The organism is Pseudomonas sp. URMO17WK12:I7 (assembly GCF_003269045.1).
GTDB classification, from domain to species: Bacteria; Pseudomonadota; Gammaproteobacteria; order Pseudomonadales; family Pseudomonadaceae; genus Aquipseudomonas; species Aquipseudomonas putida_J.
In genome coordinates this window covers 115,344-276,851 of sequence record NZ_QLTL01000008.1, presented here as the reverse complement: position 1 = coordinate 276,851, position 161,508 = coordinate 115,344, and the positions used below count along the sequence as shown (strand labels likewise).

142 protein-coding genes, 2 tRNA genes and 4 pseudogenes are annotated in these 161,508 nt (G+C 63.4%); 76 read left to right on the top strand and 72 right to left on the bottom strand.

Annotated features, from left to right (window positions below):
• Positions 1–530: 530 nt before the first annotated feature.
• Entirely contained in the window at positions 531–2,024 is a 1,494-nt protein-coding gene (locus H040_RS13515) for a CoA-acylating methylmalonate-semialdehyde dehydrogenase (RefSeq protein WP_027920851.1), read from the bottom strand.
• Positions 2,025–2,097: 73 nt separating this feature from the next.
• Positions 2,098–3,444: an aspartate aminotransferase family protein gene (locus H040_RS13510; RefSeq protein WP_027920850.1), complete on the bottom strand. Its 1,347-nt coding sequence runs from the start codon at positions 3,442–3,444 to the stop codon at positions 2,098–2,100.
• Between the two features lie 118 nt (positions 3,445–3,562).
• Between H040_RS13510 and H040_RS13505 the strand changes: the two genes are divergently transcribed.
• The 5 genes from H040_RS13505 to H040_RS13485 all read left to right on the top strand — a co-directional run bounded on the left by H040_RS13505 (position 3,563) and on the right by H040_RS13485 (position 7,912).
• Positions 3,563–4,480, top strand: a complete 918-nt coding sequence (locus H040_RS13505) for a LysR family transcriptional regulator (RefSeq protein ID WP_027920849.1) — start codon at positions 3,563–3,565, stop codon at positions 4,478–4,480.
• Positions 4,481–4,570: 90 nt separating this feature from the next.
• Positions 4,571–5,233 carry a TetR/AcrR family transcriptional regulator gene (locus H040_RS13500; protein WP_027920848.1) on the top strand — a complete coding sequence of 221 codons (663 nt, stop codon included), beginning with the start codon at positions 4,571–4,573 and terminating at the stop codon, positions 5,231–5,233.
• A 9-nt stretch (positions 5,234–5,242) separates the two neighbouring features.
• Entirely contained in the window at positions 5,243–5,827 is a 585-nt protein-coding gene (locus H040_RS13495; RefSeq protein ID WP_027920847.1) for an IMPACT family protein, read from the top strand.
• 366 nt (positions 5,828–6,193) lie between these two features.
• Entirely contained in the window at positions 6,194–6,880 is a 687-nt protein-coding gene (locus H040_RS13490) for an SDR family oxidoreductase (RefSeq protein WP_027920846.1), read from the top strand.
• 84 nt (positions 6,881–6,964) lie between these two features.
• Positions 6,965–7,912 carry an adenosine deaminase gene (locus tag H040_RS13485; protein WP_027920845.1) on the top strand — a complete coding sequence of 316 codons (948 nt, stop codon included), beginning with the start codon at positions 6,965–6,967 and terminating at the stop codon, positions 7,910–7,912.
• A 5-nt stretch (positions 7,913–7,917) separates the two neighbouring features.
• On the opposite strand, the gene H040_RS13480 is transcribed toward H040_RS13485, so the two are convergent.
• Positions 7,918–8,625: an ArsR/SmtB family transcription factor gene (locus H040_RS13480; RefSeq protein WP_027920844.1), complete on the bottom strand. Its 708-nt coding sequence runs from the start codon at positions 8,623–8,625 to the stop codon at positions 7,918–7,920.
• Between the two features lie 465 nt (positions 8,626–9,090).
• On the opposite strand from H040_RS13480, the gene H040_RS27755 reads away from it, so the two are divergent.
• Entirely contained in the window at positions 9,091–9,288 is a 198-nt protein-coding gene (locus H040_RS27755) for a hypothetical protein (protein WP_081784348.1), read from the top strand.
• Here H040_RS27755 and H040_RS13470 read toward each other — a convergent pair.
• Positions 9,239–10,420: a multidrug effflux MFS transporter gene (locus H040_RS13470; RefSeq protein WP_027920843.1), complete on the bottom strand. Its 1,182-nt coding sequence runs from the start codon at positions 10,418–10,420 to the stop codon at positions 9,239–9,241. The genes H040_RS27755 and H040_RS13470 overlap by 50 nt on opposite strands.
• A gap of 158 nt (positions 10,421–10,578) precedes the next feature.
• Positions 10,579–10,776, bottom strand: a complete 198-nt coding sequence (locus H040_RS13465; RefSeq protein ID WP_027920842.1) for a heavy-metal-associated domain-containing protein — start codon at positions 10,774–10,776, stop codon at positions 10,579–10,581.
• A 146-nt stretch (positions 10,777–10,922) separates the two neighbouring features.
• Here H040_RS13465 and H040_RS13460 point away from each other — a divergent pair, with 146 nt between their 5' ends.
• From H040_RS13460 to H040_RS28120, 5 genes and pseudogenes are all read left to right on the top strand, one after another.
• Complete coding sequence (locus tag H040_RS13460; RefSeq protein WP_027920841.1) at positions 10,923–11,309, top strand: hypothetical protein; 387 nt, start codon at positions 10,923–10,925, stop codon at positions 11,307–11,309.
• A gap of 57 nt (positions 11,310–11,366) precedes the next feature.
• Positions 11,367–13,766, top strand: coding sequence for a heavy metal translocating P-type ATPase (locus H040_RS13455; protein ID WP_027920840.1), 2,400 nt, complete (start codon positions 11,367–11,369; stop codon positions 13,764–13,766).
• On the top strand, positions 13,763–14,167 hold the full coding sequence (cueR, locus tag H040_RS13450; protein ID WP_027920839.1) for a Cu(I)-responsive transcriptional regulator: 405 nt from the start codon (positions 13,763–13,765) through the stop codon (positions 14,165–14,167). Before H040_RS13455 ends, cueR begins: the two co-directional genes overlap by 4 nt.
• Positions 14,168–14,355: 188 nt before the next feature.
• A pseudogene (locus tag H040_RS28125) lies at positions 14,356–15,441 on the top strand (HAMP domain-containing protein); the annotation flags it as partial.
• A gap of 90 nt (positions 15,442–15,531) precedes the next feature.
• Positions 15,532–16,299, top strand: a complete 768-nt coding sequence (locus H040_RS28120; RefSeq protein ID WP_371260277.1) for a methyl-accepting chemotaxis protein — start codon at positions 15,532–15,534, stop codon at positions 16,297–16,299.
• 121 nt (positions 16,300–16,420) lie between these two features.
• Here H040_RS28120 and H040_RS13440 read toward each other — a convergent pair whose 3' ends face one another.
• Positions 16,421–17,200, bottom strand: a complete 780-nt coding sequence (locus H040_RS13440) for an AraC family transcriptional regulator (protein ID WP_027920837.1) — start codon at positions 17,198–17,200, stop codon at positions 16,421–16,423.
• Positions 17,201–17,305: 105 nt separating this feature from the next.
• Positions 17,306–18,583 (bottom strand): acetyl-CoA C-acetyltransferase, encoded by a 1,278-nt coding sequence (locus tag H040_RS13435; protein WP_027920836.1) that lies wholly within the window; start codon positions 18,581–18,583, stop codon positions 17,306–17,308.
• Between the two features lie 118 nt (positions 18,584–18,701).
• Here H040_RS13435 and H040_RS13430 point away from each other — a divergent pair, with 118 nt between their 5' ends.
• The 8 genes from H040_RS13430 (at position 18,702) to H040_RS13395 (ending at position 24,804) form a co-directional block, all read left to right on the top strand.
• Entirely contained in the window at positions 18,702–20,054 is a 1,353-nt protein-coding gene (locus H040_RS13430; RefSeq protein WP_027920835.1) for a 3-oxoacyl-ACP reductase, read from the top strand.
• A 2-nt stretch (positions 20,055–20,056) separates the two neighbouring features.
• The gene (locus H040_RS13425; protein ID WP_027920834.1) at positions 20,057–20,908 is read left to right on the top strand and encodes a MaoC family dehydratase; all 852 of its coding nucleotides are present in this window, start codon (positions 20,057–20,059) and stop codon (positions 20,906–20,908) included.
• Positions 20,909–20,973: 65 nt separating this feature from the next.
• Complete coding sequence (locus H040_RS13420) at positions 20,974–21,279, top strand: MazG-like family protein (RefSeq protein ID WP_027920833.1); 306 nt, start codon at positions 20,974–20,976, stop codon at positions 21,277–21,279.
• Entirely contained in the window at positions 21,276–22,025 is a 750-nt protein-coding gene (locus H040_RS13415) for a methyltransferase domain-containing protein (RefSeq protein WP_027920832.1), read from the top strand. Before H040_RS13420 ends, H040_RS13415 begins: the two co-directional genes overlap by 4 nt.
• A gap of 23 nt (positions 22,026–22,048) precedes the next feature.
• Positions 22,049–22,684 carry a DUF4136 domain-containing protein gene (locus tag H040_RS13410; protein WP_027920831.1) on the top strand — a complete coding sequence of 212 codons (636 nt, stop codon included), beginning with the start codon at positions 22,049–22,051 and terminating at the stop codon, positions 22,682–22,684.
• Between the two features lie 19 nt (positions 22,685–22,703).
• Positions 22,704–23,273, top strand: a complete 570-nt coding sequence (locus tag H040_RS13405; protein ID WP_027920830.1) for a DUF4136 domain-containing protein — start codon at positions 22,704–22,706, stop codon at positions 23,271–23,273.
• A 161-nt stretch (positions 23,274–23,434) separates the two neighbouring features.
• Positions 23,435–23,905 carry an A24 family peptidase gene (locus H040_RS13400; protein WP_027920829.1) on the top strand — a complete coding sequence of 157 codons (471 nt, stop codon included), beginning with the start codon at positions 23,435–23,437 and terminating at the stop codon, positions 23,903–23,905.
• Positions 23,906–24,024: 119 nt separating this feature from the next.
• Positions 24,025–24,804 carry a response regulator transcription factor gene (locus H040_RS13395; protein ID WP_027920828.1) on the top strand — a complete coding sequence of 260 codons (780 nt, stop codon included), beginning with the start codon at positions 24,025–24,027 and terminating at the stop codon, positions 24,802–24,804.
• A 117-nt stretch (positions 24,805–24,921) separates the two neighbouring features.
• Here H040_RS13395 and H040_RS13390 read toward each other — a convergent pair whose 3' ends face one another.
• Together H040_RS13390 and pbpC are read right to left on the bottom strand one after the other, a co-directional pair.
• Positions 24,922–26,583 carry a ShlB/FhaC/HecB family hemolysin secretion/activation protein gene (locus H040_RS13390; RefSeq protein ID WP_027920827.1) on the bottom strand — a complete coding sequence of 554 codons (1,662 nt, stop codon included), beginning with the start codon at positions 26,581–26,583 and terminating at the stop codon, positions 24,922–24,924.
• Positions 26,584–26,675: 92 nt separating this feature from the next.
• Positions 26,676–29,030: a peptidoglycan glycosyltransferase PbpC gene (gene pbpC, locus H040_RS13385; protein ID WP_027920826.1), complete on the bottom strand. Its 2,355-nt coding sequence runs from the start codon at positions 29,028–29,030 to the stop codon at positions 26,676–26,678.
• A gap of 77 nt (positions 29,031–29,107) precedes the next feature.
• Between pbpC and H040_RS13380 the strand changes: the two genes are divergently transcribed.
• A complete protein-coding gene (locus H040_RS13380) occupies positions 29,108–29,401 on the top strand; it encodes a hypothetical protein (RefSeq protein ID WP_009685776.1) in 294 nt (97 codons plus the stop codon).
• Between the two features lie 144 nt (positions 29,402–29,545).
• Here the strand turns inward: H040_RS13380 and H040_RS13375 are convergent, their stop codons facing one another.
• Positions 29,546–34,447, bottom strand: coding sequence for an alpha-2-macroglobulin family protein (locus H040_RS13375; protein WP_027920825.1), 4,902 nt, complete (start codon positions 34,445–34,447; stop codon positions 29,546–29,548).
• Between the two features lie 182 nt (positions 34,448–34,629).
• On the opposite strand from H040_RS13375, the gene H040_RS13370 reads away from it, so the two are divergent.
• Positions 34,630–35,967, top strand: a complete 1,338-nt coding sequence (locus H040_RS13370; protein ID WP_027920824.1) for an MATE family efflux transporter — start codon at positions 34,630–34,632, stop codon at positions 35,965–35,967.
• A 116-nt stretch (positions 35,968–36,083) separates the two neighbouring features.
• On the opposite strand, the gene H040_RS13365 is transcribed toward H040_RS13370, so the two are convergent.
• The 5 genes from H040_RS13365 to H040_RS13345 form a co-directional block, all read right to left on the bottom strand.
• Positions 36,084–36,539 (bottom strand): REP-associated tyrosine transposase, encoded by a 456-nt coding sequence (locus H040_RS13365; protein ID WP_081784347.1) that lies wholly within the window; start codon positions 36,537–36,539, stop codon positions 36,084–36,086.
• A 156-nt stretch (positions 36,540–36,695) separates the two neighbouring features.
• Positions 36,696–38,609: an arginine decarboxylase gene (gene speA, locus H040_RS13360; RefSeq protein ID WP_027920823.1), complete on the bottom strand. Its 1,914-nt coding sequence runs from the start codon at positions 38,607–38,609 to the stop codon at positions 36,696–36,698.
• 152 nt (positions 38,610–38,761) lie between these two features.
• Positions 38,762–39,133: a translation initiation factor Sui1 gene (locus H040_RS13355; RefSeq protein WP_027920822.1), complete on the bottom strand. Its 372-nt coding sequence runs from the start codon at positions 39,131–39,133 to the stop codon at positions 38,762–38,764.
• A gap of 304 nt (positions 39,134–39,437) precedes the next feature.
• Positions 39,438–39,974, bottom strand: coding sequence for an NUDIX hydrolase (locus H040_RS13350; protein WP_027920821.1), 537 nt, complete (start codon positions 39,972–39,974; stop codon positions 39,438–39,440).
• A gap of 2 nt (positions 39,975–39,976) precedes the next feature.
• Positions 39,977–41,044, bottom strand: coding sequence for a DUF2333 family protein (locus tag H040_RS13345; RefSeq protein WP_027920820.1), 1,068 nt, complete (start codon positions 41,042–41,044; stop codon positions 39,977–39,979).
• A 246-nt stretch (positions 41,045–41,290) separates the two neighbouring features.
• Between H040_RS13345 and H040_RS13340 the strand changes: the two genes are divergently transcribed.
• From H040_RS13340 to accC, 6 genes are all read left to right on the top strand, one after another.
• Positions 41,291–42,670 carry a diguanylate cyclase gene (locus H040_RS13340; protein ID WP_027920819.1) on the top strand — a complete coding sequence of 460 codons (1,380 nt, stop codon included), beginning with the start codon at positions 41,291–41,293 and terminating at the stop codon, positions 42,668–42,670.
• Between the two features lie 241 nt (positions 42,671–42,911).
• A complete protein-coding gene (locus H040_RS13330) occupies positions 42,912–44,873 on the top strand; it encodes a methyl-accepting chemotaxis protein (protein WP_027920818.1) in 1,962 nt (653 codons plus the stop codon).
• Between the two features lie 219 nt (positions 44,874–45,092).
• Positions 45,093–46,874, top strand: coding sequence for a protein-disulfide reductase DsbD (locus H040_RS13325; RefSeq protein WP_027920817.1), 1,782 nt, complete (start codon positions 45,093–45,095; stop codon positions 46,872–46,874).
• A gap of 179 nt (positions 46,875–47,053) precedes the next feature.
• Entirely contained in the window at positions 47,054–47,506 is a 453-nt protein-coding gene (gene aroQ / locus H040_RS13320) for a type II 3-dehydroquinate dehydratase (protein ID WP_027920816.1), read from the top strand.
• A gap of 100 nt (positions 47,507–47,606) precedes the next feature.
• Complete coding sequence (gene accB, locus H040_RS13315; protein WP_027920815.1) at positions 47,607–48,068, top strand: acetyl-CoA carboxylase biotin carboxyl carrier protein; 462 nt, start codon at positions 47,607–47,609, stop codon at positions 48,066–48,068.
• A 17-nt stretch (positions 48,069–48,085) separates the two neighbouring features.
• Entirely contained in the window at positions 48,086–49,441 is a 1,356-nt protein-coding gene (gene accC / locus H040_RS13310; protein ID WP_009685761.1) for an acetyl-CoA carboxylase biotin carboxylase subunit, read from the top strand.
• An 84-nt stretch (positions 49,442–49,525) separates the two neighbouring features.
• On the opposite strand, the gene H040_RS13305 is transcribed toward accC, so the two are convergent.
• The gene (locus tag H040_RS13305) at positions 49,526–50,023 is read right to left on the bottom strand and encodes a hypothetical protein (RefSeq protein WP_027920814.1); all 498 of its coding nucleotides are present in this window, start codon (positions 50,021–50,023) and stop codon (positions 49,526–49,528) included.
• A gap of 209 nt (positions 50,024–50,232) precedes the next feature.
• Here H040_RS13305 and prmA point away from each other — a divergent pair, with 209 nt between their 5' ends.
• The 8 genes from prmA to H040_RS13260 all read left to right on the top strand — a co-directional run bounded on the left by prmA (position 50,233) and on the right by H040_RS13260 (position 60,853).
• A complete protein-coding gene (gene prmA, locus H040_RS13300) occupies positions 50,233–51,111 on the top strand; it encodes a 50S ribosomal protein L11 methyltransferase (RefSeq protein ID WP_027920813.1) in 879 nt (292 codons plus the stop codon).
• Between the two features lie 42 nt (positions 51,112–51,153).
• A complete protein-coding gene (locus H040_RS13295; protein ID WP_027920812.1) occupies positions 51,154–52,473 on the top strand; it encodes a DUF3426 domain-containing protein in 1,320 nt (439 codons plus the stop codon).
• A 208-nt stretch (positions 52,474–52,681) separates the two neighbouring features.
• A complete protein-coding gene (gene dusB, locus H040_RS13290) occupies positions 52,682–53,695 on the top strand; it encodes a tRNA dihydrouridine synthase DusB (protein WP_027920811.1) in 1,014 nt (337 codons plus the stop codon).
• Positions 53,692–54,012, top strand: coding sequence for a DNA-binding transcriptional regulator Fis (gene fis / locus H040_RS13285; protein WP_008093076.1), 321 nt, complete (start codon positions 53,692–53,694; stop codon positions 54,010–54,012). Before dusB ends, fis begins: the two co-directional genes overlap by 4 nt.
• 80 nt (positions 54,013–54,092) lie before the next feature.
• Complete coding sequence (gene purH / locus H040_RS13280; protein ID WP_027920810.1) at positions 54,093–55,700, top strand: bifunctional phosphoribosylaminoimidazolecarboxamide formyltransferase/IMP cyclohydrolase; 1,608 nt, start codon at positions 54,093–54,095, stop codon at positions 55,698–55,700.
• 181 nt (positions 55,701–55,881) lie between these two features.
• Positions 55,882–57,177, top strand: a complete 1,296-nt coding sequence (purD, locus tag H040_RS13275) for a phosphoribosylamine--glycine ligase (protein ID WP_027920809.1) — start codon at positions 55,882–55,884, stop codon at positions 57,175–57,177.
• A 144-nt stretch (positions 57,178–57,321) separates the two neighbouring features.
• Positions 57,322–60,090 (top strand): hybrid sensor histidine kinase/response regulator, encoded by a 2,769-nt coding sequence (locus H040_RS13270; RefSeq protein WP_027920808.1) that lies wholly within the window; start codon positions 57,322–57,324, stop codon positions 60,088–60,090.
• 166 nt (positions 60,091–60,256) lie between these two features.
• Positions 60,257–60,853, top strand: a complete 597-nt coding sequence (locus H040_RS13260) for a MarC family protein (RefSeq protein ID WP_027920807.1) — start codon at positions 60,257–60,259, stop codon at positions 60,851–60,853.
• On the opposite strand, the gene H040_RS13255 is transcribed toward H040_RS13260, so the two are convergent.
• The 6 genes from H040_RS13255 to cobG form a co-directional block, all read right to left on the bottom strand.
• Entirely contained in the window at positions 60,850–61,506 is a 657-nt protein-coding gene (locus tag H040_RS13255; RefSeq protein WP_143512519.1) for a hypothetical protein, read from the bottom strand. The two genes, H040_RS13260 and H040_RS13255, sit on opposite strands and share 4 nt — an antisense overlap.
• Positions 61,507–61,577: 71 nt before the next feature.
• On the bottom strand, positions 61,578–62,030 hold the full coding sequence (locus tag H040_RS13250) for a hypothetical protein (RefSeq protein WP_155954359.1): 453 nt from the start codon (positions 62,028–62,030) through the stop codon (positions 61,578–61,580).
• A gap of 329 nt (positions 62,031–62,359) precedes the next feature.
• The gene (gene cobJ, locus H040_RS13245) at positions 62,360–64,066 is read right to left on the bottom strand and encodes a precorrin-3B C(17)-methyltransferase (protein ID WP_027920805.1); all 1,707 of its coding nucleotides are present in this window, start codon (positions 64,064–64,066) and stop codon (positions 62,360–62,362) included.
• Positions 64,054–64,788, bottom strand: coding sequence for a precorrin-2 C(20)-methyltransferase (locus tag H040_RS13240; protein WP_027920804.1), 735 nt, complete (start codon positions 64,786–64,788; stop codon positions 64,054–64,056). Before H040_RS13240 ends, cobJ begins: the two co-directional genes overlap by 13 nt.
• Positions 64,785–65,411: a precorrin-8X methylmutase gene (locus H040_RS13235; RefSeq protein WP_027920803.1), complete on the bottom strand. Its 627-nt coding sequence runs from the start codon at positions 65,409–65,411 to the stop codon at positions 64,785–64,787. Before H040_RS13235 ends, H040_RS13240 begins: the two co-directional genes overlap by 4 nt.
• Complete coding sequence (gene cobG, locus H040_RS13230) at positions 65,404–66,735, bottom strand: precorrin-3B synthase (RefSeq protein WP_027920802.1); 1,332 nt, start codon at positions 66,733–66,735, stop codon at positions 65,404–65,406. Before cobG ends, H040_RS13235 begins: the two co-directional genes overlap by 8 nt.
• Positions 66,736–66,961: 226 nt before the next feature.
• Between cobG and H040_RS13225 the strand changes: the two genes are divergently transcribed.
• The 17 genes from H040_RS13225 to H040_RS13140 all read left to right on the top strand — a co-directional run bounded on the left by H040_RS13225 (position 66,962) and on the right by H040_RS13140 (position 84,747).
• A complete protein-coding gene (locus H040_RS13225; RefSeq protein ID WP_027920801.1) occupies positions 66,962–68,173 on the top strand; it encodes a bifunctional cobalt-precorrin-7 (C(5))-methyltransferase/cobalt-precorrin-6B (C(15))-methyltransferase in 1,212 nt (403 codons plus the stop codon).
• The gene (locus H040_RS13220; protein WP_027920800.1) at positions 68,166–69,260 is read left to right on the top strand and encodes a cobalt-precorrin-5B (C(1))-methyltransferase; all 1,095 of its coding nucleotides are present in this window, start codon (positions 68,166–68,168) and stop codon (positions 69,258–69,260) included. The genes H040_RS13225 and H040_RS13220 overlap by 8 nt, the downstream gene beginning before the upstream one ends.
• Positions 69,257–69,991, top strand: coding sequence for a cobalt-precorrin-6A reductase (locus H040_RS13215; RefSeq protein ID WP_027920799.1), 735 nt, complete (start codon positions 69,257–69,259; stop codon positions 69,989–69,991). Before H040_RS13220 ends, H040_RS13215 begins: the two co-directional genes overlap by 4 nt.
• Positions 69,992–70,054: 63 nt before the next feature.
• Complete coding sequence (locus tag H040_RS13210) at positions 70,055–70,492, top strand: NfeD family protein (protein WP_027920798.1); 438 nt, start codon at positions 70,055–70,057, stop codon at positions 70,490–70,492.
• Positions 70,493–70,519: 27 nt separating this feature from the next.
• The gene (locus H040_RS13205; RefSeq protein ID WP_027920797.1) at positions 70,520–71,374 is read left to right on the top strand and encodes an SPFH domain-containing protein; all 855 of its coding nucleotides are present in this window, start codon (positions 70,520–70,522) and stop codon (positions 71,372–71,374) included.
• Between the two features lie 112 nt (positions 71,375–71,486).
• Complete coding sequence (locus H040_RS13200) at positions 71,487–71,876, top strand: DUF2946 domain-containing protein (RefSeq protein ID WP_027920796.1); 390 nt, start codon at positions 71,487–71,489, stop codon at positions 71,874–71,876.
• 46 nt (positions 71,877–71,922) lie between these two features.
• Positions 71,923–72,408, top strand: coding sequence for a copper chaperone PCu(A)C (locus H040_RS13195; RefSeq protein ID WP_027920795.1), 486 nt, complete (start codon positions 71,923–71,925; stop codon positions 72,406–72,408).
• A 25-nt stretch (positions 72,409–72,433) separates the two neighbouring features.
• The gene (locus H040_RS13190; protein ID WP_027920794.1) at positions 72,434–72,871 is read left to right on the top strand and encodes a DUF2946 domain-containing protein; all 438 of its coding nucleotides are present in this window, start codon (positions 72,434–72,436) and stop codon (positions 72,869–72,871) included.
• 66 nt (positions 72,872–72,937) lie between these two features.
• Positions 72,938–74,995 carry a TonB-dependent copper receptor gene (locus tag H040_RS13185; protein WP_027920793.1) on the top strand — a complete coding sequence of 686 codons (2,058 nt, stop codon included), beginning with the start codon at positions 72,938–72,940 and terminating at the stop codon, positions 74,993–74,995.
• A gap of 58 nt (positions 74,996–75,053) precedes the next feature.
• Positions 75,054–76,421 carry a PepSY-associated TM helix domain-containing protein gene (locus H040_RS13180; protein ID WP_027920792.1) on the top strand — a complete coding sequence of 456 codons (1,368 nt, stop codon included), beginning with the start codon at positions 75,054–75,056 and terminating at the stop codon, positions 76,419–76,421.
• 533 nt (positions 76,422–76,954) lie between these two features.
• Positions 76,955–78,361 (top strand): D-serine/D-alanine/glycine transporter, encoded by a 1,407-nt coding sequence (gene cycA / locus H040_RS13170; protein WP_027920791.1) that lies wholly within the window; start codon positions 76,955–76,957, stop codon positions 78,359–78,361.
• 188 nt (positions 78,362–78,549) lie between these two features.
• Positions 78,550–79,815 carry an urea ABC transporter substrate-binding protein gene (gene urtA, locus H040_RS13165; RefSeq protein WP_027920790.1) on the top strand — a complete coding sequence of 422 codons (1,266 nt, stop codon included), beginning with the start codon at positions 78,550–78,552 and terminating at the stop codon, positions 79,813–79,815.
• An 88-nt stretch (positions 79,816–79,903) separates the two neighbouring features.
• Positions 79,904–81,424: an urea ABC transporter permease subunit UrtB gene (gene urtB, locus H040_RS13160; protein ID WP_371260274.1), complete on the top strand. Its 1,521-nt coding sequence runs from the start codon at positions 79,904–79,906 to the stop codon at positions 81,422–81,424.
• On the top strand, positions 81,424–82,503 hold the full coding sequence (urtC, locus tag H040_RS13155; protein ID WP_027920788.1) for an urea ABC transporter permease subunit UrtC: 1,080 nt from the start codon (positions 81,424–81,426) through the stop codon (positions 82,501–82,503). Before urtB ends, urtC begins: the two co-directional genes overlap by 1 nt.
• Complete coding sequence (gene urtD / locus H040_RS13150; protein WP_027920787.1) at positions 82,500–83,357, top strand: urea ABC transporter ATP-binding protein UrtD; 858 nt, start codon at positions 82,500–82,502, stop codon at positions 83,355–83,357. The genes urtC and urtD overlap by 4 nt, the downstream gene beginning before the upstream one ends.
• Before the next feature lie 144 nt (positions 83,358–83,501).
• Positions 83,502–84,200 carry an urea ABC transporter ATP-binding subunit UrtE gene (gene urtE / locus H040_RS13145; RefSeq protein ID WP_027920786.1) on the top strand — a complete coding sequence of 233 codons (699 nt, stop codon included), beginning with the start codon at positions 83,502–83,504 and terminating at the stop codon, positions 84,198–84,200.
• A 31-nt stretch (positions 84,201–84,231) separates the two neighbouring features.
• Positions 84,232–84,747, top strand: a complete 516-nt coding sequence (locus H040_RS13140) for a GNAT family N-acetyltransferase (protein ID WP_027920785.1) — start codon at positions 84,232–84,234, stop codon at positions 84,745–84,747.
• Between the two features lie 70 nt (positions 84,748–84,817).
• On the opposite strand, the gene H040_RS13135 is transcribed toward H040_RS13140, so the two are convergent.
• Positions 84,818–85,123, bottom strand: coding sequence for a chaperone modulator CbpM (locus H040_RS13135; protein ID WP_027920784.1), 306 nt, complete (start codon positions 85,121–85,123; stop codon positions 84,818–84,820).
• A 2-nt stretch (positions 85,124–85,125) separates the two neighbouring features.
• A complete protein-coding gene (gene cbpA / locus H040_RS13130; protein ID WP_027920783.1) occupies positions 85,126–86,094 on the bottom strand; it encodes a curved DNA-binding protein in 969 nt (322 codons plus the stop codon).
• Between the two features lie 163 nt (positions 86,095–86,257).
• On the opposite strand from cbpA, the gene H040_RS13125 reads away from it, so the two are divergent.
• Positions 86,258–87,529: an Hsp70 family protein gene (locus H040_RS13125; protein ID WP_027920782.1), complete on the top strand. Its 1,272-nt coding sequence runs from the start codon at positions 86,258–86,260 to the stop codon at positions 87,527–87,529.
• A gap of 121 nt (positions 87,530–87,650) precedes the next feature.
• On the opposite strand, the gene H040_RS13120 is transcribed toward H040_RS13125, so the two are convergent.
• The 3 genes from H040_RS13120 to H040_RS13110 all read right to left on the bottom strand — a co-directional run bounded on the left by H040_RS13120 (position 87,651) and on the right by H040_RS13110 (position 89,866).
• Complete coding sequence (locus H040_RS13120; RefSeq protein ID WP_027920781.1) at positions 87,651–88,658, bottom strand: AI-2E family transporter; 1,008 nt, start codon at positions 88,656–88,658, stop codon at positions 87,651–87,653.
• Positions 88,659–88,728: 70 nt separating this feature from the next.
• Positions 88,729–89,016, bottom strand: a complete 288-nt coding sequence (locus H040_RS13115; RefSeq protein ID WP_027920780.1) for a PsiF family protein — start codon at positions 89,014–89,016, stop codon at positions 88,729–88,731.
• A 61-nt stretch (positions 89,017–89,077) separates the two neighbouring features.
• On the bottom strand, positions 89,078–89,866 hold the full coding sequence (locus H040_RS13110) for an AraC family transcriptional regulator (protein ID WP_027920779.1): 789 nt from the start codon (positions 89,864–89,866) through the stop codon (positions 89,078–89,080).
• Positions 89,867–89,997: 131 nt separating this feature from the next.
• On the opposite strand from H040_RS13110, the gene H040_RS13105 reads away from it, so the two are divergent.
• The gene (locus H040_RS13105; RefSeq protein WP_027920778.1) at positions 89,998–90,870 is read left to right on the top strand and encodes a DMT family transporter; all 873 of its coding nucleotides are present in this window, start codon (positions 89,998–90,000) and stop codon (positions 90,868–90,870) included.
• Here H040_RS13105 and H040_RS13100 read toward each other — a convergent pair.
• Entirely contained in the window at positions 90,867–91,757 is an 891-nt protein-coding gene (locus H040_RS13100) for an esterase/lipase family protein (RefSeq protein WP_027920777.1), read from the bottom strand. The genes H040_RS13105 and H040_RS13100 overlap by 4 nt on opposite strands.
• Positions 91,758–91,881: 124 nt before the next feature.
• Here H040_RS13100 and osmE point away from each other — a divergent pair, with 124 nt between their 5' ends.
• Together osmE and H040_RS13090 are read left to right on the top strand one after the other, a co-directional pair.
• Complete coding sequence (gene osmE / locus H040_RS13095) at positions 91,882–92,223, top strand: osmotically-inducible lipoprotein OsmE (RefSeq protein ID WP_027920776.1); 342 nt, start codon at positions 91,882–91,884, stop codon at positions 92,221–92,223.
• Between the two features lie 48 nt (positions 92,224–92,271).
• Complete coding sequence (locus tag H040_RS13090; RefSeq protein ID WP_027920775.1) at positions 92,272–92,802, top strand: ferritin-like domain-containing protein; 531 nt, start codon at positions 92,272–92,274, stop codon at positions 92,800–92,802.
• A 125-nt stretch (positions 92,803–92,927) separates the two neighbouring features.
• Here H040_RS13090 and H040_RS13085 read toward each other — a convergent pair whose 3' ends face one another.
• Complete coding sequence (locus H040_RS13085) at positions 92,928–94,994, bottom strand: AsmA family protein (protein ID WP_027920774.1); 2,067 nt, start codon at positions 94,992–94,994, stop codon at positions 92,928–92,930.
• A gap of 340 nt (positions 94,995–95,334) precedes the next feature.
• Here H040_RS13085 and H040_RS13080 point away from each other — a divergent pair, with 340 nt between their 5' ends.
• The 4 genes and pseudogenes from H040_RS13080 to H040_RS13055 all read left to right on the top strand — a co-directional run bounded on the left by H040_RS13080 (position 95,335) and on the right by H040_RS13055 (position 98,062).
• Complete coding sequence (locus H040_RS13080; RefSeq protein ID WP_027920773.1) at positions 95,335–95,832, top strand: hypothetical protein; 498 nt, start codon at positions 95,335–95,337, stop codon at positions 95,830–95,832.
• Positions 95,833–95,954: 122 nt separating this feature from the next.
• Positions 95,955–96,587 carry a TetR family transcriptional regulator gene (locus H040_RS13075; protein WP_027920772.1) on the top strand — a complete coding sequence of 211 codons (633 nt, stop codon included), beginning with the start codon at positions 95,955–95,957 and terminating at the stop codon, positions 96,585–96,587.
• 86 nt (positions 96,588–96,673) lie between these two features.
• Positions 96,674–96,787: pseudogene (locus H040_RS13065) on the top strand (TetR family transcriptional regulator); the annotation flags it as partial.
• A gap of 177 nt (positions 96,788–96,964) precedes the next feature.
• On the top strand, positions 96,965–98,062 hold the full coding sequence (locus tag H040_RS13055; protein WP_027920771.1) for an AGE family epimerase/isomerase: 1,098 nt from the start codon (positions 96,965–96,967) through the stop codon (positions 98,060–98,062).
• A 58-nt stretch (positions 98,063–98,120) separates the two neighbouring features.
• Here the strand turns inward: H040_RS13055 and H040_RS13050 are convergent, their stop codons facing one another.
• From H040_RS13050 to H040_RS13025, 6 genes are all read right to left on the bottom strand, one after another.
• A complete protein-coding gene (locus H040_RS13050) occupies positions 98,121–98,888 on the bottom strand; it encodes an SDR family oxidoreductase (RefSeq protein ID WP_027920770.1) in 768 nt (255 codons plus the stop codon).
• A 596-nt stretch (positions 98,889–99,484) separates the two neighbouring features.
• On the bottom strand, positions 99,485–100,201 hold the full coding sequence (locus H040_RS13045) for an ABC transporter ATP-binding protein (RefSeq protein WP_027920769.1): 717 nt from the start codon (positions 100,199–100,201) through the stop codon (positions 99,485–99,487).
• Positions 100,198–101,073: an ATP-binding cassette domain-containing protein gene (locus H040_RS13040; protein WP_027920768.1), complete on the bottom strand. Its 876-nt coding sequence runs from the start codon at positions 101,071–101,073 to the stop codon at positions 100,198–100,200. Before H040_RS13040 ends, H040_RS13045 begins: the two co-directional genes overlap by 4 nt.
• A complete protein-coding gene (livM, locus tag H040_RS13035; protein ID WP_027920767.1) occupies positions 101,070–102,371 on the bottom strand; it encodes a high-affinity branched-chain amino acid ABC transporter permease LivM in 1,302 nt (433 codons plus the stop codon). The genes H040_RS13040 and livM overlap by 4 nt, the downstream gene beginning before the upstream one ends.
• A 2-nt stretch (positions 102,372–102,373) precedes the next feature.
• On the bottom strand, positions 102,374–103,288 hold the full coding sequence (locus H040_RS13030) for an ABC transporter permease subunit (protein WP_027920766.1): 915 nt from the start codon (positions 103,286–103,288) through the stop codon (positions 102,374–102,376).
• 154 nt (positions 103,289–103,442) lie between these two features.
• The gene (locus tag H040_RS13025; protein ID WP_027920765.1) at positions 103,443–104,579 is read right to left on the bottom strand and encodes a branched-chain amino acid ABC transporter substrate-binding protein; all 1,137 of its coding nucleotides are present in this window, start codon (positions 104,577–104,579) and stop codon (positions 103,443–103,445) included.
• Positions 104,580–105,047: 468 nt separating this feature from the next.
• Between H040_RS13025 and pncB the strand changes: the two genes are divergently transcribed.
• Together pncB and nadE are read left to right on the top strand one after the other, a co-directional pair.
• Complete coding sequence (gene pncB, locus H040_RS13015) at positions 105,048–106,253, top strand: nicotinate phosphoribosyltransferase (protein WP_027920764.1); 1,206 nt, start codon at positions 105,048–105,050, stop codon at positions 106,251–106,253.
• Between the two features lie 3 nt (positions 106,254–106,256).
• A complete protein-coding gene (nadE, locus tag H040_RS13010; protein WP_027920763.1) occupies positions 106,257–107,084 on the top strand; it encodes an ammonia-dependent NAD(+) synthetase in 828 nt (275 codons plus the stop codon).
• Between the two features lie 114 nt (positions 107,085–107,198).
• Here nadE and azu read toward each other — a convergent pair whose 3' ends face one another.
• Positions 107,199–107,648 (bottom strand): azurin, encoded by a 450-nt coding sequence (azu, locus tag H040_RS13005; protein WP_027920762.1) that lies wholly within the window; start codon positions 107,646–107,648, stop codon positions 107,199–107,201.
• A gap of 348 nt (positions 107,649–107,996) precedes the next feature.
• Between azu and H040_RS13000 the strand changes: the two genes are divergently transcribed.
• A complete protein-coding gene (locus H040_RS13000) occupies positions 107,997–108,584 on the top strand; it encodes a TIGR00730 family Rossman fold protein (protein WP_027920761.1) in 588 nt (195 codons plus the stop codon).
• Between the two features lie 44 nt (positions 108,585–108,628).
• On the opposite strand, the gene H040_RS12995 is transcribed toward H040_RS13000, so the two are convergent.
• Positions 108,629–110,932, bottom strand: coding sequence for a YgiQ family radical SAM protein (locus H040_RS12995; protein ID WP_027920760.1), 2,304 nt, complete (start codon positions 110,930–110,932; stop codon positions 108,629–108,631).
• Between the two features lie 219 nt (positions 110,933–111,151).
• Between H040_RS12995 and H040_RS12990 the strand changes: the two genes are divergently transcribed.
• A complete protein-coding gene (locus tag H040_RS12990) occupies positions 111,152–112,027 on the top strand; it encodes an RHS repeat-associated core domain-containing protein (RefSeq protein ID WP_050437262.1) in 876 nt (291 codons plus the stop codon).
• A gap of 60 nt (positions 112,028–112,087) precedes the next feature.
• Here H040_RS12990 and dnaB read toward each other — a convergent pair whose 3' ends face one another.
• The 7 genes from dnaB to rnr form a co-directional block, all read right to left on the bottom strand.
• Entirely contained in the window at positions 112,088–113,485 is a 1,398-nt protein-coding gene (gene dnaB / locus H040_RS12985; RefSeq protein ID WP_027920759.1) for a replicative DNA helicase, read from the bottom strand.
• A gap of 111 nt (positions 113,486–113,596) precedes the next feature.
• Positions 113,597–114,043 carry a 50S ribosomal protein L9 gene (gene rplI / locus H040_RS12980; RefSeq protein ID WP_008101037.1) on the bottom strand — a complete coding sequence of 149 codons (447 nt, stop codon included), beginning with the start codon at positions 114,041–114,043 and terminating at the stop codon, positions 113,597–113,599.
• A 20-nt stretch (positions 114,044–114,063) separates the two neighbouring features.
• A complete protein-coding gene (locus tag H040_RS12975; protein WP_027920758.1) occupies positions 114,064–114,927 on the bottom strand; it encodes a hypothetical protein in 864 nt (287 codons plus the stop codon).
• A gap of 33 nt (positions 114,928–114,960) precedes the next feature.
• Complete coding sequence (rpsR, locus tag H040_RS12970) at positions 114,961–115,191, bottom strand: 30S ribosomal protein S18 (RefSeq protein ID WP_003249563.1); 231 nt, start codon at positions 115,189–115,191, stop codon at positions 114,961–114,963.
• A 28-nt stretch (positions 115,192–115,219) separates the two neighbouring features.
• Positions 115,220–115,645: a 30S ribosomal protein S6 gene (rpsF, locus tag H040_RS12965; protein WP_013974420.1), complete on the bottom strand. Its 426-nt coding sequence runs from the start codon at positions 115,643–115,645 to the stop codon at positions 115,220–115,222.
• 306 nt (positions 115,646–115,951) lie between these two features.
• The gene (gene rlmB / locus H040_RS12955; RefSeq protein WP_027920757.1) at positions 115,952–116,698 is read right to left on the bottom strand and encodes a 23S rRNA (guanosine(2251)-2'-O)-methyltransferase RlmB; all 747 of its coding nucleotides are present in this window, start codon (positions 116,696–116,698) and stop codon (positions 115,952–115,954) included.
• On the bottom strand, positions 116,695–119,280 hold the full coding sequence (rnr, locus tag H040_RS12950; RefSeq protein WP_027920756.1) for a ribonuclease R: 2,586 nt from the start codon (positions 119,278–119,280) through the stop codon (positions 116,695–116,697). The genes rlmB and rnr overlap by 4 nt, the downstream gene beginning before the upstream one ends.
• A gap of 272 nt (positions 119,281–119,552) precedes the next feature.
• On the opposite strand from rnr, the gene H040_RS12945 reads away from it, so the two are divergent.
• The 4 genes from H040_RS12945 to H040_RS12930 all read left to right on the top strand — a co-directional run bounded on the left by H040_RS12945 (position 119,553) and on the right by H040_RS12930 (position 122,672).
• A tRNA-Leu gene (locus tag H040_RS12945) sits at positions 119,553–119,639 on the top strand.
• An 88-nt stretch (positions 119,640–119,727) separates the two neighbouring features.
• Positions 119,728–119,814: transfer RNA gene (locus H040_RS12940), tRNA-Leu, on the top strand.
• 279 nt (positions 119,815–120,093) lie between these two features.
• Positions 120,094–121,107, top strand: a complete 1,014-nt coding sequence (locus H040_RS12935; RefSeq protein ID WP_027920755.1) for an extracellular solute-binding protein — start codon at positions 120,094–120,096, stop codon at positions 121,105–121,107.
• Positions 121,107–122,672: an ABC transporter permease gene (locus H040_RS12930; RefSeq protein WP_027920754.1), complete on the top strand. Its 1,566-nt coding sequence runs from the start codon at positions 121,107–121,109 to the stop codon at positions 122,670–122,672. The genes H040_RS12935 and H040_RS12930 overlap by 1 nt, the downstream gene beginning before the upstream one ends.
• A gap of 147 nt (positions 122,673–122,819) precedes the next feature.
• Here H040_RS12930 and H040_RS28115 read toward each other — a convergent pair.
• The 13 genes and pseudogenes from H040_RS28115 to H040_RS12870 form a co-directional block, all read right to left on the bottom strand.
• A pseudogene (locus H040_RS28115) lies at positions 122,820–123,335 on the bottom strand (methyl-accepting chemotaxis protein); the annotation flags it as partial.
• 390 nt (positions 123,336–123,725) lie between these two features.
• A pseudogene (locus H040_RS28110) lies at positions 123,726–123,938 on the bottom strand (methyl-accepting chemotaxis protein); the annotation flags it as partial.
• A gap of 1,003 nt (positions 123,939–124,941) precedes the next feature.
• Positions 124,942–126,234, bottom strand: a complete 1,293-nt coding sequence (locus H040_RS12920) for an adenylosuccinate synthase (protein ID WP_003249542.1) — start codon at positions 126,232–126,234, stop codon at positions 124,942–124,944.
• A gap of 56 nt (positions 126,235–126,290) precedes the next feature.
• Positions 126,291–127,478, bottom strand: coding sequence for an ATP phosphoribosyltransferase regulatory subunit (locus tag H040_RS12915; RefSeq protein WP_027920752.1), 1,188 nt, complete (start codon positions 127,476–127,478; stop codon positions 126,291–126,293).
• 301 nt (positions 127,479–127,779) lie between these two features.
• Entirely contained in the window at positions 127,780–128,649 is an 870-nt protein-coding gene (hflC, locus tag H040_RS12910; RefSeq protein ID WP_027920751.1) for a protease modulator HflC, read from the bottom strand.
• Positions 128,649–129,827, bottom strand: a complete 1,179-nt coding sequence (gene hflK / locus H040_RS12905; RefSeq protein WP_027920750.1) for an FtsH protease activity modulator HflK — start codon at positions 129,825–129,827, stop codon at positions 128,649–128,651. The genes hflC and hflK overlap by 1 nt, the downstream gene beginning before the upstream one ends.
• 96 nt (positions 129,828–129,923) lie before the next feature.
• Complete coding sequence (hflX, locus tag H040_RS12900) at positions 129,924–131,225, bottom strand: ribosome rescue GTPase HflX (protein WP_027920749.1); 1,302 nt, start codon at positions 131,223–131,225, stop codon at positions 129,924–129,926.
• Between the two features lie 12 nt (positions 131,226–131,237).
• Positions 131,238–131,498 carry an RNA chaperone Hfq gene (gene hfq / locus H040_RS12895; RefSeq protein ID WP_027920748.1) on the bottom strand — a complete coding sequence of 87 codons (261 nt, stop codon included), beginning with the start codon at positions 131,496–131,498 and terminating at the stop codon, positions 131,238–131,240.
• A gap of 94 nt (positions 131,499–131,592) precedes the next feature.
• A complete protein-coding gene (gene miaA, locus H040_RS12890; protein WP_027920747.1) occupies positions 131,593–132,564 on the bottom strand; it encodes a tRNA (adenosine(37)-N6)-dimethylallyltransferase MiaA in 972 nt (323 codons plus the stop codon).
• Between the two features lies 1 nt (position 132,565).
• The gene (mutL, locus tag H040_RS12885) at positions 132,566–134,464 is read right to left on the bottom strand and encodes a DNA mismatch repair endonuclease MutL (RefSeq protein WP_027920746.1); all 1,899 of its coding nucleotides are present in this window, start codon (positions 134,462–134,464) and stop codon (positions 132,566–132,568) included.
• The gene (locus H040_RS12880) at positions 134,461–135,891 is read right to left on the bottom strand and encodes an N-acetylmuramoyl-L-alanine amidase (protein ID WP_027920745.1); all 1,431 of its coding nucleotides are present in this window, start codon (positions 135,889–135,891) and stop codon (positions 134,461–134,463) included. The genes mutL and H040_RS12880 overlap by 4 nt, the downstream gene beginning before the upstream one ends.
• An 11-nt stretch (positions 135,892–135,902) precedes the next feature.
• Positions 135,903–136,361 (bottom strand): tRNA (adenosine(37)-N6)-threonylcarbamoyltransferase complex ATPase subunit type 1 TsaE, encoded by a 459-nt coding sequence (gene tsaE / locus H040_RS12875; RefSeq protein WP_371260275.1) that lies wholly within the window; start codon positions 136,359–136,361, stop codon positions 135,903–135,905.
• 2 nt (positions 136,362–136,363) lie between these two features.
• Entirely contained in the window at positions 136,364–137,224 is an 861-nt protein-coding gene (locus H040_RS12870; RefSeq protein WP_027920743.1) for an NAD(P)H-hydrate dehydratase, read from the bottom strand.
• Between the two features lie 64 nt (positions 137,225–137,288).
• On the opposite strand from H040_RS12870, the gene queG reads away from it, so the two are divergent.
• On the top strand, positions 137,289–138,353 hold the full coding sequence (gene queG, locus H040_RS12865; RefSeq protein ID WP_027920742.1) for a tRNA epoxyqueuosine(34) reductase QueG: 1,065 nt from the start codon (positions 137,289–137,291) through the stop codon (positions 138,351–138,353).
• Positions 138,354–138,490: 137 nt separating this feature from the next.
• Here the strand turns inward: queG and H040_RS12860 are convergent, their stop codons facing one another.
• Positions 138,491–139,102, bottom strand: coding sequence for a trimeric intracellular cation channel family protein (locus H040_RS12860; RefSeq protein ID WP_027920741.1), 612 nt, complete (start codon positions 139,100–139,102; stop codon positions 138,491–138,493).
• 90 nt (positions 139,103–139,192) lie between these two features.
• Positions 139,193–139,735, bottom strand: a complete 543-nt coding sequence (orn, locus tag H040_RS12855; protein WP_027920740.1) for an oligoribonuclease — start codon at positions 139,733–139,735, stop codon at positions 139,193–139,195.
• 141 nt (positions 139,736–139,876) lie between these two features.
• On the opposite strand from orn, the gene rsgA reads away from it, so the two are divergent.
• Together rsgA and H040_RS12845 are read left to right on the top strand one after the other, a co-directional pair.
• On the top strand, positions 139,877–140,908 hold the full coding sequence (gene rsgA / locus H040_RS12850; protein WP_027920739.1) for a small ribosomal subunit biogenesis GTPase RsgA: 1,032 nt from the start codon (positions 139,877–139,879) through the stop codon (positions 140,906–140,908).
• Between the two features lie 113 nt (positions 140,909–141,021).
• A complete protein-coding gene (locus H040_RS12845; protein ID WP_027920738.1) occupies positions 141,022–141,501 on the top strand; it encodes a molecular chaperone Tir in 480 nt (159 codons plus the stop codon).
• A 110-nt stretch (positions 141,502–141,611) separates the two neighbouring features.
• On the opposite strand, the gene motB is transcribed toward H040_RS12845, so the two are convergent.
• Positions 141,612–142,646, bottom strand: a complete 1,035-nt coding sequence (gene motB / locus H040_RS12840) for a flagellar motor protein MotB (RefSeq protein WP_027920737.1) — start codon at positions 142,644–142,646, stop codon at positions 141,612–141,614.
• A gap of 3 nt (positions 142,647–142,649) precedes the next feature.
• Positions 142,650–143,501 carry a flagellar motor stator protein MotA gene (gene motA, locus H040_RS12835; RefSeq protein ID WP_027920736.1) on the bottom strand — a complete coding sequence of 284 codons (852 nt, stop codon included), beginning with the start codon at positions 143,499–143,501 and terminating at the stop codon, positions 142,650–142,652.
• 130 nt (positions 143,502–143,631) lie between these two features.
• On the opposite strand from motA, the gene H040_RS12830 reads away from it, so the two are divergent.
• The 3 genes from H040_RS12830 to asd are packed head-to-tail and all read left to right on the top strand — an operon-like array spanning position 143,632 to position 146,899.
• Positions 143,632–145,167, top strand: coding sequence for an HDOD domain-containing protein (locus tag H040_RS12830; RefSeq protein ID WP_027920735.1), 1,536 nt, complete (start codon positions 143,632–143,634; stop codon positions 145,165–145,167).
• 44 nt (positions 145,168–145,211) lie between these two features.
• Positions 145,212–146,039, top strand: a complete 828-nt coding sequence (locus H040_RS12825; RefSeq protein WP_027920734.1) for a rhodanese-like domain-containing protein — start codon at positions 145,212–145,214, stop codon at positions 146,037–146,039.
• Positions 146,036–146,899 (top strand): archaetidylserine decarboxylase, encoded by an 864-nt coding sequence (gene asd / locus H040_RS12820; RefSeq protein WP_027920733.1) that lies wholly within the window; start codon positions 146,036–146,038, stop codon positions 146,897–146,899. The genes H040_RS12825 and asd overlap by 4 nt, the downstream gene beginning before the upstream one ends.
• Before the next feature lie 54 nt (positions 146,900–146,953).
• Here the strand turns inward: asd and serB are convergent, their stop codons facing one another.
• Positions 146,954–148,168, bottom strand: a complete 1,215-nt coding sequence (serB, locus tag H040_RS12815) for a phosphoserine phosphatase SerB (protein ID WP_027920732.1) — start codon at positions 148,166–148,168, stop codon at positions 146,954–146,956.
• Positions 148,169–148,303: 135 nt separating this feature from the next.
• Here serB and H040_RS12810 point away from each other — a divergent pair, with 135 nt between their 5' ends.
• Complete coding sequence (locus H040_RS12810) at positions 148,304–149,767, top strand: AhpA/YtjB family protein (protein WP_027920731.1); 1,464 nt, start codon at positions 148,304–148,306, stop codon at positions 149,765–149,767.
• 96 nt (positions 149,768–149,863) lie between these two features.
• Here the strand turns inward: H040_RS12810 and H040_RS12805 are convergent, their stop codons facing one another.
• The 9 genes from H040_RS12805 to H040_RS12765 all read right to left on the bottom strand — a co-directional run bounded on the left by H040_RS12805 (position 149,864) and on the right by H040_RS12765 (position 159,163).
• On the bottom strand, positions 149,864–150,574 hold the full coding sequence (locus H040_RS12805; protein WP_027920730.1) for a PqiC family protein: 711 nt from the start codon (positions 150,572–150,574) through the stop codon (positions 149,864–149,866).
• 175 nt (positions 150,575–150,749) lie between these two features.
• A complete protein-coding gene (gene parC, locus H040_RS12800) occupies positions 150,750–153,008 on the bottom strand; it encodes a DNA topoisomerase IV subunit A (protein ID WP_027920729.1) in 2,259 nt (752 codons plus the stop codon).
• Positions 153,009–153,018: 10 nt separating this feature from the next.
• On the bottom strand, positions 153,019–153,537 hold the full coding sequence (locus H040_RS12795; protein ID WP_027920728.1) for a retropepsin-like aspartic protease family protein: 519 nt from the start codon (positions 153,535–153,537) through the stop codon (positions 153,019–153,021).
• Positions 153,534–154,520, bottom strand: a complete 987-nt coding sequence (locus H040_RS12790; protein WP_027920727.1) for an esterase-like activity of phytase family protein — start codon at positions 154,518–154,520, stop codon at positions 153,534–153,536. The genes H040_RS12795 and H040_RS12790 overlap by 4 nt, the downstream gene beginning before the upstream one ends.
• The gene (parE, locus tag H040_RS12785; RefSeq protein ID WP_027920726.1) at positions 154,517–156,421 is read right to left on the bottom strand and encodes a DNA topoisomerase IV subunit B; all 1,905 of its coding nucleotides are present in this window, start codon (positions 156,419–156,421) and stop codon (positions 154,517–154,519) included. The genes H040_RS12790 and parE overlap by 4 nt, the downstream gene beginning before the upstream one ends.
• 35 nt (positions 156,422–156,456) lie before the next feature.
• Positions 156,457–157,065, bottom strand: a complete 609-nt coding sequence (locus H040_RS12780; RefSeq protein ID WP_027920725.1) for a YqiA/YcfP family alpha/beta fold hydrolase — start codon at positions 157,063–157,065, stop codon at positions 156,457–156,459.
• Positions 157,066–157,210: 145 nt separating this feature from the next.
• Positions 157,211–158,014 carry a 3',5'-cyclic-AMP phosphodiesterase gene (gene cpdA / locus H040_RS12775; protein ID WP_027920724.1) on the bottom strand — a complete coding sequence of 268 codons (804 nt, stop codon included), beginning with the start codon at positions 158,012–158,014 and terminating at the stop codon, positions 157,211–157,213.
• A gap of 85 nt (positions 158,015–158,099) precedes the next feature.
• Positions 158,100–158,552 (bottom strand): DUF1249 domain-containing protein, encoded by a 453-nt coding sequence (locus H040_RS12770; protein WP_027920723.1) that lies wholly within the window; start codon positions 158,550–158,552, stop codon positions 158,100–158,102.
• The gene (locus H040_RS12765) at positions 158,543–159,163 is read right to left on the bottom strand and encodes an NUDIX domain-containing protein (RefSeq protein WP_027920722.1); all 621 of its coding nucleotides are present in this window, start codon (positions 159,161–159,163) and stop codon (positions 158,543–158,545) included. Before H040_RS12765 ends, H040_RS12770 begins: the two co-directional genes overlap by 10 nt.
• 186 nt (positions 159,164–159,349) lie before the next feature.
• On the opposite strand from H040_RS12765, the gene H040_RS12760 reads away from it, so the two are divergent.
• The gene (locus H040_RS12760; RefSeq protein WP_027920721.1) at positions 159,350–160,096 is read left to right on the top strand and encodes an RsiV family protein; all 747 of its coding nucleotides are present in this window, start codon (positions 159,350–159,352) and stop codon (positions 160,094–160,096) included.
• On the opposite strand, the gene cytX is transcribed toward H040_RS12760, so the two are convergent.
• Complete coding sequence (cytX, locus tag H040_RS12755) at positions 160,065–161,348, bottom strand: putative hydroxymethylpyrimidine transporter CytX (RefSeq protein ID WP_027920720.1); 1,284 nt, start codon at positions 161,346–161,348, stop codon at positions 160,065–160,067. The genes H040_RS12760 and cytX overlap by 32 nt on opposite strands.
• Positions 161,349–161,508 lie beyond the last annotated feature (160 nt).

Here is a 161,508-nt window from a genome sequence, read left to right as displayed (position 1 = left end):
AACTTGGCTCAGCAATCTCAAATGACTATGTGATTTCTCGCATGGCCACTTGTGATGCTGATAATCTTTGTGACTATCAGTCCGTACTCACAAGCACCCACACGAATTGCTTGATTCGATTTGTTAAAGAGCGTTTGGTTAAGAGCCTTTCGTCTCAACCGAGGCGCGCATTCTACGCTTTCCTCAGAGCCTGTCAAGCGTTTATTTTGAAGTTTTTTGCGAGAAACTCGTTTAGCTTCAAACACTTGGCTCGCTGCGATCACTCGTAGCGGGAGGCGAATAATACAGCATTTAAAACCGCTGTCAACCTTCATCTCAACCGCTATCGATCATTCGATCGAAGCCCCTCCAGCATCACCTTAACCACCTAACTCATTGAATCTCAAGGAGTTTGTCGTTCCGATGTCGCTGGAAGTGGGGCGCATTATAAGGGGATTCGAGACCCCGTCAACCCTTAATTTCAAGAAACTTCAATATCGCTGAAAAACAAAGCGGGGAGGCCTGTCGGCCTCCCCGCTTCATCTCATGCCTTACAAGCTAGGGAATGCAAACTGCGATGCCTCATGGCTGGCACGCTGCGGCCAGCGCTGGGTGATCGCCTTGCGACGGGTATAGAAACGCACACCATCCGGGCCGTAGGCATGCAGGTCACCGAACAGTGAACGCTTCCAGCCACCGAAGCTGTGGTAGGCAACCGGCACCGGCAGTGGCACGTTCACGCCGACCATGCCCACTTCAATCTCATCGCAGAACAGGCGCGCCGCTTCACCGTCACGGGTGAAGATGCAAGTACCGTTGCCGTACTCGTGGTCGTTGATCAGCTGCATGGCCTGCTCCAGGCTGTTCACACGCACAACGCACAGCACTGGGCCGAAGATCTCTTCTTTATAGATGCGCATCTCAGGGGTCACGTTGTCGAACAGCGTGCCACCGACGAAGTAACCATCTTCATTACCTGCCACACGCAAGCCACGGCCATCCACCACCAGCTTGGCGCCAGCTGCAACACCATCGTCAATGTAACCGACAACCTTGTCACGGGCTGCAGCAGTTACCAGCGGGCCCATGTCCAGGCCACACGACGTGCCAGCGCCAATCTTCAGCGCCTTGATCTGCGGTTCCAGCTTGGCAATCAGTGCATCGGCAACCTGATCACCTACGCACACCGCCACCGAGATAGCCATGCAACGCTCGCCGCACGAACCGTAGGCCGCGCCCATCAAAGCGCTTACCGCATTGTCCAGGTCGGCATCAGGCATCAGCACCGCGTGGTTCTTCGCACCACCCAGGGCCTGCACGCGCTTGCCGCGCTTGGTGCCTTCGGCATAGATGTATTCGGCAATCGGGGTCGAACCGACGAAGCTCAGTGCTTTCACTTCCGGTGCTTCGATCAGTGCGTCGACCGCTTCCTTATCACCGTGTACCACGTTGAGGATACCCTTCGGCAGGCCAGCCTCCAGCAGCAGTTGGGCGATGAACAGGGTGGAGCTCGGGTCGCGCTCGGAGGGTTTGAGGATAAAAGCGTTACCGCAGGCAATGGCCAGCGGGTACATCCACAGTGGCACCATGGCTGGGAAGTTGAACGGGGTGATACCAGCAACCACGCCCAGCGGCTGGAAGTCGGACCAGGCATCGATGTTCGGGCCGACGTTGCGGCTGTATTCACCTTTCAACACCTCTGGAGCGGCACAGGCGAACTCGACGTTCTCAATGCCACGCTTCAATTCACCGGCAGCGTCCTCCAAGGTCTTGCCGTGCTCTTCGCTGATCATCTGCGAGATACGGGCTTCGTTCTGCTCCAGCAGTTGCTTGAAACGGAACATCACCTGGGCGCGCTTGGCCGGCGGGGTGTTGCGCCAGGCCGGGAAGGCGGCCTTGGCAGAGTCAATGGCTTCCTGCACGGTCGCGCGGCTGGCCAGTTCGACCTTGCGTACCGCCTGGCCGGTGGAGGGATTGAAGACATCGGCGGTACGCCCGCCCTTGGTAACCAGTTCGCCGTGAATCAGGTGCTGAACAATGCTCATGCAAAACTCCAGATAAAGAAGGTTGAGGCAGGCGCGTAATTGGCTCACGCGCCCTACGTCAAAATCGGCAAGATCAGTCGATCTTGCTCAGGGCTTCACCGACCGCGTCGAACAGGCGGTCCAGCTCCTGCGGCTGGGTATTGAAGGTCGGGCCAAACTGCAGGGTGTCGCCACCGAAGCGTACATAGAAGCCGGCTTGCCACAGTTTCATGGCCGCTTCGTACGGACGCACGATGGCATCACCGTCGCGGGCAGCGATCTGGATCGCGCCGGCCAGGCCGTAGTTACGGATGTCGACGATGTTCTTGGTGCCCTTGACGCCATGCAGCAGCTTCTCGAAGTGCGGCGCCAGTTCGGCAGCTGACTGCACCAGGCTTTCCTTCTGCAGCAGGTCGAGCGCGGCGAGACCGGCGGCGCAGGCTACAGGGTGAGCCGAGTAGGTATAACCGTGGGGGAATTCCACAGCATATTCCGGGGTCGGCTGGTTCATGAAGGTCTGGTAGATCTCGCTGGTGGCGATCACCGCGCCCATCGGAATGGCACCGTTGGTGACCTGCTTGGCGATGCACATCAGGTCAGGTGTGACACCAAAGGCCTCGGAGCCGGTCATGGCGCCCATGCGACCGAAGCCGGTGATGACTTCGTCGAAAATCAACAGGATGTTGTGCTGGGTACAGATTTCACGCAGACGCTTCAGGTAACCCTTCGGCGGTGGCAGCACCCCGGCAGAACCGGCCAGCGGCTCGACGATCACCGCCGCGATGTTCGAGGCATCGTGCAGTTCGATCAGCTTGAGCATTTCATCTGCCAGGGCGATACCGCCCTCTTCCGGCATGCCTTTGGAGAAGGCGTTCACCGGCAGCACGGTGTGAGGCAGGTGGTCGACATCCAGCAGTTGGCCGAACATCTTGCGGTTGCCGTTGACGCCACCCAGGCTGGTACCGGCAATGTTCACCCCGTGATAACCACGGGCACGGCCAATGATCTTGGTCTTGGTGGCCTGGCCTTTCAGGCGCCAGTAGGCACGTACCATCTTCAGCGCGGTGTCGCAGCACTCGGAGCCAGAGTTGGTATAGAAGACGTGATTCAGGTCACCGGGCGTCAGCTCGGCGATCTTCTCGGCCAGCTGGAACGACAGCGGGTGGCCGAACTGGAACGCAGGGGAATAATCGAGGGTACCGACCTGGCGTGCGACCGCTTCGGTGATTTCCTTACGGGTATGCCCGGCGCCACAGGTCCATAGACCAGAGAGGGCGTCGAAAATCTTGCGCCCCTTGTCATCGACCAGGTAGTTGCCTTGGGCCGCCACGATCAGGCGCGGGTCGCGCTGGAAGTTACGGTTGGCGGTGTAGGGCATCCAGTGGGCATCCAGCTTCAGCTGGCTGGCGATACCGGTGGGAGCGGTTTCCGGCATGTTCATCGGCGGTTCCTCGGAAGACGATTAGGCAACGATGGATGTTGTTGCAGCTAAATTCGCACGCGGATAAAGTCTGAAAAAGACTACATTTCTAATCTTCAGGTAGCGCAATACTAAACTTATGAGCCGACGTCCCGCCCCCCTCGCACAAGTCAGCGATTTCGACATCCGCCTGCTGAAAATCTACCGGAGCGTCGTTGAGTGCGGCGGCTTCTCGGCTGCTGAAAACGTGCTGGGGATCGGCCGTTCGGCCATCAGCCAGCAGATGAACGACCTTGAGCAACGCCTGGGTTTGCGCCTGTGCCAGCGCGGCCGTGCCGGCTTCTCGTTGACCGAAGAAGGCCGCGAGGTCTACCACTCTGCCCTGCAGTTGCTCAGTGCGCTGGAAACCTTTCGCACCGAAGTCAACGGCCTGCACCAACATTTGCGCGGCGAACTCAACATCGGCCTGACCGACAACCTGGTCACCCTGCCGCACATGCGCATCACCCATGCCCTCGCCGAACTCAAGGACCGCGGCCCGGATGTGCGCATCCAGATCCGCATGATTGCCCCCAGCCAAGTCGAGCAAGGGGTATTGGATGGCAGCCTGCACGTCGGCGTGGTACCGCAGACCAGCCCACTGTCCGGCCTGGAATACCAATCGCTGTACAGCGAACGCTCACAACTTTACTGCGCGGTTGGCCATCCCTTGTTTTACGCCGACAACCAGCAGATCGACGATGACCGCCTGAACAGCCAGGAGGCGATAGCGCCGACCTTTCGGCTGCCCGCGGAAATCCAGGCGCACTACCAGGCACTCAACTGCACCGCCAGCGCCTCGGACCGCGAAGGCATGGCGTTCCTGATCCTCACCGGGCGCTACATCGGCTACCTGCCCGACCACTACGCGACCTTCTGGGTCCAGCAAGGTCGCCTGCGCGCACTCAAGCCGGCGCAACGCTTCTACGACCTCAGCCTGAGCTGGGTTACCCGCAAAGGGCGGCGGCCGAACCTGGTGCTGGAAAGCTTCCTGGAAAGCCTGGCTGCGACACGCTGATGCCAGCTTCTGACGCTAAGGCTTGTCACGCCAGCACAGGCAGGTAATCTTGTCCGACATTCGTTGCCACAGACCCGTCCGGAATCGTCCATGACCCTAGAAGTCCCTGCGCATCGCCTCGCCGCCTCGGGCAAGCCCGCCGGCCGCATCCGCCAGAAGAACGAACAGGCCATCATCCAGGCCGCCGAAGACGAATTCGCCCGCCATGGGTTCAAAGGCACCAGCATGAACACCATCGCGCTGAAAGCCGGCTTGCCCAAGGCCAACCTGCATTACTACTTCACCAACAAGCTCGGCCTCTACATCGCCGTGCTGAGCAACATCATCGAGCTGTGGGACAGCACCTTCAACGCCCTGAGCGTCGAGGACGACCCGGGCGAAGCGCTGAGCCACTACATCCGCACCAAGATGGAGTTCTCCCGACGCAACCCGCAGGCCTCGCGTATCTTCGCGATGGAAGTGATCAGCGGTGGCACCTGCCTGACCGAGTACTTCAGCGCCGACTACCGCGAATGGTTCCGCGGCCGGGCCGCCGTGTTCCAGGCCTGGATGGATGCCGGCAAAATGGACACGGTCGACCCTGTGCACCTGATTTTCCTGCTCTGGGGCAGCACCCAGCACTATGCCGACTTCGCCACCCAGATCTGCCAGGTCACCGGCCGCAGCCGCTTGACCAAGCAAGACATGGAAGATGCCAGCAACAACCTTATCCACATCATTCTCAAGGGCTGCGGCATCAAGCCGAGTGCCTGACGTTCACCTATGCCTTCTACCCTGCTCGACCTCTGCGAATTTCGCGAGGAAATCCGCAAGAGCCGCTTCATCACCCTCGCCGGCCCGATCAACAGTGCCGCCGAGGCGATGAGCTTCATCGAACGCCACAGCGACCTGGCCGCCACGCACAACTGCTGGGCCTGGAAGATCGGCGGGCAATACCGCAGCAATGACGATGGCGAGCCCGGCGGTACCGCCGGAAGGCCGATCCTTGCGGCAATCGAAGCTCAGGACTGCGACCAGGTGGTGGTGCTGGTGATCCGCTGGTACGGCGGCATTCAGCTGGGCACCGGCGGGCTGGCTCGCGCCTATGGCGGTGGCGCCAACAAGTGCCTGCAACAAGCGCCGAAACGCCTGTTGATTCAACGCAGCGAATACCACTGCAGCTGCTCGTTCAGCGAACTGGCACTTGTGAAACTGCGCCTGGCCGATGTGGATGGCCTGGTGCTGGACGAGCAGTTCACCGCCAATGGCGTGGACCTTCAGGTTGCCGTGGGTGCCGAGCATCAACCTGCCCTGCAACAGCAGCTGGCCGATCTGAGCCGCGGCCGGATCATCCTCGAAGCGCGCTGAAACTTGCCCACATCTACTGTGGGCCGGCCTGTGGATAAGCTTGGGGCATTCCTTTACAGCCTATGTCCGGCAAGGCCTGCAGAGCATTGAGCATATTTTGATCACTATTTGATGACAGCCGTAAGCGACTGACCTTTGGCGAGTTATCCCAAATACGTCAGGCCCGCTACAGCGCGGCCTCCACTGTGCTTGCGCACATTTACTGTGGATCAGCCTGTGGATAACCCGTTAGCCAACACGCCGGGCGCCCGCCAGCTAACGGCCAAGTGGAACTGTACGTTTTTTAACCAATGGTTAAACGGGCGCCTTCGGTAACTCTGCAGTATGCTCAATTCCTTTTCCCTACACCGATAAAGGAATGTTCCGATGGCAATTTCAAGAACTGCCCTCATCATCGGCGCCTCCCGCGGCCTCGGCCTCGGCTTGGTAAACCGCCTGCACGAAGACGGCTGGAACATCACCGCTACAGTACGCAACCCGCAGCAACCTGGCGGCCTTGCCAATGTGCCCGGCGTACGTGTCGAGCAACTGGAAATGAACGACACCGCGCAACTCGACAGCCTCAAGCAGCGCCTGCAAGGCCAGGTGTTCGACCTGGTGTTCGTCAACGCCGGGGTCATGGGCCCCTTGCCGCAAGACCTGGAAAGCGTACAGGCCCAGGCCATCGGCGACCTGTTCATGACCAACGCCGTGGCGCCGATCCGCCTAGCCCGTCGCCTGGCCGGCCAAGTGCGCGAAGGCAGCGGCGTGCTGGCGTTCATGAGCTCGATCCTGGGCAGCGTGACCATCCCCGACGGCGGTGAGATCTGCCTTTACAAGGCCAGCAAGGCTGCGCTCAATTCGATGATCAACAGTTTCGTGGTCGAATTGCAGCGCCCCGACCTCTGCGTGCTGGCCATGCACCCAGGCTGGGTGAAGACCGACATGGGCGGCGAAAACGCCGAAATCGACGTACTCACCAGCACCCGTGGAATGCTCGAACAGATCAAGGCACACAGCGGCAACGGTGGCCTGCGCTTCATCAACTACAAAGGCGAGCCGCTCACCTGGTGAGGTGAATACCGACCGGCCGGGCGCAATGCCCGGCCAGGCCCTGTAGAATGGCGGCAACCGTACCTGATTTGAGACATCCCCCTTATGTATGACTGGCTGAATGCCCTGCCCAAGGCAGAACTGCACCTGCACCTTGAAGGTTCGCTGGAACCTGAACTGCTGTTCGCCCTGGCCGAGCGTAACAAGATTGCCCTGCCATGGAACGACGTGGAAACGCTTCGCAGCGCCTACGCCTTCAATAACCTGCAGGAATTCCTCGACCTGTATTACCAGGGCGCGGACGTGCTGCGCACCGAGCAGGACTTCTACGACCTGACCTGGGCCTACCTGCAGCGCTGCAAGGCGCAGAATGTTATCCACACCGAACCGTTCTTCGACCCGCAGACCCACACCGACCGCGGTATCCCGTTCGAAGTCGTGCTCAATGGCATCAACCAGGCGCTGAAAGATGGTCGCGAGCAACTGGGCATCAGCAGCGGCCTGATCCTCAGTTTCCTGCGCCACCTCAGTGAAGACGAAGCGCAAAAAACCCTCGACCAGGCCCTGCCCTTCCGTGACGCCTTCATCGCCGTCGGCCTGGACAGCTCGGAAATGGGCCACCCGCCGAGCAAGTTCCAGCGCGTGTTCGACCGTGCCCGCAGCGAGGGCTTCGTGGCCGTTGCCCATGCCGGTGAGGAAGGCCCACCCGAGTACATCTGGGAAGCCCTCGACCTGCTGAAGATCAAGCGCATCGACCACGGCGTACGCGCCATAGAAGATGAACGCCTGATGCAACGCATCATCGATGAGCAGATCCCGCTCACCGTCTGCCCGTTGTCGAACACCAAGCTTTGCGTGTTCGACCATATGAGCCAGCACAACATCCTCGACATGCTCGAGCGCGGCGTAAAGGTGACGGTGAACTCGGACGACCCGGCCTACTTCGGCGGTTACGTCACAGAGAACTTCCACGCCCTGCACACCCACCTGGGCATGACCGAAGACCAGGCCCGCCGCCTGGCGCAAAACAGCCTGGATGCTCGCCTGGTCTGAAGCCGCTAACCGACCTGCAAGGTCGTCACGCGGGCTATGTGGTTGATCTGCTGCACACCCTCGGCGGAAATCTGCAATACCCGCGTGCCTTCGGGCTCGCGTATCCAGCCAGACTGCAGAAACAGTGTGAGCAAAGCCCGGCCAAGGCTGCCGCCCAAGTGCGGCCCTTGGTCGCTCCACTCATTGCAATGGCAGATCACACAGCTGTGCTGCTGCCGCGATGCCAGCGCGTCGATGTAGACGCCTATGGCAGCCAGTTGCGTTCGCCCGTTGTCGCTGACCATCAGCTCCCGCTCGTTACCCTCCAGCCAGCCCGCCACCACCAGCCGGTGATACAGTTCACCCGCCAGTTCGCCGCCCAGATGATCGCCGCAGCGGCGTGCCCTGCGCATAGACATTGGCAATTGCAGCACCTCTGTACGCGGCCCTTTTCCCGACGCCAACTGGACACTTGCCAACGCCTCGACAGCTACCCCCACCTGCGGGGTAGCGAGACGGAAGTAGCGTTTGCGGCCGCGCGCCTCAAGCCTGAGCAGGCCCGCCGAAGACAGTAACGAAAGGTGAGCGCAGGCCGAAGACGAGGTAAGCCCGGTCATCATCGCCAGCTCATCGGTCGGCCGCGGTGTGCCATCGATGAGCGCCCATAACATCGCACTGCGCTTGGGGTCGGCCATCAGGCCGGCAATCTGACTGATACTGCTGACTGCATTCATGTCCCTATATCTCCCCGCATGATCACGTCTGGTTTCCAGAGGTCAGTCATCACTACGCTGATCGCCCCCAGTCCAACTGCTCGGGGGGCAGTATAAGCCGCACCCGTGCCCCTTCCGGCAACCCAGCTCATACCACGACAGGCTCAAGCGGCGTTGGGTAGGGCAACCCTCAAGCAAGTCAAAACTGCGCTTGAAGCTGCTGCAACGTGACGCAGGGAGGAAAATACAGGACATGAGGAAGAATGGCCCAGGGCGGGCCGCGATTCTGCCGACAGCGTGCTTCATCAAATAGCGCAGATCAAAGCGAAGCTTCCACAGCAATCCAGGCGTAGCCCCCAGAAAGGTCAGACAAGCCCGTGAGATTGTGCCCCGACCGCCAGTCAGGACACCGATTCAGGCCATGGCGCCAAGTGACCGCAGCGCTACACTTGATCCGCTCTCCCCCTCATTTGGAGGTATGCCACGATGAAGATTGTCGTCAGCGCATCGAACCGCAACCCCAACTGCCCCTGGCAGGTGAGGCTCGACCAGCATGTGGTGAGTTTCCGCAGCGAAGCCGAAGCACGCGCCTTCGTCGCCACCCTGGAAACCCGCCTGCAGGCACCTCACCCACTCATGCCGGACGCGTGGCCTGTAGGCGCCGGGTCAACAGCGCGACACTGACCACCAGCGCCCCGCACAAGCTGATCACCAAGGTCATGGGCACTGCGCTGCCGTCATGCAGCACGCCGACCAGCGACGCCGCGCCGGCCGCAACACTGAACTGCACGCAGCCCATCAGTGCAGAGGCACTGCCTGCCCGCGCGCCTTGGCCGCTCATGGCGCAGGCCGAAGCGTTGGGGATGATGCAACCCAGGCTGGCAATGCAGACGAACAGTGGCACCAGCAATGGCCACAACTGTGCCGGTCGCAAGGCTGCCACGCCCAGCAGTACCAGCCCCGCCGCGAGGTACAGCCAGACTGCACGCACCAACAGGAACGCCGGGCCTCGCTTGGCCAGCAGGCGCGCATTGACCTGGGCTACCAGAATGAAGCCTGCGGCGTTGGTGCCGAACAGCCAGCCATAGTGCTCCGCTGGTACGCCATAGAGCTTGATGAATACGAAAGGCGAACCGGCGATGTAGGCAAACATGCCAGCAATGGCGATACCGCCGGTCAAGGCGTGCCCCATGAACACACGATCGGCCAACAACCGCAGGTACTGGCGCAATGCACCTGACAGCGGCTGGCGCGGCATGTGCGCAGGCAGGCTCTCCGGCAGGCCCAGGCTTACCGCAAACAGGCTGGCAGCGCTGAACAGGCTCAGCGCCAGGAAGATCGACTGCCAACCAGACACGTTCACCAAGACCCCGCCCAGCATCGGCGCAAGGATCGGTGCCAGGCCCATCACCAACATCAACTGGGAGAACACCTTGGCCGAAGCTACCGGGTCGCACTTGTCACTGACAATCGCCCGCGACAGCACCATGCCGGCGCAACCGCCCAGTGCCTGTACAAAGCGCGCCACGATCAAGGTGTCAAGGTTGGGTGCGTAGGCACAGGCCAGCGAAGCCAAGGTGAACAGCGCCACGCCGAACAGCAGCGGCTTGCGGCGGCCAAAGCGGTCGGCTACCGGCCCGTAGGCCAGCTGACCGATCGACAAGCCGAGGAAGTAGGCCGCCAAGGTGGCCTGTATGTGTTTTTCATCGGTGGCGAACGCCTGCGCCATGGCCGGGAAGGCGGGCAGGTAAAAGTCGATCGCCAAGGGCCCGAACGCACTCAGTGCGCCCAGAATCAGCACCATTCGCAGGTTCATCAGGAATCCATAGCAGGCTAAGCAAGCCGCCAAGTCTACCTGCTGTGACTACCCTCGGCATGAAAACATTTGCAATAAAATAGCGTCGCCTTGCACGCCACCCGTCAGTTGCCACAGGCCATCCCGTGGCAACTGACTTCCCCCGCGATGAGGCCAGCTCAGGCTACTTCGGCCTGATAGCCTTCTTCCCGGATCGCTGCCAGCACCTGCTCCGGCGCCAGCGCACTCAACACTCGCACCTGCTGGCCAGCCAGATCGACTTCTACCTTGGCCTGCGCATCCTGCTCCTGTACCGCGCGAGTCACTGCTTTCACACAATGACCACAGGTCATGCCTTGAACATTGAACACTTGCATGGGTACTGCCTCCTTCAGGGTTTGAGCCAGCTTCAAGCTTGCCATCGGGGCAAGGTCAAGTTCTACGTGAAACGGCCGGGCTGGAAATCCGCGCGGACCTCAGCCAAGCTGCGCCTTTGTCGATTTGTGCAAGCAGGAGATTCTTCATGTTCAGGACAGCAGTGGGCGTCGTCGGGCTGTTGGCCGCGCTGGCCGCAGTGCCACCGGCCGGCGCCGAGGGCAACTCGGACTACAGCGTGCTGATCATTTCCCGGGAGCGCCTGGAAGTGGCCACCAGCTGCGAGATCGGCGTGTACCTCAATGATCAGCTCTCCGGCCGCGTGTTCCAGGAACAGTCCACGTCCTTCAACCTGCCGCCCGGCCCAGTCGACGTGCGCCTGCGCCTGCTGCCTGGGCAAATGCCTGGCTGCGCCCCCGGCATCGAGGACCAACGCAGCACGCGACTCAACCTGCAAGCGGGCCAGATCAGCAAATACCGTATTGCCATGGGCCACAATGGCCTTGAGTTGAAGCGCGCCGGCCTGGGCTATTGACCTTCCCTGCATGGCAAGGTTGATGCTGATGCTGAAGCCCTGCCAAGGAGGAGAGCCATGCCTGCATCTACCACGTTCGACCTGCCGATCTCCGGCATGACCTGCGCCAGCTGCGCTGGCCGTGTCGAGCGCGCCCTGCGTAAAGTCAGCGGCGCTGATCAAGTCAGCGTCAACCTCGCCACCGAACAAGCCAGGGTCCAAGCCCCGGCCGATAGCCTGCCAGCCCTGGTCGAAGCCGTGCGCGGCGCCGGCTATGGCGTGCCGACCCGAACCGTGGAGCTGCAGATCAGCGGCATGACCTGTGCCAGTTGCGTCGGCCGAGTGGAGCGCGCGCTTGCCAAGCTGCCGGGAGTCGAACACGTGAGCGTCAACCTGGCCAGTGAACGTGCCCATGTTGAAGTGCTGCAGGCGCTCGATGACTCGCTGCTGATTACCACCGTCGAAAAAGCTGGCTACAGCGCCAGCCTGCCGCAAGCGGCCAAGGGTGATCAGCAGGATGCCCAACGCCGCCTGCGCAACGAGCGCCTGGCTGTCGTTGCCGCACTGTTACTGGCCCTGCCACTGGTGCTGCCGATGCTGGTGCAACCATTCGGCCTGCACTGGATGCTCCCCGCCTGGGCGCAGTTCGTGCTGGCCACTCCGGTGCAATTCATTCTCGGTGCACGCTTCTACAAAGCCGCCTACAAAGCAGTGCGCGCCGGTACCGGTAACATGGACCTGCTGGTCGCCCTTGGCACCAGCGCGGGTTATGGCCTGAGCCTGTACCAGTGGGTCAAGGCCCCGGCCGGCATGGCACCCCACCTTTATTTCGAGGCTTCGGCAGTGGTCATCGCCCTGGTATTGCTGGGCAAATACCTCGAAAGCCGCGCCAAGCGCCAGACCGCCAGCGCCATCCGCGCCCTCGAAGCGCTGCGCCCGGAACGTGCCGTGCGCGTCATCGACGGCCGCGAAGAAGACGTGGCAATCGCCCAGTTGCGCTTGGGCGACCTGGTACTGGTCAAACCCGGCGAACGCTTCCCGGTCGACGGCACAGTGGAAGAAGGCAGCAGCCACGCGGACGAAGCACTGATCAGCGGCGAGAGCCTACCGGTCCCCAAGCAAGCCGGCGACAGTGTCACCGGCGGTGCCATCAACGGTGAAGGCCGGCTACTGGTGCGTACCCAGGCCCTGGGCACGGAGACCGTGCTGGCCCGGATCATCCGTCTGGTCGAAGACGCACAAGCCGCCAAGGCGCCGATCCAGAAACTGGTCGACCGGGTCAGCCAAGTGTTCGTGCCCGCAGTGCTGGTGCTGGCACTGCTCACCTTGATTGGCTGGTGGCTGGCCGGTGCGCCGCTGGAAACCGCCCTGATCAATGCGGTCGCCGTGCTGGTGATCGCCTGCCCCTGCGCCTTGGGCCTGGCTACGCCAGCAGCGATCATGGCCGGCACCGGCGTTGCCGCCCGCCACGGCATTTTGATCAAGGATGCCGAAGCACTGGAGCGTGCCCATGCGGTCAATCGCGTGGTATTCGACAAGACCGGCACCCTCACCTCCGGCAGCCCGCGCGTGGTCCACAGCCAGGCACTGGCCGTTGATAGCGCCGACCTGCACCGTCTCGCCGGTGCCCTGCAGCGCGGCAGCGAGCACCCGTTGGCCAAAGCGGTGCTGGACGCCTGTACCGAGCAAGGCCTTGAGGTACCCGCCGTCACTGCCAGCCAGTCGCTTACCGGTCGCGGCATTGCCGGGTGCGTGGAAGGCCGCGAACTGGCGCTGGGCAACCGGCGCCTGCTCGACGAAAGCAACCTGCAACCCGGCGAGCTGGCCGCCAAGGCTCAAGCCTGGGAAGCCGAAGGCCGAACGCTGTCGTGGCTCATCGAACGCGGCGCGGCTGCGCGCGTGCTGGGTCTGTTCGCTTTCGGAGACAGCCTCAAGCCTGGTGCCGAGCAGGCCATCGCCGCCCTGCACGCCCGCCACATCAGCAGCCACCTGCTGACCGGTGACAACCGCGGCAGCGCCCAAGTGGTGGCCGATGCGCTCGGTATCGACGATGTGCATGCCGAAGTGCTGCCGGCCGACAAGGCCGCCACCGTGGCCGCCCTGAAAAAGGACGGCGTGGTGGCGATGGTCGGCGATGGCATCAACGATGCCCCGGCCCTGGCCGCCGCCGACATCGGCATCGCCATGGGCGGTGGCACCGATGTGGCCATGCAGGCGGCCGGCATCACCCTGATGCGTGGCGACCCACGCCTGGTGCCCGCTGCTCTGGAAATCAGCCGCAAGACCTATGCGAAAATCCGCCAGAACCTGTTCTGGGCCTTCATCTATAACCTGATCGGCATTCCCCTGGCCGCACTGGGCTATCTCAACCCAGTACTCGCCGGCGCCGCCATGGCGCTGTCCAGCGTCAGCGTGGTCAGCAATGCCCTGTGGCTGAAGACCTGGAAACCCACCAGCACCTCCCAGGAGGCCCGATGAACATTGGCCAGGCCGCCCGCCGCAGCGGGCTCAGCACCAAGATGATCCGCTACTACGAATCCATCGGCCTGCTCAAGCCGGCCACGCGCAGTGACAGTGGCTACCGCTTGTATCAGGCCGAGGACTTGCACAGCCTGGCCTTCATCAAGCGTTCCCGTGACCTCGGGTTTTCTCTGGATGAAGTGGGCAAGCTGCTGACCCTGTGGCAGGACCGCGGACGGGCCAGCGCCGACGTCAAGGCCTTGGCCATGCAGCACATCGATGAGCTGAATCGGCGCATCGACGAACTGGTCAGTTTGCGAGACACCCTGGGTGATCTGGTCGCCCACTGCCAGGGGGACGACCGGCCGGATTGCCCGATCCTGAAAGACCTGGCCAATGGCGCAAGCTGCTGCCAATGAAGGCGTATGGCGTGCTGATATCAGTCCGCCATACTGTTTTGGTATGCCATATTAGCCTAAAGCCGACCGAATAGTCGCCAAATGCGACTTCGCCCAATAAATACGGGCACTTTCCCTAAGAATTCCCCGGATGCTGCCGATGTAGTTGTACCTGCCTCGCGTGCAAAAAATAAATTCCGGGAGCGTCGATGAACATCAAACAGAAACTGACTTGGGCATTCGCGGTCATCGCCGGCTTGCCCATCGTCCTCGTGGCCACCTTGGTGGTGATCAACCTGCGCGGTGAAGCCCGCGACGGCTTCCTCGACAGCAGCAGCCGAGAAATCCGCCAGGTCAGCAACGCGATGAACATCTTCTTCCAGGGCATCGACCAGAACGTCGCCTACCTGGCTTCGCAACCGATGGTGGCGACCACCGGCGGCAACCTGAACAAATTCATGAGCGCCAACCCGTCCTACGAGCTGGGCGATCAGGACAAGCAACTGCTGGAATTCTTCACCCGTCTGGCAGAGTCTCACCCAGGCTATGCCTATGTTTCCTACGGCGTAAGCGATGGCGGCTACGTCGGCTGGCCGGCCGGGCAGAAGTTCGTCAATTACGACCCGCGCCCGCGCCCGTGGTACCAGTTGGCCATGGCCAACCCCGGCAAGACCGTGCGCACCGGTGCCTATTACTGGGCCGCCGACGACGCCGTACTGATCAGCACCGTACGCGCCGTGGCCAACCAGCTCGGCAACCCGGGCGGCGTGGTCAACATCGACGTTTCGCTCAAGGGCCTGACCGAGATCGTCAAGCAGATCAAACTGGGCGAAAGCGGCTACCTGATGCTGGTGGAAAACAACGGCAACGTGATGGTCGACCCACGCGATGCCAGCCACAACTTCAAGCAACTGGCCAGCTTCGGTGATGGCTATGCCGAACTGGCCAAGGCCGGCAAGGGCCTGGTCGAGGTCGAAATCAATGGCCAACGCTACATGGCCAACGTCTACCCTGACGAAAAGCTGGGCTGGACCTTCATCGGCCTGATCCAACAAGGCGAAGTGATGCAGACCACCACCCGCCTGACCTGGCTGATCGGCATCATCGCAGTGGTGCTGGCAGCTGTGTTCGCCGCGGTCGGCGCCGCCTTCGCCAAACTCATCGTGCGCCCGATCAACAGCGTCACCAGCGGCCTGGAAGACATTGCCCAAGGCGAAGGCGACCTGACCCGCAACCTCGACGTGCGTGGCCGTGATGAAACCGCGCAACTGGCCAACTGGTTCAACCAGTTCCTGGGCGCCATCCGCAGCCTGATCCAGCATATCGGCTCGGCCGCCAGCAAGATCCTCAGCACCTCCAGCAGCTCTACCCGGGTTTCCAGCGACATGGCCGAGGCTGCCGGGCGCCAGCGTGAAGCCGTGGACATGGTCTCCACTGCATTCCACGAAATGGTCGCCACCGCCAACGAAGTTGCCCGCTCCTGCAGCCAGGCCGCGCAATCGGCTGACAGCGGCCAGCAACAGGCCCGCGAAGGCCAGCAACAGATCGACGCGGCGGTCAACAGCGTCGACCGCCTGAGCCAGGAGATCGAGCAGTCGGCCCAGTCGATCCAGCAACTGGAGCGCGATAGCAACGCTATCCAGTCGATCCTCGGCACCATCCGCTCGATTGCCGAGCAGACCAACCTGCTGGCACTCAACGCGGCCATCGAAGCGGCCCGGGCCGGTGAACAGGGCCGTGGCTTTGCCGTGGTGGCCGATGAAGTGCGGGCCCTGGCCAAGCGCACCGCCGACTCTACCGCCGAAATCGATGGCTTGCTGGGCAACCTGGCCAGCCGCACTGCGCAGGTGGCCGAGCAGATGCATGCCAGCCTTGAAGTGTCGCAGCAGTCGGTCAGCCGCATTGGCTTGGCCCGCGACAGCTTCGGGCAAATTCGGGAGTCGGTGGACATCATCCGCGACATGAACACGCAGATCGCCACGGCGGCCGAGGAACAGCACCAGGTGGCCGAGGACATCAACCGCCATATCAGCCAGATTCACGGGGATGCTCAGTTGGTGGCCGAGCTGGCACAGGCGGCGCGTCAAGACTCCGAGAGCCTGGCGGGGCTGTCCAATGAACTGGATTCGCTGGTGCGCCGCTTCCGTACCTGAGTCCTGCTGTACCGGCCTCTTCGCGGGCAAGCCCGCTCCCACAGGAATTGTCACTGCCGTTGGGCTATGTGATATCCCTGTGGGAGCGGGCTTGCCCGCGAAGAGGCCGGTATTGGCAACATCAAAACTTCAGTTCCCCAGGCGTCGCCCCGAACAATTGCTTGAAGGCTGCGATGTAAGCCGAAGTCGAATCATACCCACAGCCCAGCGCCGCCTCGGTCACACTGTCCCCCGCCTCCAGCAACGCCAGCGAAGACAGCAGCCGCATCCGCTGCCGCCAATTGCGGAAACTCAACCCGGTCTCGCGCTGGAACAAACGCATCAACGTCTTTTCCGAACAGCCCAGTTGCACCGCCCATTGCTGCAGGGTCTGCACCTGGTCGGGCTCGGCGATCAGGCCATTGCACAGCGCCAGCAACCCTGGGTGACGTGGCAGCGGAAGCGAGAAACCCACCTCGGGCAACGTGCGCAACTGATCGAGCAACACCGCCACCAGGCGCCCTTCGACGCTGTCGCCTTCCGTGTATTGAGCCGGCAACAGGCAGAACTGCTTGATCAGCTCCCGCGCCAAGGGCGTCACCTCCAGCACCCGACAGTGCGCCGGCGCCCAAAGGCACGCATCACGGCGGATATACAAGCTGCGCATTTCAGCTTGCCCGGACGTCACGACCTCATGTTCGGCATCGGCCGGTATCCATACGCCCCACTGCGGTGGGGCGAAGTAGCTGCCATCGTCGGTATACACGCCCAATACGCCACTGATAGCGTAGGAAAATTGCACCCAGTCATGGCTGTGGCGAGTGGTCCAGGACCCGGCGCCAAGGCTTTCGGCGCGGGCATAGACGGGCCGAGGTAACCGGTCCAGGGCAGGAATGGCACGGGGATGTCCGATCGTCTGCATAGCGAATTCTTGTAGTTCTGAGCAGACAAGCCTAACAGTTGATTCGTGTTCAGGTCAGGCTCGGTCCATGTGGGAGCGGCCTTGCCGCGCCCACATTGTCCGGCTTCAGCGCTCAACGATCACCGTCACCCCTTGCCCACCCGCTGCACAAATGGATATCAAGCCACGCCCTTTTCCGGCCGTGGCCAGCAACTTCGCCAGGTTGGCCAATATCCGCCCGCCGGTGGCCGCGAACGGGTGACCCGCCGCCAGCGAACTGCCCTTGACGTTGAGTTTGCTGCGATCGATGGCCCCAAGCGCTGCATCCAGCCCCAGGCGCTCACGACAAAAGTCCGTATCCTCCCAGGCCTTGAGGGTGCACAAGACTTGCGCAGCAAAGGCTTCGTGGATTTCGTAATAATCGAAGTCCTGCAAGGTCAGCCCATTGCGCGCCAACAGACGTGGCACGGCGTATACCGGCGCCATCAGCAACCCCTCGCGCCCGGTGACGAAATCCACGGCGGCGGTTTCGCCATCGACCAGGTAGGCCAGCACTGGCAGGCCTTGCTGCTGTGCCCATTGTTCGCTGCCAAGCAGCACCATCGAGGCGCCATCGGTCAACGGCGTGGAGTTGCCCGGCGTCAACGTGCCCTGGCCGCTGCGGTCGAATGAGGGTTTGAGCCTGGCCAGTTGCTCCGAGGTCAGGTCAGTACGCAGATTGTTGTCACGGGTCAGGTTCATGAAGGGCGTCAGCAGGTCATTTTGCCAACCCTCACCATACGAGGCCGCCAGTTGCTGATGGCTGTGCAGCGCCAGCGCGTCCTGCTCGGCGCGGCCAATGGCCCAGGTTTGCGCCATGCGCTCGCAATGCTCGCCCATCGACAGTCCGGTGCGGGGCTCGCCATTGCGCGGTAGTTCGGGTATCAGGTGGCTTGGGCGCAATTGCAGGAACGGCTTGAGTCGCTCGCCCAGTGTCTTGCCGCGGTTGGCCTGCAAGAGGATACGCCGCAGCCCTTCGTTGACGCCGATAGGGGCGTCGGAGGTTGTGTCCACGCCACCGGCGATGCCACAGTCGATTTGCCCGAGGGCAATCTTGTTGGCAACCAGCAGCGCCGCTTCAAGGCCCGTGCCGCAGGCCTGCTGGATGTCGTAGGCCGGCGTCTGCGGCGACAGACGCGAGCCGAGCACGCATTCGCGGGTCAGGCTCATGTCCCGCGAGTGCTTGAGCACGGCCCCTGCCACCACTTCACCCAGGCGCAGCCCATGCAGGCGATAACGCTCGATCAAGCCTTCCAAGGCTGCGGTCAGCATCGCCTGATTGCTGGCAGTGGCATAGGCGCCATTGGAGCGGGCGAAGGGGATACGGTTGCCGCCCAGGATCGCGACCCGGCGAGTTGAACGCATGCGCTTGTTCCTCCGGAAACAATTTGATCCGTACAGCCTAGGTGTTTTTACCGCATTCGAACGACCTTGCCATAAAGTTGGTCCACACTTGCAAGCTTGCCTTCTGGGAGACCCGCACATGAGCGATCGCTATCTCGGCTTTGCCAACTCCAACCTCGGTCGCCGCCTGGTCGATGCCCTTGGCCTGCCGCGCCCGGCGCCGCTGGAGCGCTGGCAGGCGGGCCGCCTGCGTCCGGTAGAGGGCGCGTTGGTGCTCGGTGGCGGACCGCTGGCGAACCAGGTCGAGGCCATCGCCCCGCGCCTGACCGATGCGGTGTACAGCTTCAATGGCGACGGCCTGCAGGCTCCCGCCTGGGTCGCCGGCCTGGGGCCGAAACTCAAGGCCGTGGTGTTCGACGCGAGCCATCTGTCCGACAGCGACCAGCTGAAACAGTTGCGCGAGTTCTTCCAGCCCGTGCTGCGCAGCCTCGCACCCTGTGCCCACGTGGTAATCCTTGGGCGTGCGCCAGAATCCCTCGACGACCCGCTGGCCAGTGTTGCGCAGCGCGCCCTGGAAGGCTTCAGCCGCTCGCTGGCCAAAGAGCTTCGCAATGGCGCAACCGCGCAGTTACTGTACGTGGCAACGGGCGCGGACGCTCAGCTCGAAGGCGCCTTGCGCTTCTTCCTGTCACCCAAGAGTGCCTTTGTTTCCGGGCAGGTCCTGCGCCTGCAGGCCGGTGCCGCCCAGGTCGAAGACTGGACCCGCCCGCTCGGTGGCCGTCGCGCCCTGGTCACCGGCGCCGCACGCGGTATCGGCGCCGCCATTGCCGAAACCTTGGCGCGCGATGGCGCCGAGGTGATGCTGCTCGACGTGCCCCAGGCCCAGCAAGACCTCGATGCTCTTGCCGCGCGCCTCGGTGGCAAGGCCCTGGGCCTCGACATCTGCGCCAGCGATGCCTCGGCCAGGCTGCTCGAAGCACTGCCAGGCGGCATCGACATCGTCGTGCACAACGCCGGCATCACCCGTGACAAGACCCTGGCCAACATGACGCCGGAGTACTGGGATGCGGTGCTGGCAGTCAACCTCAAGGCTCCGCAACTGTTGACCCAGGCCCTGCATGACGGTGGCGCGCTGGGCGATAACGCGCGTATTACCCTGCTGGCATCGGTCAGCGGCATTGCCGGCAACCGCGGGCAAGCCAACTATGCCGCGAGCAAGGCCGGCCTGATCGGCTTTGCCCAAGCCTGGGCGGCGAAGCTCGCCGAGCGCGGCGGCAGTATCAATGCCGTGGCGCCCGGCTTCATCGAAACGCACATGACCGCCGCCATGCCCATCGGCCTGCGCGAGGCCGGGCGGCGCCTGAGCTCGCTGGGCCAGGGTGGGCACCCGCAGGATGTCGCCGAAGCCATCGCCTGGCTCAGCCAGCCGGGTAGCGGGTCGGTCAACGGCCAGGTGCTGCGCGTCTGCGGCCAGGCCTTGATGGGGGCCTGACCATGAACCGCCAATGGCAAGACCTGCACAGCCCTGATTCACGTGCCAGCCTTTACCTGCGTGCCGCCAGCAAGCGCAAGATCAGCGGCGATACCTTGCCCACCGGCGGCCTGCGCAGCTTCATCCGCGTGCAGCCCGGCAACCTCGCGGCTTACCGCCGCCTCTGCCACTTCACCGACGACGGCCGCTTGCCCGGCACATACCCACATGTGATGGCCTTCCCCCTGCAACTGCACCTGCTGACCGGCCACGACTTCCCCTTCCCGTTGCTCGGGCTGGTTCACCTGCACAACCGCATCGACGTGCTCCGCCCGCTGGGCGGCATCGACGGGCTGCGCTTTGCGGTGTATGCCGACAATCTGCAGCCACATGCCAAGGGCGGCACCTTTGACCTGGTCACCGAAGCCGAGGACGGCCTTGGCCTGCTCTGGCGTGAAACCAGCCGCATGCTGGTGCGTGGCCTGAAGCACCATGGCCAGCAGAGCGACAGCGAAGAGAACGAGCCTGGGACCCTGGCGGAGGTGACCCGCTGGTACGCCGACGGTGATATCGGCCGGCGCTACGCCAAGGTCTGTGGCGATTACAACCCGATTCACCTCAGCGCCGTCAGCGCACGCTTGTTCGGATTTCCCAAGGCCATCGCCCACGGCATGTGGAGCAATGCCATGGCGTTGGCGGCTTTGCGTACACACATGCCAAACAGTGGTTACCGCTTCGAGGTTGGCTTTCGCAAGCCAGTGCGTTTGCCATCGGAGGTTGTTCTAAGTGCCAGCGAAGCGGGGCCAGCGGGTGAGCTGCGGCTGGATGGGCACGGCGGGTTGCTGCACATGGCAGGGCGCTGGGCAGTGCTCTAACGCCCTGATTGCACTTGCTTTGCATCGGGCCTGCGCAGAAGCTATGCAGCCTTAGGAGACTCCCGATGAACCTGCAAGAACTCACCGAACGCCTGCATCAGATCCGCGACAACAACGACTGGCGCGGCTTCCACAGCCCGAAGAACCTGGCCATGGCCGCCAGCGTCGAAATGGCCGAGCTGGTGGAAATCTTCCAGTGGCTGAGCGAGGACCAATCGCGTCAGTTGCCCGCCGATCAGCTGGCCCACGCCGGCCAGGAAGTCGGCGATGTGGTCCTGTACCTGTTGCTGCTGTGCAGCGAGCTGGGCCTGGACATGGAGCAGGTGGTACGGGCCAAGCTGGCCGACAGCGAGAGGCGTTTCGCGCGATGAACGACCGTCACTTCGACGAACTGGCCACGCGCTTTGCCGAGAAGATCTACGGCGGCGCCAAGGGCGCGATCCGCCTGGCCGTGCTCCAGGCCGACCTGGCCGAGGCCCTGCCCGATCGACCGTTGCGGGTGCTCGACATTGGCGCCGGCCTGGGCCACATGGCCTTGTGGCTGGCTCAGCGTGGGCACGCTGTAACGCTGGCCGAACCCGCCGCACCGATGCTCGAAGGTGCCCAGGCGCGCTTCGCAGAAGCGGGGCAAACGGCAACATTCATCCAGGCACCGTGGCAAGCGCTGCTGGGCCAGCTCACCGAGCCTTATGACCTGGTGCTATGCCACGCCGTCCTGGAATGGCTGGCCGAACCGCAAAGCATCCTGCCGGTGCTGCATCAACTGACGGCCCCGGGTGGGTGGCTGTCGCTGGCGTTCTACAACCGCGACGCCCTGGTCTACCGCAACTTGCTCAAGGGCCATTTCCGCAAGCTGCGCAGCAACCGCCTGGAAGGTGAAAAGCAGAGCCTGACCCCGCAAAAACCGCTTGATCCGCGGGAGCTCAAGGCGCAACTTGAAACCCTGTGGCAAGTCGAAAGCGAGAGTGGCGTGCGCGTCTTCCACGACTACATGCCCAAGGAATTCCAGGACAAGGCCGAGCTGCTCGACCTGCTGGAAATGGAACTGGCCCACCGCCGTCACCCAAGCTTCGCCGGGCTCGGCCGCTACCTGCACTGGATGTGCCGCCCCTGCTGATTACGCCCCTTCGGGAGGGATACATGCCGTACCGTCTGTTGTGCCTGGCCCTGCTGCCGCTCACCCTGGCCGCCTGCCAGGCCAGCAACCCTTACGTGGCCAGCAGCCGCCCATTGCCGCCTGCGCCTGCGCAAGCGGCCAACACGTTCGACGCCAGCGCCTACCCGGCGGCGCCGCGCGATTACGGGCACTATCGCAGCTGGAGCTGGCGCGGCGGCCAGTTGCCAAGCGGCAATGCCGAGGCCGACCCGGCGCAAATTGCCGATGCCGTCAGCGGCGCCCTGGACCAACATGGCCTGCGCCCGGCCCGGGGCACCACTGGCGACCTGCTGGTGAGCGCCGACATGCGCCTGGAGCGGCGCCTGCGCCAGGTGCGTGACTATGACACCTACGACCCCTACTACGGCCCGTACCCCTATGGTGGTGTCGGCTTCGGCGGCTACCGCAACGGTTACGGCGCCTACGGCAGCGTGCCGATCGTGCGCACCTACGAAGTGGAGGTGATGGTGGTGCGCATCGACCTGTTCGATGCCCGCAACGGTCAGCCGGTGTGGAGCGCCAGCGCTGAAAGCGGCAGCGACAAAAGCTCGCCGCGCGATCGCGAGACCGCCTTGCGTGAATCGGTTCACAAGGCGCTCAGCGGCTATCCTCCCAGTTAACGCCTAACGGAGAACCATCATGTTGCGCCGCCTCGTTCTACTGTCATTTGCGTTGTTGCTCGCCGCCTGCTCAAGCAACAACGTTCAGCAGGATTTCGACGCCAGCCGCGATTTCGCCGCCTATCGCAGCTGGGCATGGCAGGAGCCGGGCCTGCAGTACCGCCCGGACGATCCGCGCATCAAGAGCGACCTGACCGAACAGCGCATCCGCGCAGCAGTCGCCGACCAGCTCGACCAGCGCGGCCTGCGCCCCGCCCAAGGCAACGCCAGGCCTGACGTCACGGTCCGCGCCTACCTGATCGTCGAACAACGCCAGCAACAGATCACCACCAACTATGGCGGCGCCTGGGGCGGGTACTGGAACGGTTATTGGGGCGGCCCGATGTACAACGAAACACGCAGCGTCGACTACAAGGTGGCAACCATTCAGATCGACATGTTCGATGGCCATGACGGCAAGCTGGTCTGGCGCGGCAGCGCCGAACAGATCATGAACAATTACCCGCCTAGCCCCGACGAGCGCAACAGCGCAATCCAGAAGACCGTTGCCCAGGTGCTCGGCAATTATCCACCGGGCCGGGCGAAATAAGCCCTGCCACCGCGCAAACGGCCTGATCACGACTCCGAGCCGTTTGCGCACCGACCTTTTTGCCACCCTGCCATGCCCGTTCGTCAGATCGCGTCTACCCTGATTATGAAACCTGACTGACCGGGTAGAAGTATTCAACGAACGGGAAAGGCGACTTGCCGATGCAAAGCATTGTTCTTCTGATGTGGCTTGCCTTGTGCACTGAACAAGATATCCGCGAGCGCCAGATTGCCAACCTGCTGACCCTGGGTGCCGCCGCCGGCGCCCTGGTCTGGCTGTTCGCCACTGGCCACAGCTGGATCGGCGCCGATGCCAGCGACGCTGGCTGGGCCTTGGCCATCGTCATGCTGTTGACGTTGCCAGGCTACATGCTGGGCCGCTTTGGCGCCGACGACGTCAAGCTGATGGGCGCACTGGCCTTGGCGACCAGCCCGCAATACGTGCTCGGCACCTTCATCGGCGCTGGCGTCAGCGTGGTGCTGTGGCTGCTGACCCGCAGGCGGCTGTGGACGCTGCTCAACCCCAAAGTAAAGAAGCGCCTGGCCAGCCTGACCGAGCAAATGGGCGACAAGCAAGCCTTTGTCCCCTACGTTCTGGCGGGCTTTCTGCTCACGGCTGTATGGATCCAATAACTATTCCTGTTGTCCGATCTCTTGTACAAACCTTGTACAGGATCGCGAGCAGCGTCTATTTTTAAGCTGCCAGAGCGTCTGGCCCGGGAGCAGGGCCGCTTACGAACAGGGAGTTGATCGTGAACAAGCCATACAGTGAGGTGAAGGTCCTGGTTGTAGATGACCAGCCACTCATAGTCGAACAATTATGTGAATTCCTCGAAACCCAGGGCTACCACTGCGTTGCGGCCCACTCCACCGACGAAGCCATCGAACGCTTCGTTGCCGATGCAGCCATCGGCCTGGTGTTGTGCGACCTGCAGATGCCCGGGCGCGATGGCATCGAAATGGTTCGTGCCCTGAAGGACATTGCCGGGCGCAAGCGCATGTTCGAAGCGATCATGCTGACCGGTCGCGCCGAAAAGCAGGACGTGATCCGCGCCCTGCGCGAAGGCTTTGCCGATTATTACCAGAAGCCCATGGACCTCGACGAACTGCTCGAAGGCCTGCGCCGCCAGGAGCAAATCATGCTGGAGCGCAAGGCCAACGTCCAGAACCTGGGCAACCTCAACCAGCGCCTGCAAGACCTGGCCGGCTCCATCGATGAGCTCTACCAGGACCTGGAAAAAGCCCGGGGCCAGGGCGTTCACCGCCGAGCCACGGATGTCGCAGAAGAGGTAGAGGGCGAGCTACCGGCGGCCTTCGAGAAACTTTCACCACGGCAACTGGAAGTTGCCAGGCTGGTGAGCAAGGGCAAAACCAATTACCAGATTGCCTGTGAACTGGGGATCACCGAGAACACCGTGAAGCTGTATGTGTCACAGGTGCTGCGTTTGACCCACATGCACAACCGCACCCAGTTGGCGCTGGCGTTGACGCCAAGTTCATCGCCTGTGCATCAGCGGTTTACCACCCATTGAGTTCGAGCTTTGCATGACTGCCACTGGCCTCGTCGCCGGCAAGCCCGCGCCCGAAGGGATAGCGCTGGCTGGTGGGAATTCCATAGCTGCTGATCAGTCGGCTGGCGGAGCCTGCATTCACTCCAACAAATAGCTGAAGCTCACCCTCCAGCGCGGCTTTCGGCTCATGCTATCCAACGCCACGTCCGCCAGAGGCTTGGCCACCTCCATTGCCACATTGCCGTATCGCCCATCCCCAAGCCGCACACCCAAGGCTGCCGAACGCAGCCTGCTATCTTCGAATGGCCCGCCGTTGTACCAGGCCTGGGCAGCATCCAGCAGCGCATAAGGCTGCACCAGCCTGACCCCACCAGCGCCGGGCCGGATGCTGTAGTTCAGCTCGTACGCCACGCCCCAACCTTTGTCCCCAGCGGCCTGGTCCTGCGGGTAGCCATGGCCGAAGTACTGCCCGCCAAAAACCGCACGTTCACTGTCGGGCAGCCGGTCGTCGGTCCAGTACAAGGCGCCTGACAGCACGCCCTGCCAGCGCGGCAACAGCGAGTCGCTCTGCAAACCGGCGACCCGAAAACGCAGAAAATCCATGTCGTAATCGGCATCGCTGCGTGCGCCCAGATAATCCAGCCCTTGGTACACCCCAGCGCTGACCCTGCGTAGCCGCCCAGGCTCGATCTTGCGCCAATCGCCTTCGAAAGACAGCGCACGTACGTAGGTATCGTTGCGCCCCAGCCCACCAGAGCGATCTTCGTCATGCTCACTGACCGAGTAGAGATGCCCAGTCACCGCCAGCCATTGATCGGGGGCGACGATCACCGGCTGGCCAAGCCCAATCGCATAACGCTCGCTTTCAATCTGTTGGAAGAACTGCGACCCGTGCTCCAGACGCACGGGTGTGCGCGGCTCGCTGCGGTAGCGCGCGGCCGATAACAGCACCTGGCTGCCCTGCGCATCCAGGTGCTGGCTGTACTCGAGGCGCTGGTATTCGGCGTGATCATCACCCGGTGGCAGCAGCGCGCTGGCCGTCAACTGTTCGGCAAAGCGGGTCTGGGCATTGCTGGCAACCGTGATGAGCCCCTGCAGGCTGTCGCGGCTGCCATCGCCAAGGGTCAGCGCCGCATCGAAGGGCCTGCGCCAGGCATTGACGGTAAGCCGCGTGGCGCCCTCGCCGCGTTCGGCCGGGGTCAAATCAGCCTGCAGCGTGACGCCGGGTATTCGCTGGGCCAAGCCGATGAACCGATCGAACGTCGCTCGGGTCAGCGGGCGCTCTGCCTGCAGGCGCTGCAGCAACTGGTCGAGGTAAGCGCCAGCGGGCCCGATATCCCCGTCACGCCGAAACTCGTGGACATACCCCTCGACCAACACGACGTGCACGCGACCATCGGCAAAATCCTGATCAGGCAAGTATGCCTGCGACAGCAAGTAGCCATCATGCTGGTAACGCAGGGTCAGGCGTTCAGTGAGCTGCTGCAACTCGCCGACACTCACTTCGTGGCCAATCAATGGTTGGTAATGCTCGCGCAGCTCGCTCAACGGATAGACCGTACCGCCCTCGAAGCGCACCTTGTGCAACACGAAGCGGGTCTTCAGCGGCAACGTGCCGGTCGCAGCCCTGGGCGATGCCAGGTGCAGGCTTGGGGCAAATGGGCGGTAGGCCTCGATCGGCAGGTTCGCGCCGGGCAGACGGCGCTCATATTCATGGCCATCGAGAAACACCGGCAATGGCTCGGCGATCACCAGACTGGCCCAGGACGAAAGCAAAACAGGCATCAGCAGAAGACGCATAGGACGCTCCACAATCCCTTGGGTAGCGGGGGCGTCGGCCGGCCTTACCCGTCATTGCAAGCGTAGGTGTTGCACCGTTAAACGTCGAACGCCTACTCGTTGACCTGAAACGCTACTCGCGCCGTTTCTCCGCTTTCATCCAAGGCACTGAGCTCGAACTGCCCGGCCTGTTCGAAGCGAACCAGCACACTGTCTTGCCCCTCGCTTTCGCCGAGCGGCTGGCCATTGAGGAACCACCAGCGGCGCCCGCCACCGCCGAGGGCAGAGACGTGCAACTGTAAAGGTTCGCTGCTGGTGGCCGGGCGCCGCAGGTTGTCGCCGGGGCGCACACCGACGATGGACAGCGGCGGCGCATTGGCCGGTACCTGTGGCGGGCAGCCGGGGTCCACCGCCGGTAGGCGCATCGCCCGCCGCTCGACGCGGGGCAACCAAGGCTCCAACGGTGCCGGCCACAAGGCAACGTCGAGTACCTTGGCGCCTGGGCAACTGCCATCCACGCGCAGGCCCTGGGCATTGACCCAGATACGCTCGCGCAACCCCAGGCCGAGCGGCTGATCGGCTGCCTGCAGGGTCGGCGGTGTGGTGCCATCGAGGGTCCAGGCAAAACGCTGGCGCCGACAGTTCGGGTCCTGTCGGTTCATGGGCTGGCCCAGCGGCCAGCAAATGGCAGCCACACCCACGCGTGCGGGCACGGGCTCCACCGGCATCCGGATACCCCGCTGGCTGTCGCGGTTGCTCAGCAGGTCATGCACCTGCAACATCAGCGGGGCCGCCGAGGCCAGGCCGAACTGCCCGGGCACCGGTGTACCATCGGGGCGGCCAATCCACACCCCGATCAGGTAGCGCGGCCCTACGCCGATCGACCAGGCATCGCGAAAGCCATAGCTGGTACCGGTCTTCCAGGCCAATTGCGGGCGCTGCACCAGTTCGGCATGCGGGTCGCGGTCGGGCCGCGCCTGGCCACTGAGGATGCGCCGGATGATCCAGGCCGCTCCCGGCGACATCAGCCGCCGCTCCAGCAACGGATCCTGCGGTTGCAGGCGCACCTGTGCGCTGTTGCCACCTCGGGCCAGTGCCGCATAGCCGCCGACCAGGTCCTCCAGGCGGCTACCAGCACCGCCCAGAATCAATGCCAGGTTGGGCTCGGCCAGCGGCGGCAGCGCCAGCGGTATACCCGCCATGCGCAACTGCGCGGCGAAGCGCTTGGGCCCATAAGCTTCGAGCAACTGCACTGCCGGCAGGTTGAGCGACAGCGCCAGCGCCGAACTGGCGGACACCGGGCCGCTGAAGCCCATCGAGAAATTACCGGGGCGATAGTCGCCGTAGCGCCGCGGCACATCCTGCAACAGCGATTCGGAGTGGATCAGGCCATCATCCAGGGCCAAGCCGTAAAGAAACGGCTTGAGCGTCGAGCCTGGCGAGCGCAACGAGCGGACCATGTCGACATGGCCAAAACGGCGCGCATCGCTCAAGTCGATCGAGCCGAGGTAAGCGCGTACCGCCATGGTCTGCGCCTCGACCACCAGAATCGCCGCCGAGGTGCGCTCCGGCAGGCGCGCGCGCCAGCCCAGCAGCAGGTCTTCCAGGCGCCGTTGCAGCGAGGCGTCGAGCGTGGTGCGAATCAAGGTCGGGCTGCCGGGGGTGTTCAGCCGGCGTGCCAGCAAGGGCGCCAGCGCGGGTTCCTGACGCGGGGCCAGCAGCAGCGGCTCTTCGGCTGCCTCCTTGATCTGCTGCGCTGGCCACACCTGATACTCGTCCAGGCGCTGCAGCACCTTGTCGCGGGCACGCTGGGCACGCGCGGGATGGCGGTCCGGGCGCAAGCGGCTCGGTGCCTGCGGCAACACCGCCAGCAACGCTGCCTCGGCCGGCGTGAGCTGTTGCGGCGACTTGCCCAGATAAGCCCAACTGGCTGCGGCAACGCCCTGCAAGGTGCCGCCGAACGGGGCACGGTTCAGGTAGATTTGCAGGATCTCGCGCTTGGACAGGTGCCATTCCAGCTGCGCTGTGCGCCACAGCTGCCGCAGCTTGCCGGCCAAGGTGCGGTCGTGTGGGTCGAGCAGGCGCGCCACCTGCATCGACAAGGTACTGCCGCCAGACACCACTCGCCCGCCGCGCAGGTTGAGCCAGGCCGCGCGCACCAAGGCCAGCGGGTTGACCCCCGGATGCCGGTAGAACCAGCGGTCCTCGTAGGTCAGCAGGGCCTGCAGGTACAACGGCGAAACGTCTTCCGGGGTGATCGGGTAGCGCCATACGCCATCGGCATCGGCAAAGCGCCACAGCGGTGTGCCGTCCTCGGCCAGCACCACCCGTGCCAGGTCGTTGCCTGGCATCGGCAGCGGCCAGATGCGGTCGGCAAGCCACAGCAGACCGAGCAGCAACAGCAGGCTGATCGCCACTGCGCGCACAACCCTTCCCGCTCGGGTGCGTGGCCGCGCTAAGCTTGGCATCGGGAACCGACCTGGCCAGGTGATGGCCAAAGGCTTGGGAACGGCAAACTCGCCGATTCGTTCATCAGGAAGCAACTATGCATGTAGAAGGTTTTTTCGAGTGGCTTGGCCAGGCACTGGGGTCGTTGATCCGCTTCATCGTCGATGCCCTGAGCGGCCTGTTCAACCTGCTGGCCAATGCCGGGGGCAATTTCATCGATGGCCTGGCGCGCACGTTGGGCATGGATACCTCACTGGTCAGCATCCTCGCCTTGATCATCGGCCTGATGCTGCTGTACTCGGCAATCCGTGCCTTCATGCGCGCCTCGATCATTCTCGGGATCATCTGGCTGGTGCTTGGGCTGTGGGTGATGAGCTGGGTCATACATTGAACGGCAGGGCTTTTGTTGGAGCGGCCTCGTGTCGCGAAAAGGCCGCAAAGCGGCCCCGGCAATATCGGCGACGCCGCTGAGTCCGTGGGGCTGCTGCGCAGCCCGTTCGCGACACAAGGCCGCTCCTACAGACGCGCAACTGCTCTATCTGGCTTTGACGGTCATCTCAGCTTGCCCATCCCCCACCGCCTGCAGGTTCGGCCGGTACATCGATTCCACCTGCGGCGGCGGCACCCGGTAGGTACCCGGGGTTACCGCCCGCGCCAGGTACAACAGGTGCGTGGTGCCATAGCCGTCGAGCTTGAGGGCTGCGACGTAGCGGTCATCACGGTACTCCTGATGCACCACGCTGGCGTTCTGCATCGATTCACGCCACTGCTTCACCGCGCTGCTGGCGTTATCCAGGCTGGCAGCGCTCTGCGCCAGGTTCTGGTTCTCAAGCTCCAGGCCCGCAGGCAGCAGGTCGACTACCAGGGCGTCCGGCACGCGATCGGTGGCCTTGAGTGCCAGGTGCACCAGTACCAGGTCGCCGCTGCGCAGGTTATGCAGGTCCAGCGCCTGGCCGTTCATGCCCAGGTACTCACGGCGGATCTCCATGCCATTGCCACCCGCGACAGGCGCCTGACGTGGGTAACCCGACAGGGTCAATTGCTGATAGAGCGTTTCACTGCCTTCGTTCTGCACGCTCAGCGGTGAAGCCAGCAACGGCCCTTCGAGCTTCATGCCTGCTTCGACGTTGTTGAACTCACGCACTTCACCGGCACTGTCCAGGCGTGCCCTCCACGGCGCTTCCGGCTTGCCCAGCAGGCCACGGCCTGCCAGATACAAGGCATTGCGCTCTTGGGTCGACAACCAGCGGTTGGCCGCCAGTTCGTCCGACAAGGCAAACAGCCGCTGATCGACCTGGTTGCCGGCCAGCTTGCTCTCTTGCAGCAGTGCCAGGATCAGCGCCTGGTCGCGCAGGCTGCTGCCGTAGTCAGCCATCCAGCCTTTGCTGCGGCGAATACCCAGGCCAGCTTGCAGCGCCTGCTCGGCACGGGGTTTGTCGCCCATCGCATCCAGCGCCACCGCCAGGTGTACCAGCGGCAAGCCGGAGCGTGCATCGGCACGGCGCTCGAACAGGCTGCGCAGGGCGCCCAGTGGTGCCTGCTGACTGCGCGACAACACCAGCGCGGCATAGGCTTGCACGGCAAAGCGGGTGTGCTCGGCATTCTCGCTGTAGTCGACTTCGATCAGGTTGCGTTCCTGCAGGTAGCGCAGCAGGCGTTCGTTGGCTTTCTTCAAGGCCTCGGCCGGCACGCCATAGCCCTGGTCGCGAGCACGCTGAAGGAAGTCGGTGACATAGGCGGTCAGCCAGTATTCCTCTTCACCATCCGAGCTCCACAGGCCGAAACTGCCGTTATAGCGCTGCATGCCCAACAAGTGTTCGATGCCCATCTCGATCTTGCGCTTGCGCACCTCGGCCGGTTCACCCTTGATGCCCAGGCGCTTGAGGCTGGCGGCATCGGCGTACAGTGATGGGTAGAGGCCGCTGGTGGTCTGCTCCAGGCAACCGTAAGGGTAGGCTTCGAGGGCGCGGATCTGCTCGGCCAGGTTCAGTGGTGGGCGGCTCGACAGCGCCAGGCTCGCCTCCAGGCCTGCTGGCTCGAAGGCGGCCAGGTCGTTTTCCGGCAAGGTCCATGGCTGGTCCTTGAGGGCCACGCGGTAATGCTTGAGCACCGCCGGGTAAGCCGGGCGCACACCCAGGGTCCATTGGCGTTCGAAGGTGGTCGCCGGCTCGCCCGGCAGTTGCAGGCCATTGACCCGCACCTGCACCTTGCCCTGCCCCAGGCCACCCAGGGCCTGCACCGGGATCAGCAGCGTGCTGCGCTGGCCTTCGGCCAGGGCGACAGCCTGCTGGCCGCTGGCCGTCAGGCTCAGCTGGCCCTCGGTGCTGACCTCGACATTCAACTGCTGGGCACGCCCCGACAGGTTGGCCAGGTCCAGCGCCAGGCTGGTGCGGTCACCGCCAGCCAGAAAGCGCGGCGCCGACAGTTCGGCGATCAGCGGCGCTGCCACCACCGTCTTGCCCTCGGCCATGCCGAAGTGTTCGTCGGTCCAGGCCTGGGCCATCAGCCGCAGCTCGCCATTGAAGTCGGGAATATCGACCGTCGCCTCGCCTTCACCCTGGTCGTTCAAGGTCACCGGCAGGCTTTGTTGGGCAACGATGGTCACCGTGGTATTGGGGCGCTTGCCACCTTTGGCCATCGCCGCGTCACCGCCGAAGGCCAGGCTGGCCAGGCGGCCCTGGCCGGCTTCGATCAGCTGGCCGTAGATGTCCAGCTGGTCGGCGCCATAGGCCTTGCGGCCGAACAGGCTGGCAAACGGGTCGGGGGTCTTGAAGTCGGTGATGTTGAGGATGCCCACGTCGACCGCAGACAGCAGCACATGCACCTGCTTCGGCACGCTGCCGTCGGCATTGGCGGCCTTGATCTTCACCGTCAGTGGCTGCTTGGGGCGCATCTTTTCCGGCGCCTGCAGGCTGACCGTGAGCTTGCGCTCGGCCCGCGCCAACGGCAGGTGCAGCACGCCGACGGCGCGCTTGGGCGTGGCATTGGCCTTGCGCTCACCCGGGCGGATCACCAGCGCGCTGATGTACAGGTCGTGGCGTGCCCACTGCTTGTCCAGCTGCACATCGAAGGTCTTGCCCTCGGCGGGCACCTCGATTTCCTGCCACCACAACGGGCCATCGCTGGACTCGACCATCAGGTAGCCGCTACCGGCTGCTGGCGGGGTCACGGTGACCTTGGCGGTGGCGCCATCGGCATAGGCGGGTTTGTCCAGCGCCAGCTTTACCTGGTCCGGGCGCACCGCGCCGCCTTCGGCGTTGTCCTGGGCACGGTAACCGGCCCAGAAGCGCTCGCTGGAAACCAGCCCGGTCTCAGGGTCTTCCACCTCGACGCGATACGGGCCCCACTCCACCTGGAAGCTCAACTTGGCCGTCGAGCCTGCTTTAACGCTGATGGTCTCCTCGCTCTGGGTAAGGAACTTCTCGTTGTAGTTGTAGCTCCAGCCATCGCTCTGCGAGTAGTTCCAGTAGTAATCGCGGCGCTCGCGAATCAGGCGCACTTTCAGGTCGTTGGCGGCAAGCTTGTTGCCAGCGCGGTCGGCCACGAGGAATTCGAATTCCACCGGGCCGTCGCTGTCGGTTTCCTCACCGTCGAACAGGCCGCGCAGGCCGGGCAGACGCTCGGCTGGCCAGATCGGTTGTTCGAGGCGGCGGGTGATCGGCCGGCCACCGGACTCCTGCAGGCTGGCCTGCACGGTCAGTTGCAGCGGGGAACGTGCTTCGGCCCAGTGGCTTTCGATATCGACCACGGCCTTGCCAGCCTGGTCGAGGGTGACTTCGTCGAGCTCCAGGTCCTGGTTCAGTTCGGTTTCGGTGACCGAGCCGAACTGGTAACCCGGCAGAGCTGGCACCGCTTCACGCAGTGGGCGTACATAGGCTTGGCCGCTCAGGCGATTGCCGGCTGCTGGCGCACCGTAAAGGTAGCGGCCATTGACCTGGATACGCGCATCTTCCTCGGGCGACAGCGGTGTATCGCTGCCCTTGAGCTCAAGTGCCAGGCGCTCGGGCAGGAAGTCTTCAACCAGGAATTCGTACACCTGCTTGCGACCGCCACCCAGGTCGAGCAGCAATTGCCAGCGACCGGTCGGGGCCTCCGTGGCCAGTTGCAACTGATACTGGTACAGGCCGTTGGCGTCGGCCTCCCAGACAAACTTGCGACTGACCTGCTCATCTGGGCGACGCACTTCCACGCTCACCGGTTGAGCCTTGACCGGCTTGCCATCCTGGTCGCGCAACAGACCGTTGAGCAGCACCGTTTCACCCGGGCGATAGAGGTCGCGCGGGCCGAAGATGAAGAACTGCAGCGGGTTGGCCTGGGGGCCGGTGATATCGAACTCGGCCAGGTCCAGGGCCGCGGTGTTCAGGCGCAGCAGGGTGGTGTGCACGCCCTGGGTGGCGATCAGGGTGTCGGCCTTGGCCGTGATCGGCAGCTGGGCATGGCCGGCGCCATCGGTCTTGGCCTGGGCCAGCAGCTTGCCCTTGTCATCATGCAGTTCGAGGTTGACGTCCTTGAGTGCCTTGCCGCCTTCCAGGGCCTGGGCAAACACATCCAGGCGGTCACGGTAGCGGTGGGCGGACACGCCGATGTCGCTGAGGGTGAACAACGTGGCCGGCTGCGAATAGTCGTAAGTGCCCGAGGCACGCATCACCGCCAGGTAAACACCCGGCGCCTGCAACGGCTTGATCCCGGCGATCGGCAGCAGCACGGTCTCGCGGGTGTTGCGCGCCGGATTGAGGTCGAAACGGCCGCTGTAGACCAGCTCGGCCATGTCCAGGGTTTCCTTGGACTGGTAGTAGTACAGGCTGCTGTTGCGCCCCCAGCTGGCCAGGAAGTTCGAGAGCATCTCAGGCTTGACCCGGAAGAACTCGACATCGACCTTGGCAACGTTCAGCGCGATCACCGGCAGGCCTTCGGCCAGGCGCGTGGGCAGCAAAGAACCGCGGCTGGCGAAGCCGACGGTGGGTTGCATGTCGCGGGTTTCAAGGCGGCTTACCGAGTCGCTGTCGAGCTTGTTGCCGTTTACCGCCAGCAGGCCCTTGTCGACGGTCAGCACCAGCTTGCGCTGCGGTTCCAGGTGGCGCAGGCGCAGTTCCATCTGGTTGTCTGCGAGTTCCCAGGCACCGTCGACCTTGCCTTTGACGGTGTCGACCAGGTGCACCTTGGCGGCGAAGTCCTGCTTGGCGTCCAGCGGGGCCGAGAAGCTGATCGACAGGGTGCTGGCACCGTCGAGCTGCACTTCCGAGACGTCCAGCACGCTGAGCTCGCGCCCCTCGTAACGCTTGGCAAGGACAGCAGGGTCCTCGCGCTTGGGCGCCGGGGCCTCGACCGCAGCGCTGGCTGCCGGTTTTTCGGCGGGCGCGGGTTTGCCCGGCGTCGAGGAATCACAGGCACTGAGCAAGGCCAGCGCGCAGGCCAGCAACAATCCTTTGTTGAACATGGAGTGGGAACTCTTCGGCAGCGTGTACGTGAGGGCAGCAACTATAGCGCAACGGCGCATTCGGCACTTTCATCGATGCGGCAAGTGAGACCGTGTTCGCGTGGATAGGTTGCCTTGCCGTTACAATGCGCCCAGCCGAATACTGGGGGCGCGAAGCGGCCCCCGCAGCCTCAGGAATTGCAATGTCGCAACTGACCACCGACTGGCAGCACCGCCCCACCCACCGCAAGGTCTGGGCCTTGGCCGCGCCGATGATCCTCTCGAATATTTCGGTACCGCTGGTGGCTCTGGTCGACAGCACCGTGATCGGCCACCTGCCCCACGCCCACCAGCTCGGTGCAGTGGCCGTGGGCGCCACGCTGTTCACCTTCATGGTCGGCCTGATGGGCTTCCTGCGCATGGGCGCCACTGGCTTCGCCGCCCAGGCTGCCGGGCGTGCCGACGGCGCGGCGCTGCGCCAGGTGCTGGTGCAGGGCCTGCTGCTCGCCGTAGCCTTCGCCCTGCTGACAGGCCTGCTTGCCCTGCCCTTCAGCCAACTGGCGCTGCACGCCATGCAACCGAGCGAGGCGTTGCAGCAGTCCACCGAAGACTTCTTCCACACGCGCCTGCTTGGCTTGCCGGCGGCGCTGGCCAGCTATGCGCTGGTCGGCTGGTTCCTCGGCACCCAGAACGCTCGGGCGCCGTTGGCGATTTTGCTGACCACCAACCTGCTGAACATCGCCCTCAACCTGTGGTTCGTGCTGGGCCTGAACTGGGGCGTGCTGGGTTCGGCGCGTGCCTCGGTAATCGCAGAATGGAGCGCCGCCCTGCTTGGCCTGGCCCTGACCCGTCCAGCTTTGCGCCACTACCCCGGGCAGATCGCCTGGGCTGCGCTCAGGCGCTGGCAGGCCTGGCGGCCATTGCTGGCGGTGAACCGTGACATTTTCCTGCGCAGCCTGGCGCTGCAGCTGGTGTTCCTGCTGATTACCGTGCAGGGCGCGCGCCTGGGCGAGGCGACGGTGGCAGCCAATGCCCTGCTGCTCAATGGGCTGCTGCTCACTGCCTACGCCCTCGATGGCCTGGCGCATGCCGTAGAGGCCTTGTGCGGGCATGCCATTGGTGCGCGGGATCGAGATACCTTGCGCCGGTCGCTGGTGGTGGCCTGCGGTTGGTCACTGATCACCAGCGTGGGGTTTGCCGGCGTCTTCCTGCTGGGCGGGCACCTGTTCATCGACGTGCAGACCACTATCGATAGCGTGCGCGAAGCGGCCTATCCGTACCTGCCGTACCTGGCGCTGCTACCGTTGATCGCGGTGTGGAGCTACTTGCTCGACGGGCTGTTCATCGGCGCCACCCGGGCCCGGGAAATGCGCAATGCGATGGTGCTGTCGGTGCTGATTGCATTGCCTTTGGGCGGGGTCATGAGCGGGTTTGGCAACCATGGGTTGTGGTGGGCATTCCTCGGGTTCATGGCGTTGCGGGCGGTGACATTGGGGTGGGTGGGGTGGCGGCTGCAAGAAAAAGGGCGCTGGATTGAGTAAAGCCGGGGCCGCTTTGCGGCCCTTTCGCGACGCAAGGCCGCTCCTACAAGTGCTCGCTTTCCCCTGTAGGAGCGGCCTTGTGTCGCGAAATGAGGGCGCAGCCCTCACCTGCGGACTCAAAGCCACACGCAATCCCAATGTGGATAGTCACCAGCACGTTGCACCAACCCGGCCCGAATCGGATTGGCAATGATGTATCGCGCTGCTGCCTTCACATCTTCATCCCGGCGCAATGCTCGGTCGTAGAATCCAGGCTGCCAGATGTGTTTTCGCTCAGCCCCAGTACGATACAGAGCACAACTGCTTCGTGACTTGAAGGCACACATCAGATTTCCCAGACTGGTAGAACCAAGCTCGATCAACCAGTGCAAATGATCTGGCATCAACACCCAGGCGAGTGATCGACAACTGCCCTCTTGATCGCTGACCCGCAACTGTTGGATGACTGCTCTGGCAAAAGGTAGGCTCACGAATTGCGGAATGCGATCGCGAGTGACTGTAGTGAGAAGGTAGAGCCTTCCTGGTTCTGAATAGCGCCCTTCGCGCAGGCGATGAATACCTTGACCGTCCATGTCGCTCTCCTTTGAACATTGCATCCAAAGGTAGACCCGAAGTCATCGAAGCCCGCGGCCAGGATCATTTCCGCGTGTGAACTCGGTGAGGGCTTCGCCCTCATTTCGCGACGCAAGGCCGCTCCTACAATAAACGCGTAAGAGCGGCCTAGGCGATCAGGACGAGAGGTAGGACGAGCGGGTCAGGCCCAGGCGCAATGCGTCAAGGAACTGAGTGCGCTCACGCGCGCTGATCTTGGCGCTGGCCACCTTGTCACGGTAGTGGGTCATCAACTCCTCCGGCGACAGGTGCACGTAGCGCAGCATGTCTTCGATGGTGTCGTGGGTTTCGATACCGGCGTGGTACACGCTGCCATCGGCGTTCTGGTAGATGTTCACCGAGTCGGTATCACCGAACAGGTTGTGCATGTCACCGAGGATTTCCTGGTAGGCACCCACCAGGAACACACCCAGCAAGTAGTCCTCACCTTCGTTGACCGCGTGCACTGGCATGCTGGTCTCGATGCTCTGCTCGTCGACGTACTGGTTGATCTTGCCGTCAGAGTCGCAGGTCAGGTCCTGCAGCACCGCACGACGCATCGGCTCTTCGTCCAGGCGGTGCAGCGGGATGATCGGCAGTACCTGGCCGATGGCCCAGGTGTCCGGCAGGCTCTGGAACACCGAGAAGTTGCAGATGTACTTGTCGGCCAACTTGTCGTTGAGCTCGTCCAGCACCTGACGGTGCGAGCGCTGGCGGGCCTTCAGCGAGTTGTGCAGGCGGCGGCACACGGCGAAGTAGCACTGCTCGGCCAAGGCCTTTTCCGCCAGGCTGAGCTTGCCATCAGCGTACTGCGCTGCCACGTCGCCCATGTAGTGGGTGGCACGCCAGTAGGTTTCGGTGACCATCTCGATGTCGGTCGGGCCCAGCAGGTCGACCAGCCATTGCACGGTTTCCGGCAGGGCTTCCTTGTTCTCGATGGTCGGCACGTCGTCGTTGTGCCGCTCGACGTCAGTGACCTGGATCACCAGCATGGCGTGGTGCGCGGTCAGCGAGCGGCCGCTCTCGGAGAAGATGTGCGGGTGCGGCAGGCCCTGCGCGTCGCAGAACTCCTTGAGCATGCCCACCACCACGCCGGCGTAGTCGTCCATGTCGTAGTTGATCGAGCTGGCGTTACGCGAGTGGGTACCGTCGTAGTCCACGCCCAGGCCACCGCCGACGTCGATGTGATCGACCGGCAGGCCCAGCGCACGCAATTCGCCGTAGTAGCGGATCGCTTCCTTGAAGCCGTGCTGGTAATCGGCCAGGTTGGCGATCTGCGACCCCATGTGGAAGTGCAGCAAGCGGATGCCCTGGTCCAGGCCTGCATCGCGGAAGCGCTGCACCACCGAGATCAGCTGGGCGGCGGACAAACCGAACTTGGACTTCTCACCACCGGTGTCGGCCCACTTGCTCGAAGCCAGCGACGACAGGCGAACGCGCAAGCCGACCTGTGGCTTGACCTTGAGCTCGGCGGCCTCATCGATCACCAGGGCCACTTCCGACTCTTTCTCGATGACGATGAATACGTTGTGGCCGAGCTTCTGGCCCATCAGCGCCAGGCGGATGAACTCGCGGTCCTTGTAGCCGTTGCAGACGATGGTGCCGCCCTTGGGCGCCAGCGCCAGCACTGCCAGCAGCTCGGGCTTGGAACCGGCTTCCAGGCCGATCGAGACGTTCTGCGTGGCGATGATGTTTTCTACCACTGCTTCTTGCTGGTTGACCTTGATCGGGTACAGCGCGGTGTACTGGCTCTGATACTCCAGGCGCGCGATGTTGGCATCGAATGCGCCGGTCAGCTGGCGCACGCGGTCCTGCAGGATGTCGGGGAAGCGCACCAGCAGTGGCAGCGACAGGCCGCTCTGACGCAGCTCGTCGACCTGTTCGAACAGGTCGATCGGCGCGCTGCCGGGGCCGTTGGGGCGCACTTCGACGCGCCCGGCTTCATTGATGGCGAAATAACCAGCGCCCCAATGGCGGATGCCATAAACACTGCGGCTGTCGGCCACGGTCCATTGGCTACCATCGTCTTTGCGTGTGCGTCGTACGGACATTCAAGTCCCCTATAGATAAGTCCAAGACACTGCCCCGCAAGGAGGCGGGCGCAGTGTAAAAGCCGAAAATGACGATTCGTCCATGCCCTGGGGTAGACCCGGGTCATGGCAACGAGTTTAGAAAGCGTTGGGCAAAAAATCGCGTGGGCGTATCAGCCGCCGGACTTTTTCGCCTTGAAGCCCTGTTTGATGAGCTCGGCGATCAGCAGCTCGACGTGATCGCCCTGGATCTCGATGACCCCATCCTTCAGCGCACCGCCGGTACCGCAGCGGCGCTTGAGGGTAGTGGCCAGCTCCTTGAGCTGGTCGAGTGGCAGCGGCACACCGGTGACGGTAGTCACGGTCTTGCCGCCACGGCCTTTGCTTTCACGGCGCACACGGGCGATGCCGTCACCTTCGGGGATGACTTGCTGCTTGCAGGTGCAGGCGTCCACCGGCTGGCCACAGTCGGGGCAATGCCGACCGGCATCGGTGGAGTAAACGAGACCGCCAAGGGCGGCGAAGGAAGAAGCTTTCTTGGCCACTTTTGTTCCTCTGTGCTGAGGACAAAAACTGGTCGTGCCTTGGGGTAGAGGCCGACCGCGAAGCCCCACTCTGGCAGGGGCGGCGCTACTGCCGCAAGATCCTGCGACAGCCCGAAAAGGGCGCGCAGTGTAACGATAAATCAGGCCGTTGCTAAGTACTGGAATGCGCCATTTTGCGAATGTTTTGCGACCTTGGGGTTGCTGCGCAGCCCTTTCGCGACGCAAGGCCGCTTCTGCAAGGCTTACGCGCTCCCCTGCAGGAGTGGCCTTGTGTCGCGAAAGGACCGCAAAGCGTTCCCCGGCGTCATCTCAAGCTGGCCTTGTAACGCTGCAGTGCCGCCAGCGAATCCGGGCAATACGGCATGCTCCGGCTTGCCTGCTCGGCCTGCTCTACGCTCATGAATTTCGCCTCGATCACCTCTTCCGGCTGCAACCGCAACGGCGCATCCGACACCGCCGAATACACCGCGCACCACAGGTGGTTGTCCGGCTGGTCGAAATAGAAGCGCTCATGAAAGCGCAATTCGACCCCATCGATGCCCAGCTCTTCGGCCAGCTCGCGGGCCGCCGAATCGGCATACGCCTCCCCAGCTGTCACCATGCCTCCAGCCGCTACATCCCAATACCCTGGGTACAGCGCCTTGCTCAAGGCCCGACGGTGCACGCACAGTTCACCGGCACTGTTGAACAACAGAATGAACGTGCAGCGACCGATCAGGCCGCGCTCGCGCAGCTCGGCCCTGGGCAGCGTACCGAGCACCTGGTCGGCGGCATCTACCCAGGCGACCAGTTCTCGGTCGGAAGCCGCCCGGTGGGCGGCCTCGCTGGCGCTGATGGCCATGCTCAACCCTGCGACAGCAGCTGACGCAGGTCGATGACCGCGGCGTTGGCCCGGGAAATGTAGTTGGCCATGACCAGCGAGTGGTTGGCCCACATGCCGAAGCCGCTGCCGTTGAGCACCATCGGGCTCCACAGCGGTTCCTGCGAGGCTTCCAGTTCACGAATGATCTGTCGCACGCTGACCGTGGCGTTCTTCTTCGCCAGCACGTCGGCGAAATCGACCTCGATGGCGCGCAGCAGGTGCGACAGCGCCCAGGCCTGGCCACGGGCTTCGTAGAACACGTTGTCGATCTGCAGCCACGGAGTTTCCACCAGCTCTTCATCCACCTGCGGCGCCTGGCCGGCGACCACCGACTCGGTCTTCAGGGTGGTGTTGAGCTTGACCCGGCCCACACTGGCCGACAGGCGCTGCGACAGCGAGCCCAAGCGGGTAGCCACGTCACCCAGCCAGTTGTTCAGGTTGTCGGCACGGGTGTAGAAGATCGCGCCCTTGTCACCAGCGGCCAGGCGGGACTGATAACGGGACAGCGACTTGATGCCCTCTTCGAATTCCGATTCGCTCGACGGCAGGATCCAGCTCTTGTTGTCGAAGTTGAACCGCGGTTCGGCCTTGGCCAGGTCGGCATCTTCGGTGGACTGCGACTGCGAACGGGCGAAGTCCTTGCGCAGGGCCCGAGACAGGTCGCGCACCTGCACCAGCACGCCGTACTCCCAGCTGGGCATGTTGTCCATCCACAGGCCTGGCGGGAAGCGGTCGTTGGAAATGTAACCGCCCGGCTTGTTCAGCAGGGTGCCGGCCACGGTCTTGAGGGTTTCGATGGTGGTATAGCCGATCACCATCTGCTGGCCGTTGCGTTCGGCTGCGGCCTGGGCATTCTGCTGCACCGGGAACAGTGCCGGCTCCTCGCTCCAGTACCAGCCCAGGCCGATGCACACCAGCAGGTACAACCCGATCAGGGTCCCCAGGGCACGGCTCCAGAGCCCGCCAAAATAGCTACGGGCAGCGGCGCGGCGGCCATCGACACGCTCGCGGGGCTCGGCTTTGGCCTCGCGGTTTTTCCAGTCCAGCATGGCTTTGTCCTTAATCAGTCACGACGGTTCAGGGCTTTGACCACAGGCCAGCGCCAGGGTGCCACGGCAAGCCCGCGTCGCAGCACTATAAAGCAGACACTGCCGTACGCATAAGCGACCAATGAGTCAGTAACTGAATATTCGTTCGCAAGCCTTTATTGATGCGGCGCACGTGCGAGAAGAAAAAGCAGTGCTAGCATACAGCCATCATCGAACCTGCATAGCCCACTAATAAGTAGCCAGGACATGACCCAAGCCGCAGAGCCGAGCCAGAAGCGCCTCTCGCAGGAGCTCGAACAGCTGTTGCAACGCCTGTCGCGCACGCGCCTGCGCCATGGCGACCAGCCCGATCAGCTGGAATTGCCACCTGTGCGCAAACCGGTCTACCTGCTGCTGCACGACCATGAGCGCGCCGAGCGCCTCGCCCAGCAGCTGGAATTCTTCGGCCTGAGCGCGCAGCCGCAGCCCTGCGCCAGTGCCTTTCTGGCTTCACTGGCCGAGCACCCTCCGGCAGCCATCGTCATGGATGTCGATTTCGCCGGCGCCGGTGCAGGTTTGCCGCTGGCGGCAATGGCGCAGCAAGGCCGGGAGCAGCCCATACCGTTGCTGTTCTTCAGCCTGCACGAAGCCGATACGCCGACCCGCCTGGCTGCGGTGCGCGCTGGCGGCCAGGCGTTTCTGACCGGCACGCTGGAAGCCTCCAGCCTGCTGGAAAAACTCGAAGTCATGACCAGCCACGCACAGCAAGACCCCTTGCGCGTGCTGATCATCGACGACTCACGCACCCAGGCCTTGCATACCGAACGGGTATTGGCCAGTGCCGGGATGCTGACCCGCAGCCTGAACGACCCGATCGGCGCCATGGCCGAGCTTGCCGACTTCCAGCCCGACCTGATCATCCTCGACCTGTACATGCCAACGTGCTCGGGCCCAGAGCTGGCCAAGGTGATCCGGCACAATGACCGTTACGTCAGCGTACCGATCATCTACCTGTCCGCCGAGGACGACCTGAACAAGCAGCTCGATGCCATGAGCGAAGGCGGAGACGACTTCCTGACCAAGCCGATCCGCTCGCGGCACCTGATAACCACTGTGCGCAACCGCGCCGCGCGTGCCCGCCACCTCAAGGCCCGCATGGTCCGCGACAGCCTGACCGGGCTGTACAACCACACCCACATCCTGCAATTGCTCGAAGACTGCAGCTACCGTGCCCGCCGCGAACGGCAGCCGCTGAGCTTCGCCATGCTCGACATCGACCATTTCAAGAAGATCAACGACCGCCACGGCCACCCGATGGGCGACCGGGTGATCAAGAGCCTGGCGCTGTTCCTCAAGCAACGCCTGCGCAAGACCGACTTCATTGGCCGCTATGGTGGCGAGGAGTTCGCCATCGTCATGCCCAACACCTCGCTGGAAGCTGCGCACAAGGTGCTTGACGATATTCGCCGGCGCTTTGCCGAAATGCTCTACCCGGCGCAGCCCGAGGATCTGCAGTGCACGTTCAGTGCCGGGGTGGTTCAGCTGGACGAAGCGCTGGATGCGCTGAGCATGGCCAGTACCGCAGATGAAGCGTTGTACCGGGCCAAGCATGCCGGGCGTAACTGCGTGGTCCGCGTCGAGCCTTAGATTGTTGCCACCTGTGCGGGCCTCTTCGCGGGTAAACCCGCTCCCACAGCGTGATCGCTGCCCCATACTCTGTAATATCCCTGTGGGAGCGGGTTTACCCGCGAAAGGGCCAGCACCGGAGAAAGGGATAGCGGCACAGTGCCACTTTTTTGGGCGCCAGCCCCATGTCGTCATCACCTGGTCATGAAACCGCAATAACTTCAGCCACCTACCTCCACTCCCCCGCAGGAAGTTCGCGGCTATGCGCCTGAAGTGGCTGACCAATTTCAACACCCTCTTACTGGTGACTGTGTGTATCGCCCTGGCTGCGACCTTGTGGTGGTCGCAACGCGCCCTGGAGCGGCCCTATCAACTGATGGAGCGCTACCTGAGCCTGTCGCAGCAGTTCCAGAACCAGACAGCGCGCAACATCCAGGCCTACCTGGGCAGTGGCGACGCCCTGCGCCACGCTGCAGCCGCCGAGGCCAACAAGCAGCTCGAAGCCTCACTGACCGACTGGCCACCAGCGCTCGCCGGCAAACTGCGCCCGAGCCTGGACACCCTGCAGGCCTTCACCGCCAACGAACTGCTCGCCGCCGGCAAGCTGGCCGGCGACCCACAGGCCCTGCTGCTGCAGGCCGAACGCGAGCTGGGCGCCAACTTCGAACAGCTGGCCGCCTATGCCCGCGACAGCGGCAGTAGCGAAGCCAGCCGCTACCTGCTGCCACTGCTCGACGCCAGCGTGCACCTGGGGCGCCTGTCGCTGGCCCGGGACAAACTGGTCAGCAGCGGCCGCGCCGAACTGGCCGACGAAGTCGAGCGCGAGCTGCAACGGATCCGCACCCAGGCCCAGGTCATCGATGGCCTGCCGCTGCTGGGCGTGACCCGTGCCACCGAATCCAACGCCGACGACTTCGCCGCCATGATGGGCCTGGAATCCGAGGCCAGCGAGCAACAGGAAGACGTGGCAGTCGGCCTCAAGCGTGAGCTGCAAAGCCTGCTCAACCGCTACCCCGCCGAACTGCAGCGCACCCGCGAGCAAATTGAACGGCGCACGGCCCTGGCCGCCAGCACCCACCAGCGGCTGGAAGCCGTGCAACAGGCCATCGCCGGCCTGGAGCCGGAAGTACGCGGCCAGCACGCGAAGATTGCCGGCGAAGTACGCATCATGCAGGGGTTGATGATCGGCCTGATCCTGCTGATCGCCCTGCTCATCGACACCTTGCAGCGGCGCCTGGCCCGAACACTGACCAGCCTGGTCCCAGCCCTGTCGCGCTGGGCCGAAGGCGACTTCGCCGCCCCCATAGCGCTGGGCAAGACCAATCGTGAGCTGCACGACATTCAGGAATCGCTCAACCGCTTGCGCCAGTACCTGGTGGAACTGGTCGGCACCATCCGCCATAACGCCGAGCAGGTTGCCGGCAGCAGCCACGCACTGGCCGGGATGAGCGCCGCCCTGCATGACGGCGCCGAGCGCCAGGCCGGTGATACCGGGCAGATTCGCGATGCACTCGGCGAGCTGGAGGCAACCATCCAGCAAGTGGCCGGCGACGCCAGCGCTGCCGCCGATGCCAGCCGCGATGCCGGGCGTGCGGTGGAACAGGGCCAGACGGTGATCGGCCAGAGCCTGTCGGGGCTGCGTGCGCTGGTCGACGAGGTGCAGGGCAATGCGCGAATGATCGAACAGTTGGCCGAGGAGTCAGCCACCATCGGCGGCGTGCTGACGGTGATCCGCTCGATCGCCGAACAGACCAACCTGCTGGCACTGAATGCTGCCATCGAAGCTGCCCGTGCAGGTGAGATGGGCCGTGGCTTTGCGGTGGTGGCCGATGAGGTGCGTTCACTGGCACAGCGCACCACCGGGGCAACCGGTGAGATCCAGGCCCTGATCGACCGCCTGCAGCAGGCGGCGCGGGAGTCGGTGGCCGGGATGCGTACCCAGCTCGAACATGCCGAAGCCACTGCCGACCAGGCCCAGGCCGCCGATGGCGCGCTGGATGAGATCGTCAGCGCAATCCGCACGATTGCCGATACGGCGGTACGCATTGCCGATGTCACGGCGCAGCAGAGTGGTGCGGTGAGCGAGATACGAGATCACAGTGAGCGGATTCACGAGTTGGGCGAAGACAACCTGCAACGCATTGGTGAAGGGCGTGAGCAGGGTGAGCAACTGCTGAGCCTTGGCGGGGAGCTGAGCAAGGCGGTGCGGGCTTTCAGGGTCTGAGTCCACCAATACCGGCCTCTTCGCGGCTAAAGCCGCTCCCACAGGGACCACACAAAGTTCGAATCCAGTGACGACACTGTGGGAGCGGCTTTAGCCGCGAAAGGGCCGGCACGGGCAATGCAAAACCCAGCGGCCATGTGTCGCCCTCCAGCCTCCCCACCCTTTCAACCACCGCCAACTCCGTTATCATGCGGCCACGTTCCACCTCGCGAGTCCGCCATGCGCCGCCTGTTTTTCCTGCTGTTCCTGCTGCTGGCCAGCCCTGCCTTCGCCTCGGGCCTGCTCGACAACCGCCCCAGCGCCACCCTCGGCGCCGCTTCGCTGTCCAACAACGCCGACTTCCTGCCGGTGCACGAAGCCTTCAAGCTCAGCCTGGTGCAGGCCGACGCGCAAACGCTCAAGCTGCGCTTCGTTGCCACAGACGGTTACTACCTGTACCGCCACCGCTTCCACTTCCGTACGGAACCGGCAGAAATCGCCCTGGGCACGCCGAATATTCCCAAGGGTGAAGCCAAGCACGATGAGTTCTTCGGTGACGTCGAGGTGTACCACGGTGTGCTCGACATCGAGATCCCGCGCAAAGACGCCCGCGCCTTCACCCTGCTGGTGGGCTACCAGGGCTGCGCCGACAAGGGGCTTTGCTACCCGCCCGAAACCGAGCGACTGAGTATCGATGGCGAAGGTGCCGCCGCAGACACTGCCTTGCCAGCAGGCAGTGAACCGGGCTGGAACTGGAAGTCGCTGCTGCTGTTCTTCCTCGCCGGGGTCGGCCTGACCTTCACCCCCTGCGTACTGCCGATGCTGCCAATCCTCTCCGGCGTGGTCCTGCGTGGCCAGGTTGGCGGCCTGCGCGGCCTGGCCCTGTCGCTGGCCTATGTGCTGCCGATGGCCGCCAGCTTCGCCGTGCTCGGCGCGCTGATGGGCCTGTTCGGCGCAGGCCTGAACCTGCAGGCACGCCTGCAGTCGGCCTGGGTGCTGGTGCCGTTCGCGCTGTTCTTCGTGGTGTTCGCCCTGGCCATGTTCGGCCTGTTCGAACTGAAGCTGCCACAAGCCCTGAGCAACCGCCTGAACAACGTCGCCAACCATACCAGGGGCGGCTCGCTGCTCGGTGCGGCGGTGCTCGGCGTGCTCTCCAGCCTGCTGGTCTCGCCCTGCGTGTCAGCGCCGCTGGCCGGTGCCTTGCTGTACATCAGCGCCAGCGGCGATGCCGTGGGCGGCGCGCTCAAGCTGTTCGCCCTGGGCCTTGGCATGGGTGCACCCTTGCTGTTGATTGCCACGGGGGGCGCAACCTGGTTGCCGAAGAGCGGCCCTTGGCTGAACACCGTGAAAAACGCGATTGGCGTGTTGCTGCTGGGCCTGGCCATCGGCCTGCTCAGCCGCGTGCTGCCGGGGCCGGCAACCTTGCTGCTGGTCGGCTTCCTGGCGGCTGGCGTGGCCCTGTTCCTCGGTGCCTTGGAGTTCGTGGTCAAAACACCACGCCAACGGCTGGCGCAACTGCTGGGCCTGGCACTGCTGGTTTATGCCCTGGCCTGCTGGTATGGCGCCCTGAATGGCCAAGGCGATCCGCTGCGCCCATTGCCAGCCCCCGGAGTGGCAAGCGCCAGCAGCCAGACGGCGGCAACATCAGGCGCCTGGCAAACAGTGACCACACCAGCCGCGCTGGACGCTGCCCTGGCCGAAGCCAAGGCCACCGGCCAGCCGGTACTGCTGGACTGGTACGCCGACTGGTGCATCAGCTGCAAGGTGATCGAGCACGACGTGCTCAATGCACCGCAGGTTCAGGGCCAGTTGAGCGCCTTCAAGCTGTTGCGCTTCGATATCACCGAGAGCAGCGCCGAACAGCGCACCCTGCTCGACCGCTATCAGTTGTTCGGGCCGCCAGCGCTGCTGTTCTTTGCTGCGAACGGCAGCGAAATGACCACCGATCGGGTGATTGGCGAGATAAACGCCGGGGAATTTGCACAGATTCTGACGCGCGTGCGCAGCAAACTCGGTCTATAACTTCCCGCGTGCGGGGAATTTTCTCCAAATGAGTGACCAGATTTAATTATTTGGTCACATACTTCGCGCGAACCTCGGGCAACGTGCTGGCTATTGCCGGGAACTGGACACTTGCCGTCGCTTTGCGGCACACTCGCCGCGCTGTGTCGAATTGCCCTACAAATCCAAGGAAACCGCAGATGGCAACCCTACTGGTGCTTCACGGCCCCAACCTGAACCTGCTCGGGACTCGCGAACCGGGCCACTACGGCGCCGTGACCCTGGCCCAGATCAACCAGGACCTGGAGCAGCGTGCCCGCGCCGCTGGCCATCATCTGCAGTACCTGCAGAGCAATGCCGAGTACGAACTGATCGAACGTATTCACGCCGCACGCAACGAGGGTGTGGACTTCATCCTGATCAATCCGGCTGCTTTCACCCACACAAGCGTCGCATTACGTGACGCATTGCTCGCGGTGAGCATCCCATTCATCGAAGTGCACCTGTCCAACGTGCACAAACGCGAACCGTTCCGTCACCACTCCTACTTTTCTGATGTTGCCGTAGGAGTGATCTGCGGCCTGGGCGCCAGCGGTTATCGCCTGGCGCTGGAGTCTGCACTGGAACAACTGGCTGCCAACGCACAGCCCTGATAACGAAAACCCTGGCCTCAGTGGGCCGGGGTTAGAGAGAAACGTTCAGATACGTTTTTAAATTTCGCCCCCTGACCGAACCTTTGGGAGTTGATGATTAATGGATATCCGTAAAGTCAAGAAACTGATCGAGCTGCTGGAAGAGTCTGGCATCGACGAGCTGGAGATCAAGGAAGGCGAAGAGTCGGTCCGTATCAGCCGCCACAGCAAGACCCCGGCTGCACAGCAGTTCTACGCACCTGCGCCAATGGCTGCCGCGCCTGCCGCAGCTCCAGTTGCCGCCGCTGCTCCAGCCGCTGAAACCGCTGCTGCTGCACCAGCCCTGAAAGGCACCGTGATCCGTTCGCCGATGGTCGGTACTTTCTACCGCAAGCCTTCGCCGACCTCGCCGAACTTCGCAGAAGTCGGTCAGTCCGTGAAGAAAGGCGACACCCTGTGCATCGTCGAAGCCATGAAGATGATGAACCACATCGAAGCCGATGTCGGCGGTGTCATCGACGCCATCCTGGTGGAAGACGGCCAGCCGGTTGAGTTCGACCAGCCGCTGTTCACCATCGTTTGAATCGCGGAGAGCCAACGATGTCTGGGAAGCTCGAAAAAGTCCTGATCGCCAACCGTGGGGAAATTGCCCTGCGGATCCTGCGTGCCTGCAAAGAGCTGGGCATCAAGACCGTCGCGGTGCACTCCACCGCCGACCGTGAACTGATGCACCTGGGCCTGGCAGACGAGTCGGTCTGCATCGGCCCTGCATCGTCCAAGGATTCCTACCTGCACATCCCGGCGATCATCGCTGCCGCCGAAGTCACCGGCGCCACCGCGATCCACCCGGGTTACGGCTTCCTCGCGGAAAACGCCGATTTCGCCGAGCAGGTGGAAAAGTCCGGTTTCGCCTTCATTGGCCCGAAAGCCGACACCATCCGCCTGATGGGCGACAAGGTTTCGGCCAAGGACGCGATGATCAAGTCGGGCGTTCCAACCGTACCGGGCTCCGATGGCCCGCTGCCGGAAGACGAAGAGGTCGCCCTGGCGATCGCCCGTGACGTCGGCTACCCGGTGATCATCAAGGCCGCCGGTGGCGGTGGTGGCCGCGGCATGCGCGTGGTGCACAAGGAAGAGGACCTGATCGCCTCGGCCAAGCTCACCCGTACCGAAGCCGGTGCCGCCTTCGGCAACCCGATGGTCTACCTGGAGAAGTTCCTGACCAACCCACGTCACGTGGAAGTTCAGGTGCTGTCCGACGGCCAGGGCAACGCCATTCACCTGGGCGACCGCGACTGCTCGCTGCAGCGTCGTCACCAGAAGGTGCTGGAAGAAGCCCCAGCCCCAGGCATCGACGAGAAGGCCCGTCAGGAAGTCTTCAAGCGTTGCGTTGATGCGTGTATCGAAATCGGCTACCGCGGTGCTGGTACCTTCGAGTTCCTGTACGAGAACGGCCGTTTCTACTTCATCGAGATGAACACCCGTGTGCAGGTTGAGCACCCGGTGTCGGAGATGGTCACCGGTATCGACATCGTCAAGGAGATGCTGAGCATCGCCGCTGGCAACAAGCTGTCGTTCCGCCAGGAAGACGTGGTCATCCGTGGCCACTCGCTGGAGTGCCGGATCAACGCCGAAGACCCGAAGAAGTTCATTCCGAGCCCAGGCAAGGTCAAGCACTTCCACGCCCCGGGCGGCAACGGCGTACGCGTCGATTCGCACCTGTACAGCGGCTATTCGGTTCCGCCGAACTATGACTCGCTGATCGGCAAGCTGATCACCTACGGCAAGGACCGCGACGAAGCCATGGCACGCATGCGCAATGCCCTGGACGAGATCGTCGTCGATGGCATCAAGACCAACATCCCGCTGCACCGCGACCTGGTGCGTGATGAAGGTTTCTGCAAAGGCGGCGTGAACATCCACTACCTCGAGCACAAACTGGCCAACCAGGAGTGATCGCGTTAGCGTGATGCATGAAAACCCCGGCCCAGTGCCGGGGTTTTTATTGGCCCTCACGACGGGCTCACGACCCTCACAGCGTCAGCGCTCGCTTGTAGGAAGCACCTCCATGGGCTGCTGCTTCCACCACTTGGCCTGCAGGTCGAGAAAAACATCAATCTCCGTGTTTGCGTCCAGAAACTCACCGAGCTGCTGCACATGTGCGTTCAGTAATTGCGCAATACGTTTGTCATAGGACGATACGTCGACAAGGTCTTTCGGCCTGCCCTGCCAGTGCCGCAGCAGATAATCTTCATAGGCATGCAGCAACCGGCTGCGCACACTCTCTATAACGATCTCGGCCACGTCATGCTGGTCGATTGCGATTTCAGCCCGCCAGGCTTCATCTTCTCGGTTTAGAGCAGCCCCTCGCATAACGGCAAGCTGGCCAGGTGTAATGGCTGCCCCCATCAGCGTTTGAAACCCGACCGCCAGGTGTTCGTCCAGAACGTCCATAAAAGTGGCCTGAGACTGCAGGCTGGCAGTGAAGGCCTCGCTCCATTGGAACAGTCGCTGTTGCAAGTCATCGTTTTCGATCATGTCCAGACACCCGAGTCATTGAAGAGGCGCTACAAATTAGTGCCCTCAAGCGCGCGACAAGGGATAAATACTGCTTGGGTTCCTGTGCAAGCGCTGATCATCCTCCACTGCCTGTCCGGCCTGCTCTACAAACCCCCCGCACTCGCGTAAACTGCCAGCCTTCGCGCAGCCTCGGGCTGCCCCTGTCAGATTTACCAAAGGTGCCCGCCATGCCTTGGCTGCAAGTACGCCTGGCCATCAGCCCGGAACAAGCCGAAACCTACGAAGACGCCCTGCTCGAAGTAGGCGCCGTATCGGTCACGTTCATGGATGCCGAAGACCAGCCGATCTTCGAACCCGACCTCAACACCACCCCGCTGTGGTCGCACACTCACTTGCTGGCACTGTTCGAAGCCGACGCCGAGCCTGAAGCGGTGTTCGCCCACCTGCAATTGCTGACCGGCGCCGAACTGCCCGAGCACCAGGCCGAGGTAATCGAGGACCAGGACTGGGAACGCAGCTGGATGGACGGTTTCCAGCCGATGCGCTTCGGCCAGCGCCTGTGGATCGTGCCGAGCTGGCACGATGCCCCGGAAAAGGACGCAGTCAACCTGCTGCTCGACCCAGGCCTGGCCTTCGGCACCGGCACCCACCCGACCACCGCCCTGTGCCTGGAATGGCTCGACGGCCAGCAGTTGCAAGGCACCCAGGTGCTGGACTTCGGATGCGGCTCGGGCATTCTCGCCATCGCCGCCCTGCTGCTGGGCGCTCGCGAGGCCGTGGGTACCGACATCGACGTACAGGCCATCGAAGCCTCGCGTGACAACGCCCAGCGCAACGGCATCGCCGACGACAAGCTGGCGCTGTACCTGCCCGAGCACATGCCCGCCATGCAGGCCGACGTGCTGGTCGCCAATATCCTCGCGGGCCCGCTGGTTTCGCTGGCGCCGCAGCTGTCCGGCCTGGTTCGCCCAGGCGGCCTGCTGGCGCTGTCGGGCATCCTCGCCGAACAGGGTGAGGAAGTGGCCGCCGCCTACGCCGCCGACTTCGACCTGGACCCGATCGTCGTGCGCGACGGCTGGGTGCGCATCAGTGGTCGGCGCCGCTAAGCGGGCCTAGAATACTTCTCTGCACAGCTCCCGGATTGCCGCATGACCGACAGTTTCGTCACCCAGTGCCCGCATTGCCAGACCAGCTTTCGCGTCACCCATCACCAGTTGAGCGTGGCTCGCGGCGTCGTGCGCTGCGGGCACTGCCTGCAGGTGTTCAATGCAGCCAAGCAGTTGCTGGAGCAGAACCGTGCCGGGGCCAGCGTCGTCCCCGCAGCAGCACCGCCTGCGGTGGTCGAACCGGTCGCGGCGCCAGAACCGGTCGCCAGCGAGCCCACGCCGGTCGAGAAACAAGACTGGGCCATTACCGCCCAGGCGCTTGATGAGCTCGACCTGGACCAGGAGCTCGCCCGCTTGGAACGCCGTGGCGAGCCTGGCGAACCGCGCGCGGACGCCAAGGCCGATGCCTTGCAGGCCCGCCGCGACGAACCGGCTGCCGATGAGGCTGGCGACGAACTGTTCGGCACCGCTACCGACGACCGTCATGAGCCGCTTGCGGCCCACGAGCCGGCGCCGGTGCTGCTGGACGAGCGGCCACTGGAGCCCGAGCCTGGTGATCGTACCGAGCCGACCCTCGGTGGCAGCCTGGACCTCGACCTCGACGACGAACCGCCCGCGCAACGTGCTGCCGAGCCGGAACCTGCGCAGCAGTTCGACGAGACCGATGACGATGTCATCCACGAAAAGGGCCTGAGCGCCCGTAATGACGACGACACCGACCTCCATCTGTCGGCCCGCGATGACGACCCGCTCGAGCCAATGCCCGGCGAACGCCTGGAGCCCGGCTTTGCCGCCAAGCCCGAGCGCCCGTCGCGCAAGGAGCCGCTGGTCGACGTGGTCGACGACCCGCTGCAACTGGGTTGGGAGAAACCGCAGCCCAACTGGGGCAAGCGCCTGCTGTGGGGTTTCCTGACCCTGCTGGCTGCCGGCCTGCTGGCCTTCCAGTACGTGTGGTTCCACTTCGACGAGCTGGCCCGCCAGGACCAGTACCGGCCGATTTTCCTGCAAATGTGCCCGATGTTGGGCTGCGAAGTGCCTACCCGCGTCGATATCGGCCGGATCAAGAGCAGCAACCTGGTCGTGCGCAGCCACCCGGATTTCAAAGGTGCGCTCATCGTCGATGCGATCATCTACAACCGCGCACCGTTTGCCCAGCCGTTCCCGCTGCTGGAGCTGCGTTTCGCCGACCTCAATGGGCAACTGATTGCCAGCCGTCGCTTCAAACCTAGCGAGTACCTGTCGGGCGAACTGGCCGGGCGCGGTGAAATGCCCAGCCAGACACCGATCCACATCGCTCTGGATATTCTCGACCCAGGCCCGAAGGCCGTGAACTACAGCCTGAGTTTCCGCTCCCCCGAATGAACTGCAAGCTGCAAGCAACAGGCGGCAAGAACCCGATAGCCGGTCTGCCCCCTCTTGCAGCTTGAAGCGTGCGACTTGCAGCACAATGGCATAAGCCGGCAGCTGTACAGAATTTATCCAAATCCTTCTTTATCCGGTCACCGAGAGCGGGTATCATGCCAACCCTTTTTCGGACTCCAATGATTCGGCCCCACAACAGGGAACACCTATGTCGGCGGTACGCATCGGCCCATACACACTACGCAACAACCTGATCCTCGCGCCCATGGCCGGGGTCACGGACCAGCCTTTCCGAACACTTTGCAAGCGTCTGGGCGCAGGCATGGTGGTATCGGAGATGGTCAGCAGCGACATGAGCCTGTGGAACAGCCGCAAGTCCAGCCTGCGCCGCATCCATGAAGGTGATCCCGAGCCTCGCTCGGTGCAGATCGCCGGTGGTGATGCGCAGATGATGGCAGCAGCAGCCCGGGCCAACGTCGAGGCAGGCGCCCAGATCATCGATATCAACATGGGCTGCCCGGCAAAAAAAGTCTGCAACAAAGCTGCAGGCTCTGCTTTATTGAGAGATGAAGCTCTGGTCGCCGAAATCCTCCACGCCGTGGTCGGCGCGGTGGACGTTCCGGTGACGCTGAAAATCCGCACCGGCTGGGACCGGGCGAACAAGAACGGCCTGAACGTGGCGAAGATCGCCGAACAGGCCGGCATCCAGGCGCTGGCGGTGCATGGCCGTACACGCGCCGACCTGTACACCGGCGAAGCCGAATACGACACCATCGCTGCCATCAAGCAGGCGGTGTCGATCCCGGTTTTCGCCAATGGCGATATCACTTCGCCAGAAAAGGCCCGGGCGGTGCTGGATGCCACCGGGGTCGACGGCTTGCTGATTGGCCGGGCTGCCCAGGGGCGGCCATGGATCTTTCGCGAGATCGAACATTTTTTGGGGACTGGCCAGCATTTGCCGGCCCCGCAGTTAGACGAAGTGGAACGCATCCTGCTGGAGCACCTGGCCGCGCTGCATGCCTTCTATGGCGATGTGATGGGCGTACGTATCGCCCGCAAGCACGTGGGCTGGTACCTGGCAACACGACCCGGCGGCAAGGAGTTTCGCTCCCGGTTCAACGCTTTGGAAGACACACAAGCGCAGTGCGCCAACGTTCGCGAGTACTTCAGCGAACGTCGACAGAGCCTTGAGACAGAGGACGGACAAGGGGTGGCCGCATGACGATGATGACTGAGACATTAGTGAGTGGAACAACGCCCGTGAGCGACAACGCCAACCTCAAACAGCACCTCAACACGCCGAGCGAAGAGGGCCAGACCCTTCGCGACAGCGTCGAGAAGGCGCTGCACAACTACTTCGCACACCTGGAAGGCGCGACCGTCACCGACGTGTACAACCTGGTGCTCTCCGAAGTCGAGGCGCCCCTGCTCGAAAGCGTGATGAACTACGTGAAGGGCAACCAGACCAAGGCCAGTGAGATGCTCGGGCTCAACCGTGGCACCCTGCGCAAGAAGCTCAAGCAGTACGACTTGTTGTAAGCCAGAATCCCAATCAGAAAAGGCGGCCTCTGCGAAGAGACGCCTTTTTTGCTGACTCCACCGCGTTATTGGAACCCGAAATGACCGACCAGACTACCCGCCTGCCAGTCCGCCGCGCCCTGATCAGCGTCTCCGACAAGACCGGTATCCTCGAATTCGCCCGTGAGCTGCAACAGCTCGGTGTCGAGATCCTGTCCACCGGCGGCACCTACAAGCTGCTCAAGGACAACGGTGTGAACGCGGTGGAAGTGGCCGACTACACTGGCTTCGCCGAAATGATGGATGGCCGGGTCAAGACCCTGCACCCGAAGATCCACGGTGGCATCCTCGGCCGCCGCGGCACCGACGACGCCATCATGAACGAGCACGGCATCAAGCCGATCGACCTGGTTGCAGTCAACCTGTACCCGTTCGAAGCCACCATTTCCAAGCCGGGCTGTGACCTGCCGACCGCCATCGAGAATATCGACATCGGCGGCCCGACCATGGTCCGTTCGGCTGCCAAGAACCACAAGGATGTCGCCATCGTAGTCAACGCCAGCGACTACGCCGGCGTGCTGGAAGGCCTGAAGGCCGGTGGCCTGACCTACGCCCAGCGCTTCGACCTGATGCTCAAGGCGTTCGAGCACACTGCCGCCTACGACGGCATGATTGCCAACTACATGGGCACCATCGACCAGGCCAAAGAGACCCTTTCGACCTCCGCACGCAGCGAATTCCCACGCACCTTCAACAGCCAGTTCGTCAAGGCCCAGGAAATGCGCTACGGCGAGAACCCGCACCAGAGCGCGGCGTTCTACGTTGAAGCGAAGAAAGGCGAAGCCAGCATTTCCACCGCTGTCCAGCTGCAAGGCAAGGAACTGTCGTTCAACAACGTGGCCGACACCGACGCCGCGCTGGAGTGCGTGAAGAGCTTCGTCAAGCCGGCCTGCGTCATCGTCAAGCACGCCAACCCGTGCGGCGTCGCCGTTGTGCCTGAAGACGAAGGCGGCATCCGCAAGGCCTACGACCTGGCCTACGCCACCGACACCGAGTCCGCGTTCGGTGGCATCATCGCTTTCAACCGCGAACTGGACGGCGAAACCGCCCAGGCCATCGTCGACCGTCAGTTCGTCGAAGTGATCATCGCGCCGAAAATCTCCCAGGCTGCCCGCGACGTGGTGGCGGCCAAGCAGAACGTGCGTCTGCTGGAGTGCGGCGAGTGGCCAGCCGAGCGCGCTGCCGGTTGGGACTTCAAGCGCGTCAACGGTGGCCTGCTGGTGCAGAGCCGCGATATCGGCATGATCACCGCCGATGACCTGAAGATCGTCACCAAGCGTGCCCCGACCGAGCAAGAGATTCACGACCTGGTGTTTGCCTGGAAAGTGGCCAAGTTCGTCAAGTCCAACGCCATCGTCTACGCCAAGCAGCGCCAGACCATCGGCGTCGGCGCCGGCCAGATGAGCCGCGTCAACTCCGCTCGCATCGCTGCGATCAAGGCCGAGCATGCCGGCTTGCAAGTGCAAGGTGCGGTCATGGCTTCGGACGCGTTCTTCCCGTTCCGTGACGGTATCGACAATGCGGCTAAAGTGGGTATCAGCGCCGTGATCCAGCCGGGTGGCTCGATGCGTGATGCCGAGGTGATTGCTGCTGCTGATGAAGCCGGTATCGCCATGGTCTTCACCGGCATGCGCCACTTCCGCCACTAATTAAGCCGGTCGGGCGAACCTCGGCCCCCGGTAGGAGCGGCCTGGTGTCGCGAAAGGGCTGCGCAGCAGCCCCCCGGTTTTTGCAACACAGCAGAAATCCCGGGGCCGCTCTGCGGCCCTTTCGCGACACGAGGCCGCGCCTACACGGGGGCGAGGTTCACCGCCAAACAGAGGTTTTGACATGAAAGTTTTGATCATCGGCAGCGGCGGCCGCGAGCACGCCCTGGCCTGGAAAGTCGCCCAGGACCCACGCGTCGAGAAAGTCTTCGTTGCCCCGGGCAACGCCGGCACCGCCATCGAAGCCAAGTGCGAGAACGTCGCCATCGACGTCTGCGCTCTGGAGCAACTGGCTGACTTCGCCGAAAAGAACGTCGACCTGACCATCGTCGGCCCTGAAGCCCCCCTGGTGATCGGCGTGGTCGACCTGTTCCGCAGCCGCGGCCTGGACTGCTTCGGCCCGACCAAGGGCGCAGCCCAGCTGGAAGGCTCCAAGGCCTTCACCAAGGACTTCCTGGCGCGTCACAAGATCCCCACTGCCGACTACCAGAATTTCACCGAGATCGAGCCGGCCCTGGCCTACCTGCAGGAAAAAGGCGCACCGATCGTGATCAAGGCCGACGGCCTGGCTGCGGGCAAGGGCGTGATCGTCGCCATGACCCTGGAAGAAGCCGAAGCCGCCGTACGTGACATGCTGGCCGGCAACGCCTTTGGCGAAGCCGGTTCGCGCGTGGTCATCGAAGAATTCCTCGACGGCGAAGAAGCCAGCTTCATCGTCATGGTCGACGGCCACAACGTGCTGCCAATGGCCACCAGCCAGGACCACAAGCGCGTCGGCGACCAGGATACCGGCCCGAACACCGGCGGCATGGGCGCCTACTCGCCAGCCCCAGTGGTCACCCCGGACGTTCACCAGCGCGTGATGGACCAGGTGATCTGGCCGACCGTGCGTGGCATGGCCGAAGAAGGCAACGTCTATACCGGCTTCCTGTATGCCGGCCTGATGATCGACAAGGCGGGCAACCCCAAGGTCATCGAGTTCAACTGCCGTTTCGGCGACCCTGAAACCCAGCCGGTCATGCTGCGCCTGGAGTCGAGCCTGGTGCTGCTGGTCGAAGCCGCCTTCGCCAAGGCCCTGGACAAGGTCGAAGCGCAGTGGGACCCTCGCCCGAGCCTGGGCGTGGTGCTGGCTGCAGGCGGTTACCCGGGCGACTACGCCAAGGGTGACGTGATCAACGGCCTGGATGCTGCGGCCAAGATCGAAGGCAAGGTGTTCCATGCCGGCACTTCGCTCAAAGACGGCCAGGTCGTCACCAACGGCGGCCGCGTGCTCTGTGCCACCGCCATGGGTGCGAGCGTTGCCGATGCCCAGCAACAGGCTTACCGCCTGGCCAAGGAAGTGAGCTGGAACGGCAGTTTCTACCGCACCGACATCGGCTACCGGGCCATTGCCCGCGAGCGCGGTGAACACCAGCAGTAAGTTGTACCGGGTTGCCGCAGCACGCCAAGGCACTTTGCGCCTGCGGTATCCGGCTCGTCGACAGGGCCCTGCGGGGCCTTGCCTTCGGCTTGGCGCGCCGCGCATAGTTAGTATCTGGCATATCGGCTAGGAAGGGATCTCGTAGTGCGTCGGCTTCGGATTGCCACAGCTCTGATCGTCAGCTTGCTGACTTTGCTCTGCCTGTTCCCGGCTTCGGCCGAACAAGGCGGAGGCTGGTCCGTTCTGCTCGATGAACAGGCCAACCTGCAGTTGAGCGACGTGCGCTCCGACCGCTACCGCAGCCAGTTCAGCCCAACCACCCTTGCCGAGCTCGATGCCGCACCGGCCGAACAGGCCCTGTGGTTGCACTACCGCCTGGAACCGGGCGATCAAGAGCAACTGCTGCGCATCTTCGCCCCCGACCTGTCCCGCCTCGACCTCTATGCCCTGGATGGCGACAGGCTGCTGCGCCAACTGCACCATGGGCGCCAGGCCGGCAACGCCAGCCCGACCCTGCGCGGCAGCGACCACGTTTTACCCTTGCCCAACAGCCAGCATCCACTGGACATCTACCTGCGCCTGGTCTCGGAGCACCAACTGCGCCCGGCCATCAGCCTGGAGTCCGCAGCGGTAGCCGCGTCCGACCATAGCCAGCCATTGCTGTTCGGCATGCTGTTCGGCGGCTTGGTGATGCTCATCCTGCACAACCTGATCCGCTTCCTCTACACCCGCTCCAGCACCACCTTGTATCTGGCCCTGTATCACGGCCTGATGATGCTCAGCGGCCTGATCCTGCTCAACCTCAGCGGCCCTTGGTGGCACCTGTGGCACAGCGCACAAACCCCGGCCGCCTACCTGACCCTGGTGCTGGCAGGGCTGTCGGGGCTGTATTTCACCCAGCATTTCTTCTCACCCTGCAACTCACCGCGGCTCAACCGCCTGCTGCAGGGCGAGATGCTGGTCGCGGCGGTCAGCGGGCTGATCCTGCTGTTCGTCGACACCCTGCCACTCAACCTGATGACCTATGCCCTGCTGGCCATCGGCAGCGTGACCATGCTGCTGGCCAGCAGCTACCACTGGTACAAGGGCTATGCGCCTGCACGGCTGTTCACCATCGCCATGCTGGTGTTCAACCTTGGCGGCCTGGTGCTGCTGCCCGCCCTGCTCGGCCTGACTCGTGCCTCGACGCCCTGGCTGCTGTGCATCCTTCTGGGCATGACCGTGGCCAGTGGCCTGCTGCTCAACCTGGCCGTCAGTGAGCGCCTGCGGCGCATGAGCGAAGAACGCTTCAGCGCCAGCCGTGCCCTGGCTGCCAGCGACGCCGAGATCAACGCCAAGGCGGAGTTCCTGGCAAAGATCAGCCACGAAATCCGCACCCCCATGAACGGCGTGCTGGGCATGACCGAGCTGCTGCTCGGCACTCCGCTGTCGGTCAAGCAACGCGACTATGTACAGACCATCCACAGTGCCGGCAACGAGCTGCTGACACTGATCAACGAGATTCTCGACATCTCCAAGCTCGAATCCCGGCAGATCGAACTGGATGACGTGCAATTCGACCTCAACGCCCTGATCGAAGACTGCCTGAACATTTTCCGCGCCAAGGCCGAGCAGCAGAACATCGAGCTGATCAGTTTCACCCAGCCGCAAGTGCCGCGGGTCATCAGTGGCGACCCGACACGCCTGCGCCAGGCGCTGTCGAGCCTGCTGGAAAATGCCCTCAAGAACACCTCGCAGGGCGAGATCCTGCTGGTGGTGGCACTGGACCAGCGTGGCGAAATCCCCCGCCTGCGCATCGCCGTGCAGGACAGTGGCGAGCCGCTGCCAGCAGCCGAGCGCGAAGCCCTGCTGCAGGCCGAACTGCATAGCCACCACTTCCTCTCCAGCAACAAGCTCGGCGGCCACCTTGGGCTGGTTATCGCCAAGCAGCTGATCGGCCTGATGCAAGGTGAGTTCGGCATCAAGAGCAGTACCAGCATGGGCAACACCCTGTGGCTGACCTTGCCGCTCGACCCGTCACGCCTTGAGCAGCCGCCGGCAGACCTCGACGGCCCACTGCGCGACGCCCGGGTGCTGGTGGTGGACGACAACGACACCTGTCGCAAGGTGCTGGTGCAGCAGTGCAGCGCCTGGGGCATGAATGTCAGTGCGGTGCCGTCCGGCAAGGAAGCATTGGCCCTGCTGCGCACCAAGGCGCACCTGCGCGACTACTTCGACGCCGTGTTGCTCGACCAGAACATGCCCGGCATGACCGGCATGCAGTTGGCGGCCAAGATCAAGGAAGACCCGAGCCTGAACCACGACATCCTGGTGGTGATGCTCACCGGCATCAGTAACGCGCCCAGCAAGGTCATCGCGCGCAATGCCGGGGTCAAGCGCATTCTCGCCAAGCCGGTGGCCGGCTATACGCTGAAGACCACCCTGGCCGAAGAACTGGCTCAGCGCGGCCGCGAGCAGGCCGTCCCGGCGCCGCTGCCCGGCGCACCTGGTGTGCTTGAGTTGCCGAACGACTTCCGCGTACTGGTGGCCGAAGACAACAGCATCTCGACCAAGGTCATCCGCGGCATGCTTGGCAAGCTCAACCTGGAGCCCGATACCGCCAGCAACGGCGAGGAGGCCTTGCAGGCGATGAAGGCGCAGCGTTACGACCTGGTGCTGATGGACTGCGAAATGCCGGTGCTGGACGGTTTCTCCGCGACCCAGCAGCTGCGTGCCTGGGAAACCAGCAACCAGCGCCAACGCACCCCGGTGGTGGCGCTCACCGCGCATATACTGGCAGAGCACAAGGAACGCGCGCGGCTGGCCGGCATGGACGGGCACATGGCCAAGCCGGTGGAGCTGTCGCAGTTGCGCGAGTTGATCCAGTACTGGGCCAACCAACGCGAAGCCAAGGCAGACCCTGCGCACACCTAGTGATCAAACCGGTCGCTCAGTGTAGGAGCGGCCTTGTGTCGCGAAAGGGGTGCGTAGCGGTACCAGGTTTTCAGCTTCGCTGCCGAAATTGCCGGGGCCGCTCTGCGGCCCTTTCGCGACACAAGGCCGCTCCTACACACAACCCTTATCCCTCAAGGATCATCCCATGCTCCATGAGTTGTTCAGTGTCTACCTGAAGATGCTGGTGCTCTACAGCCCGTTCTTCGTGCTGTCGTGCTTTATCAGCCTGACGCGCGGTCATTCCAGCAAAGAGCGCAAACAACTGGCCTGGAAGGTCGCCTTCGCCGCCCTGGTGGCCAGCGTGCTGCTCTATCTGTTCGGGCGGGTGATCTTCGGCATCTTCGGGATCACTGCCGACGCCTTCCGAATCGGTGCCGGCAGCGTGCTGTTCATCTCGGCGTTGGGCATGGCCCAGGGCAAACCGGCCGTGCAGGCCGATAACGTGCAGCAGGACGTGACCATCGTGCCGCTGACCATTCCGCTCACCGTGGGCCCCGGCACCATTGGTGCACTGCTGGTCATGGGCGTGGGCCAGCCACACTGGGACGAAAAGCTGCTGGCCATCGTCAGCATCGCGCTGGCCAGCTTTACCGTAGGCCTGGTGCTGTACCTCTCGCACAGCATCGAAAAACTGCTCGGTGACCAGGGCCTGCAAATCGTCAGCCGTCTGATGGGGCTGTTCGTCTGCGCCCTGGCGGCGCAGATCATCTTCACCGGGATCAAGGGCTACCTGGTGCCCTAGAGCTGGATATCGAGAATCTGCTGATGCGCTGCCGAACTAACGCCCGCTAGTATTTTTAGCTTGAATTGCTCACGGAACAGCCGCAAGTTGAAACGGATCAATTCGGTACTCTGCCCTGTCAGCGTCATGCCCAAATCACCTTTGACGAAGAGGAAGTGCTGGGTGGATTCCAGTGCAAGCAACTGCATCTGGTACAACACCATTTCGTAGTAGTCCCCCGAGCGACGCACACAAGGCATCAGCTGAAACTGTATCGTGTTGTTTTCCCTCATTCGGGTTTCAACCCGCCCCATCAGTTCACGGTCCTTTTGCAGGCCCAGCACAAAGCGTTCGGCTTCTTGCAGGTGCTCGGGCGAGCCCACCTGCCCGATCTGCTGCAATGTCATCTCGATGACCTGCTGACGCAAAGCAACTGGCTGTTGGAACAGCGGTGGTGGCGTGGCATCCCAGCCAAGGAATTGCAGCTTGCGTCGGTAATTGTTGAACCAGTCGGGGTTCAGGCCCTCAGTCTTTTCCTGAGTGGCCACGGCATGTGCGAAGCGGATCACCAGCAGAATGTCTTCACGGGCCTCGCTATCGACATTTGCGGCGAACGGCAGGAGGCTGGTTTCGACAGCCTTGCCACAGGCCATTGCTGAGCTCGAATCAGTCATGGGCAGACGTCCTTGAAGCGCAAGTCGGCTTGGACGGTGTCAGCCAGGGCGACACCCCCCTGCGTTGAGGGTCAAAGGTCGATTTCAGCCAGAATCTGGCGTGCAGCGCTATTGAGCTTCTGGTCGATCAAATCACGTGCACCTTCATACTGTCGCTTGCTGAAGCTCAACGCTGCGGCACAGGCGTAAGTCACAGTGCCCTTGTGCTCCCACCTGCCCAGTAGCGTTTCACCTTTGCGGTTGGGCAGTTCATCGCTCTGTAATGCACAAACCAGCATGACCACTTCCCCGCCAGCTGATTGGGAGCATTTGCATACGCTGATACTTACCCGATCATCTTCGCGGCTTCGGATATCCAGCAACTTGATGGTCTCGGCATCTTTCAACGCCTCCACAATCGCCCCGCCAAGGTCCTTGATGCTTTGCTTGATATCACCGGTAGACGCACCATACGCCGCCTGCAGCCCCTGCCCCAGCAGGTTGCTCATTTCCACGTATGCCCCGGTTTCAGTGACCTTGTTCACTTCATACTTTAGGGTGGTCCAACCGGTTGCCCCCATGATCCTCAGGTACTCATCGAACCAGGCTTCGGTCTGCCGGGTCGGGTGTTGCTTTTTGTTCGCAGCCTGGTTGGCCAGTGCATGGCAACTCCTGCCCGCCTCCCGTACTGTTTCGGGAACCTCGTCAGTGAAACGAACAGGTTCTGGTCGGCCAGTAGTTGAAGGGTTTGCTTTTCTGCGTTCTCGGTCATTGCTGTATCTCCAGGATGGTGTGCAGTCGGAGTCTTTCGAACTCCAGCTGCAAACCTACCTGTCACGACGGGCGCTGCCTGCCGTGTAACACTTCCGGCCTATCAGGGCTTGGCACCGTACCAGCGCGGCGTGTACGCCCAGAGCCCACCATCGGCGCGCGCGAAGGTACAGGTCAGCGACGAGCCGACCAGCACCATGGTGCGCATGTCGACCATGTCTGGCTGCAGCTCTGCCAAGGTGACGACCTTGAGCGTCTGCCCGGGCCGACCAATGTCGCGACCAAGTACTACCGGCGTGCTCCCCTTGCGGTGCCTGCGCACCACCTCCAGCGCCACACCGAGCTGATGCGGCCTGGATCTGGAGATCGGGTTGTAGAAGGCCAGCACCAGATCCGCCTGGGCCGCCAGGTCCAGGCGCTTTTCGATGATCGACCAAGGCTTGAGGTTGTCCGACAGCGACATCACGCAGAAGTCATGCCCCAGCGGCGCACCGGCCTGGGCGGCGGTCGCCAGCGAAGCCGAGACGCCCGGCAGGATTTCAAGGTCGACGCGGTGCCACGCGGGGTCGCTCGCCTCATGCAGGGCTTCGAGCACCGCCGCCGCCATGGCGAACACACCCGGGTCGCCCGAAGACACCACAACCACCGAACGGCCTTGGGCCGCCAGTTCGAAGGCATGCCGGGCACGCTGCATCTCTTCACGGTTGTCGGTGCAGTGCTGCACCTGATCATCACGGAACGGCCCCGCCATGCGCACGTAGGTCTCGTAGCCGAGAATGTCCTCGGCACGCGCCAGCTCGGCCTTTACCGCCGGCACCATCAGCTCGGCAGCACCAGGCCCCAGGCCGATCACCGCCAGGCGGCCACGCTTGCGACCCAGGCGAGCCGTGTCGACCGGCAGTGCGGCCGATGCGATGACCAGGCCCGGCCGCTCGACCAGGCGGGCTTCGGGCAAAGCCTCGGCCACCATGCTGGCCAGCGTGCCGTTCATTGCCGCAAAGCGCAGCACAACGCCCAGTTCCGCTGCGGCCTCGTGCAAGGAAGGCTCGGCCATCGCCTGATCGGCGACCAGCAGGCAAGCCAGCGAGGGCTCGGCGATACCGGCCTCACGCAAGGCGCCACGCACCTGCTCGGCCAGCCCGGGGCCGCCTGCAGCCAGAGCCACCACCACGGACCGCGGGTGGATCAGCAACTCATCACGGCTGGCCTCCCGTGCGTCACAGCCGACATGGATGGTACGCCGGGCCGCGTCACTGGCCGGCAGTTGCACCTGTGCAAGCCAGGGCGCATCGCCCTCGATACGCACGCTTTCACCGGCCAGCAGATCAGAGACAAAACGCTTGCCCTGCTCCAGGTCCGCCAGGGCATAGCCTTCTGGCGGGTTGAGCAGGCAGGTGCCGAAGCGCAGTTCACCGCTGGTGGTGATCGCTGCTGCCACACCCAGCGCCTCGCCGAGTTCACGCGCCATGACGTTGACCCCGCTCAGGCCACCCAACAGCGGCACCACCGCGCTACCGTCCTCGGCCACGGCCAGTACGGGCGGCTCTGCACCTTTCTCATCGAGCAGGCTGGCCAGGCTGCGGATGACGATACCGGCTGCGCACAGCGCGATGATCGGCGTGGCCTGCTGGTACAGCGCGCGCAGGGTATCGCCGAATCCGTCGTAATACTGATCGGCGCCCTCGACCCGGCCACGCAGGCCATGAATCATCGCCTGTGGATAACGCTGCTGGATACGCTGCGCCGTGACCAGGCTGCCGGCCCCAAGCATGACGATGGCCGGCGCCTGTTGACTGTTCAGCCCTGCCATTTTTCCCCCGGCACGATGATCAGCGAGAAGTATGGCGACGACTGCGGGTCTACCTGATCCAGCGGCACGATCTTCTGGTTGGCCATGGTCGCCCGCTCGACATACAACGCGCGCCCGTCCAGGCCCAGTTCGCCCAGCACCTGGCGTACCTTGGGGAGGTTGCGGCCCAGCTTCATGATCACAGCCGCATCGGCATCTGCCAGGCGGCGCTTGAGCGCTTCGGCAGGCAGCACGCCCGACAGCACCGACAGGCTCTGGTTGCGATACACCAGCGGCGCGCCCAATACCGAGGCGCCGCCGAGCATCGAGCAGACGCCCGGGACCACTTCGGCCTCATGCTTCTGGGCCAGGCGGTCGTGCAAGTACATGTAGGAGCCGTAGAAGAACGGATCACCTTCGCAGATGACGGCCACATCGCGACCGGCATCCAGATGCTCGGCCACCTGCACGGCAGCCTCATCGTAGAAATCGCTGATCACCTGCTCGTAGGACAGTGGCGCAGGCAGCACCTCGGTGGTCACCGGGTACACCAGCGGCAGCAGGGTCTGCTCGGCTTGCAGGTGGGCCTCGATGATACCGAAGGCGTTGCCGCGCTTGCCCTTGGCCACGAAATACGCCACCACGGGCGACTCGCGCAGCAGGCGCAACGCCTTGACGGTGATCAGTTCAGGGTCGCCGGGGCCTACGCCCAGGCCTAGAAGACGTCCGCGCGGCGCCATCATTCCACCTCCGTGGCCAGGGCATTGACCGCGGCAGCGGCCATCGCGCTACCGCCCAGGCGGCCCTGCATGATCACGAACGGCACGCCGCGGCTGTCGGCGGCAAGCATCGCCTTGGACTCGGCGGCACCCACGAAGCCGACCGGGAAACCGAGAATCAGCGCAGGTTTAGGTGCACCGGCATCGAGCATCTCCAGCAGGTAGAACAGCGCGGTCGGGGCATTGCCGATCACCACCACGCTGCCTTCCAGGTACGGGCGCCAAAGCTCCAGGGCCACGGCAGAACGGGTGTTGCCGGCGTCCTTGGCCAGGCCTGGCACGCTTGGGTCGCGCAGGGTGCAGATCACCTGGTTATTGGCGGGCAGGCGCGCACGGGTGATGCCTTCGGCAACCATGTGTGCATCGCAGAGGATCGGCGCGCCATGGGCCAAGGCTTCACGACCGGCACGGCCAGCACCTGCGGAAAACTGCAGGCCGTCGATGGCATCGACCATGCCGCAGGCATGAATCACGCGCACGGCGAGCTTTTCCAGGTCTGCGGGAATCCGCTCGAGCCGGGCTTCCTCGCGGATGATCCGGAAGGAATTGCGATAGATCTCCTGACCATCGCGGATGTAGTCAATCATCAAGGTGCTCCGTCGGCAGGGCGAGCATGGCGCCTGCTTCATTCAAGGTAAGGTCGGTGCCGCGCAGGGCTCCCAGGCCCGGCAGGTGCGCGTCACGCAAATAGAGGTCATAGCGGCCCGGTGAACGGGCCAGCAAAGTGGCCGCGGCGACATGGGCCACGGCACAGGAACGCGGGCAGCCGGAAAGGTGCACGCTTACTGGCGCGCCACTGCCCAGCAGCGCCGCCAGCTCGACGGCATCGGCCTTGGTCTCGGCCTGGCCCTTGGCGCAGCCACTGCTGCCAGTGCAGGCGACCATGCGCGCCAAGGGCTCGGCAGGCTGGCAAAGCAGGCCCAGCGCCGATAGCTCGACACGGGCCTGGTCGAGGCCGGCAGCGGCGATGTTGGTCAGCATCAGGCTTTGCCACGGGCTCAGGCGCAGGCTGCCGTCACCCCACTGCCAGGCCACCCGGGCAGCCCCGCGCAACATGGCGGGCGACAGCCGGCCCAGCGGCGGCGCTACGCCCAACGCCATGCCCTGCTGTTGCGTCACGGCACCCAGCCATGGGCTTTGGCTGACTTTGCGTTGCCACTCGAGCACGGCCGCATCGCGGCGGATCTGCAAGCCGAGGCCGTTGATGAACGCATCCGCCGGGCAATCTTGCAGCAACTGGCGCATGCGCGACTGTTCAGGGCTGGCCAGATCGAGGAAGCGATCGAGCACCGCACGCACCAGCCCCAACCCTTGCTCCAGCGGCACTGCGCCCATTACCTGGCCGTCGGCCGGGCAGCTGGCCAGGCCGAATGCCAGCCAGTCACGCTGCTCCAGGCGCAGTGCCGAGAGCCACAGGTCGTGGGGGTGTTCGAGCATTGCCACGCCTTCACCACCGTCCAGTTGCACGGCGAACTTGGCCGACAGCTGATGGAAGCGCGACGTGCCTTGCAGCAGGTCGAGGATTTGCCCGGCCAACGGACGGACATCAAGCAGCATGGCCGGGTCATGCCCGGCCAGCGGGCTGAGCATCAGGTTGCGCACATCGTCGCTGGCCGCATCACGTGGCCCGAGCCCTGCAGCCAACAGGCATTCGACCAGCCCCGCATGATCGCTGCCAATGCCACGGATCTGCAGGTTGCCACGGTTGGTGGCCTCGATCACTCCGCCGGCGAAGCGCTCGGCTGCCGCCGCCACCGCCTCGGCCTGGTCGGCCAGCAGCAAGCCGCCGGGCAGCTTGATACGGCATATGCCACCGTCACGGGCGCTGACGATGCGCCACAACCCCGGGCAGGCCGAGGGACGGAGTGAGGCTACGGGCGTGTTGGCTGGCGTCAAAGGGGCGTCCGGCAATCGCTGAAAATGCGCTTGAGTGTAGAAGGCGCGGTATTATGCCTGCTTTGTCCGGCGGCATGAAAAGCCGGTGGTCGAGCATCAACAGCGATTGAGCAGAAATTTTGGGGGCGCTGTGCGCCCCATCGCGACACAAGGCCGCTTCTGCAGGAAACACCGCCCCCTGTAGGAGCGGCCTTGTGTCGCGATGGGCTGCACAGCAGCCCCAGATCCCAAAGAGGTAGCAATGACCCCCTGGCTGACAGTAGTAGGCATCGGCGAAGACGGCTTCAGCGGCCTGGGCAAGCAGGCCCGGCGCGCCCTGCTGGGCGCCTCGCGGATCATCGGCAGCCCGCGACAACTGGCCCTGTTGCCGCGCTGCATCGGCGCACAGCGGCAGGACTGGCCAACGCCGTTCTCTCTCGCCCCGGTACTGGCCCTGCGCGGTGAGCCGGTCTGCGTGCTGGCCAGCGGTGACCCGATGTTCTACGGCGTAGGCGCCAGCCTGGCGCGGCAGGTACCGGCCGCAGAAATGCAGGTGCTGTCGATGCCCTCCTCCTGCGCCCTGGCCGCCGCGCGCCTGGGCTGGCCGCTGCAGGACGTGCACGTGGTGTCGGTGGTCGCACGCCCGCTGGCGGCGCTCAATGCGCACCTGTACAGCGGCCAGCGCCTGCTGGTGCTGAGCAACGATGGCGATAGCCCTGCGGCCATCGCTGCACTGCTGCGCGAGCGCGGCTTCGGGCCCAGCCGCCTGCACGTACTGGAACACCTCGGTGGCGCGGCCGAGCGGCACCTTTGCGCCAGCGCCGATGACTGGCCCGCCGCTGAAGTCGCCGACCTCAACCTGGTGGCCATCGAATGCCTGGCCAGCCCGAATGCCGTGCGCCTGTCGCGTGTGCCCGGGCTGGCGGACAGCGCCTTCCGCCATGACGGGCAACTGACCAAGCGCGACGTGCGCGCCATTACCCTGGCGCGCCTGGCGCCGCAGCCCGGCGAACTGCTCTGGGACGTGGGCGCCGGTTGTGGCTCGATCGGTATCGAATGGATGCGCGCCCACCCGGCCTGCCGCACCCTGGCCATCGAAGCCGACGAAGGCCGCCAGGGCTTCATCGAATACAACCGCGATGCCCTGGGTGTCCCCGGCCTGCAACTGGTTCGTGGCAAAGCCCCCGAAGCCCTCGCCGAGCTCGAACGCCCGGATGCCATTTTCATTGGTGGCGGCGTCACCCGCGAAGGCGTGCTGCCCCTGTGCTGGGAACGCTTGCGCCCCGGCGGGCGGCTGGTGGCCAATGCGGTCACCCTGCAAAGCGAACTGGCCTTGGCGCATTTTCGTGAACAGCATGGCGGCGAGCTTACCCGCATCCATATCGCCCAGGCCCAGCCCTTGGGCGCCTTCGATACCTGGCGCCAGGCGTTGCCGATCACCTTGCTCGACGTGGTGAAACCCCTCGATGCGTGAAGAAACCCACGAGCAACCCGCGCCCCTGCGCAGCGGCCTGACCACCGGCAGCTGCGCCACCGCCACCAGCCTCGCGGCTGCAAAGCTGCTGCTGACCGGCCAGTGCGACGACGCCGTGGACATCACCCTGCCCAAGGGCAAGGTGGTGCAGATGCGCCTGGAGTTCTGCCGCCTGGTCGGCGAGCGCGCCGAAGCGGGCACCCTCAAGGATGCCGGCGACGACCCGGACGTCACCCACGGCGCCCTGCTCTACAGCCAGATCCGCTTGCAGGAACAACCTGGCATACGCTTCGTCGCAGGCCTTGGCGTCGGTACCGTCACCCGCCCCGGCCTGGTGCTGGCAGTGGGTGAGCCCGCCATCAACCCAGTCCCTCGGCGGATGATCAGCGAGCATTTGCAGCAGTTGGCCGACGCCTGCAGCTACCCGGGCGGTTTCGAGGTCACGGTGAATGTGCAAGGGGGTGAGGCGCTGGCGCTGAAGACCATGAACCCGCGCCTGGGCATCCTTGGTGGGTTGTCGATCCTCGGCACCAGCGGCATCGTGCGGCCCTTCTCTTGCTCGGCCTATATCGCCTCGATCCACCAGGGCATCGATGTCGCCCACACCAATGGCTACACCCATATCGCAGCCTGCACCGGCAACGCCAGTGAAGACACCATGCGCCAGGTCTACAACTTGCCCGAAATCGCCCTGATCGAGATGGGCGATTTCGTCGGTGCCGTCCTCAAGCACGTGCGCAAAGTGCCAGTGCCACGCCTGACCTTGTGCGGTGGTTTCGGCAAGATCAGCAAGCTGGCGGCCGGCCACATGGACCTGCACAGCCGACATTCGAGCATCGACCTGCCGCAACTGGCCGGCTGGGCAGCGGACATCGGCGCCGACGCCGAGCTGCAAGCAGCGATCATTGCCGCCAACACCAGCCAGCAAGCCTTGGCCTTGGCACACGCCGCTGGTATCGCCTTGGGCGATGCGGTGTGCGCCCATGCCCTGGCTTTTGCCCGCAGCGTGGTGCCGACCCAGGTGCACGTCGAAGTATTTGCCATCGACCGCCAGGGCGGCATCGTCGGCAAGGCCGGTGTGCAATGACGCCCCGCATCCTCCTGCTCGGCGGTGTCACCGAAGCGCTGGCCATCGCCCGCCAGCTCGGCCCCGAGCACATCTACAGCCTGGCCGGTATTGGCCGCGTGCCGCAGGACCTGGCCTGCCAGGTGCGGGTTGGTGGCTATGGCGGTGCACAGGGCCTGGCCGCCTACCTGCGTGAAGCCGGCATTACCCTGCTGATCGACGCCACCCACCCCTATGCCGCACAGATCAGCCGTAACGCTGCCAGCGCCGCGCAGGCAGCCGGCATTCCCTGCTGGGCCTTGCGCCGCCCGGCCTGGCAGGCACAGCCGGGGGACGATTGGCGTGAGGTGGAAGACTGGGCTGGGCTGATCGAGGCGCTCAAGCCGTTTCGGCGGCCATTGTTCACCCTGGGTCGCGAGCCGCTGCAGCATCTTGAAGAGATTCCGCCGGAGCAGTTCTGGACCCTGCGGGCGCTGGAAGCCTGCCCTGGCAATGAACGTTGCGAGGTGATCGGCGCACGTGGGCCGTTTCAGATCGAAGACGAGCGGGCACTGTTCGAACGGCGTCGAATCGATGTGCTGGTGAGCAAGAACAGCGGCAGCGTGGCGACCGAGCCGAAACTCGAGGTGGCCAGGGAGCAAGGGGTGCCGGTGCTGATTCTGAAGCGCCCAACTTTGCCTGCGGTGGATCGTGCGTTCACATCCACCGCTCAAGTGCTTACAGCCGTTTCAGATTATTCCTGCACGCCGTGAAGTGGCCCTGTGCCGCTTCGCTGCCGTAAACTCAGGCCCTCCCCCCCGGAAGGCGTGACTCATATGGAAATGCAATGGTGGGTCTGGCTGGTGTTCGGCATCGGCCTGATCCTGCTCGAACTGGTACTGCCCACGTTCTTCATCATCTGGTTCGGCATCGGTGCCGTGCTGGTCTCGCTTATCGCCCTGGCAGCCCCCGCCCTGCAACTGGACATGCAGGTGCTGCTGTGGGTGCTGTTCTCCTCGGTGACCACGGTCCTCTGGTTCAAGCTGTTCAAACGCAAACAACCCGACGTGCGCTGGACCGCTGACAGCGTGATCGGTGAAGTCGGGCTGCTGACCAGCAGCGTCTCGCAATTCCAGAAAGGCCGCGTGCGCTTTCAGAAGCCGCTGCTCGGCAACGAAGAATGGACCTGCGTCGCCGACGGCGACATCCCCGCCGGCGAGCGCGTGCGGCTCGTCACCATCGAAGGCAACACCGCCCGGGTCGTCAGGGCCTGAAGTGGCAATTAAAAGGAAGTTTGCATCATGACCAGTCTCATCGTCGTCGGCGCCATCGCCCTGTTTGTCCTGATCACAGTATTCAAGGGCGTGCGTATCGTGCCCCAGGGCGAAGAGTGGATCGTCGAGCGCCTGGGCCGCTACCACAGCACACTCAAACCCGGCCTGAACATCGTTATCCCGTACATGGACGTGGTCGCCTATCGCCTGCCGACCAAAGACATCATCCTCGACGTGCAGGAACAGGAAATCATTACCAAGGACAACGCGGTGATCGTCGCCAACGCCTTGTGCTTCGCCAAGGTGGTCGACCCGCAGAAGGCCTCCTATGGCGTGCAGAACTTCTCGTTCGCCGTCACCAGCCTGACCATGACCTCGCTGCGCGCCATCGTCGGTGCGATGGACCTGGACGAAGCACTGTCTAGCCGTGAGCAGATCAAGGCGCGCCTGCGCGAGGCAATGTCCGAGCAGACCGAAGACTGGGGCGTGACCGTGCGCTCGGTGGAGATCCAGGACATCAAGCCTTCGCAGAACATGCAGCTGGCCATGGAGCGCCAGGCAGCCGCCGAGCGTGAGCGTAAAGCCGACGTGACCCGCGCCGAAGGCGCCAAGCAGGCAGCAATCCTCGAAGCCGAAGCGCGCCTGCAGTCGGCCAAACTGGATGCCGAGGCGCAGATCAACCTGGCCGAGGCTTCGGCGCGGGCGATCTCGCTGGTCAAGGAAGCGGTCGGCAACGAGACCGTGCCGGCCATGTACCTGCTGGGTGAGCGCTATGTAGGGGCCATGGAGAACCTGGCCAACAGCAGCAATGCCAAGGTCGTGGTGCTGCCAGCGGACCTGCAGGAGACCGTGCGTGGCCTGATGGGCCGCAACAAGGCTTGAACATGGCCGGGGCTGCCTCGCAGCCCCCGCCTGCGTCACTTCACCGCACCCCGTCATTTTTACCTATACTCCGCCTTACAATACCGCCCACGATTCCTGACCGGATCTCTCCATGCCCCCACGTCGGCACATTGCCTGGATAGCCTGCCTTGCAGTGCTGTTCAACCTGCTGGCCATGCCGCTGTCTTCTGCTGCGCCCAAGGGCCCGGCAGAGCAGCTGCTGTGGGGGGCTTTCTGTTCCAGCCTGGCCGGCAAGGCCAAGGCCGATGTCCAGGCCCTGGCCAAGATCGACCTAGGCACGCAAAGCGATCAGCACTCCAACATGCAGCACTGCTGGTGCTGTTCGGGCGCCTCACCGCTGCTGGCCCTGCCGGGTTACCCGCCGCAACTGCACAACCCGCCCACACGGCTGGCCGGGCATGCACCGCCGCTGATTGATTACCAGCCCACGCCGCGCCAGCTATGGCCTGCGCTCAATCCCCGTGCCTCTCCCCTGGTCTGAGTTCATCACGCTGTCTGCCTGAACCTGAACAGATCGGAGACTCACCATGCTCAAGCAAGCTCTCGTACTGGCTGCCCTGCTGCTGCCCGGCGCCTACGCCAACGCACATGAATACACTGTGGGCGACCTGCACATCGCCCACCCTTGGTCGCTGCAACTACCGCCCAACGCACCCAACGTTGCCGCCTATTTCGTCGTGCACAACAACGGCAAGGCCGATGACCGCCTGCTGAGCGTCGACAGCCCGATCAGCGATGACGCGCAACTGCACGAGCATGCCATGAGCGCCAGCGGCGCCATGAAGATGCAGCAGGTGCAGAGCGTGGTGGTGCCCGCTGGCAAGGACCTGACCTTCGCCCCCAGCGCCTACCACGTGATGCTGATGCAACCCAAGGACCGCAGCCTGCTCACCGACGGCAAGCGCTTCCCGCTGACCTTGCACTTCGAGAAGGCCGGCGACATCACCGTCGACGTGGCCGTACAGAAACAGGCGCCGGCGGACCAGCCCCAGGCCCACGAACACGCGCACTGACGCCCGCTGACAGGCGCTCGCCAGCATGAGCCTGCCGCGCAACAGCCTCAGCCGTACCACCCGCCCTGAACGCAGGCGCGTCGGTGGCGGCTGGCTGAGCCTGTTCGCCATGTGGATGATCTTCATCGGCCCATTGATTTCTCAATCGATGCCGATGGACCACCACGCCGGCATGAGCATGCCGATGGACATGTCGATGTCCATGCCGGCTGCCCACGCCCATGCCAGCGACAACCAGCAAGGCCACGGCGACGACGGCCAACTGCACGTAATGTGGGAAAAGTGTGGCTATTGCAGCCTGCTGTTCAACTGCCCCGCCTTACCGCAAACCCTCAGCCCGCTCAGCGTCGCCAGCGCAGTTGCCCCTACCCTCATCCCTGCCCCCACGCGCCAGGGCCATGCCCGGCAGGCCGTGTTCCCCGGTGCGCGCAGCCGCGCGCCGCCCCTTTCGATCAGCGTCTGACACCACCGCTATCGCACGGAGCCAGGAGGCTTCGCGCACACTCATGACTGATCGACTGGAATCACTATGTCCGGCTGCACCCCTGTTTTAGCCACCTCCCTGCGTGGGACATTCGCCGCACTGTGCGGCTCGCTGCTCGCGCCCATGGCCCTGGCCGCAGACCCTGGCCATGAAGGCCCCGAGGCCGAGCTGAGCCCGACGGTAATCACTGCGCTTGCACCGAGCTCGCCGCTGACCGTGGTCACCAACCCCAAGGACCCGCGCCAGCCAGTGCCGGCCAGCGATGGTGCCGATTACCTGAAAACCATCCCCGGCTTCTCGGCCATCCGCGCCGGTGGCACCAATGGCGACCCGGTGCTGCGCGGCATGTTCGGCTCGCGCCTGAACATTCTCACCAACGGCGGCGTGATGCTCGGCGCCTGCCCCAACCGCATGGATGCCCCGACCTCCTACATCGCACCGGAAACCTACGACCGCCTCACCGTGATCAAAGGCCCGCAAAGCGTGATCTGGGGGCCAGGCGGCTCGGCAGGCACGATCCTCTTCGAGCGCGAGCCGGAAAAGTTCGGCACCCTCGGTAGCCGGGTCAACGCCAGCTTGCTGGCCGGCTCCAATGGCCGCTTCGACAAGGTGCTCGATGCTGCCGCCGGCAACAGCCAGGGCTATGCGCGGTTCGTCGGCAATCAGTCGCACGCGGACGATTACGACGACGGCAATGGCGGTACCGTGCCTTCGCGCTGGGAGAAATGGAACGGCGATGTGGCCCTGGGCTGGACCCCCGACCAGGACACCTTGCTCGAACTCACCGCAGGCAAGGGCGACGGCGAGGCACGCTATGCCGGCCGTGGCATGGACGGCGCGCAATTCAAGCGCGAAAGCCTGGGCCTGCGCTTTGAAAAGTCCAACCTGGGCGAGGTGCTCGACAAGGTCGAGGCGCAGGTCTACTACAACTACGCCGACCACGTGATGGACAACTACAGCCTGCGTACCCCCTCGGGCACCGGCATGATGGCCGGCCCCATGGCCGCCGCCGTCGACCGCCGCACCTTGGGTGCACGCATCAAGGCCACCTGGCGCTGGGCAGACGTGCAGCTGGTCAGCGGCATCGATGCGCAGACCAACGAGCACCGCGCGCGCAGCGCCATGGGCATCGACACCTACAAGGACAAACCCTGGGAAAAGGATGCCGATTTCCACAACTACGGTGCGTTCGCCGAACTGACCTGGTACGCCACCGGTGAAGATCGCCTGATCACCGGCGCCCGCCTGGACCGTGCCTCGGCTCGGGACTTCCGTGATGACAGCGCCACCAACGGCAACACCCGCGCCGACACGCTGCCCAGTGGCTTCGTCCGCTACGAACACGACCTGGCAGCACTGCCGGCTACCACCTACATCGGCCTCGGCCACGCCCAGCGCTTCCCTGACTACTGGGAGCTGTTCTCCCCAGACCAGGGCCCAGCCGGCTCGGTGAATGCCTTCGACAGCATCAAGCCCGAGAAGACCACGCAGCTCGACTTCGGTATCCAGTACCGCGACGAGCGCCTGGAAGCTTGGGCATCGGGCTACGTCGGGCAGATTCGTGACTACATCCTGTTCGACTACCGCACCGGGATGATGGGCATGAGCTCTACCCAGGCGCAGAACATCGACGCCCGCATCATGGGCGGTGAACTGGGTGCGGCCTACAAACTGAGCGAGCGCTGGAAGGCCGACGCCACCCTGGCCTATGCCTGGGGCAAGAACAGCAGCGATGGCAAGGCACTGCCGCAGATGCCACCGCTGGAAAGCCGCCTGGGCCTGACCTACAGCCGCGACAGCTGGAGCGCCGGAGCCCTGTGGCGGCTGGTGGCAGCGCAGAACCGCATTGCCGAAAACCAGGGCAACGTGGTCGGCAAGGACTTCGACAAGAGCGCCGGCTTCGGCGTGTTCTCGCTCAACGGCGCCTACAAGGTGAGCCACAACCTAAAGCTCAGCGCAGGGGTCGACAACCTGTTCGACAAGGCCTACGCCGAGCACCTGAACCTGGCCGGGAATGCCGGGCTCGGCTACCCGGCCAGTGATCCACAGCCGGTGAACGAGCCAGGCAGGACCTTCTGGACCAAGGTCGATTTCAGCTTCTGACAACAACAACGGGCGCACCTTCGGTTGCGCCCATCTGCTGGTCACACAGGAGGTTCCCATGAGAGGAACACGCGTCAATTTCTATAACCTGGCCTGGCGTTGGCACTTCTATGCGGGGCTTTTCGTGGCCCCGTTCATGATCCTGTTGGCGATCACCGGGATCATCTACCTGTTCAAGCCTCAGCTCGACCCGCTGCTGTACCGTGACCTGATGGTGGTCGAAGCCGGCCACCATCGCCAGGGCGCCGATACGATGCTGGCCGAAGTGCGCCAGGCTTACCCGCAAGGCCATGTCGGCCAGTACCTGCCGCCGATCAATGCCGAGCGCAGCGCACAGTTCGTGGTACATGACGCAGGCCGCGAACTGAACGTGTTCGTCGACCCGTACAGCGGCAAGATCCTTGGCGAGCAGGACGGCAAGCAGAACCTCCAGGCCATCGCCCGCGCCCTGCACGGTGAACTGATGGTCGGCACGGTCGGTGACCGCCTGGTGGAGCTCGCCGCAGGCTGGGGTATCGTGCTGGTGGTGTCGGGCTTGTACCTTTGGTGGCCACGCGGGCGCAACGGTGCCGGTGTGCTGTGGCCACGCTTCGCGGCAAAAGGCCGAGTGTTCTGGCGCGACCTGCATGCGGTGACCGGCTTCTGGGGGGCTGCCCTGCTGTTGCTGATGCTGGTCAGCGGCATGACCTGGACCGGCATGTGGGGCAAACAGTACGCCGATCTGTGGAACCGCTTCCCGGCGGCCATGTGGAATGACGTGCCCACGTCGGACCAGGAGGCCCGCGTGCTCAACAACGCCCACCGCCAGACCGTGCCGTGGGCGATGGAGAACACCCCCATGCCGCAATCCGGCGCTCATGCCGAGCATGCCGGGCATCACATGATGGACAGTGCGCCTGCCGCGCCACAGGTGAGCCTGCAGCAGGTGCAGGACATCGCCACTGCACGCCAGGTGGAGCCGGGCTACAGCATCACCGCGCCGACCACTGCAGAAGGTGTGTACACCATTGCAGTGTTTGCCGACGACCCGCGCAACGATGCCACCCTGCATGTCGACCAGTACACCGGCAAGGTGTTGGCCGATGTGCGCTGGCAGGACTACAGCCCAGTGGCCCGTGCTACCGAGCTTGGCGTGATGCTGCACGAGGGCAAGATGTTCGGGCCGCTGAACCAGATCATCATCCTGCTGGTATGCCTGATGATCCTGCTGGGTTCGGTGAGTGGGCTGGTGATGTGGTGGAAACGCCGGCCTGAAGGTGGGCTGGGGGTGCCGCCGCTGCGCCATGATCTGCCGCGCTGGAAGGCTGCGGTGGGGGTCATGCTGGTGCTGGGCGTGATGTTCCCGCTGGTGGGGGTGTCGATGGTGGCGATGTGGGTGGTGGATAGCCTGGTGGTCCGGCGCCGTCGGGTGCTGGCCAGCGCCTGAGTTTTAACCTGCACTGGCCTCTTCGCGGGTAAACCCGCTCCCACAGGTACACCACAGGTTTCGAAGCCTGTGGTGCACCTGTGGTGCTGGCCCGCCTGAGTTTTAACCTGCACTGGCCTCTTCGCGGGTAAACCCGCTCCCACAGGTGCACCACAGGTTTCGAAGCCTGTGGTGCACCTGTGGTGCTGGCCAGCGCCTGAGTTTTAACCTGCACTGGCCTCTTCGCGGGTAAACCCGCCCTCACAGGTGCACCACAGGTTTCGAAGCCTGTGGTGCACCTGTGGTGCTGGACCGCCTGAGTTTTAACCTGCACTGGCCTCTTCGCGGGTAAACCCGCTCCCACAGGTGCACCACAGGTTTCGAAGCCTGTGGTGCACCTGTGGGAGCGGGTTTACCCGCGAAAGGGCCGTAACAGGAGAAACACTGTACCCCAAAAGTCGAGTCGATCTGTCGCGCCCCTATCTGGCACGAGCGTGTTAGCCTAACCGGCTACCTCTGACAAGAAGACTGACCTTTCAAGGGAATGCAGCTTGATGACGCAAACTCAACCCACCACGCCAGATGACCAGCATCTGCAACGCAACCTGACCAACCGCCACATCCAGCTGATCGCCATCGGCGGCGCCATCGGCACCGGCCTGTTCATGGGCTCGGGCAAGACCATCAGCCTGGCGGGCCCATCGATCATCTTCGTCTACATGATCATCGGCTTCATGCTGTTCTTCGTCATGCGCGCCATGGGCGAACTGCTGCTGTCGAACCTCAACTACAAGTCGTTCATCGACTTCTCCGCCGACCTGCTCGGCCCCTGGGCCGGCTACTTCACCGGCTGGACCTACTGGTTCTGCTGGGTGGTCACCGGCATTGCCGACGTGGTCGCCATCGCAGCCTACACGCAGTTCTGGTTCCCCGAACTACCGCAGTGGATACCGGCGCTGACTTGCGTCGCCGTGCTGCTGTCGCTGAACCTGGTCACCGTGAAGATGTTTGGCGAAATGGAATTCTGGTTCGCCCTGATCAAGATCATCGCCATCCTCGGCCTGGTCGCCACCGGCCTGTACATGGTCATCACAGGCTTCACCTCGCCCAGCGGTCGCACCGCCCAGCTGGCCAACCTGTGGAACGACGGTGGCATGTTCCCCAACGGCCTGATGGGCTTCTTCGCCGGTTTCCAGATTGCCGTTTTTGCTTTCGTGGGCATCGAGCTGGTGGGCACCACGGCTGCTGAAGCGAAGAACCCCGAGCGCACCCTGCCGCGGGCGATCAACTCGATCCCGGTGCGGATCATCGTGTTCTACGTGCTGGCACTGATCGCGATCATGGCGGTGACCCCATGGCGCGACGTGGTACCGGGCAAGAGCCCGTTCGTGGAGCTGTTCGTGCTGGCCGGCCTGCCGGCGGCGGCGAGCATCATCAACTTCGTGGTGCTGACCTCGGCGGCCTCGTCGGCCAACAGCGGCGTGTTCTCCACCAGCCGCATGCTCTACGGCCTGTCCCAGGAAGGCGATGCACCCAAGGCGTTCGAGAAGCTGTCGAGCCGCTCGGTGCCAGCCAACGGGCTGTTTTTCTCCTGCGCCTGCCTGCTGTTGGGTGCGGTGCTGATCTACCTGGTACCGAACGTGATCGAAGCCTTCACCTTGGTAACCACCGTTTCGGCAGTGCTGTTCATGTTCGTGTGGACACTGATCCTGCTGTCGTACCTGAAGTACCGCAAGCACCGCGACGCGTTGCACCAGGCGTCGAACTACAAGATGCCGGGCGGGCGCTTCATGTGCTACGTGTGCCTGGCGTTTTTCGCCTTCATCCTGGTGCTGCTGAGCCTGGAAGCAGATACCCGCTCGGCGCTGCTGGTCACGCCCATCTGGTTCGTGTTGCTGGCAGTGACCTACCAGTTCGTGCGTAGCAGGCGCCATCCGCGCTCGGCTGTGCGCAACGGCTGACGCTGATTGGGGCCGCTGTGCGGCCCCAATGCTGTGCACACAAATCCCTGTAGCACCAATCTGGATCCAACCAACGCCCCAACACCTCGCACAACCCCTCTATTACGCACTCTCTGCCATTAGGCACACCCCTTGCAACGCCCCTCCCCGCTTGGCCAACACCCAAAAAAACTCAGCGGAGAGAGCACATGAAGCGTCGCAGTCTGATCAAGGCGTTTACCCTCAGCGCATCAATCGCGGCGATGGGCCTGAGCTGGAGCATCCAGGCCGCCGAAACCATCAAGGTGGGCATCCTGCATTCGCTGTCGGGCACCATGGCGATCTCCGAGACGTCGCTCAAGGACATGGCGCTGATGACCATCGACGAGATCAACGCCAAAGGCGGGGTCAACGGCAAGATGCTCGAACCGGTGGTGGTCGACCCGGCCTCCAACTGGCCGCTGTTCGCTGAAAAGAGCCGCCAGCTGCTGACCCAGGACAAGGTCGCGGTGGTGTTCGGCTGCTGGACTTCGGTATCGCGCAAATCCGTGCTGCCGGTGTTCGAAGAGCTCAACGGCCTGCTGTTCTATCCGGTGCAGTACGAAGGTGAAGAGATGTCGCCGAACGTGTTCTACACCGGCGCCGCGCCCAACCAGCAAGCGATCCCGGCCGTCGAGTACCTCATGAGCGAGGACGGCGGCAGCGCCAAGCGCTTCTTCCTGCTGGGCACCGACTACGTCTACCCGCGCACCACCAACAAGATCCTGCGCGCCTTCCTGCACAGCAAGGGCGTGGCCGACAAGGACATCGAAGAGGTGTACACGCCGTTCGGTCACGCCGATTACCAGACCATCGTCGCCAACATCAAGAAGTTCTCCGCCGGCGGCAAGACTGCGGTCATCTCCACCGTCAACGGCGACTCCAACGTGCCGTTCTACAAGGAACTGGCCAACCAGGGCCTGAAGGCCACCGACGTACCGGTGGTGGCGTTCTCGGTCGGTGAAGAAGAGCTGCGTGGCATCGACACCAAGCCGCTGGTAGGTCACCTGGCAGCGTGGAACTACTTCGAGTCGGTGGATAACCCGGTCAACCAGAAGTTCGTCGCTGACTGGAAGGCCTACGCAAAGGCCAAGGGCCTGCCGGGCGCCGACAAGGCGGTGACCAACGACCCGATGGAAGCTACCTACGTGGGCATCCACATGTGGGCCCAGGCCGCCGAGAAGGCCAAGTCCACCGACGTCGACAAGGTCCGCGACGCCTTGGCCGGGCAGACCTTCAAGGCACCGTCGGGCTTCACCCTGACCATGGACAAGACCAACCACCACCTGCACAAGCCGGTGATGATCGGCGAGATCCAGGATGACGGGCAGTTCAGCGTGGTCTGGGAGACCGAGCAGCCGCTGCGGGCACAGCCATGGAGCCCGTTCATTCCGGGCAACGACAAGCGGCCTGACTATGCAGTGAAAGGTAACTGAGTGCATTGGGGCTGCTTTGCAGCCCTTTCGCGGATAAATCCGCGCCTACAAGGGCTGCGCAGAACCTGTAGGAGCGGATTTATCCGCGATGAATCCACCGCCGATTTCCAGGACTGCCCGAATGCTCAGACTCCTGCTCATTTTATTCCTGCTGCTACCCCTGGCCACCCAGGCCAGCGAGGGCGAATTTTTCCTCACCGCCAAGCCCGCCGAGCAGGCCAGCCTGCTCGAAGGCTGGGCGGCGCAACCCGATGCCGCACGCCTGCCATTGCTGCAGAACCTGCGCGAGGGCCGCATCGCCACCGACGACACGCGCAAGGTGCGCCTGAACAACCGCCTGCGTGGCCTGATCGACAACGCCCTGGCCAGCCACCAACTGCTCAGCGACAACAGCGCGACCCGCCTGGCTGCCGCCCAGCAACTGCAAAAGAGCGCGCAACCGGCGCAGATGGCCTTCCTCGACCGGCGCTTCGCCAGTGAACCGGACGCTGCCGTGCATGCCGCCCTCGGCCTGGCACTGGCCAACCTGCAACTGGGCGCCAGCGAGCCAGCGGTGCGCCTGGCTGCCGTGCGCCTGCTCGGCGAAACCGGTGACCCGCTAGCCCGTACCCGCCTCGAAGCCCTGCTGCAACCTGATGCCGAGAGCGACCCCGGCGTGCGTACCGCCGCCGAAACCAGCCTGGCCCAGGTCAAGCGCAAGCTGCTGATCGGCGAACTGCTTGGCCAGGCCTTCAGCGGCCTGTCGCTGGGCTCGATCCTGCTGCTGGCAGCGCTGGGCCTGGCGATCACCTTCGGCTTGCTGGGGGTGATCAACATGGCCCATGGCGAGATGCTCATGCTGGGTGCCTACAGCACCTACATGGTCCAGGTGCTGCTGCAGCGCTACGCCCCCGGCGCCATCGAGTTCTACCCGCTGATCGCCCTGCCGGTGGCCTTCGCGGTCAGCGCCGGCGTCGGCATGGCCTTGGAACGCACGGTGATCCGCCACCTCTACGGCCGCCCGCTGGAGACACTGCTGGCCACTTGGGGCATCAGCCTGATCCTGATCCAGGCCATTCGCCTGCTGTTCGGCGCTCAGAACGTCGAAGTCAGCAACCCGGCCTGGCTGTCCGGCGGTGTCCAACTGCTGCCGAACCTGGTGCTGCCCTACAACCGCCTGGTGATCATCGGCTTCGCCCTGGCTGTGGTGCTGCTGACCTGGCTGCTGCTCAACCGCACGCGGCTGGGCCTGAACGTGCGCGCAGTCACCCAGAACCGCAACATGGCCGCCTGCTGCGGCGTCTCCACCGGGCGTGTCGACATGCTTGCCTTCGGCCTCGGCTCTGGCATCGCCGGCCTTGGCGGCGTGGCCCTGAGCCAGGTCGGCAACGTCGGCCCGGACCTGGGCCAGAGCTACATCATCGACTCGTTCCTGGTGGTGGTGCTCGGTGGTGTCGGGCAACTGGCCGGTAGCCTCTGGGCAGCGTTCGGCCTCGGCATCGCCAACAAGCTGCTGGAGCCGCAGATCGGTGCGGTGCTCGGCAAGATCCTCATCCTTGCGTTGATCATTCTGTTCATCCAGAAGCGCCCGCAAGGCCTGTTCGCCCTCAAGGGACGGGTAATCGACTGATGAACCAGCCACTGCTTGTCACTGCTACGCAAAAAGCCGGGCCAGGGCTGTCGCTGGCCATTGGCGCGGCTGTCGTCCTGTTGCTGGTGGCCTTGCCGCTGCTGTCGCTGCTGCCGGCTGATCACTCGCTGCACGTCTCGGCCTACAGCCTGACGCTGGTCGGCAAGATCCTTTGCTACGCCATCGTCGCGCTCGCACTGGACCTGGTCTGGGGCTATGCCGGGTTGCTGTCGCTGGGCCACGGCCTGTTCTTCGCCCTCGGCGGTTACGCCATGGGCATGTACCTGATGCGCCAGGCGGCCGGTGACGGCCTGCCGGGGTTCATGACCTTTCTGTCGTGGACCGAGCTGCCCTGGTACTGGGCCGGTACCCAGCACTTCGCCTGGGCTCTGTGCCTGGTGGTCTTGGCACCTGGCCTTTTGGCGCTGGTGTTTGGCTTCTTTGCCTTCCGCTCGCGGATCAAGGGCGTGTACTTCTCGATCATGACCCAGGCCCTGACCTTCGCCGGCATGCTGCTGTTCTTCCGCAACGAGACCGGCTTTGGCGGCAACAACGGTTTCACCAGCTTCCGCACCATTCTGGGCTTCGACATCGCCGCCCAAGGCACCCGCGCGGTGTTGTTCCTGCTCACCGTGGGCCTGCTGCTGGCCAGCCTGTACCTGTGCTGGCGCCTGACCCAAAGCAAGTTCGGCCGCCTGCTCACCGCCGTGCGCGACGCCGAAAACCGCCTGATGTTCTGCGGCTACGACCCACGTGGCTTCAAGCTGCTGGTGTGGGTGCTCAGCGCTGTGCTGTGCGGCCTGGCCGGGGCGCTGTACGTGCCGCAGGTGGGCATCATCAACCCCAGCGAAATGTCGCCGACCAACTCCATCGAAGCCGCGGTATGGGTAGCCTTGGGCGGGCGCGGCACCTTGATCGGCCCGCTGCTCGGCGCCGGCCTGGTCAATGGCATGAAGAGCTGGTTCACCGTGGCCTTCCCGGAGTTCTGGCTATTCTTCCTCGGCGCGCTGTTCATCCTTGTCACCCTGTACCTGCCCAAGGGCGTGGTCGGCCTGTTGAAGAAAAGGAGCCAGCCATGAGAGGCGTGCCCCCGGTACATCCCGAATTCATGCTTGAACCGGTATTCGACAACCTCGGCAGCGGCCGCGAAGCGATCGGCCTGGGCCAAACCCGCAAGGCCGGCCTCGACACCCGCCACGGCACGGTGCTGAGCCTTGAGGACATCAGCGTCAGCTTCGACGGTTTCAAGGCCCTCAACGCGCTGAACCTGTACATCGGCGTTGGCGAACTGCGCTGCATCATCGGCCCCAACGGCGCCGGCAAGACCACGATGATGGACGTGATCACCGGCAAGACCCGCCCCGACACCGGCAGCGCCTTCTTTGGCGACACCCTCGACCTGACCCGCATGAGCGAATACCAGATCGCCCAGGCGGGTATCGGCCGCAAGTTCCAGAAGCCCACGGTGTTCGAGGCGTTGACCGTGTTCGAGAACCTGGAGCTGGCACTGAAGGCCGACAAGTCGGTGTGGGCCAGCCTGGCTGCGCGCCTTGGCGGCGAACAGCGCCAGCGCATCGAAGAAGTGCTGACCACCTTGCGCCTGCTGCCCCTGGCCCAACGCCAGGCAGGCCTGCTGTCACACGGGCAGAAGCAGTTCCTCGAGATCGGCATGCTCCTGGTGCAGGAGCCGCAACTGCTGTTGCTCGACGAACCGGTGGCGGGCATGACCGATGCCGAGACCGAATTCACCGCCGAGCTGTTCAAGGGCCTGGCCGGTACGCATTCGCTGATGGTGGTGGAGCATGACATGGGCTTTGTCGGCAGCATCGCCGACCACGTGACCGTGCTGCACCAGGGCAGTGTGCTGGCGGAAGGCTCGCTGGAACAGGTGCAGGCAGATGAGCGGGTGGTCGAGGTGTACCTGGGCCGCTAGACATGGATACCTGTGCCGGCTTTTTCGCGGGCAAGCCCGCTCCCAAGGTTCGGTGCAGGCCTCGAAAACTGCGCAGTCCCTGTGGGAGCGGGTTCACCCGCGAAAGGGCCGGCACAGGCAACGAAGATTTCCCAGGAACCCAACATGCTAAAGATCGACACCCTGCACCAGTACTACGGCGGCAGCCACATCCTGCGCGGCCTGTCCTTCGAAGCCAAGGTCGGCGAAGTTACCTGCCTGCTCGGCCGCAACGGCGTGGGCAAGACCACCCTGCTGCGCTGCCTCATGGGCCTGGTGCCAGCCCGCGACGGCAGCGTCGAGTGGGAAGGCAAGCCGATCACCACACTCAAGCCCCAGCAGCGGGTCCACGCCGGGATCGCCTACGTGCCCCAGGGCCGCGAGATCTTCCCGCGCCTGACCGTCGAAGAAAACCTGCTGATGGGCCTGTCGCGCTTCTCGGCCCGCGAGGCGCGGGAAGTACCTGCATTCATCTACGAGCTGTTCCCGGTGCTGGAGCAGATGAAGCAACGCCGTGGCGGCGATTTGTCTGGCGGCCAGCAGCAACAGTTGGCCATCGGCCGCGCACTGGCCAGCCGCCCTCGGTTGCTGATCCTCGACGAGCCGACCGAAGGCATCCAGCCCTCGGTGATAAAGGAAATCGGCGCGGTGATCCGGCGCCTGGCAGAACGTGGCGACATGGCGATCCTGCTGGTCGAGCAGTTCTATGACTTCGCCGAAGAACTGGCCGACCAATACCTGGTCATGGCCCGTGGCGAGATCATCCAGCGCGGCCGCGGTGAAAACATGCAAGCCGAAGGTGTGCGCGGGCTGGTAACCATTTAATCTGCCGCCAACGACCCTGCGAGACGCTGTCATGAGTTACCAAATCCGCGACGCCCTGCCCGCCGATGTGCCGGGCATCCTCGACATCTACAACGACGCCGTGCGCAACACCACGGCAATCTGGAACGAAACCCCGGTGGACCTGGGCAACCGCCAGGCCTGGTTCGAAGCACGGGCACAGCAGGGGTATCCGATCCTGGTGGCGGTGGATGAGAGTGGTGTGCTCGGTTATGCATCGTTTGGCGACTGGCGGCCATTCGAAGGTTTCCGCCTGACCGTGGAACACTCGGTGTACGTCCGCGGCGACCAGCGCGGCCAGGGCCTGGGGCCAGTGCTGATGGCGGCGCTGATCGAGCGTGCGCGTGGGTGCGGCAAGCACGTGATGGTCGCGGCCATCGAGAGCGGCAATGCCGCGTCGGTGCGCATTCATGAGCGGCTGGGCTTCGTGGTGACCGGGCAGATGCCGCAGGTTGGGGTGAAGTTTGGCCGCTGGCTGGACCTGACCTTCATGCAACTGGTACTGAACCCAGGTGCTGACCCAACCTGAAATGCGGCCCCTTGTAGGAGCGACCTGGCCGGGGCGAGGCCGCTCCTACAAGGGGACCAGGCAACTCGGCTTACATCTGGGTAAACCTGCCCAGCCGCTGCCTGAGCATGCTGTTCTCGCTGCGCAGCTGCTGCACTTCCTGCAATAACTCCAGGGCCAGCGCCACCCCTTCCCACTCCAGTTCCAGCTCCTGATGCAGCTTCGCCGCGCGCTTGGCCAAGAGCGGCGCCTGATCGTCGAACAGCCAGTCCTCCGGCGTTCGCCCCGAAGGTTCGACAATGCCGTGTTCGACGATCTCGATCACGTAGTCAGCCGTGATGTCGGCTTCCTGACACAGGGTACGCATGTCCAGTTGAACGATCAGGGTGCTGCTCATGATCACTTACTCCATTGTGTCCTCGGGTCGAACGCCGCTTTCTCGGAAAGCTGGGTCCATAGTTCACGGGTAGCAGCGTCGGACGCTGGTGGCATGACCACTTTCAGCTGCGCGTAAAGGTTGCCGCGCTCGCCGTTCTTGTTGGCCAGGCCCATACCCGGTACGCGCAGGCGCTGGCCGCTCTGGCTGTCGGGGCGGATGGTCAGGTTGATCTTGCCGGTCAGGGTCGGCACCGCCACCTTGGTGCCCAGGGCTGCCTCCCACGGCGCCAGCGGCACGGTGATGATCAGGTCATGCCCTTCGACATCGAATAGCGGATGCGGTGCCATGCGCACGGTCAGGAACAGGTCGCCGTTGGCGCCGCCGCCAACACCGGGCGCGCCCTGGCCCTTGAGGCGGATGCGCTCGCCGTCGGTGACACCGGCCGGGATCTTCACGTTCAGGGTCTTGGTGGTGAACCCAGTGCGCTGCCCGGCCGCATTGGTTTGCGGTACCTGGAAACTGATCTGCTTGGATTCCTTGCTCAGGGTTTCTTCCAGGAAGATCGCCAGTTCCAGTTCCACGTCCTGCCCTCGCCTGCCGGCGCTGCGTTGTTGTTGCCGAGCACCGCCACCGAACGGGTTACCGCCGCGGGCACCGAAGATCGAGCTGAAAAAGTCAGAGAAGTCGCCGCCCTCGAAGCCTGCGCCAGCTCCGCCTGCGCCGCCACGGCTCTGCCAGCCTGGCGGGGCCTGGAACGGCCGGCCATGCTGGCCGCCGTACTTGCGGATCTCGTCGAATTCGGCGCGTTTCTGCGCGTCACCCAGCACCTCGTAGGCCTCGTTGGCCTCCTTGAACTTGTCCTCGGCGTCGCGCTCCTTGCTGACGTCAGGGTGATACTTGCGCGCCAGCTTGCGGTACGCGGCCTTGATCGCCTTTTCGTCCGCCGTGGGCTCTACGCCGAGTATCTTGTAATAGTCTTTGAAGTCCATCGTTGGATCACCAATGTGAATTTGCGTGTTGCATCTGAAGATAGGGGTCAAGCATAGCCTTTCAAGGTTCGCTTGGGGTTGCCTCAAGGCAGACGATCGGTCTTGATTCTGTAGCCAACTGGCATAAACTGCGCGGCCGTTTTGCCTCCGGAAGCTTTTTCCCATGTCTGACGTATCGCCGGCCCGCGCGCTGGGTATCGACTTCGGCACCTCCAACTCCACGGTCGGCTGGCACCGCCCGGGCGTCGAGTCGCTGATTGCCCTGGAAGACGGCAAGATCACCCTGCCGTCGGTGGTGTTCTTCAATATTGAGGAGCGCCGCCCGGTGTATGGCCGCCTGGCGCTGCACGAGTACCTGGAAGGCTACGAAGGCCGGCTGATGCGCTCGCTGAAGAGCCTGCTGGGCTCCAAGCTGATCAAGCATGACACCAGCGTGCTGGGCAGTGCCCTGCCGTTCAAGGACTTGCTTGGCATGTTCATCGGCGAGCTGAAAAAGCGTGGCGAAGCTGCCGCCGGTCGTGAATTCGACCAGGTGGTGCTGGGCCGCCCGGTGTTCTTTGTCGACGAAGACCCTGCCGCCGACCAGGAAGCCGAGGACACCCTGGCCGAGGTAGCACGCAAGATCGGCTTCAAGGACGTGTCATTCCAGTACGAGCCGATTGCCGCGGCGTTTGACTACGAGTCGGGCATCAGCCGTGAAGAGCTGGTGCTCATCGTCGATATCGGCGGTGGTACTTCGGACTTTACCCTGATCCGCCTGTCGCCCGAACGCCACCTGGTGGCCGAGCGCCAGAGCGACATCCTCGCCACCGGCGGCGTGCACATCGGGGGTACCGACTTCGACAAGCAGCTGAGCCTGCAGGGCGTGATGCCGCTTTTCGGCTATGGCAGCCGAATGAAGAGCGGCGCACTGATGCCCACCAGCTACCACCTGAACCTGGCTACCTGGCACACCATCAACGCCCTGTACTCGCAGAAGTCGCAGCTGGCGCTGGGCAGCATGCGCTACGACATCGAGGACACGCTGGGCATCGATCGCCTGTTCAAACTGATCGAAGAGCGCGCCGGGCACTGGCTGGCGATGGAAGTTGAAGCCAGCAAGATCGAGCTGACCGAACAGGTCAGCCGTCGCGTCGACCTCAGCCGCGTGGAACGTGAACTGGGTGTGGACCTGACCCGGGAGCTGTTCGAGCACGCCATCGAAGGCCTGCTGGAGCGGGTACGCGGCAGTGTGACCGAGTTGCTGGGCAAGGCCGGCGTGAGTGCAGGCCAGGTCGATACGGTGTTTTTCACTGGCGGTTCGAGCGGCATTCCGGCGCTGCGCAACAGCGTGGCGGCAATGCTGCCGAATGCGCGGCATGTGGAAGGCAACATCTTCGGCAGCATTGGTAGCGGATTGGCTATCGAGGCGCGCAAGCGCTACGGCGCGGTATGAGCCATCTTGGGGCTGCTCTGCAGCCCTATCGCGACACAAGGCCCCGCCTACAGGAGATCGCGTTCCCTTGTAGGAGCGGCCTTGTGTCGCGATAGGGCCGCAAAGCGGCCCCAGCGATCTGTCAGACCAGCTCGGCCCGCCGAAGCTCACTCTTAAGGTAGGCGTAATACACAGGCCCCGCGATCACGCCTGGAAGCCCGAACGCCGCCTCGAACACCAGCATCGCCAGCAACAGCTCCCAGGCCTTGGCACTGATCTGCCCACCGACGATCTTCGCGTTGAGGAAATACTCGACCTTGTGGATCACGATCAGGTAACCCAGCGCCGCCGCCGCCACCCAGATCGACAATGACAGGCCGACGATGGTGATCAAGGTGTTGGACATCAGGTTACCGATCACCGGCAGCAGCCCAAGCAGGAACGTCAGCACGATCAGCGTCTTGGCCAGCGGCAGGTGCACGCCGAACAACGGCATCACCACCACGAGGAAAATGCCGGTGAACGTCGTGTTCAGCAGTGAAATCTTGATCTGCGCGAAGACGATGTTGCGAAACGCTTGCACCAGCAGGTTCAGCCGCTCGAACAGGGCTGCAGCCAGCGGCTTGCGCCGGGTCAGGTCGGGGATGCGCTGCAAGGCGATGATCGCGCCGAGGATCATGCCGATCAGCAGTGTCACGAACATGTGCGCCATGCCCTTGCCTACCAACTGCAGATCGCTCAGGTGGCTCTTGATCCAGTCGCCGATGGCTACCTTGAACTCCGCCGCGCTGGCCGGCAGGTACGCCTCGATGAACGGCGGCAGCTGGCTGCGGGCGCGTTCGACCAGCCCCATGAACTTGTCCAGCGACGCGCCAGGGTTTTCGGCCTCGTGCAGCAGGAAGCTGAAGGCACCGGCAATCAACAGGGTCAGGACACTGACCACCAGCGTGCCGAGCAGGGCCACCGCCAGCCAGCGCGCACGCTGCCCGGCGATCAGAGGCTGCAGGCGCGGGGTGAGCATGTTGACCAGCTCGAACACCAACAGGCCGGCGAGCAGGCTGGGCAGCAACTTCAGGGGCAAGGCCAGCAGCAGCCCGGCCATGACGATGATCAGGCTGGCCAGGGTGACCTGACGGGGGGTGAAAGTCATACAGCCTCGACGGCAGACGGCGGGAATGCCCGCAGTCTGCCAGCCTTCAGGGCACAGGCATAGGCGCAGGTCACTTCTTCTTCAGGCAGTCGCTCATGAACGCCTTGCGCTCGTCACCCTTCAAGGCTTTGGTGCTGGCGTCGGCGTTGCAGGTCTTCATCTTGTCCTGCTGCGACTGCGGCACGTCTTTCTTCAGGCAGGTGCTCATGAACGCCTTGCGCTCGTCACCCTTGAGGGCCTTGGTAGTCGCGTCGGCGTTGCAGGTTTTCATCTTTTCCTGTTGCGCCGTGTTGGCGGCAAATCCTTGTGCGCTGAACAATACAGCTAACACCAGCAGTGGCATTTGCAGCATTTTCATGGAGTGGTCTCCTTTCTCCGCGCCCTGTGCACGGGGTCAGGCTGAGTGTAGACAAGAATTCTTACATCCCCTGCCGGGCCTGCCGCCGGTATTGCTCCGGGGTACAGCGGGCCTGGCGCTGGAACATGGCGATGAACGCCGAGGCGCTGCTGTAGCCGAGGTCAAAGGCGATCGCCTGGATCGGCAGGCCGGCTTCCAGGGCCTCGATGGCGCGCAAGAAGCGCAGGCGCAGGCGCCACTCACCAAAGCTGATACCCAGCTCGCGCAGGAACTGGCGGGCCAGGGTGCGCTCGCTGACATGCACCCGCGCAGCCCAGTCCGCCAGCGGGCGGTTGTCGCCAGGTTCGGCCGCCAGGGCATCAAGCACCTGGCGCAGCCCGTCGCTGTGGGCGAAGGGCAAGTAGCAGGTCTGGGTCGGCGCCAGCAGCAGCTGGTCGAGCAACACCTGCACCAGGCGCTGGTCACGTTCGTCCTGGGCCACCCGCAGGTTGCGGCGGGCAAAGTCGCCGAGGATGGCCTTGAGGATGTCGCTGATCACCAGGCTGCACGGTTGCGCCGGCAACGCCGCACACAGGCTGCTTTGCAGGTAGACCGAGCGGTAGACGATGGCCTGGGGGTTGTAGCACCCGTGCTCGGTGCCCGGCGGCACCCACACGGCATAGTGCGGGGGCGACAGGAAGCGCTGGCCGGCGACGTCCAGATGCATCACCCCGTGGGCTGTGTAGTTGAGCTGGCCCCAGGCGTGGCGGTGGGGCGCACTGTGGGTGTCGGCGCCGAACTCGTCGTGGCGGAAATACACCGGGGCCGGGAGTTGAGCGAACTGGGGGATGTCGAGGTATTTGCGTTGCATGCTGTCTGCTTTGCGGGGCAGGTTGTCTGGATACAAGTATAGGCTTGCGGACAGACAACCGATAATAGCCCTCTATCGGGGCGCTGTACGCCCCCGGAACACTCCGCGGCACGTCAGAGAATCACAGCAACATGAATTACTTGTTCCCCCTCACCGCCATCCTCATCTGGGCCGGCAACACCGTGGTGACCAAGCTGTCCGCCGGTGCCATCCACCCCGCCGAGATCGGCTTCTACCGCTGGCTGCTGGCTGGCGCGCTGTTCACCCCGTTCCTGCTGCCCGCCGTGTGGCGCAACCGTGCGGCCATCCGCCCGCAACTGGGCAAGGTGGCCATCCTCGGCGTGCTGGGCATGGCCGTGTACCAAAGCCTGGCGTACTTTGCCGCCGGCCTCACCAGCGCCACCAACATGGGCATCATCCTTTCGCTGATGCCGCTGATGTCGCTGGCCCTGTCCATCGCCTGGCTGGGCCAGCGCCTGAGCTATGGCGCCCTGGCCGGTGCGGTGGTGTCGTTCGTCGGCGTGCTCGAAGTGGTTTCGGCGGGCCAGCCCGGCATCTTGCTGGAACAAGGCCTGAACAGCGGCGACCTGCTGATGCTGGTGGCGACCCTGGCCTACGCGCTGTATAGCTTCCTGCTGAAGAAATGGCAGTTGCGCCTGCCGCCGCTGCAGCTGCTGTACCTGCAAGTGCTGGTGGCCATCCTGGTGCTGCTGCCGTTGTTCCTGCTCTCGGAAAAAACCGGCCTGAACGGCCACAACATCGGCCTGGTGCTGTACGCCTGCGTGCTCGCCTCGATGATCGCCCCGTTGGTGTGGATGCAGGCCGTGCATCGCCTGGGGCCAAGCCGTACCACGCTGTTTTTCAACCTGCTGCCGGTGGTGACCGCGCTGATCGCCGCCGTGGTGCTCGGCGAACGACTGGCCAGCTATCACCTGATCGGTGGTCTGCTGACCTTGGTCGGGGTCGTGCTGGCCGAGCGCTGGACTACGCCGGTACGCCGCTAGAGCCCGGCTGCCTTGAGCCGCGCCGCATGTTCGGTGAACAGCCGCAGCGGCTCGGCGCCCTTGCCCACGGCGCCCAGCGACTGGTTGACGATGTCCAGGTGATCAAGCGGGAAGTCATCACCGATCACCTGCCCCAGGTGCGAGCTGAAACGCCCGACCATGCCGTCGCAATGCCCCTTTTCCTTGACGAAACTGCGCGCGAACAGGCGGCAGAAGCGGTTGCTGCCGTCGAAACGGTTACGCCCCTGATCGGTCAGCCCTGGCTGCAAGGTGCCAGACCAGGAGTAGTAGCGCACGCCGTTCACCGCATACGCCCCCTCCCCGCCCCAGGTATCCGGCAGCCCCTGTGGATAAGCCTGGTTGAACAGGGCCACGCCGGCGCTGGTCAGGGACTGGTGCGAAGCATGCACATCGACCGGCAGCGGGTCGCGGCGCCAGCCGGTTTCCAGCCATACCAGCAACACCGCCAGGCCATGCAGGATGGCCTTGAGGATACGCCCCTGGGGTGAATCACCAGGCGCCGTGCGTTCAAGGTGGTCGGCCAGCTCCGAGCCATGGTTGGGCCCCGCCACCGAAGTCACCGATGCCACCCTGTCGGGCCGCTTGGCCGCCGCATATCGGGCGCTCAGCGCCCCTTGGCTGTGGCCGATGAGGTTGACCTTTGCCGCACCGGTGCGCCGGCAGATGTCTTCGATGATCGCCAGCAACTGTTCACCCCGCACTTCGCTGGAATGCAGCGGCGAGACCTGCACCGGGAACACTTGCGCGCCGCCCTTGCGCAGGGCCCGCACAATGCCGAACCAGTAGGGATAGAGCAGCACCCGGACGAACCCGAGCATGCCCGGCACCAGCACCAATGGGTATCGCGTGGCCAACTCCTGCGACATGGCTCGAGCCCTTCTGCGTAGACGATCGGCCAACACTAGCGCCGCTTCGATGACCATCGCAATCGAACTCCTGACGCGCCGTGCGGTTCCAAACCAGAACAGACCCTTTGCAAGGAGCGGGACCATGTACAAGCAGACCCTGGCAGTCCTTCTGGCGAGCGCGGCCCTGGCCGCCTGCAGCAGCCACCCGGAAAACCCGGTGGACCATGTTACCTACCGCGATGAGCCGCTGGTCAAGCAGGTGGAAAACGGCATGACCATGCAGAAGGTCATCGCCATCGGCGGCAGCCCATCGAACGTGATCGACTTGCCGCACGGGGGTACCTGCAACGACTACATCCTCAACCGCGATGGCCACCAGCAGCCGTACTACGTGCGTTTCGACGCCACCGGCCATGTCGATGCCAAGGGTTTCAAGACCTGCAAGCAACGAGAAGAGGACAGCAAAGCCGCCCACGGCGCCTGAACCTCCCGCCTACCTTGACCCACCGTCCTGAACTGTTTGGAGACAACCATGAGCAACGTTGAACTGACCGATGTGCAAACCCTGCGCAAGCGTGCCCGCCAGCATGTCGAGCAAGGTGCGGTGACCGAGGGTTACCATGCCGACCTCAAGGAAATCCTGCGGCTACTGAACGAATCGCTGGCCACCGAGCTGGTCTGTGTGCTGCGCTACAAGCGCCATTACTTCATGGCCAGCGGTATCAAGGCCAGTGTGGCAGCCGAGGAGTTCCTGGAGCATGCCAACCAGGAAGCCGAGCACGCCGATAAGCTGGCCGAACGCATCGTGCAGTTGGGCGGCGAGCCGGACTTCAACCCGGATAACCTCACCAAGAACTCCCATGCGCAGTATGTAGCCGGCAGCTCGCTGAAAGAGATGGTGCTGGAGGACCTGGTAGCGGAACGGATTGCCATCGACAGCTACCGCGAGATCATTCAGTACATTGGTGATAAAGACCCGACTACGCGCCGCATCTTCGAAGACATCCTGGCCCAGGAAGAAGAGCACGCGGACGACATGTCCGATCTGCTTCAAGGGCTGTAATTGCCAGGGGCGCTTTGCGCCCCTTTCCGACCGGTCCGGCGCCCCGGCAAGGCCGCTCCTACAGGACAACGCGATCCCCTGAAGGAGCGGCCTTGGGTCGCGAAAGGGCTGCAAGGCAGCCCGTGCTATTTCTGCTTTTTCACCGCAGCCGGCGCCTTGCCGGCTTTCATCTGCTCCAGCAGCGGCGTGCACTGATTAGGCTGATCGCCACTGCTCGGCGCCACCAGCGCCAACAACCCTGCCGCCGGCCCGGCAACCACGCCCAGCGCCACCATTCCCGCGCCGCGCAGCGCCAGCGGTACCGCCTGCACCCCGGCACTGGGCTTGGCGAAAGGACCACGCACATACAAGGGCGAACGCAGCGAGAACAACCGCAGCCCTTTGGATTCCGGGGTGATCTTCAAATCCAGCTGCTCGCTGGCAAAGTTGGCCGTACCGTTGATGTAGATGATCGCGTTCTCGGTATCGAAGATGAACAACCGCGTGGTCGCCAGGCCGTCCTTGATCCCCACGTCCGCCGCCGCGCAGTTGATCTTCACGTCTTCATCGCCGAACAGCTTGCCAACCACGTAGTTGCCGACGTTGAGCCCGGCAATCTCCATCAGGCTGCGGCTGATGGCACCGTCATTGATCAGCATGCGCAAATTGCCGTTGGCCGTGCCCAGCAACGCTGCCACCGAGTTGCCACGGCCACTGATGTCGGCATCGCCGTTGAGCTCGCCGAAACTTGTCTGCATCGGCGCAAACCCCGGGAACAGCTGCTTGAGCTTGAAGCCACGCGCAGTCAGCTGGGCGCGGCCCTGCAGCGGCACGTTGCGGCCGTCCAGGCGAATGTTGGATGCCAAGTTGCCGCCGGCCACACCAAAGCGCAGCGGCTCCAGGCGCAGCAGGCCGTCTTCGAGGATCACGTGGGCAGACAGGTCGTTGAATGGCAGCTTTTCACTGTGCACGATGCGCTTGCCGGCAAAACTGACGTCGGCGTCCATGGCGCGCCAGCGTTCGGTACGGAACTCTTCCACCGGCAGCACCTTGTCGGCCGGCTGCTTGCTGGCACCGCCGCGGGCTTTCTGTTCGGCATTGGAGTCGGCGCCAATCAGCGGAGCCAGGTCCTTGAACAGCAGCTGGTTGGACACCAGATTGCCAGACAGCTTGGGCCGTGGCTGGCTGGCGACGAAGGCCAGGTCGCCATGGATGTCGCTGTCGCCGATCTTGCCGTTGAAACCCTGGTAATTGAAGGTCGCGCCTTCGGCTGCATGCAGGTTGGCGCTGAGCCGGCCATCGGTGGAATAGGCCGGGGTGTCAGGCAGCGTCACGCCGGTCAGCGGGTAGAGGTTGCCCAGGCTGGCACCCGACAGGCGCAGGCGCAGGTCCAGCGCGCCGAGGTTGCGTGGGTCGGTCAGGGTACCGGCGAGCACCACATGGGTATCGGCGATGCGCACATCAGCCTGCAACGGAAATGGCTGGCTGGCGTCCTGCAGCGCCAGCAGGCCGCCGATCTTGCCGGTGCCGGATACCGGCTGGCCTTTGTAGCGGCCTTCGGCCTTGAGCCCGAACGCGTAATCCTGGGCGCCTCCGGCCTTTTCGGCGCTGGCCTTGCCGACGATGTCACTGAAGGGGATCGGTTTTCCGAGCGGGTCGATCTGCACCTTCATGCGGGTTTTCAAGGTCTGGTCGTCGAAGCTGACATTGCCCTGGTCAAAGCCGATGGCACCGATGTCCAGCTGCCACTTGGATGGCTGCTCGTTGTCGTCCTTGGGCCCGAAGTCGAAGTTCCAGTTGGCGCGGCCATCGGCCAGGCGCGTGAGGCTGGCAGTGGGCTTGGTCAGGTCGATGCGCGGAATGCTGATTTGCTGGAACAGCAGCGGCAGCGGCGCCAGGCGGAACTCGACGCGCTCCAGGCCAACCATCTGCGGCGCCTTGAGCCAGTCGGGGTTGCCCAAGGTCAGGTCTTCGGCAATCAAGTGCGGCCATGGCACCCAGGCGCGCCAGCCGCCTTCCTCTGGCTCGGTGCGCCAGTGCACGGCGAGGTTGCCATTGATCGCGAATGGCCGATGCAAAGCCTCGGAAACCTTCTCGTTGAGCAGCGGCTTTACGCGGTTCCAGTCGAAGGTGGCGATGATCACCACCAGGATTGCCAGCAGGGTCAACAGGGTGGTTAAGGTCCAGATGAGGATTCTGGCGGGACGCGTCATTGCGTGATTCTCCTGACGGCATGGCACAAAGCAGGCGTAACGATGGCACTCAATATCTCGGACTCATGAAAACCCGCTGGGTTTTATTGGAGACGGCCATGATAGCGAGTTTTTTCGGTTTTCTTGCTGGGCTGATGCGCTTGGCCGGGGGCTCCCGTCACCTCGCCCCATTACTGGCAGATAGCCTTATAGGGCTCTGAAACAACCGAGATAGAGCCACCGAAGAACGCTATCAATACTGTCGATTGTTACCATTACCCGTATGAACTTCTCTCTGGCGTCACCGGGCGTAGCATTGGCTTCGTACCCACTTTCCAGCCCCCGAGAGGAGCACCGAACCATGAAACGCACACTGCTGAGCCTGACCCTGTCCATCCTCGCTGCCAACGCCTTCGCCCTGCCAGCTGCCGATCAGCACCTGACCGCCGAATCGCGCTCCAGCGCCGCAGAAATCGCCCAACCACTGAACACCCTTGCCGAAGGTGGTTCAGACCGTCTGATCGAACGCAGTGGCCGTGTTGCCGAAGGTGGCTCGGATCGCCTGATTGAACGCAGTGGCCGCGTCGCCGAAGGTGGCTCGGATCGCCTGATTGAACGCAGTGGCCGCGTTGCCGAAGGTGGTTCGGATCGCCTGATTGAACGCAGTGGCCGCGTTGCCGAAGGTGGTTCGGATCGACTGATCGAACGCTCTGGCCGTGTTGCCGAAGGTGGCTCGGATCGTCTGATTGAACGCTCTGGCCGTGTTGCCGAAGGTGGCTCGGATCGACTGATCGAGCGCTCTGGCCGCGTGGCTGAAGGTGGCTCGGATCGTCTGGTTGAAATCAGCCATGTGAGCTGATCGCCATGACCGAAAAGAACAACCTCTGTCACACTGCTTGCTCCCCTCCCAGCCCGGTCCATTGACCGGGCTTTGTTTTTTTAACTAGAGTGCCCAGCCTCACCCTCACAGAAGCCCGCTCCATGCTGCCGCGCGCCGAACAGAAGCTACAGACCCGCCAGGCCCTGCTGGACGCCGCCTGCCAGCTCATGGAGAGCGGCCGTGGCTTTGGCAGCGTCAGCCTGCGTGAAGTGGCAAAGGCCGCAGGCATCGTGCCCACTGGCTTTTATCGGCACTTTTCCGACATGGACGCCCTGGGCCTGGCATTGGTGGCCGAAGTCGACGCCACATTCCGCCAGACAATCCGCCTGGTGCGGCAAAACGAATTCGAACTCGGTGGCATCACCGATGCTTCCGTGCGGATCTTCCTCGACGTGGTCGCCGCCCACCGCGCCCAGTTCCTGTTCCTCGCCCGTGAGCAGTACGGCGGTTCGCACGCCGTGCGCCAGGCCATCGCCCGCCTGCGCCAGGATATCAGTGACGACCTGGCCACCGACCTTGCGCGAATGAAGCGCTGGCAGCATCTGGACAACGCGGCGCTGGCGGTGATGGCCGACCTGGTGGTGAAGACCGTATTCGCCACCCTGCCGGAGCTGATCGACAGCCCCGAGCCGGGTTATCCACAGGTGCTCAGCGCCCGGGAAAAGATCACCCAGCAGTTGCGTTTCATCTTCGTCGGCGCGCGCCACTGGCAAGGGCTCGGCAACCCGGGCTGATCGGCTAACCTGTGCCGGCCCTTTCGCGGGTAAACCCGCTCCCACAGGTGATGCGCAGCCCTCGAAACCTGCACCGTACCCGTGGGAGCCCCGAGCCGGGTTATCCACAGGTGCTCAGCGCTCGGGAAAAGATCACCCAGCAGTTGCGTTTCATCTTCGTCGGCGCGCGCCACTGGCAAGGGCTCGGCAACCCGGGCTGATCGGCTAACCTGTGCCGGCCCTTTCGCGGGTAAACCCGCTCCCACAGGTGTTGCGCAGCCCTCGAAACCTGCACCGTACCTGTGGGAGCGGGTTTACCCGCGAAGGGGCCGGCACAGGCAACCCACAACACTAGTTCTGCTACCATGGCGCCCTGCCCGAAAGCGACGAGCGCCAACATGCCCAACCCCCGCCCCACCCTGCCCGAACTGGCCCGCTTCAACCAGCACTTCGCCGAACGCATCGTGCCGCTGTGGCAAGGTCCGGGCTGGAACGCCGATATGGCCCTGCCCTACGAGGCGCTGGACGCCCAGCACCGTCCGTTGCCGGTGCAGCGCTACCGGGCCATGGCCTGTGCCCGTCAGCTTTACCTGTTCAGCAGCCGCATCGAGCAAGCGGGCGCGGCCGAGCGGGCGGCGGCGCTGTTCCGCTCGTTGCAGAAGCACTTCCACGATGCCGAGCATGGCGGCTGGTTCTACAGCATCGACGCCCAGGGCAAGCCGCTGGACCGGCGCAAGGACCTCTACACCCACGCCTTCATCGTCTTTGCCTGCGCGCACTACTGGGGCAAGGTCGGCGAAGGCCTGGTGGAAGCCACCCTCAATGCCGCACTGGAAGTGGTGGACGAACAGTTCGCCCGGGATGATGGCTTGTATGAAGCCAGCCTCGGCGAAGACTGGGCCGACCTCGGCAGTGGCCCGCTGCAGAACCCGCAAATGCACCTGGCCGAGGCCTTCCTGCAGGTGCTGGCAGTACGCGAGGACGAGCACGTGCAGCAATCGCTGCTCAAGCTTTGCGAATCGTTGCAGGCGCACTTCATCGAACCGCAGCATGGGCTGATGCTGGAAAAGCCACGGGGCGCTGTGGATAACTGGTTTGAACCAGGGCACCAGTTCGAATGGTTCTACCTGCTGGAGACCTCGCCGCTGCTGCGGGGGATACCGCTGCATGCATCCATTGACCAGGCCTTCGGCTATGCCGAGCTATGCGGGGTGAACAATGCGGCAGTGTTGGCCACGCTCGATGTGGAAGGCAACGTGCTCGATGCGACTCAGCGGATCTGGGCACAGGCAGAATATCTGCGTGCGCTGGTGCTGCGCCCTGGCAATGAGGCGAAGCTGCTGGTGCAGTTGAAGGCGATGGAACAGCAGTTCCTGCATGCAGGTGGCTGGTATGAGTGCCGGGATGGTGAAGGGGCGGTGAGCCGGCACGATATGCCTTCGACGACCCCCTATCACTTGGCAACCTGCCTGGAAGGCTTGCAGCGCCTGGCTTGAGGCATTCCCTGTAGGAGCGGCCTCGCCGGCGCCCCCGGCAAGGCCGCCCCTACAATGCTCAGCCCTTGGCCGAACGGTCGATCGAGAACCCTGCCCAGTCCTGGCTCACCGGCATCAGCTCAAGGCTGTTGATGTTGATGTGGGCCGGCTGGTTGAGGATCCAGAAGATGGTCTCGGCGATGTCCTGCGGCTGGATCGGCTCGGCGCCAGCGTAGGTGGCATCGTACTTGGCCTGGTCACCGCCGAAGCGCACCAGCGAGAACTCGCTCTCGCACAGCCCCGGCTCGATGTTGCTCACCCGCACCCCAGTGCCGCGCAGGTCGCAGCGCAGGCTCAGCGAGAACTGGCCGACAAACGCCTTGGTCCCACCATACACGTTGCTGCCCGGGTACGGATAATTGCCCGCCACCGAACCGACGTTGAGGATCGAGGCGCCACGGCCGTGGGCGATCAGGCGCGGCAGCAGCAAGCGAGTGGTGTACATCAGCCCCTTGATGTTGGTGTCGACCATGGTTTCCCAGTCGTCCAGGCTGCAGTTCTGCGCCGCATCCACCCCCAGCGCCAGGCCAGCATTGTTGACCAGGCCACGAATTTTTTCGAAGCCTGCCGGCAGGTTGGAGATGGCCTGCTCCATGGCCTTGCGGTCACGCACGTCGAGCACCAGGCCGTGCACTTCGGTCTTGGCCGACAGTTCGGCGCACAGGGCATCCAGGCGGTCCTTGCGACGACCGGTGAGCACCAGTTTCCAGCCAGCTTCGGCGAAGCGGCGGGCAGTGGCCTCGCCAAAACCGGAAGTCGCGCCAGTGATGAATACGGTGGACGTCATGCTCTGTTCCTCGCGGTAGGTTGTCATCGGCAGGTTTGCAGCATGCCCGCGCCGGGCGCTGGCAGCAAGCCGTTCAGGTCGCTGTTCATTTTTTGTTCATATGCGCCAAACCCTTGTAGCAGAGGGCTCTGCGCCAGCTATGCGCATGTTATCCACAAGGCTTTCCCCACAGATTGGGGGCAACTTGTCCACTGCGCGGAACCCTTTCAGCGCGTTGCGGTCGGTGGATATCTTTGCGGTGATGGCGCAACGCTTTCAAGCATGCTGGCTGCAGCGGTCTGTCCAAGGCTTTCCCACAGACTTATCCACAGGCATCGATGACCCTTCTGCGAAGTGCGCCCTGTGCTGAAAATGCCTGTGAAATCATCCACAAAGGGCTACTGATCAAATTATGACCAGAGCCTTGCAGGCCTCGTAAATAGAGGGATCTAGCGAGGTGCCACCATGTTTTCCACAGGCGGTTCCACATTAATGGTGGAAAAGATTCAGCCTGTGGAAACAAGGGCTTGCGAGGGGATCGTAGCGTGGCTGGAGAAAGATATGCGACAAGTTGTCCACATCGTGAACTGGGGCTGCTTTGCAGCCCCCGATACGATTCAGTGCCCGCCCAAGTACGCGTTCCTGACTTCTTCGTTGACCAACAACTCCTGCCCGGTCCCACTCATGCGGATCTGCCCGTTGACCATCACATACGCCCGGTCCGACAGCTTCAGCGCATGGTTGGCATTCTGCTCCACTAGGAAGATGGTCATCCCGGTCTTGGCCAGTTCACGCAAGGTCGCGAAGATCTGCTTGACCACGATCGGCGCCAGCCCCAGCGATGGTTCGTCCAGCAGCAACAGCTTTGGCCGGCTCATCAAGGCACGGGCAATGGCCAGCATCTGCTGCTCGCCACCGGACATGGTCATGGCCCGCTGGTTGCGGCGCTCCTTCAAACGCGGGAACAGTTCGAACATGCGCTGCATGTCTTCAGCGGCGTATTGGTCGCCGATGGGGATGGTCCCCATCATCAGGTTCTCCTCGACGGTCATGTCGGGGAACACCCGGCGCCCTTCCGGCGACTGGGCGATGCCGTTGGAGGCGATGTAGTGCGAGGATTTGCGGGTGATGTCGGTGCCACGGTAGACGATATGCCCCGACGCCGCCCGCGGCTGGCCGAAGATCGACATCAGCAGGGTCGACTTGCCGGCGCCGTTGGCACCGATCAGGCTCACCGTCTCACCCTCGTTGATGTGCATCGAAACCTTTTTCAGCGCCTGGATCGGCCCGTAGAACACGTCCAGGTCCTTCAGTTCGAGAATGGGTGCACTCATACCAGTTCCTCTTCGTCGGCACCCAGGTAGGCGGCGATCACCGTCGGGTTGTGGCGGATTTCCTGCGGCGCGCCTTCGGCAATCACGTTGCCGTGGTCGAGCACGACAATGTGGTCGGAAATGCTCATGACCATGCCCATGTCGTGTTCGATCAGCACCACGGTGATGTCGTGCTCGTCGCGCAGCACGCGGATCATGCCGCTCAGCGCTTCGGTTTCCTGCGGATTGAGGCCGGCAGCCGGTTCGTCCAGGCAGATGATCTTCGGCCGTGTGCACATGGCCCGGGCGATTTCCAGGCGGCGCTGCTGACCGTACGACAGCTCACCGGCCAGGCGGTTGGCGCAGTCGACCAGGTCGACTACCTCAAGCCAGTAGAACGCGTGGTCCAGGGCATCGCTCTCGGCCTTGCGGTAGGCCTTGGTGTTGAGCACCCCGGCCAGCAGGTTGCGGTTGACCCACATGTGCTGGGCCACCAGCAGGTTTTCGACCACCGACATTTCCTTGAACAGGCGAATGTTCTGGAAGGTTCGCGCCAGGCCTGCGCGGTTGACCAGGTGGGTGCCGCCGAACATCTTGTAGTACAGCCGGTTGGCAAAGCGCGCCGGCGATACGAAATCCGTCGCCTGGAAGCGCTCGCCGAGCAGCTGGATAACGTTGGTGTGGCTGCCGCGCACGTTCAGCTCGATGCGCCCGCCGCTGGCCTTGTAGAAGCCAGTCAGGCAGTTGAACACGGTGGTCTTGCCGGCACCGTTGGGACCGATCAGGGCGAAGATCTGGTTGCGCTTGACCTTCAGGCTGACGTCGCTGAGCGCCTTGATGCCGCCGAACTGCATCATCAGGTTGTCGACCGAGAGAATGATTTCGTCGCTCATGGCGCCACTCCTTTACGCGGGGTCACACCGGTACGGCTGATGCGGATCAGCCCACGCGGTCGCCAGATCATCATCAGCACCATCAACACGCCGAACAGCAGCACGCGGTACTCCGAGAAGCTGCGCAGCAGCTCCGGCGCCACGGTCAGCACGAACGCCGCGATCACGACGCCGACGGTCGAGCCCATGCCGCCGAGCACGACGATGGCGAGGATGAGTGCGGACTCGAAGAAGGTGAACGACGACGGGTTGACGAAGCCCTGGTAGGTGGCGAAGAACACCCCTGCCAGGCCCGCGGTGGAAGCACCCAGGGTGAAGGCCGAGAGTTTGACCAGCACGTGGTTCAGGCCCATCGAGCGGCAGGCGATCTCGTCTTCGCGCAGTGCTTCCCAGGCCCGGCCCACGGGCATGCGGGTCAGCCGGTGCTTGATGTACAGCACCGCCAGCACGACCATGAACAGCACGGCGTAGATGAACACGAACTTGAGGTTGGCGTTGTAGTCGATGCCGAGGAACTCGTGGATCGGCACCCCGCCGTCCTTGGCCCTGCGGCCGAACTCCAGGCCAAAGAAGGTCGGCGACGGCGCCGGCATGCCGTTCGGGCCGCCGGTGAAGGAAAGCCAGTTGTTCAGCACCAGGCGGATGATTTCGCCGAAGCCCAGGGTCACGATCGCCAGGTAGTCACCGTGCATCCGCAACACCGGGAAGCCGAGTATGCACCCCGCCAGCGCCGCGGCAATGGCCGCCAGGGGCAGCACGGTCCAGAAGCCCAGGCCGAGGTACTGGTAGCCCAGCGCCAAGCCATAGGCGCCGATGGCATAGAACGCCACGTAACCCAGGTCGAGCAGGCCGGCCAGGCCGACCACGATGTTCAGGCCCAAGCCCAGCAGCACGTAGATCAGGCCGAGGATGACCACGGTCAGCAGGTACTTGTTGGCGAACACCGGGAACACGATCGCGATCACGATCAGCGCCGGGATGATGTAGCGCAGCCGCGACTTGTAGTTAGGGGCATTGACGTGTACCCCCGACCCGCCGCTGTCGAAGCCTTCGAGCATGCGCCGCCCGGGGCCGGTCTGCACGTACAGGCTGAGCAGGAAGCGCCCGAGCATCACCCCGCCGACCAGCCAGGCCACCCGGCGCGGCTCGGCGTTGAAGGTGTAGCCGTCGAGCACCACGCCGACGATCGGGCCAAACACAATGAGCGCCAGCAGGCCAGCGACGAGGGTCTCGAGCAGGCTGCGCTTGATATCGAAACCTTTGGTTTCAGAGGCAGAGGCAATTTTGGCAATCGACATGTTCACACCTTAGCCACGAGCGGGCGACCCAGCAGGCCTTGTGGGCGGAAGATAAGGATCATCACCAGCAGCGAGAAGCTGAACACGTCCTTGTAGTCGGAGTTGATCAGGCCAGAGAACAGCGACTCGGAAATACCCAGGATGATCCCGCCGAGCATGGCGCCTGGCAGCGAGCCGATGCCGCCCAGTACCGCGGCGGTGAACGCCTTGATACCGATGATGAAGCCTGCGTAGAAGTCGAAGGTGCCGTAGTTCAGGGTGATCAGCACGCCGGCCAGCGCGGCCATCACCGCACCGATGACAAACACGTAGGAGATCACCCGGTCGGTGTTGATGCCGAGGATCGAAGCCATCTTGCGGTCTTGCTGGGTGGCGCGGCACATGCGGCCGAGCTTGGTGTACTTGATCACATAGGTGAGCAGGCCCATGCCGACGAATGCCGCGATCAGGATGAAGATCTTGGTGTAGGTCAGTTGCACGAAGCCGGTGCCGACTTCGATGCGCATGGCGCCTTCGAGCAGGGTTGGCACGCCTTGCTGGCGGGCGCCCTGGCTGATCTGTGCGTAGTTCTGCAAGATCAGCGAGATGCCGATGGCGCTGATCAGCGGTGCCAGGCGGGTAGAGTTACGCAGGGGTTTATAGGCGATGCGCTCGATGGTGAAGCCATACACACCCGTGACGACGATGGTGAACAACAGCGTGCCCAGCATCAGCAGGGGGAACGACTCGATACCGAAGTAAGCCAGCAATGCCAGGCTGATCGCCGCGAGGTATGCGGAGATCATGTACACCTCGCCGTGCGCGAAGTTGATCATGCCGATGATGCCATAGACCATTGTGTAGCCGATGGCGATCAGGCCATAGACCGACCCGAGGGTCAGGCCGTTGACCAGTTGCTGCAGGAAAATACCATCCATAACGCAATCTCACCTGGGCGAGACTGCACGAGCGCTGACCACGACAAGCCACGCATGAAGCGGCCCTAGCAGCGCAGAACCGTGCACGTCTCCGAATAAGGACAGGTACCGCAGGGGCAATGGCCCGGACGGGCGTCCGGGCCAGGTGCCGTTATTATTTTTGTTTTTCCAGCTGGTGGTACTTGCCTTGGGCATCCCACTGGTAGACCACATAGTCAGAGACGGTCAGGTCACCCTTGCTGTCCCACTTCTTCTCACCCATGACGGTCTGCACCGGGTTGGCCTTGAGCCACTTGGCAGCATCTTCGCCCTTGTTCGACTTGGCGCCGTTGAAACCGGCGGCCAGGGCCTGGACCGAGGCATAGGCATACAGGGTGTAGCCTTCCGGCTCGGTACCGGCCTTGCGGAACTCTTCCACCACGGCCTTGCTGTCTGGCAGCAGGCGCGGGTCGGCGCCGAAGGTCATGTACACGCCATCGACGTACTGCGCGCCGCCGGCGGTGGATACCAGTTCGTCGGTGACGATGCCGTCATCGGACATGAACTTGACGTCCTTCAGGCCCTGCTCGCGCAGCTGGCGCACCAGCGGGCCGGCTTCCGGGTGCAGGCCCCCGAAGTAGACCACGTCAGCGCCAGCGGCACGGATCTTGGTGACCACGGCGCTGAAGTCTTTCTCGCCACGGGTCAGGCCTTCGTACAGCACCGGCTTGACGCCACGCTTCTCCAGCTGTGCCTTGGTGGCATCGGCCAGGCCTTGGCCGTAGGTGTCCTTGTCGTGCAGCACCGCGACCTTCTTGCCCTTGAGCACGTCGACAATGTAGTTGCCGGCGACGATACCTTGCTGGTCGTCGCGGCCGCACATGCGGAACATGGCGTTCAGGCCACGCTCGGTAACCTGCGGGTTGGTGGAGCCTGGGGTAATGGCGATCACGCCAGCCTCGTCATACACCTCGGAGGCCGGAATGGTGTTGGAGGAGCAGAAGTGGCCGACCACGCCGATCACCTTGTCCTGGTCGACCAGGCGGTTGGCCACGGCCACGGCCTGCTTCGGCTCGCAGGCATCGTCGCCTTTCACCAGGACGATCTTCTCGCCATTCACGCCGCCGGCGGCGTTGATCTTGTCGGCCGCTGCCTGCGCACCTTTCATGTACTGCTCGCCAAACGCTGCGTTAGCCCCGGTCATGGGGCCCGCGACGCCGATCTTGACGTCGGCCTGAACATACGAAGAAACACCCAGTGCCGTAGCTACGGCCAGAGCCAGGAAACCTTTCTTGTAAAACGTCTGCGACATGAGGTGGTGCTCCTAGAGTTTTTTTTGGTTGGCACTACAACTTCTCAGCCCTGTGCTCAGAGCAAGGGCCGTGCCATCGGTTTTGTCTTCCGGGAAAACACACTGTGAAGGTCGCCACCAGGCGACCGACGGCCTTTTCTTTATTGAGCGTGCAACCGTCTGCCACGCGGCAGGCGCCACCACACGTACAGACAAGGAGCAACCGTCGAGTGCCATCATTGCAACCCTGGCAAGTGTTTACGTGCAACCTCCCTGTAACAGTGGACGTCACCGAAGTGCACACCGCTGGTGCGCGACTGCTACAGGCGGCACTGTTTCAAGGCTAGCTGGTGCACGGAAAAACACCTGATTTGGCCATTACGCGGCTTCTGAGGCTGCAGGCTCGGCCGTGAAGAGGCCGGCCCAGACACAACAACGGCAAAAAGACTGGCACAATGTTCACCATTCGCCGTTTCCGGAGCCCCTTTGATGAGCGAGAGCGCATTCGCCGAGCGCATCGTGCACAACCTGCTCGACACCGACTTCTACAAGCTCACCATGATGCAGGGCGTGCTACACAACTACCCAGACGCCGACGTCGAATGGGAATTTCGCTGCCGCAACGGCGAGGACCTGCGCCCCTTTCTTGGCGAAATCCGCCACCAGCTCGACCTGCTTGGCGACCTGACCCTGGATGATGGCCAACCGGCCTTCCTCGAACGCATCAGCTTCCTCAAGCCCGACTTCCTTCGCTTTCTGCGCCTGTTCCGCTTCAACCTGCGCTATGTGCGCATCGGCATCGAGAACGACCAGCTGTTCCTGCGCCTGAAAGGGCCATGGCTGCACGTGATCCTCTTCGAAGTGCCGCTGCTGGCGATCATCAGCGAAGTGCGCAACCGCCACCTGCACCCACGCATGCGCCTGGCCGAGGCCCGCGACCAGCTGTATCGCAAGTTCGACTGGCTGCGCGCCCACGCCAGCGATGACGAACTGGCCGACCTGCAGGTGGCCGATTTCGGCACCCGCCGGCGCTTTTCCAGCCGCGTGCAGGAAGAAGTGGTGCGGGTACTGCGCGACGACTTCCCGGGCCGCTTCGTCGGCACCAGCAACGTCGACCTGGCATGGAAGCTGGATATCAAGCCGCTGGGCACCATGGCCCACGAATGGATCATGGCCCATCAACAACTCGGCCCGCGCCTGATCGACAGCCAGATCGCCGCATTGGACTGCTGGGTCCGCGAGTACCGCGGCCTGCTCGGCATCGCCCTGACTGACTGCATCACCATGGATGCCTTCCTCAACGATTTCGACTTGTACTTCGCCAAGCTGTTCGACGGCCTGCGCCATGACTCTGGCGAGCCGGTGGCCTGGGCGGAAAAGGCCATTGCCCACTACCAGAAGCTCGGTATCGACCCGATGACCAAGACCTTGGTGTTCTCAGATGGCCTGAACCTGACCCGTTCGCTGGAAATCTTCCGTGCCCTGCGCGGGCGCATCAACGTCAGTTTCGGCATCGGCACCAACCTCACCTGCGACATCCCGGGTGTGGCGCCGATGAACATCGTGCTTAAAATGACCGACTGCAACGGCTCACCGGTGGCAAAGATCTCGGATGAAGCCGCTAAGACCCAATGCCGCGACGAGAACTTCGTTGCCTACATGCGTCACGTATTCAAAGTCCCCAGCAAGGAGTAACCCATGCAAGCGGTTCAGCAAGAGATTGCCCAGGCGCTGAAGGTACAGCCGCCGTTCGCCGACGCCGCTGCGCTCCAGGCCGAAGTCGCCCGGCGCGTGGCGTTCATCAAGGACTGCCTGGCCAATGCCCGGCTCAAGACCCTGGTGCTGGGCATCAGCGGCGGCGTCGACTCGCTGACCGCCGCCCTGCTCGCCCAGCGCGCCGTCAGCGAACTGCGCGCCGAAACTGGCGACAAGGCCTATACCTTCATCGCCGTGCGCCTGCCCTACCAGGTGCAGCATGACGAGCACGACGCGCAGGCCTGCCTGGAAGTGATCAAGGCCGATGAAGTGCACACGGTGGATATCGCCCCGGCAGTGCGGGCATTGGCGGCTGAAGTGGTGGAGCTGAAGAATGGCTCGCCGACTCTGGTGGACTTCGTCGTCGGCAACGTCAAGGCGCGCACGCGCATGGTTGCTCAGTACACCATCGCCGGTGCCCGTGCGGGCCTGGTGATCGGGACCGACCACGCTGCCGAGGCGGTGATGGGCTTCTTTACCAAGTTTGGCGATGGTGCCTGCGACCTGGCGCCGCTGAGCGGGCTGGTGAAAAACCAGGTGCGGGCGATTGCGCGCAGCTTTGGTGCGCCAGAATCGCTGGTAGAGAAGGTGCCGACTGCAGACCTTGAAGACCTGGCGCCGGGCAAGCCGGACGAGGCCTCCCATGGCGTGACCTACCAGCAGATCGATGCCTTCCTGCATGGGCTGCCGGTGGATCAGGAAGCGTTCGACATCATCGTCGCCACCTACCGCAAGACCCAGCACAAGCGCGAACTGCCGTTCGCCCCATAAAAGCTTCGCGGGCAAGCCCGCTTCCACAGGATAAACACGACTCTCAAGCGCAGTGTTTATCCTGTGGAAGCGGGCTTGCCCGCGAATAGGCCCGAGAAGCCTATACAGCTGTCATTACTTGACGATGACCTTGCCCTTCATCATCGAGATGTGGCCTGGGAAGGTGCAGAAGAAGCTGTAATCACCACCAGCTTCCAGCTTGGAAGTGTCGAATTTCACTTCGGTTTCCTTCTCAGGCGCGCCGATCATCTTGGTGTGGGCAATGATCCCGGCATTGGCGGCGTTGATGTAGTCGTTTTCCAGGCCTTTGCTCATGCCTTCGGTCGCAATGCCCTGCATGTCCGCAGTTTTGCTGATCACCAGGTTATGGCCCATGACGTTCTTCGGCAGGCTGCCGGAATGGGTCAGTTTGACGGTGAACTCCTTGCAGCTCTTGTCGACGGTGAATTCCTTGCTGGTGAAGGACATCTGGTCGGTCGACTCGACAGTCACCGAGCACTCGGCGGCGAAGACGGAGGCGCTGGCGAGGGTCAGCAGGGATACCGCTACAGCTTTCGCAAACATCATGAATCTCCTTGGCAGGGTTTTATCAATTGCGAGACTGCCTGAAACCGTTCAGCCCCCAGCTGATATGGGTCAAGGGGGTGTCAAGTGGCCAGTCAGTAGAATTGTTCAATGGATTGTATACAACCAATCTAAGGGCACATCATGCCCTTTTAATAGACGATGGGACAACCTCTCATTTAGGAGCTATCGCAATGTCCCTTTCAAGTTTCATGAATAGCCTGCTCGCCGCCTACGCCCAAGGGGCCACGGGCGCCAGCTGCGAGTTCTCCCGCCCGGAATGAAACCGGCATTGGAGACGATAGACAATTCGCTTTACCCTGTCAGCGATATGACTGGAGAAGCACGATGTCTGTACGTTCCGTTTGTGTGTTCTGTGGTGCCAGCATCGGCGCCAACCCCGCCTACCGTGAAGCGGCCGTTGCGCTTGGCCAAGCCATTGCCCACCGCGGCCTGACCCTGGTCTACGGCGGTGGCGCAGTCGGCCTGATGGGCACTGTCGCCGATGCGGCCATGGCTGCCGGCGGCGAAGTGATCGGGATCATTCCCGAAAGCCTGATGAATGCTGAAATCGGCCACAAAGGCCTGAGCCGTTTGGAAGTGGTAGACGGCATGCATGCGCGTAAGGCGCGCATGGCTGAACTGAGCGACGCATTCATCGCCCTGCCGGGCGGGCTAGGTACGCTGGAGGAGCTGTTCGAGGTATGGACCTGGGGGCAACTGGGCTATCACGCCAAGCCGCTGGGGCTGCTCGATGTGAATGGGTTTTACGAGAAGCTCGGCGGGTTCCTCGACCATATCGTCGAAGAAGGCTTCGTGCGGCCGCAGCATCGGGCCATGTTGCTGCTGGCGCAGCAGGCGGATGAACTGCTGGACGGGATGGAGCGCTTCGAGTCCCCGGTGGTGCCGAAGTGGGTCGACAAGCAGCCTGATTGAAGGCTGAAATCTTGGGACCGCTTTGCGGTCCCAAATTGGATCAATCAGCGCGGGATTACGGGCTGGCGCGGCTTCTTGCCCTTGCCGCCCGCCCCCTTGGCCGCTTCCTTGCGCTCCTTGGCCGCCTGCTGGTTGCGGGCAAACGCCTCGGCCTTGGCCTTCTCGCGCTTGTCCCACGGCTTGCTGCCATCACTGCCACGCGGCGGCAGGCCGGTGTGCTGGGTCAGGATCTTCTGGTCCTTGCCCACCTTGTGGCTGCCAGCCGGGGTCGAGTTCTTGCGGCGCGCGCTCTGATAGCTGTCGGTCTGCGGCTGGTGCAGCGGGATCAACTGGTGCTTGCCTGGCCCGATCAGGTCGGCACGGCCCATGCGCTGCAGGGCTTCACGCAGCATCGGCCAGCCTTTCGGATCGTGATAGCGCAGGAACGCCTTGTGCAGGCGGCGCTGCTCTTCGCTCTTGACGATCTCCACCCCTTCGCTCTTGTACGTGACCTTACGCAGCGGGTTCTTGCCCGAGTGGTACATGGCCGTGGCCGAGGCCATCGGCGACGGGTAGAACGCCTGCACCTGGTCGGCACGGAAGCCGTTGCCCTTGAGCCAAAGGGCCAGGTTCATCATGTCTTCATCGGTGGTGCCCGGGTGCGCAGCGATGAAGTACGGGATCAGGTACTGCTCTTTGCCCGCCTCTTTCGAGAACTTTTCGAACATGCGCTTGAAGCGGTCGTAGGTGCCGATGCCCGGCTTCATCATCTTGTCCAACGGGCCACGCTCGGTGTGCTCCGGGGCAATCTTCAGGTAGCCGCCAACGTGATGGGTGACCAGCTCCTTGACGTACTCCGGCGATTCCACCGCCAGGTCGTAGCGCAGGCCCGAAGCGATCAGGATCTTCTTAACCCCCGGCAAGGCGCGTGCCTTGCGGTACAGCTCGATCAACGAGCTGTGGTCGGTGTTAAGGTTCTCGCAGATACCCGGGAACACGCACGACGGCTTGCGGCAGTGCTTCTCGATGTCGTGGCTTTTGCAGGCGATGCGGTACATGTTGGCGGTCGGGCCGCCAAGGTCGGAGACCACGCCGGTGAAGCCCGGCACCTTGTCACGCATCTCCTCGATCTCATTCAGGATCGACTCGTGGGAGCGGTTCTGGATGATGCGGCCTTCGTGCTCGGTGATCGAGCAGAAGGTGCAGCCACCGAAGCAGCCGCGCATGATATTGACCGAGAAGCGGATCATCTCGTAGGCCGGAATGCGCTCCTTGCCATAGGCCGGGTGCGGCACACGGGCGTAGGGCATGCCGAACACGTAGTCCATTTCTTCGGTGGTCATGGGAATGGGTGGCGGGTTGAACCACACATCCACTTCGCCGTGCTTCTGCACCAGGGCGCGGGCGTTGCCCGGGTTGGTCTCCAGGTGCAGCACGCGGTTGGCGTGGGCATAGAGCACCGGGTCGTTACGCACCTTTTCGAACGATGGCAGGCGGATCACCGACTTTTCCCGGGTCACGCTCGGGCTGTCGAGGATCTGCACCACCTTGGCTTCGTTCGGGTCTTCCTGGTCGCCCTTGGCCTGCTCGATGGCGCAAGCCTGGGTGTCCTGAGTGTTCACGTACGGGTTGATGATCTTGTCGACGCGGCCCGGGCGGTCGATGCGGGTAGAGTCGATCTCGTACCAGCCCTGCGGCGTGTCACGGCGCACGAACGCGGTACCGCGCACGTCGGTGATCTGCTCGATGCTTTCTCCCTGCGACAGGCGCTGGGCCACTTCGACGATGGCCCGTTCGGCGTTGCCGTACAGCAGGATATCGGCGCTGGCATCGATCAGGATCGAATGACGGACCTTGTCCTGCCAGTAGTCATAGTGGGCGATACGACGCAGCGAAGCCTCGATGCCGCCAAGCACGATAGGTACGTGCTTGTAGGCTTCCTTGCAGCGCTGGCTGTACACCAGGCTGGCGCGGTCCGGGCGCTTGCCCGCCAGGCCACCCGGGGTGTAAGCGTCGTCGGAACGGATCTTCTTGTCCGCGGTGTAGCGGTTGATCATCGAGTCCATGTTGCCGGCCGCGACGCCGAAGAACAGGTTCGGCTCGCCCAGTTTCATGAAGTCGTCTTTGGACTGCCAGTTCGGCTGGGCAATGATGCCCACGCGGAAGCCCTGGGCTTCCAGCAGGCGGCCGATGATGGCCATGCCGAACGACGCGTGGTCGACGTAGGCATCACCGGTCACGATGATGATGTCGCAGGAATCCCAGCCGAGCTGATCCATCTCCTCCCTGCTCATCGGCAGGAATGGTGCTGGCCCGAAGCATTCGGCCCAGTACTTGGGATAGTCGTAGAGTGGTTTGGCTGCTTGCATGTCAGTGACCGGTTCTGGTGTGCAGGGAAATCGCGGGCGCGGAATATAGCACAAATTTTGACCAAATCCGACCTTGATCATCGGCTTTGTCAACCAACCAGACAAGCGCGGCAATCGCCACACCTACCATTTTTGCCAGTAACCATAAAGGAGAGTTGTACATAGAATCGGCGCAGAACAGGGCATCTCCCGCTCTGCACGCAGTCACAGGGATATCTCATGATCATCGCGACTGATTTCTTCAATTCACCATTGCTCATCCTGGACCAGGGACAGCCCGACCATCTGGCCTTCACGCCTTACGGCCACTCGACGCAGTCACGAACAAGTACAGGTTTCAAAGGTGAGCTTAGAGATGAAAGCAGCGGCCAATACCTCTTGGGTAACGGATACCGGGCTTACAACCCGGTCATCATGCGCTTCAATAGCCCGGACAGCATGAGCCCCTTTTCCGAAGGCGGCTTTCACACCTATACGCTGGGCAGCAATGATCCGGTCAATGGCCATGATCCAACAGGGCACTCCTTCGTCACCATGCTTGACAAGGTGTTCGGATCACTTGAGAGAAGCCTAGAGAGGCTTCAGCGAAAAAAAACCTATAGTGGCCCCATCGTCTGGAAATCAGACGGAATCTTGGCGTTCGAAGGCCCACAACGTGCAGACGGAAAACTACCCACGCTGTATATCAATGCTCACGGCAAACCGGGGTTCATCCGGGGCGAGGAGCGGTTCATTCAGAACGGACAGGGCGACGCCTATAGGGCTTATACAGCCTCTGATCTCTACAACAGCCTGGTAGGTGGCGGCATAGATATGCGCAACAGGCAAACGCACATTCTTGCGTGCCAATCGAGCGTACCAAATTTCGAGCGCGGAAACTCCTTCGCAGGTGAAATGGCCAGCCTGACCAAAGCTCAATCTTCAGGATATGAAGGAGCCATCACGCTCTCAGAACAGATCATCGGCAATGACTTCATCGCACACATGATCAGAGCCAGCATCCTCGACGACAACATTTCCGTCAAAACCCGGCAGGGAAGGATCAGAAACCCCCATAAACTCCGGAAAACAGGCCCCGGTGGGAGGCATTGGTAAACAGGTCGATCTTGTTAATCCGTCTCGGAACGGTGAAAACGGCTGTAATGGCGGCCGGGGTCATTCGTCGTCGTCGAAGTTGTACATCCCCGGCGCAAGGTTCTCAAAGCGGGTGTACTTGCCGATGAACGCCAGGCGCACGAAGCCGATGGGGCCGTTACGCTGCTTGCCGATGATGATTTCCGCCACGCCCTTGTGCTCGGTCTCGGGGTGATACACCTCGTCGCGGTACACAAACATGATGACGTCGGCGTCCTGCTCGATTGCACCGGACTCACGCAAGTCGGAGTTCACCGGGCGTTTGTTCGGGCGCTGTTCCAGGGAGCGGTTCAGCTGCGACAGCGCGATCACTGGGCAGTTGAACTCCTTGGCCAGGGCCTTGAGGGAACGGGAGATCTCGGAAATCTCGTTGGTCCGGTTGTCACCGGCCGAACCCGGGATCTGCATAAGCTGCAGGTAGTCGACCATGATCATGGCGATGTCGCCGTGCTCACGGGCCAGGCGGCGGGTACGCGCACGCATTTCCGAGGGGCTGATGCCGGCGGTATCGTCGATGAACAGCTTGCGATCGTTAAGCAGGTTCACCGCCGAGGTCAGGCGCGGCCAGTCATCATCATCGAGCTGACCGGAACGCACCTTGGTCTGGTCTATGCGGCCCAGCGACGAGAGCATACGCATGATCAGCGATTCACCTGGCATCTCGAGGGAGAACACCAGCACTGCCTTGTCGGTACGCAGTACGGCGTTTTCCACCAGGTTCATGGCGAAGGTGGTCTTACCCATCGACGGACGGCCGGCGACGATGATCAGGTCGGCCGGCTGCAAGCCGCTGGTCTTCTCATCCAGGTCGGTGAAGCCGGTGGACACGCCGGTGATGTCGCTGTCGGAGTTGAACAGCGTATCGATGCGGTCGATGGCCATGGTCAAGAGTTCGTTGACACCCACCGGGCCACCCGTTTTCGGCCGCGCTTCGGCGATCTGGAAGATCTGCCGTTCGGCATCGTCGAGGATTTCCTCGGCATTGCGCCCCTGCGGGTTGAAGGCGTTGTCGGCGATGTCGGTACTGATGCTGATCAGTTGGCGCAACGTCGCCCGCTCGCGAATGATCGCGGCGTAGGCCTTGATGTTGGCCACCGACGGGGTGTTCTTGGCCAGTTCGGCCAGGTATGCCAGGCCGCCAACCTGAGATGACAGGCCTTCCTTGTCCAGCTGCTCGTGCAGGGTCACCACGTCGAATGGCTGGTTGGCGTCGGCCAACTTGTGCACGGCACGGAAGATCAGGCGGTGGTCATGCCGGTAGAAATCGCCATCCGACACCTGGTCGAGCACCCGCTCCCAGGCGTTGTTGTCCAGCATCAGGCCACCGAGCACGGCCTGTTCGGCCTCGATGGAATGCGGCGGCACCTTCAGGGCTGCGGTTTGCAGGTCGAGCTGTTCGGAGTTGGTGATCTCGTTCATGGCCACGAAAGAATTCTGGAGGATGAAAAAGACAAAGGGCACGGCCTGAATGAACAGGACCGTGCCCGATGTTAACCGGCTATCCCGCGAGGGACCACCGGTCAGCGCAGCTTAGGCAGCTACGACGACCACACGTACGGTGGCTTCAACGTCGCTGTGCAGGTGCACGGCTACGTCGTATTCGCCAACTTGACGGATGGTGCCGTTCGGCAGACGAACTTCAGCTTTGGCCACTTCAACGCCGGAGGCGGTGAGGGCGTCAGCGATGTCGTGGGTGCCGATCGAACCGAACAGCTTGCCTTCGTCGCCAGCGGTGGCAGTGATGGTCACTTCCAGCTCGGCCAGTTGGGCAGCACGGCTTTCAGCCGAAGCTTTACGGTCAGCAGCTGCTTTTTCCAGCTCGGCGCGACGCTCTTCGAACGCAGCCAGGTTGGCGGCGTTGGCAACGGTGGCCTTGCCGAATGGCAGCAGGAAGTTACGGCCGTAACCAGCCTTAACTTTAACTTTGTCGCCCAGGTTGCCCAGGTTAGCGACTTTTTCCAGCAGGATCAGTTCCATTTGGTAAAACCTCTTAACTTTTAACCTTCACCGTTCGCGGAGTCTTTCCCCGGAGGGGACTTGCGACCGCGAAAATCAATCAGGCTGTCGACAATGGCCAGGACCATCAGCAACGGGTAGATCAGCTGCATGATCAGCGGCAACGTCACGTACATGCCCACCAGCCAGAACCCGGCCAGTCGCCCCTGTGCCACCAGCCCGTGCATCAAGGCGATGCCGGCCAGCACCAGAACCAGGCTCGACGCCGATGCCAGGATGATGAACTGCGACCCGATAAACGGAGCCACCACCATCACTGCCACCAAGACCGCCATGGTCTGTTTTGGCAACTTCAGCTCGCGAAACTCGCGGCCGAAGCCTCCAGGGTTGTACAACGCTGCCTGCCAATAACGCGCCAGCACCAGGGCCAACACGCTGAACAATTGCACCGTCACTGCTGTGGAAGCGACCAGCACAGGGCGGATCAGCTCACCGGAGAGCACCGGCTGCCCTTCGATTTTCGGCATGGCTTCGGCAAACGCCTTGGCCAGCACATCGAAGGTCTGCGCCAGCGCCATGTCGAGCACGAGGCTGAAAACCACGGCGAACACGGCACTGGCGACCAGCACACGGCTCCAGGGATGCTCGGCGCGCAAAAGCGCAGCCAGGCCCAGGGCACCGGCAATCACCAGGAAGGTGATCGGATCGCCCATGAACCACACGGCCAGCCCGGCCAGCAGGCCGCCGGCGATGACCGTTGAAGCATCCTTGAACCCACGCCGCAGCAGCACAAGGCTGCCGGCAGCGGCACTCAACCAGAACAGCAGCGGCAGTACCGCGCTGATGACCACCACCAGGGTGGCCTGCACACGACCGCGCATGATGAAACTTGCTAACGCTCGCATGCTAATCCCTTACTGCTTGTCGACGACCCGGTCTCAGCGGCCGTGGCTGTCGGTGTAGGGCAGCAGGGCCAGGAAGCGGGCGCGCTTGATAGCGGTAGCCAGCTGACGCTGATAACGAGCTTTGGTACCGGTGATACGGCTTGGAACGATCTTGCCGGTTTCGGATACGTAAGCTTTCAGGGTGTTGAGATCTTTGAAGTCGATCTCTTTCACGTCTTCAGCAGTGAAGCGGCAGAATTTACGACGACGGAAGAAACGTGCCATTTAATAGGCTCCTCTAAAGGTCCGTGGATTACTCGTCAGCGTTATCGCTGGAGTCGCTGTCATTGCTGTCGTCGCCATCGGCGGATTCAGCATGCTCAGGACGCTCACGACGCTCACGGCGCTCGCTGCGGTTTTCTTCAGCCTTCAGCATCTCGGACTGGCCGGTTACGGCTTCGTCGCGACGGATGACGAGGTTACGGATAACGGCATCGTTGTAGCGGAAGTTGTCTTCCAGCTCGGCCAGGGCCTTGCCGGTGCACTCAACGTTCAGCATCACGTAGTGAGCCTTGTGAACATTGTTGATTGCGTAGGCCAGTTGACGACGGCCCCAATCTTCCAGGCGGTGGATCTTGCCGCCATCTTCTTCGATCAGCTTGGTGTAACGCTCAACCATGCCGCCGACTTGCTCGCTCTGGTCCGGGTGAACCAGGAAGATGATTTCGTAATGACGCATGAATGCTCCTTACGGGTTAGTAGTCTGCCAGGGAATCTGGTCAGACAAGGAGTGAATGACACTGTATGTCTTGCACGGAGGGGAGGCACATGCGCGCCTGCCAGCTCGGCAAGGGGCGCAATTGTAGAGAAGGCGGGACGCACAAGCAAGGTGATTGGTGATTATTTGAACAGCCTGAAACATATTCACAGGCTACCGGCGCTTTCGCGGGCAAGCCCACTCCCACTGGTACTGCACAGGGCTCTAGCATTGTGCGGTCCCTGTGGGGGCGGGCTTGCCCGCGAAGACGCCGCTACAGGCTGAAAATCAGCGCTTGGCCTGACGCTGGCGCACGGCCTCGAACAGGCAGACGCCCGTCGCGACCGACACGTTCAGGCTGCTCACGCTACCGCTCATCGGCAACTTCACCAGGAAATCGCAATGCTCGCGGGTCAGCCGGCGCATGCCCTTGCCTTCTGCGCCCATGATCATCACCAGTGGGCCGGTCAGGTCCTGCTGGTAAATCTCCTGCTCGGCCTCGCCAGCGGTACCCACCACCCACAGGCCACGCTGCTGCAGCTTCTCCAGCGTACGTGCCAGGTTGGTCACGGCCACCAGCGGAATCACCTCAGCCGCACCGCAGGCCACCTTGCGCACCACCGGCGTCAGGGTGGCCGACTTGTCCTTGGGCACGATCACCGCTGTGGCGCCGGCCGCATCGGCAGTACGCAAGCAGGCGCCAAGGTTGTGCGGGTCGGTGACGCCATCCAGCACCAGAATCAGCGGCGGCGTTTCGCTGCGCTCGAGCAATTCTTCAAGCATCAACTCGCCCCACACCTGGCTCGGGCTGACCTCGGCAACCACGCCTTGGTGCACGCCCTCTACCCAGGCATCCAGCTCCCGGCGCTCGGCCTGGCCAACCGGCACGCGGTTTTCTGCGGCCAGTTCCAGCAGCGCCTGGATGCGCGGCTCACTGCGCCCTTCCGACAGCCAGATCTGCTTGACCCGCTTCGGATGGTGCTGCAGCAATGCCTGCACGGCGTGCACGCCGTAGATCTTTTCCAGCTGACTCATGACTTGCTCTTGCTCTTGCGTGGCGCACCGGACTTCGGCGGGCCTTTACGATGCTTGGTCGGCTTGCCCGAAGGCTTGCCACCCTTCTCTGCCTTGCTGCCTGCGCTGCTGCGGGCGTCAGTCATCAACGCCTTTTTCATCTCACGGCTTTTGCGCACTTCAGCGTTGCGTTGCACGGCATCTTTGGGGAAGTACGCCTCGGAAGCCTCGCCCTTGCGGCTGCGCGGCTTAGGCGTGGCTTTCGCTTCCATGGCAGGCTGCGGCTCGGCCTTGCCAGCGGCTGGAGCCGGGGCTGCGCTTGCGCCACGCTGCTTGCGACCAATCGGGCCGCTGAGGGTCGCTTCGGCGACTTCGAAGTCGATCTTGCGTTCGTCGAGGTCGACGCGCATGACCTTCACTTCGATGGTGTCGCCCAGGCGGAAGCTGCGCCCGGTACGCTCACCCGACAGGCGATGGTGCACCGGGTCGAAGTGGTAGTAGTCACCCGGCAGCGCACTGACGTGCACCAGGCCTTCGACGTAAATGTCGGTCAGCTCGACGAACAGGCCGAAACCGGTGACTGCGGTGATCACACCCGGGAAGGTCTCGCCGACGCGGTCCTTCATGAACTCGCACTTGAGCCAGTTGACCACATCACGCGTGGCTTCATCGGCACGGCGCTCGGTCATCGAACACTGCTCGCCGAGCAGCTCAAGGGCATTCACGTCGTACGGGTAGATACGCGCCTTTGGAATGCTCATGGCGCCAGCACGCTTGACGTGCGGGGTATCGACCTTGGAGCGGATGACACTGCGGATGGCGCGGTGCACCAGCAAGTCCGGGTAACGACGGATCGGCGAGGTGAAGTGAGTGTACGCTTCGTAGTTCAGACCGAAGTGGCCATTGTTGTCGGTGCTGTACACCGCCTGGCTCAACGAACGCAGCATCACGGTCTGGATCAGGTGGAAGTCCGGGCGGCCGGAGATGCTCGCCAGCAGCGCCTGGTAATCTTTCGGCGAAGGATCCTTGCCTTTGTGCAGCGACAGGCCCAGCTCGCCGAGGAAGGCGCGCAGTTTTTCCAGACGCTCTGGCGGCGGACCATCGTGCACGCGGTACAACGACGGCACTTCGTGCTTCTGCAGGAACGCCGCAGTGGCGACGTTGGCCGCCAGCATGCACTCTTCGATCAGCTTGTGGGCATCGTTGCGCACGGTCGGGCGGATTTCCGCGATCTTGCGGTCCTCACCGAAGATGATGCGGGTTTCCTGGGTCTCGAAGTCGATGGCGCCCCGCGTATGGCGGGCATCCACCAGCACCTTGTACAGGTTGTACAGGTTCTTCAGGTCCGGCAGGACCTCCTTGTACTCCTCGCGCAGCGCCTTGCCCTCACGGGTGCGGGCATGTTCGAGCATGCTGCTGACCTTGTTGTAGGTCAGACGGGCGTGGGAGTGGATAACGCCTTCGTAGAACTGATAGTCGACCATCTGGCCGGCTTTGTTCATGGTCATTTCGCAGACCATGGCCAGGCGATCGACGTGCGGGTTCAGCGAGCACAGGCCATTGGACAACTCCTCGGGAAGCATCGGCACCACGCGCTCGGGGAAGTAAACCGAGTTGCCGCGCTGCTGGGCTTCGTTGTCCAGGGCCGAGCCCAGGCGTACGTAGCTGGATACGTCGGCAATTGCCACGTACAGGCGCCAGCCACCCGAGAACATGCGCAATTTGCCCAGCGGTTCGCAGTAGACGGCGTCATCGAAATCGCGGGCGTCCTCGCCGTCGATGGTGACGAACGGCAGGTGGCGCAGGTCGATGCGCTTCTCTTTGTCCTTCTCTTCGACTTCGGAGCGGAACTTGCGCGCTTCCTTGACCACATCGTTGGGCCAGACGTGTGGAATGTCGTAGCTGCGCAGGGCAACGTCGATTTCCATGCCAGGCGCCATGTAGTTGCCAATCACCTCGACCACATCGCCCTGCGGCTGGAAGCGCGGCGTGGGCCAGTGGGTGATCTTGATTTCGACGAATTGGCCGATCTTGGCGCCACCGTTACGCCCGGCAGTGACCAGCACTTCCTGCTGGATCTTCGGGTTGTCCGGCGTCACGTAGCCAATGCCGCCTTCTTCGAAGTAGCGGCCGACCACGCTTTCATGGGCGCGGGAGATGACTTCGACCAACACGCCCTCACGGCGGCCACGGCGGTCGACGCCCGAGACACGGGCCAGGCCGCGGTCGCCGTCGAACACCAGGCGCATCTGCGCCGGGCTGAGGAACAAGTCTTCGGTGCCGTCATCCGGGATTAGGAAGCCGAAGCCGTCACGGTGACCGGAAACACGGCCACAGATCAGGTCCAGCTTGTCTACCGGGGCATAAGTGCCGCGCCGGGTATAGATAAGCTGGCCGTCACGCTCCATGGCACGCAGGCGGCGGCGCAGGGCTTCGATCTGGTCTTCTTCGTGAAGACCGAACTCTGCCGCCAGCTCCTCGCGCGCGGCCGGCTCACCACGGTCGGCGAGGCGCTGCAGGATCAGCTCACGGCTGGGAATGGGGTTGTCGTATTTTTCCGCTTCGCGAGCGGCCTCGGGATCGAGGGATTGCCAATCGGCCATCAGAAGGGGTTCACCTTGGGATATATAGATAGGAATTCTGGCATGTGTGTATTGAAACCGGAAATGTCAGCCTTGGACAGCCCCCGCTGCTGTGTATAGAGAGGGGCAATAGGCCTTCGGAATCAACAAGTTGAATTTTTTGAAATTTTTTTTGCCCGGGGGGTTTACAGCCCCCCGGACCGTCCGTATAGTGCGCACCACAACGACGGACAAGCCCGAAGTTGTAGTAGAGATGAACGGCGCTGTAAAGCATCTTTTAATCTCGAATGTGTGCCCAGGTGGCGGAATTGGTAGACGCGCTGGTTTCAGGTATCAGTGACCGCAAGGTCGTGGAAGTTCGAGTCTTCTCCTGGGCACCAAGTATTTTCAAGTAACAGATGACCAAGGATCTGTTACTACTGTGTGAAAGCGAACGATAGTCGCCTTCTCCAGACGATGTAAAGCTTTGCCCAGGTGGCGGAATTGGTAGACGCGCTGGTTTCAGGTATCAGTGACTTAACGGTCGTGGAAGTTCGAGTCTTCTCCTGGGCACCATACAAAAACCCACTAGCTTGCTAGTGGGTTTTTTCTTGCCTGCGATTTATGCATTCATCCCTATCACGCCTGTGGGAGCGGCCTCGCGTCGTGAAAGGGTCGCACAGCGACGCCAGCGTTTTTGGCGTGAACGCTGAACCCGGGGCCGCTACGCGCCCCCTTTCGCGACACAAGGCCGCTCCTGCATCGCCCATGAATTTCTCGTCACCCGGCCACTTGAGAAACGATTTCGTTTACCATTGTTTCCGAATATGTAGCCGTAAGCGAGGAAGTACCCGCATGACGATCCGCCCGCAACCGCTGATGCGCACCTTGGCTGCCGCAGTCCTGAGCCTGGTGATCGGCGCTCCGGCCGCCCTGGCAGACGAACCGGTCACGCTGACCATGTACAACGGCCAGCACAAGGAAATCGGCGAAGCCATCGCCAAGGCCTACGAGGCCAAGACCGGCATCCACATCAATATCCGCAAGGGCAGCAGCAACCAGCTGGCCAGCCAGATCATCGAGGAAGGCGACCGCTCCCCGGCCGACATCATCTATACCGAAGAGTCCCCGCCGCTCAACAACCTGGGTGAGCTGGGCCTGCTGGCGAAGATCGATGACGCCACCGCGAACATGGTGCCCAAGGAGTACGTGGGCGCCAACGGCACCTGGATGGGCATCACCGCCCGTACCCGTATCGTGGTCTTCAACCCGAAGAAGGTCGACGAAAAAGACCTGCCCACCACGGTCATGGACTTCGCCAACCCGGAGTGGGAAGGGCGCGTCGGCTATGTACCGACCAGCGGTGCCTTCCAGGAGCAGGCCGTGGCCATCCTGAAGATGCACGGGCGTGAAGCCACCGAAGAATGGCTGACCGGCCTCAAGGCCTTCGGCAAGACCTACACCAACAACATGGTCGCCCTCAAGGCCGTGGAAAAAGGCGAAGTCGCTGCGGTACTGGTGAACAACTACTACTGGTATGCGCTGCAGCGTGAGCGCGGCAAGCTGGATACCAAGCTCTACTACCTGGCCGATGGCGATGCTGGCAACCTGGTCACCATCTCTGGCGCCGCCGTGGTCAAGGCCAGCAAGCACCCGAAAGAATCCCAGGCGCTGCTCAACTGGATGGCCAGCGAAGAAGGCCAGCGCGTGATCACCCAGACCACTGCTGAGTACCCGCTGCACAAAGGCATGGTCTCCGACCGCGGCCTGAAGCCGTTCGAAGACCTGCGCCCGCCAAAGATCTCGCCAGCCGACCTGGGCAATGCCGAGGAAGCGATCGAGCTTGAACGCGAGGTCGGCCTGCTCTGATGACTGCCGCCCTGTCCGAGCCGGTGCCGGTACGTTTCGTGCCGCGCCGCAAGCGCCCCTCGATCTGGGTGGTGCTGCCTGTGCTGTTCCTGGTGGCGATGAGCTTGCTGCCGCTGCTGTACGTCGCCATGAAAGCCTGGGAAGCCGGCTGGCGCGAAGCCCTGCACCTGCTCTGGCGCCCGTTCGTCTGGGGCCTGATGCGCAATACCCTGATGCTGATGGCCGGGGTAACGTTGGCGTGCATGGTGGTCGGCCTGGCCCTGGCCTGGCTGCTCGAGCGCAGCAACCTGCCCGGCCGCCGGCTGTGGGGCGTGGTGTTGTGCCTGCCGTTCGCTGTGCCGTCGTTCGTCAGCAGCTTCACCTGGGTGTCGCTGAGCTCGGACTTCGAAGGTTTGGGCGGGGCGATCCTGGTCATGGCGCTGTCCAAATACCCACTGGTGTTCCTGCCGGTGGCAGCGACCCTGCGCAACCTGGACACCTCACTTGAAGAGTCGGCGCGCACCTTGGGTTACAGCCGTTGGGGCGTGTTCCGCAAGATCACCCTGCCGCTGCTGTGGCCGTCGATGCTTGGCGGCGCGCTGCTGATCGCCCTGCACATGCTGGTCGAGTTCGGCGCACTGTCGATCCTGGGCTTGCAGACCTTTACCACGGCGATCTACCAGCAGTTCGAGCTGGAGTTCAGCAACGCCAACGCTGCGATGCTCTCGGCCGTGCTCCTGGCACTATGCCTGCTGATGCTGTGGCTGGAACTGCGCGTGCGCGGCAAGGCCCGCCATGTGCGCATCGGCCAGGGCGTGGCACGCCGTGGGCAGCCGGTGCGGCTGCGTGGCTGGATGCCGTTGGCGCAACTGTTCTGCCTGGGCCTGGCGATTCTCGGCAGCGGCATCCCGCTGGCGATGCTGGGCTACTGGCTGAGCGTGGGCTCGTCGGCAGCGTTCCCGGTGGCGGCGATAAGCAAGGCGCTGCTCACCTCGCTGTCGGTGTCGCTGGGCGGTGCAGGCTTCTGCGTGCTGCTGGCACTGCCGGTCAGCTTCCTGGTGGTGCGCTACAAAGGGCGCCTGGCATTGTGGGCCGAGCGCCTGCCGTACTTGCTGCACGCCCTGCCCGGCCTGGTGATCGCCCTGTCACTGGTGGTGTTCTCGCTACACTACGTGCCGGCGCTGTACCAGACCACAGCGCTGCTGTTGCTGGCTTATGCGCTGCTGTTCCTGCCCCTGGCCCAGGCGCCGGTACGCACCGCGCTGAACAAGGCTTCGCCGACCCTCGAAGAGGCGGCCCGCACCCTGGGCGCCAGCAGCTTCGCGGCGTTCTGCCGGGTGACCCTGCCGATCATCTTCCCGGCCATGGCGGCGGCTTTTGCACTGGTGTTCCTCGATGCCATGAAGGAGCTGACAGCTACCCTGCTGCTCAGCCCGACTGGCATGACCACCTTGGCCACCGAAGTCTGGGCGCACACCGCCAACGTCGAGTTCGCAGCAGCGGCGCCTTATGCGGCGCTGCTGATTGTGGTTTCGGGGTTGCCGGTTTATCTGCTGACTACGCGGATGTATCTCAACAAGGCGTGAAAGTGAAGCTCAGGCTGCCTCGCGGCTTGGGCGGCGACCAGCTGAGCGGACATGAGCCCCCCTGTCATGTGTTGCCGACAGCTCAGCAACACCACTCTCTGTAGGAGCGGCCTTGCCGGGGCGCTCCTACAAGGGACCGTGCAGGTTTCAAGCCCTGAACTGCCCCAGGCTGGCGCGCAGCTGCGCTGCCAGATCATCCAGCACCTTGCTGCTGGCAGTGGTTTGCATCACTACCTCGGCCGAGCGCTCGGCCTGGGCATGGATGTTTTCCACACGCCCACGCACTGCTTGTGCGCCGTGGGCTTGCTGCTCGGCAGCCCGGGTCGCCAGGCCGATGGCCGCATGCACCTGCTCCACTGCAGCCTGCACCGATTGCTGGCGACGCTCATTGTCACGCAGCACCAGCAGCCCTTCGCTGGCCTTGAGCCCGGCCTGGCCGATGGTCGCAACCGCCTCCTTGGCACCTTTCTGGAGGGCGGCTATGTGCGCTTGAATATCGCCCGTAGAGCTCTGCGTCTTGCTCGCCAGCGCCCGTACCTCATCGGCCACGACTGCAAACCCGCGCCCCGTCTCGCCCGCGCGCGCAGCTTCAATTGCTGCGTTCAGAGCAAGCAGGTTGGTCTGCTCGGCGATGCCATGGATGACCGTGAGCACCACTTCAATTTGCTCGCTCTGCTTGGCCAGGCGCTCGATCACCTGTGAGCCCGTCTCAACCTGCCCGGCAAGGTTCTCGATCAGGCTCGCCAACTGCGTCGAGGAACGGCTGTTCTCATCGGTCGCCTGGCGAATGTCCACCACCTGCTGCAAGGCCGCCTGCATGGCATGGCTTTCAGCCTGGGCTTCGTCAGCCATGCTCGACAGGTCGCGCAGGCTGGCGGCCACTTCGTCACGCTGCATCGCCGCCGCGGCATCGGCCCCGGCGTTGCGCTGGGCCATTGCGCCGATCTCGACACCGGTACGCTGGGCCACCTCGCCCGCCTCGCGGACGATGGGCTGCAGCTTGTCGACGAAGCGGTTTACCGCTGAAGCCATGTCGCCGATCTCGTCGCGGCTGTCGAGGGTCACGCGCTTGGTCAGGTCGCCTTCGCCGGCAGCCAGATCATTGAGCGCAGCGATCAGCAGGCGCAGCTTGCTCAGTACCCGGCGACCTAACACCAAGGCCACCACCAGCAGCACGCCCAAGCCAACCACCACCAGCCCCAGGCCGATGCGCCAGCGTAGTTCAGCAGCCGCATCACGCACGGTCTGCGCGGTGTTGGCCTGCATTGCAGTGGCGCTGGCCTGCGCGGTTTCCAGGCGCTCGCGCAGGGCCTTGCCACTGTCGGCCGCGGCAGCGCCCAGGCTATCGCCGACCAGTTGCTCACCGCTGGCGATCAGGGCATTGAAACGCTGGTCCAGCGCCTTGAGTTCCTGGTCAACGCCGGCAGTGGAAACACCCATCAGGACTTTGCCGATCTCGGCACCGTTGGGGTTGATCGAGGCTTCGACGAAATACACCGACGGATCGCGGCGTGCAGCCTCGAGTACTTTGTCCAGTGCACGCTCGCCCTGGCCCTTCTCGATAAGCGCCTGGTTGATCGGGTTCTGCCGATTCAGGTAGCGGGTCAGGTGCTGGCCCTGGGCGTCGTCGTAGATCACGAACAGCACGTTGGGGTTGCGCTGGGCGCGGCGGGCGAAGTCGGAAAGCATCGGCACATCATTATCCCAGATCGCCCGCGGGGCGACCGAGGCCAGCAGTTCGGCCATGTCGTTGGCCGAGTCCTTGAGGTTTTTCTCCAAGGTTGCGCGCAGCTGCTGCTGTTCGTCCTGAAGCCGCGTGGAAAGGCCTGCGCTCAGGCGCTGGCGGGTGCTGCTGGAAAGGCTTTCGAGGCCCCCGCGCACGTCCTGCCCGGCCTGCTCCAGCTCGCCAGCGAGCTGGCGGCTGTCTTTGCCAAGGCGCTCGCCCAGGTCGGCCTCCAGGGCTGTCACGGTGCTGCGAGTCAGCGCAACGGCAACCAGCACTTGCACCAAAAGGGCGATACCAAGGGCAACAAACACAGGCCGCAAGAGGCGGCTTCGTAACAATGAAAGGATGGCAGACACGGTGTAACCCTCGTGTTTTCTGGCGCCACTATTTTGATGGCATCTACAGAAACTTCTTACAGCAAGGGTTGTGCCGTACACAGCAGGGAAATGTGCCAAGGTCTAGCAAGTCGCCAGCCCTGCACCACAAATGAAAACGCCGCGATCCTTTGCAGGACCGCGGCGTCAGATCAGCCTGGAGGGCAGATCAGGCGAACGGATGACGCAGAACGATGGTCTCGTTGCGGTCCGGGCCGGTCGAAATGATATCGATCGGCGCGCCTACCAGCTCTTCGATGCGCTTGATGTAGTCACGCGCAGCTTGCGGCAGCTCTTCCAGGGTTTTCACGCCCAGGGTCGACTCGCTCCAGCCTGGCATCTCTTCGTACACCGGCTCCAGGCCGATGTAGCTGTCGGCATCGGAAGGTGCGTCGATGACGGCACCGTTCTCGTTCTTGTAGCCAACGCAGATGTTGATGGTTTCCAGGCCGTCCAGCACGTCCAGCTTGGTCAGGCAGATGCCCGAGATGCTGTTGACGTCGATGGCACGACGCAGGATGACGGCATCGAACCAGCCGCAACGACGGGCACGGCCAGTGGTCGAACCGAACTCGTGGCCACGCTTGGCCAGGGTGGCGCCAGTCTCGTCGAACAGTTCGGTCGGGAACGGACCGGAACCAACGCGAGTGGTGTAGGCCTTGGTGATACCCAGGATGTAGTCCAGGTACATCGGGCCAACGCCGGAACCGGTGGAGATACCGCCAGCGGTGGTGTTGGAGCTGGTGACGTACGGGTAAGTACCGTGGTCGATGTCCAGTAGCGAGCCCTGAGCGCCTTCGAACATGATGTCCTTGCCGGCGCGGCGCAGGTTGTGCAGCTCTGCGGTGACGTCGAGCATCATCGGCTTGAGCTGTTCAGCGTAGGCCATGCACTCGTCCAGGGTCTGCTGGAAGTCGATGGCCGGCTCTTTGTAGTAGTTCACCAGCTGGAAGTTGTGGTAGTCCAGCAGCTCACCGAGCTTAGCGGCGAAACGCTCGCGGTGGAACAGGTCGCCAACGCGCAGGCCGCGGCGTGCGACCTTGTCTTCGTAGGCTGGGCCGATGCCGCGGCCGGTGGTGCCGATCTTGGCTTCGCCACGGGCTTTTTCACGGGCCTGGTCCAGGGCCACGTGGTACGACAGGATCAGCGGTGCAGCCGGGGAGATACGCAGGCGCTCACGCACCGGTACACCTTTCTCTTCCAGCTTGGTGATTTCACGCATCAGGGCGTCCGGGGCAACGACCACGCCGTTGCCGATCAGGCACTGTACGCCTTCACGCAGGATGCCCGAGGGAATCAGGTGCAGAACGGTTTTTTCACCGTTGATCACCAGGGTGTGGCCCGCGTTGTGGCCACCTTGGTAGCGCACTACGGCGGCAGCATGTTCGGTCAGCAGATCGACGATCTTGCCTTTGCCCTCATCACCCCACTGGGTGCCCAGGACGACGACATTCTTACCCATTACATTGGTCCTCATTCACGCAAACTTGGTTGCCGGCCTGTTGCCGACGCAGAAACTCACTGGGCCAGCGGCAGAACCTGCCAGCGCCCGTCTTGCTGAATCAATTGCCGATCACAATCCGCCTCGAGAGCAGCACTCAACGGTTGGCCAGGCAGAGCCTGGACCACACGCTGGCCCTCGCTGCGCAACTGGCAGACCTGCTGCCAGAGGGCCGCGTCGCCACTGTCCGGCATCCAGATGCCGCCAGTTGGCAATACGACCTCCGCTCGCCCCAGTGTGACCAGGGTCTTCAAATCCGTGGAGAAACCGGTGGCCGGACGCGCCCGGCCAAAATCGGCGCCGATGTCGTCATAGCGGCCGCCCTGAGCGATCGATTGACCCTCGCCCGGGACGAACACGGCGAACACCACGCCGGTGTGATAGTTGTAGCCGCGCAGCTCGCCCAGGTCGAAATACAGCGGCAGGTCCGGGTAGCGCGACGCCAGGCGATCAGCGATCGCCAGCAGGTCGTCGAGCGCCGCCAATACGCTGGCCGGGGCACGGCCCAGGCGCACACGGGCTTCAGCCAGCACTTCGCGGCCACCGCACAGTTCGACCAGGGCGCGCAGCATGTTGCCCAAGTCCTTGGGCAGGTCGGCGGTCAGTGCCTGCACTTCATCGACCGACTTGCGCTGCAGGGCGTCGAACAGCTGCTGTTCGACCGCGCCGGACAGGCCGGCGGCACGGGCCAGGCCGCGGTAGATACCGACGTGGCCGAGGTCCATGTGCACATCGGCAACATCGGCCAGTTGCAGCGTGGCGAGCATCAGGCTGATGACTTCGACATCGCTGGTCGGGCTGGCGTCGCCGTACAGCTCGGCACCCAGCTGAATCGGGCTGCGCGAGGTGGACAGGGCACGCGGCTGAGCGTGCAGCACGCTGCCGGCGTAGCACAGGCGGCTCGGGCCTTCGCGGCGCAGGGTGTGGGCGTCGATGCGCGCCACCTGCGGGGTGAAGTCGGCGCGGAAACCCATCAGGCGGCCCGACTGCGGGTCGACCACCTTGAAGGTGCGCTGATCCAGGTCCTGGCCGGCGCCGGTGAGCAGCGACTCCAGGTACTCGATATGCGGGGTGACGACCAGCTCATAGCCCCAACTCTGGAACAGGTCCAACACCTGACGGCGCGCGATCTCGATACGCGCAGCCTCAGGTGGCAGTACTTCCTCGATGCCATCTGGCAGCAGCCAGCGGTCTACCGTTGCCATTACGCCATTTCCCCTCTGGTCCGGGCGGCTTGCCTGCAGGCGAGCCGTCAGTAAAGCCGGTATCGCGCACAGCAGCGGGCAGCACTGATCCCAGCGCAGCCACCGTACCCGATACCCTCGAATTGCCTTGCGAGCTGACCAAACCGTCAACTGGCGCTTTGCCAATCAACCTTGCAGACGCAAAAAAGCCGGGAAATTTCCCGGCTGCCTCATCATACACCCCTTTTCATTCAGGATGCACCCCGCCTGGTATTTTAGCTGCCAGGCGGGGCGCTCCTGCATGCAAGTCAGGGCCTGAGCATCACGGCTTGCTCTTGTCCAGGAAGCGGAAGAATTCGTTCTTCGCGTCCAGGACCAGCACGTCGCTCTTGCTCGAGAAGCTCTCGCGGTACGCCTGCAGGCTACGGTAGAACGCATAGAAATCGGCGTCCTGGCTGTAGGCCTTGGCGTAGATGGCAGCCGACTGGGCGTCGCCATCACCGCGGGTCTCTTCCGCTTCGCGGTAGGCCTCGGCCAGCAGCACACGGCGCTGACGGTCGGCATCGGCGCGAATACCTTCGGCCAACTCGTTACCTTTGGCGCGGTGCTCGCGGGCTTCACGCTCACGCTCGGTGCTCATGCGGTCGAACACACTGCGGTTGACTTCCTTCGGCAGGTCGATGGCCTTGACGCGCACGTCGATGACCTCGATACCCAGCTCCTTGCTGGCCATGCGGTTCAGCGATGCGGTGATGTCAGCCATCAGCGCGTCACGTTCACCGGAAACCACCTCGTGCAGGGTACGTTTACCGAACTGGTCACGCAGGCCGCTTTCCAGACGACGTGACAGACGCTCGTCGGCGATCTGCTTCATGCCGGAAGTGGCGGTGTAGAAGCGCTCGGCATCCTTGACGCGCCACTTGGCGTAGGCGTCGACCATCACCGCCTTCTTCTCCAGGGTCAGGAACCGCTGGGTCGGGGCGTCGAGGGTCATCAGGCGTGCGTCAAACTTGCGTACCTGGTTCACGTACGGAATCTTCACGTGCAGGCCCGGCTGGACATCCGCCTGGACCACCTTACCGAAGCGCAGCAATACCGCACGCTCGGTCTGGGACACGATGTAGAAGCTGTTCCAGGCCACGATGGCCAGAACCACGGCGGCGATCAGGGCGATCAGCGATCGGTTGCTCATCAGCGGCTCTCCCTAGTACGCAGCGGCTGCTGTTGCTGTTGCAGGTCCTGCGCCGCACGCGAGGCCGCATCGTTGACCGACGGGCTGACGCTGGTGCTTGGCGCGGCCGCGTTGCGGCTGCCTTCGACCATCTTGTCCAGCGGCAGGTAGAGCAGGTTGTTCTGCCCATCTTTAGCCGTGACCAGAACCTTGCTCGAATTGCTGTAGACCTCTTGCATGGTCTCCAGGTACAGGCGTTGACGGGTCACGTCAGGCGCCTTGCGGTACTCGCCAACCAGTTTGGTGAAGCGGTCGGCCTCACCCTTGGCACGGGCGATGACTTCGTCGCGGTAACCGTTGGCGTCCTCGATGATGCGCTGGGCCTGACCACGGGCTTCCGGCACCACGCCATTGGCGTAGGACTCAGCCTGGTTGCGGGCACGCTGCTCGTCTTCGCGGGCACGGATCACGTCGTCGAAGGCTTCCTGCACTTCACGCGGGGCTGCCGCGCTCTGTACGTTGACCTGGGTGACGGTGATACCGGTACGGTAGTTGTCGAGGAAGCGCTGCAGGCGTTCGCGGATATCCACGGCCATCTGCTCACGACCTTCGGTCAGCACCTGGTCCATCGAGGTGGAACCCACCACATGGCGCAGGGCGCTGTCGGTCGCATGCTGCAGGCTGACCTCAGGCTGGTCGACGTTGAGCACGAAGTCCTGCAGGTTGCTGATCTTGTACTGGACGGTCAGCGGCACCTCGACGATGTTCTCGTCCTCGGTGAGCATCTGCCCCTGCTTGGTGTAGGCACGCTCGCGCGTGACGTTTTCCATGTACTTGCGATCGATTGGCGGGAAGTAGATGTTCAGGCCGGGACCGACCGTCTCATAGTACTTGCCGAAGCGAAGCACCACGGCCTGCTCCTGCTCGTCGACCACGTACACGGCGCTGTACAGCCAGATTGCGGCGAGCACCGCCAGGCCGATGCCCAGCAGGCCGAAGCCACCTCCTTTGCCGACATTGCGGTCACCGCCGCCACGTTTTTTGCCACTGCCGAACATGCCGTTCAGGCTGTCCTGCAGCTTGCGGAAGGCCTCGTCCAGATCCGGTGGACCCTTCTTGTCGCCACCACCGCCGCCACCGCGACGGCCGCCCCAGGGATCCTGATTGTTCGAGTTGCCACCCGGCTCGTTCCAAGCCATAGCGCTCTCCATCTGATAAAGCAAAGACGCGCCCACGGCGCGCCGTCCAATGCTACAGAATGCCTGCCACTGCTGCCCGGCGACCTCACCGAGCATTTATTGCAAAGTGTGTTGCTCGACAAACACTTGCGGCTCCATGCCTTCACGACTGACCAGGCGATTCAACTCGACCCTGGGCAGCCGAACACTCAGCAGGCTGCGCCCTTCTTCGTCATGCTCTTCACTCTGCACGGCACCCAGGGCAAAGAATTGCGCGCGCAAGCGGGCAAAACGCTGCTCCAGACACAGGGTACCGACAAACAGATCATCCCCCAGCAACTCGGCAATCGCCTGGCCGACCAGCTCCAGGCCACGTCCATCTCGGGCCGATACCCAGACTCGCTGCGGCTTGCCATCGGCATCGCGCTGAATCTGCGGCTCGACATCTTCAAGCAGGTCGAGTTTGTTATAGACCTCGAGGATCGGCAAGCCTTCGGCACCGATCTCACCCAACACGGCCAGCACTTGCTCGATCTGCTCCATGCGCTCTGGCTCATGGGCGTCAATCACATGCAGCAGCAGGTCCGAGTTGCTCGATTCTTCGAGCGTAGCCCGAAATGCCTCGACCAGCTTGTGCGGCAGGTGGCGAATGAAGCCCACAGTGTCGGCCAGCACGATCGGCCCCAGGTCGGCCAGTTCGAGCCGGCGCAAGGTCGGGTCGAGCGTGGCGAACAGCTGGTCAGCTGCGTACACCTCGGATTCGGTCAGCGCATTGAACAGTGTGGACTTGCCGGCGTTGGTATAGCCGACCAGCGACACCGAAGGGATATCCGCCCGCTTGCGGCCACGACGAGCCTGCTCACGCTGGCTGCGTACCTTTTCCAGGCGCCCCTTGATCTGGCGAATACGTACCCGCAACAGACGGCGGTCGGTTTCCAACTGGGTCTCACCCGGGCCACGCAGGCCGATACCACCCTTCTGCCGCTCAAGGTGGGTCCAGCCGCGCACCAGCCGCGTGCTCATGTGGTCGAGCTGGGCCAGTTCCACCTGCAGCTTGCCTTCATGGGTACGCGCCCGCTGGGCGAAGATATCGAGGATCAGCCCGGTACGGTCAAGCACGCGACACTCGAAAACTCGCTCGAGGTTGCGCTCCTGACTGGGCGTGAGGGTGTGATTGAAAATCACCAGGTCTACCTGTTCGGCTTTGACCAGGTCGCGCAATTCCTCGACCTTGCCGCTGCCAATCAGGTATTTGGCCGTAGGCTGATGCCTGGCTACCGTGGCCAACGAGACGATGTCGGCTCCGGCCGACAGGGCCAGTTCCTGAAACTCCTGCGGGTCTTCGCGCGCCTCAGGGTTCTGACCTTCCAAGTGAACGAGCAGCGCCCGCTCACCACCACCGTGGCGCTCAAAGAACAATGCAGGCTCCTATCAGGCGTTGCCTGGCTCGCTGTCGCCGTGTTCGGAATCGGACGGGCTTGGCAGGCGAACCGGACGGGCAGGAACCACGGTCGAGATAGCGTGCTTGTAGACCATCTGGCTGACGGTGTTCTTCAGCAGTACCACGAACTGGTCGAAGGATTCGATCGAGCCCTGCAGCTTGATCCCGTTGACCAGATAGATCGATACCGGGACCTTTTCTTTTCTCAGTTGGTTCAAGTAAGGGTCTTGTAGCGAATGCCCTTTTGACATATGCCGCACTCCTGTAAGGATAAATAATAGAAAATCAGAAAAATTGATAAGTCAGGCCGCCCCTTCGCAAGAATAGACGGCTATCAGCAGGGACTCAGCTCAATATGGAGACGGCCCCAAGGTATTTCAAGGTGCGGGACAGATTGTCGCAGGCCAGGCTGTCGAGCCAGTGCACATCAGGCCAGCCACGCAACCAGGTGAACTGCCGCTTGGCCAGCTGTCGAGTGGCAATGATACCGCGTTCTCGCATCTCATTCTCAGTCAGCTTGCCGTCGAGGTAGTCCCAGACCTGCCGATACCCCACTGCCCGTATAGACGGCAGTGCGGCGTGCAAGTCACTTCTGGCTCGCAGCGATCGGACCTCGTCGACGAAGCCCTGTTCCAGCATCTGCGAAAATCGTAGCGCAATTCGCTCATGCAAAATGTGACGATCCGCAGGCGCAATTGCCAAACTCGCGACAGTATAGGGCAAATGCCCGCCCGCGCCTGCGTCTGCGCCGCTACTTTCCGCGAATTGACGCTGGCGATGAGCTGTCATGCTCTGGCCACTCACCCGATACACCTCCAGCGCCCTGATCAGCCGCTGCGGGTCATTTGGGTGAATGCGCGCTGCCGACTCAGGGTCCACTTCCGCCAGTTGCCGATGCAATTCGGCAAGGCCCAACGCCTGGGCCTGGGCCTCGAGCTCTGCGCGCACCGCGGCATCGGCTGCCGGCATGTCCGCCAGGCCTTCGATCAGCGCCTTGTAATAGAGCATGGTGCCGCCGACCAGCAGCGGAATCTTGCCGCGCGCGGTGATTTCGGCCATCGCCTCCAGGGCGTCAGCGCGAAACTGCGCAGCCGAATAGCTCTCGGCCGGGTCGCGAATGTCGATCAGCCGGTGCGGATAGGCCGCCAGAATCTCTTTGGAAGGCTTGGCCGAACCAATGTCCAGGCCGCGGTAGACCAGCGCCGAGTCGACGCTGATCAGCTCGCAAGGCAGGACCTTGGTCAGCTCGATGGCGAGGTCGGTCTTGCCGGCCGCCGTCGGGCCCATGAGAAATATCGCAGGGGGCTTGCCGCTCATGTCATCGACCGCGCAGGAAAAGTTTGTCCAGATCGTCCAGGCCCATCTGGGTCCAGGTCGGGCGACCATGGTTGCACTGGCCGCTGCGCTCGGTGTTTTCCATGTCGCGCAGCAGGGCGTTCATCTCGGGGATGGCCAGGCGCCGGTTGGCGCGCACGGCGCCGTGGCAGGCCATGGTGCCGAGCAGTTCGTTGAGGTGCGCCTGGATACGGTCGCTGGTGCCGTATTCCATCAGGTCGGCGAGCACGTCCTGGACCAGGCGATTGGCCTCGGCCTGCTTGAGCAGTGCCGGAATCTGGCGAATCGCCAATGTTTCAGGGCCCAGACGCTGCAGTTCGAAGCCCAGGCGCTGGAACCACTGGCTGTGCTCTTCGGCACAATCGGCCTCACGCTGGCTCAGCGCCAGGGTTTCCGGCACCAGCAGCGGCTGGCCGCTGAGGCCTTCGCTGGCCATGGCCACCTTGAGGCGCTCGTACATGATGCGTTCGTGGGCCGCGTGCATGTCTACCAGCACTAGACCCACGGCATTCTCGGCGAGGATGTAGATGCCCTTGAGCTGGGCCAGGGCATAACCCAACGGCGGGATATCGCCTTGGGTTTCCGGCAGTGCCGATGCGGCTGGCGCACCCTCGTTCAACGGCTTGTAGAACTCGCGGTAGACCGCCTGGGACTCGGCGGCCGGCAACGGCTGCGACGGCCGCGGTGTGTACTGGTACTGGTAACCGGCGCCACTGCCGCCATTGGAAATGGAAGGCTGCGGGGCCTGCGGCTGTTCGAGCACCGGCGAGGCCAGGCGCATTTCGCCCTGAGGGCCGAACTCGCCGACCTCAAGGCCAGTCGGGCGCGCCACCTCAGGCACGGCGGCAGGCGCTGCCAGCTGGTCTTCCGGGCGCACGTCAGCCAAGGCACGGTGCAGCGTGCCATAGAGGAAGTCGTGCACCGAGCGGCCTTCGCGGAAGCGCACTTCGTGCTTGGTCGGGTGCACGTTGACGTCGACACCGTTCGGCTCGAGCTCGAGGAACAGCACGAAGGTCGGGTGACGGCCATTGAACAGTACGTCGCGATAGGCCTGGCGCACGGCATGGGCAACCAGCTTGTCGCGCACCGCACGGCCATTGACGAAGAAGTACTGCAAATCGGCCTGGCTGCGCGAGAACGTCGGCAGACCGACCCAGCCCCACAGGCGCAGGCCATTGCGCTCGACATCGATCGGCAGCGCCTGCTCCATGAAGCCCGGGCCGCAGATGGCGCCGACCCGCCGCGCACGGGCTGTTTCGTCATGCGCCTCATGCAGGCTGAGGATGCTCTTGCCGTTGTGGCGCAGGTGGAAGCCGACATCGAAGCGGGCCAGCGCCAGACGACGGATGACTTCCTGCAGGTGATCGAATTCGGTCTTTTCGGCCTTGAGGAACTTGCGCCGGGCCGGGGTATTGAAGAACAGGTCGCGCACTTCCACCGAGGTACCGACCGGATGCGCCGCGGGTTGCACACGCGGGGTCATGTCACGGCCTTCGGTCTCTACCTGCCAGGCTTCACCGGCACTGGCGGTACGCGAGGTCAGGGTCAGGCGCGCCACCGAGCTGATCGATGCCAGGGCCTCACCACGGAAGCCCAGGCTCAGTACGCCTTCAAGGTCTTCCAGCTCGCGAATCTTGCTGGTGGCGTGACGAGCCAGGGCCAGCGGCAGGTCGTCGGCGGAAATGCCGCTGCCATCGTCACGCACCCGCAGCAGCTTCACACCGCCCTGCTCGACTTCCACATCGATGCGCCGAGCACCGGAGTCCAGGCTGTTTTCCAACAGTTCCTTGGCCACCGACGCCGGGCGCTCGACCACCTCACCCGCGGCAATCTGGTTAGCCAGCCGCGGGCTGAGCAGCTGGATGCGCGAACCACCACTCATTGCGCAGCCAGCGTGGTAGCAGGGATATCGAGGTGCTGACCGACCTTCAGCTCATCGGTCTTGAGGCTGTTGGCGCTGCGCAGGCTGGTCACGCTGACTTGATAGCGCACGGCGAGCATCGCCAGGGTTTCGCCCGGGCGCACGGTGTGCTCACGCGGGCCCTGGGCGATCTTGCCACTGTCACGCAGCCAGGCAACGTAGGTGCCAGGCGGCGGGTTCTGCTGGAAGTACTGGCGTACGCCGGTATGGATCGAGCGCGCCAACGCCTGCTGATGGCTGGCAGTGGCCAGTTTGGCCGCTTCGTTGTTGTTCGAGATAAACCCTGTTTCAACGAGGATCGACGGGATATCCGGCGATTTCAGCACCATGAAGCCTGCCTGCTCCACCCGCTGCTTGTGCAGCGACGTCACGCGGCCCATGTTGCCAAGCACCTTCTGCCCGACGTTCAGGCTGGAGCTCAGCGTGGCAGTCATCGACAGGTCGAGCAGCACGCCCGCGAGCATGCGGTCCTTGTCGTCGAGGCTGACGTTACCGGCACCACCGATCAGGTCGGAACGGTTTTCCGTGTCGGCCAGCCAGCGCGCAGTCTCGGACGTGGCACCACGGTCGGACAGGGCGAACACCGAGGCGCCGAATGCGGCGCGCGACGGTGCGGCGTCGGCGTGGATCGAGATGAACAGGTCGGCGCCCTTCTTGCGGGCGATCTCGGTGCGCTTGCGCAACGGGATGAAGTAGTCACCGGTACGGGTCAGTTCGGCACGATAACCCTTCTCGGTATTGATCTGGCGCTGCAACTCCTTGGCGATCTGCAGCACGATGTCTTTCTCGTGCTGGCCGCGCGAGCCGGAAGCGCCCGGGTCTTCACCGCCATGGCCTGCATCGATGGCGACCACGATGTCGCGCTTGCCGCTAGGCACCGGCGGCAGCTTGATCGCAGGCTGGGCCGGGGTTACTGGTACGGCGGGCGTGGTCGCCGGGGTTTGCACCGGCGTTGGCGGCGGGGTCGGCGCCGTGGCGGCGATGGCGTCGGCTTCCTGGTCGTACAAGTCGACCACCAGGCGGTTGCCATACTGGGCATTCGGCGCCAGGGTAAAGCTCTTGGGCGTGACCGACTTTTTCAGGTCGACGACCACACGCAGGTCGGTTGGGGTACGTTGCGCCGAGCGCACACTACTGATCGGTGTATTCGCGGTCGACACGCTCAGCGGCGCGGCCAATGTCGCACCATTGATGTCGATCACAAGGCGATCGGGTGCGCTCAGGGTGAAGACGCTATGCTGCACGGGGCCAGACAGATCGAAGACCAGCCGCGTGTTGTCCGGCGCACGCCACAGGCGCACGCTCTTGACTTGAGTGACGGCCAGAGCGTCAACGGTCACCGCTGTCAGCAGCAATCCAACCACAGCGACCAGTGCGCGTATGCGCATACCTACCCCACTTACTGTTTATAGTGTTCGGCCAGTGCAGTGCACCAGGCCTCGCCGCGAGCCCCCTGCGGCGTAAGGTCAAGCGAGCGGCCGCCCGCTTGGGGGCTTATGGTAATGGTCAGGTCGGGCTTTGGCAAAACGCCCGCACCCTTTTGTGGCCATTCGAACAGGCACAGCGGATCGCCCTCGAAATAGTCACGAATACCCATGAACTCCAGTTCTTCCGGGTCGACCAGGCGATAAAGGTCGAAATGGAAGGCGCGTACTTCACCGATTTCGTAGGGTTCTACCACGGTGAAAGTCGGACTTTTCACTGCACCAGTATGGCCCAGGCCACGGATCAAGCCACGTGAGAGCGTGGTCTTGCCCGCCCCCAGGTCGCCTTCCAGAAAAATCACGCCACGACCGCCGGTCACCTCGGCCAGTTTGGCGCCGAAATCGACCGTGGCCGCTTCATCGGCCAGAAACAGGGTTAAGCCAGACACGCAGAATGCTCCTCCAACAACTCACGAATGACCGGCGCCAGATCACTGGCTGCCAGGCCTCTACCTTTGACGCCCAGACGCTCGCCTGCGCAGGCATGCAGCCACACCCCCAATCCAGCCGCGCCCCAGGCATCCAGCCCCTGGGCCAACAGGGCTGCCAGCACACCCGTCAGCACGTCACCCAAGCCGGCACCGGCCATCGCCGGGTGGCCCCGCTCACACAGCGCCAGCTGCCCGGAGGGGTTCGCCACCAGGGTACCGGCGCCCTTGAGCACGCAGACGCTGGCATACCGGCGGGCCAGCTTACGCGCCGCCCCGGGGCGGTCAGCCTGCACCGCTTCGGTGGAAATGCCCAGCAACCGCGCTGCCTCCCCCGGGTGTGGGGTGAGAATGCTACCGCTGGGCAGTGCCAGCGGCGTACGGGCCAGCAGGTTCAGGGCATCGGCGTCCCATACCTGTGGCCGCTCGGCGTTGGCCACCGCCGACAACAGGCTGCGGCCCCAGGCCGCCTGGCCCAGGCCGGGGCCCACCACCAGCACCGTGGCTCGCTCGAGCACGCCGACCAACTGGTTGGCCGAATCAACGCCCAGGCACATGCTTTCCGGCATGCGCGCCAGCCCGGCCACGACGTGCTCCGGGCGTGTCGCTACGCTGACCAGCCCAGCGCCACACCGCAGCGCGGCTTCGGCACTGAGCAGTACGGCGCCACCGGTGCCCAGGTCGCCACCGACGACCAGCACATGGCCGAAGTCGCCTTTATGGGCATGCGCATGACGTGTCGGCAGGCGTGCGACGGTCACGCTGCTGAGCAATTGCGGGGCATTGCTAGGGTGTTTGGTCTGCGGCATGGGGTCAAAGGCTCCAATGTCTGGCAGAATTATACGCACCTGAGCCCGTATTGCCTGCCCATCCATGTCCGTCTGTACGCCTGACCTCGCCCAACTGGCCCAATCCATCAAGACTTGGGGCCAAGAACTCGGTTTTGCCCATGTCGGCATCGCCGGTGTCGACCTTGGCGAACACGAACAGCACCTGCAACGCTGGCTCGACGCCGGCTACCAGGGCGAAATGGAGTACCTCGGCGCCCACGGCAGCAAGCGCGCCCACCCTGACCAACTGATCCCCGGCACGGTACGCGTGGTGTCGCTGCGCATGGACTACCTACCCGGCGATACTCAGATGGCGCAACGCCTGGCCCAGCCGGAAAAAGCCTACGTGTCGCGTTATGCCCTGGGGCGTGACTACCACAAGCTGGTGCGCAAGCGCGTGCAGTTCCTCGCGGACCGTATCCAGGAAGCGATCGGCCCGTTCGGCTACCGCGCCTTCGTCGACAGCGCCCCGGTACTGGAGAAGGCCCTTGCCGAACAGGCCGGGCTGGGCTGGATCGGCAAGAATACCCTGCTGCTCAACCGCAAGGCCGGCAGCTATTTCTTCCTAGCCGAACTGTTCGTCGACTTGCCGCTGCCGGTGGACGAGGCGCATACCAGCGAACACTGCGGGCGCTGCCAGGCGTGCCTGGACATCTGCCCGACCAAGGCTTTTGTCGGCCCATACGTGCTGGATGCGCGGCGCTGCATCTCTTACCTGACCATCGAGTTGCGCGGGCCTATTCCGGTCGAATTGCGTTCCATGATGGGCAATCGAGTATTTGGCTGCGATGACTGCCAGATCGTCTGCCCATGGAACCGCTTTGCCAATCACAGCAAGGAGCAGGACTTCCAGCCGCGGCACGGGCTGGAAAATGCCGAGCTGGCTGAAATGTTCCTGTGGGACGAGCGCACGTTCCTGCGCAAGACCGAGGGTGGGCCGCTGCGTCGTGCGGGGTATGAGCGATTTTTGCGCAACCTGGCGGTGGGGTTGGGAAATGCGCCTTCTACGATCCCGGTGATCGAGGCGCTGAAGGCTCGCCGGGAAGATGAGTCGGAGCTGGTACGCGAACATGTGGAGTGGGCGCTGGGCCGGCACGGCATCCACTAGGCACCGCCATTCTCTGCTTTCAAAACCGTCGCGATCCCTGTGGGAGCGGGTTTACCCGCGAAGCAGACAACGCGGTGCATGGCACCGGCTGCGCGGTGTTCGCGGCTAAAGCCGCTCCCACAAGGATTACATTCAGGTTACTGCTGGTCGTTGTAGTGGAACTTGGGCATTTCCCAATGGAAACGGATCGCCAGCAAGCGCACCAGGAAGCCACCGAACAAGGTCAGCAGCATCGCCTGCTCCGCCGGGAGCTTGAAGTACACGCAGCCCAGGTAGAACCACGCCGCCGCGAACGACACGCTGGCATAGAGCTCGCGACGAAACACCAGAGGGATGTCGTTGCAGAAGATATCCCGCAGGATTCCGCCAAACACCCCGGTGATCACGCCACTGATCGATGCCACCAGCATGCCTTGCCCCATCTCCAGCGCGGTCATGCAGCCGATCAGGGTAAAGGCCACCAGGCCCAACGCATCCAGCACCAGGAACAGCGAGCGCAAACGCCGCATCATCGGCGCGATGAAGATCGTCAGCAGCGCAGCGAGGCTGGTCAACACCAGGTATTCCGGATGTTTCACCCAGGTCAGCGGGTAGTGCCCGAGCAGCACGTCGCGCACCGAACCGCCACCCAGGGCGGTCACGCAGGCGATCAGCACCACGCCAAACCAGTCCATGCCGCGGCGGCCGGCGGACAGGGCACCGGTCATGGCCTCGGCGGTGATGGCGATCAGGTAGAGCATCAACAACATGGCGCGGGTCCGTGCGAGAAAGGCGCGCAGTCTAACCAGTTGCCGCAGGCACCAAAAGAGGGCGCAAGCACATTATCTGCGCCCTTCGGCTCATACCTTGATGAAATGCTCGCGGTAGTGACGCAGTTCGGCGATCGACTCACGGATATCATCGAGCGCCAGGTGGGTGTTGCCCTTCTTGAAGCTGTCACGCACATCCGGCGCCCAGCGCGCGGCAAGCTCCTTCACGGTGGAGACATCGAGGTTGCGATAGTGGAAGTAGTTTTCCAGGCCGCGCATGTGGCGGTAGAGAAAACGACGATCCTGGCAGATGCTGTTACCGCAGATCGGCGACTTGCCTTTCGGCACCCATTGCTCGAGGAAGGCGATGGTCTGCGCTTCGGCTTCGGCCATGCTGACCTTACTGTCGCGCACGCGCTGGGTCAGGCCCGAGGCGCCATGGGTGCGGGTGTTCCACTCGTCCATGCGCGCCAGCACTTCGTCACTGTGGTGGATGGCGATCACCGGGCCTTCGGCCAAGGTGTTCAGCTCGCTGTCGGTGACGATAGTGGCCATCTCGATGATGACGTCGTGGTCCGGGTCCAGTCCGGTCATTTCCAGATCGATCCAGATCAGGTTCTGTGGGTTCTGCATGAAGGGGCTCCTCGTATAGGCCGTCATATTAGCCTAGCGACGTCAGCCTGCGCATGCGCGGCGCAAAGGTAACCAGAATGGTCCGTGCCCTGGCGTGCTAAACTGCCTGCCGTTTTCAACTTGCCCCACCTTGGAAGGTCCATGGCCAAACGCCAGCTCAATCGTCGCCAGAACTGGCGTATCGAAAAAATCCAGAACGAACGCGCCGCTCGCGCCGCCAAACGCGAGCAGCACGTGCTGCAAGAGCTGGAGGGCGGCGACCTGGGGCCGGAGCAACTGGGCCTGGTCATTGCCCACTTCGGCGTGCAGGTCGAGGTAGAAGCCCAGGACGGTGAAGTCGCCGGCCAGGTGTTCCGCTGCCACTTGCGGGCCAACCTGCCGGCGCTGGTTACGGGTGACCGTGTAGTCTGGCGCGCAGGCAACCAGGGCATTGGCGTGATTGTCGCCCAGATGCCACGCAGCACCGAACTGTGCCGGCCGAACAACCATGGCCAGCTCAAGCCGGTCGCGGCTAACGTCGACCTGATCGTGATCGTCTTCGCCCCGGCGCCGGAGCCACACCCGAACCTGATCGACCGTTACCTGGTGGCTGCCGAGCATGCCGGTATCCGCCCGCTGCTGCTGCTGAACAAGGCCGACCTGATCGACGCAGAAAACGGCCCGGGCCTGCATGCGCTGCTCGAGGTCTACCGCGAACTGGGTTACCCGCTGCTCGAGGTTTCCGCGCACCACGGCGACGGCATGCAACGCCTGCAGCAGATGCTCGACGGGCACATCAGCGTGTTCGTCGGCCAGTCGGGTGTGGGCAAGTCGTCGCTGGTAAACAGCCTGCTGCCGGATGCCGGCACCCGCGTTGGAGACCTGTCCGAGTGGTCTGGCCAGGGCCAGCACACCACCACCACGGCGCGCTTGTATCACTTCCCCAACGGCGGCGACCTGATCGACTCACCGGGCATCCGCGAATTTGGCCTGGGCCACGTCAGCCGAGACGACGTGGAAGATGGCTTCATCGAGTTCCGCGACCTGTTCGGCACCTGCCGCTTCCGCGACTGCAAGCATGACCGCGAACCCGGTTGCGCTCTGCTCAAGGCCCTTGAAGACGGCCGCATCAAGCCGCAGCGGATGAACAGCTACCGCTCGATCATTGCCAGCCTGCCGGAAGACAGCTACTGAGTTGTAGGAAATATTACCGGAGCGCGTAGGACGCCTCCGGTTTTTCCGCCATCTATTGCCCTACCCCTCGCTTTCCCTGAAGGTCATGTCTTCTATCAGGGAGGGCAACCGCGATGCCGGTTTTTATCAGTTACTGCCACGAAGATCGGCTTGACGCCTTCATCCTCAATGAACGCTTGCTGCTTGAGGGCATCACCGCACAGCTGGTGGAGCTTGGCACCGGCGGGCACACTCGCGAAGACGCGCATGGTAGCGCCTGCCAGCAGATAAACGATGCAACCCACTGGATCGGCCTGCTACCCGCAGAAACATGCGATGACGGGTGGACTGCCCGGCTACTGGAGGCAGCGGTGGCAGCCAATCGACGGGTGAGTTTCTACCATACAAGGTGTGGCGAGCCACCCGAGCACCTTGGCAGGTGGCCAATGATGCGCGAACGGAAGCATATCGACCTGTTCGTGCGGGCCTATCACGATGAGTACACGTTCCAGCGAGCGATGATTCTGCCAGCGGAGCATGGGTCGAGTGTCGACCGGGATAATGCGGATTTCTTTCATGCCGATCTCAAGGCCAAGATCAGGCGGGGATTTTGAGTCTTCTGGGGCTGCTCTGCAGCCCTTCGCGGGCAAACCCGCCCCCACAAGCATGCGATTCATGTGTGGGAGCGGCTTGCCCGCGCAGGGCCGCAAAGCGGCCCCGACCCTTACTGATCCTTCTGCTCGTCCATCTTCAAGGTCCCATCCTCGAAGATGTTCAGCTTCTGGCGCAGTTCCCGCGGCTGCATCGGCGCCTGGGCAGCTGCATCACCTGCCGCCGGCGCTGCCGGAGCCGCCGCACCAGGCGCTGCACCACCTGGCGCAGACGGCGGGGTTGGCGCCTCGGGCGTGCCCTGCTCACCCTCGATGTTGCGCTGCGCCTTCTTGGTCAGGACGATGATGTCGATACGGCGGTTGACCGGGTTGAACGGGTTCTTGCGGTCGAACAGCGACGACGAGGCATACCCTACCACCCGGGCCACTTGGTCATCCGGGTAGCCACCGGCCACCAATGCACGACGTGCGGCGTTGGCGCGGTTGGCCGAAAGCTCCCAGTTACCGTAGTCGCCAGTGCCGGAATACGGCTTGGCATCGGTGTGGCCACTGATGCTGATCTTGTTCGGCACCGCCTTGATGGTGTCGGCCATGGCCAGCAGGATGTCTTCGAAATACGGCTGAAGGCGCGCGCTGCCGATGTCGAACATTGGCCGGTTCTCGGCATCCATGATCTGGATCCGCAGGCCATCCTGGGTAATCTCGAAGAGAATCTGGTCCTTGAACTTCTGCAGCTGCGGGTTTTCCTCAACCTTGTTCTGCAGTTCCTGCAACAGCAACTCGAGGCGCTCGCGCTCGACCTGTTCGGCCATGGTCTCGACCTGGTCCTTGTCCAGTTGAATGCTGGTGTCAGGCGTAGGCTCGGACTTTACTTCCGGGTTGATGGTCTTGTCCGGCGCCATCTCTGGCGAGCCGCCCAGGTCGATAACATAAGGCGTGCCACTCTCGGAAAAACCGATCGGGTCCTTGAAGTAGCCGGCAATGGCGATCTTCTGCTCGGGCGTGGCGGTAGACAACAGCCACAACACCAGGAAGAACGCCATCATCGCCGTGGCGAAGTCGGCGAAGGCGATCTTCCAGGCGCCGCCATGGTGCCCGCCACCGAAGCGCTTGACGCGCTTGATGATTATCGGCTGATTGTTCTCCATGACTCAGCGACCGCGAACTGCTTGTTCCAGCTCGGCGAAGCTCGGGCGATGCTTCGGATACAGCACCTTGCGCCCGAATTCCACGGCCAGCGACGGCGGCATGCCGGAGGCCGAGGCTACCAGCGAGGCCTTGATCGACTCATAGAGGTTGAGCTCTTCCTTGGCATCGTGCTCAAGGCACTTGGCCAGTGGGCCGAAGAAGCCATAGGCAGCGAGAATACCGAAGAAGGTACCGACCAGCGCCGCACCTACGTGCATGCCGATGGCCGCCTGGTCGCCTTCGCCCAGCGATGCCATGGTCACCACGATACCCAGTACTGCCGCCACGATACCGAAACCCGGCATGCCGTCGGCGATACCGGTGACCGCGTGCGACGGGTGCTCGAGCTCTTCCTTCATGCTCAGCAGTTCCATGTCGAACAAGCCTTCCAGCTCGTGCGGGGCCATGTTGCCGGTGGACATGATGCGCAAGTAGTCGCAAATGAATGCGGTCATGCGCTCGTCCCCCAGTACTGCCGGGTACTTGGCGAAGATCGGACTGGCTGCGGCGTCTTCGATATCGCTCTCGATCGCCATCATGCCTTCGCGACGGCTCTTGTTGAGGATTTCATACACCAGGCCCAGCACTTCCAGATAGAAAGCATGGGAGAAGCGCGAGCCGAACATCTTCATCGACTTCTTGATTACATGCATGGTCATGTAACCAGGGTTGGCCTGCATGAAGGCGCCAAAGGCTGCACCGCCGATGATCAGCACTTCGAACGGCTGGATCAGCGCCGCGATCTTGCCGTGGGAGAGTACATATCCGCCGAGCACGCTCGCGAATACGACGATGATGCCGATAATTTTAGCCATAGGTTCAAAGCACTTGCTGTCGTGGTCAGGGTGAGGGACGGGAGCTTTAAAACTCTTCTTCTACTTATCGGCAGAACTGCGCCAGACTATAGCCACTAACAGCGAAAAGCCAGTTCGGACTGATGTCAAAATGCCAATGGAATCCAAGGTGCCCACTCAGAATCCGCGTACGGTAGAAGCCTGGGTCAAGCTGCTCGACGGTGTCCGTGTACCGGTACCGAAGCAGAGTTACGACCGGGTCATGAGCGCCATCAACGACAATCGCCGCTCGTTGCGCGACATCGCCGAACTGATGCAAGACAGCCCCGCCCTGGTGCTGTCGGTGATGCGCGAGGCCAATCACTCCGCCAACGCCAGCCAGGCCGAACCCGCCGAAAGCCTGGAGGTCGCCCTCAACCGCCTGGGCCTGGCACGCAGCAAGGAACTGCTGATGCGCCTGCCGGCCCTGCCGGAAGACGACATTCCGCCGGTGCTGCGCCAATTTCTGTTGATCAGCCAGCACGCCGCGCAACAGGCCAGCGGCCTGTTCGCCAGCCGTCTGGCGCGCCTGTGGCAGGAGATCCACTGGGGCAGCCTGTTGTTCCTCTCCCCTCTGTGGCCGCTGGCCCTGGCCCACCCCAAGCTGTTGGACGCCTGGGAGCTGCGGGTTATCCACAAAGGCGAGATTGCAGCCGACGTAGAGCAGGAATTGTTCGGTGTGCGTATCTTCGCCCTGTGCCAGGCCATGGCCGAACACTGGCGCTTGCCCAAATGGGTGACCCAAGGCTATCGCCTGCTGCTCGAAGAGCGCGACCAACTGGCCATGGTGCTGAGCATCGCCCGCGAAGAAGACCTGCTCAGCCAGCAACATCGCCTGGACGAGGCACCCGGCTTGCGCCGCTGGTTCAACGAGCCGGCCAACACCGTACTACTGGCCAACAACCTGGCCCTGGCAGCCCAGGTCGGTTGGGACAACCCGCATTTGTTACGCTGGCAGCAGCTGACCGCACTGTATCTGCAAACTTCACTGGAAGACGTACAACAGCAGGTGCACCAACAGGCTGCCGCCAGCGCCCGGCGTCACGCCAGGCATGCGCTGTTCCACCCGGCCGAAGCGCTGATCTGGCCTTGGCACCAGCGCCGCCCGCACCCGGACATGCTGACGCCACCGCCCCCCTCCAGCGAGGACCTCGGCCGCTGGCGCAAGCTGTGCCAGGAGTTGCTGGTCCAGCCAAGCCCGTTCACCAACGCGGTACACCTGGCGACCCAGGCGCGCGACGCCATGCTCGCGTGCGGTATGCAGCGCATAATGCTGCTGACACTGGACCGTGCCAGCGACTATCTGCGCGTGCAGCAAACCGCCGGCCTGCCCAAGGAGGCCGCAGCCATGGCTTTGCCAGTCGCACAGAACAAACTGCTGCAAAAGCTCGTGAGCAAGGCCGGGCAGCTGCGCCTGACGCCTGACAATCACGCCCAGTTCTCGGCATTGCTACCCGCGCCGCTGCGGGCCTTGTTCCGCAGCGAACACGTGCTGCTGCGTTCGTTGGCAGTCAGTGACCAGGTGCTGATGCTGGCCGTGGCCGACCAGGGCGGCAAGCCGCTGGCGGATGTCAGCGTGCAGGCCTTCGGCAAGACTTCGCAATGTATCGAGCGTGCGCTGGCGGTGTTTGCCAACCGCGGCGCCTGAGCCATGCGCTACAATCGCCCCTCTTTCCACACTGGAGAACGTGGATGACCGACTTTTCCGGCCTGCCTTTGGTGATCGAAGCCGCAGACCTGCTGCCGCGCCTGGATTCACCCCAGCTGATCCTGGTCGACCTGAGCAGCGCCAACCGCTATGTCAGCGGGCATATCCCCGGCGCCCGCTTCGTCGAGGGCAAGCGCACCCAGCTTGGCCTGCCTCCGGCACCCGGCCTGCTGCCGCCCCTGGCCGACCTGGAAAAACTGTTCAGCGAGCTCGGCCACCGCGACGACGCAGTCTATGTGGTGTACGACGATGAAGGCGGCGGCTGGGCCGGCCGCTTCATCTGGCTGCTCGATGTCATCGGCCATAGCCGCTACCACTACCTCAACGGCGGCATCCAGGCCTGGTCGCCGGACAAGCTCTCCACCGACGTGCCAGCCCCTGGCAACACGCCCGTGCACCTGCAACTGCACGGCGAACCGACCGCCACCCGCGAATACCTGCAAAGCCGCCTGGGCGCCGATGACCTGGTGATCTGGGACGCCCGCGGCCCGCAGGAATTCAACGGTGAGAAGGTCTTGGCCGCCAAGGCTGGGCACATTCCCGGCGCCATCAATTTCGAGTGGACTGCTGGCATGGACCTCAACGACCACCTGCGCATCCGCGCAGACATCGCTGAAGCACTCCAGCAACTGGGCATCACCCCGGACAAGGAAGTGATCACCCACTGCCAAACCCACCGTCGCTCCGGTTTCACCTACCTGGTGGCAAAAGCCCTCGGCTACCCACGCATCAAGGCTTATGCCGGTTCGTGGAGCGAATGGGGCAACCACCCGGACACGCCTGTCGAAGTTCAAGGACAATCAACGCAATGAAATCCCGTCTGTTCATCCTCAGTCAGCACCTGCTGCCGCACCACTTGCTGTCGCGCCTGGCTGGCTGTGTCGCCGAGTGCCGTGCACGCTGGTTCAAAAACGCCTTCACCGCCTGGTTCGCCAAGCGTTACCAGGTGAACATGAGCGAAGCGCTGGTCGAAGACCTCACCGCCTACGAGCACTTCAACGCTTTCTTCACCCGCGCCCTGAAACCAGGCGCCCGCCCGCTGGACGAAACCCCGGGCGCGGTCCTCTGCCCGGCCGACGGTGCCGTCAGCCAGCTGGGCCCGATCGAGCACGGTCGTATCTTCCAGGCCAAGGGCCACAGCTACAGTGCCCTCGAACTGCTTGGCGGAGACCCTGCGCTGGCTGCGCCGTTCATGGGTGGCGAGTTCGCCACCATCTACCTGTCGCCGAAGGATTACCACCGCGTGCACATGCCGCTGGCCGGTACCCTGCGCGAGATGGTCTATGTGCCTGGCCGTCTGTTCTCGGTCAACCAGACCACCGCCGAGAACGTGCCGGAGCTGTTCGCGCGCAACGAACGTGTGGTGTGCCTGTTCGATACCGAGCGCGGGCCAATGGCCGTGGTGCTGGTCGGCGCCATGATCGTCGCGTCGATCGAGACCGTGTGGGCCGGCCTCGTCACGCCGCCAAAGCGCGAGCTGAAGACATTCCGCTACGACGAAAGCAGCCGTGCGCCGATTCACCTGGAGAAAGGCGCCGAGCTGGGCCGCTTCAAACTGGGCTCGACCGCGATCGTGCTGTTCGGGCCAGAGCAGGTGAAATGGGCCGAAAACCTGGGCGCAGCTTCGGCTGTGCGCATGGGTGAACTGCTGGCTAACCCTGCCCAGGCTTGACCCTGGGCGAAAAAAAAGGCCCTGCGTGTGCAGGGCCTTTTTTTGTCCGGCGTATCAGCCTCGGGCGTCGCGGTCGCGCAGGCCCAGCAGGTACAGCACGCCATCCAGCCCCAGGGTGGAAATCGCCTGCTTGGCCGACTGGCGCACCAGCGGCTTGGCGCGGAAAGCCACACCAAGGCCGGCCAGCGACAGCATCGGCAGGTCGTTGGCGCCATCGCCCACGGCGATGGTCTGGTCCAGCTGCAGGCCTTCTTCATTGGCCAGTTGCTGCAGCAGGTCAGCCTTGCGCTGGGCATCGACAATCGGCTCCACGGCCACGCCGGTCACCTTGCCATCGACCACTTCCAGTTCATTGGCGAATACGTAATCAATGCCCAGGCGCGCCTGCACCTGCTTGGCGAAGTAGGAGAAGCCACCGGACAGGATCGCCGTCTTGTAGCCCAGGCGCTTGAGCTCGGCGAACAGATTTTCGGCACCTTCAGTCAGGCGCAGGGAAGCACCAATCTCGTCGAGCACTCCGACATCCAGGCCCTTGAGCAGCGCCATGCGCTCCTTGAAACTGGCGCGGAAATCCAGCTCGCCACGCATGGCGCGCTCGGTGATCGCGGCAACCTGTTCGCCCACACCAGCCGCCTTGGCCAGTTCGTCGATGACTTCAGCCTCGATCAGCGTCGAGTCCATGTCGAATACCGCCAGGCGGCGGTTGCGGCGGAACAGGTCATCCTTCTGGAACGCGATGTCGATGTTCAGCTCTTCAGCCAGCGCGAAGAAGTCGGCACGCAATGCCTGGGCGTCGCTCGGCACGCCGCGCACGGAGATTTCCAGCGCTGCTTTGCCCTTCTCGCTCGGAGCACCCAACGCAACCCGTGCCGACAGGCGCTCGATGCGCTCGATGGTCAGGCCGTACTGGCTGATGACTGCGCTGACGCGTTGCAGTTGCTCGGGGGTGATCTTGCGGCTGAGCACGGTCGCGATATGCCGCGCTTCACCCTGGGCATCGGCCCAGTGCTGATAGTCGGCTTCGGAGATCGGCGTGTAACGCGCTTGCAGGTTCAGTTCGTGGGCCTTGGACTGCACGCTCTGCAGCAGACTGGTGGCCACTTCGTTGTCGGGAATATCGACCAGAATGCCGAACGACAGGGTGCCGTGCATCACCGCCAGGCCGATGTCGAGGATGTTCACACCGCCCTGGAGCAGGACGCCGGTAATGGCGGCGGTAAGACCGGGACGGTCCTCACCGGTGATGTTGATCAGAACGATTTCGCGCACAACCTGGCTCCGACTTCGATGAAAAATGCGCATTCTACCGATTTTCCATGACCATCGGGCGCCAACTCTACTTTGCCGACAAAACACTGCTCGCTATACTGCCCAACACTTTTATGCCATTAAGAGCCGAGCTCTGTGAACCGGCCCACGCCCGTCAAAACCGACAACTTCTTCATCATGATCTTCCGAGCCCTGCGCCAACGTCGCGTGCCCTTGGCACTGCGCATCGCCACCACCAACATTTTCCTGGTGGCACTGGCGCTGGTGATCTACGCCTGCGTGATGGGCCTGCAGTTCAAGCAGGCCATGCACGAGCAAGCTGACGCCCTCGGCCAGAGCCTGACCACCCAGACCGCCACCTCGGCAACCGAGCTGCTGGTGTCAAATGACATCCTCAGCCTCAACGTGCTGCTGGGTAACCTGGTTAAGAACCCGCTGGTGGCCCATGCGGCCATCTACAGCGTGGACAACCGCATCCTCGCCGAGGCCGGCCAGCGCCCACGCAACAGCCTGCTGGGTGAAGCCGAAGGTCTGTACCAGACCAAGATCACGTTCCAGGACGTGACCGCCGGCCAGCTGCGCATCAGCCTGGACATGAGCCAGTTCCAACAGCCGATGCTGATCAGCCTGCAGAGCATGGGCATCCTCGCCGCCATCCTGCTGGCCCTGGCGCTGAGCCTGAGCCTGCGTCAAGGCCGCCACATCACCCTGCCGTTGCTGCAACTGCGGGTATGGCTGCGTGACCCGCACCCTTACACCCCGGCCATCGACCGTCAGGACGAAATCGGCGACATCGCCCGCCAGCTGCACGCCCGCCTGGCGCCGCCACCTCCGCCCGAGCCGGAACCGGAGGAGGAAGAGTTCGAAGACGAGTTCGACGCGCCGCACGGCGAAGCCCCTGCCAAGCCAGCCCAGCGCGCCAGGGCCATAGTCCAGGCAGACGAGGATGACGACGAAGCCTTCGCCGGGCTACTGGATGACGAGGAGCAACCGGCGCCCAAACCTGCCGTGGTCGAATCCGACGAGCCACAAAACACCGCCGTGCTAGCCGTTCAACTGGGCTCCCAGGAGCAGCTGCGTCGCCTGCCGCGCACGCGCCTGACCGAGCTGCTGGAGCGCTACCGTGGCTGCCTGGAGCAGGCTGCATCGCTGTATGAAGGCGACATCCACACGCTCAACGATGGCAGCACCCTGGTGCTGTTCCACAGCCGCGACTGCGGCGAGGATTACCTGACCAACGCGATCTGCTGCGGCGAGCTGCTGCGTGCGCTGGGCCATGCCCTGCAGATCGAAGTGGCCGACAGCGGCATCACCCTGCAACTGCAGCTGGGCCTGGCCCTGGCCGACGATCTGCAAGGGTTGGAGCAGGTTGACCTGCTGATGACCGAGAAGGCCCAGGATGCCCTGGCACTGTCGCAGCACAGCCGCAACCTGTTGCTGGTGGAGCGCCAGATCAGCGATGACGCGCTGATTCGTCAACGTGCTCGCATTCGCCCGATTGCCAGCCCAGAAGGCGCCTGCTGCGTGGAGCGGTTGATGGAGCCTTACCCGTCGATGCTGGAGCGTCAGTTGGCGCGGATGCACGAGCGCCGGGCTTGACTTGAGATCCTTGGGGCCGCTCTGCGGCCCCAGCAGTTTCAGACAGGCACAAAAAAGCCCGCGATGATGCGGGCTTTTTTGTGGATGGCTACTTGATCAGAACCGATAGACTTCCATATCGGTGCGAATCGGCGAAGCCATCGGGATCTTCGACTTCTCTGGCTCTTTCTTGACCTGTACCGGTGCTGCCTGTTTCTTCGGTGCTTCTTCAGCAACCGCAGGCTGATTGGCCAGCGGCTTCACCGCCACGCTCAACTGCTCGGCCAGCTTCTGCAACAACTGCCCCTGTGCTTGAACCTGGGACGATTCGCTACCCTCATGCGGTTGCTCAAGGTGAACGATACGGTTGTCACGCACATGGCCACGGCGGTCGAGCAGGCGCCATTGCGCATCGAGAATCGCCGGTTGGTTCTTGCCAGAGTCCAGGCGGGTGATCGACAGCAGCACCTGCACGTCCGGGGAGAAGCCAGTGCTGGCCGGGGCCAGCACCACACGCTGGCTATCCAGGCGCCAGGCCAGCTGACGCACCAGCAACTGATCGATGTCCGCCGACAGGCTACCGGCCCAGCGACCGTCTGTCGCCGAACTCAGGCTGCCATCAGCCTGACGCTGCAAGAAGGTTTCGCGTTGCAGATAATCGGCTACCGACACCGGGCCGAGCACCACGGCCATGCCCGCACTTTGCGAAGGCTGGCCAGGATCACCGCTGTCGAGTTGGTACAAGGCAACTGGCTGGTGCATGCTGCACCCGCCCAGCCCCAGCAAACCCGTCATCAACAGCGCAAATGGAAGGCGCAGGAATTTCATTCAACCCATCCAGGCGGTCGCTACCAGGCAAACCGCAGTGATACTGATAGAGATTCAATCGGGCACACGGCCACGCCGGCACCTCAGGGGCACTATCATCCGCGAAATGTCGGCTCGACTCCAGCATTTCTGCCTGGAACGGCGTTGAAATTGCCGTTCCAGACATTTCGTCGGATTATGCCGGCATTTCCACCTGCAAACTATCGACCCGCTGGAAGCCGCGTGGCAGCTTGCTACCGCGCCGGCCACGCTCGCCCTTGTAGTGTTCGAGGTCGTCGGCTTTAAGAGACAGGGTACGCTTGCCGGCTTGCAATACAAGGGTTGCACCCTCGGCAATCACCGCCAGATCGGTGACAAATTCTTCACGACTGGCAACCCGATCACCGGGCACACCGATGATCTTGTTGCCCTTGCCTTTGCCCAGCTGTGGCAGGTCGGAAACCTTGAACACCAGCAAGCGACCTTCGGTGGTCACCGCCGCCAGCCAGTCCTGCTCACGGTCGGCCACCGGGCGCGGGGTCATGACCTTTGCGCCGTTAGGCAAGCTGAGCAGCCCTTTGCCGGCCTTGTTCTTGGCCTGCAGGTCTTCACCTTTGACCACGAACCCGTAACCGGCGTCCGAAGCCACCACATACAGTGCATCATCGTCTGGCAGCAGCACGCATTCGAAGGTCGCCCCTGGCGGTGGCGTCAGGCGGCCGGTCAATGGCTCGCCCTGGCCACGCGCCGATGGCAGGGTATGCGCGGCCACCGAATAACTGCGCCCGGTGGAATCGATCAGCACGGCAAACTGGTTGGAGCGCCCGGCAGCGGCGGCCTTGAAGCCGTCGCCGGCCTTGTAGGACAGGCCGGTAGCGTCGATGTCGTGGCCCTTGGCGCAACGCACCCAGCCCTTTTCCGACAGCACCACGGTGACCGGCTCGGTCGGCATCAGCTCGTTTTCCGACAGGGCCTTGGCTTCGGCGCGCTCGACGATTGGCGAGCGGCGGTCGTCGCCATAGGTTTCGGCGTCCTTGATCAGCTCGCTACGCACCAGCTTGCGCAGCTTGGCGTCGCTGCCCAGCAGGGCTTGCAGTTTGGCCTGCTCCTTGAGCAGTTCGTCCTGTTCGCCACGGATTTTCATCTCCTCCAGACGCGCCAACTGCCGCAGGCGTGTCTCGAGGATGTAGTCGGCCTGGATCTCGGTGAGCTGGAAACGTTCGATCAGCGCCTGCTTGGGGTGCTCTTCGGTACGGATGATGTGGATCACTTCATCCAGGTTGAGGAACGCAGTGAGCAAACCTTCCAACAGGTGCAGGCGCTTTTCGACCTTGTCCAGGCGGTGCTGCAGGCGGCGGCGAACGGTGTTGGTACGAAACTCTAGCCATTCCAGCAGCAGCGCGCGCAGGTTCTTCAGCTGCGGGCGACCGTCGAGGCCGATGATGTTGACGTTGACCCGGTAGCTGCTTTCCAGGTCGGTGGTGGCGAACAGGTGCTGCATCAGTTCGTCGGCATCGACGCGGTTGGAGCGTGGAATGATGACGATGCGGCAAGGGTTCTCGTGGTCCGACTCGTCACGCAGGTCGGCGACCATCGGCAACTTCTTGGCCTGCATCTGCGCGGCGATCTGCTCCAGCACCTTGGCCCCGGAAACCTGATGGGGCAGCGCGGTAACCACAATGTCGCCATCCTCGACGCGGTAGACGGCGCGCATGCGGATAGAGCCGCGGCCGCTTTCGTAGATCTTCTGGATTTCCCCACGCGGGGTAATGATTTCGGCCTCGGTCGGGTAGTCCGGGCCCTTAATGTGTTCGCACAGCTGCTCGATGGTGGCCTTGGGCTCGTCGAGCAGGCGCACGCAGGCGCTGGCCACTTCACGCAGGTTGTGCGGCGGCACGTCGGTGGCCATGCCCACGGCGATACCGGTGGTGCCGTTGAGCAGGATATTCGGCAGGCGCGCCGGCAGTACCGCAGGCTCCTGCAGCGTGCCGTCGAAGTTCGGTACCCAGTCGACGGTGCCCTGGCCCACTTCGCTGAGCAGCACTTCCGAATAACGCGACAGGCGTGCCTCGGTGTAACGCATGGCGGCGAACGACTTCGGATCGTCCGGCGCACCCCAGTTGCCCTGGCCGTCTACCAGGGTGTAGCGGTAGCTGAACGGCTGCGCCATCAGCACCATGGCTTCGTAGCAGGCCGAATCGCCATGGGGGTGGAACTTGCCGAGCACGTCACCGACGGTACGGGCGGACTTCTTGTGCTTGGCGTCGGCATCGAGCCCCAACTCGCTCATGGCGTAGACGATGCGGCGCTGCACCGGCTTCAGGCCGTCGCCGATGTGCGGCAAGGCCCGGTCCATGATCACGTACATGGAGTAGTTGAGGTAGGCCTGTTCGGTGAAGTCAGCCAGCGAGCGGCGTTCGACGCCGTCCAGGCTGAGTTCCAGTGAGTCGCTCATGCGGGCCTCGTCATTTCAGGTTCTGGCGCAGCAGCATGGTGCCGCCGCGCTGGGTAAATTCAAGTTGTTTGAGGGCGCTCATGCCCAGCAGTACGGTCTGCCCGTCCAGGCCCGGCACCACCAGAGCGCGCACGTTCTGTAGCCGGATATCGCCCAGTTGCAGGGTGCCCAGCCGCGTTCGGTAGCCCTCGGTACGGCCGTTGGCGGTGCTCAGCACCACGGGGCTACCGCGCTGCAGGTTCAGGTCCTTGGCCAGCGCCTCGGGGATCGCCACGTCGGTGGCACCAGTGTCGAGCATGAAATGCACCACCTGGCCGTTGATCGCGCCGTCCACCACGAAGTGGCCCTGGCCATTACCCAGCAGGCGCACTTCGATGAAACCGTCGCCATGGGACGACTGCACCTGCGTGTTCGGGTTGCGCTCGTGCTCTTCCCATTGCCCGAAGAAACGTGTGGCCAGGAACAGCCCCGCCGCCCAGGCGACGATCATCAGTACCTTGCCCGCACGCTTGCCCGGTGCCTGGCTCATGGCGTGGCGCTCCAGCCGTCCTGCGGCGCTTCAAAGCGCCAGACGATCGGCCGGCTTTCGCCATCGGCACGGTCGCCGTTGTTGTTATCCAGGCCGATCCAGGCGCCTTTGGCATCGATCACCAACGCTTCGGCCAGGCCGAAGGGCTGGTCGTAGCGGCGCTCTGGCACCAAGGCCTCGGCGGCGAACGACCAGCACTGCTCGACCTTGCCGCTGGTGGCATCACGCCGGCACACGCGGTAGGCGTTGCGCTCGAGGGTAAACAGCTTGCCCTCGAACCAGGCGAGGTCGGCGAAGTCGCGGGACAGCGCCCGGGGGTTGGGCATCTGTGGTGGCTGCATTTCGACCCCAGCTTCGCTCAGCAACACGCAACTGCGCCCGCAGGTCCACACCGACTGCTGGCGCTCGATGGCCACCAGGCCACGCCGTTCGCGCTCGGCTGCCAGCCACAGGCGGTCGCCCGCCGGGTTGATTGCCAGGCCCTCGAACAGGGCATTGAAGTTGAGCAGCATGCCGCTGGCACGGGCCTGACGCACCATCGCCGGGTCAATCTTCAGCCACGCTGGCTCACCCTCGGCAGGCAACTGCAGCACCGCCGCATGGGCCTCGCTGACCAGGTAGAGGTTGCCTGCCTGGTCACAGGTGATGCCTTCGTAATCCAGTTCGCCACCACGCACGTAGGACGCCGCCCAGTTACGCGACTTCAACCCCCACGGCAGGCCGCTCTCGGGCACTGGCGGTGGCGTGAAGGTCAGCGGCTGGGCGCGCCATACGGCGTTCTGCTGGTCGAAGCGGTAGATGCGGTCGTCATCACGATCGGATACACCCCACAGCCCGCCCCGGCACTCGGCCAGGCCGGACAGGTTGCCACCGCGCATGCCCTCGATCGGGTGTTCGGAGGCGAGCTTCAGTTCCGGCCAGTTGCCCGCCAGGCTCGGCAAGGCAACCAGCGCGAGGCAGGCCGCGACCAGCAGACGAATCAAACCAGGACCTCAGCCAGGTTACCTTTGGTTTCCAGCCAGTTCTTACGGTCGCCGGCGCGCTTCTTGGCCAGCAGCATGTCCATGATCTCGGTGGTGCCCTGCACGTCGTCCAGGGTCAGCTGGACCAGGCGCCGGGTGTTCGGGTCCATGGTGGTTTCACGCAGCTGCGGCGGGTTCATCTCACCCAGGCCCTTGAATCGGGTGACCTGCGGCTTGCCGCGCTTCTTCTCGGCTACCAGCCGGTCGAGGATGCCATCACGCTCCGCTTCGTCGAGGGCGTAGTAGATTTCCTTGCCCAGGTCGATACGGTACAGCGGCGGCATGGCGACGTAGACGTGGCCGGCCTCGACCAACGGGCGGAAGTGCTGGACGAACAGCGCGCAAAGCAAGGTGGCGATGTGCAGGCCGTCCGAGTCGGCGTCGGCGAGGATGCAGACCTTGCCGTAGCGCAACTGCGACAGGTCGGCCGCGCCAGGGTCGACACCGATGGCCACGGCGATGTTGTGCACTTCCTGGCTGGCCAGCACTTCGCCGCCGTCTACTTCCCAGGTGTTGAGGATTTTGCCGCGCAGCGGCAGGATGGCCTGGAACTCTTTGTCACGGGCCTGCTTGGCCGAGCCACCGGCAGAGTCACCCTCGACCAGGAACAGTTCGGCGCGCATCGGGTCCTGCCCGGCGCAATCGGCCAGTTTGCCTGGCAACGCCGGGCCCTGGGTGATGCGTTTGCGCTCGACCTTCTTGCTGGCCTTGAGGCGCCGGCCGGCGTTGCTGATGGCCAGCTCGGCCAGTTGCATGCCCAGCTCGGGGTGGGCATTGAGCCACAGACTGAAGGCGTCCTTGACCACACCGGAAACAAACGCCGCAGCCTCGCGAGACGACAGGCGCTCTTTGGTCTGGCCGGAGAACTGTGGTTCCTGCATCTTCATCGAGAGGACGAAGGTAATGCGCTCCCAGACGTCTTCCGGCGCCAGCTTGACCCCACGCGGCAGCAGGTTGCGGAATTCGCAGAACTCGCGCATGGCGTCGAGCAGGCCTTGGCGCAGGCCGTTGACATGAGTACCGCCTTGGGCGGTAGGGATCAGGTTGACGTAGCTTTCCTGAACGCTGTCGCCGCCTTCAGGCAGCCACAGCAGGGCCCAGTCCACAGCCTCCTTGTTACCCGCCAGGCTGCCGCAGAACGGCTCGTCGGGCAGGCGCTGGAACTCACTGACCGAGTCGACCAGGTACGAACGCAGGCCATCTTCGTAGTGCCACTCGACCTTCTCGCCGCTGGCCTTGTCCTCGAAGCTGACCAACAGGCCCGGGCACAATACGGCCTTGGCCTTGAGCACGTGCTTGAGGCGGCTGATGGAGAACTTCGCCGAATCGAAATACTTCGGGTCCGGGCTGAAGTACACGCTGGTACCGGTGTTGCGCTTGCCGACCGTACCGACCACTTCCAGCTCGCTGGCCTTGAAGCCATCGGCAAAGGTCATCTGGTACTCGTTGCCGTCACGTTTGACGCGCACGCGCACCTGGGTTGACAGGGCATTGACCACCGAAATACCCACGCCGTGCAGGCCGCCGGAGAACTGGTAGTTCTTGTTGGAGAACTTGCCGCCGGCGTGCAGCTTGGTGAGGATCAGCTCGACGCCCGACACGCCCTCTTCAGGGTGGATGTCCACCGGCATGCCACGGCCATCGTCACTGACTTCCAGCGAGTGGTCGGCGTGGAGGATGACCTGCACCGAGCGGGCGTGACCGGCCAGGGCTTCGTCGACGCTGTTGTCGATGACTTCCTGGGCCAGGTGATTAGGCCGGCTGGTATCGGTATACATGCCCGGGCGTTTACGCACCGGGTCGAGGCCGGAGAGGACTTCGATGGCGTCTGCGTTATAGGCGCTAGCGCTGGGATTGGCCATGGGTTCTCGTCGTCAGTCTGGTGAATGCAAAAAGATCAAAATACAGAAAAATCGAGTGCCGCATACTGCTGCCGGGCAATACCGGCGAACGCCAGCAGGCCTGGCAGTTGTTCGGCAAAGCCTTGGTAACTGTGGTCGCCACCGGCCTGGATGCGTAGCGCGCAAGCCCGGTAATAATGCTCGGCGTGGCGATAGTCCAGTGTTTCATCGGCGGTCTGCAGCCACACTTGATAGCGGCCTGGGTCGGTCGGCGCCGGGACTTCCAGCTCGGCCAAGGCTTGCACATGGTCCAGGGTCAGCGTCCAAGTCTCGCCAGTGTAGTGGTTGCGCTGGGCCCCCAGGTAACCGTCGAAGCGCTTGTGCGGGGTGACTGCCGGGTTGACCAGCAAGGCTTTCAGCCCATGGCGCTCGGCCAGATGGGTGGCATAGTAGCCGCCGAGCGAACTGCCGACCAGCAGGGGCGCCCCGAGCTCGGCGATGGCGGCTTCGAGCTGGACCATGGCCTGGCGCGGGTGGTGGTGCAAGCTCGGGACGCGCAACTGCTGCGACAGGCCCATCTGCTGCATGACAGCCTCGAGCTGGCGTGCCTTGGTGGAAAGCGGTGAACTGTTGAAGCCATGGATATAGAGGATGGTACCCGACATGCTGCCCCCGGAATCTGTGGCTTCGCGCCCGATCGAGTGGGCGCAGGGACGCGCAGTGTAGCGTGTTCGCCGGGCTTTGGCGCCAGATGGCCAATTTCGCAACAATTTCTTTAAAAGGCTGGGACTGCTACGCAGCCCGGGGGCTTCAATACCCCGGGCTGTGGAAGTCGAGCTTCACTTCGAAATCAGCGGCTCGCTCTACACCGGTCTCCACCCGCCCATCGGCATGCAGGCGCAACCAGCGATACCCCGGCTGCTCCTCGCTGACCTTGAAGTCCTCGCTGCCCGCCGCGAACTGGATGCAGGTCGATGGCGTGGCCAGCAGGCGCAAGCCACCGCGTTCTTCATCCCATTCCTGGTGAATGTGCCCCCAAAGCAATGCTTTCACCTGTGGATAACCGTGCAGGCGCTGCAGGAGTTGATCGGCATTACGCAAACCGATCGGGGCGATCCAGGCACAACCGATCTCCACCGGCTGATGGTGGCAACACACCAGGCAGTGGCGCTCACCGGCCGATGACAGCGCATCATCGAGGGCCAACAGCTGATCCGGTCCGAGCAACCCGTGAGTAGCGCCAGGCACTGCCGTGTTCAGCATGACCACGCGCCAGGCGCCAATGTCAGTGACGGCCTGCACCAGCTCCGGGGCCACCTGGGCCATGACCCTGGCTTCATCATGGTTGCCCGGCAACCAGCGGGTTGGCCCGGCAAACTCGCCGGTCAACGCGCGAAACGCTTCATACGACCCGACGCTACCATCCTGGGACAGGTCGCCGGTACACAGCAGCAGGTCGACCCGCGGCTGCTCACGGCGCACCTGTGCCACCACATGGCGCAAACTGTCACGGGTATTGAGGCCCAGCAAGGTGCCCGCCGGGTCGGCGAACAGGTGGGCGTCGGTCAGTTGCACCACATGCACGGGCGCAGGGGAAGGGTGTGGGTGCGGCAACGGCCGTCTCCTCGAACGGGTACTGCACGAATTATGGCGCTGGAACGGTTGCGAGCAAACACTCGCAGCCGAACCAGGTCACATTTCAGCGCACACTTGCCAGCTCGTGGCCACAGGCCAGGCAATGGCTGAGCCATTCGCCGAGGAACAGATTGAGCTGTGCCTTCTCGTCTGGCTGGTGCATGGCTTCGTTGGGGTACGGGTAGATGCTGCGCAGGCGGCGCGTGTGCTCGGCGCTGACCACTTCGGCCATGCGCGCATCGTGATAAACCTGCACCTCAAGGTGAGGCACCGGCAACCAGGGCAGGCTGTGCTCCTGGCGCACCCGCAACGTGGTGGTATAGGGGCAGGCCAGCAGCACATCGAGCACCAGCACACCGAGCATCTGGTCGCCCTGGGTCATGCCGATGCGCCGCGAACTCTGGGTGGTACGCATATCGGGCAGCAGGCGCATGAGCCGGGCATAGTTGGCCTCGCAGGCTGCTTGCAGCCCGGCCAGATCGACCCGATAACGCTCACGCAAGAGGTTCACTTCCACATACCTCGGACTTCATCTTTGTTCAGGGCCAGCCACTGCAGGCTGATGATGGTCGCCGCGTTGCATATACGCCCATCGCGTACCGCCTGCAGCGCATCGTCGAACGACCAGACGCGCACGCGGATGTCCTCACCCTCGGTTTCCAGCCCATGCAAACCGCCGGCACCTTCACTGGTACAGCGGCCGAGGAACAGGTGCACGTACTCGTCGCTGCCGCCTGGCGAAGGAAAGTAGCGGGTCATCGGCCACAGGGCGCTGATGGCCAGGCCGGCTTCCTCTTCGGCTTCGCGGTGGGCGACTTCTTCCGGCTCTTCGGATTCCTTGTCGATCAGCCCGGCGACCATTTCGATCAGCCAAGGGTTGTCGATCTTGCCCAAGGCCCCGACACGGAATTGCTCGATCAGCACCACTTCGTCACGCGCAGGATCATAGGGCAGCACACACACGGCGTCGTGGCGCACGAACAGCTCGCGACTGATCTCACCACTCATGCCGCCTGCGAACAGTTCGTGGCGCAGGCGCACCTTGTCGAGCTTGTAGAAACCCTTGAAGCAATTGGCCCGCTCGGCGATCTCGACCGCCTTGGGCACCGAATTCAACGTGTCTGACATGGAAATCCTCATTTACCTCAATTACCGCATCGCGCCATCCTACTCTGCACGGTTGCCCGTTTCACCCCTTTCCGGCAACCGTTCGCGCACTCGGGACAGTACGCCTTCACTCTGTTAGCTTAGTGGCGAACTGAAGGCCGCGCAGACGGTCAAAGGCCGACTTTTCCCTGTTCTGCAAGGATCATCATGACACTTGTCAAACTGACTTCCGTGGCCGTGCTGGCACTCGCGCTGGGCGCCTGCCAGAGCGTGTTCGCACCCAATTACCGGACCCCGCTCGAGGTCAAGCGTGATGCCTGGGAGCACGTCAAACCTGGCTGCAGCGCAAGCGACTGCCCACTGGTGAACATCGACACCATCCACTTCCCGGCCCAGCCCAAGCTTGATGCCATCGTCGAAAAGCGCCTGCTGCAACTGACCGAAGACAATCAGCATGGCACCGCGCCAAGCACCCTGCAGGCCTACGAGCAGCAATACCTGGCCAGCGCCGACAAACGCAACAGCAGCTACCTGCAAGCCAAGGTACGCGAGCAGCATGACGGGCTGGTGATCATCGAGCTGTCCAGCTACCTCGACAGCGGCGGCGCCCACGGCATGCCGGGGCGCGGCTTCATCAACTACTCGCGCAAGCTGGACAAGGTGCTGACACTGCAGGACATGCTGGTGCCAGGCCAGGAGGAGACCTTCTGGAAGACCGTTGAAGAGTCTCACCGCGCCTGGCTGATCAGCGTGGGTATGGACAAGGACGCCGAATTCGTCAAGACCTGGCCCTTCAAGCGCTCGCCGCACATCGCCCTGACGTACGGCGCGCTGGTGGTGAAGTACGAGGTCTATGCCATCGCGCCCTACTCCATGGGCCACGTGGAGCTGAAGATTCCTTACCCACGCCTGAACGGCGTGCTCAAGCCTGAGCTGTTTCCCGGCCGCGGCTGAAGCTCAGCAGCCCATGCAGACCACCTGCCAGCAGCAGTGCTGGCAGGGTAGCCCCCAGCTCCGGGGCCTTGGCGGCAATCACGTGATAGGCCGCCACGCCCACCACCCAGGCCACCAGCGCCTGCCAGTGCAAACCATCGACCTGTACCGGCAGGCGGCGGCGGCGGATCACGTAGTGGTCCATCAGCACCACGCCGAACAGCGGCGCGAATACCGAACCGATCAACAGCAGGAAGTTCTCGTACTGGGCCAATGGCGCCAGCAAGGCGATCAGCGTACACAGCACACCAATGGCCAAGGCCAGGTGCTCGACCTTCAGCGGCAGCAGCACGCCGGTGGAAACAGCCGCCGAGTGGATGTCGGCGAACGCCTTTTCCGACTCGTCCAGCAGAATCAACAGCAGCGGGATACCCATGCCGGCGCCTGCCAGGGCGAGCAGCAGTGCATTGACTTCGCCACTGGCGGCAAACGCCAGGGTGTAAGCCACACCCAGGCTCATCAGCCAGGTATTGCCGATGAAGTAGCCCACAACGGTTCCGCCGAATACATGCTTGCCGTTGCGGGCAAAGCGCGAGTAGTCGGCGATCAGCGGCAACCATGACAACGGCATGGCGATGGCGATGTCGAAGCCTACCGCCAGCGACATCGAACCATCCCCGGCGCGGTTCCAGAGCTCAGCAAGGTCGGCCTTGGCGAACAGGTTCCAGGTCAGCCACAGGCACGCCCCCAGCAGCAGCCAGATGCCCCAGGCGCGCAGTACTTTGCGCACGAACGCCAACGGCCCGCTGACCGCCAGCAAGGTGGCCAGGCCACCGAAGCACAGGGTCCAGAGCATCGGGCTGTTCCAGGCACTGTCTTCACCGAACGCACGGGCACCCAGCAGGCTGGCAGCATCGCGCATGACGATGATCTCGAACGCCCCCCAGCCCACCAGTTGCAGCAGGTTGAGCAGTGCCGGCAGGCGCGCGCCATGGCGGCCCAGGCTCAGCTTCAGGGTGCCCATGGCCGACAGGCCGGTATCACTGCCGATGACCCCGGCAGCACCCAGCAACAGCACACCGACACCGGTGCCAAGGGCGATGGCCAGTATTGCGCCAGCCAGGCCAAGGCCTGGGGCCAGCATGGCACCGACCTGCAGGACCATCAGGCCGATGCCGAGGGAGAACCACAGAGAGAACAGGTCACGGGCGCCGAAGATGCGCTGGTGGGTGGGGACCGGGTGGTCGGGGGAGAATGGGCTGGGTGATGTCATTTTTGGCGCTCGCCGGCAATGTTGTTGGTGTTCTTGGCGAGGACTTCGTCCTCGAATCGCGACACAAGGCCGCTCCCACAAGTACAGCGCAGGCATCCAGCCTTGCGCAGCCCCTGTGAGAGCGGCCTTGTGTCGCGAAAGGGCCGCAAAGCGGCCCCAG

Excerpts from the sequence above, each read along its gene's own strand:
- H040_RS13515 (WP_027920851.1), bottom strand. The coding sequence starts at position 2,024 with ATGAGCATTGTTCAGCACCTGATTCACGGCGAACTGGTTACCAAGGGC.
- H040_RS13510 (WP_027920850.1), bottom strand. The coding sequence starts at position 3,444 with ATGAACATGCCGGAAACCGCTCCCACCGGTATCGCCAGCCAGCTGAAG.
- H040_RS13505 (WP_027920849.1), top strand. The coding sequence starts at position 3,563 with ATGAGCCGACGTCCCGCCCCCCTCGCACAAGTCAGCGATTTCGACATC.
- H040_RS13500 (WP_027920848.1), top strand. The coding sequence starts at position 4,571 with ATGACCCTAGAAGTCCCTGCGCATCGCCTCGCCGCCTCGGGCAAGCCC.
- H040_RS13495 (WP_027920847.1), top strand. The coding sequence starts at position 5,243 with ATGCCTTCTACCCTGCTCGACCTCTGCGAATTTCGCGAGGAAATCCGC.
- H040_RS13490 (WP_027920846.1), top strand. The coding sequence starts at position 6,194 with ATGGCAATTTCAAGAACTGCCCTCATCATCGGCGCCTCCCGCGGCCTC.
- H040_RS13485 (WP_027920845.1), top strand. The coding sequence starts at position 6,965 with ATGTATGACTGGCTGAATGCCCTGCCCAAGGCAGAACTGCACCTGCAC.
- H040_RS13480 (WP_027920844.1), bottom strand. The coding sequence starts at position 8,625 with ATGAATGCAGTCAGCAGTATCAGTCAGATTGCCGGCCTGATGGCCGAC.
- H040_RS27755 (WP_081784348.1), top strand. The coding sequence starts at position 9,091 with ATGAAGATTGTCGTCAGCGCATCGAACCGCAACCCCAACTGCCCCTGG.
- H040_RS13470 (WP_027920843.1), bottom strand. The coding sequence starts at position 10,420 with ATGAACCTGCGAATGGTGCTGATTCTGGGCGCACTGAGTGCGTTCGGG.
- H040_RS13465 (WP_027920842.1), bottom strand. The coding sequence starts at position 10,776 with ATGCAAGTGTTCAATGTTCAAGGCATGACCTGTGGTCATTGTGTGAAA.
- H040_RS13460 (WP_027920841.1), top strand. The coding sequence starts at position 10,923 with ATGTTCAGGACAGCAGTGGGCGTCGTCGGGCTGTTGGCCGCGCTGGCC.
- H040_RS13455 (WP_027920840.1), top strand. The coding sequence starts at position 11,367 with ATGCCTGCATCTACCACGTTCGACCTGCCGATCTCCGGCATGACCTGC.
- cueR (WP_027920839.1), top strand. The coding sequence starts at position 13,763 with ATGAACATTGGCCAGGCCGCCCGCCGCAGCGGGCTCAGCACCAAGATG.
- H040_RS28120 (WP_371260277.1), top strand. The coding sequence starts at position 15,532 with ATGGCCGAGGCTGCCGGGCGCCAGCGTGAAGCCGTGGACATGGTCTCC.
- H040_RS13440 (WP_027920837.1), bottom strand. The coding sequence starts at position 17,200 with ATGCAGACGATCGGACATCCCCGTGCCATTCCTGCCCTGGACCGGTTA.
- H040_RS13435 (WP_027920836.1), bottom strand. The coding sequence starts at position 18,583 with ATGCGTTCAACTCGCCGGGTCGCGATCCTGGGCGGCAACCGTATCCCC.
- H040_RS13430 (WP_027920835.1), top strand. The coding sequence starts at position 18,702 with ATGAGCGATCGCTATCTCGGCTTTGCCAACTCCAACCTCGGTCGCCGC.
- H040_RS13425 (WP_027920834.1), top strand. The coding sequence starts at position 20,057 with ATGAACCGCCAATGGCAAGACCTGCACAGCCCTGATTCACGTGCCAGC.
- H040_RS13420 (WP_027920833.1), top strand. The coding sequence starts at position 20,974 with ATGAACCTGCAAGAACTCACCGAACGCCTGCATCAGATCCGCGACAAC.
- H040_RS13415 (WP_027920832.1), top strand. The coding sequence starts at position 21,276 with ATGAACGACCGTCACTTCGACGAACTGGCCACGCGCTTTGCCGAGAAG.
- H040_RS13410 (WP_027920831.1), top strand. The coding sequence starts at position 22,049 with ATGCCGTACCGTCTGTTGTGCCTGGCCCTGCTGCCGCTCACCCTGGCC.
- H040_RS13405 (WP_027920830.1), top strand. The coding sequence starts at position 22,704 with ATGTTGCGCCGCCTCGTTCTACTGTCATTTGCGTTGTTGCTCGCCGCC.
- H040_RS13400 (WP_027920829.1), top strand. The coding sequence starts at position 23,435 with ATGCAAAGCATTGTTCTTCTGATGTGGCTTGCCTTGTGCACTGAACAA.
- H040_RS13390 (WP_027920827.1), bottom strand. The coding sequence starts at position 26,583 with ATGCGTCTTCTGCTGATGCCTGTTTTGCTTTCGTCCTGGGCCAGTCTG.
- pbpC (WP_027920826.1), bottom strand. The coding sequence starts at position 29,030 with ATGCCAAGCTTAGCGCGGCCACGCACCCGAGCGGGAAGGGTTGTGCGC.
- H040_RS13380 (WP_009685776.1), top strand. The coding sequence starts at position 29,108 with ATGCATGTAGAAGGTTTTTTCGAGTGGCTTGGCCAGGCACTGGGGTCG.
- H040_RS13375 (WP_027920825.1), bottom strand. The coding sequence starts at position 34,447 with ATGTTCAACAAAGGATTGTTGCTGGCCTGCGCGCTGGCCTTGCTCAGT.
- H040_RS13370 (WP_027920824.1), top strand. The coding sequence starts at position 34,630 with ATGTCGCAACTGACCACCGACTGGCAGCACCGCCCCACCCACCGCAAG.
- H040_RS13365 (WP_081784347.1), bottom strand. The coding sequence starts at position 36,539 with ATGGACGGTCAAGGTATTCATCGCCTGCGCGAAGGGCGCTATTCAGAA.
- speA (WP_027920823.1), bottom strand. The coding sequence starts at position 38,609 with ATGTCCGTACGACGCACACGCAAAGACGATGGTAGCCAATGGACCGTG.
- H040_RS13350 (WP_027920821.1), bottom strand. The coding sequence starts at position 39,974 with ATGGCCATCAGCGCCAGCGAGGCCGCCCACCGGGCGGCTTCCGACCGA.
- H040_RS13345 (WP_027920820.1), bottom strand. The coding sequence starts at position 41,044 with ATGCTGGACTGGAAAAACCGCGAGGCCAAAGCCGAGCCCCGCGAGCGT.
- H040_RS13340 (WP_027920819.1), top strand. The coding sequence starts at position 41,291 with ATGACCCAAGCCGCAGAGCCGAGCCAGAAGCGCCTCTCGCAGGAGCTC.
- H040_RS13330 (WP_027920818.1), top strand. The coding sequence starts at position 42,912 with ATGCGCCTGAAGTGGCTGACCAATTTCAACACCCTCTTACTGGTGACT.
- H040_RS13325 (WP_027920817.1), top strand. The coding sequence starts at position 45,093 with ATGCGCCGCCTGTTTTTCCTGCTGTTCCTGCTGCTGGCCAGCCCTGCC.
- aroQ (WP_027920816.1), top strand. The coding sequence starts at position 47,054 with ATGGCAACCCTACTGGTGCTTCACGGCCCCAACCTGAACCTGCTCGGG.
- accB (WP_027920815.1), top strand. The coding sequence starts at position 47,607 with ATGGATATCCGTAAAGTCAAGAAACTGATCGAGCTGCTGGAAGAGTCT.
- accC (WP_009685761.1), top strand. The coding sequence starts at position 48,086 with ATGTCTGGGAAGCTCGAAAAAGTCCTGATCGCCAACCGTGGGGAAATT.
- H040_RS13305 (WP_027920814.1), bottom strand. The coding sequence starts at position 50,023 with ATGATCGAAAACGATGACTTGCAACAGCGACTGTTCCAATGGAGCGAG.
- prmA (WP_027920813.1), top strand. The coding sequence starts at position 50,233 with ATGCCTTGGCTGCAAGTACGCCTGGCCATCAGCCCGGAACAAGCCGAA.
- H040_RS13295 (WP_027920812.1), top strand. The coding sequence starts at position 51,154 with ATGACCGACAGTTTCGTCACCCAGTGCCCGCATTGCCAGACCAGCTTT.
- dusB (WP_027920811.1), top strand. The coding sequence starts at position 52,682 with ATGTCGGCGGTACGCATCGGCCCATACACACTACGCAACAACCTGATC.
- fis (WP_008093076.1), top strand. The coding sequence starts at position 53,692 with ATGACGATGATGACTGAGACATTAGTGAGTGGAACAACGCCCGTGAGC.
- purH (WP_027920810.1), top strand. The coding sequence starts at position 54,093 with ATGACCGACCAGACTACCCGCCTGCCAGTCCGCCGCGCCCTGATCAGC.
- purD (WP_027920809.1), top strand. The coding sequence starts at position 55,882 with ATGAAAGTTTTGATCATCGGCAGCGGCGGCCGCGAGCACGCCCTGGCC.
- H040_RS13260 (WP_027920807.1), top strand. The coding sequence starts at position 60,257 with ATGCTCCATGAGTTGTTCAGTGTCTACCTGAAGATGCTGGTGCTCTAC.
- H040_RS13255 (WP_143512519.1), bottom strand. The coding sequence starts at position 61,506 with ATGACTGATTCGAGCTCAGCAATGGCCTGTGGCAAGGCTGTCGAAACC.
- cobJ (WP_027920805.1), bottom strand. The coding sequence starts at position 64,066 with ATGGCAGGGCTGAACAGTCAACAGGCGCCGGCCATCGTCATGCTTGGG.
- H040_RS13240 (WP_027920804.1), bottom strand. The coding sequence starts at position 64,788 with ATGATGGCGCCGCGCGGACGTCTTCTAGGCCTGGGCGTAGGCCCCGGC.
- H040_RS13235 (WP_027920803.1), bottom strand. The coding sequence starts at position 65,411 with ATGATTGACTACATCCGCGATGGTCAGGAGATCTATCGCAATTCCTTC.
- H040_RS13225 (WP_027920801.1), top strand. The coding sequence starts at position 66,962 with ATGACCCCCTGGCTGACAGTAGTAGGCATCGGCGAAGACGGCTTCAGC.
- H040_RS13220 (WP_027920800.1), top strand. The coding sequence starts at position 68,166 with ATGCGTGAAGAAACCCACGAGCAACCCGCGCCCCTGCGCAGCGGCCTG.
- H040_RS13215 (WP_027920799.1), top strand. The coding sequence starts at position 69,257 with ATGACGCCCCGCATCCTCCTGCTCGGCGGTGTCACCGAAGCGCTGGCC.
- H040_RS13210 (WP_027920798.1), top strand. The coding sequence starts at position 70,055 with ATGGAAATGCAATGGTGGGTCTGGCTGGTGTTCGGCATCGGCCTGATC.
- H040_RS13205 (WP_027920797.1), top strand. The coding sequence starts at position 70,520 with ATGACCAGTCTCATCGTCGTCGGCGCCATCGCCCTGTTTGTCCTGATC.
- H040_RS13200 (WP_027920796.1), top strand. The coding sequence starts at position 71,487 with ATGCCCCCACGTCGGCACATTGCCTGGATAGCCTGCCTTGCAGTGCTG.
- H040_RS13195 (WP_027920795.1), top strand. The coding sequence starts at position 71,923 with ATGCTCAAGCAAGCTCTCGTACTGGCTGCCCTGCTGCTGCCCGGCGCC.
- H040_RS13190 (WP_027920794.1), top strand. The coding sequence starts at position 72,434 with ATGAGCCTGCCGCGCAACAGCCTCAGCCGTACCACCCGCCCTGAACGC.
- H040_RS13185 (WP_027920793.1), top strand. The coding sequence starts at position 72,938 with ATGTCCGGCTGCACCCCTGTTTTAGCCACCTCCCTGCGTGGGACATTC.
- H040_RS13180 (WP_027920792.1), top strand. The coding sequence starts at position 75,054 with ATGAGAGGAACACGCGTCAATTTCTATAACCTGGCCTGGCGTTGGCAC.
- cycA (WP_027920791.1), top strand. The coding sequence starts at position 76,955 with ATGACGCAAACTCAACCCACCACGCCAGATGACCAGCATCTGCAACGC.
- urtA (WP_027920790.1), top strand. The coding sequence starts at position 78,550 with ATGAAGCGTCGCAGTCTGATCAAGGCGTTTACCCTCAGCGCATCAATC.
- urtB (WP_371260274.1), top strand. The coding sequence starts at position 79,904 with ATGAATCCACCGCCGATTTCCAGGACTGCCCGAATGCTCAGACTCCTG.
- urtC (WP_027920788.1), top strand. The coding sequence starts at position 81,424 with ATGAACCAGCCACTGCTTGTCACTGCTACGCAAAAAGCCGGGCCAGGG.
- urtD (WP_027920787.1), top strand. The coding sequence starts at position 82,500 with ATGAGAGGCGTGCCCCCGGTACATCCCGAATTCATGCTTGAACCGGTA.
- urtE (WP_027920786.1), top strand. The coding sequence starts at position 83,502 with ATGCTAAAGATCGACACCCTGCACCAGTACTACGGCGGCAGCCACATC.
- H040_RS13140 (WP_027920785.1), top strand. The coding sequence starts at position 84,232 with ATGAGTTACCAAATCCGCGACGCCCTGCCCGCCGATGTGCCGGGCATC.
- H040_RS13135 (WP_027920784.1), bottom strand. The coding sequence starts at position 85,123 with ATGAGCAGCACCCTGATCGTTCAACTGGACATGCGTACCCTGTGTCAG.
- cbpA (WP_027920783.1), bottom strand. The coding sequence starts at position 86,094 with ATGGACTTCAAAGACTATTACAAGATACTCGGCGTAGAGCCCACGGCG.
- H040_RS13125 (WP_027920782.1), top strand. The coding sequence starts at position 86,258 with ATGTCTGACGTATCGCCGGCCCGCGCGCTGGGTATCGACTTCGGCACC.
- H040_RS13120 (WP_027920781.1), bottom strand. The coding sequence starts at position 88,658 with ATGACTTTCACCCCCCGTCAGGTCACCCTGGCCAGCCTGATCATCGTC.
- H040_RS13115 (WP_027920780.1), bottom strand. The coding sequence starts at position 89,016 with ATGAAAATGCTGCAAATGCCACTGCTGGTGTTAGCTGTATTGTTCAGC.
- H040_RS13110 (WP_027920779.1), bottom strand. The coding sequence starts at position 89,866 with ATGCAACGCAAATACCTCGACATCCCCCAGTTCGCTCAACTCCCGGCC.
- H040_RS13105 (WP_027920778.1), top strand. The coding sequence starts at position 89,998 with ATGAATTACTTGTTCCCCCTCACCGCCATCCTCATCTGGGCCGGCAAC.
- H040_RS13100 (WP_027920777.1), bottom strand. The coding sequence starts at position 91,757 with ATGTCGCAGGAGTTGGCCACGCGATACCCATTGGTGCTGGTGCCGGGC.
- osmE (WP_027920776.1), top strand. The coding sequence starts at position 91,882 with ATGTACAAGCAGACCCTGGCAGTCCTTCTGGCGAGCGCGGCCCTGGCC.
- H040_RS13090 (WP_027920775.1), top strand. The coding sequence starts at position 92,272 with ATGAGCAACGTTGAACTGACCGATGTGCAAACCCTGCGCAAGCGTGCC.
- H040_RS13085 (WP_027920774.1), bottom strand. The coding sequence starts at position 94,994 with ATGACGCGTCCCGCCAGAATCCTCATCTGGACCTTAACCACCCTGTTG.
- H040_RS13080 (WP_027920773.1), top strand. The coding sequence starts at position 95,335 with ATGAAACGCACACTGCTGAGCCTGACCCTGTCCATCCTCGCTGCCAAC.
- H040_RS13075 (WP_027920772.1), top strand. The coding sequence starts at position 95,955 with ATGCTGCCGCGCGCCGAACAGAAGCTACAGACCCGCCAGGCCCTGCTG.
- H040_RS13055 (WP_027920771.1), top strand. The coding sequence starts at position 96,965 with ATGCCCAACCCCCGCCCCACCCTGCCCGAACTGGCCCGCTTCAACCAG.
- H040_RS13050 (WP_027920770.1), bottom strand. The coding sequence starts at position 98,888 with ATGACGTCCACCGTATTCATCACTGGCGCGACTTCCGGTTTTGGCGAG.
- H040_RS13045 (WP_027920769.1), bottom strand. The coding sequence starts at position 100,201 with ATGAGTGCACCCATTCTCGAACTGAAGGACCTGGACGTGTTCTACGGG.
- H040_RS13040 (WP_027920768.1), bottom strand. The coding sequence starts at position 101,073 with ATGAGCGACGAAATCATTCTCTCGGTCGACAACCTGATGATGCAGTTC.
- livM (WP_027920767.1), bottom strand. The coding sequence starts at position 102,371 with ATGTCGATTGCCAAAATTGCCTCTGCCTCTGAAACCAAAGGTTTCGAT.
- H040_RS13030 (WP_027920766.1), bottom strand. The coding sequence starts at position 103,288 with ATGGATGGTATTTTCCTGCAGCAACTGGTCAACGGCCTGACCCTCGGG.
- H040_RS13025 (WP_027920765.1), bottom strand. The coding sequence starts at position 104,579 with ATGTCGCAGACGTTTTACAAGAAAGGTTTCCTGGCTCTGGCCGTAGCT.
- pncB (WP_027920764.1), top strand. The coding sequence starts at position 105,048 with ATGAGCGAGAGCGCATTCGCCGAGCGCATCGTGCACAACCTGCTCGAC.
- nadE (WP_027920763.1), top strand. The coding sequence starts at position 106,257 with ATGCAAGCGGTTCAGCAAGAGATTGCCCAGGCGCTGAAGGTACAGCCG.
- azu (WP_027920762.1), bottom strand. The coding sequence starts at position 107,648 with ATGTTTGCGAAAGCTGTAGCGGTATCCCTGCTGACCCTCGCCAGCGCC.
- H040_RS13000 (WP_027920761.1), top strand. The coding sequence starts at position 107,997 with ATGTCTGTACGTTCCGTTTGTGTGTTCTGTGGTGCCAGCATCGGCGCC.
- H040_RS12995 (WP_027920760.1), bottom strand. The coding sequence starts at position 110,932 with ATGCAAGCAGCCAAACCACTCTACGACTATCCCAAGTACTGGGCCGAA.
- H040_RS12990 (WP_050437262.1), top strand. The coding sequence starts at position 111,152 with ATGATCATCGCGACTGATTTCTTCAATTCACCATTGCTCATCCTGGAC.
- dnaB (WP_027920759.1), bottom strand. The coding sequence starts at position 113,485 with ATGAACGAGATCACCAACTCCGAACAGCTCGACCTGCAAACCGCAGCC.
- rplI (WP_008101037.1), bottom strand. The coding sequence starts at position 114,043 with ATGGAACTGATCCTGCTGGAAAAAGTCGCTAACCTGGGCAACCTGGGC.
- H040_RS12975 (WP_027920758.1), bottom strand. The coding sequence starts at position 114,927 with ATGCGAGCGTTAGCAAGTTTCATCATGCGCGGTCGTGTGCAGGCCACC.
- rpsR (WP_003249563.1), bottom strand. The coding sequence starts at position 115,191 with ATGGCACGTTTCTTCCGTCGTCGTAAATTCTGCCGCTTCACTGCTGAA.
- rpsF (WP_013974420.1), bottom strand. The coding sequence starts at position 115,645 with ATGCGTCATTACGAAATCATCTTCCTGGTTCACCCGGACCAGAGCGAG.
- rlmB (WP_027920757.1), bottom strand. The coding sequence starts at position 116,698 with ATGAGTCAGCTGGAAAAGATCTACGGCGTGCACGCCGTGCAGGCATTG.
- rnr (WP_027920756.1), bottom strand. The coding sequence starts at position 119,280 with ATGGCCGATTGGCAATCCCTCGATCCCGAGGCCGCTCGCGAAGCGGAA.
- H040_RS12935 (WP_027920755.1), top strand. The coding sequence starts at position 120,094 with ATGACGATCCGCCCGCAACCGCTGATGCGCACCTTGGCTGCCGCAGTC.
- H040_RS12930 (WP_027920754.1), top strand. The coding sequence starts at position 121,107 with ATGACTGCCGCCCTGTCCGAGCCGGTGCCGGTACGTTTCGTGCCGCGC.
- H040_RS12920 (WP_003249542.1), bottom strand. The coding sequence starts at position 126,234 with ATGGGTAAGAATGTCGTCGTCCTGGGCACCCAGTGGGGTGATGAGGGC.
- H040_RS12915 (WP_027920752.1), bottom strand. The coding sequence starts at position 127,478 with ATGGCAACGGTAGACCGCTGGCTGCTGCCAGATGGCATCGAGGAAGTA.
- hflC (WP_027920751.1), bottom strand. The coding sequence starts at position 128,649 with ATGAGCAACCGATCGCTGATCGCCCTGATCGCCGCCGTGGTTCTGGCC.
- hflK (WP_027920750.1), bottom strand. The coding sequence starts at position 129,827 with ATGGCTTGGAACGAGCCGGGTGGCAACTCGAACAATCAGGATCCCTGG.
- hfq (WP_027920748.1), bottom strand. The coding sequence starts at position 131,498 with ATGTCAAAAGGGCATTCGCTACAAGACCCTTACTTGAACCAACTGAGA.
- miaA (WP_027920747.1), bottom strand. The coding sequence starts at position 132,564 with ATGAGCGGCAAGCCCCCTGCGATATTTCTCATGGGCCCGACGGCGGCC.
- mutL (WP_027920746.1), bottom strand. The coding sequence starts at position 134,464 with ATGAGTGGTGGTTCGCGCATCCAGCTGCTCAGCCCGCGGCTGGCTAAC.
- H040_RS12880 (WP_027920745.1), bottom strand. The coding sequence starts at position 135,891 with ATGCGCATACGCGCACTGGTCGCTGTGGTTGGATTGCTGCTGACAGCG.
- H040_RS12870 (WP_027920743.1), bottom strand. The coding sequence starts at position 137,224 with ATGCCGCAGACCAAACACCCTAGCAATGCCCCGCAATTGCTCAGCAGC.
- queG (WP_027920742.1), top strand. The coding sequence starts at position 137,289 with ATGTCCGTCTGTACGCCTGACCTCGCCCAACTGGCCCAATCCATCAAG.
- H040_RS12860 (WP_027920741.1), bottom strand. The coding sequence starts at position 139,102 with ATGTTGTTGATGCTCTACCTGATCGCCATCACCGCCGAGGCCATGACC.
- orn (WP_027920740.1), bottom strand. The coding sequence starts at position 139,735 with ATGCAGAACCCACAGAACCTGATCTGGATCGATCTGGAAATGACCGGA.
- rsgA (WP_027920739.1), top strand. The coding sequence starts at position 139,877 with ATGGCCAAACGCCAGCTCAATCGTCGCCAGAACTGGCGTATCGAAAAA.
- H040_RS12845 (WP_027920738.1), top strand. The coding sequence starts at position 141,022 with ATGCCGGTTTTTATCAGTTACTGCCACGAAGATCGGCTTGACGCCTTC.
- motB (WP_027920737.1), bottom strand. The coding sequence starts at position 142,646 with ATGGAGAACAATCAGCCGATAATCATCAAGCGCGTCAAGCGCTTCGGT.
- motA (WP_027920736.1), bottom strand. The coding sequence starts at position 143,501 with ATGGCTAAAATTATCGGCATCATCGTCGTATTCGCGAGCGTGCTCGGC.
- H040_RS12830 (WP_027920735.1), top strand. The coding sequence starts at position 143,632 with ATGCCAATGGAATCCAAGGTGCCCACTCAGAATCCGCGTACGGTAGAA.
- H040_RS12825 (WP_027920734.1), top strand. The coding sequence starts at position 145,212 with ATGACCGACTTTTCCGGCCTGCCTTTGGTGATCGAAGCCGCAGACCTG.
- asd (WP_027920733.1), top strand. The coding sequence starts at position 146,036 with ATGAAATCCCGTCTGTTCATCCTCAGTCAGCACCTGCTGCCGCACCAC.
- H040_RS12805 (WP_027920730.1), bottom strand. The coding sequence starts at position 150,574 with ATGAAATTCCTGCGCCTTCCATTTGCGCTGTTGATGACGGGTTTGCTG.
- parC (WP_027920729.1), bottom strand. The coding sequence starts at position 153,008 with ATGAGCGACTCACTGGAACTCAGCCTGGACGGCGTCGAACGCCGCTCG.
- H040_RS12795 (WP_027920728.1), bottom strand. The coding sequence starts at position 153,537 with ATGAGCCAGGCACCGGGCAAGCGTGCGGGCAAGGTACTGATGATCGTC.
- parE (WP_027920726.1), bottom strand. The coding sequence starts at position 156,421 with ATGGCCAATCCCAGCGCTAGCGCCTATAACGCAGACGCCATCGAAGTC.
- H040_RS12780 (WP_027920725.1), bottom strand. The coding sequence starts at position 157,065 with ATGTCGGGTACCATCCTCTATATCCATGGCTTCAACAGTTCACCGCTT.
- H040_RS12765 (WP_027920722.1), bottom strand. The coding sequence starts at position 159,163 with ATGTCAGACACGTTGAATTCGGTGCCCAAGGCGGTCGAGATCGCCGAG.
- H040_RS12760 (WP_027920721.1), top strand. The coding sequence starts at position 159,350 with ATGACACTTGTCAAACTGACTTCCGTGGCCGTGCTGGCACTCGCGCTG.
- cytX (WP_027920720.1), bottom strand. The coding sequence starts at position 161,348 with ATGACATCACCCAGCCCATTCTCCCCCGACCACCCGGTCCCCACCCAC.